This window comes from Acinetobacter shaoyimingii (assembly GCF_011578045.1).
Classification (GTDB): Bacteria; Pseudomonadota; Gammaproteobacteria; order Pseudomonadales; family Moraxellaceae; genus Acinetobacter; species Acinetobacter shaoyimingii.
Genome location: NZ_CP049801.1, coordinates 865,071 through 1,095,756 on the forward strand (window position 1 = coordinate 865,071; position 230,686 = coordinate 1,095,756).

Annotated in this window: 191 protein-coding genes, 6 tRNA genes, 2 other RNA genes, 3 pseudogenes and 1 riboswitch (2 of these 203 only partly in view); of the genes and pseudogenes, 116 read left to right on the plus strand and 86 right to left on the minus strand. The window is 38.3% G+C overall.

Annotation, left to right across the window (positions count from 1 at the left end; all coding sequences use genetic code 11):
• Positions 1-642, plus strand: the 3' portion of a protein-coding gene (locus G8E00_RS03990) for a nuclease-related domain-containing protein (protein WP_406741449.1). It extends 42 nt beyond the left edge of the window; the window shows 642 of its 684 coding nt (coding positions 43-684); its start codon lies off the left edge, out of view; its stop codon occupies positions 640-642.
• 254 nt (positions 643-896) lie between these two features.
• Positions 897-2,618, plus strand: coding sequence for a thiamine pyrophosphate-dependent enzyme (locus G8E00_RS03995; RefSeq protein WP_166222108.1), 1,722 nt, complete (start codon positions 897-899; stop codon positions 2,616-2,618).
• Positions 2,619-2,713: 95 nt separating this feature from the next.
• Here G8E00_RS03995 and G8E00_RS04000 read toward each other — a convergent pair whose 3' ends face one another.
• Positions 2,714-3,481: a hydroxymethylpyrimidine/phosphomethylpyrimidine kinase gene (locus tag G8E00_RS04000; protein ID WP_166222110.1), complete on the minus strand. Its 768-nt coding sequence runs from the start codon at positions 3,479-3,481 to the stop codon at positions 2,714-2,716.
• Positions 3,482-3,578: 97 nt separating this feature from the next.
• On the opposite strand from G8E00_RS04000, the gene G8E00_RS04005 reads away from it, so the two are divergent.
• Entirely contained in the window at positions 3,579-4,226 is a 648-nt protein-coding gene (locus G8E00_RS04005) for an HAD family hydrolase (RefSeq protein ID WP_166012785.1), read from the plus strand.
• A 24-nt stretch (positions 4,227-4,250) separates the two neighbouring features.
• Here G8E00_RS04005 and G8E00_RS04010 read toward each other — a convergent pair whose 3' ends face one another.
• Positions 4,251-4,715, minus strand: a complete 465-nt coding sequence (locus G8E00_RS04010) for an Lrp/AsnC ligand binding domain-containing protein (protein WP_166012786.1) — start codon at positions 4,713-4,715, stop codon at positions 4,251-4,253.
• A gap of 147 nt (positions 4,716-4,862) precedes the next feature.
• On the opposite strand from G8E00_RS04010, the gene G8E00_RS04015 reads away from it, so the two are divergent.
• The 5 genes from G8E00_RS04015 (at position 4,863) to G8E00_RS04035 (ending at position 10,657) form a co-directional block, all read left to right on the plus strand.
• Positions 4,863-6,122, plus strand: a complete 1,260-nt coding sequence (locus G8E00_RS04015; RefSeq protein WP_166012787.1) for a D-amino acid dehydrogenase — start codon at positions 4,863-4,865, stop codon at positions 6,120-6,122.
• A 96-nt stretch (positions 6,123-6,218) separates the two neighbouring features.
• The gene (gene alr, locus G8E00_RS04020) at positions 6,219-7,343 is read left to right on the plus strand and encodes an alanine racemase (protein ID WP_166012788.1); all 1,125 of its coding nucleotides are present in this window, start codon (positions 6,219-6,221) and stop codon (positions 7,341-7,343) included.
• Between the two features lie 29 nt (positions 7,344-7,372).
• Complete coding sequence (locus G8E00_RS04025) at positions 7,373-7,732, plus strand: RidA family protein (RefSeq protein WP_196782001.1); 360 nt, start codon at positions 7,373-7,375, stop codon at positions 7,730-7,732.
• Positions 7,733-7,917: 185 nt separating this feature from the next.
• Complete coding sequence (locus G8E00_RS04030) at positions 7,918-9,348, plus strand: amino acid permease (protein WP_166012789.1); 1,431 nt, start codon at positions 7,918-7,920, stop codon at positions 9,346-9,348.
• 199 nt (positions 9,349-9,547) lie between these two features.
• The gene (locus G8E00_RS04035; RefSeq protein ID WP_166012795.1) at positions 9,548-10,657 is read left to right on the plus strand and encodes an acyltransferase family protein; all 1,110 of its coding nucleotides are present in this window, start codon (positions 9,548-9,550) and stop codon (positions 10,655-10,657) included.
• A gap of 81 nt (positions 10,658-10,738) precedes the next feature.
• Here G8E00_RS04035 and hemJ read toward each other — a convergent pair whose 3' ends face one another.
• Positions 10,739-11,191, minus strand: coding sequence for a protoporphyrinogen oxidase HemJ (gene hemJ, locus G8E00_RS04040; RefSeq protein ID WP_166012790.1), 453 nt, complete (start codon positions 11,189-11,191; stop codon positions 10,739-10,741).
• A gap of 23 nt (positions 11,192-11,214) precedes the next feature.
• Positions 11,215-12,444 (minus strand): beta-ketoacyl synthase N-terminal-like domain-containing protein, encoded by a 1,230-nt coding sequence (locus G8E00_RS04045; RefSeq protein ID WP_166222112.1) that lies wholly within the window; start codon positions 12,442-12,444, stop codon positions 11,215-11,217.
• 290 nt (positions 12,445-12,734) lie between these two features.
• On the opposite strand from G8E00_RS04045, the gene G8E00_RS04050 reads away from it, so the two are divergent.
• From G8E00_RS04050 to rimI, 7 genes and pseudogenes are all read left to right on the plus strand, one after another.
• Positions 12,735-14,351 (plus strand): EcsC family protein, encoded by a 1,617-nt coding sequence (locus G8E00_RS04050; RefSeq protein WP_227591290.1) that lies wholly within the window; start codon positions 12,735-12,737, stop codon positions 14,349-14,351.
• Positions 14,352-14,507: 156 nt separating this feature from the next.
• A complete protein-coding gene (gene rpsL, locus G8E00_RS04055; protein WP_004648013.1) occupies positions 14,508-14,882 on the plus strand; it encodes a 30S ribosomal protein S12 in 375 nt (124 codons plus the stop codon).
• A gap of 179 nt (positions 14,883-15,061) precedes the next feature.
• Positions 15,062-15,532, plus strand: coding sequence for a 30S ribosomal protein S7 (rpsG, locus tag G8E00_RS04060; protein ID WP_016657334.1), 471 nt, complete (start codon positions 15,062-15,064; stop codon positions 15,530-15,532).
• 128 nt (positions 15,533-15,660) lie between these two features.
• The gene (gene fusA, locus G8E00_RS04065; protein WP_166012792.1) at positions 15,661-17,796 is read left to right on the plus strand and encodes an elongation factor G; all 2,136 of its coding nucleotides are present in this window, start codon (positions 15,661-15,663) and stop codon (positions 17,794-17,796) included.
• 92 nt (positions 17,797-17,888) lie between these two features.
• Positions 17,889-19,078, plus strand: a pseudogene (gene tuf, locus G8E00_RS04070) (elongation factor Tu).
• A 231-nt stretch (positions 19,079-19,309) separates the two neighbouring features.
• The gene (locus tag G8E00_RS04075; RefSeq protein ID WP_166222114.1) at positions 19,310-20,191 is read left to right on the plus strand and encodes a metal-dependent hydrolase; all 882 of its coding nucleotides are present in this window, start codon (positions 19,310-19,312) and stop codon (positions 20,189-20,191) included.
• A 109-nt stretch (positions 20,192-20,300) separates the two neighbouring features.
• Complete coding sequence (rimI, locus tag G8E00_RS04080; protein ID WP_166012195.1) at positions 20,301-20,762, plus strand: ribosomal protein S18-alanine N-acetyltransferase; 462 nt, start codon at positions 20,301-20,303, stop codon at positions 20,760-20,762.
• A 154-nt stretch (positions 20,763-20,916) separates the two neighbouring features.
• Here rimI and G8E00_RS04085 read toward each other — a convergent pair whose 3' ends face one another.
• The 3 genes from G8E00_RS04085 to trxB all read right to left on the minus strand — a co-directional run bounded on the left by G8E00_RS04085 (position 20,917) and on the right by trxB (position 23,708).
• Positions 20,917-21,729, minus strand: a complete 813-nt coding sequence (locus tag G8E00_RS04085; protein WP_166012196.1) for an arginyltransferase — start codon at positions 21,727-21,729, stop codon at positions 20,917-20,919.
• Between the two features lie 23 nt (positions 21,730-21,752).
• On the minus strand, positions 21,753-22,487 hold the full coding sequence (gene aat, locus G8E00_RS04090; RefSeq protein WP_166012197.1) for a leucyl/phenylalanyl-tRNA--protein transferase: 735 nt from the start codon (positions 22,485-22,487) through the stop codon (positions 21,753-21,755).
• 270 nt (positions 22,488-22,757) lie between these two features.
• Positions 22,758-23,708, minus strand: coding sequence for a thioredoxin-disulfide reductase (trxB, locus tag G8E00_RS04095; protein ID WP_166012198.1), 951 nt, complete (start codon positions 23,706-23,708; stop codon positions 22,758-22,760).
• Positions 23,709-23,978: 270 nt separating this feature from the next.
• On the opposite strand from trxB, the gene G8E00_RS04100 reads away from it, so the two are divergent.
• The gene (locus G8E00_RS04100) at positions 23,979-26,990 is read left to right on the plus strand and encodes a DNA translocase FtsK (protein WP_166012199.1); all 3,012 of its coding nucleotides are present in this window, start codon (positions 23,979-23,981) and stop codon (positions 26,988-26,990) included.
• A 39-nt stretch (positions 26,991-27,029) separates the two neighbouring features.
• On the opposite strand, the gene G8E00_RS04105 is transcribed toward G8E00_RS04100, so the two are convergent.
• The 7 genes from G8E00_RS04105 to G8E00_RS04135 all read right to left on the minus strand — a co-directional run bounded on the left by G8E00_RS04105 (position 27,030) and on the right by G8E00_RS04135 (position 32,267).
• On the minus strand, positions 27,030-27,614 hold the full coding sequence (locus tag G8E00_RS04105) for a DUF4234 domain-containing protein (RefSeq protein ID WP_166222116.1): 585 nt from the start codon (positions 27,612-27,614) through the stop codon (positions 27,030-27,032).
• A 123-nt stretch (positions 27,615-27,737) separates the two neighbouring features.
• Positions 27,738-28,025, minus strand: a complete 288-nt coding sequence (locus tag G8E00_RS04110) for a PA4642 family protein (protein WP_166012201.1) — start codon at positions 28,023-28,025, stop codon at positions 27,738-27,740.
• Between the two features lie 248 nt (positions 28,026-28,273).
• Positions 28,274-28,546, minus strand: coding sequence for a cell division topological specificity factor MinE (gene minE / locus G8E00_RS04115; RefSeq protein ID WP_166012202.1), 273 nt, complete (start codon positions 28,544-28,546; stop codon positions 28,274-28,276).
• Between the two features lies 1 nt (position 28,547).
• Positions 28,548-29,360 carry a septum site-determining protein MinD gene (gene minD, locus G8E00_RS04120; protein WP_166222118.1) on the minus strand — a complete coding sequence of 271 codons (813 nt, stop codon included), beginning with the start codon at positions 29,358-29,360 and terminating at the stop codon, positions 28,548-28,550.
• 69 nt (positions 29,361-29,429) lie between these two features.
• A complete protein-coding gene (minC, locus tag G8E00_RS04125; RefSeq protein WP_166222120.1) occupies positions 29,430-30,155 on the minus strand; it encodes a septum site-determining protein MinC in 726 nt (241 codons plus the stop codon).
• Between the two features lie 118 nt (positions 30,156-30,273).
• A complete protein-coding gene (locus tag G8E00_RS04130; RefSeq protein ID WP_166222122.1) occupies positions 30,274-31,323 on the minus strand; it encodes a preprotein translocase subunit SecA in 1,050 nt (349 codons plus the stop codon).
• A 20-nt stretch (positions 31,324-31,343) separates the two neighbouring features.
• Entirely contained in the window at positions 31,344-32,267 is a 924-nt protein-coding gene (locus G8E00_RS04135; protein WP_166222124.1) for an acyltransferase, read from the minus strand.
• Between the two features lie 235 nt (positions 32,268-32,502).
• On the opposite strand from G8E00_RS04135, the gene G8E00_RS04140 reads away from it, so the two are divergent.
• The 10 genes from G8E00_RS04140 (at position 32,503) to G8E00_RS04185 (ending at position 43,030) form a co-directional block, all read left to right on the plus strand.
• A complete protein-coding gene (locus tag G8E00_RS04140) occupies positions 32,503-33,153 on the plus strand; it encodes an OmpA family protein (RefSeq protein WP_166012207.1) in 651 nt (216 codons plus the stop codon).
• A gap of 82 nt (positions 33,154-33,235) precedes the next feature.
• Positions 33,236-33,880, plus strand: coding sequence for an OmpA family protein (locus tag G8E00_RS04145; protein WP_166012208.1), 645 nt, complete (start codon positions 33,236-33,238; stop codon positions 33,878-33,880).
• Between the two features lie 330 nt (positions 33,881-34,210).
• Entirely contained in the window at positions 34,211-36,250 is a 2,040-nt protein-coding gene (locus G8E00_RS04150) for a UvrD-helicase domain-containing protein (RefSeq protein WP_166222126.1), read from the plus strand.
• Positions 36,251-36,314: 64 nt separating this feature from the next.
• Positions 36,315-36,767 carry a dUTP diphosphatase gene (gene dut, locus G8E00_RS04155; RefSeq protein WP_166222128.1) on the plus strand — a complete coding sequence of 151 codons (453 nt, stop codon included), beginning with the start codon at positions 36,315-36,317 and terminating at the stop codon, positions 36,765-36,767.
• Positions 36,768-36,975: 208 nt separating this feature from the next.
• Positions 36,976-38,403 carry a phosphomannomutase/phosphoglucomutase gene (locus G8E00_RS04160; protein WP_166222130.1) on the plus strand — a complete coding sequence of 476 codons (1,428 nt, stop codon included), beginning with the start codon at positions 36,976-36,978 and terminating at the stop codon, positions 38,401-38,403.
• Between the two features lie 27 nt (positions 38,404-38,430).
• Positions 38,431-39,342, plus strand: coding sequence for an acetylglutamate kinase (argB, locus tag G8E00_RS04165; RefSeq protein WP_166012212.1), 912 nt, complete (start codon positions 38,431-38,433; stop codon positions 39,340-39,342).
• A gap of 271 nt (positions 39,343-39,613) precedes the next feature.
• On the plus strand, positions 39,614-40,462 hold the full coding sequence (locus G8E00_RS04170; protein WP_166222132.1) for a class II glutamine amidotransferase: 849 nt from the start codon (positions 39,614-39,616) through the stop codon (positions 40,460-40,462).
• A 419-nt stretch (positions 40,463-40,881) separates the two neighbouring features.
• On the plus strand, positions 40,882-41,337 hold the full coding sequence (locus G8E00_RS04175; protein WP_166222134.1) for a bacteriohemerythrin: 456 nt from the start codon (positions 40,882-40,884) through the stop codon (positions 41,335-41,337).
• 275 nt (positions 41,338-41,612) lie between these two features.
• Positions 41,613-42,695 (plus strand): hypothetical protein, encoded by a 1,083-nt coding sequence (locus G8E00_RS04180; protein ID WP_227591390.1) that lies wholly within the window; start codon positions 41,613-41,615, stop codon positions 42,693-42,695.
• Positions 42,696-42,700: 5 nt separating this feature from the next.
• Positions 42,701-43,030: an RnfH family protein gene (locus tag G8E00_RS04185; protein ID WP_166012215.1), complete on the plus strand. Its 330-nt coding sequence runs from the start codon at positions 42,701-42,703 to the stop codon at positions 43,028-43,030.
• A gap of 46 nt (positions 43,031-43,076) precedes the next feature.
• Here G8E00_RS04185 and G8E00_RS04190 read toward each other — a convergent pair whose 3' ends face one another.
• Positions 43,077-43,475 carry an outer membrane protein assembly factor BamE gene (locus G8E00_RS04190; RefSeq protein ID WP_166012216.1) on the minus strand — a complete coding sequence of 133 codons (399 nt, stop codon included), beginning with the start codon at positions 43,473-43,475 and terminating at the stop codon, positions 43,077-43,079.
• A 112-nt stretch (positions 43,476-43,587) separates the two neighbouring features.
• On the opposite strand from G8E00_RS04190, the gene fur reads away from it, so the two are divergent.
• Complete coding sequence (fur, locus tag G8E00_RS04195) at positions 43,588-44,025, plus strand: ferric iron uptake transcriptional regulator (RefSeq protein WP_166012217.1); 438 nt, start codon at positions 43,588-43,590, stop codon at positions 44,023-44,025.
• A 115-nt stretch (positions 44,026-44,140) separates the two neighbouring features.
• On the opposite strand, the gene G8E00_RS04200 is transcribed toward fur, so the two are convergent.
• Positions 44,141-45,178 (minus strand): type IV pilus twitching motility protein PilT, encoded by a 1,038-nt coding sequence (locus G8E00_RS04200; protein ID WP_166012218.1) that lies wholly within the window; start codon positions 45,176-45,178, stop codon positions 44,141-44,143.
• A gap of 124 nt (positions 45,179-45,302) precedes the next feature.
• On the opposite strand from G8E00_RS04200, the gene G8E00_RS04205 reads away from it, so the two are divergent.
• The 4 genes from G8E00_RS04205 (at position 45,303) to G8E00_RS04220 (ending at position 48,357) form a co-directional block, all read left to right on the plus strand.
• Positions 45,303-45,989: a YggS family pyridoxal phosphate-dependent enzyme gene (locus tag G8E00_RS04205; protein WP_166012219.1), complete on the plus strand. Its 687-nt coding sequence runs from the start codon at positions 45,303-45,305 to the stop codon at positions 45,987-45,989.
• Positions 45,990-46,148: 159 nt separating this feature from the next.
• Positions 46,149-46,946: a thioesterase family protein gene (locus tag G8E00_RS04210; RefSeq protein ID WP_166222136.1), complete on the plus strand. Its 798-nt coding sequence runs from the start codon at positions 46,149-46,151 to the stop codon at positions 46,944-46,946.
• A gap of 217 nt (positions 46,947-47,163) precedes the next feature.
• Entirely contained in the window at positions 47,164-47,910 is a 747-nt protein-coding gene (locus G8E00_RS04215) for a hypothetical protein (RefSeq protein ID WP_166222138.1), read from the plus strand.
• Between the two features lie 51 nt (positions 47,911-47,961).
• Positions 47,962-48,357, plus strand: coding sequence for a hypothetical protein (locus G8E00_RS04220; protein ID WP_166222141.1), 396 nt, complete (start codon positions 47,962-47,964; stop codon positions 48,355-48,357).
• 50 nt (positions 48,358-48,407) lie between these two features.
• On the opposite strand, the gene G8E00_RS04225 is transcribed toward G8E00_RS04220, so the two are convergent.
• Together G8E00_RS04225 and G8E00_RS04230 are read right to left on the minus strand one after the other, a co-directional pair.
• A complete protein-coding gene (locus tag G8E00_RS04225; RefSeq protein WP_166222143.1) occupies positions 48,408-52,019 on the minus strand; it encodes an AAA family ATPase in 3,612 nt (1,203 codons plus the stop codon).
• 8 nt (positions 52,020-52,027) lie between these two features.
• Positions 52,028-53,281 carry an exonuclease SbcCD subunit D C-terminal domain-containing protein gene (locus tag G8E00_RS04230; RefSeq protein ID WP_166222145.1) on the minus strand — a complete coding sequence of 418 codons (1,254 nt, stop codon included), beginning with the start codon at positions 53,279-53,281 and terminating at the stop codon, positions 52,028-52,030.
• 443 nt (positions 53,282-53,724) lie between these two features.
• Here G8E00_RS04230 and G8E00_RS04235 point away from each other — a divergent pair, with 443 nt between their 5' ends.
• Positions 53,725-54,180 (plus strand): ABZJ_00895 family protein, encoded by a 456-nt coding sequence (locus tag G8E00_RS04235; protein ID WP_166012225.1) that lies wholly within the window; start codon positions 53,725-53,727, stop codon positions 54,178-54,180.
• Between the two features lie 460 nt (positions 54,181-54,640).
• Positions 54,641-56,035 carry a sensor domain-containing diguanylate cyclase gene (locus G8E00_RS04240; RefSeq protein WP_166222147.1) on the plus strand — a complete coding sequence of 465 codons (1,395 nt, stop codon included), beginning with the start codon at positions 54,641-54,643 and terminating at the stop codon, positions 56,033-56,035.
• 117 nt (positions 56,036-56,152) lie between these two features.
• Here the strand turns inward: G8E00_RS04240 and hemB are convergent, their stop codons facing one another.
• Positions 56,153-57,166 carry a porphobilinogen synthase gene (hemB, locus tag G8E00_RS04245; RefSeq protein WP_166012227.1) on the minus strand — a complete coding sequence of 338 codons (1,014 nt, stop codon included), beginning with the start codon at positions 57,164-57,166 and terminating at the stop codon, positions 56,153-56,155.
• A gap of 108 nt (positions 57,167-57,274) precedes the next feature.
• Between hemB and G8E00_RS04250 the strand changes: the two genes are divergently transcribed.
• The 3 genes from G8E00_RS04250 (at position 57,275) to G8E00_RS04260 (ending at position 61,004) form a co-directional block, all read left to right on the plus strand.
• A complete protein-coding gene (locus G8E00_RS04250) occupies positions 57,275-57,772 on the plus strand; it encodes a thioesterase family protein (RefSeq protein WP_166012228.1) in 498 nt (165 codons plus the stop codon).
• 610 nt (positions 57,773-58,382) lie between these two features.
• Entirely contained in the window at positions 58,383-59,471 is a 1,089-nt protein-coding gene (locus G8E00_RS04255) for an HlyD family secretion protein (protein WP_227591411.1), read from the plus strand.
• A 6-nt stretch (positions 59,472-59,477) separates the two neighbouring features.
• Positions 59,478-61,004 carry a DHA2 family efflux MFS transporter permease subunit gene (locus G8E00_RS04260; protein WP_166222151.1) on the plus strand — a complete coding sequence of 509 codons (1,527 nt, stop codon included), beginning with the start codon at positions 59,478-59,480 and terminating at the stop codon, positions 61,002-61,004.
• A gap of 157 nt (positions 61,005-61,161) precedes the next feature.
• Here the strand turns inward: G8E00_RS04260 and glpK are convergent, their stop codons facing one another.
• Positions 61,162-62,640 (minus strand): glycerol kinase GlpK, encoded by a 1,479-nt coding sequence (gene glpK / locus G8E00_RS04265; protein WP_166222153.1) that lies wholly within the window; start codon positions 62,638-62,640, stop codon positions 61,162-61,164.
• Between the two features lie 128 nt (positions 62,641-62,768).
• On the opposite strand from glpK, the gene ssrA reads away from it, so the two are divergent.
• The 19 genes from ssrA (at position 62,769) to G8E00_RS04360 (ending at position 92,100) form a co-directional block, all read left to right on the plus strand.
• Positions 62,769-63,127, plus strand: a transfer-messenger RNA (tmRNA) gene (gene ssrA, locus G8E00_RS04270).
• 289 nt (positions 63,128-63,416) lie between these two features.
• The gene (locus G8E00_RS16370; RefSeq protein WP_166222155.1) at positions 63,417-65,708 is read left to right on the plus strand and encodes an McrB family protein; all 2,292 of its coding nucleotides are present in this window, start codon (positions 63,417-63,419) and stop codon (positions 65,706-65,708) included.
• A gap of 12 nt (positions 65,709-65,720) precedes the next feature.
• Positions 65,721-67,010, plus strand: a complete 1,290-nt coding sequence (locus tag G8E00_RS04280; protein ID WP_166222157.1) for an McrC family protein — start codon at positions 65,721-65,723, stop codon at positions 67,008-67,010.
• 775 nt (positions 67,011-67,785) lie between these two features.
• Positions 67,786-68,283, plus strand: coding sequence for a hypothetical protein (locus G8E00_RS04285; protein ID WP_166222159.1), 498 nt, complete (start codon positions 67,786-67,788; stop codon positions 68,281-68,283).
• Between the two features lie 486 nt (positions 68,284-68,769).
• Positions 68,770-70,704 (plus strand): TonB-dependent receptor plug domain-containing protein, encoded by a 1,935-nt coding sequence (locus tag G8E00_RS04290; protein WP_166222161.1) that lies wholly within the window; start codon positions 68,770-68,772, stop codon positions 70,702-70,704.
• Positions 70,705-70,706: 2 nt separating this feature from the next.
• A complete protein-coding gene (gene cobN / locus G8E00_RS04295) occupies positions 70,707-74,915 on the plus strand; it encodes a cobaltochelatase subunit CobN (RefSeq protein ID WP_166222163.1) in 4,209 nt (1,402 codons plus the stop codon).
• A 9-nt stretch (positions 74,916-74,924) separates the two neighbouring features.
• Positions 74,925-75,428, plus strand: coding sequence for a MotA/TolQ/ExbB proton channel family protein (locus tag G8E00_RS04300; protein ID WP_166222165.1), 504 nt, complete (start codon positions 74,925-74,927; stop codon positions 75,426-75,428).
• Positions 75,428-75,751: a DUF2149 domain-containing protein gene (locus G8E00_RS04305; protein ID WP_166012238.1), complete on the plus strand. Its 324-nt coding sequence runs from the start codon at positions 75,428-75,430 to the stop codon at positions 75,749-75,751. The genes G8E00_RS04300 and G8E00_RS04305 overlap by 1 nt, the downstream gene beginning before the upstream one ends.
• Positions 75,752-75,948: 197 nt before the next feature.
• On the plus strand, positions 75,949-78,090 hold the full coding sequence (locus G8E00_RS04310; RefSeq protein ID WP_166222167.1) for a TonB-dependent receptor family protein: 2,142 nt from the start codon (positions 75,949-75,951) through the stop codon (positions 78,088-78,090).
• Between the two features lie 153 nt (positions 78,091-78,243).
• The gene (locus G8E00_RS04315; protein ID WP_166012240.1) at positions 78,244-78,933 is read left to right on the plus strand and encodes a GntR family transcriptional regulator; all 690 of its coding nucleotides are present in this window, start codon (positions 78,244-78,246) and stop codon (positions 78,931-78,933) included.
• A gap of 337 nt (positions 78,934-79,270) precedes the next feature.
• Positions 79,271-80,503, plus strand: a complete 1,233-nt coding sequence (locus G8E00_RS04320) for a phosphotransferase enzyme family protein (protein ID WP_227591391.1) — start codon at positions 79,271-79,273, stop codon at positions 80,501-80,503.
• 95 nt (positions 80,504-80,598) lie between these two features.
• A complete protein-coding gene (locus G8E00_RS04325; protein WP_166222169.1) occupies positions 80,599-82,785 on the plus strand; it encodes a TonB-dependent siderophore receptor in 2,187 nt (728 codons plus the stop codon).
• 13 nt (positions 82,786-82,798) lie between these two features.
• Entirely contained in the window at positions 82,799-83,383 is a 585-nt protein-coding gene (pnuC, locus tag G8E00_RS04330; RefSeq protein WP_166222171.1) for a nicotinamide riboside transporter PnuC, read from the plus strand.
• A 16-nt stretch (positions 83,384-83,399) separates the two neighbouring features.
• Positions 83,400-84,146 carry a 5'-nucleotidase, lipoprotein e(P4) family gene (locus G8E00_RS04335; RefSeq protein WP_227591392.1) on the plus strand — a complete coding sequence of 249 codons (747 nt, stop codon included), beginning with the start codon at positions 83,400-83,402 and terminating at the stop codon, positions 84,144-84,146.
• A 136-nt stretch (positions 84,147-84,282) separates the two neighbouring features.
• Positions 84,283-84,897 carry a cation transporter gene (locus G8E00_RS04340; protein ID WP_227591393.1) on the plus strand — a complete coding sequence of 205 codons (615 nt, stop codon included), beginning with the start codon at positions 84,283-84,285 and terminating at the stop codon, positions 84,895-84,897.
• A 49-nt stretch (positions 84,898-84,946) separates the two neighbouring features.
• A complete protein-coding gene (locus G8E00_RS04345; protein ID WP_166222173.1) occupies positions 84,947-86,269 on the plus strand; it encodes a TolC family protein in 1,323 nt (440 codons plus the stop codon).
• Position 86,270: 1 nt separating this feature from the next.
• Complete coding sequence (locus G8E00_RS04350; protein ID WP_166222175.1) at positions 86,271-87,509, plus strand: efflux RND transporter periplasmic adaptor subunit; 1,239 nt, start codon at positions 86,271-86,273, stop codon at positions 87,507-87,509.
• Positions 87,499-90,657 carry an efflux RND transporter permease subunit gene (locus tag G8E00_RS04355; RefSeq protein WP_166222177.1) on the plus strand — a complete coding sequence of 1,053 codons (3,159 nt, stop codon included), beginning with the start codon at positions 87,499-87,501 and terminating at the stop codon, positions 90,655-90,657. The genes G8E00_RS04350 and G8E00_RS04355 overlap by 11 nt, the downstream gene beginning before the upstream one ends.
• Positions 90,658-91,638: 981 nt before the next feature.
• Positions 91,639-92,100 carry a hypothetical protein gene (locus G8E00_RS04360; RefSeq protein WP_166012247.1) on the plus strand — a complete coding sequence of 154 codons (462 nt, stop codon included), beginning with the start codon at positions 91,639-91,641 and terminating at the stop codon, positions 92,098-92,100.
• A gap of 165 nt (positions 92,101-92,265) precedes the next feature.
• Here the strand turns inward: G8E00_RS04360 and G8E00_RS04365 are convergent, their stop codons facing one another.
• Complete coding sequence (locus tag G8E00_RS04365; protein WP_166222179.1) at positions 92,266-93,201, minus strand: alpha/beta hydrolase family protein; 936 nt, start codon at positions 93,199-93,201, stop codon at positions 92,266-92,268.
• A 73-nt stretch (positions 93,202-93,274) separates the two neighbouring features.
• On the minus strand, positions 93,275-94,060 hold the full coding sequence (locus G8E00_RS04370) for a crotonase/enoyl-CoA hydratase family protein (protein WP_166012249.1): 786 nt from the start codon (positions 94,058-94,060) through the stop codon (positions 93,275-93,277).
• A 344-nt stretch (positions 94,061-94,404) separates the two neighbouring features.
• On the opposite strand from G8E00_RS04370, the gene G8E00_RS04375 reads away from it, so the two are divergent.
• The 3 genes from G8E00_RS04375 (at position 94,405) to G8E00_RS04385 (ending at position 97,813) form a co-directional block, all read left to right on the plus strand.
• Positions 94,405-94,680 carry a hypothetical protein gene (locus G8E00_RS04375; RefSeq protein WP_166222182.1) on the plus strand — a complete coding sequence of 92 codons (276 nt, stop codon included), beginning with the start codon at positions 94,405-94,407 and terminating at the stop codon, positions 94,678-94,680.
• A 625-nt stretch (positions 94,681-95,305) separates the two neighbouring features.
• Positions 95,306-96,436: a GGDEF domain-containing protein gene (locus tag G8E00_RS04380; protein ID WP_227591394.1), complete on the plus strand. Its 1,131-nt coding sequence runs from the start codon at positions 95,306-95,308 to the stop codon at positions 96,434-96,436.
• Between the two features lie 198 nt (positions 96,437-96,634).
• Positions 96,635-97,813, plus strand: coding sequence for a GGDEF domain-containing protein (locus G8E00_RS04385; RefSeq protein ID WP_166222186.1), 1,179 nt, complete (start codon positions 96,635-96,637; stop codon positions 97,811-97,813).
• Positions 97,814-98,113: 300 nt separating this feature from the next.
• On the opposite strand, the gene G8E00_RS04390 is transcribed toward G8E00_RS04385, so the two are convergent.
• Together G8E00_RS04390 and G8E00_RS04395 are read right to left on the minus strand one after the other, a co-directional pair.
• A complete protein-coding gene (locus G8E00_RS04390) occupies positions 98,114-99,400 on the minus strand; it encodes an MFS transporter (protein WP_166222188.1) in 1,287 nt (428 codons plus the stop codon).
• 135 nt (positions 99,401-99,535) lie between these two features.
• Positions 99,536-100,702 (minus strand): GGDEF domain-containing protein, encoded by a 1,167-nt coding sequence (locus G8E00_RS04395; protein WP_166222190.1) that lies wholly within the window; start codon positions 100,700-100,702, stop codon positions 99,536-99,538.
• Between the two features lie 619 nt (positions 100,703-101,321).
• Here G8E00_RS04395 and def point away from each other — a divergent pair.
• From def to G8E00_RS04415, 4 genes are all read left to right on the plus strand, one after another.
• The gene (gene def / locus G8E00_RS04400; RefSeq protein WP_166012255.1) at positions 101,322-101,801 is read left to right on the plus strand and encodes a peptide deformylase; all 480 of its coding nucleotides are present in this window, start codon (positions 101,322-101,324) and stop codon (positions 101,799-101,801) included.
• Between the two features lie 272 nt (positions 101,802-102,073).
• Positions 102,074-103,258 carry a GGDEF domain-containing protein gene (locus tag G8E00_RS04405; RefSeq protein ID WP_166222192.1) on the plus strand — a complete coding sequence of 395 codons (1,185 nt, stop codon included), beginning with the start codon at positions 102,074-102,076 and terminating at the stop codon, positions 103,256-103,258.
• Between the two features lie 121 nt (positions 103,259-103,379).
• Entirely contained in the window at positions 103,380-104,672 is a 1,293-nt protein-coding gene (locus G8E00_RS04410; RefSeq protein WP_166012257.1) for a glutaminase, read from the plus strand.
• A 60-nt stretch (positions 104,673-104,732) separates the two neighbouring features.
• Positions 104,733-105,233, plus strand: coding sequence for a hypothetical protein (locus G8E00_RS04415; protein WP_166012258.1), 501 nt, complete (start codon positions 104,733-104,735; stop codon positions 105,231-105,233).
• Between the two features lie 86 nt (positions 105,234-105,319).
• Here the strand turns inward: G8E00_RS04415 and dhaK are convergent, their stop codons facing one another.
• From dhaK to metH, 5 genes and pseudogenes are all read right to left on the minus strand, one after another.
• Positions 105,320-107,050 (minus strand): dihydroxyacetone kinase subunit DhaK, encoded by a 1,731-nt coding sequence (gene dhaK / locus G8E00_RS04420; protein WP_166222194.1) that lies wholly within the window; start codon positions 107,048-107,050, stop codon positions 105,320-105,322.
• A gap of 347 nt (positions 107,051-107,397) precedes the next feature.
• Positions 107,398-107,838: a hypothetical protein gene (locus tag G8E00_RS04425; protein WP_166222196.1), complete on the minus strand. Its 441-nt coding sequence runs from the start codon at positions 107,836-107,838 to the stop codon at positions 107,398-107,400.
• 778 nt (positions 107,839-108,616) lie between these two features.
• A pseudogene (locus tag G8E00_RS04430) lies at positions 108,617-108,884 on the minus strand (PAAR domain-containing protein); the annotation flags it as partial.
• A 484-nt stretch (positions 108,885-109,368) separates the two neighbouring features.
• Positions 109,369-110,131, minus strand: a pseudogene (locus G8E00_RS04435) (IS5 family transposase).
• A 206-nt stretch (positions 110,132-110,337) separates the two neighbouring features.
• The gene (gene metH, locus G8E00_RS04440) at positions 110,338-114,030 is read right to left on the minus strand and encodes a methionine synthase (protein WP_166222198.1); all 3,693 of its coding nucleotides are present in this window, start codon (positions 114,028-114,030) and stop codon (positions 110,338-110,340) included.
• 621 nt (positions 114,031-114,651) lie between these two features.
• Between metH and G8E00_RS04445 the strand changes: the two genes are divergently transcribed.
• A complete protein-coding gene (locus tag G8E00_RS04445; protein ID WP_166222200.1) occupies positions 114,652-116,274 on the plus strand; it encodes an inorganic phosphate transporter in 1,623 nt (540 codons plus the stop codon).
• Between the two features lie 131 nt (positions 116,275-116,405).
• Here G8E00_RS04445 and G8E00_RS04450 read toward each other — a convergent pair whose 3' ends face one another.
• Complete coding sequence (locus G8E00_RS04450; protein WP_166012265.1) at positions 116,406-117,956, minus strand: hypothetical protein; 1,551 nt, start codon at positions 117,954-117,956, stop codon at positions 116,406-116,408.
• Positions 117,957-118,225: 269 nt separating this feature from the next.
• Between G8E00_RS04450 and G8E00_RS04455 the strand changes: the two genes are divergently transcribed.
• Positions 118,226-118,537, plus strand: a complete 312-nt coding sequence (locus tag G8E00_RS04455) for a DUF7710 domain-containing protein (RefSeq protein WP_166012266.1) — start codon at positions 118,226-118,228, stop codon at positions 118,535-118,537.
• Between the two features lie 266 nt (positions 118,538-118,803).
• Here the strand turns inward: G8E00_RS04455 and G8E00_RS04460 are convergent, their stop codons facing one another.
• Both G8E00_RS04460 and G8E00_RS04465 read right to left on the minus strand, forming a co-directional pair.
• Entirely contained in the window at positions 118,804-119,754 is a 951-nt protein-coding gene (locus G8E00_RS04460; protein ID WP_166222202.1) for a siderophore ABC transporter substrate-binding protein, read from the minus strand.
• A 298-nt stretch (positions 119,755-120,052) separates the two neighbouring features.
• Positions 120,053-120,670 carry a rhomboid family intramembrane serine protease gene (locus G8E00_RS04465; RefSeq protein ID WP_166222204.1) on the minus strand — a complete coding sequence of 206 codons (618 nt, stop codon included), beginning with the start codon at positions 120,668-120,670 and terminating at the stop codon, positions 120,053-120,055.
• A 159-nt stretch (positions 120,671-120,829) separates the two neighbouring features.
• Here G8E00_RS04465 and nfuA point away from each other — a divergent pair, with 159 nt between their 5' ends.
• Both nfuA and G8E00_RS04475 read left to right on the plus strand, forming a co-directional pair.
• Complete coding sequence (gene nfuA / locus G8E00_RS04470; RefSeq protein ID WP_166222206.1) at positions 120,830-121,468, plus strand: Fe-S biogenesis protein NfuA; 639 nt, start codon at positions 120,830-120,832, stop codon at positions 121,466-121,468.
• Positions 121,469-121,731: 263 nt separating this feature from the next.
• A complete protein-coding gene (locus G8E00_RS04475; RefSeq protein ID WP_166222208.1) occupies positions 121,732-123,789 on the plus strand; it encodes a TonB-dependent receptor domain-containing protein in 2,058 nt (685 codons plus the stop codon).
• A gap of 52 nt (positions 123,790-123,841) precedes the next feature.
• Here G8E00_RS04475 and G8E00_RS04480 read toward each other — a convergent pair whose 3' ends face one another.
• Positions 123,842-124,846: a hypothetical protein gene (locus tag G8E00_RS04480; RefSeq protein ID WP_166222210.1), complete on the minus strand. Its 1,005-nt coding sequence runs from the start codon at positions 124,844-124,846 to the stop codon at positions 123,842-123,844.
• A 19-nt stretch (positions 124,847-124,865) separates the two neighbouring features.
• Complete coding sequence (locus tag G8E00_RS04485) at positions 124,866-125,882, minus strand: alpha/beta fold hydrolase (protein ID WP_196782002.1); 1,017 nt, start codon at positions 125,880-125,882, stop codon at positions 124,866-124,868.
• A 322-nt stretch (positions 125,883-126,204) separates the two neighbouring features.
• Between G8E00_RS04485 and G8E00_RS04490 the strand changes: the two genes are divergently transcribed.
• A complete protein-coding gene (locus tag G8E00_RS04490) occupies positions 126,205-126,819 on the plus strand; it encodes a carbonic anhydrase (protein WP_166012272.1) in 615 nt (204 codons plus the stop codon).
• 40 nt (positions 126,820-126,859) lie between these two features.
• Here the strand turns inward: G8E00_RS04490 and G8E00_RS04495 are convergent, their stop codons facing one another.
• The gene (locus tag G8E00_RS04495) at positions 126,860-127,435 is read right to left on the minus strand and encodes an arylesterase (protein WP_406741450.1); all 576 of its coding nucleotides are present in this window, start codon (positions 127,433-127,435) and stop codon (positions 126,860-126,862) included.
• Between the two features lie 80 nt (positions 127,436-127,515).
• Here G8E00_RS04495 and G8E00_RS04500 point away from each other — a divergent pair, with 80 nt between their 5' ends.
• Both G8E00_RS04500 and G8E00_RS04505 read left to right on the plus strand, forming a co-directional pair.
• On the plus strand, positions 127,516-128,262 hold the full coding sequence (locus tag G8E00_RS04500) for an ABC transporter ATP-binding protein (protein ID WP_166222212.1): 747 nt from the start codon (positions 127,516-127,518) through the stop codon (positions 128,260-128,262).
• A complete protein-coding gene (locus G8E00_RS04505; protein ID WP_166222214.1) occupies positions 128,259-130,748 on the plus strand; it encodes an ABC transporter permease in 2,490 nt (829 codons plus the stop codon). Before G8E00_RS04500 ends, G8E00_RS04505 begins: the two co-directional genes overlap by 4 nt.
• 169 nt (positions 130,749-130,917) lie before the next feature.
• Here the strand turns inward: G8E00_RS04505 and G8E00_RS04510 are convergent, their stop codons facing one another.
• Positions 130,918-131,748 (minus strand): rhomboid family intramembrane serine protease, encoded by an 831-nt coding sequence (locus tag G8E00_RS04510; RefSeq protein ID WP_166222217.1) that lies wholly within the window; start codon positions 131,746-131,748, stop codon positions 130,918-130,920.
• A 108-nt stretch (positions 131,749-131,856) separates the two neighbouring features.
• On the opposite strand from G8E00_RS04510, the gene mtgA reads away from it, so the two are divergent.
• The gene (mtgA, locus tag G8E00_RS04515; protein ID WP_166012276.1) at positions 131,857-132,534 is read left to right on the plus strand and encodes a monofunctional biosynthetic peptidoglycan transglycosylase; all 678 of its coding nucleotides are present in this window, start codon (positions 131,857-131,859) and stop codon (positions 132,532-132,534) included.
• Positions 132,535-132,650: 116 nt separating this feature from the next.
• Positions 132,651-134,726 carry a polyphosphate kinase 1 gene (gene ppk1, locus G8E00_RS04520; RefSeq protein ID WP_166012277.1) on the plus strand — a complete coding sequence of 692 codons (2,076 nt, stop codon included), beginning with the start codon at positions 132,651-132,653 and terminating at the stop codon, positions 134,724-134,726.
• Between the two features lie 78 nt (positions 134,727-134,804).
• Here ppk1 and oxyR read toward each other — a convergent pair whose 3' ends face one another.
• The 4 genes from oxyR to rubA all read right to left on the minus strand — a co-directional run bounded on the left by oxyR (position 134,805) and on the right by rubA (position 138,380).
• Positions 134,805-135,710: a LysR family transcriptional regulator OxyR gene (oxyR, locus tag G8E00_RS04525; protein WP_166012278.1), complete on the minus strand. Its 906-nt coding sequence runs from the start codon at positions 135,708-135,710 to the stop codon at positions 134,805-134,807.
• Positions 135,711-135,726: 16 nt separating this feature from the next.
• Complete coding sequence (locus G8E00_RS04530; RefSeq protein ID WP_166012279.1) at positions 135,727-136,662, minus strand: alpha/beta fold hydrolase; 936 nt, start codon at positions 136,660-136,662, stop codon at positions 135,727-135,729.
• 69 nt (positions 136,663-136,731) lie between these two features.
• Positions 136,732-137,910, minus strand: coding sequence for an NAD(P)/FAD-dependent oxidoreductase (locus tag G8E00_RS04535; protein WP_166012280.1), 1,179 nt, complete (start codon positions 137,908-137,910; stop codon positions 136,732-136,734).
• A 305-nt stretch (positions 137,911-138,215) separates the two neighbouring features.
• A complete protein-coding gene (gene rubA, locus G8E00_RS04540; protein ID WP_166012281.1) occupies positions 138,216-138,380 on the minus strand; it encodes a rubredoxin RubA in 165 nt (54 codons plus the stop codon).
• A 549-nt stretch (positions 138,381-138,929) separates the two neighbouring features.
• Between rubA and G8E00_RS04545 the strand changes: the two genes are divergently transcribed.
• Positions 138,930-139,487, plus strand: a complete 558-nt coding sequence (locus G8E00_RS04545) for an adenine phosphoribosyltransferase (RefSeq protein WP_166222219.1) — start codon at positions 138,930-138,932, stop codon at positions 139,485-139,487.
• Positions 139,488-139,539: 52 nt separating this feature from the next.
• On the opposite strand, the gene G8E00_RS04550 is transcribed toward G8E00_RS04545, so the two are convergent.
• Positions 139,540-140,046: a YqiA/YcfP family alpha/beta fold hydrolase gene (locus G8E00_RS04550; protein WP_166222221.1), complete on the minus strand. Its 507-nt coding sequence runs from the start codon at positions 140,044-140,046 to the stop codon at positions 139,540-139,542.
• Positions 140,047-140,753: 707 nt separating this feature from the next.
• Here G8E00_RS04550 and lysS point away from each other — a divergent pair.
• Together lysS and G8E00_RS04560 are read left to right on the plus strand one after the other, a co-directional pair.
• Positions 140,754-142,283 (plus strand): lysine--tRNA ligase, encoded by a 1,530-nt coding sequence (gene lysS / locus G8E00_RS04555; RefSeq protein ID WP_166222223.1) that lies wholly within the window; start codon positions 140,754-140,756, stop codon positions 142,281-142,283.
• 385 nt (positions 142,284-142,668) lie between these two features.
• Positions 142,669-144,087, plus strand: coding sequence for a capsule assembly Wzi family protein (locus G8E00_RS04560; RefSeq protein WP_166222225.1), 1,419 nt, complete (start codon positions 142,669-142,671; stop codon positions 144,085-144,087).
• A gap of 86 nt (positions 144,088-144,173) precedes the next feature.
• On the opposite strand, the gene G8E00_RS04565 is transcribed toward G8E00_RS04560, so the two are convergent.
• Positions 144,174-144,707, minus strand: a complete 534-nt coding sequence (locus G8E00_RS04565) for a hypothetical protein (protein ID WP_166012286.1) — start codon at positions 144,705-144,707, stop codon at positions 144,174-144,176.
• 29 nt (positions 144,708-144,736) lie between these two features.
• The gene (locus G8E00_RS04570) at positions 144,737-145,183 is read right to left on the minus strand and encodes a GNAT family N-acetyltransferase (RefSeq protein WP_166222227.1); all 447 of its coding nucleotides are present in this window, start codon (positions 145,181-145,183) and stop codon (positions 144,737-144,739) included.
• 147 nt (positions 145,184-145,330) lie between these two features.
• Here G8E00_RS04570 and cysD point away from each other — a divergent pair, with 147 nt between their 5' ends.
• From cysD to G8E00_RS04600, 6 genes are all read left to right on the plus strand, one after another.
• Positions 145,331-146,245: a sulfate adenylyltransferase subunit CysD gene (gene cysD / locus G8E00_RS04575; RefSeq protein ID WP_166012288.1), complete on the plus strand. Its 915-nt coding sequence runs from the start codon at positions 145,331-145,333 to the stop codon at positions 146,243-146,245.
• Positions 146,246-146,395: 150 nt separating this feature from the next.
• Positions 146,396-148,012, plus strand: coding sequence for a sulfate adenylyltransferase subunit CysN (cysN, locus tag G8E00_RS04580; protein WP_166222229.1), 1,617 nt, complete (start codon positions 146,396-146,398; stop codon positions 148,010-148,012).
• 79 nt (positions 148,013-148,091) lie between these two features.
• Positions 148,092-148,856: an FRG domain-containing protein gene (locus G8E00_RS04585; RefSeq protein WP_196782003.1), complete on the plus strand. Its 765-nt coding sequence runs from the start codon at positions 148,092-148,094 to the stop codon at positions 148,854-148,856.
• Positions 148,857-150,116, plus strand: coding sequence for a DUF262 domain-containing protein (locus G8E00_RS04590; protein ID WP_166222231.1), 1,260 nt, complete (start codon positions 148,857-148,859; stop codon positions 150,114-150,116).
• Positions 150,117-150,176: 60 nt separating this feature from the next.
• Complete coding sequence (locus tag G8E00_RS04595) at positions 150,177-151,070, plus strand: SDR family oxidoreductase (RefSeq protein WP_166222244.1); 894 nt, start codon at positions 150,177-150,179, stop codon at positions 151,068-151,070.
• A gap of 131 nt (positions 151,071-151,201) precedes the next feature.
• A complete protein-coding gene (locus G8E00_RS04600) occupies positions 151,202-151,474 on the plus strand; it encodes a hypothetical protein (protein ID WP_406741451.1) in 273 nt (90 codons plus the stop codon).
• A gap of 66 nt (positions 151,475-151,540) precedes the next feature.
• On the opposite strand, the gene G8E00_RS04605 is transcribed toward G8E00_RS04600, so the two are convergent.
• From G8E00_RS04605 to G8E00_RS04615, 3 genes are all read right to left on the minus strand, one after another.
• The gene (locus tag G8E00_RS04605; RefSeq protein ID WP_166222246.1) at positions 151,541-152,359 is read right to left on the minus strand and encodes a serine/threonine protein kinase; all 819 of its coding nucleotides are present in this window, start codon (positions 152,357-152,359) and stop codon (positions 151,541-151,543) included.
• Positions 152,360-152,672: 313 nt separating this feature from the next.
• Positions 152,673-153,521, minus strand: a complete 849-nt coding sequence (locus G8E00_RS04610) for a 5'-methylthioadenosine/S-adenosylhomocysteine nucleosidase (RefSeq protein ID WP_166226417.1) — start codon at positions 153,519-153,521, stop codon at positions 152,673-152,675.
• Positions 153,522-153,977: 456 nt separating this feature from the next.
• On the minus strand, positions 153,978-154,205 hold the full coding sequence (locus G8E00_RS04615; RefSeq protein WP_166012294.1) for a hypothetical protein: 228 nt from the start codon (positions 154,203-154,205) through the stop codon (positions 153,978-153,980).
• 868 nt (positions 154,206-155,073) lie between these two features.
• Here G8E00_RS04615 and G8E00_RS04620 point away from each other — a divergent pair.
• The 3 genes from G8E00_RS04620 to G8E00_RS04630 all read left to right on the plus strand — a co-directional run bounded on the left by G8E00_RS04620 (position 155,074) and on the right by G8E00_RS04630 (position 157,904).
• Entirely contained in the window at positions 155,074-156,063 is a 990-nt protein-coding gene (locus G8E00_RS04620) for an NAD(P)H-quinone oxidoreductase (RefSeq protein WP_166222248.1), read from the plus strand.
• A gap of 288 nt (positions 156,064-156,351) precedes the next feature.
• Positions 156,352-157,092, plus strand: coding sequence for a carbonic anhydrase (locus tag G8E00_RS04625; protein WP_166222258.1), 741 nt, complete (start codon positions 156,352-156,354; stop codon positions 157,090-157,092).
• A 488-nt stretch (positions 157,093-157,580) separates the two neighbouring features.
• Positions 157,581-157,904: a hypothetical protein gene (locus G8E00_RS04630; protein ID WP_166012296.1), complete on the plus strand. Its 324-nt coding sequence runs from the start codon at positions 157,581-157,583 to the stop codon at positions 157,902-157,904.
• A gap of 134 nt (positions 157,905-158,038) precedes the next feature.
• Here G8E00_RS04630 and G8E00_RS04635 read toward each other — a convergent pair whose 3' ends face one another.
• The gene (locus G8E00_RS04635) at positions 158,039-159,205 is read right to left on the minus strand and encodes a sterol desaturase family protein (RefSeq protein ID WP_166222260.1); all 1,167 of its coding nucleotides are present in this window, start codon (positions 159,203-159,205) and stop codon (positions 158,039-158,041) included.
• A gap of 278 nt (positions 159,206-159,483) precedes the next feature.
• On the opposite strand from G8E00_RS04635, the gene G8E00_RS04640 reads away from it, so the two are divergent.
• Positions 159,484-160,905: an amidase gene (locus G8E00_RS04640; RefSeq protein WP_166222262.1), complete on the plus strand. Its 1,422-nt coding sequence runs from the start codon at positions 159,484-159,486 to the stop codon at positions 160,903-160,905.
• A gap of 103 nt (positions 160,906-161,008) precedes the next feature.
• Here G8E00_RS04640 and G8E00_RS04645 read toward each other — a convergent pair whose 3' ends face one another.
• On the minus strand, positions 161,009-161,617 hold the full coding sequence (locus G8E00_RS04645; RefSeq protein ID WP_227591395.1) for a hypothetical protein: 609 nt from the start codon (positions 161,615-161,617) through the stop codon (positions 161,009-161,011).
• Between the two features lie 170 nt (positions 161,618-161,787).
• On the opposite strand from G8E00_RS04645, the gene G8E00_RS04650 reads away from it, so the two are divergent.
• Complete coding sequence (locus G8E00_RS04650; protein WP_166222264.1) at positions 161,788-162,819, plus strand: molecular chaperone DnaJ; 1,032 nt, start codon at positions 161,788-161,790, stop codon at positions 162,817-162,819.
• A gap of 65 nt (positions 162,820-162,884) precedes the next feature.
• Here the strand turns inward: G8E00_RS04650 and G8E00_RS04655 are convergent, their stop codons facing one another.
• Together G8E00_RS04655 and G8E00_RS04660 are read right to left on the minus strand one after the other, a co-directional pair.
• Complete coding sequence (locus tag G8E00_RS04655) at positions 162,885-164,936, minus strand: hypothetical protein (protein ID WP_166222266.1); 2,052 nt, start codon at positions 164,934-164,936, stop codon at positions 162,885-162,887.
• A gap of 63 nt (positions 164,937-164,999) precedes the next feature.
• Positions 165,000-167,894, minus strand: coding sequence for a valine--tRNA ligase (locus G8E00_RS04660; RefSeq protein WP_166222274.1), 2,895 nt, complete (start codon positions 167,892-167,894; stop codon positions 165,000-165,002).
• A 263-nt stretch (positions 167,895-168,157) separates the two neighbouring features.
• Between G8E00_RS04660 and G8E00_RS04665 the strand changes: the two genes are divergently transcribed.
• The 3 genes from G8E00_RS04665 (at position 168,158) to G8E00_RS04675 (ending at position 171,068) form a co-directional block, all read left to right on the plus strand.
• The gene (locus G8E00_RS04665) at positions 168,158-168,829 is read left to right on the plus strand and encodes a hypothetical protein (protein WP_166012330.1); all 672 of its coding nucleotides are present in this window, start codon (positions 168,158-168,160) and stop codon (positions 168,827-168,829) included.
• Between the two features lie 130 nt (positions 168,830-168,959).
• Positions 168,960-169,790 (plus strand): SDR family NAD(P)-dependent oxidoreductase, encoded by an 831-nt coding sequence (locus G8E00_RS04670; protein ID WP_166222276.1) that lies wholly within the window; start codon positions 168,960-168,962, stop codon positions 169,788-169,790.
• 273 nt (positions 169,791-170,063) lie between these two features.
• Positions 170,064-171,068, plus strand: coding sequence for a hypothetical protein (locus tag G8E00_RS04675; RefSeq protein ID WP_166222278.1), 1,005 nt, complete (start codon positions 170,064-170,066; stop codon positions 171,066-171,068).
• Here the strand turns inward: G8E00_RS04675 and G8E00_RS04680 are convergent.
• The 8 genes from G8E00_RS04680 to sdsA form a co-directional block, all read right to left on the minus strand.
• Positions 171,035-171,493, minus strand: coding sequence for a YbjQ family protein (locus G8E00_RS04680; protein WP_166222280.1), 459 nt, complete (start codon positions 171,491-171,493; stop codon positions 171,035-171,037). The genes G8E00_RS04675 and G8E00_RS04680 overlap by 34 nt on opposite strands.
• Before the next feature lie 5 nt (positions 171,494-171,498).
• A complete protein-coding gene (locus G8E00_RS04685; RefSeq protein ID WP_166012307.1) occupies positions 171,499-171,852 on the minus strand; it encodes a YbjQ family protein in 354 nt (117 codons plus the stop codon).
• A 125-nt stretch (positions 171,853-171,977) separates the two neighbouring features.
• The gene (gene adeC, locus G8E00_RS04690; protein ID WP_166012308.1) at positions 171,978-173,495 is read right to left on the minus strand and encodes an AdeC/AdeK/OprM family multidrug efflux complex outer membrane factor; all 1,518 of its coding nucleotides are present in this window, start codon (positions 173,493-173,495) and stop codon (positions 171,978-171,980) included.
• Positions 173,495-176,671 carry an efflux RND transporter permease subunit gene (locus G8E00_RS04695; RefSeq protein WP_166222282.1) on the minus strand — a complete coding sequence of 1,059 codons (3,177 nt, stop codon included), beginning with the start codon at positions 176,669-176,671 and terminating at the stop codon, positions 173,495-173,497. The genes adeC and G8E00_RS04695 overlap by 1 nt, the downstream gene beginning before the upstream one ends.
• A gap of 12 nt (positions 176,672-176,683) precedes the next feature.
• A complete protein-coding gene (locus G8E00_RS04700; protein ID WP_166012310.1) occupies positions 176,684-177,946 on the minus strand; it encodes an efflux RND transporter periplasmic adaptor subunit in 1,263 nt (420 codons plus the stop codon).
• A complete protein-coding gene (locus G8E00_RS04705) occupies positions 177,946-178,584 on the minus strand; it encodes a phosphatase PAP2 family protein (protein WP_166012311.1) in 639 nt (212 codons plus the stop codon). The genes G8E00_RS04700 and G8E00_RS04705 overlap by 1 nt, the downstream gene beginning before the upstream one ends.
• Before the next feature lie 320 nt (positions 178,585-178,904).
• Entirely contained in the window at positions 178,905-180,962 is a 2,058-nt protein-coding gene (locus G8E00_RS04710) for a site-specific recombinase (protein ID WP_166012312.1), read from the minus strand.
• 16 nt (positions 180,963-180,978) lie between these two features.
• Positions 180,979-181,956 carry an All-trans-nonaprenyl-diphosphate synthase gene (sdsA, locus tag G8E00_RS04715; protein WP_166012313.1) on the minus strand — a complete coding sequence of 326 codons (978 nt, stop codon included), beginning with the start codon at positions 181,954-181,956 and terminating at the stop codon, positions 180,979-180,981.
• A gap of 420 nt (positions 181,957-182,376) precedes the next feature.
• On the opposite strand from sdsA, the gene rplU reads away from it, so the two are divergent.
• The 8 genes from rplU to G8E00_RS04755 all read left to right on the plus strand — a co-directional run bounded on the left by rplU (position 182,377) and on the right by G8E00_RS04755 (position 189,103).
• Positions 182,377-182,688, plus strand: coding sequence for a 50S ribosomal protein L21 (rplU, locus tag G8E00_RS04720; RefSeq protein WP_166012314.1), 312 nt, complete (start codon positions 182,377-182,379; stop codon positions 182,686-182,688).
• Between the two features lie 18 nt (positions 182,689-182,706).
• Complete coding sequence (rpmA, locus tag G8E00_RS04725; protein ID WP_166012315.1) at positions 182,707-182,964, plus strand: 50S ribosomal protein L27; 258 nt, start codon at positions 182,707-182,709, stop codon at positions 182,962-182,964.
• A 222-nt stretch (positions 182,965-183,186) separates the two neighbouring features.
• Positions 183,187-183,885: an outer membrane lipoprotein chaperone LolA gene (gene lolA / locus G8E00_RS04730; RefSeq protein WP_166012316.1), complete on the plus strand. Its 699-nt coding sequence runs from the start codon at positions 183,187-183,189 to the stop codon at positions 183,883-183,885.
• A gap of 155 nt (positions 183,886-184,040) precedes the next feature.
• A complete protein-coding gene (locus tag G8E00_RS04735; protein ID WP_166222284.1) occupies positions 184,041-184,829 on the plus strand; it encodes an RsiV family protein in 789 nt (262 codons plus the stop codon).
• Between the two features lie 119 nt (positions 184,830-184,948).
• Entirely contained in the window at positions 184,949-186,220 is a 1,272-nt protein-coding gene (gene serS / locus G8E00_RS04740; protein WP_166012318.1) for a serine--tRNA ligase, read from the plus strand.
• A 133-nt stretch (positions 186,221-186,353) separates the two neighbouring features.
• Positions 186,354-187,736, plus strand: a complete 1,383-nt coding sequence (gene cysG / locus G8E00_RS04745; protein WP_166222286.1) for a siroheme synthase CysG — start codon at positions 186,354-186,356, stop codon at positions 187,734-187,736.
• A 79-nt stretch (positions 187,737-187,815) separates the two neighbouring features.
• Positions 187,816-188,295: a tRNA (cytidine(34)-2'-O)-methyltransferase gene (locus G8E00_RS04750; protein WP_166222289.1), complete on the plus strand. Its 480-nt coding sequence runs from the start codon at positions 187,816-187,818 to the stop codon at positions 188,293-188,295.
• Between the two features lie 262 nt (positions 188,296-188,557).
• Positions 188,558-189,103 (plus strand): hypothetical protein, encoded by a 546-nt coding sequence (locus G8E00_RS04755; protein ID WP_166222291.1) that lies wholly within the window; start codon positions 188,558-188,560, stop codon positions 189,101-189,103.
• Between the two features lie 58 nt (positions 189,104-189,161).
• On the opposite strand, the gene G8E00_RS04760 is transcribed toward G8E00_RS04755, so the two are convergent.
• The 4 genes from G8E00_RS04760 to lipB all read right to left on the minus strand — a co-directional run bounded on the left by G8E00_RS04760 (position 189,162) and on the right by lipB (position 193,302).
• The gene (locus G8E00_RS04760) at positions 189,162-190,556 is read right to left on the minus strand and encodes an APC family permease (RefSeq protein ID WP_166222293.1); all 1,395 of its coding nucleotides are present in this window, start codon (positions 190,554-190,556) and stop codon (positions 189,162-189,164) included.
• Between the two features lie 267 nt (positions 190,557-190,823).
• Positions 190,824-192,008 carry an iron-containing alcohol dehydrogenase gene (locus G8E00_RS04765; protein ID WP_166011693.1) on the minus strand — a complete coding sequence of 395 codons (1,185 nt, stop codon included), beginning with the start codon at positions 192,006-192,008 and terminating at the stop codon, positions 190,824-190,826.
• 3 nt (positions 192,009-192,011) lie between these two features.
• A complete protein-coding gene (locus G8E00_RS04770; protein ID WP_166222295.1) occupies positions 192,012-192,545 on the minus strand; it encodes a hypothetical protein in 534 nt (177 codons plus the stop codon).
• Positions 192,546-192,624: 79 nt separating this feature from the next.
• Positions 192,625-193,302: a lipoyl(octanoyl) transferase LipB gene (gene lipB, locus G8E00_RS04775; RefSeq protein ID WP_166011697.1), complete on the minus strand. Its 678-nt coding sequence runs from the start codon at positions 193,300-193,302 to the stop codon at positions 192,625-192,627.
• Between the two features lie 334 nt (positions 193,303-193,636).
• On the opposite strand from lipB, the gene G8E00_RS04780 reads away from it, so the two are divergent.
• The 3 genes from G8E00_RS04780 to G8E00_RS04790 are packed head-to-tail and all read left to right on the plus strand — an operon-like array spanning position 193,637 to position 196,003.
• Entirely contained in the window at positions 193,637-194,167 is a 531-nt protein-coding gene (locus tag G8E00_RS04780; protein ID WP_166222297.1) for a PAAR domain-containing protein, read from the plus strand.
• Positions 194,160-194,888: a VRR-NUC domain-containing protein gene (locus G8E00_RS04785; protein ID WP_166011703.1), complete on the plus strand. Its 729-nt coding sequence runs from the start codon at positions 194,160-194,162 to the stop codon at positions 194,886-194,888. Before G8E00_RS04780 ends, G8E00_RS04785 begins: the two co-directional genes overlap by 8 nt.
• A gap of 14 nt (positions 194,889-194,902) precedes the next feature.
• Positions 194,903-196,003: a type VI immunity family protein gene (locus G8E00_RS04790; RefSeq protein ID WP_166222299.1), complete on the plus strand. Its 1,101-nt coding sequence runs from the start codon at positions 194,903-194,905 to the stop codon at positions 196,001-196,003.
• A 196-nt stretch (positions 196,004-196,199) separates the two neighbouring features.
• Here the strand turns inward: G8E00_RS04790 and G8E00_RS04795 are convergent, their stop codons facing one another.
• Positions 196,200-196,487 (minus strand): YbeD family protein, encoded by a 288-nt coding sequence (locus G8E00_RS04795; protein ID WP_166226423.1) that lies wholly within the window; start codon positions 196,485-196,487, stop codon positions 196,200-196,202.
• Positions 196,488-196,613: 126 nt separating this feature from the next.
• A complete protein-coding gene (gene rpoD, locus G8E00_RS04800; protein ID WP_264821355.1) occupies positions 196,614-198,551 on the minus strand; it encodes an RNA polymerase sigma factor RpoD in 1,938 nt (645 codons plus the stop codon).
• A gap of 300 nt (positions 198,552-198,851) precedes the next feature.
• Here rpoD and G8E00_RS04805 point away from each other — a divergent pair, with 300 nt between their 5' ends.
• On the plus strand, positions 198,852-199,058 hold the full coding sequence (locus G8E00_RS04805) for a PA3496 family putative envelope integrity protein (RefSeq protein ID WP_166011711.1): 207 nt from the start codon (positions 198,852-198,854) through the stop codon (positions 199,056-199,058).
• Between the two features lie 73 nt (positions 199,059-199,131).
• On the plus strand, positions 199,132-199,656 hold the full coding sequence (locus tag G8E00_RS04810; protein WP_166222303.1) for a YecA/YgfB family protein: 525 nt from the start codon (positions 199,132-199,134) through the stop codon (positions 199,654-199,656).
• 97 nt (positions 199,657-199,753) lie between these two features.
• Here the strand turns inward: G8E00_RS04810 and G8E00_RS04815 are convergent, their stop codons facing one another.
• Both G8E00_RS04815 and trhO read right to left on the minus strand, forming a co-directional pair.
• Positions 199,754-200,059, minus strand: coding sequence for a hypothetical protein (locus G8E00_RS04815; RefSeq protein WP_166222306.1), 306 nt, complete (start codon positions 200,057-200,059; stop codon positions 199,754-199,756).
• Between the two features lie 246 nt (positions 200,060-200,305).
• Positions 200,306-201,238 (minus strand): oxygen-dependent tRNA uridine(34) hydroxylase TrhO, encoded by a 933-nt coding sequence (gene trhO / locus G8E00_RS04820; RefSeq protein WP_166011717.1) that lies wholly within the window; start codon positions 201,236-201,238, stop codon positions 200,306-200,308.
• 115 nt (positions 201,239-201,353) lie between these two features.
• Between trhO and G8E00_RS04825 the strand changes: the two genes are divergently transcribed.
• A complete protein-coding gene (locus G8E00_RS04825; RefSeq protein ID WP_166222317.1) occupies positions 201,354-201,839 on the plus strand; it encodes a DUF1289 domain-containing protein in 486 nt (161 codons plus the stop codon).
• Between the two features lie 67 nt (positions 201,840-201,906).
• Here G8E00_RS04825 and ribB read toward each other — a convergent pair whose 3' ends face one another.
• Positions 201,907-202,566: a 3,4-dihydroxy-2-butanone-4-phosphate synthase gene (gene ribB / locus G8E00_RS04830; RefSeq protein ID WP_166011721.1), complete on the minus strand. Its 660-nt coding sequence runs from the start codon at positions 202,564-202,566 to the stop codon at positions 201,907-201,909.
• 138 nt (positions 202,567-202,704) lie between these two features.
• Positions 202,705-202,888, minus strand: a riboswitch (FMN riboswitch).
• Positions 202,889-203,072: 184 nt separating this feature from the next.
• On the opposite strand from ribB, the gene G8E00_RS04835 reads away from it, so the two are divergent.
• Both G8E00_RS04835 and G8E00_RS04840 read left to right on the plus strand, forming a co-directional pair.
• On the plus strand, positions 203,073-204,875 hold the full coding sequence (locus G8E00_RS04835; protein WP_166222328.1) for a DUF2157 domain-containing protein: 1,803 nt from the start codon (positions 203,073-203,075) through the stop codon (positions 204,873-204,875).
• Positions 204,876-204,877: 2 nt separating this feature from the next.
• Complete coding sequence (locus G8E00_RS04840) at positions 204,878-205,414, plus strand: GDYXXLXY domain-containing protein (RefSeq protein WP_166226426.1); 537 nt, start codon at positions 204,878-204,880, stop codon at positions 205,412-205,414.
• A gap of 59 nt (positions 205,415-205,473) precedes the next feature.
• On the opposite strand, the gene panD is transcribed toward G8E00_RS04840, so the two are convergent.
• The 11 genes from panD to G8E00_RS04895 form a co-directional block, all read right to left on the minus strand.
• Positions 205,474-205,854: an aspartate 1-decarboxylase gene (gene panD / locus G8E00_RS04845; RefSeq protein ID WP_166011725.1), complete on the minus strand. Its 381-nt coding sequence runs from the start codon at positions 205,852-205,854 to the stop codon at positions 205,474-205,476.
• A 144-nt stretch (positions 205,855-205,998) separates the two neighbouring features.
• Positions 205,999-206,577, minus strand: a complete 579-nt coding sequence (gene pth, locus G8E00_RS04850) for an aminoacyl-tRNA hydrolase (RefSeq protein ID WP_166011727.1) — start codon at positions 206,575-206,577, stop codon at positions 205,999-206,001.
• A gap of 18 nt (positions 206,578-206,595) precedes the next feature.
• Positions 206,596-206,892: a 50S ribosomal protein L25 gene (gene rplY / locus G8E00_RS04855; protein ID WP_166011729.1), complete on the minus strand. Its 297-nt coding sequence runs from the start codon at positions 206,890-206,892 to the stop codon at positions 206,596-206,598.
• Positions 206,893-206,989: 97 nt separating this feature from the next.
• Positions 206,990-207,943, minus strand: a complete 954-nt coding sequence (locus tag G8E00_RS04860; RefSeq protein WP_166011731.1) for a ribose-phosphate pyrophosphokinase — start codon at positions 207,941-207,943, stop codon at positions 206,990-206,992.
• A 36-nt stretch (positions 207,944-207,979) separates the two neighbouring features.
• Positions 207,980-208,054, minus strand: a tRNA-Gln gene (locus G8E00_RS04865).
• Between the two features lie 91 nt (positions 208,055-208,145).
• A tRNA-Gln gene (locus G8E00_RS04870) sits at positions 208,146-208,220 on the minus strand.
• Between the two features lie 32 nt (positions 208,221-208,252).
• Positions 208,253-208,327: transfer RNA gene (locus tag G8E00_RS04875), tRNA-Gln, on the minus strand.
• Between the two features lie 47 nt (positions 208,328-208,374).
• Positions 208,375-208,449, minus strand: a tRNA-Gln gene (locus tag G8E00_RS04880).
• A gap of 5 nt (positions 208,450-208,454) precedes the next feature.
• Positions 208,455-209,282 (minus strand): 4-(cytidine 5'-diphospho)-2-C-methyl-D-erythritol kinase, encoded by an 828-nt coding sequence (gene ispE / locus G8E00_RS04885; RefSeq protein ID WP_166222338.1) that lies wholly within the window; start codon positions 209,280-209,282, stop codon positions 208,455-208,457.
• Between the two features lie 19 nt (positions 209,283-209,301).
• Positions 209,302-209,883 carry a lipoprotein insertase outer membrane protein LolB gene (lolB, locus tag G8E00_RS04890; protein ID WP_166222348.1) on the minus strand — a complete coding sequence of 194 codons (582 nt, stop codon included), beginning with the start codon at positions 209,881-209,883 and terminating at the stop codon, positions 209,302-209,304.
• Positions 209,884-209,889: 6 nt separating this feature from the next.
• The gene (locus tag G8E00_RS04895; RefSeq protein WP_406741452.1) at positions 209,890-211,602 is read right to left on the minus strand and encodes a tetratricopeptide repeat protein; all 1,713 of its coding nucleotides are present in this window, start codon (positions 211,600-211,602) and stop codon (positions 209,890-209,892) included.
• A gap of 76 nt (positions 211,603-211,678) precedes the next feature.
• Between G8E00_RS04895 and hemA the strand changes: the two genes are divergently transcribed.
• The gene (hemA, locus tag G8E00_RS04900) at positions 211,679-212,962 is read left to right on the plus strand and encodes a glutamyl-tRNA reductase (RefSeq protein WP_166222350.1); all 1,284 of its coding nucleotides are present in this window, start codon (positions 211,679-211,681) and stop codon (positions 212,960-212,962) included.
• 33 nt (positions 212,963-212,995) lie between these two features.
• Here the strand turns inward: hemA and G8E00_RS04905 are convergent, their stop codons facing one another.
• Entirely contained in the window at positions 212,996-214,900 is a 1,905-nt protein-coding gene (locus G8E00_RS04905; RefSeq protein WP_166222352.1) for a DNA primase, read from the minus strand.
• A 147-nt stretch (positions 214,901-215,047) separates the two neighbouring features.
• Positions 215,048-216,061 carry an outer membrane protein assembly factor BamD gene (locus G8E00_RS04910; protein ID WP_166011744.1) on the minus strand — a complete coding sequence of 338 codons (1,014 nt, stop codon included), beginning with the start codon at positions 216,059-216,061 and terminating at the stop codon, positions 215,048-215,050.
• A 71-nt stretch (positions 216,062-216,132) separates the two neighbouring features.
• Here G8E00_RS04910 and rluD point away from each other — a divergent pair, with 71 nt between their 5' ends.
• From rluD to G8E00_RS04935, 5 genes are all read left to right on the plus strand, one after another.
• The gene (gene rluD, locus G8E00_RS04915; protein WP_166222354.1) at positions 216,133-217,185 is read left to right on the plus strand and encodes a 23S rRNA pseudouridine(1911/1915/1917) synthase RluD; all 1,053 of its coding nucleotides are present in this window, start codon (positions 216,133-216,135) and stop codon (positions 217,183-217,185) included.
• A 50-nt stretch (positions 217,186-217,235) separates the two neighbouring features.
• The gene (gene pgeF / locus G8E00_RS04920; protein ID WP_166011748.1) at positions 217,236-217,976 is read left to right on the plus strand and encodes a peptidoglycan editing factor PgeF; all 741 of its coding nucleotides are present in this window, start codon (positions 217,236-217,238) and stop codon (positions 217,974-217,976) included.
• 40 nt (positions 217,977-218,016) lie between these two features.
• Positions 218,017-218,574 (plus strand): flavodoxin family protein, encoded by a 558-nt coding sequence (locus G8E00_RS04925; protein WP_166222356.1) that lies wholly within the window; start codon positions 218,017-218,019, stop codon positions 218,572-218,574.
• 76 nt (positions 218,575-218,650) lie between these two features.
• Positions 218,651-219,397 carry an IS5 family transposase gene (locus G8E00_RS04930; protein WP_166222358.1) on the plus strand — a complete coding sequence of 249 codons (747 nt, stop codon included), beginning with the start codon at positions 218,651-218,653 and terminating at the stop codon, positions 219,395-219,397.
• A gap of 385 nt (positions 219,398-219,782) precedes the next feature.
• Complete coding sequence (locus G8E00_RS04935; RefSeq protein ID WP_227591396.1) at positions 219,783-221,069, plus strand: hypothetical protein; 1,287 nt, start codon at positions 219,783-219,785, stop codon at positions 221,067-221,069.
• 61 nt (positions 221,070-221,130) lie between these two features.
• Here the strand turns inward: G8E00_RS04935 and smpB are convergent, their stop codons facing one another.
• On the minus strand, positions 221,131-221,607 hold the full coding sequence (smpB, locus tag G8E00_RS04940) for an SsrA-binding protein SmpB (protein ID WP_166011752.1): 477 nt from the start codon (positions 221,605-221,607) through the stop codon (positions 221,131-221,133).
• Positions 221,608-221,746: 139 nt separating this feature from the next.
• Here smpB and coaD point away from each other — a divergent pair, with 139 nt between their 5' ends.
• The 4 genes from coaD to G8E00_RS04960 all read left to right on the plus strand — a co-directional run bounded on the left by coaD (position 221,747) and on the right by G8E00_RS04960 (position 223,062).
• Positions 221,747-222,238, plus strand: a complete 492-nt coding sequence (gene coaD / locus G8E00_RS04945; protein WP_166011754.1) for a pantetheine-phosphate adenylyltransferase — start codon at positions 221,747-221,749, stop codon at positions 222,236-222,238.
• A 1-nt stretch (position 222,239) separates the two neighbouring features.
• Complete coding sequence (locus tag G8E00_RS04950) at positions 222,240-222,509, plus strand: YfhL family 4Fe-4S dicluster ferredoxin (RefSeq protein ID WP_166011755.1); 270 nt, start codon at positions 222,240-222,242, stop codon at positions 222,507-222,509.
• Positions 222,510-222,531: 22 nt separating this feature from the next.
• An RNA gene (gene rnpB, locus G8E00_RS04955) (RNase P RNA component class A) lies at positions 222,532-222,913 on the plus strand.
• 72 nt (positions 222,914-222,985) lie between these two features.
• Positions 222,986-223,062 (plus strand) — tRNA-Met (locus G8E00_RS04960).
• A gap of 68 nt (positions 223,063-223,130) precedes the next feature.
• Here the strand turns inward: G8E00_RS04960 and G8E00_RS04965 are convergent.
• Complete coding sequence (locus tag G8E00_RS04965) at positions 223,131-224,066, minus strand: RDD family protein (protein WP_166222370.1); 936 nt, start codon at positions 224,064-224,066, stop codon at positions 223,131-223,133.
• A gap of 44 nt (positions 224,067-224,110) precedes the next feature.
• The gene (locus G8E00_RS04970) at positions 224,111-225,061 is read right to left on the minus strand and encodes an RDD family protein (RefSeq protein WP_166222372.1); all 951 of its coding nucleotides are present in this window, start codon (positions 225,059-225,061) and stop codon (positions 224,111-224,113) included.
• Between the two features lie 420 nt (positions 225,062-225,481).
• Here G8E00_RS04970 and G8E00_RS04975 point away from each other — a divergent pair.
• A tRNA-Met gene (locus G8E00_RS04975) sits at positions 225,482-225,558 on the plus strand.
• Between the two features lie 277 nt (positions 225,559-225,835).
• Here G8E00_RS04975 and G8E00_RS04980 read toward each other — a convergent pair.
• The 3 genes from G8E00_RS04980 to G8E00_RS04990 all read right to left on the minus strand — a co-directional run bounded on the left by G8E00_RS04980 (position 225,836) and on the right by G8E00_RS04990 (position 229,390).
• Positions 225,836-226,870: a hypothetical protein gene (locus tag G8E00_RS04980; RefSeq protein ID WP_227591397.1), complete on the minus strand. Its 1,035-nt coding sequence runs from the start codon at positions 226,868-226,870 to the stop codon at positions 225,836-225,838.
• Entirely contained in the window at positions 226,863-228,488 is a 1,626-nt protein-coding gene (locus G8E00_RS04985) for an NAD+ synthase (protein ID WP_166222376.1), read from the minus strand. The genes G8E00_RS04980 and G8E00_RS04985 overlap by 8 nt, the downstream gene beginning before the upstream one ends.
• 407 nt (positions 228,489-228,895) lie before the next feature.
• Positions 228,896-229,390 carry a hypothetical protein gene (locus G8E00_RS04990; protein WP_166222378.1) on the minus strand — a complete coding sequence of 165 codons (495 nt, stop codon included), beginning with the start codon at positions 229,388-229,390 and terminating at the stop codon, positions 228,896-228,898.
• Between the two features lie 137 nt (positions 229,391-229,527).
• Here G8E00_RS04990 and G8E00_RS04995 point away from each other — a divergent pair, with 137 nt between their 5' ends.
• Positions 229,528-230,686: the 5' portion of an AAA family ATPase gene (locus G8E00_RS04995; RefSeq protein ID WP_166222380.1), read on the plus strand. It continues 344 nt past the right edge of the window; the window shows 1,159 of its 1,503 coding nt (coding positions 1-1,159); the start codon lies at positions 229,528-229,530; its stop codon lies beyond the right edge, outside the window.

A 230,686-nucleotide genomic window follows, 5' to 3' on the forward strand; every position in this document is an offset into this window, starting at 1 on the left:
ATCTGGTGGATGATTCCACTGTTTATGATTGGATTTTTATTTAAAGTATTTAAGCCATTGATTAAAGGTAAATTGGGTGAGTTCGCTGTCAGCACACATGTTAAGCTGTATTTAAAAGAACCATATATTTTACTCAATGACTGTACGCTTCCCGATGAAAGTACGGGAACAACCCAAATTGATCATATTCTATTGAGTCCTTATGGTATTTTTATCATTGAAACGAAAAACTATACAGGATGGATTTTTGGCGGTGAACGTCAAAAAACTTGGACACAAAACATCTATAAAAAAAGCTACAAATTTCAGAATCCACTGCATCAAAATTATAAGCACAGTAAGGTGTTAGAGCAGATTTTGTCAGATGTGGTTGAAGCTAAGTATTTACATTCAATCATCGTATTTATGCCAGATTGTGAGTTTAAAACCCAGATGCCTGCAAATGTATTTCGTGGTGCTGCATGGGTGGATTATGTAAAAACTTTTCAAGAACCTGTCATTTCTTCAATCAAGCTCAAACGTATTCAGTTTAGAATTGAAAAAGAAATATTAGAAAAATCTTGGAAGACTAATCGACAACATGTGCAAAATTTAAAAGAGAAACATCAAGGATCTACAAGCGCTCCACCACCATCATTATAAATGTAGATAGATGATTTAGCTTGAAAGTATTCATCATGCATTAAATGCTTTATCAAGCAAAAAATTACAAATCATGACAGTCGCGCTCTATTTTTTCATAGAGCAACATGCCCAATATGAAAAGAACAAAACATATGGATTGAATGTGTTTTGAGGTTGTCTATTTATCAAATAGCAACTTCGCATCATCTCTGCAGATGCTATTCAATCTTTCATATGCGTTTGAACTTCATAATAAAGATGGGTAGAAGACTATGACTGCAAAGAAAGTATCTGACATTATGGTCGATGTGCTTGAAAAAGCGGGCGTGAAACATTGCTATGGCATTGTTGGTGATACTTTAAATCATTTTACCGACTCGATCTCGAAAAGCTCTATTTCGTGGGTTCATGTACGCCATGAAGAAGTGGGTGCATTTGCTGCAGGCGCAGATGCATTAATCAGCGGAAACCTCACCGCCTGTGCAGGTTCGTGTGGCCCAGGCAGTTTGCATTTCATTAATGGACTGTATGAGTCACATCGCAATGGTTCGCCTGTGGTGTTGATTGCTAGCCAGCTTGCAACAGACCAAGCAGGATTTGTTGACTTTCCTCAATATGTCGACTTTAAATCGATTTACAAGAACTGCTCTGTCTATTGTGAAGAAATCACAGCTGCGAGCCAAGCTCGTCATATCATGACTTTGGCCTGTCAGGCGGCCATCAATAAACGTGGTGTAGCTGTGGTGATTATGCCAACCAATATCAGCTTGCAAACAGTTGAAGAATCTTTGCCATTTCAAATTCATCACCCCAATCCACAAACGATTCCTTTTCATACTGAGCTTGATCAAATTGCCAAAATCATCAATCCGCATGAAAAAGTGACTATTTATGCGGGTATTGGTTCAGCTCAGGCGCATACAGAAGTGGTGGCATTGGCGCAGAAACTCAAAGCACCAGTCGTTCATACCTCACGTGCCAAAGATTTTATTGAATATAACAATCCCTACAATTTGGGCATGAATGGGATGTTTGGCAATAAAGCCGGTTTACATGCCATTATGAATTGTGATGTGCTGATTTTGCTTGGAACAGATTTCGCTTGGTCACAGTATTATCCGAAACATGCCAAAATTATTCAGATTGATATTGATGCAACACATTTAGGACGCCGTCATCCGATTACATTTGGAGCGGTTGGACATATCGCGCCAACGGTGAATGCATTATTGCCACTTTTAGACAATAACGATAACCATCAGTTTTTAGAGCATTGTTTGGAACTTAAAGAACAAGCGCATGAAGCTCGTTTAAAAGAAGAACGTGTGGGTAAAGATGGTTTGGTTCATCCACAATACTTGGTTTCTCTGCTGAATAAATATGCAGATGAAGATGCTGTATTTACAGGTGATGGTGGTTCGCCAATGGTGTGGATTTTACGTCATATTGATGTCAATGGTCAGCGTCGAACCTTAACCAGTTTATTACATGGCACCATGGCCAATGCTATGCCTCAAGCGCTAGGAATTCAAAAAGCGTTTCCAAATCGACAAGTCATTGCAATCTGTGGTGATGGTGGTTTGGCGATGTTATTGGGCGACTTATTAACAACGATTCAAGAAAAATTACCAATTAAAATAGTCGTGCTGAATAACAGCTCACTCAACTTTGTAGAGTTGGAACAAAAGGTTGAAGGTTTATTGGATAATTATACGGATTTAGTCAATCCTGATTTTGGTAAAGTTGCTGAAGCGATTGGCATCTATGGTCGTACACAGACCACAGGTGAGGGATTGGAAGAAGCTGTTCAGCACTTTTTAAATCATGATGGACCTGCATTGCTTGATGTGCATACCAATCCAATGGAATTGGTGATGCCACCCGATCCGAATTTGAATCAAGTCACCTCAACGTCAATGTATGCTGTTAAGGCATTGCTTGCAGGACGAGTCGATGATGTGAAGGATTTGATTGTGAATAATTTTGTGAAGTGATGGTGATAATAGAGAAAGCTCATCAAAGCTGGTGAGCTTGATCATTAGTATCTCTCCCTAACCCTCTCGTGAGAGAGGAGGGAATATTTAAAAAATCAAAATCGTTTCGGAATTTTTTGCCCACCTTCAACAGGTGTTTCTGCACGTTTTAATACACCAAATAACCACGTTTCAGCATGATGAACTGCATTTTTTAAGCTTTCACTTTGTGCTAAACGACCCGCAATAAAACTTGCCAATGAGCATCCTGAGCCATGATATTCACCTTCTAAACGTGGGCATTGCGTTTGAGAGATTAATTCACCATTCACATAGAGTGAGTTTTGAATATAGTCAGGGGTATCTTCATGACCGCCTTTCACCAAAATAGCTTGTGCACCCATTTCAAATAATTTTTCTTTGGCACGTTCTAAGTCTTGCTCACCTGTTAAAGCACGAAGCTCAACGGTATTCGGGGTAATTAAAGTCGCAAGAGGAATCAGTTCGACAAAGGCTTTCACCAATGTTTCCTGATTGCCCAATGAACCACCACTATTGGCTACTAAAACAGGATCGAGCACATAGATATAATCAGGATGTGCACGTAAAAATTCAGCTAAAGCCGCAATATTATCAGTTGTACCAAGCATGCCAGATTTCACAGCTTTAATGGGTAAATCACCGACCACTGCATTGGCTTGAGCCAGTAATAAATCTTTAGATGTTGCCTCAAACCCAAAAACTTGCTGTGAGTTTTGAATGGTTAATGCTGTGCAAGCAATGGCCGCATGTGCACCACTTTGACCAATGGCTTCAATATCCGCTTGCAAACCAGCACCGCCAGAAGGATCTAAGCCTGAAAAACAAAGTACGGTAGGGCGCACGACAACATCCTTAATTGAATCAATTTGCGTTAGTATAGGAAAAATTGAGGAAAGTCTCGATAGTCATTTGTGGTTAGATTGGGCGAAAGGGTAGGTTGTGATTAAAAATATATTGATTGATTTGGATGGCACATTAACCGATCCGAAAGTAGGTATTACCGCATCGGCGCGTTTCGGACTGAACAAAGTAGGACATCCGATTCCTGAAGATGAAAATATTGACTGGATTATTGGCCCACCATTAAAAGCATCGCTGGCGAAACTGTTAAATGTTGATGCGCATGATGTCTTGGCAGAACAAGCCTTACAAGGCTATCGTGAGCGTTTCGCAACGGTTGGATTATTTGAAAATCATCTATTTGAAGATGTACCTGAAACGCTAAAACAATTAAAAGCTCAGGGCTATCGACTATTTTTAGCGACAGCAAAACCAGAAGTATATGCACGTCAGATTTTAGAACACTTCGATCTCTTGCAATATTTTGAATACCCATATGGCAGTGAATTAAATGGTGAACGTACCAATAAAGCGGATTTGATTGCTTTTATTTTGGAAAAAGAACAATTAGATCCGAATGAATGCATCATGGTTGGGGATCGTGAGCATGATATTTTGGGGGCAAGAAAGAATGGCATTGAAACCATTGCGGTGGAATATGGTTATGGTTCTGATGAAGAATTAACTGTAGCTAATCCTAAAGCACGTATTCAGAATTTTTTTGAAATTTTAGATCATTTAAATTAAATAACGATCTAAGAACGGTTGGTATTATTTCAAATCCAAATACAAGGTTTCCTTCACTTCTTCCATCACAATATAACTATGTGATGAAGCGGATGAAGGAAGCATTTTCAATAAATCACCCAATAGCTTGCGATAAGCTTTCATTTCTTTTAAACGTGCTTTCACTAAGTAATCAAATTCACCTGAAATAAGATGACATTCCAAAACTTCAGGAATCTCAACTAAATTTTTCGCAACTTGATCAAACACATCGCCCGATTTGGCAGAAAGTTTAATCTCTAAAAAGACCAAAAGATTTCGCTCTAAATGCGCAGGATTGAGTCTAGCGTAATAGCCCATAATCACACCTTCACGCTCTAATCGTTTCACCCGTTCAGAACAGGGCGTGGTCGACAGGTTGACTCGTGATGCCAATTCACTAATCGCGATGCGACCATCTTTTTGCAAAATATCTAAAATCATGCGATCGGTACGGTCTAAAGGACGCATCAACTTTTTCCTTTATTTTTTTATTTGGCACGACAAAAACAATAATTCACCTAGATTATAGCCATAAAAATAGTGAAATAAACTCTTTAAACCAAAATACACTAGTGAAATAAACTAATTTGTAACTTTGTGCTCGAGGGATTCGATATGCGCGTCATCGTATTAGGTAGTGGTGTTATTGGTGTTGCAAGTGCCTATTATCTTGCGCAACAAGGTGCGGAAGTCACTGTGCTGGATCGTCAGTCAGGTCCTGCGGAGGAAACCAGCTTTGGCAATGCAGGGCAGATTTCGCCGGGCTATTCGACCCCTTGGGCAGCACCAGGTATTCCATTTAAAGCGGTCAAGTGGATGTTCCAGCATCATGCGCCATTGGCGATTAATATGGACGGAAGCATGTGGCAACTCCAGTGGATGGCACAAATGCTGAAAAACTGTAATCCACAAAGTTATGCCATCAATAAAGAACGCATGACACGAGTTGCAGAGTATAGCCGTGATTGCTTGCGCGAACTGCGTAAACAAACGGGTATCCATTATGAAAATCGTTCTAAAGGTACACTTCAGGTTTTCCGTAAAGAAGCTCAACTTGAAGCTGTTCAACGTGATATTGCTGTATTAAAAGAATGTGGCGTTCCGCATGAATTGTTATTGGGGAATGATCTTGCCAAAGTTGAGCCTGCGTTGGCACATGCACAAGACAAATTGGTCGGTGGTTTGCATTTACCCAATGATGAAACTGGCGATTGTTACTTATTCACCAATGCCTTGGCCAATATTGCTCAACAACTGGGTGTGAACTTTAAGTTTAATCAAAATGTTGAAAAACTCATCGTTGAAGGCGATGAAATCAAAGGCGTGCTGGTGAATGGTCAGGTGATGACTGCCGATCGTTATGTCTTGGCATTTGGTAGCTATTCACGTGATTTCTTAAAACCACTTGAATTGAATCTGCCAGTCTATCCAGTGAAGGGTTATTCACTGACTATTCCAATTGTGGATGCGAACTTTGCTCCACAATCAACAGTTTTAGATGAAACTTATAAGATTGCGATTACACGTTTTGATCAGCGTATTCGTGTTGGTGGTATGGCTGAACTGAGTGGTTTTAATCATGGATTAAACCAAGACCGCCGTGCAACCTTAGAAATGGTCACTCAAGATTTATTTCCAGGTGGCGATTTGGCACAAGCATCATTCTGGACAGGACTACGTCCGATGACTCCAGACAGTACGCCAATTATAGGTGCAACCAAGTTTCCAAATCTGTTCCTAAATACAGGTCATGGCACGCTAGGTTGGACTATGGCATGTGGTTCAGGCAAATTGATCAGCGATTTAGTTATGAATCATCAACCCGACATTAGCACTGAAGGTTTATCGATTCAGCGTTACCCATTTGCAGCCTAATCAGAACGAATGAACGCATTCAGCATGTATTTAAATGACATGCTGAATGAAATAAAAAACAATAAATGATTCAGTGTGTACTCAAGGAAGAGTTTTATGCCACGCCCAATTCAAGCGATTATTCATCCTCATGCATTAACCCATAATCTCAATATTGCACGACAACATATGCCAGACAGTCGGGTCTTTGCTGTGGTGAAAGCCAATGCCTATGGTCATGGTATTGAACGAGTCTATGATGCTTTTAAATCAGCCGATGGTTTTGCTTTGCTCGATCTGGCAGAGGCACAACGTATACGAGCTTTGGGTTGGACAGGTAGAATCTTACTCTTAGAAGGGATTTTTTCGTTTCAAGATTTATATGTATGTGCAGAACAGGATTTGAGTTTTAGCTTACATAGCCATCATCAAGTAGCGTGGCTGAAACAGTTCGATGCTTTGGGACATCATGCAGTCCGTTTCGATGTTTATTTAAAAATGAACAGTGGTATGAACCGCTTGGGTTTTACCCCTGAAGATTATCGGGAGATTTGGCAAGAACTGATTCAACTTCAATGTGTCGGCTCAATCACGCATATGATGCACTTTTCAGACGCCGATGGTGAACGTTTTGGTGAGCGGGGCATTGATTATCAAGTCACAGTCTTTGAAAGGACGATTGAAGGCTTGCCGGGCGAACGTTCACTGTGTAATAGCGCTGCGATTTTACGTTATTCATCCAACATTCATTCCGATGTAATCCGTAGTGGCATTATGTTATATGGCAGTTCGCCAGATTATCCGACACATAGTATTCAAGACTGGAATTTGAAACCGACCATGAGTTTACGCAGTGAAATCATTGCCATTCAAACGATAAAAAAAGGTCAGTCGGTCGGTTATGGGTCGCAGTTTATTGCTCCAGAAGACATGCAAATTGGTATCGTTGCATGTGGCTATGCCGATGGTTATCAGCGTATTTCTCCCACAGGAACGCCTATATTAGTCCACTCTATTCGAACGCAGACTTTAGGTCGTGTCAGTATGGATATGCTCGCAGTCGATTTAAGAAAGGTTGAGTCAGCACATGTTGGTAGTGAAGTGGTGCTTTGGGGCTATTCTTCTCAAGGTACAGTTTTAGCTATAGACGATGTCGCAAATAGTGCTGGCACGGTCAGTTATGAGCTCATGTGTGGTGTAACTAGACGAGTGCAATTTTCAATCGACAACAATACATTTTAATTAAAAAATTCAATGATAAGGAAAATGATATGTCTCATTCAGATATACAAAAGTTCAACAGCACAGAAGTAATGAGTGCGGTGACAATATTTAACGGTGTCGTGTATTTATCAGGTCAGGTTCCAAAAACCAAAGTGCCTGATATTGAAGCCCAAACACGTGATATTTTGGCGACCATTGATCAGCTCTTAGCGCAAGCCAATACGGATAAATCACGCTTATTGTCGGTGCAGATTTTCATCAAAAATCTAGATGATTTTCCAAAAATGAATGCTGTCTGGGTTGAATGGCTACAGGGTTGTGTGACACCTTCACGTGCAACAATACAAGCGGATTTGGTCAATCCAGATTGGTTGATTGAGATTGCAGTGATTGCTGCACAAAAATAGATAGCTCATGGAACTTACAAATAAAAACATGAATATGAAAAGATGATGAATGTGTTATGCGAAAATTTTTACGCAGTAAAGGTACTGAAATTTGATGGTTATTTTGTGAATTGAAACCGATCAGGAGTGCTTGAGTTTCAAGATCACAGTATTTTGTTTTTGATTTTTTATAAGGATGTTTAACGATGACAACAATAGATCAAAAAGAGGACGATGTATCGTCGCCGCATGAATTACAACGTAAATTATCAAATCGACATCTACAGTTAATCGCCATTGGTGGTGCGATTGGTACCGGTTTATTTATGGGATCGGGTAAAACAATCTCCCTTGCTGGTCCTTCCATCCTGATTATTTATATGATTATTGGTGTGATGTTCTTTTTCCTGATGCGTGCATTGGGTGAGTTACTTCTTTCTAATCTGCATTACAAATCATTTATTGATATGGCACATGATCTGATTGGACCAGGAGCAGGGTATTACATTGGCTGGTCATATTGGTTGGGTTGGGTTTTAGTCGGTATTGCCGATCTCGCTGCCATTATTAATTATTTAAACTTTTGGCTACCGCCAGATATGGCCTTTACCCCAATGGGTCAAGCCATGATTAGTGCGGGCTGTGTTTTATTGGTTCTCGGTATCAATTTATTGACGGTAAAGTTATTTGGTGAAATTGAATTCTGGTTTGCATTAATCAAAATTATTGCCATTTTAAGTTTAATTGTGGTTGGTGGTTTCATGGTTTTTAATCATTTCCATTCTCCTGATGGAACCTTGGCCAGCTTTAGTAATGTATGGTCACATGGGGGCATGTTCCCTAAAGGAACGTCAGGTTTCTTAGCAGGCTTCCAAATCGCACTGTTTGCTTTTGTTGGGGTAGAACTACTCGGAACCATGGCAGCAGAAACCAAAGATCCAGAAAAAAACTTACCCAAAGCAGTGAATGCAATTCCAACGCGAATCATTTTATTCTACGTATTATCGCTTTTTATTGTCATGTCAGTCACACCATGGAATTTAATTCCAGCCGATAAAAGTCCATTCGTTTCATTATTTATGCATGCAGGTATTGGATCTGCTGCGATTATTATGAATTTGGTGGTGTTGTCTTCAGTGATGTCATCGATGAATAGCGGTGTATTCTCGACGAGTCGTATGTTGTTTGGATTGGCGAAAGATGGTCAAGCACCACAAGCCTTAGCCAAGTTATCGTCTCGTGCTGTGCCTGCAAAAGGCTTGTTTTTCTCGTGCCTGTTTATTTTAGCGGGAGCCGCATTACAGTACTTTGTCCCAAATACGATTGAGGCATTTACTTTAGCCAGTTCACTGTGTGTGATTCTGTTTATTAGTATTTGGGGGCTGATCATGGTGTGCTACATTCGTTATCGAAAACGTGCACCAGAGTTGCATGCAAAGTCGACATTTAAAATGCCTGGTGGGGTTTTCATGTCCTACGTTGTGTTGATTTTCTTGTTATTTACTTTAGTGATTTTGAGTCTAGAACCAGATACCTTAAAGGCTTTGATCATTAGTCCGTTGTGGTTAATTATTTTAGCCATTACCTATCGTGTACTTTATATCCCACGAATTAAAAAAATGGGTAAACAGCTTTAGATTTTAGGTTTGTTAAGTCGCGCCTATTTTAAGGTTTAGCCTGTTACATTGCTTTAAATCGTTGTTTGTATCAAGTTTGAGAATTCAAAAAAGCTGATGATATTTTCATCAGCTTTTTTATGGCTATTCATGCATGCTTATGTTGAAGCTTGTGTTTAAATAGCCAAGCCTTTAAAAAAATAAACTATATATGTCTACAATACGAAATTATCAAATTGATGTTTTACGTGGAATTGCCATACTTTTGGTGCTCATCCATCATTTCAATATTCCTTATAAGTTGAATGACACTTTTTTGGGCGTGACCTTAGGTGAAGAAAGTCTGATCACCCTAATTGCGCGAAATGGAAATTATGGGGTGACGATGTTTTTCGTTATCTCTGGATTTTTGATTACCCAGAATATTCTGCGACGTCACAATGCATTGAACCAAGTCAATTTAAAAGAATTCTATATTCGACGTATCGCTAGAATCATGCCGTGTTTAGTCTTGTTGGTGCTGTTGGTCACTATACTGGGCGCAATGGGCTTAGCACCATTTATGAATCAAGCACCAAATGGCATAGATGTTTCTTACGAATTAACCCTTTTTTCAGCTTTTACCTTTTGGATGAATATCCTCATCATTGAATATGGTTGGGTGAATTACGCATTGGGCGTGTTGTGGTCATTATCTGTTGAAGAGATTTTCTATCTTGTTTTCCCAATACTGTGTCTGACACTAGGAAAGGGAAAAGCATTGCCCATATTTTTATTGGCAATTGTTATGTATGCACCTTATTTCCGATTTTTGCACTTTGGTGCAGAAAGTGGAGCATACCTTTATCATTATTTTTCAAGTTTTGATGGGATCGCCATCGGGTGTTTAAGCGCTTTATTTATTCATCATTTTAACCATAAAATTCACATTGCTCGATGGTGGGCTTTCGTTATTGCTTTATTCATGGTTGGACTTTATTTATATGCACCAATCAAGCAAGTGAGTGTATGGGGGATCAGTCTATTTGCATTTTTGACAGCACTTTTAATTCTAGCTTGGTCGCAACCGAAGCAATCTAATCAGCAAAGCTTCTGTACTCGCACATTGGTTTGGATTGGGAAGTCTAGTTATGAGATGTATTTATTTCATTTAATTATTCTGGGTTTGATGAAAGTGCTGTATTTACCCAAGGAAACCATACCAATTGAAAAGCTGATGTTATTGCCGATCTATTTCATCAGTGTATTTATTTTAAGTGGATTGATTGAAAAATTTTATTCCAATCCACTTAATTTAAAAATCCGTCAGAAATTTTTAAAAGATGAATGAAACTTAAATCTTTAGATGTTGAATCAAGTCGTATGAATAAGAAAAGCCTCCATTCAGGAGGCTTTTATTTTGCAATGACATTTAGAATTGTGGTTTAACCACCACTAAAATTACCACTGCAAATAAGATAAATGTCGGCAATTCATTAAAAAAGCGCCAAAATTTGTGTGATTTATAATGAGGATCAATCATCAGTTTTTTACGATAATAACCGCAAACTAAATGATAAATGATTAGTAATCCAACCAGTCCAACTTTCAAATAAAACCAAAGTGCTTCATGGTAATGTCGTGTTGCATCGCCCCAATCGACCAAAAAGTGTGCTGTAATAAGGGTGGCAAGCATTGCTGGCCACATAATACCTCGGTACAGCTTACGTTCCATAATTTGGAAACGTTGATGACTGGCATCATCTTCACTCATGGCATGGTAAACAAATAACCGTGGCAAGTAGAACAAAGCAGCAAACCAACACACCACGGCAATAATATGTAATGCTTTTACCCAAAGGAAAGCATCTGATGGAGCATCCATGAAGTCACCCTAAAATGGGCAGCTTAGCCTTCCCATTTTTTGAAAATGAGACATGCATTCACGCCGCCAAAACCGAAACTGTTACTCATCACAGTATTCAATTTTGCATCACGTTTTTCAAGTACTACGTCATAACCATTTGTACCTTCATCAAGTTCAGTCACGTTGATGTTTGGTGCAATAAAGTCATTTTGCATCATCAAGATCGAATAAATCGCTTCTTGTACGCCTGCAGCACCAAGGCTGTGACCAGTCATTGATTTGGTTGAGCTAAGAGGAGGTACATTGCCTTCACCAAACGCACGCCCCATGGCTTTTAATTCAGTGATGTCACCAGCAGGTGTCGATGTACCATGGGTATTCACATAGTCAATTTTATCTACACCGTGTTGTTTCGCTTCATCTAAAGCCATCAAGATACAACGTGTCGCACCTTCACCAGATGGAGCTACCATATCTGCACCATCGGAGTTGGCAGCATATGCCACAACTTCAGCCAAGATGTTTGCACCACGTGCTTGAGCATGTTCGAGTGATTCAAGCACAACGAAACCACCACCACCAGCAATCACAAAACCATCACGATCCGCTGAATATGGACGTGACGCTGTTTCTGGTGTGTCGTTATATTTTGAGCACAATGCACCCATCGCATCAAACAACAAGCTTTGTGACCAATGATCTTCTTCACCACCACCCGCAAGCATTAGGTCTTGTTTGCCCAATTGGATGAGGTTGTAAGCATAACCAATCGCATCTGCAGATGTTGCACAAGCACTGGTAATCGAGTGAGCAACACCTTGTAATTTAAATGCCACACCAACGTTTGCTGTAATGGTATTTGACATATTACGTGGAACGAAGAAAGGACCCACTTTACGTGCGCCTTTGGTTTCAAGTAATTCAATCATTTCAGCAACAGATGCTGTTGAGTTACCGCCTGAACCGCCCGCTATACCATAACGCGGGTTACCAGCCAAATCTTCAGCAGTTAATCCAGCATTTTCAACAGCAGCAACAGCAGCATTGTAGGCATACATGGCACATACGCCCATGAAGCGTTTTAATTTACGATCAATCCCATCAAAATTTTGTTCTGCGGCTGCACTGACATGGCTTTTAAAATTTAATTCAGCATAAGTAGGATTATGACGTGTGCCTGATATCCCGTTTTGTAAAGAATGAGTCACGTCTTCCAACGAGTTTCCTATACATGAGTTAATACCCATACCCGTGATTACAACACGTTTCATCTACAGATCCCTATTATGGTGATGATTAAAATAATCTTATTTCGAAAGATACAAATATCATGTTCAATACTTGTTCATGTTTCGAATACATTACTTTTACTAAAGTTTAGAGCCATAATAGCAGAAAGTTATTGAAATTCTTATGGCAGATCAATGCGTCTTATTGAAAAGCGCAATTGGCAGATTTGTTCACCAATGGCCTACTAAAGAAAACAGAATGAAGTTGAGTTAAATCTTGACTCCACATAGTATTTTAATCAAAAGTGATCATGCGTAAGGAAGAGATGTATATGGCAAATTCTTATAACAAACAATCTCGCGGTTTGATTTCGAATGCGTTCGGAGTGGCTAAAAAGCTCACCAACACAGGGTTTGATCTACTGACTCATGTTGCACCAGGCAGTGTTTCGAAACTGAATCAAACACCTGAAGATCATCAAATAATTGAAGGGAAGGCGAAAGAAAAAACAATGAATGATAAAAAACAGTTAGATAATCCACAGGAAATGATTCGTGAGCACGTTCCTAAAGTGACCGCACAATTATTGGGTCGTCATTATAATAAAGTGAATAATATTGCTTCCTTTATTTCACCAGATCTTAACAATAAAATTGCAGATTACTTTTTTGACAAACTTGATGATTTTTCATCATCGTTAAGTTCTGTTGATCATGTTTTAAAGGAAGTTGGTGCTAAAAATTTAGGCGAACTTGCATCTGATGCATCTCGTTCTAGTCGTATTAGTGCTGCTTTGGCAAATCAAAACAAACTGATTGCCGCGGTTCAAGGGGCAGTAACGGGAGCAACAGGTGTTGTTGGTACAGCCATTGATATCCCAACGTCTTTGGTGCTGACTTTAAGAGCAATCTATCAAACGGGTCGTGCACACGGTTTTGAGCTTGATCGGAAAAGTGAAAGAGATATTGTTGAATATGTGTTCAAACAAGTTGACTTAGGTGCGCTTGCTGAAAAGCAAACGGTGCTGGTTGCTTTACGTGCATTTTCAAATGTGCTTGAAACTCAAAATGTACAGCAACTTCAAACGTTGCTTGGCTCAAGTAATGATTTTGCAGTATTACAAAAATGGATGAGCCAAGAAGATGGTACTGCGAAGTGGGCATGGTTGAATCATATCCCTAAAATTTCGATTTTATCTAAACTGACACCTCTGGCAGGTGCAGGTGTGGGTGCGGTCTATAGTTGGAAATTGATTGAAGACGCAAACAAAAAAGCAGAAGTGATCTTTTCGAGCGCGCAACAATATCTACTTCAGCATCCCAATGAACCTGTCGATATTTTAACGGCATATGAACGATCAAAAGCTTTAATTGAACAAGCAAGCCCGTTGCTGAATCAGGATAATCAATCTGCTCCGAATAAATTGGATCCACAATCAGATTTAGATTCGGCACCAGATCAGATCGATAACCAAGTGATCAAAGAGATTCGTGTTGAACAAAAGCCTGAAGAAAAACCAGAGCAAGAATCGGTTGCTGAAGGATTGAAAAAGCTTGCTGAGACACATGTTGAACCTAAACCTGTTGAGTCTAAGTCCGTAGATGAGAAATCAGCAGCATCTAAACCAGATGAGACGCAAGCAAAAAGTGAGCCTCAAGTAAATGCTGTATCGGAAGTTGAACAGAAAACGGCAACGAAGCAGACTACACCAGCAAAAACACAAGCTGACAGGCAAGTTGAGGTAAAAAATGAAGCTAACGCTACCGCAACAAGAGGGAATGCAAAAAAAACCACGAAGACGAATCAGAATGCTGCAAAAGTAGACTCGAAGCCAACAGTCAAAGTTGTGAAAAAAAGCACTCAAGACAACAAAACGACACAAACTCAAAAACAAGCGACTGAGTCATCTTCGCTTACAAAAAAAGAGGAACAACCTAAAGCAAAGTAATGTGTCTAATTTTCTAGCAATTAGAAAGTTAAATCCAAAATGGTTGACATTCGACCCTATGTCGAATGTTGACCATTTTTACATCTTGGCATACAATTGCATGCCCTCAAAAAGTCATATTTTTTTGGGGCTTTTTATTAACGGGAGAATTGCCAAATGGCAACAACAAATCAGTTGATCCGTAAGGGTCGTACAACTTTGATTGAAAAATCAAAAGTTCCTGCGTTGAAGGCTTGTCCACAACGTCGTGGTGTTTGTACACGTGTTTACACAACTACACCTAAAAAACCTAACTCAGCAATGCGTAAAGTTTGCCGTGTTCGCTTAACTTCTGGTTTTGAAGTATCAAGCTACATCGGTGGTGAAGGCCATAACCTACAAGAGCACAGTGTTGTTCTTATCCGTGGTGGTCGTGTTAAAGACTTACCAGGTGTACGTTACCATACCGTTCGTGGTTCATTAGACTGTGCTGGTGTTAAAGATCGTAACCAGTCTCGTTCTAAATACGGTACTAAACGTCCTAAGAAATAATTCTTTAAGAACATTTTCTTAAGAACGTAGAACCGCAATCCTTTATCGTCTCGCTTGTCTGATTTCTGCATTAATTTTGTGAAATTCAAGCGACGTGTAGTAAGGCCAGCGAGTGGTACATGACACTTTGTACTCATGCTGGATAAACCTGAAGTGTCAATTTTATTAGGTGTATTAAAATGCCAAGACGTCGCGTAGTCGCTGCCCGTGAAATCCTTCCGGATCCTAAGTTCGGCAGCCAAACAATCGCTAAATTCATGAACCACGTAATGCAAGATGGTAAAAAGTCTATTGCTGAAAGTATCGTTTACGGTGCTTTAGACCGCGTTCAAGAAAAAAATAAAGTAGACCCAGTTGAATTTTTCGAGACTACTCTTGAAAAAGTTCGTCCAATGGTCGAAGTAAAAGCACGCCGTGTTGGTGGTGCTACATACCAAGTACCTATGGAAGTGCGCCCATCCCGTCGTACTGCCTTGGCTATGCGTTGGTTAGTAGATGCTGCTGCTAAGCGTTCTGAAAAAACTATGGCTTTACGTCTTGCTGGTGAGTTGCTTGACGCAGCTGAAGGTAAAGGTTCAGCGATCAAGAAACGTGAAGACGTGCATCGTATGGCTGAAGCCAACAAAGCATTCTCTCACTACCGTTTCTAATAGGTTAAGAGACCTTAATCAGGATGACGATAGGGCGGTTTCACCAAACTGTCGTCTAAGCGCTTTAAGCTGTTACGCAGCTTAAAGCGTCCTGTTTTAAACAACAAAATTTAGGAATGCAAGAAATCATGGCTCGTCAAACCCCTATTTCTCGTTACCGTAATATTGGTATTTCAGCGCACATCGATGCTGGTAAAACCACGACTACAGAACGTATTTTGTTCTACACAGGTGTATCTCACAAAATTGGTGAAGTACATGATGGTGCAGCAACAATGGACTGGATGGAACAAGAGCAAGAACGTGGTATTACAATCACTTCAGCTGCTACGACTACATTCTGGTCAGGTATGTCTAAACAGTACCCAGAACACCGTATCAACGTAATTGATACACCGGGACACGTTGACTTCACAATCGAAGTTGAACGTTCTATGCGTGTTCTTGATGGTGCTTGTATGGTTTACTGTGCTGTAGGTGGTGTTCAACCTCAGTCTGAAACTGTATGGCGTCAAGCGAATAAATACCAAGTTCCTCGTTTAGCATTCGTGAACAAGATGGACCGTACAGGTGCCAACTTCTTCCGTGTTGTTGAACAAATGAAAACACGTCTTGGTGCACACCCTGTACCAGTAGTAATCCCTGTTGGCGCTGAAGAAAACTTCCAAGGCGTTATCGATTTGATCGAAATGAAACAGATCATTTGGGATGAAGCTTCTCAAGGTATGAAGTTTGAGTACGGTGATATCCCTGCTGAACTTCAAGAACTTGCTGAAGAATGGCGTACAAACATGGTTGAAGCTGCGGCTGAAGCTTCTGAAGAATTGATGGACGAATACTTGAACAATGGCGACTTGTCGAAAGAACAAATCGTTGCTGGTCTTCGTGCTCAAACTTTGGCTTGCGAAATCCAACCAATGCTTTGTGGTACAGCGTTCAAAAACAAAGGTGTTCAACGTATGTTGGATGCTGTTATTGACTTCTTACCATCACCGACTGAAGTTAAGCCAATCGAAGGTATTCTTGACGATAAAGCTGAAACTAAAGCGACTCGTGAAGCATCTGACGAACAACCGTTCTCTGCACTTGCATTCAAAATTATGAATGACAAGTTCGTAGGTAACTTAACGTTCGTACGTGTTTATTCTGGTGTGCTTAAACAAGGCGACCCAGTATATAACCCAGTTAAATCTAAACGTGAACGTATCGGTCGTATCGTGCAAATGCACGCAAACGAACGTCAAGATCTTGACGAAATCCGTGCGGGTGATATCGCTGCGTGTGTAGGTCTTAAAGACGTAACTACTGGTGATACACTATGTGATGAAAAACACATCATCACTTTAGAGCGTATGGAATTCCCTGAGCCAGTAATTTCTTTAGCTGTAGAGCCTAAGACTAAAGCTGACCAAGAGAAAATGTCTATCGCGCTTGGTCGTTTGGCGAAAGAAGATCCATCGTTCCGTGTACGCACAGACGAAGAATCTGGCCAAACAATTATTGCTGGTATGGGTGAGCTTCACCTTGACATCATCGTTGACCGTATGAAGCGTGAATTCAACGTTGAAGCGAACATTGGTAAACCAATGGTAGCTTACCGCGAAACAATCAAAAAGACTGTTGAGCAAGAAGGTAAGTTCGTTCGTCAAACTGGTGGTAAAGGTAAATTCGGTCACGTATACGTACGTCTTGAGCCAATGGATACTGACGCTGGTAAAGAATACGAATTCGCTGAAGAAGTTGTTGGTGGTGTAGTACCTAAAGAATTCTTCGGTGCAGTTGACAAAGGTATCCAAGAACGTATGAAGAATGGTGTACTAGCTGGTTACCCAGTTGTAGGCATCAAAGCGACATTGTTCGATGGTTCTTACCATGATGTCGATTCTGACGAATTGTCGTTCAAAATGGCGGGTTCTTACGCATTCCGTGACGGTTTCATGAAAGCAGATCCTGTTCTTCTTGAACCAATCATGAAAGTTGAAGTAGAAACTCCAGAAGACTACATGGGCGATATCATGGGTGACTTAAACCGTCGTCGTGGTATGGTTCAAGGTATGGACGATTTACCTGGTGGTACTAAAGCTATTCGTGCTGAAGTTCCACTTGCTGAGATGTTTGGTTACGCGACTCAAATGCGTTCTATGTCTCAAGGTCGTGCGACTTACTCTATGGAATTTGCTAAATATGCTGAAACTCCACGTAACGTGGCTGAAGGCATCATTTCTAAGTTCCAATCTGGCGGTAAAAAAGGTGACGACGAGTAATCTTTCGATTACTATAAGCCCAAACTAATTCATAGTTAAAACCAAATGCTCATGGAGTGCCCCTCCATGAGTCGTTTAAAAAGGAAGATCTCATGGCTAAGGCTAAGTTCGAACGTAATAAGCCACACGTTAACGTGGGCACAATTGGTCACGTCGACCATGGTAAAACAACTTTAACTGCTGCTATTGCAACTATCTGTGCAAAAACTTACGGCGGTGAAGCGAAAGATTACGCAGCAATCGACTCTGCACCAGAAGAAAAAGCACGTGGTATTACAATTAATACTTCACACGTAGAATACGATTCTCCAACTCGTCACTACGCTCACGTAGACTGCCCAGGACACGCCGATTATGTTAAAAACATGATCACTGGTGCTGCTCAGATGGACGGTGCGATCCTTGTATGTGCTGCGACTGATGGTCCAATGCCACAAACTCGTGAACACATCCTTCTTTCTCGCCAAGTAGGTGTACCATACATCCTTGTGTTCCTTAACAAGTGTGACCTTGTTGATGATGAAGAGCTTCTTGAATTGGTAGAAATGGAAGTTCGTGAACTTCTTTCTACTTATGACTTCCCTGGTGATGACACTCCAATCATCCGTGGTTCAGCTTTAGCTGCGCTTAATGGTGACCAAGGTCAATATGGCGAGTCTGCAGTAATCGAATTAGTTTCTGCACTTGATTCTTACATTCCAGAACCAGAGCGTGCAATCGACAAAGCATTCTTATGCCAATCGAAGACGTATTCTCTATCTCTGGTCGTGGTACAGTAGTAACTGGCCGTGTTGAATCAGGTATCGTGAAAGTAGGCGAAGAAGTTGAAATCGTTGGTATCAAAGACACAGTTAAAACAACTGTAACTGGCGTAGAAATGTTCCGTAAATTGCTTGACGAAGGTCGTGCAGGCGAGAACTGTGGTGTTCTTCTACGTGGTACTAAGCGTGAAGACGTACAACGTGGTCAAGTACTTGCTAAACCAGGTACAATCAACCCGCACACTAAATTCGATGCAGAAGTATACGTACTTTCTAAAGAAGAAGGTGGTCGTCATACTCCATTCCTTAACGGTTACCGTCCACAGTTCTACTTCCGTACAACTGACGTAACTGGCGCGATTCAATTGAAAGAAGGCGTTGAAATGGTTATGCCTGGTGACAACGTTGAGATGTCAGTAGAATTAATCCACCCAATCGCAATGGACCCAGGTCTACGTTTTGCGATCCGTGAAGGTGGTCGTACAGTTGGTGCTGGTGTGGTTGCTAAAGTAACTGCATAATCGCTGATTGTGTGAAAAAAAGCGTCCCTCTGGGGCGCTTTTTTTTGCTTTTTAAAATAAGAAATTAAAAAAATACGAGCGAGATTGTCGAACAATGACAATCTAAATTGTCCTCATGTGACATTCGGCTGACCTGTATGGCTTTTGGTGATTTGGAACAAGCTCGTATGCTGATTATAGAAAATAAAAAAGATTGGGCATGGTGTTATGCATGTCTAAAGGAGTGTTTCTATGAATGCAAAAGTCAATATTACGAATCGAGCTGGTGCAAGTTTTCCTGTACGTCGTATGAAATTTGATTTTGAAAACGTACCTGAATATTGGATGAATGGTTCAGCAGGCTTAACTCATTTTATGACTGCACTTTCAGCATTATTCCCTGCAGGCGAAAAATTCTTTATTGATAGTGTTCGTGCAGTCAGAAATTATCCTGAAATTAAAGACAATGAAGCATTGCAAAAAGAAATCAGTGCTTTTATTGGTCAAGAAGCAATGCATACTCATGAGCATGCAGGTTTTAACCAATCTGCACAGAAATTTGGTCATGATGTTGATCGTCTAGAAAAGTATACAGGAGCGGTGATTCAAGGTTTCCGCAAAACAGCTGCTTTTATTGGTAAGCCGTTTGGTGTTAATCAACAAATGATCGATCTGATTGGTACCACAGCCTTAGAACATTTCACTGCGACCATTGCTTCAGAACTGTTACGCAATAACCATATTCAGGAACTCATGACCGATGAAACCATGAAAACCATGTGGTTATGGCATGCGATAGAAGAAAATGAGCATAAAGCCGTAGCTTACGACGTATTTGAAGGTGTTTTTGGTCAAGGCTTTAAAGCTTATGCCGCACGTACAAGTGGTTTAGTGATGGCCATGGTTGTACTTCTAATCGTTCAGTCATATTTCGTAGCACGCTTATTACGTGAAGATAAACAGCTCAATGTAGATGCATTTAAAGATATTTATATTTATGCATACAGTCCGTCGAAAGGCATCATTACAGGGATGACCAAAGAGATGTTGGCTTATTTCAAACCTGGTTTTCATCCAAATCATTTAGAGACAGATGGTTTATTGGAAAAGTGGAAATCAAAATTAGGTCTATAAATTTAGATAATGTAAAAAGGACAACATTCAGTTGTCCTTTTTTTATGTATTTATTGATGAAAGTTTTTATAATGCATATCCAATGTCGATGTTTTGAAAGAAAGCCTAAATGATTCGTAAAATGCAGATGTCAGATGTACAGCGTGTCGCTGAAATTGAACGTTTGGTACAAACACATCCGTGGACATCGAAACAGTTTGAAGAGTCAGTAAGCTCTTACCAAAGTACGGTCATCGAATATCAATCGCAAGTGGTTGGTTTTTGCATATTGCAACCTGTATTGGATGAAGCAAATTTACTGCTGATGGCGATCGATCCAAAAATGCAGGGTCAGGGTTTGGGATATAAGCTTTTAGAGTATTCAATTGAACAATTAAAAAACAACCCAGTTCAAATCTTTTTAGAAGTGCGTGAAAGCAATCTGGCAGCAATTGCTTTGTACGAAAAATCGGGTTTCCACCAGATTGATGTACGACGCAATTATTATCCTAAAGCTGATGGATCAAAAGAAAATGCGATTATTATGGTGAAATCGTGTAGTGATGATTTTGCACAACTGTTTAAAATGTAAGAGAAATATTGGATTTCGTTCAATTTCGGGCGATTTGTCTAAGGATCATGAAGTAGCCATTCATTGAATAAATTCGTATCAAATAACCCTTTATTGAGTAAAAGGTCATTTAATAGAAGTGTGGTAAATCATCTATTAGAAAGTGATTTAAATGTTATTTTATAAAGTCATTCCAACCTGAGGGTAGTGTGGTCATCAGCATATCGCCGAGATGTTGAATTTCTTCAGCATCCAAGCTTCGATTAATGCGGCGCCATTGCCCATCGAGTAAAAATTCAAACGGCGAATACTGGACTTTGTAATTCATTTTACTCGAATGCGGCACCCAATAGCCTAAATACACGTAACTTTGAGCAATAGATTGAACATATTCAATTTGTTTTAAAATCGCAAAAACACCCAAAGATCTGCGACTTTCTTTTGGATCAAAAAAGGTATACACCGCAGAAATACCATCATCCAACACGTCACAGGTCGACACACTAATCAACTGATCATCTTTCCATAACTCTAAAAAGAAACTATTGCTACAGCTATGGACTAAAAATTTTTCAAATTGATCAAAACTAGGTGGGAACATATCACCATCGGAGTGACGTTCATTAATATACCGCTCATAAAGCTGATAATGCTGCATGTTGGCTTGATGCGTTGGAATAATCTTCATGATTAAATCTTGATTGCGCTTCCATGCTTTCTTTTGAATGCTGTTCATTTGAAATGAAGACACGGGTACACGACAAGATAAGCATTGACGGCATAAATGACATTCTGGACGATAAACAAAATCACCACTGCGTCTAAACCCAGTACGAGACAATTCAGATAATGTGACCACATCGATTTTATGTGCAGGGTCTAAAAAAACCATGCGTGCTGATTTATCAGGCAGATAACTGCAATCATGTGGTGGCGTTATATAATACTGTAAGTCGTTGAGTAGTGACTTAGGATGATACGAGTTCATATAAGGGTGACTCTCCTCATCAATTATTCCGCGATGTTCGCATTTAATGCTATTGTTTTACTTGAAAATACACCCTCCTGATATTTTTTCCAATCGATAGGGGGTGATTTAATTACATCTTGTAACGAATTAAGATAGTCTTGGCGAGAAATTGTACAAGCACCTAGACTTAAAAGATGATCATTGACGAGTTGACAATCTACCCAAGGCAGCTGGTTGGCTTGTCCAATAAGCATTAAGGTATAAAAAGCCATTTTTGAAACATCGGTGGCTGTACTGAACATGGATTCGCCAAAACAGCCTTTGCCAATGGTCACGCCATATAATCCACCGACCAATTGTTCCTCGTGATCCCAAACCTCAATGCTATACGCAAATCCAGCGTCAAAAAGTTCACAATATCCTTCTATAATCTCTTCTGAAATCCATGTTTCATTGGCATAACTTCGTGGCAAGGAACATGAGCGAATGACGCGTTCAAATGCATGATTGACTGTGATTTTATAGTCGAACTTCTTCATATTTCGAATCAGTGACTTACTGGGATGATATTGGTCTGGATGGATGATGCAACGAGGTTCAGGACTCCACCAGCAGATTGGATCATCTTCTGAAAACCAAGGGAATAATCCGTGTGTATAGGCTTCATAAAGCGTTGAAGGGGAGAGGTCAGCACCAATACAAATGAGTCCTTCACCTAGAGGATCTGTATCGACAGGGTTCGGAAATAAATATTGCGATGGTGCGAGCATAGTCATGTATGAACATACAAAGTGGATTGAACTTGATCAATACTTTAAACCAAAGCTGTGAATTATTCACGTCATCAAAATATAATCAATTTTCAAAAACTTCTGATCATTTTTAACATGATTTGGGTATGTGGTATTCATTTTTGATAAAACAAAGCCACCGATGATGGTGGCTTTGTTTATAAGATCAATTGCTTAGTGTAAACGAATGAGAAGAGTCAGTTAGAGTAAATCACTTCAACATCCATTCAATAGATCAGCAAAATCTCGACAGTTTTAAAGTGCATCTAAATATTTTTCAGCATCTAAAGCTGCCATACAACCTGAACCTGCAGAGGTAATGGCTTGACGGTAAATATTGTCAGCAACATCACCCGCAGCAAATACACCCGGAACAGATGTTGCAGTGGCATTACCGCTGGTGCCACTTTGAACTTGAATATAACCATCACGTAATTCAAGTTGACCTTCAAACATGGTGGTATTTGGTTTATGACCAATCGCAATAAATAAACCAGTGACATCCACATTTTGAGTAGATTGATCAACCGTTGATTTTAAACGCACGTTCGTCACGCCAGCTTGTGGTGCACCCAAAACCTCATCGACTTCATGATTCCAAATGATGCTGATCTTGCCTTCTTTTTCTTTAGCAAATAAATGATCTTGCAAAATCTTTTCAGAACGTAATTTGTCACGACGATGAACTAATGTTACGTGTGAAGCAATGTTAGATAAGTACAATGCTTCTTCAACCGCAGTATTACCACCACCAACGACCATCACGTTTTGGTTTTTATAGAAGAAACCATCACATGTTGCACAAGCACTTACACCTTGACCCATGTAAGCTGCTTCTGACTCAAGACCCAGATATTGTGCTGTTGCACCTGTCGCAAGAATCAGGGCGTCACATGTGAACTCATCCATATCACCTTTGAGTACAAAAGGACGAACACTTAAGTCAACTTCGTTAATATGATCGTAAATGATTTCTGTACCGAAACGTTCAGCATGTGCTTGCATACGTTCCATCAATGCAGGACCTGTTAAACCTTCAGGGTCACCTGGCCAGTTGTCTACTTCAGTTGTAGTGGTGAGCTGACCACCCAATTGCATACCCGCAATCAATGTTGGTTTCAAATTGGCACGAGCTGCATAAACTGCAGCACTATAACCGGCAGGACCTGAACCTAAAATAATTAAACGTGAGTGACGAGCGCTCATCCCAATTTCCTTTTTTAATGCAAAAAATTTTAAATTGCTAAAATTATACGTCAAAGTTGGCTAAAGATCTTTGTATTGAATGTCGATAATATTGATCATCTAAATCGAATTGAGCTATATAGTATGAAGTGATAATGAAGTTAACAAGTTACATCAACAATCTTGCATCTTTTTTCACAGAACACGTGCATAATAGAACAATTTCTTCTTTGAAGAAAACAATGGGTTTTCACAATAGAACATGATGAATAATTGTTTACAGGACAGTATATGACTGCGGTGTCGAGTGTTTATGCACAGCGCTTATTATTAACATTTTTCTTGATTTCATTTGGCATTTACTTGTTTTTAGCAACAGTGACCTATACGCCATTTGATCCAGGATGGATGCATATTTCAAGTGATACTCAACAAGTATCAAATGCCAGTGGTGTTGCCGGTGCATGGATAGCAGATTTATTGTTTGGATTTTTAGGATGGGCAAGTTTACTGATCCCGCTTTTCTTCTTTATTGAAGCAATCCAGACATGGTGGCCAAGAAGTTTCCTCAGTCATCCTTTTCGCTACGCTGCACAATTCTTCATTTTGTTAACCACTGCAACACTGGTTTATTTGCTATGGCATGTTCCAGCAGATACCTTAACCAATGCTTCAGGCGGGATTATTGGATTTGAACTAGGTGAAAGTTTATCCAATTTGCTGAGCATTTATGGTGCTGTTTTATTTCTTGCGATCTTAGATATTGTTCTTTTGACTTTAGCTTTTGGTATTCAATGGAATAAAACATGGGTGACATTGAAAGCAACGCCTGCATATTTACAGGAATTGTTTTATAAAAATGTGCCTGAAAGCGAATCGGATTATGATTTGACGAGCCCAATATCTCAAAAAAAATCTGCGAATACTCAGCAGTCAGATCATGATCAAACAGCACAAGTTTCTGAAACTCAAAGTGTAGATCAAGCTCAGCCACAACCTGTCAAAAATAAGAAAAGTGAACAAATTGCTGAACGTCTATTTCAGGATATTCAAAGCAAAGAAAACAGCATACCTTTTAGTGATCCAGATGATGATGCCGAGTTTGAAAAAACTTTAGAAAAAGCACATCGTTTAGAGGCTGAAAGTCGCCGTGTTGTACCAACAGGTGAGGTGTGGAAAGCACTACATCAAGAGGACGACCATAAACGTGAAATTGATGAATTATTGCGTTCAGCAGAAGATGATTTAGATCAATTGAATCAAAACGCAAAACAGTCACATGATTTCGATCAGCTTGTATCAAAACAAAGTCATACTCAGCATAGTGATCCATTGGATTGGAATGACGATCAAGTCTTTGATGAGTTATTGTCTGTGGTTCCTAATGGTCAACAAGCAACAGATGTCCATTCGCCATTTAATGCCACAGTAGCCGCACCATTGGCTCAATCTGCAACCGTTCAAGCTTTGCATTCAACAGAGAAATTGGCAGCCGAATTAGATGATTTAGCATCATTGGCTGATGATACAGATTTTACAACTACAGAACGTAGTCAAACACCACAACTGAGCAGTTATGCACAGTCAACGCCTTTTGTGAAGGCGAATATCCAAGTTGATACACCAACTTCAATTGTATCTGAAGAAGAAAAACGTCGTATCGCTGCAGATAAAGATGCATTTCGTGAAGCATGGCAGGAAACTGTGGGTGCTCCAGAAGAAGAAAACGTTGAAGATGAGTTTGATTTAGATGCACCACTGACAGATGCCTATGGCCGACCAATGTCTCGTGCGATGCAGGTGGCTCAGAAACGTCGAGATTTATCGCCATTACCAGGTTTAGAAATTTTAGACAAAGTTGATCCAAACAAGAAAGTCAATTTCACTGCTGAACAATTGGCGCGCTTGTCTGAATTACTTGAAATTAAATTGCAAGAATTTAATGTCAAAGCTAAAGTGATTGAGGCACAGCCAGGTCCTGTGGTAACCCGTTTTGAGTTGGATTTGGCACCTGGTGTTAAAGCCTCTAAAGTGACTAACATTTCACGTGACTTGGCACGGTCGATGTCGATGGCATCTGTACGTGTGGTTGAAGTGATTCCAGGTAAACCGTATATCGGGATTGAAGTGCCGAACAGCTCACGTGAAATGGTGCGTTTGATTGAACTTTTGGAAACACCTGCTTATCGTGATCCGAACGCATTGCTCAGCATGGCCATGGGTAAAGATATTTCAGGAAACCCCGTTCTTGCCGATTTAGCAAAAGCACCGCATATGTTGGTTGCAGGGACAACAGGTTCAGGTAAATCGGTTGCAGTGAACGCAATGTTACTTTCAATGTTATTGAAATACACACCAGAACAATTGCGTCTGATCATGATCGATCCAAAACAATTGGAACTTGCGAACTATAACGATATTCCACATTTGTTAACTCCAGTTGTAACTGACATGAAAGACGCGGTCAGTGCATTAAACTGGTGTGTCAATGAAATGGAACGTCGTTATAAACTCATGTCACTGCTCAAAGTGCGTAAGTTAACTGACTTTAACCGTAAGGTTGAAGAGGCAATTGCTAACGGTGAAGATCTCATTGATCCAACATGGAAACCAGACGATTCAGCAACGCAAAGTCGTGCACCACGTTTACAACCGATGCCGTTGATTGTCATTGTCGCAGATGAGTTTGCTGACATGATCATGCAAGTCGGTAAAAAAGCCGAAGAGATGATTACTCGTCTGGCACAGAAATCACGTGCAGCTGGGATTCACTTATTACTTGCGACACAGCGTCCAACGGTTGATGTCGTGACAGGTTTGATTAAAGCCAACATTCCAACGCGTGCAGCTTTACGTGTAAACAGTAAGCTGGATTCACGAACTATCTTGGATGCAGGTGGGGCAGAAGACTTACTGGGTCATGGTGATATGCTGTTCTTAGGGCCAGGTAAAATTGAGCCTGAACGTGTGCATGGTGCGTTTATTTCCGATGATGAAGTGAACCGTATCTGTGATGCGTGGCGTGAGCGTGGTTCACCGAATTATATCGATGAAATCTTGACACCATATGATGAAGAACCAAGCTCTCGTGGTTTTGAAGATGGTGATGGTGGATCTGATCGTGATGCACTCTATGATCAGTGTGTGTCTTTCGTCTTGGAGACACGTAAAGCATCGACATCTTCGCTTCAGCGTAAGTTTAGCCTTGGTTATAACCGTGCTGCACGTATTATTGATCAAATGGAAGAAAATGGCATTGTGAGCCCAATGGGTGCCAATGGTAAGCGTGACATTTTGGTTTAATTTATTTTCAAAAGTCTAAGTTAAACATGGAGCCACAAATTACATTTGTGGCTCTGTCATTTCTAGGTATAGAGCAAATAGTACAAGCATCCAAAATATTGATCCAATCACAATGGTCACAATATATTTAGTACCCCAGGCTGTACGTTCAATGGTCTTAAATTCGGTTGAATGTAATTTGGCATAATTGAGGGCTTTGAAGGCGGGAATCAGGCATAAGAAACTTAAAAACGTAATGATCCAATAGGGATCGGGTGCTTGAGCAATCACGGATAACAAAAGATAAATAATTAAAAGAAATGGCTTTGAAAAATCCTCAGAATAATTCTTTTCTTTTGCATAATCCAAAATTTTGCTAAAGAGTGGATATAAAAATATGATCGCAAAAATTGTACGCATTGCAGGCATAATATCGGATTGATCTTTTTGCAAGAAAAAACGCCAAGCTTTGAATATCCACCAGATGTGATATAAGCCAAAAGTAAAAATATTTAAAATAATAAATTTATCGATACTGATGATGTATTGTGTCGGCACTTTGTGCTCTTTTGACGTAATTTCATGTATAGATGGTTCGGGTAATTGTTGGACTTGTAAATCATTATTAGAGTGTAATTCGCTCATATTAATCTTCTTATTTAATATCTTATGATGAAAGTTTTGATTTATTTTGATGAGTTTAATTGAATTTTGAATAATAAAAAACCTGCATTCAAGCAGGTTTTTTACATGATAGCGATCTTGAATTTAAGCAAACTTCGCCAAAACTTCCAAAAATCCATCTTTTTGACGTGGATATTCAGCAATCACATCATGAATACGTTGACCTTCAGGATTGGTAGCATTGATATCACGACCATCTGCAACAAATTGAGTCAAAAGACGTTCATAATCTGCTGGACGCATATGTTTGAATGCATGATACAGCACATGAAAATCAGCATTTACACCTGCAGGAGGTAGCTGAGTTAAATAGGCAAATACACGCTCGTCTGACCATTCTTCGTTGAATGTGGCTGGTTGAGATAATGCCATCGCAATCTCCTTGGCTATACTGAATAAAATAAAAAAAAGCAAAATATGAGAATCAATGAAGGCTTATGTTCATTGATTCACAAGCAAATTGAAGCATAGCTTCTCGTCTTGCGACTGGGCGAAGCTTTTCGCTAATCCAGTCCACTCGAAGCATAGCTTCTCGTCTTGCGACTGGGCGAAGCAGTGCTTCGCTGATCCAGTCTCATATTTTGCCCTGATTCAAATTGATTGACTAATCAGAAATCAAATTATCGCTCTTCAGGCAAATTGATATTCATTTCAAGCATTTCAATATTCGCTTCAGAACGAACAGTCATCTGAATATGCTGTTCATCCACCCCACGTACATAACGATTAACCACTTGCATGATTTCTTTTTTCATTTGATCAATTTTTTCTTGGCTTAAGCGCTTACCTAACCCTTGCTCAGAAGCTACAATGACTTTTAAACGGTCTTTTGCAACTTGAGCGCTTGATGGTTTTTCCTCGCTACTAAATAATTTACTCCAAAAACCAGCCATTTTACGCTCCAAATAATCGTGCTAACCAACCTTTTGGTTTTACAGTGATGTGACGGTAAGGTCTATCTTCACCCAAGAAACGTGCAACTAAGTCGTCATACGCTTGTCCTGCAGAAGTATCTGTATACAAAATTACAGGTTTACCTTCGTTCGACGCTTGAAGAACGACTTCACATTCTGGAATAACACCCAAAGTTGGAACACGTAAAATATCTTTTGAAATGTCATCTACGGTGAGCATTTCTTGTTTGTCTGCGCGTTCTGGATTGAAACGAGTGATACAAAGATGCTTACGGATACGACCTTCGTTCTGCTCAACTTTCTTAGTTTTGCTATCGAGCATACCAATAATACGGTCAGAATCTCGTACAGAAGAAATTTCTGGGTTCGTCACGATGATTGCTTCATCAGCATGATACATCGCAAGAATTGCACCACGTTCAATACCTGCAGGTGAGTCACAAATAATATAGTCAAACTCTTGTGATAGTTCGTCCATAACACGTGCAACACCTTCGTCAGTCAGTGCATCTTTATCACGTGTTTGTGAAGCAGGTAAAATGTATAAGTTCTCGATTTCTTTATCGCGAATCAGCGCTTGTTGTAAGCGAGCTTCATTATTGAGAACATTGACAAAATCATAAACGACACGACGTTCACAACCCATGATTAAATCTAGGTTACGTAAGCCTACGTCAAAATCAATAACAACAGTTTTGTGGCCACGTAGGGCTAATCCTGTTGCAAAAGATGCACTCGTAGTTGTTTTACCTACGCCACCTTTACCTGATGTTACGACAACAATTTTCGCCACCGATTCCACTCCTGTTATGGTTTAAATCCCCTTAAATATTATTGGGGGTTTTTAGGTGCTATATATACATTAAAATTCTAAAGCTTCAAACACTAGCTCTTGTTTATCGTTCAAAAATATATGAACAGGCCTTTTAGCAACATGTTGAGGAATATCATCAGCTACACAATATGTACCTGCAATGGATACCAGCTCTGCCTCTAAAGATTGACAAAAAATTCGTGCAGCATAATTGCCGCCTGCGCCTGCAATCACTCTACCACGGACACTGCCATAAATATGTATATTTCCTGAAGCAATAACTTCCGAACCACTATTAATACCAGCGTTCAAAATAATATCGCCGTGGTCTTGAACTAAACATTGACCTGTACGCAGAATTTCGTCGTGATAAGACGTAATATGCGCAATAGCAGGGGTGTTTTTCTTTGCAGTCGATGCAGCGCTTTGGGCTTCTGCATGTGCTTCAACTTTACTTTCAACGACTTGTTCTTTGGTCGGTTTAATACGTTGTAATGGACGATCTGCGGCTAACACAGGGAATTGAATTGCACGTGCTTCGTCCCCCATTAGACCATCAACCACAGCCATCGGTTGTAAGCCTAAACCCACTAAGAGTTGAATCAGTGCAATCAGCTCTTGTTCAACCGTCGTGTCCAAAATAACCAAAGCACCTTCATATGATGTTTCGTTCATCATCGAAGTGAGTTGTTGGCGGATAACATCATGATCATTGGTATCAAAGGTTAATCGGGTAAAATTAACCATTCTGCCCGTAATCCGTATATCAGCCATAAACTTTCCTTAAATATGTCGTAATGCGTTGCTGAAACTAAGTTTATTAAGTGTGGCAAATGCTAGAACAAAATGAAGCAATTCTCTATCTAAGATACAAATAATTTCAATGAATTGTCTATTCTTTGAGTTGATCATTCTTTTTTAGTTCCAGTTGCCATTGTTTTACAGCAACTTGTTTGCGCATTGATTCTAAACTCTCATACACTACAGATTCAACTAGTTGTTCAAGTGATTGGTTATTGATATTTAATTGACTCAGTTTTTCAGCAATCAGTTGATACGAACTATTAGGTTTTTGCACCGAGCCTGTCACAAAAGGTTGCATTAAACCAATCGTCACATTTTCCCCAAGTCGATGACCTATCGCATGTAAACGACTTTCGATCATACCACCAGCAATAGGGATCAACTTTAATAATTGGGTTAACTCTGGCGTGTCTTCAATGGCTTTTACCACCACATCACCTACGCTATCAGCAATCACTTGCTGCTGAGCTTTAAGTTCCGTCGCCAAGGTTTCTTGTAAAATGTCCGCAAGTGTTTGCGCAAACATATCCCGATGATGATCAACCAAATCATGAATAATTTGCTTGTGGGTTGAACTGGTATCCAGTTCTTTTTTTACCCCATCTAAAACGGTAATCACCACACGATCAGACAATTCTTCCATGACCAAATGGTAATAAAAGTTAAAACGTTTAATTAATTTAGGTGGAATAACAATATAACCGAGCTCTTGCAGACGAAATGCAATCACACCTGCGCGAATCAAACGTAAAAAACGTAAATAGGGGATGATGGCTAAAACTTCATACCAATGCACAAATGGGAAGAAGAACCAACGCGCATGATGCTTTTGAATAATCGCAATGAACCACCGGATACCTAATTCGACAATCAGAAAAATGATGAACCAGCTTTCAGTAAGGTTGACCCAAGGGACTAAATGTTCTTTGTAATAGCTTAAAATCTGACTAAGATGAATGAAATCAAATAACCACGCTGCAAAATTACTCAATAAAAATGCATTTGCAACAATACAGAACAGGTTGATGATAATAATGACCATCATAAAAATGTCATAAATTAAAAACAACTTCCAACCCATAGTGTCATATCGGATTGATGGATGATTCTGTTGTGTGGAGCTTTTTTGTTCTGTCATGATTATTTGATCTTCTAATTTTAATCAGCTGATTTTATAGCATATTTTTGCTTTATTTCGGTGATTAACTGATCTTTTTCAGTCCACAGATCATCGACCCATTTTTGAAAACGTGCACGATATTCTGCATCATCTTCATAATTGCCACCACGTACCCATTCAGGGATCTCGATTCTACGTAAATTTACCGCAATTCGAGAAACTTCACCCAGCCAGAATTCGCCATAATCCGGCGCGCCATCAGGATACACGATGGTCATGTCGACTAAAGCATCAATTTCATCTTCTAAAATATTAAGTGCTAACGCCAATCCACCCGCTTTTGGCTTGAGCAAGTTTTGATAAGGTGAGTTTTGTTTGGCATGTTTTTCTTCTGTAAAACGTGTGCCTTCCAAATAATTCAACAGGGTGAAAGGTTGGCTTAAAAGCTGTTCACACGATTTTCTCGCTTCTTCCATATCACGACTTTTTAATTCAGGATTCTGCGCAATCTGTTCTTTGGTGTGACGCTTCATCATCGGGAAACCCAAGATTTTAAAAGCTTGCCCCACAAATGGAATAAAGATCAGTTCCCATTTGGTAAAGAAACGAGTCAGTGGCATGCGAGTCAAACCAAAATATTGCGTTACCGTGGTATCGACCCAACTTTGGTGATTACACGTCATGAGGTAACGACCTTGTAAATTTAAATCCAGATCTGCTTCTACCGTAATATCCCATTTTAAACTCGGAAGGACGTGGTCAATGAGCCAATTGTTTACACTAAGCCAACTGTTGGTAATCTGAATGTTGGTTTCATCGACCTTTTTAGACTGCTTAAATAACTTTGTTAAACCCAGTGCTAAAACAGGAGGGCCATGTAAAAATGTGCTGCCTGTAATAACAGAGCTAACGGTTAACCCCTTGGTTATTTTCTTTAAAATAGGTTGTTTCTGCGATCCCATACAACAGTCCTAAAATGGTTTAATTTTATCCTTTTTTAAATATAATCGTTGAAGCATGAATAAAAAAGGATCAAAATAAACTGTGAATAAAATATGTTTGAAAATTTACCATTCATATCATCAGTAATTACAAAATATTAACAAAGCCTACGTTATTAATAAAATAATTATGGTTAAAGTAATCGCATTGAATGAATTCTATTCACTAACAAGAATCACAACGAGGAGACGCATCATGCGTGCATTATTAATTTCAGGTGTAGTTGGGGCGATGCTTTTGTCAGGTTGTTCAACTACTGGTAATAATATTGGTGGTGTTGAATACGATAAAACTGCTTTAGGTTCAATTATTGGTGCTGCAGCAGGTTATGGTATTTCTAAAGGGAACGCGAACAAAGCTAGCCAAAACAACCGTGCTGCCTTAATTGGTGCTGTTGTTGGTGGTGCTGCTGGTGTCTACCTTGACAATAAAGAGAAAAAACTTCGTCAACAAATGGCGGGTACTGGTGTAGAAGTTAACCGTAACCCAGATGGTTCTGTTGGTTTGGTTATGCCGGGTAACATTACTTTTGATACCAACAAATCAAACATCAAACCAAACTTCTATACAACTTTGAATAAAGTTGCACAAACTTTGACTGAAGATAACCGTAGTGCGATTTTGGTAACAGGTTATACTGACAATACAGGTAATGATTCAATCAATATCCCATTGTCTCAAGCGCGTGCGCAATCAGTTGCGAGCTATTTAGCGTCTCAAGGTATTCCAAGCAATCGTATTAATGCGCAAGGTTATGGTGCGTCTAACCCTATCGCAAGCAATGCGACTGCTGCAGGTCGTGAGCAAAATCGTCGTGTAGAAATCAGTATTTACGCTACGAACTAAGAAAAAAACAGGTATAATGAGAATCGAACCACAGTATAGCTGTGGTTCGATTTTTTTTATGATGAAATAAATAGGTTATATAATGCGCGCATTAGCAATTACAGCAGCAGTAGTGGGTTCTTTAGTAATGTCTGGTTGCCAATCAACTACAGGTATTACTCAGTTTGACAAAACTGCGATTGGTACAGTACTAGGGGCTGCAGCTGGTTACGGTATTTCTAAAGGAAATGCTAATTCAAGTGCTCAAAATAATCGTGCTATTGCCATTGGTGCAGTAGTTGGGGGCTTATCTGGTGCTTACTTAGATAACAAAGAGAAAAAATTACGTACTCAAATGGCGGGTACTGGTGTAGAAGTGAGCCGTAATGCTGACGGTTCTGTTGCATTGATCATGCCTGGTAGCATTACGTTTGATACAAACAAATCAAACATCAAAACAAACTTCTACACAACTTTAGATAAAGTTGCTGCAACTTTAACTGAAGACAGCAAGAGCGGTATCTTAGTTTCTGGTTACACAGACAGCACTGGTACTGACGCAATTAACCTTCCATTGTCACAAGCTCGTGCGCAAGCAGTAGCGAGCTACCTTGCAACTAAAGGTGTTTCTACTTCACGTATTAATGCTCAAGGTCTAGGTTCATCTAATCCAATCGCAGACAACACAACTGCTGCTGGTAAAGAACAAAACCGTCGCGTTGAAATCAGCATTTATCAAGTTCAATAATTCGTTTTGAATTTTATTGAATGAATAAAAAACCACCTACGGGTGGTTTTTTATCTGCAATTGATTTGCCAACATCTTCATCATGTATGTTTGATCATTCAAAGTCATTATTTCTATCTTATTTTCATTCAATCATTGCGGATTAAGTGAACATCTTAATGTTTGCTTTAAGTCCATATGTTGTTTTTTATTGTCCTGAAAATGTGTAAATCATCGTTTTATTAGAAGTTAATTCACTGAAAAATAAATACTATTATTTTTTTTGTAAATCATTAGGCAACTGCTATGCAGATGTCTATAATCGTGCCTTGGAACAAAAGAGGAAATACTATGTCGTCGGCAAGTCATTTGAATGACAAGCAACTTGAAGCCATGAAATACACTCAAGGACCCTTGTTAGTACTTGCAGGGGCTGGTTCAGGTAAAACATCGGTAATTACTCAAAAAATTGCTTATCTAGTCAAGCAATGTCGCATTCCTGCACATCGAATTACCGCAATGACCTTTACCAATAAAGCTGCACGTGAAATGAAAGAACGTGTGAGTAAGCTATTGGGGAAAGAAGATGGTAAGGGTTTGTCCGTCTCGACCTTCCATACATTTGGTTTAAATTTACTGCGACTAGAACTTAAACATACACCACTTAAAAATAACTTTTCTATTTTAGATGCCGATGACTGTAAGCGCATTTTGATGGATTTAATGCATCGAGATAATTTGTCTGGTGCAGAAAGTAAAGAGCTTATCGCAAAAGCAATGAAGATGATTTCAGATTGGAAGAACGATCTGATATTGCCTGAGCAAGCGCATACCACCTGTGAAACGGCTGAAGATGTTCAATTTGCGCATCTGTATCAACTGTATGAACGTAATTTACGTGCGTATAACGCCGTAGATTTTGATGATCTGATTGTGATGCCAACGCGTCTTTTACAGGAAAATGCAGAAGTTCGTGATAAATGGCAGAACCGAGTGCGTTATCTGTTGGTCGATGAGTATCAAGATACCAACACAGCACAGTATATTTTGGTGAAGCTTCTTGTCGGTGTAATGGGGCAGTTCACTGCCGTAGGGGATGATGACCAATCCATTTATGCATGGCGTGGTGCTAAGCCTGAAAATATGGCTTTACTCAAAGAAGATTTCCCGAATTTAAAAGTGATTAAGCTCGAACAAAACTACCGTTCGACCAGCCGAATCCTAAAAGCGGCCAACCATGTTATTGAAAATAACCCGCATATTTTTGATAAAAAATTGTGGAGTGATAAAGGGCATGGTGAAGTCATTCGTATTATTACCTGTCGTAATGATGACGATGAATCTGAGCGTGTGGTGAAAGATTTACTTACCCATAAACTGATGAACGGTAAAAACTGGAAAGATTATGCAGTTTTGTATCGTGGTAATTTTCAAGCGCGTGTTTTAGAAACTCAGTTACGCCAAATGCAAATTCCTTATAAGCTTTCAGGTGGTCAGTCCTTCTTCGGTCGTGCTGAAATCAAAGACATTATGAGTTATTTACGGGTTATTATTAACCCCGAAGATGACAGTGCCTTCTTACGTATTATCAATACGCCAAAACGTGCGATTGGTCCTGTAACCTTAGAAAAATTAGGCTTATTTGCTCAAGAAAATAACTTATCTCTATTGGCGGCTGCGAGCGATCAACGCTTAACCATGGTGATGCCGAAGAAAGCCACTTCTCAATTGGCTGAATTTGCAGAGTTTATTCAAAACTTTACCCGTGAGCTGTTAGATGACGATGAGCCAGTGCCTAAAATTCGTCAAATGATGCATGAGTCTGGCTATATCGATTACATCAAAGAATCCGCAGCGACACCTGCGCAGGAAAAAACCAAACTGGATAATATTGAAGTGCTGTATAGCAGTATTCAAAGTTTGATTAACCGTGCTGAAGATGTCGATGAAAAAAACATTGAAAGTGTGATTCGAAAAATGGTGCTTCTAGACATGCTTGAGCAGCAGCAAGAAGATGAAGACATCGATAAGGTGAATTTGTTGACATTGCATGCGTCTAAAGGTTTGGAGTTCCCATTTGTTTATATCATGGGCTTAGAGGAAGAGTTACTTCCACATAAAAACTCAATCGTGGCCGATACCATCGAAGAAGAACGTCGTTTGATGTATGTAGGCATTACCCGTGCGAAGCAAGGTTTGACTTTAACACTGGCTGAACAGCGTAAAAATGGTGGTCAAATGAAGCAAATGACACCAAGCCGTTTCTTAGATGAATTGCCGCAAGATGAAATTGACTGGCTCGGACGTAAGAAAAAATTAGCAGAGCATGTTGATCCGAAAGTGCAGGCTCAACAGTATTTGCAAAATTTAAAAGCTTTACTTAAACGTTAGAAACTTAAAAAACGTTAGACATTGAAACCTTAAAAGATTAATTGTAAACCACACAGGATTTTATATGAAAGTTCAAGTTAAAGTTCTTGATCAACGCCTTGGGCAAGAATGGCCATTACCCACTTATGCAACAACAGGTTCAGCAGGTTTGGATTTACGTGCATGTGTAGACCAAGCGATTCAAATTGAACCTGGTCAAACTGTTTTAGTGAAAACAGGTATGGCAATTTATATCGAAGATCCACAATATGCAGGTTTGATTCTTCCACGTTCGGGCTTAGGTCATAAACACGGAATTGTACTAGGCAATTTAGTGGGTTTGATTGACTCTGATTACCAAGGTGAACTGATGGTTTCTGTCTGGAATCGTAGTCAAACTACATTCACTTTAGAACCAGGCGAACGTCTTGCACAATATGTGTTGGTTCCAGTGATTCAAGCTCAATTTGATTTAGTGAATGAGTTTGAAGCAACTGAACGTGGTGCAGGTGGCTTTGGGCATACTGGCACAAACTAATTTATACAAATAAAAGCCTGATACGTCAGGTTTTTATCTTTTTCTGTGATATATTGCTACAAAATAATTAAAAACGAAGCTCATAATTTTTATATAGTATAAGCTTCTCCAATGAGTGTATAACGCTTTTGTCCTATGTCCATTAGCAAAAACTTATAAGAATTAAGTTCAACATGGCGATGGAAGCACAAGCATTTAGTTGTCTTTTATGAATACAAATCTTAATTTATTTCCCAAGCAAATTTTCCGTGCGTATGACATTCGTGGAAAAGTAAATCTCCTGACCCCTCAAGTTGTATTTGCAATTGGACATGGTCTGGTTGCTCAATATCAAAATAATCAGCAAAAAAAAATCGTTATTGGCTATGATGCACGTCTTTCTAGCCCTTTTTACGCCAAAATTATTGCCACGATATTCAAAGAACATCATTTTGACGTGACAGAAGTGGGTTGTTGTTCAACACCTCAATTGAATTTTGCTGCCAGAAATACCCAAGGCAATGGAATCATGGTGACGGCAAGTCACAACCCCAAAGAAGATAATGGTATTAAATGGATCATGCAGTTTGAGCCACCTTCTCCAGATATGATTCAAAGCGTTGCTGGATCTGCTGAGCCTTATTTTTATACTAATAAACGTTTCAGCATTGAAAACGATGTCAAACACCAGATCAAATCGGAATATTGTTTGGCCTATCAGGCAGAGCTTTTATCTGATATTGAGTTGCAGCGCCCGCTCAAAGTCGTAATCGATGGTTTAAACGGCTCCGCAGGCTATTGTGCTGACTTGATTTTGCAGAAAATGGGTTGTGAAGTGATTTCACTGCGTACGAATCCAGATGGTGATTTCCCAGATCATGCACCTGATCCATCTTTGTCTATTCATTTAAAAAAATTGCAAGAAAAAGTATTATTGCATGAGGCAGACTTAGGTATTGCTTTGGATGGAGATGGGGATCGTGTGGTTTTGGTCGATGAAAATGCCAAAATTATTACTGCAGATCGTTTGCTGTCTTTGTTTGCACAAATTTGTTTAGCGACGCATCCTGAACATGAAATTGTCTTCGACGTGAAATGTTCGAGTATGGTCAAAAATACGGTTGAACGTTTAGGCGGCCATCCGAAAATGATTCGTACAGGCAGTAGCTTCCTGCGCCGTTATATTGCTCAGTCAGAGGGGCAAGCTGTGTTTGGTGGAGAATATGCTGGACACTATGTCTTTAATGATGGGCGTGGTCATGGCTACGATGATGGTATTTACGCTGCACTACGTGTCATGGAGTATTTAAGCCAGCAACCTCATACCACCTTGTCTGATTTGTTGGCACAATATCCTGAGCGCTGTGGCACTGAAGATACCTATATCAGCACAGGCGGGATTGATCCACAGCTGGTTTTAGGTCAAGTGGAAGGACAATGCCAATCTTTAGGTGCTTCTATCCAGAAAATTGATGGTATACGACTTGATTTTAAAGATGGATTTGGCATTATGCGAGCATCAAATACGGGTGATTTTTTTACCGTTCGTTTTGATGCAGATAGCCCGACGGGTTTAAATGATATTCGTCATAAATTTGTCTCAATGCTAAGCGATGCATATCCAAATATTGCACATGACATTTTAAACGCACAATAACTTATTGGTACATAAGGGGAGAGGCGAATGCCGCACCAACAGCCTGGTATCGACAAAGCTCAAATTTTGACTGAAGCTTTACCATATATCCAACGTTTTACTGGCAAAACACTGGTTGTGAAATATGGTGGTAATGCAATGACCGATCCTGCTTTGGAAAGTTCATTTGCACGAGATATCGTTTTATTAAAAACAGTAGGTTTAAATCCTATTGTTGTTCATGGTGGTGGTCCGCAAGTTGACTCTTTACTGAAACAATTGGGTCGTGAGTCTGACCGAATTGATGGCATGCGTGTGACTGATGCTGAAACCATGGAAGTGGTTGAAATGGTGTTAGGCGGGAGCGTCAATAAGTCGATCGTAAATCTAATCAATCAGCATGGTGGTCGTGCGATTGGTTTAACAGGTAAAGATGGTAACTTATTGCGCGCACATAAGTTGTTGATGGAAAAAACAGCTGAAGACGGTAGTGTTCAAAAAATTGACTTGGGCATGGTCGGTGAAGTCGTTGGTGTCAAAACGGATGTACTGGAAATGTTCACCAAAAGTGATTTTATTCCAGTGATTGCACCGCTGGGTGTCGATGAAGAAGGCAATACTTATAACATCAATGCTGATTTGGTTGCAGGTAAAGTGGCTGAAGCATTAGGTGCGGAAAAGTTGATTCTTCTGACCAATATTTCAGGGGTGTTAGATGAAAATAAAAATCTACTCACGGGTCTTACAACTCAAGAAGTAGATCGTCTCATTGAAACAGGCGTGATTTACGGTGGCATGATTCCTAAAGTTAGCTGTGCTTTAGATGCGGTTAAAGGTGGAGTTGTGAGCGCACATATCGTAGATGGTCGCGTACCACATGCGACGTTGTTAGAGATCTTTACCGATCACGGTGTTGGTACACTGATTACCAACCGTGTTAAAGGTCATGGTTCGCATTAAGACGTTTCGACTTTTCTGTTTAAGTTAAAGTCGTTGAGCATTTGATTTATCCTAAATAAAAAAGTCACTTAATGTGGCTTTTTTCTTCTTTAAACACCTGTCTGTATGCATGAAAAATGATGCTTCACCGAAGCTATTCAGTCATTTTAAGACCCAACCATTGACCAAATGTTAAATCGATTAAACAGTATACAAAAGAAAATATTCGGATTTGCATACAGGCTTTGTCTCATGCACAATATTCAATATAACTAGAAGTTAATGAAAGATTATGTGCCAATTGTTAGGAATGAACTGTGCGACCCCTACGGATATTACTTTTTCTTTCCGTGGATTTTCTCAGCGTGCTGGAATAACGTCCGATCATTCTGATGGCTTTGGTATCGCTTTTTTTGAAGACAAAGCGTGTCGCCTTTTTGTCGATAACCAATCTGCTGTAGTGTCTCCAATTGCTGAATTGGTTCGGAACTACCCAATCAAATCACGTAACGTGATTGCACATATTCGTAAAGCCACGCAAGGCAAAATCACCTTAGAAAATTCACATCCGTTTATTCGTGAGTTATGGGGCAGACAATGGATTTTTGCTCACAATGGGGATTTGCATGACTTTAATCCGCGACTTTCTGGCAAATTTATTCCAGTAGGCAATACAGATAGTGAGCGTTCTTTTTGTTTCTTGCTCGATCAATTGGTGGTGAAATTTGGTTACCAAGAACCACGCATTGAAGATATTTTTCAAGTCTTAGAAGAAATTTCGCCTCGTGTTGCTGAATATGGCACTTTTAATTTTTGTTTATCCAATGGTCAGGCCTTGTTTAGTTATGCGACCACAAAACTGCATTGGATCGTTCGTGAATACCCATTTAAACAAGCTCGATTGATTGATATTGATGTTGAGGTTGATTTTAGTGACGTCACTACACCAGAAGACCGAGTGGCAGTCATTACCACAGAACCACTGACTGATAATGAAGAGTGGACTGCGTATCAACCGGGTGAAATGATATTGTTCCAATACGGTCAACCCATTAAACATGCTTTAACGCATGTTGAGCGTTTAGTGCGTGAAGCCAAAGATCCAACTTTAAAAAGAGTTACTCGCGCAGATCAATATTAATTAATGCATTAAGACAGGCAAATGAGTGATCAGTATTCATATTACTGATTTTTGATTTGCCTCTTTGCATATCATTTACCTTGATAAAACCCCTTAGCTATAGCTTTCAAATGAGTTCTCTTTAAAGTTATTTTTAATACAAAAAGTTTTTTAATAAAACTTTTAGGTAGTAATGCTAATAAGTTATTGTATATATTTTAATTCTTATTCAATCTAAAATATTTATATTAAATTTGGAATTGTATAATTAATAACTGACTCTTTTAATCTGGTTTAATTAAATTAACAATTAAAATCATGAAGATAGGTATTTTAAGGCTTTTTTTACATAATCCCGACTAAGCTGGTTTATTTTTATTTTATATTTATCTCTATAAGATGTTTTTAAAACAAAATACATTTTATTTTAAGGGGATCGTATGAAGATGAAATGGGTACCAGAATACAACACTGGAATCGATGTGATTGACGATCAACATAAACGTATTTTAGATTTCATTAATGAAATTGATGAAATTGGCGATACGACTGATCGTGTTCGTATTAAAGAGATTTTAAATAATATTATCGATTATACCCAATCTCATTTTACCTTTGAGGAAAGTCTACAAGAAGAGGCTGATTATAAATATCGTGTACCACATAAGCGTGTACATGACTTATTTATTAAACGGATTGAAGACTATCGTGATAAATTTGATGCAGGACATTCGATTGAAGCTGAATTGCATCAAGTGTTGTCAAAATGGTTAATCAATCATATTCAACATGATGATGCGGATTATGTTGGTGCTGTTAAGTTAAATATGATTGGCATTATTAAAGAAAATGAAAAGAAAAAGGGCAAAAATTGGTTTTCTCGATTCTTTTCATAATCGTTAATAAACCTTTTTATTATTGTTCTCATCGACTTTCTTTTCTCCTGATGAAAACTTAAATTTAAAAATTTTTTTAAGGTGAAAAGAATGTAAAAAGTGAGCTAATAATTAGAATTATAAAGAGATAATAAATAAAATCTATGACAATAAATGGATATGAACGTTGGCGCAGCAAATCACTTTAGCGAGTGATTTGCTTTTTCTTTTTCTAAACTTTGATTTTCATGAGTGACAAAGGCAAAATAGCACAAGACTTTTTCACGGAACTCATCATGCAGGACAAATCTATGTCACGATGGTTATCGCCGCTCATGGCATTTTGTTTATCGTTTATGATCATTGTAGGTCTAGCACCGAGTCTTGGTTTACAAATTGATCGACAAATTGACTTTTGGTTGTTGTGGTTAGGCACAATGCTGGTTTTAGCATTACCTATCGTCTACCTCGAAATTGCGCTAGCAAAACGTTCTAAAACGTCTGCCTTGAATGCATTATCGAGCTTAACACGTGATGCTGATGCTTCACAAAAATGGCGTATTGTAGGTTGGGTTTCTGTTGGGTTTACAGCATTTTTAGCAGGTGGTGTGATCTTAAATATTGCACAAATTGCTGGCATAAATGCACATATTCCTTTAGCGCAAAATATGATCTTTTTGATTGGTGCAGTGATTGCTTTCGCGCTTTCCTTTGTTCCTCGACTATTTTTAGTGCTGATCACAGCTGTTGCTGTCATCGCTTCAATCGTATTGGCCAATGTTCTGGGTGTTAGCACTCAAGCATGGCATATGACCCCTGTAGAGTTTAAAGAGTGGGGCAATGCAACCATTTTAGCGCTTGTGGCTAGTGGTTTAGGTTTAGGTCTATATTGGCAAAACAATGTCATGTCGACTTCTCAGCAGGAAGCTGCCAGCTCACGTTCGTTACCTATTTGGATTGCACAGTTGATTGCTGTGGTTGCATTTGGTTATTTTGCTATTTCAGCACAAATGCCTGCATATGCCATTTTAGTTGCTGCAATTGCTTCTGCTGCATTGCTTCTGAATTTAGCCAAAGAGCAGTTGGTACAACGTAATGTGGCTTTGCCTGTTCAATACGTTTTATTGCTTGCGCCTTTGTTTGTATGGGCTGTGCCAAATATCAGTTCAGTGCTCAATCCTGTGCTCATGCTTTTGGGCTTAGCGATTTGTTTGATTTATTCAATCTTTGTGGGTTGGATGATGAAAATTAGCCACTTGCGTAAAGCAATGAATTTTAGCCATGAAGTTTTTTATAATATTTGGCGTATTGCGGTACGTATTGTATTGCCACTCAGTATTCTGCTTGCAATGATTTCCTATATCGGACAATTGATTTAATGACTATGTCGCAACAATCAGTGAATCAGATTTGGGTTGCTTATGCAGCCCAAGATCAACAATTTCATATTGCTTTAGATTTCTATGATGGGATGACCGTTGCAGATGCAATTGAACAAAGTGGTCTTAAACGTAAAGTTCAATTACCTGAGCCTTTACACGTTGGAATTTTTGGGACAAAGGTAGAAAGTCTCAATCATGTACTTGAAGCAGGTGATCGTGTAGAGATTTATCGTGCGCTTTTGATTAATCCTAAAGACATTCGTCGAAATCGAGCGAAAGCCAATCCAGTTGGGCGTTATTGTCGTGGCAATCGCTTTAAGCAATTGAACTAATATAAAAAAACCCCTAATAAAGGGGTTTTTTTTTAACCAAAATTATTTATAGTGGAGGAGCGTTCAAAATGGCTTCTTTAGAACCTGGTAAGCCGGGTTGAGTCTCTGGAATTGTTTCTAGTCCCTCAATTTGTTTTACAATGCCAGTTTCATTAAAGTAAATCTTTAGATGTTGGCCTTTTGCTGCAGGTATTTTTGCTTTTTTGGCATAAGTACCAGGGGTATAGTTATAAATGTAATCCCATCGTAATGGATTTAACGGGTCGGTTACGGTTGGACTACCGAGTAAGAAGCGAACTTGTTGATACGTCATCCCAACTTGTATTTTTGAGGCTTGGGCTTGGGTTAAAGGTGTACCTTGTGGAATGTCCACTTTGTAAACACCGAAGATAGAACAACCACCCAGTAAAGAAGCGACAAATAACGTCAGCACTATTTTTTGCATTTTGCTACACTATCCCAAATTAATTATGATGCATTTGATCCAAGGATAGATCATACTGCATCTAAACTCTGTTGCATATTCCAACTTAAAATTTGTTGAGAGACCTTTTTATATGCCTATTTCCAATCAAGATTTACGCAAAGCTGGACTTAAAGTTACCCTTCCTCGAATCAAGATTTTGGAATTATTGGAAAACTCAAGACAGCACCACTTGAGCGCTGAAGACATCTACAAGACTTTACTTGATCAAGGTGAAGATGTCGGTCTAGCGACTGTATACCGTGTGTTAACTCAATTTGAGGCCGCTGGTATCATTCAACGTCATCATTTTGAAAATAATCATTCTGTATTTGAAATTATGCAGGATGATCATCATGATCACTTGGTTTGCTACAACTGTAATAAAGTGGTCGAGTTTACCAATGATGTTATTGAACACGAACAGCACGAAGTTGCGAAGAAATTCGGCTTTGAACTAACGGGTCACTCACTTAACCTATATGGTTATTGTGATGCGCCAGAGTGCCAAGAAGCATTTCGTAAAAAATAAACTTGAGTTTTGATTAGCTTGAATGGATTCTTTCTCAAGACAAAATGCTAAGTTGTACATTAAAAAAGAGCTCATTTGAGCTCTTTTTTAATCATCTGTATTTTTTATTTATGACTTATACAAAAGCCTCAGGCTGTTTCGCAGCGCCACGAGCCACTTGAGGACTAATAATTCCTTTCGATACTAAGGTCTTCAAGCTCTGATCGAGCGTCGTCATACCATAGCCAGCACCCGTTTGAATCGCAGAATACATTTGTGCAATCTTGTTTTCACGGATCAAGTTACGAATAGATGGTGTTCCAATCATAATTTCATGCGCTGCAACACGACCGCCGCCATTTTTCTTAAGTAGGGTTTGTGAAATCACGGCTTGTAATGATTCAGACAACATGGCACGAACCATTTCTTTTTCTTCAGATGGGAATACGTCAATAATACGGTCAATGGTTTTTGCAGCAGAGGTGGTATGTAGAGTACCGAAGACCAAGTGACCAGTTTCGGCAGCTGTTAATGCCAAACGAATGGTCTCTAAGTCACGCATCTCACCGACCAAGATAATATCTGGATCTTCACGAAGTGCTGAACGCAGTGCTTCATTGAAGCCTAAAGTATCACGATGCACTTCACGTTGGTTGATCAAGCATTTTTTAGATTGGTGTACAAATTCGATCGGATCTTCGACCGTTAAGATATGGTCATAACGATTGTCATTAATATAATCCATCATGGCTGCAAGGGTGGTTGATTTACCAGAACCCGTAGGACCAGTCACCAATACAATCCCACGAGGGTATTCACTGATATCACGGAAAATTTGTCCCATACCCAATTCTTCCATCGATAGTACTTTGGAAGGAATGGTACGAAATACAGCACCTGCACCACGGTTTTGGTTGAATGCGTTCACACGAAAACGTGCCAGATTGGGAACTTCAAATGAAAAGTCAGTTTCTAATTTATCTTCATAATCACGACGTTGTTTATCGTTCATGATGTCATAAATTAAACCATGAACTTCTTTATGTTCTAAAGCTGGTAGGTTAATACGTCGAACTTCGCCATCCACACGAATCATCGGTGGCATCCCAGCAGATAAGTGTAAATCCGATGCCCCATTTTTCACAGAAAAAGCCAGTAGTTCAGTAATGTCCATAAATTTCCCCGAAGTCATAAAAATCGTAATTATTTTGTTAGAATAATAAGGCTTTCTTGTGTGTTAACCAACTGTTAAACACAAGGCGATACGAAAAAAATTGAATGAAATGAGAAATCTGTCAATGAATAGTCTTCAACAAGCAAGATCACAGGTCTTAGATCAAATTTACAAGGCTTGTCAGGAAGCACAACGTAATTTCGCAGGGGTACATTTGTTGGCGGTTTCTAAAACTCACCCACATCAAGCAATACGTGAAATGTACGAATCAGGACAACGTGCATTTGGTGAAAATTATTTACAAGAAGCCTTAGATAAAATAGAAATTTTAAAAGATTTAGACATTGAATGGCATTTTATTGGTCATGTACAGCGCAATAAAACCAAGCATTTGGCAGCCAATTTTAGTTGGGTGCATGGTGTTGACCGCCTTATTATTGCTGAACGATTATCTGCTCAGCGAGATGATAATCAACAACCCTTAGACATTTGCTTGCAGGTAAATATTGATGGACAAGAGACCAAGGATGGTTGTCAGCCTGATGAAGTCTCTGATTTGGTCAAATCCATCAGTACGTTACCAAACTTAAGACTGCGTGGATTAATGGTGATTCCTGCACCACACAATACACAAGCTTTTGCAGATGCTCGTGCATTATTTGAAAAGGTGAAAACCGAGCATGCTTTTCCAGAACTTTGGGATACATTGAGTATGGGAATGTCATCTGATATGCAAGAAGCAATTACTGCGGGTGCAACCATTGTCCGTGTTGGCACAGCTTTGTTTGGTGCACGTGATTATTCTAAATAATCGTTATTTGCATGCATTAATCATTATAAATACTGAAACTGAACCTTTGCGTTCAGTTTTTTTCTTGAATTTTCATCTATGGGTGCGGTACAACTCATAGATTGAGGCAGGCCTTAAGCCCAAATAATAAACAATGTCAATGAAAGCGATAGGGAAGTTATGTCAGCATATTATCAATTGATTGAACGTACTGTGAATGACGATGGCAGTGTGATTGCACGTTATACCTCTACCATCCATACGCAAGGGGCTTGGAATGAGCATGAGCAACACATGGCACCTGCAACAGGAATTATTTGTGCTGAATTAGACCATTTTATGCCTCGACAAGATGTTCGTATAGGTCGGATCAGTCTAGATATTTTGGGGTTAATTCCCGCAGGTGAGTTTCAAATTGAAACCAAAGTCATCCGTCCAGGGAGAACCATTGAATTAATTGAATCGGTAATGAGTGCCGGCGGTAAAAGTTGTATTTCAGCACGGACATGGCGTATGGCAGTCAGTGATACATCTGCGGTGTATGGTTTAGAAGATCCAGTGGTGGAAGGTCCTGAACAGCAACCTGTTTGGGAAGAAATTCGATCTTGGCCAGGTGGTTATATTGCCTCTATTGAAGCAAGAACTTCAAATAGGCGTGCAGGAAAGGGGATTGTTTGGTTAACCAATACGCTGGATATGGTTGAAGGTGAAACTACCTCAGATTTAGTGAAACTCATGGGTATGGTCGATACTGCCAATGGGATTGTGACTCGTCAAATTTGGCCTTTTCAGTATGCATTTCCAAACTTAGATTTACAAATTCATTTGCATCGCTTACCGCGTGGGCATTGGCTTGGACTAGAAACGGTTCAACAACATGGGGACGATGGCATAGGTTTAACCAGTGCAGTTTTGCATGATCTTCATGGACCATTTGGACGGAGTGAACAGATTTTAACATTAAGAAAAATGGGTTAAAAAAAAGTTTTTATAAAACAGCATGATTCTGAATCATGCTGTTTTATGCACTAAGCTGAATGCTGAATCAGTTGATAAGATTTATCTAACAATTCATAACAATTCATAACAATTCGATTTTATTTGAAATAATTGAAATGCTTTATAATTTTTTACTTATTCTAAAAATAACTCATTTTAAAACTTAATAAAAATGATCTATGAAGGTATGACGTGAATGATAAAATTTAAATATTGGGTATTTATACTTTTGAGTTTAATACTCGCAACTCATCTGACTGCATGTAGTAAAAAACAAAGTGATGATAGCGCTGTTGTGGCTGATGCGACTACGCAAGATGCAACTGGAGATGAGAAACTGGGTACAAAATGGGGAGATGAGTTGACTTCAAATGTATCTGATGTCGATCTAAAACGCTTAAAGGATGAGCCTATCGCACAATCTGCTATACGTTATGCCAATAAAAATTACCAAGGCAAATCCGTCAATAGTTTGTCAATTGCCTCAGGTACGATTAGTTTTTCCGTCGTCGATGATCAAATGAATAATTTACCTTTGTTCAGAGATGGGCAACAGTATTATTTAAGTGCGAAGGAAGGGCAGAGTTATCAATTGCACTACCAAAATCATTCCGATAAAACTTATGAAATTGTTGCTAGTGTAGATGGTTTGGATGTTTTAAATGGACAAGAAGCATCTGTATACAGCTCTGGTTATGTGTTGTATCCACAGCAAACACTCACCATTGAAGGGTTTAGAAAAAGCGATTCTGCTGTAGCATCATTTACTTTTGGAAAACCAGATGAATCCTATGCAGCAAACTCAAATCAGGGTTCGGTCAACAATGTCGGCATTATTGGTACTGTTGTTTATGAGTTAGAGTCTGAAGCACCTGTTGCTGCGGATGCGGCTGATGAATATGCGCCACCACCTAATGCTTTTCCAGCAGATAAAAAGAAATAAAGTGAATGTATTGAAACAGTCGAATTAAAGACATAAAAATGAGAAATAAAGATGACTAAGGCACTATTTTTATTCATCATATTATTTGCACCTTCAGTTTTTGCTGAAGATATTCAAAGTCGTTATAGTACAATGGTTCAGACACAGGCTTCATATCAGGTATTTAAAACAAATTATGAGAAAGTTTTAACAGATATAGAGAATTATTCAGCGCAAATGATACAAACTCAAAATAAAGCTGATGCCTATCCGTTATGTGTAGCTTTGAAGAGTTCGGCGCAAATGATGGTGAATAATCAAAAATATAAAGCCGAATTTAATCGAGATTATCAGAAAAGTGATGCTTCATTTGATCAAGTATTAATGTTATACAAAGAGGGTAATCAACAATTAAAAGAAAAATGCGAAGAGGCGAAGTCATTGTATCTTCAATCTCTTAATAAATAGGACAGTTTTATACTGTCCTAGACTAAAGCGCTTAATTTGACAGATTGAATCTAACTCACAATCTCAATGGTACTCGCACCTGCACCTAAAGGTCTGACCTGAATTTGTACAGGAATACGCTCATGCATTTCTTGTATATGCGAAATGAGCACCACTTTACGCCCTTGGCTTTGCAATTGATCCAATGCATTCATGACCATATGTAAAGATGACGCATCTAAAGTCCCGAAACCTTCATCAATAAACAGGGATTCAATTTTCATTGAACCTGATGCCATATTGGCAATCGCAAGTGACAGCGCAAGAGCGGTCAGGAAGGACTCGCCGCCCGATAGTGATGCGACAGAACGCATTTCACCATCCATGTCATGGTCGATAATGGCAAGGCTTAATGAATTGTCTAAACGTTTTAACGTATAGCGTTGCGAAAGCAGACTCAGCTGTTGGTTGGCATGTTCAATTAAAATATCCAAATTATATTGCTGAGCGAGGTCTCGGAATTTTTTACCTGTAGAGTCACCCATGAGTCCAGAAATTTTGCCCCAACGGTGCTCTTCTTGTTGTATGGCTTGAATCTGCGTGGCAAATTTCTGTTGTTTTTCGACATTGGCATGATGTTGATCTAATTTTAATTTCAGTTGATCTCGCAGGACTTGTTGATTCTGCAATGCATCTAAATTTTGCTGAATGATTAAATTCAGCTCTTCGAATTGAATGATCGGTTGTTGTAATAGATGTTCAGCCAACTGCTCTTGCATGGTTTTTAAGGCAGATGCAGTTTCATTGAATAAACGCTCACTGCTTTGAATTTTTTGACGAATCTGCTGTTCTTGCGCTGATGTAATCTCGTTTAAGGCATTGAGTTGTGTATCATCAAACTGTGGATGTTTGAGCAACCATTCTTCAATCGTCTTCTGAGCTTGACTTAGCGTTTGCTGATTTTGCATTTGCTGTGCTTTAAGCTGTTCTAGAGCTTGCTTTTGCTCATCATGATGCAGACGTGCCTGTTCAAACTTTTGCTTCAGTTGATGATAATGCGTCTGCGCCTGTTGGCGATCTAGGTCATGCTGAGTCAACCATTCATGAGCTTTGACATCGACCAGCCCCGTCATTTGCTGAATGAGTTGATTGGCTTGTAGATTGTTCTGATGTCCTTTTTCTGAAATTTCAGTCAAGTTAAGTTCAGCATCTTTGATCTGAGTCATCAAATGTTCAATACGATTGATCAGCAATTGGCGTTTTTGCTGCTTAACATCAATGTCTTTATGCAATTGTTCATTTTGGTTCAATTGCTCGGCACGTCTTTGCAATAGGCTTAAAATCTGCTGTGCCGTGGCTGTGGTTTGCGTTTGCCATGCCTGACGCTCTGTCTCACTACAACAATCTACAATGTGTTGCACGTGCTGTTGCAAGCGTTCAGCATTGTTCAGTAGGTTTTCCAACTGTTGAATCGTCTGTGTTAAACCATATTGCTGTTTGTGTGCTTGTTCAATATGTTGAATACGTGTGGCTGATTCTTTTTGCGATTGTTGAGACGTCTGAATATAGGTCCGTAATTGTTGTTCAATTTCAAGCGGACTTTGATCAACATCGAGTTCAATATGAATACGCTGAGCATGTTCAAGAAGCGCTTTTTTAAAGTTTTCTGTTTTGTTTTGATTATTTTTGAGTTGAAGGTTCAGTTGTTCAATTTCAGTGTTGAATCGGGTCAATGCTTGCTGAGCTTGTTGCCAAGCTTGAAAAGCAGTTTGCTGTTTTTGTTCGGCTTGTTGTTCTTGTTGTTGTTGCAGTTCATATAAAGCTTTAGAGACAGCTGCTTCATTGTGACGATAAGGATGTTCAGTACTACCACAGACCACACAAGGTTCATCTGGTTTTAGTTCGGCACGTAAATGTTCGATATTTTCTGCATGTAATAAGCGTTGTTGTTGCAATAGTTGAATCAGTTGTTGATGCTCAGCTTTCATCGATAGATAAGCCTGTTCGCTCTGCTGTGCATTTTGTTCAAGGCTGTTTTGCTGTGTAGTCGAATGTTCAAGTTTCTGTTGTAGATCGAGCACAGTACCATGTAATTCAAGCCATTGTTGGATTTGCTGTTGCATCAATTGCAGTTGATTGAATTGCTCAATGTGTTGATCACGTGAGTGTCTTAATTCAAGTAACTGCTGTTCAATCTGTTGTGTCGTGCCGAATTGTTCAGTGCTGAGCTGTAACTGCTGATGCTGTTCTTTTAGGTGTAGGGTCGCAGTGTGAATATCAGTTAAATTGTGCTGTTGCAGTTGTTGTTCTAGTGTTTGGTATTGGCGAATAAACTGTCCCAAAGCTTGTACATGCGCATGAATACTTTGATCCAAAGCCTGAAAACGAGCACCTTGAGTAATCTCTTTTTGTAGATCAATATGTTGTTGTTGCAAATGTTGAAGTTGCTGATCAAATTGTTGTTGTTCAAGTTCTAAAGGCTGTTTAGTGGCTTGCAACTCAACCATTTTGGCTTTGAACTTTTTGTAATCTTCAGCAATGCTGTCTCGGGCTAAAACACATTTACGCACTTCCGCCAAAGGGTGTTGATGTTGTTGCTCAAACTCCTGTATCTGATTCAGCGCTGTTTCCGCTTGGATATATAAGGCTTTTTCAGCATTAAATATGTGTAAGCCATCCTCAAAGCTTTTTTGCTTGGCTAAAATCTGCGGTTCAAAATCTTTTTGAGCTTTTAAACATTGCTGTTTTTGAAAGACCATTGGACGGATGCCTGAAAAGATTTCAAGTTGCTGTAAACGTTGTTTTTCAGGTTGTAAGAGTTGCTGTTGATTGCGCTGATCGTCGTAGTGTTGTTGTTTCAACACAATGTCGCTGTCCAATTTTTGCTTACGTTCAAACCATTGTCGTTGTTTTTCTAGATTTGTTTTTTCAGTTTCTAGGCTTTTTAATTTGCGATCACCATCCTGAAATTCCGTTGTAGCAAGGTTTAGATCGTCATCAGACAAAATCTCAATATGCCCTAAGACATTTTCCAGTTCTTTACGCTGGTTGGCGATGTGCTTGGTTTTTTCATAAGCCAATTGACCAACTTTGGCAAAAATACTGGAGTTAGTGAGATATTCGAGTAGTTCACCACGCTCGCTATCACGTGCTTTTAAAAACGCCGTGACTTCAGACTGTGCTAACAGGACTGCACGGGTAAATTGTTCAAAACTGAGTTGGGTAATTTTTAAAATGCTGCTATCTACGGCTTTGGCTTTGTCAGCAATGACCACGCCATCGGTTAAGCATTTCAGATAGCGTTGTACGCTTTGTAATTTGCCATCGACTTTTTCACGTGAACGTTTAATTTCCCAACGGGCTAAATAATGTTTTTGGTCTTGAGCGACAAAAAACAGTTCAGCAAAACCTTGCGCCGTACCACGACGTAACACTGTTAGAGGGGAATTGGTTAACAGTTCAGTGCCATCAACATCTTGTAATTTACCGTCGCTATCTTTTAAGCGTGGAATTTTATTGAACAATGCCAAACACATGGCATCTAAAATGGTGGATTTACCTGCACCTGTTTTACCGACTATAGCAATTAAGCCAGAGCTGGCTAAAGGTTCAGATTCAAAATCGATAAAGTGTTCACCTGACAAAGATGCCAAATTTTTAAGTCGAATCGATAAAATTTTCATGGCAACCCTTAAGCTTCTACGTCATCTTCAAGTGATTTTTTCGCTTCATCTACCAAACTCATAAAATCTTTCCAAACGTCTGTATCTTCGCTGTAGCCTTGTTTCTGCCAAATTTGCTGAAAGAGTTTTTCTGGCGTTGGCGGTTCAAGATTAATGTGATGAGCCTGTTCCAGCATTTCACCTGTTACTTGGTATTGTCTGGAAATACGCACTAAACGATAACGGTTGGGTGGAAGAGCTTCTTCAAGCAGATGTCTTAAATTCGGTTGTGGTGGAGTGTGGGTATGATATTCAATGTCCACATATTCACGTTGGTCAATATTTTCAATTTCACCCAAAGGCAGTGTTTTGAGCTTGTTAAAGACTTCAGTGAGCTCACCTTTGATCTTATGCAACTGCACACAGCGAGGAATACTTAACGCTTCAAATTTAAAACGTTTTTCATCTTTTGCATGAGGATTAATTTCGACTTCAACCACCTGATGCTTGTAATTGATTTCACTAAAAGACAAAGGAATGGGCGATCCACTATAACGGATATGTTCCTGACCGACTTTTTGCGGTTTGTGCAGATGCCCGAGTGCAACATAATCGATAACATCATCAAATAAATTTGTTGATAGCGCTTCTTCATTGCCAATAATAATTGGGCGCTCTGAATCAGAGGTTTCACCACCTTGCATATGCGCATGTGACATTAAAATGAGTGCTTGATCTTCCGTTTTTCGAGCTTTGGCGGCAGCAATGAGTTCCTGATGCAAATAAGCAATGGCATTATGATGATCTGTTGTTTGATCATTGATGCCTGTAATTTCTGAAGGGCGTAGAAAGGGTAGGCTTAAGCACCAAGCAACGATGTTTTGCTGTTCATCATAAATGGGGATGAGCAAACGATCGAGATCGATTTGCCCATCTTGATTTTTATGTAAAACCCCAACGGTTTTGGCATTGTATTTTGCGAGTAGCGGTTCAACTTGTTCAATGCGATAACCTGAGTCGTGATTGCCTGCAATCATCAAGGTTTGCATATGTGGGGCAACCGCATGGGCATCGGCTAAGAATTGATAGAGTTGTTTTTGCGCTGAAGATGCAGGATTGATGACATCAAAAATATCACCTGCAATGAGCAAAGCATCTGGCTGTTTTTCTTGTATTTGAGTAATCAACCATGCCAAAAACTGTTCATGTTCATACTGACGAGAGTGGTTGTAAAAGTATTGTCCTAAGTGCCAATCTGAAGTATGAAAAAAACGAACTGTCATAATATTTGTCCTATGCCCCGAAGAGCATAGTAACGAAAATGAGGAGGTAAATTCTAGTCTTTAAATCAGCAGATAATGTGTGTGAAATTATGATGATCAATTCATTCAAATAATTTAAGCTTTGTTGCTCTTGATTTGAGAATTTAAGGCATACAAAAAAATAAAAAGCCGACGATTCGAGTGATGATAAATCGTCGGCCAAAATACTTAGGTCATGTCAATTTAGGCTACTAAACTAAATTTTTATGCTCAAAGCATGATTTATAGGTCTGATTGGTGTCAAAGGTCACCGAGAACATTTACGGATGCCAGAGTAAATAATTCACGGTTGCTACTGACCTTGTACCCTATATAACGTCATGGTTTACAGATTGGTTGACAATAAATTAAAAAAAAATGAATTTTTTTTCTATAATAGATTTTTCTCGTTCTAGGCATCATTTATGGTTTCTTTAAACAAATACTATTTGTGGTTCTTTTTACTTTGTTTAGGGCTAACTTTAGTTGCAGGCGTTTTGGCCGCATTATTGCCACAAGAGGTGGCAGGTATCGTGACAGCATTGCCGTATTTGCTTGCCATGATTTTTGTATTATACAAATTTTTAAATGATCAAAAGAGAGCACCGACCGATCAAGAACGAAAAAAAATGACCTTGATCTATACCCTTATTTTTTGGGGATACAACTTTGCAGGTGTATTGTTAGGCGTGTATTTATTTTCACGCAGTGATCCTCAAGTTTGGCAGATTTTTACGGCATCAATGCAGAACACACGCTTTTTAAGTTTGAGCGTGATCATGATTATGCTGTTGGCCATTCCGCTTTATTTGATTACTTATTGGTTTTATGGTCCACAAGCCAAACGTATGGCGAAGAAAAAATTTGGACATGTTGAATAACGACTGTTCTATGGTCTTTTCATAGAAATGAATGGTGACATACCGCTTATTCATCAGCTTGAATTTAAAAGCTAATGATGAGCGGTTTTTTTAATGCCGCTAAGTGATGAAAGCTGAGTTTTCAATGTTTTTAATAAAAAAAATGACTCAATGATAAAAATAACAGAAGAATAAGATCGTACATTTATTTAGCGGATGGCGATGCATATTTAAGCACAGTTAAGGGGTACTAATAAATATGATAAGTATAAGATTAATAATATAATTTTTAAATTTTGAAATTCCCCAATAAAACACGACATGCTAAAATAGTCATTGGAGCATGGAATCATTGTTTCAGATTCACAATATTTCAATTCATAGCGACATCTAATAGCGCCACCTAATAGCGATACCTAAATGACATGTAAAAAATGAAGGTTCTACAAAACATCGTAAAATAAATAACTGAGAAAAATATATGAAAAATGCGGCAAGAAAAACACTTTTAGGGGGAAATAAATATAAAGTATCAATCGCTGTTTTCATTCTATTTTTCATGATTGGTGCTTACATTGTATCTAGATTAAATGCAGCAGAAAAAGAAGCCGATGCTGCACATACCGAGCAAATCGCCAGTGGTTATGCAAGTTCCATTGAAAAAGTCATTCACCATGCTTTGTCATCGACCAACACTTTAGCTGTCATGGTGCATCAAGCCAATGGTCAAGTCGAAAACTATCCAGACCTCGCACGTTATATGCTTCCGATGTACAAAGGTGCATATGCACTGTCTATTGCTCCTGATGGTGTCATGCGTCAAATTGAACCTGCCATTCAAAATCAGGCCGTGCTGAATCATGATTTGTTTGAACATCAAGATCGTGAAGCAGAGATAAAAAAAATTCTTGAAGGCGAACTGAAATTTTTCGGACCATTTAAATTGATTCAAGGACCGCTTGGAGCAATAGGTATGTTACCTGTATTTTTAAATGATGCGCAGGGTGAAAAGTATTTTTGGGGATATACGCTGGTTTCTCTTAAATTTCCAGATGCCTTTGAAGATGTACAATTAAATGATTTAGAAAAGCAGGGCTATGCTTATGAATTGGTCGGGAATAATCCTGAAAAGAACAATCAACGTGAAGTCATACAACGATCAAAAGAGGCACTCAGCACGAACCGAATTGTGATTCCGATTCAGCTTTATGGTACGGAGTGGCAATTGTCGGTGTCGAAAAGCACCCATATCAATAGTTTTAATCGGTTACTTTTTGAATATCTATTGATTTTCTTTGGCGCTTCACTCATGGCTTGGTTGGCGTATTCATTACTCACATTGTCTGAGCAACGTGCCAAGTTAAATGCTATTGCCATGTTTGATCCACTGACCAGTCTACCAAATCGACGACTTCTAGACATTAAACTGGATGGCGCTTTGCATAAGGCTGAAGAAGATCAAACAGGGGTGGTCGTGTGTTATGTCGACTTAGATGGTTTTAAAGAAGTCAATGATCGACTAGGTCATGATATTGGTGATGAACTGCTTAAAATCGTTTCAGCAAGGTTAAAATCTTGTCTAAGAGACAATGACGTGATTGCACGTGTGGGTGGTGATGAGTTTGTGATTGTATTGACTGAAATTTTCTCTATAGACGAAGCACAACTTGTGATGCAACGTATTATTGATGTGGTTAATCAACCCTTATTTATTACAGGTGAAGAAGCCCATGTAACGGCCAGTTTAGGTGCAGCCATTTACCAAAAGAATGGTGACGAGGCAGAGCAGTTGCTGCGTTCGGCAGATCAAGCCATGTACATTGCTAAAAAATCAGGCAAAAATCAATTTTTCTTTGCCAATGATGAAGCACAATAATCAATTAATTTAAAAAAAGGCCAGCATTTTTGCCGACCTTTTTCTCTTTCAACTGATTGATCATTTAAAACATTTAACAATGTTCTGGACTACTTTGAGCCTTTTAGTTCAAGCGCTTTATTTCAAGCCTTTTAGCATTTTTGCAGCATCTTCAGCAAAATAAGTCCAGATCCCATCGGCACCTGCACGGCGACAGCTCATAAGGGATTCAATAATCACACTTTCAGACAACCAACCATTTTGGATTGCACCCGCCAACATGGCGTATTCGCCACTCACTTGGTAGACAAAAGTTGGAATACCAAAAGTATCTTTCACTTCACGAACAATATCCAAATACGGCATACCTGGTTTGACAATCACCATGTCTGCACCTTCTTGAATATCTAACGCAATTTCATGCAAGGCTTCTGCACGATTGCCAATGTCCATTTGGTAGTTGTATTTATTGCCGCCTTTTAAGTTGCTAGATGAACCCACAGCATCACGGAAAGGACCATAGAAGCTCGATGCATACTTCGCAGAATACGCCATGATATTGGTATAGATATGACCATTGGCTTCTAAAGCTTGGCGAATAGCCCCAATACGACCATCCATCATGTCACTTGGTGCAACAACATCTGCGCCAGCTTCGGCATGACTTAACGCTTGTTTAATGAGACATTCAACTGTTTCATCATTCAAGACATAACCTGTGTCATCAATAATGCCGTCTTGACCATGTGTGGTATACGGGTCAAGTGCACCATCGGTGATGAGGACCATTTCAGGCAGTTCTTTTTTCAGTAAACGCACTGTGCTTTGAACCAGTCCATTTTCGTCCCAAGCCGCTTCTGCGGTTAAACTTTTATCTTCTTGAGGGGTGACTGGAAACAATGCCAGTTTCGACACACCTAATTCCAATAACTTTTCTGCCTTGTTTAACAACAAATCGGCCGAAAGTCGCTGAATGTTTGGCATACTTGGAATGTCTTGAGTTTGGTTCTGGCCAGGCAAGACAAATACCGGATAAATGAGGTGATCTGTAGTGAGCTGTGTTTCTCTCACCATCGCTCTAAGCTTGTCATTTTTTCGAATACGGCGCATGCGTGTAGCAGGAAATGCTGGGCGATTAAACGTATAAGTCATCACAATCTCGATGTTCGGTATCTAACTTGATGGTATTGTAGTCCTCTTAATGTGGTTTTTGGGAAAATGCTGAATAGTTTTTTCTCATGATGATGATTTGAGTTTTATATGATAGATTCGCAAAAAAAATGGACGGGCAGTATCCAACTCGGCTCGAAAGTTGATTTGAGTATAGTTTTAAACCAACTAACTCAAGTATTTAATACCTCTCCCTACTTTGCTTTTAATGGCATGCAAATGCGTGTGGTCGGTGACCAAATTGAAGGCTACATTGAAATGAAGCCAAATTTGATTGGTAATATTTCATTCCAAATTTTACACGGTGGTGTGGCAGCAACTTTACTCGATAGTATTGGCGGTATTGTCGCAATGGCTGAGTTGTATCGTCGTTCTGAACCTGATCAGCTTGCTGAAACCTTAAAAAAAGTTTCTCGTTTAGCGACAGTTGATATGCGTGTCGATTATTTATCACCTGGTCGTGGTCAATATTTTATTGCAACCGCTGAAGTGATGCGTATGGGAAGAAAAGGCTGCACCATGCGAATGATCATGAAAAATGATGAAGGTAAAGAGATTGCTGCGGGTATTGCATCTTACGCTTATTAAGATATTCGTTAGGATAGATTGCTCTTGTTATCATGATGTTCAACGCTCCTGACCAAGATCACCAACAATCTATCTGAATATCTGAAATACAGCAGATTACTTTTTCTTGTTAAGTCATCGATGATATTCGGTGGCTTTTTCATTTAGATAGGGGCTTTTGCCATTTCAAAGGTGGTTGTTTGCGACCATAAATATTTTTTAATGATACAAGGCTTATTTTGTGCATTTAGTGATTTAAAAAAATGCAAAACGTATAAAAATCATGGTGTTTCATCAATATAAACGCATGAGTAACGCTTTTATCTATTTTTGAAGATTTCATTCGCAGTAGAATCAAAAGCATAATTTTTCAAAAAAGCATTTTTCAGCTACATCGAGCAAACTATATGTGGATTGAAGACAGGATCTGATTCATTCACTTGTCGCGTGATCGAATAGGTGATGTAGCGAGCAATGACTTTAAAGCCAGGAAGATGTAATGACGGATAACCCAAATAACAATGCACCTGATGATTCAAATGCAAATCAACATCCACAGCACACTCAAGCCGATACTCCAACTGATGCTGATGCCGCTTCAGTGCAGGCAGAAAGCCAAACAGATGTTGAAATGAAATCTAAACGCAAAAAATTATTGACGATATTTGCCATTATTTTAGTGGTGATTGCCTTAATTTATGCCATTTGGAGTTTCATATTTGGAAATACTGTCAATACAGACAATGCCTATGTCGGTGCACAAACAGCGCAAGTGACCTCTATGGTCAGTGGTCAAGTCAAACAAGTTTTGGTCAATGATACTGATCAAGTCAAAAAAGGTCAGGTGCTCGCGATCATTGATCCGCGTGATGCCAATATTGCATTGGCGCAAGCTGAAGCTGAACTTGCTAAAGCAGAACGTCAATTTTCCCAAAGTTCAGCAAACAGCAGTTCTTTAAATTCGCAAATTTTGGTCAGTAATGATGATATTAAAAGTGCCGAAGCCCAAGTTGCTCAAGCGCAAGTGAATTTGGAACGTGCGCAAATTGAATTGAATCGACGTCAACAATTGATAGGCTCTGGGGCCATTTCAAAAGAAGAACTCACGACATCACAAAGTGCGTATAACACGGCTCAAGCCAATTTGAATGTGGCAAAAGCAGGCTTGGCACAAGCTCAATCGAAACGTAAGGCAGCGGAAAGTAATTTGGCTGCAAACGAAGCTTTGATTAAGGGGACAAATCAGGGAACAGCTCCAGACGTATTGGTGGCTAAAGCTAAAGTTGATCAAGCCAAACTGGATTTAGAACGAACCACCATTGTTGCGCCTTTAGATGGGGTAGTCGCACAGCGTAATGTTCAAGTCGGTCAACGTGTTGCACCAGGCTCTAACTTGCTCAGCGTAGTGCCATTATCTGAAATTTATGTCGATGCGAACTTTAAAGAAAGTCAGCTTAAGGATGTTCGTGTTGGTCAGAAAGCAACATTAACCTCAGATCTGTATGGCGATGATGTTGAGTTTCATGGCACGGTGGTGGGTTTTGCAGGGGGAACAGGTGCAGCATTTGCTTTGATTCCTGCACAAAATGCAACAGGTAACTGGATTAAAGTGGTTCAGCGCTTACCTGTCAGAATCAAATTGGATCCTGAGAGTTTAGACAAATATCCACTGCGTGTGGGTTTGTCGATGGATGCTACGATTGATCTAAAGTCGAAGTAATGGCGAATGAATAGCACAGCGCTTTATGGCGATTTAAAAGGTGGCAAACTTGCCTTAGCCGCCTTTGTATTGGCACTGGCCAATTTTATGGTGGTCTTGGATATGACCATTGCCAATGTCTCTGTCACACACATTACAGGGAGTTTGGCGGTATCGAGTACGCAAGGGACGTGGGTTATTACCTCTTATGCCGTTGCAGAGGCAATTTGTGTTCCACTGACAGGATGGCTGGCTGGACGTTTTGGTGCAGTTCGGGTGTTTGGGCTCAGCTTATTGGGTTTTACGGTCTTTTCAATTTTGTGTGGATTGTCCAGTAGCCTTGCCATGTTAGTGATTTGTCGTATTGGGCAAGGGATTTTTGGTGGTCCAATTATGCCACTGAGTCAAATGTTGCTCATGCGTATTTTTCCTCCCGAAAAGCAATCTCAAGCCATGGGTATGTGGGCCATGACCACGGTGGTTGGTCCAATTTTAGGTCCAATTTTGGGCGGTTCAATCAGTGACAATTTATCTTGGCATTGGATTTTCTTTATTAATATTCCAGTGGGTATTTTGTGTGGTTTCGCTGCATTGAAACTATTGAAATCTGCTGAAACGCCAATTGCCAAACTAAAAATTGATACCGTGGGTTTATCGCTCCTTATTCTTTGGATTGGTGCGCTACAACTGATGCTCGATTTGGGACATGAAAAAGACTGGTTTAACAATACCAGCATTTGGATACTCGCCATTATCACCATTGTCGGTTTTATCACCTTTGTGATTTGGGAGATGACCGAGAAGCATCCTGTGGTCGATATCAAAATATTTAGATATCGAGGGTTTACCCTAGCAACCTTTGCACTGGCACTAGGGTTCGGCGCTTTCTTTGGTAGTATTGTGCTCATTCCGCAGTGGCTACAGATTAACTTGGGGTATACCGCCACATGGGCTGGTTATTTAACAGCAACCATGGGCGTTGGCAGTTTGACCATGTCGCCGATTGTTGCAAAACTTGCTACCAAATACGATCAAAGGGCATTAGCCTGCTTTGGTTTGTTATTACTCAGTGGCGTGACCTTAATGCGAGCCTTTTGGACCACCAATGCCGATTTTATGGCCTTGGCATTGCCACAAATCATTCAAGGTTTTGCCGTTCCATTTTTCTTTATTCCATTGACAAATTTGGCTTTGGCTTCAGTCAAAGTGGAAGAAATGGCATCTGCTGCTGGGTTAATGAACTTCTTAAGAACCATGGCCGGTGCAATTGGTGCATCACTGGCGGTGACCATTTGGGATGATCATGCCAAAGTTGCTCGTAGTGAAATGGTGTCGAATTTAAACATTGAGCAGACCCAACAGCACTTGATCGATCATGGTTATAGTGAGGGCAGTGTAATGGGTATTGTGTCCAACTTGGTCGATAAAGAAGCCATGACGCTGTCGGTCAATCATGTGTTTTTGATTTTAGCAGGAGTGTTTTTACTCGCAGCTTTAATTATCTGGGCGGCACCGAAAGCCAAAGGTGCTGTTGAAGGTGGTCATGCACATTGATGAGTACATTGATTGATAAAATGACATTGAGATCAAGGTGCTGTTTTAAATGATTTGATTTGAAAATCGCCATATGGATAGAGGTTCATATGGCGATTCTTTTTTAATCAATCTTAGATCTTATTGAAATCCAAAAGATAATGGTTCTGATGATTCATCAAGACTTTGCTCGTCGTAGCGCATCATTCCATTTGAATAAATGGGTTTGACGTTCATCTTCACTCATACGCGGTTCAAAGACTTTGTCGAGTTGCCATGATTCTGAAATCTCAGAAAGGTTATTGAATACGCCACATTTTAAACCTGCTATGGCCGCTGCACCCCACGCAGTGGATTCTAAAAGTTTAGGGCGCAATACGGGGACATTTAAAATATCGGCTTGGAATTGCATGAGCATATCATTTTGACTCGCTCCACCATCAACCCTTAACTCTTTTAAAGGCTGTGCAATGTCCGATTGCATTGCTGTCAAAACATCAGACACTTGAAAGGCAATCGCCTCCAATGCGGCACGGGCAATATGCGCTTTATGCGTTCCGCGTGACATGCCGCACAGTAAGGCACGTGCATCGCTGTCCCAATGTGGCGCACCGAGTCCTGTAAATGCAGGCACCAAGACCACGCCGTCCGTGTCCTGAACTTTGCACGCCAGTCGTTCCACTTCATTGCTATTTTTAATGATACCGAGCCCATCACGGAGCCATTGCACAATTGCACCTGCCATAAAGACACTGCCTTCTAGCGCATATGAGGTTTGACCCTGACATTGCCAAGCGAGCGTGGTGAGCAGTTTATTTTGACTTTTTTGAATATGTGAGCCTGTATTGAACAGCATGAAACAGCCTGTACCATAGGTATTTTTCGCCGTTCCAACCTCGAAGCACGATTGACCAAACAGGGCAGATTGTTGATCACCCAATATGCCTGTAATCGGAATTTCTGCACCTAAAAGCCCTTGAGCAGTACTGGCAATATAACTGTCGGATGCGACAATTTTTGGCAATACAGATTTGGGAATATTGAACAATTCAATCAGTTCATCATCCCATTGTTGTGTTTTTAAGTTCATGAGCATGGTTCGAGAGGCATTACTCATCTCAATCATATGTTCAGACCCTTGGGTCAAATTCCAAATGAGCCAACTGTCAATGGTGCCAAATGCCACATGACCTTGCTCAGCCAAAGTGCGTAAACCATCGACATGATCGAGTAACCAGACCAATTTTCCTGCACTGAAATAAGGATCTATACGTAAACCTGTAGTGTTTTGAATTTTGTCTTCTAAATGACGTTCCAGGAGTTGATTACACCATTCGGTTGCACGGCGGTCTTGCCAGACAATCGCAGGAGCGAGGGGGTGACCCGTACGTTTGTCCCATACCACAGTCGTTTCACGTTGGTTGGTGAGACCTATGGCTTTAATATCCTTTGCCATAAGACGTGCAGAAGCGATGGCTTGTTGTACGACTGCGATTTGCGTAGTCCAGATTTCTTGTGCATCTTGCTCGACCCACCCTGAATGTGGGGTTTGAATTTGGATTTCACGTTGAGCAGTTGCATGAACGGTTCCATGTTCATCGAATATGATCGCACGACTGGATGTCGTTCCTTGATCGAGTGCAAGTAAATAGCTCATATTTCGTTTCTTTGACACTTGAAAAAGTAAATATTACCGCAATATTAAAATTAATCGCAGTGATGTATAGAAATCTTGATAAATTGCCTCGTAATTTTAGATATCTATGCTATGATTGCGTTGTACTTGGGGATGTTCCTGGCTTCGACGCTGGTGATGAAACTCATAGATGCATGCCGAGAGCGCATTTTCTCTCGTAAATCAAATTTGCATATTTTAGTCGCAAACGACGAATCTTACGCTCTAGCTGCCTAAGGGCAGCTTGTCCGCCTCTCCGAATACTTGTGGTTAGAGAGTCCGACTGAAGCGCACGCACACAAGTCCGTATAACATCAAGCCTCGGGGTGTTGTACTAAACTTAGAGGATCGCGATTTGTACCCTGTTCGTCGGGTCACAAAGAGTTAAAATAGTAGACGATATCTAAGCATGTAGTATTCTCGAGCGTAATGCTTGCGGACGCGGGTTCGACTCCCGCCATCTCCACCAAAATTCTGTGAAAAAGCCACTTTTTAAAGTGGCTTTTTTATTGGGTGTATAAAAGTTAATTTAATGGAATAGATTGATTTATATCATGTATTACATCGTGTATGATTGGTAAAATATTGAAAAATCATGTTATATGATGAAGAATCTAAATTCTAAAAAACTTAATTACCCGATCATTTCTTTGAAATTCTTCAACATGAAGATCATTAAATTGAAGTAATTTAAACCTGCTCATGTATGGATATGTTTTTGTCGTATAAACGAAATAGAAATGAATAAAGAGGTGTAAGTGAACATTGTAATACTGAAACAATGGTTCAATGATTATGTTGAGTCAGGCGAGGAAAAGAGTTGGCGTAAAGATTATGAAAGTACTTTTAATAAGGTGCAAGAAGTAAAACAAAAACTGAATAATAGTTATAAATTAAGTGTAACCAAAGATCTAGAGTTTTTAAGTGAATTTCTAAAAAATGATGCTAATGGGGTCGCTTCTAAAGGACAATCAAATCTCGCAAATGACGTGTTTGATAAAATTATTCGAGATAGTGAGTTTCTGAATGTTATAGAAAATATCATTCAACGACCTACTGAAGAGGCATATAAAGCACTGCATAGTTATGGTGAGCAATTACTGACTCAATATAGTAGTACGAATAGACCACTGTTATTTAATCGTGCATGTGCTTCATGTACTTTAGATGTTTCTACATTAGTAGATGCTAATAAATTTAATGCATTAGTTCGTTTTTTAAATGAAAGCGAAATTATTACTATTCCTAAAGAAATTCAAGACAATAATTGGTATGTAAAAAATAAGTTTTTAGTTGAACAAGTAAAGACAGTTTTTAAAGAAGAACTGGAAACAGGTAAAACAGATTTATTTTCACTGAATATCTTTTTATGGCGTATTTATGACAGACAAGTCTCAAAAAACTTTAATGCTAAAAGTGCTGTGAATTATCTCAATGATAGATATCCAAATACGTATACGAGTACAAAACATATAGCAGCGTTCAAGACTTCTCAAGGCCGAGAGTTAGCATTAGATCCTAAATTAAAAACGCCTATCATCATCTGCGATGCTGAACCACCAATAGAACTAAAGTTACTCGTTAAAAAAGCCTATTCAGAAGATGATCCAAGGCATCATCATTTGTCCACACATGCAAAATCACTGATGTTAGGTAATAAAGCATATTATATTATTGTGAGTAATCGCGATGATTTAGAAAAGCTTTGTGTTTGGTATGACGGCAATTTAGATCAAGAAAAAATAAATCAATTTCGAAATCAGGATAATAATGTGAGCAAGTTAGAAAAACCTTTAAACCGTATTCTATTTGGTGCTGCTGGTACAGGTAAAACTTACAATACCATTAATCATGCTTTGTCGATTGTGGATCCAGAATATGATCCACAATTAGATCGTAAAGAATTAAAGAAAAAATTTGATGATTATAAAGAACAAGGTCAAATTAAGTTTGTCACTTTCCATCAGAGTTTTAGCTATGAAGATTTTGTTGAAGGAATTCGGGCTGATACAGATGATAATGGTCAGTTAAGCTATGAGGTGAAAGATGGAGTATTTAAAGAAATTTGTAACAGAGCTGCTTTCAAACATGTATCAGAAGTTTATATAGATAAAGAAATAGATGACTTTGTTGCACAAATTTCTCTAAATGAAAAGCTGTTGGAAACAAAAACAGGCGTGGAATTCACAGTATTTAACAGCTCCGGGAAAGGGGGAATATCTGTGAGAACAACAACACAAAATGAAATTGTGATTTCAAAAAAAGCAATCAAAAATTATTTATTAGACCCTAGTGAAAATATACGAAGTAATCAGGCTTATGCTTGGGCTATTGCTCGTTATATTAAAGCTGAATTAGATGAAAAATTTTCAGATAATGACACTCGCTCAAAAAACTTTGTATTAATCATCGATGAAATTAACCGAGGCAACATTTCCCGTATATTTGGTGAAATCATTACTTTGATTGAGGACTCAAAACGTCAAGGTGCTGAAGAAGAGTTATCAGTAACATTGCCATACTCAAAGGAAGAATTTTCTGTCCCGAGTAATGTTTACATCATTGGCACAATGAATTCATCAGACCGTTCTTTAACAGGTTTAGATATTGCATTGCGCCGTCGCTTTACCTTTGTTGAGATGCCGCCGAAGCCAGAGTTACTGATTGAAATTGAGGTAGAGGGGGTGAACGTTGGTGAGCTGTTAAAGATCATCAATCAACGTATTGAAGTGCTGTTAGACCGTGATCATTGTATTGGTCATGCCAACTTTATGAGCTTAAATAAAGACCGTAGTCGTGAGCATCTATCAGCCATCTTTAAACAAAAAATTATTCCGCAGCTTCAAGAATACTTCTTTGATGACTGGGCGAAAATCAACATGGTATTAAATGCTAACGGTATGTTGAAAGCTAAACCTATCGAACGTTCTGCCTTATTTCCAAATATAGAGAGTGATTCAGAAGACTTCTTTGAAGAACAAAAAACCTGGCAATTGGTGGAGACGGCATTTGATTCAATTGCTAGCTTTAGCAAAATCATTAAGCATTAATCGGGGATCTAGATGCCTGATTTTATCGTCCGAGAATATGCCTTCATCAGCGTTGCATATGAAGGTTGCCCTAAGTCTAGCTTAGACCATGCTTATATTTCTGAAAAGGCATTCGAGCATCTCTGTGAGCTCTCAGCCTCATTTTCTAAGCATGGTGCAAAAGTGTTTGAACTTGCAGGACGTAGAAAGCTAAAGCTAGATCAATATGTGGGTGTGATTGAAACCCCATGTGCTACACGAATTGAAATTCTACCGAAGCATGTTGAACTCGATACTGACGATGAGGAATCTGTAAAGCGAAAAGAGCGTAATTTACTGCAATCTATGCTGAAGGTATCTTTACATTTGTCATCAAGAGAAGCCGGAGCTGCAAGCCTAAACCGCTTTAAAAACCAACCATTACATGAGTGGATTATTACCCAATTCCTTACCTCTTTCGAGCGATTGATTCAACGTGGTATACGTTTTGACTATAATCGAGTGCAAGAGGAGCAAAAGTTTTTACGTGGGCAATTACAGCATGTGAAATACATGCGTCAGCCACCTGCAAAGAAGCATATTTTCCCGATTGAACACGATGTCTATGAGGTTAATCGACCTGAGAATCGTCTGATTCGCACAGCATTAGAAGTGGTTTGTAAAAAGACCAAAGATGCGAGCAATTGGAAGCTTGCTCAAGAACTACGTTTGATGACTAGTGAAATTCCTCGAAGTCAAAACATTCAGCAGGATTTTAAGCAATGGCAGTCAGGGCGCTTACTTGCTGCGTATGCCGAGATTAAACTTTGGACGGAGCTCATCTTAGGTGAATACATGCCTGTATCTACACAAGGTAATTGGCGTGGCATGAGTTTATTGTTCCCTATGGAGAAGCTGTTTGAAAATTATGTTGCCTATCATTTGCGTCGTAACTTAATTCGTTGGAATGTGAAAACCCAGATATCGAGTCAACATATATGTTTTTATGAAGAAAAGCCTATTTTTAGATTAAGACCTGATATCCATATTCAGCATAAAGAAACGAATCAAATTATTGTCTTGGACACAAAGTGGAAATTGATTAACAAAAATGATCGAGCTGGACGTTTTGGGTTGAAGGATGGTGATATTCAACAGATGTTTGCTTATAGTCATTATTACTTACAGCATTCTAGTCAAGTCATTATAATTTATCCTCAGGTTACACACTTTGATAATGAGTTGGAGTTTAAATTTAATGTTGAAAGTGATAAAGCCCTTTTAAGAGCGATTCCGTTTCATTTGGATGAACCGAAAAAAGTATTAGATTATTTGCTTGATTAGGCCTGTTTTAAATTGATTAAATAAATTTCATGTAGCAATCGTTAAAATTCATCTTTAGTCTATGTGTAATGGTCTAATTAAATCAGAGAGGGAGAAGTGAGATATAATTTAAACAGATTATGAGAGAGATACTAATTTATCAACAATTTAGAATATATAATTTTTTGTAACTATAATTTGAGCTCCCATTCTCTCCACCAAACTGAGCTAAACCATGCCTAGCAACAAGTAATTTGTACACCGTTATGTACACTGTAATTTATATAACTATTTTAATTTTTTAAATACAAAAACTTATATATTGAGTTCAATTGACGCCATCTCCAAATGACTATGTAAAGAAGCCACTTTTTAAGTGGTTTTTTGTCCTCTAATCATAAATTAATTCAAAAGTTAAAGTTTTTTTAGAGAACTGAATATTTGAATCGGATAAAGTAAGTTAAATCCAGCCGAATCAACACTAATAAAGCCGAATCAGACGTTGTCTTGGTTACTTTTCTTGATGCATAAAAAATAACCAATAATGCAATCTTGTAGGTGAACCAATATTTAGTGTATAAAAACCTAATACTATGATATTAAAAGACTAAAATTACAATTTAAAAATACATTGTCCCTATATTTTAAATAAAATCCGCAATGCTCACGATGACCATCTTCCAATCATAATGGTGTAAGAAATATTTGAGACACAGTCCTATAGAGAATAAAAAAAGAATGGAGTCGATGAAATGAAAAGCATTGTGAATGCGGATTAACTTTTCAGGAGAGAACAATGCAGGATTATTTGTTATTACCTTGGGCTGATTCCTCTCCTTATGGTGATGGACGTCTGTTATTACATGCATCAGCAGCTGGGTATAAGCTATCACCGTGTGTTATGTCATTGAACGATGTGACTGTAAGTGGACGTTATATCAACTATCCAGAAGGAAGATTCGGTTTTTTTGTTGATAAAGACCAAAGAATTTGTTTGTTTTTTAGGGGGATGGTTTTGCCACTGAGCGAAGTGGCATCTATGACGCATCGCATTGGTTGGAGAAAACGAGAATTATCGCTCCAACTTCAAAGTGGCAAGGTTATTTTGTTTAAGTATTTAGGCATAGGAAGTTTGCTGATTAGACCTGAACTTTTATTGGATATGTTGCTTTTAGATATGTGGGAGTTACAGTTTGATCTACCGAGTTGGGTGAAAGCCGAATTTAATAGAGCAGAAGACGGAAGAACTTTTCCCACATTTGCTGCATCAATATGTCATGGTCAAAGCGATTAATGATCAGCAGGCTTGTAAAGCTATCGCAACTCAGATTTAAATTCGCCCTTATTTAGCAAGATAAAATGGTCCTTCCATTAAATGCAACACGTCAAAATATCATGCTGGTTACATCATCTGAGCCTTTGACTGATCGGACTAATTTGAACTTCTACATGAATCCTTAATCATGATATGAATGAACATAAAAAGCCCATGTCATCATCTGATTTTTTACGTATTTTCATATTTTCGAGTGAAAAGTGAATTTCTGACTATGGTACAGATCCAAACAAAATTTTATAAATAGCACTGTAAATGAAAGTTAGACCTTAAGTTCATTTTATATGTATACACTGAAAAAGAGCTGCTCATTTGAGTGGCTTTTTTTGTAGTACAAGTTTTCAACTTGGATATAAAAAAATAGAAATTTATAAATTAAAAATTGCATATTGTAATGTTATAACATAACATTTTGCGCATTGAAAAATAACCTTAAACATAATTATGCGTCTCTTTTTAGTAATGGGGCTATTGATTAGCCATGTGGTATTTGCAGAAGAAACAAACACCAATAATCATCCAACACATAGTATGAATACGATTGTGACGACAGCATCTGCGAAAAAAGAAAATGTTCATGATGTGATGGCAAGTATTGATGTGATTGATGGTAAGCAACTCAATGAGCGATTCATAAACGATGTTTCAGATGCTCTGAATGATCGAGTAGGTCTGCAAAACGTAGGTATTGGTTTAAATCGCAAAAGTGTTTCTATTCGAGGCATGAACCCTAGTCATACTTTATATCTGGTCGATGGACAACGTATTAATAGTTCATCCTCAGCAATTGCACATTCTGATGGTGAATTAAATTGGGTGCCAACCGAAGCGATAGAGCAGATTGAAGTGGTTCGAGGACCGATGTCTTCACTTTATGGTTCTGAGGCTTTGGGAGGTGTGGTGAATATCATTACTAAAAAGCCGATTGAGAAATGGACAGGATCTGCTTCTATTCAATCGTTATGGAATGAATCTAATTTAGGTGGTGATCAGTATAAAACCAGTGCGTATTTGTCTGGTCCACTGATTGAAAATAAATTAGGTGTTAATCTCTGGGGTGAATTTAGAAAACGAGATGCACTTGAAGATCCTAGCAACGCTCGTTTAAGTAAACATGATGAGCAGAAAAATGCCAGAGGTCATCTGGGGGTATTTTGGCAAGCCACGGATCAACAACAAATTGAGTTTATTAGTGAGTATGGTCATGAAGATCGACGAGACTTAAGAGGGGGGACGCGTAATCAATATTATCAAGTTGATGATGAAATTGAGCGGACTCGATTCGGGTTAAAACACGAAGGTCAATGGAGTTGGGGTAAAAGTATTGTTCAGCTCTATCAGACACAATTCAAAAGAGAAAGTGAGCGCAGTGATGGCGGAGATACGACATCTCCACAAAAATTGACTGATCAAGTTGCATCGACGCAGTTTCAATTTGATTTATCTAATCATCATTTAATAGTGGGTAATGAGCTTCGTAAGGAAAAGTTGGAAGATCCAACGGTCAATTTAAAACAAAAAGACAGTATTACCCATTATGGAATTTATCTACAAGATATTTGGCAAATCTCTGATCAATTTAAAGTTGGATTTGGGGCACGTGGCGATGAACATCCGAATTTTGGTTGGGAATTGAGTCCTAAGTTTAATATAGCTTATCAATTCAACGATGCATGGACAGTTAAGGCAGGTGTTGGTAAAGGGTATAAGGCTCCGACTTTAAAACAGTTGTCTAAAGAATTCGAATCGAATGCGGCAATGGGGGGGATGGGCATTATTCGAGGTAATCCTGATCTTAAGCCTGAAACCAATACTTCTTATGAGGTCGGTCTACATTTCCATCGAGATAATTTTGAAACATCGCTTGGTTGGTTTAGAAACAATGTGGATGATTTGATTGAAACACAGCGCCAACCTACCTGTTCAGTTGCAGGAAAAATCTGTCTAGATTATGTCAATGTGGCAAAGGCTGAATTACAAGGTATCGAGTTGAGTGCTGCTTATCAAATAGAACCGTATTTACATGTGGAAGCCAATTACACCTATTTAGACGCAAAAGATAAAAGTAAAAATATCCCACTTGAAGATCGTTCAAAGCATCAATTGAATAGTTCAGTCATTTGGCAAGTGAATGACAAATTGCAAACAAAGTTGCGTCAGCAATATCGTAGTAAACAATTTCAGGCTGTGAATACACCATATAGCCAGGGTTATACCTTCTGGCACATTTATGCAGATTATAAAGTTACGCCAAATTGGACTATTCAGACAGGAATTGAAAATCTGACGGATAAAAAAATTGGCATCCAACCTGATCAATTACAAACGTTTAGTGATGCTGGACGTCGTTATTTTGTTGGCATGAATGTGAGATTTTAATCATGATGAAATCTTTAATTCGTAATCCAATAGATCCAATTCATATTCAAAAAAGTTTAGATTTGAACTTTATCTTAGGTATTTTGAGCATCTTCTTATGTGTTTATTTCATGTCAAATACTGCTTTTGCACATACAGCAGATGCTCAAACTAAAGTGTTGGTGTTACATACCGATTTTGTTGCCAATACAAAATTTGAAAAACTTGCCCCAATCGCGTCAAAGCAAAATGTGCAATTGAAGCACTTACAGGTCAATCAAAATCAACAAGCTGTTCAGCAATCTATTCAACAAGCGGATGTCGTAATCTTGGATGTTCCGCGTCCACCAGATCGTAAACAGGTTGAAGAACTTGCTCTGGAAAGTTTAAAAGCACAAGACAAAGCGTATATGACCATTGGTGGTGGTGCACCGCAGTTTCAAAAAATTCCCAAATTATTTGGGTTTAAATTATTAGATCTGTATTACAACGGTGGTGAAATCAATTTTTCACACTATTTTGAAGCCATACACCTTTGGCATAGTGAAGGTAAAAAAATCACTTTTAAAACGCAGAAACTACCAGAAATTTCGATTTATCACACTGGATCACAAGGCTATTTTGACAGTGTGCAATCCTATTTAGATTGGTATCAGCAGAATGTCACAGATCAGAAAAAATTAGCGATTCAGGCACAAACAGCCTATTTGGTTTATGTGTTTCATCCAAGCAATATCACCAATTTAACCTCTGAAAAAATTGATCAGCTGATAAAACTGACTGAGCAAAAAGGGATTGTTCCTATTGTATTACTTTGGAGTGAATCGAAAAGTAAAACCAAACTTTCGGATTTTTTTAAGGATACTCCAATCACTGCAATGGTTAATATGACCCATATTCAAAATGGTCAAGATATCGTCGCTGAGTTGAAAAAATTAAATATTCCGATGATTCAAAGTTTAAATTTTAATGGCAACGTCGAACAATGGAACAATTCTAAATCTGGTGTTCCGCCACATTTAGCTTCTATTTTTTTGAGTCTACCAGAAACATGGGGTTTTTCAGATCCTTTGGTACTGTCGTTAAATGATGGTGGTCAAGAGCGTTGGATTGAGCCACAGGTCAATGTGTTACTTGATCGTGTCATTGCACAATCAAAATTAAAAAATAAAGCAAATAAGGAAAAGCACATAGGGATAATGTTTTGGAACTATCCGTATGGACAAAAGAATTTGTCTGCATCTAACTTAAATATTCCTTTGAGCATCGAAAATATTCAAAAAAGTCTAAAAGAAAATGGATATATCACCCAACTGATTAAAGAGACCCAAATTATTGCAGATGCTCAAACCTTATTATCTGCATATTATCAGCATGAAAAATTAGCTGAATTAGAGCAGAAAGAGTTGCTGAGTTATTTTCCTGTTGAGTCCTATCTTCAATGGTTAAAGACTTTACCTGAGCAACGCCAGCAACAATTACAAGAAAGTGCAGATATTGAAAAATTATCAAAACATTGGGCTGTCGTGAAAAGACAAGGTGAGCTTTATTTCGCCATCCCAAGTCAACGTTATGGAAATTTATTGCTACTTCCTCAACCTCCTCGTGGTGCGAAAGTCGGTGAAAATTACCACAGTCAAGATGCTGTTCCAGATCCCTTGTATTTGGCAACTTATTTATATGTGCAACAAGAAACCGATGCGCTGATTCATTTGGGGACACATGGGACACAAGAATGGTTACCTGGAAAGGAGAAAGGCTTAGCGGCTGACGATTATCCATTATTGACTGCTGGCGCTTTACCCATTTTTTATCCCTATGTTCAGGATAATATCGCGGAAGCCATGCAAGCAAAACGCCGTGGTCGTGCAGTGACGGTAAGTCATCAAACTGCACCTTTGGCACCTTCTGGTTTATATGATGAATTACGAGATATGCACGATTTAATTCATCAATTTGCTCAGCTTGATGACGGTATAGTAAAGCAACAGATTCAAGGAAAAATCATCGCTTTAACTGAGCAAAGTGGTGTTCTTAAAGACTTAAATTTAACAAAAGCTCAAGTTCAAAATGACTTTCCACAATTTTATAACAAGCTTCATGATCACTTGCATCAGCTCGCACAACAAGCTGTACCTATGGGGTTACATCGTTTTGGATCGTCTGCACCAGAAGATCAGCGTCTAATGATCGTTTTACAGCAGTTAGATGCGGGCTATTTTGAGGCATTGGATTTAGATAAAAATGAAGTATTCAATGCCGATGCTGAAACGATTCGTAAATCCTTAGCCTATCGTTATTTGGCACATTATGTTTTAAATCCGCCTGAATCCAAAGGTTTTGGGTGGCTTAAATCTAAGGCTGCAGATCTTCAAGTTGATGCTGATGTTCAAAAGATAGGGCAAAGTAGAAAACTAAAAACGTATATCGAAACTGCACAAAAAAATTATGAATATTTAAATGCAGATGGAGAAATGCAAAGTTTATTGAATGCTTTATCTGGGGGCTATGTCTTAGCCGGAGCAGGTGGAGATCCGATTCGTCAGCCTGAAAGTGTCAGTGGACGAAACTTATATGCTTTTGAAGTCAATAAAATTCCGACTAAAGCCGCTTATGAAATGGGACAAAAAACCTTTGAGCAGATGATTGCGCAATATCAGCAAAACCATCCTAAACAGTATCCTAAAAAAATTGCGTTTAGTCTGTGGTCATCGGAAACAATTCGACATTTAGGTGTGTCCGAAGGACAGGTTTTGGCGGCACTTGGTTTAAAACCTGTATGGGATCAGGCAGGAAAACTGGTGAGCTTAGACATTATTCCACAACAAGCGCTTAAGCGACCACGTGTGGATGTTGTGATTCAAGCCACCAGTGTTTATCGAGATCAATTTGATTCTTTTATGCGTTTACTTGCAGGTGCAATGGCGAAACTTTCAGACTTAAATGAACCGAACAATCAGATTTATGAAAATGCCCAGGATATTCAACAAGCATTAATTGCACAAAAAGTTGATCCTGAACAAGCCAAAGCACTATCGCAGCTTAAAATTTTTAGTAATGAGCCTGGAGAATATGGCTCAGGTTTGACGAAAAAAACATTGTCTTATGATGATTGGGATAATGAGCAAGAATTAGCAAATACCTTCTTAAATAACTTGCAATATGCCTATGGCGTTAAAACGTGGGGTGAAAAAGCGCCCGTCAATTTATTTGCTGAAAATTTAAAAGGCGTTGATGTCGCGATCATGTCGCGTTCTTCAAATGTGCATGGTGTGTTATCGACAGATCATCCCTTTGAATATTTAGGGGGATTGTCCTTAGCTGTTCGTTCCGTTCAAGGAGAATCACCCGAATTGCTCATTACGGATTTACGTCAAAATAAAGCTGAAGTGACCTCATTGAAAGCTTATTTATCAGATGAATTGCGTACCCATTATTTAAATCCTGAGTGGATTAAAAGTATGCAAAAGGAGGGTTATGCAGGCACATTGGAGGTAATTAATGTGACCAATAATTTATATGGCTGGAATGTGACAGATCCTTCAGTTGTCCGTGCTGACCAATGGCAAGATATGTATGAAACTTACGTTCAAGATAAACGCGAACTGGGTGTCAATGAATGGTTTAAACAACACAATCCATCAGCACAGCTTCAGGTGTTGAATCGTATAGCGGAAGCGATTCGTCAAGACTATTGGCAAGCTGATGATGAGACAAAACGAGAAATTGCAGAAAAAATTCAAGCGTTGCAAAAACAAGTGAATTTGCCTTTAGAGTCTAAAAAGCTCAATGAATTCACCCAAAGTATTTTGAAGCAAAATGTCGATGCATCTTCAGATAATAGCAAGCAAGTCGATAAAGCAATTGATCAAGTAAACCTTGAAAACTCACCTGAAATACAGCGCAATATAGATGATAAAAGCGATGATAAAAGCACTCAAAATCATCAAGCTTCGGGACGAGGTTTAAATCCAACAATGCAGACTCTGAAAGAAGCCGATGCCAATCAATCAGCTCAACATCAGAGTCAATCTTCTATAGAAATACAAACACCTAAAACATATCAAAAAAATATTCAGAACCAAACGCATCAAAAAGTTAAAGGTCAGGCTTTAGAGCAAGTGAAGAAGAAATCGGAAACACAAGACTATGTGTGGTTGGGTGTCTTTCTGCTGAGTTTATTGGTTGGGCTTGGTGGTTTTAAACAATTTATGCAACAGCGAACGAAATAAGAGGAACCTATGCAAATTTTAGAACTCGAAAGTTTAATTTATCAAGCATCTAAACTTTTTCTATGGCCGGTCATGTTGTTGATTTTTTTAACACTTATTTTTTCATTGATTTCTTTGGGAAGTTTTGTGATAGAGAGTATTTTAAGAACCTCAAAACACTACAATTCAGTGCTCATAAAGTACGCAACACAGAATCAACTAAAAACATCTACAGATGACTTAGAGTTATGGATTATCAAGCGTTTGGAGTGGCTGAGAATTGTATCCCGAACTGCACCAATGTTGGGGCTGATCGCAACCATGATCCCAATGGGGCCTGCTTTATTGGCTTTGTCTTCAGGCCAAGCAGAGCAAGTGGGGCAGAATATGGTGGTGGCATTTTCTTCTGTAATTTTATCTTTAGTTTCAGCTTCTATTTGTTTTTATATTTTGGTTATTCGTCGTCGTTGGTTGCTAGAAGAATTACGTGAGTATGAAAAAGAATTTGATAGCTTTCATCAAGGAGAAGCATAATGCGCTTTTTAGAACATGATGAGAGTGATGATCCAATGCTTTCAGTTGTCAATTTGATCGATCTTTTTTTAGTGATAACTGTGATTCTGATGATGTTGGTTGTTCAAAATCCCCTTAATCCATTTTCAAAAAATAATGTCATGGTGATCGAAAACCCAGGTGAAAAGAATATGAAAATTTCATTCAAAGAGGGACAAGAATTAAAACAATATGAATCTACTGGACAAATGGGCGAGGGCGAAGGGAGCAAGGCTGGAGTAACTTACAAGCTCAATGATGGTCGCATGATTTATGTGCCTGAAACCGAATCAAAATCTGAATAATGATTAAATCACTTAAGAGGAACATGGCATTTCTCCTAAGTGATTTTTTTATATAGCGATTTAACAAAATTTGATGTTTTAAATATTGAAAATCTCTAAAGAATAAACTTGCTTAAAATTTATTCATACATTACAAATGAACCCTCAAATGATTAAGACAATACATTGATTTGAAAGGGGCATATTGGGGGATTTCTATGCATCACACGATTGCATTACATCAAAAACAATTTTTTTTAAGTCTCTTCACGATAGGTGTAAATGCGTCGCTCTATGCAACTGAAATTTCATCATCAAAAACAGAAGTAATAGAACAGCTGAGTCCGATTATTTTAAATGCGCATGATCGATCATCTCATCATGTAGCCAAAGAGCAAATGCAAAAAGTCGCAGGTGGCAGCAATTTTATTGATCACAAAAATCTAGAACAAGGTCGTGTTGCCACAACGGAAGATGTATTTCGACTGCAAGCTGGAATCTATGCAAAGTCAGCAGGGAATGAAGGTGTAAAAGTATCGATCCGTGGCTCAGGGATTAATCGTGCGCCCGGTGCTCATGCTTCAGGTTTATATGTGTTGTTGGATGATATTCCATTTACAGGACCGGGTGGTACGCCGTATGAATTACTTGAACCCTTTTGGCTCAATCATGCAGAGGTATATAGAGGTGCTAACGGCTTTGAAAAAGGTGCAATGGCATTGGGTGGTGCGATTAATTACGTCACTCAAACAGGTCAAGACGCTGAACGTTTAAAACTCAGATATGAATTGGGCAGTCGAGGTTATCAAAAATACGCCATCAGTTCAGGACAGAAGATCAATGACTTGGATTATTACATTACTTTAAGTGGTTCAACCTATGATGGATTTCAAAAGTTATCATCAGGTGAGAGCAAAGGTGTTGCTGCAAATCTTGGCTATCAAATCAGTCCACATCTGGAAACGCGTTTTTATTTGCGTTACCGAGAAACTGAACATCAGACTCCTGGACGCTTAACCAAACAGCAGATCAAAGATAATCCCAAAGCTGCCAACGACTATAACTTGCTTTATGACACCAAACGAATACAACCCGGAAGTACGTGGCTTGCGAATAAAACCACGCTTAGTCTGGATGATGGAGCAAAGTTAGAAGGAAGTGTTGCTTATCATCGTTATCCAATGGATTTAAGAGAAAGTCCATATCGCACGCATGTTGAATATTCAGATGTGACTGCAAGTTTAAGTTTCATTCAGCCTTATACCTTACTCGGTTTAGACAGTACGGGAAAAGTGTTATTTCTAAGTACGACACATCGTCCAGATTCAGGCGTAGTAGAGTCTTTACGTTTGGATATGAATGGTTATCCAGCAGGAACAATTACACGTAAATATACCTATCGAGGTTCGGACAATGTCATTCAATTGAGCAATGATTTAGCTTTAAAAGAAAATCTTTGGCTGAGCACCGCAATGTCAGCAATGTATACACATCGTGAAAATGAAGTGTATTACCCTGTAACTGACCAAAAAATCAGTGAATATGAATGGAACTTTGCTCCACGTATTGGGCTTCGTTATGAATTTAGCCCCAATATGCAACTCTATGCGAACTATAGTCATAGTGTAGAACCTGCACATCCTTGGTCAATGATTTGGGGTTCAAATGTATATTTCCCCGCTGGTAGTGGTCCTGCGGCAGGGCGACAACGTGAGCCTGTACATTTAAATACGCAAAAGGCAAAAACATTTGAGTTAGGAACACGTGGTGAACATGCATTTGGACAATGGGATTTGAGTTACTACTATTCCAAAGTGAAAAATGAGTTGTTGATGGTGGAGCTATCACCATTGCCTGATCTGTTTGTCGCTGAATCAAATGCAAGTGATACCCTTCATCAAGGTGTTGAAGTGGCACTAAATAGCCCACTTTGGCAACATGACACTTTAGGTAAAATCTCCTTCAACCAAGCCTATACCTATAGTGATTTTCATTACAAAAATGACCCAACTTTTGCTAAAAATCAGTTGGCAGGAATTCCCAAACATTATTATCAAGCGCAATTACGTTTAGATCATCCAAAAGGTATGTTTGCCAGTATCAATACCGAGTATTCATCAAAAATTCCAGTGGATTATGCCAATAGTGCGTATGCAGACAGTTATCAGATTTGGGGCTTGAGTTTTGGCTATGCGCCAGAGAGTCAAAAGTGGCAAACGTGGCTTGATTTTAAAAACATCGGTAACCGTCATTATGCAGCAACGGTAACGCCTGGTTTTAACGATAATGGGAACGATGTGGCTCGTTCAACACCAGGAGAAGGTTTCTCTACTTATGCAGGCGTATCTTTCAATTTCTAAACAGGATCGCCACAGCATTGATATTTCGCATCCGTGAGTTTTGTTGTGCACAGCATTTTAAAAGGCTGAACTGTTATTTTTTACTTTGCATCGTGCAATATTCCATAGATAATCCAAGCAAACACATTCGTGATCAGTGAGTAAGGTTTATCTATGAAATACATGGAAATCAGAGATTTAATAGATTCTGAGCTGAAAAAATATAGCCATAATCAGCTGATTCCATCGGAACGTTATTTAGCAATGAAATATCATTGTTCACGAGAAACCATTCGCAAGGCGTATGAACAGTTACGAGCTGAAGATAAAATTTATAAAGTTCAGAATGTGGGTTGGTTTGTCAGCAATAAGAAGATTCAATATTATCCAACATCTACCGATAATTTTAACGGTTATGTGAGCGCGCAGGGTTTCAAAATTCGTACTGAACTGATTTCAACACATATCGTGAAGGATTTTGAAGGAATACAGCATTTTGATATTGCGCATCAAGAGCAGGGTTTTGTTGAAATTGTTCGATTACGTTATGCCGATGATGTGCCTGTATTGCTGTCCTATAATTATTTACCACTCAAACTATTTCCTAATATATTAGAACACGACATTATTTCTTCCGTGCAAGAAGTGGTTATGCATCAATACAATGTGCCTTATACCAGTAGCCAGCTCAAAATAAAAAATACTGCTGTTGCCAAAGAAGATCTACATCATTTGGGAGTTCCACCTAATCAAACCGCAATTTATATTGAACGTATTTCAAAATCTAGTGATCAAGTGATTGAATATGATGTGGAAATATGGCCACAAGATAAAATTGAGATGAACTTGGATATCCAAGGTTAAGCAAATGAATATGCTTTTTTATATGTTTTTTTAATGGAAATAAGATGATTAGTTAGAATAGTAATTTCAGTTGATGATTTATTTTATAAAATCATATAGACTTTTAATAAGTGGTACATACCACTTATTATTTTGTGATTAAAATGGAATAGATCATGCTGAAATGCTGGGTTATATATTTAAAGTCTCAATACATCGACAATATCTCGAATGTTTTATTGATCGAGAGATTAAATTCGTTATACAGCGCTATTTCATTCAATACCCGTTGTGATTTGTATCTTTCAAAGCGAACAAAAGTGTTAACTCACAGCATGTCATTTTGTCAGGTGACAACATGATCAATGCAAGCAAACCACAAGGTGATATGCACGTGCTTGGTCATGGTATGGGGACATGTTTGGAACCCAAAGATTGGCCACATATCACTTTGAATGAGTTGAACCAACTTAAAGCGCACTATGCTGTTTTACACGGACAACTCGAAATCGTATGGCGCAGTCCACGTCCATTTTCTTCAGCGGTCATTGTTCATGTGACCCCTGAGCATGCAGATGCTCATACGAAAAATACAGCACAATTTTTTATCAAACGTAGTCATGGATCATTTCGAAATGTCGATGATCTCTTACAAGAACATTTATTCATTCAACATTTAGCAGATCAACAGATTTGTGTACCTAAGCTCATCACGCATACTGAAAACTCAACGGCATTGGCGATGGGTGAGTGGAGTTATGAGATTTTTGAACGGGCTCAAGGCTTTGATCTTTATGCAGATCAACTGTCTTGGAAACCATTTTTTAATGCATGTCATGCAGCCAAAGCTGGGCAAATGTTGGCGAGAATGCACCGCGCAGCACAAGGTTTTTCTAGCCGAAATGAACGTTCAGCCAAATATTTAGTGTCCAATCAAAAATTGCTTGAAAGTGAGGATCTTGTTTCAGCAATTAGGCATCGTATTGAACAAAGTCCTGCCTTGAAAGCATATTTTCAACAGCATGTATTGGATGAAAATTTTCTGACGCAAGCACATGTTATTCATCAAAAAATTAAATCTGCATTTCATCATCAAAAAAAAATATGGACACACAATGACTTACATGCATCCAATTTGCTGTGGTCAGAGAACTCATCCAATGCAGAAATCAGTAGTGTGATTGATTTTGGTCTTTGTGATTACAACTCGGCACTTTACGATCTGGCGGTCACGATTGAACGTAATTTTATTGATTGGTTGGAGCTGAAAAAGTCCGATCAAGGTGATTACAACACCATTTATATCGATCAAAAAGGGTTGCAAGCCTTTATTCAAAGTTATTTAAAACAAGCACCTACCATTGAACATCTGCATATTTTGCCAGAGCTGATCAAAATCGTGCATTTGGATTTTGCCTTTTCAGAGCTCGAATATTTTATCGACATTACACATAACTTAAACCATGCAAATGCAGCCTATTACGATTGGTTAATTTCTCATACAGACTGGTTTTGCCAAACTCAGGGGCAAGCATTTAGCCAATTTTTATCCAAATTACTTCCTGTGCGTCAGGTCGAATTGATTGAATAAGTCGTTCAAAATTGGATCATTTATCCAGTTTTGAGTTGTTGTATCACCATCTGAAACCTCATGAAAATAAACACTCAGAGAACAAAAGGGTCAACATGAAAACACTAAAGCTTAGAAAAAATTCACTCAGTATTTCATTACACATGATCTTAGTGTGCCCAGTGGTCAGTACTGTGGTCTATGCAGATGAAGAGGTTAAAGCTTTGGAGACCATCGTGTTGACTTCTAACGATCAACAATCATCTTATCCGACGCAAATCAGTATGTCGGGATTTGCAAGCCATGATGTGTCAAAAATTCCTGCATCGATCTCTGTGGTGACTGCGGAAACGATGGCACAGCAACATGCACGTGTACTGTCAGATGTGATTAAGAATGATGCATCACTCGGCGATAGTTATGCGGCGATTGGCTACTATCCTAATTTTGTCTCACGTGGTTTTGGACTCGATTTAGGTTCAAGTTATTTAATTAACGGCAATGTTGTTCGTGGCGAGCAAAATGTGGCACTGGAAAATAAAGAACGTGTTGAAATTTTAAAAGGCATTTCTGCCATTCAAAGCGGTATGTCAACACCGGGTGGTGTGGTCAATTATGTCACCAAACGACCTGAACAAATTAAAGCAATAACATTAACAGCAGATCAATATGGTCAATATTCACTCGCTACCGATGTTGGCGGTTTTTTTGGTAGAGATCAGCAATTTGGCTATCGGGTCAATTTGGCCGGTGAGCGATTAGATTCTTATGTTGAACATATAAAAGGCAAACGTTTTTTTGGTTCCTTAGCTTTAGATTGGAAGCTCTCCGATCAGTCCAAACTTGAATTTGACTTTGAGGCACAAAGACAACAACAACGTTCAGTGCCCGGTTATCAACTTTTAAATGGCACAGAAGTCCCACAGCATGTGAAATGGGAGCGAATCTTGGGCTACCCGACATGGGGAAAACCTGTGACCATGGAAAACTTTAATACCAGTCTCAAATATACCTATACCTTGAATGATCAATGGACATTTGGCGTTGGGGCCTCACATAGTCAGTCAAAAATTGATGATTATTCAAACTTTGCATGGGGGTGTTATGACGATACTTGCCAATATACAGGTCTAGGCAATAGTTTTGACCAAAATGGTAATTACGATATATACGATTATCAAAATCCTGATGACACCTTTAAAACCAGTCAATTTAAAATGAATCTGGATGGGCAGCTTGATACAACTTGGGCGGTGCATCATTTAAATATTGAACTGGCACAGCTTTATAAAACACGAGATCGTTATGGTAGTGTTAATTTACCAATTGGTGTTGGTAATATTTATCACGATAATCCTACTTACGAACCAAAGAGTGGACAAATTGGTCAAAGGTATCAAGCGCTGAAGAGCAATCAGACTGCATTGACATTTTTAGACCGAATTGAGTGGAATGACCAGTGGTCAACTTTATTGGGTGGTAAATGGATTCATCTGGATGAAGAAGCCCACAATAAAAAACGTGAAAAAGTCCGTCAAACGGATCTAGATCGTTTCTTGCCACAATTTGCTGTGATGTATCAGCCTGTAGATGCAACAACATTGTATGCATCATATGCTAAAGGTCTGGCAGATGGACGTTCTGCGGCATGGTTTGCTGAAAATGCTGATGAAATATTGTCTCCAATTCATTCTGAACAATATGAAATTGGTCTAAAACAGAAAATAAAAGACTTCTTATTTACGGCTGCTGTATTTGATTTAAGACAAGACAATCAATACACCAAACCAGATGAAACAGAAAAATTTTATTTTGTCTCAGAGGGCAAGCAACGTAGTTTGGGACTGGAACTTGGCTTACAAGGTCATCTGACTGAACGTTTAGAGATCAATAGCTCTTTGGCGCTGACGCGCGCACGTTTGCAAGGTATTTCGCTTGATGCATATAAAGATCATCAGGCACAGAATATTCCTAAAGTTCGTCTTGCGACCCAGTTGATTTATTCAGTTCCAACTTTCTCAGGTTTCAATGTGGAAGGTCTAAAACTGATCGCAGGCGCACAATACAGTGCCAGTAAATTTGCCAATAAAGAAGCAACGGCGAAGGTAAAAAGTTTTACTGTGTTTGACGTAGGGGCTGCTTATCCGTTCCAAATCAACAACTCAGATGCGTTGCTTAGACTCAGTGTGAACAACGTATTTAATCAAAAATACTGGCGTGATGTGGGCGAATTTGATGGTGACAACTATATGTTCTTGGGGAATCCACGTACAGCGACATTGTCGTTAAACATGAAGTTTTAAATGAGCATGTGATATGAGCAAACTTGAAATTTCAGCCTTTATTTTAAATGTGTTAGGCGTGTGGTTGACCTCGAAACAATATCGGATTTGCTGGCTCATCAATATAGTTGCGGTATTGCTCTACGCCATTATTTTTTATGAAGTTAATTTGTATGCAGATGCATCGCTACAAGTCGTTTTTGTGCTGATGCAACTGTATGGTTGGTATAGCTGGTCCAAAAAAGCCAATCAAACACAAGCCGTTGTCGATCCCTCTTACATTCCTCAAAAAGTCTTGATCTATAGCATTGTGACAGGTGTGGTATTTGGTCTGATCTTGGGTTCGGGGTTTGCCACTTGGACTCAGGCAGAACTACCGTGGTTGGATTCGATGTTGGCGTCATTTAGCCTTGTGGCCAGTTATTGGGCTGCAAAAAAATACATTGAAACGTGGAGCTTATGGTGTGTGGTCGACACACTTTATGTGGGCATGTTTATTCATAAATCCTTATACGTGACCGCATTGCTGTATTTCATTTTTATTGTGTTGGCACTCAATGGTTGGCGTATGTGGCGTCATCATTATCAGACACAAAATCGTATGGCATCTCAGATTTAAAAGGAATTTCGAGCATATGAATGTTCAAAAAATTATGTTTTTTTCGCTGTGTATGATGGGAAGCTTATGTGTTGGCCCGCATACATTTGCAAAATCAGCTACAAACACTTTAGCGAGTTGTTCGACTGAGGTTCAGCAATATGCCATGAGTCTGAAATTTCAACACCGTTCTGCTGAAGTGCATGCTTTACAACTACAAGCTTATAATGTTGCAATAGCGCGTTTAAAAGCAATTTTGGCAGAAAAACCCAATGCTCAAAATTTGGCGATTGTGACCGATCTGGATGAAACTGTTATTGATAATACGCAAGTTTTTGTCGATGATTTAAAACGTTGTGAAAGTTATACCAACTGGAAGTCATGGGACACATGGGAAAAATCAGGGAAACCTGAACTCATTCCTGGCAGTTTAGCGTTTTTAAATTTCGCCGATGCAAATGGGGTGAAAATTTACTATATTTCCGATCGTTCACAAAAATATAGACCGTATACCACACAGATGTTGAAAAATTTGGGCTTACCTCAAATTAGTGATGAACAGATTTTGCTGTATGGTACGAGTAAAGAACAACGCCGTCAGCAGGTGGCTAAAGATCATGAAATCGTATTGTTGATAGGCGACACCTTGCATGATTTTTCTAAAGCATTTAGTCAGGACCAGTCGAAACAAGAGCGACTCAAAGCCGTGTTGGACAATCAAGATAAATTTGGAGAAGCATTTATTGTCTTACCCAATGTCAGTTATGGGCCTTGGAGTAAATAATAAGGATAGCGGAAGATGGGGCACGTTTGTGATCGTCTCCCATCTTTACTTTAAGATCATCTATTTACAAAAATCAAAGCAACATGTTTTTTAAAATTATATTAAAAAATATTAACTTATAATTTAAATCTGATCTATGAATATTCATTTAAATCATTTGTACCAGTTCAGACTTGACCTTGGAGTAGCTTTAAGCTTTAAATTGATGCTCAAGCTCACCATTTTTCACTCAATTATGCGTTCATCGACATGGATTACAATGCTGATTGCTTTGTTCATGTTCCAAAGTGTTTGGAATGTGGCCGCAGCATTTTGCGTCCATGAAAAGTTGGGACAGAACAACCAACCCTCGATGCATTTCGGTCATCATGAAGCGACTGTGCATGATTTAATGCGTGAAGCTCATCAGCAAAATTCGAAGAAAATCTTAGATTACTCGTCATCTTATTCAATGGATGAAGGGCAACAAGCTATAGATAAATTTCAATCGAGTGATGACATTCAATCCAGTGATCAAAAGCGATCAGACCAATCACATCAACAGTTTCAAGTAGATTTGACTGAAGATGATCATACTGATCACTTACCTTCTATGGGGCATTTGATTTTATCTAAGATTAAAACTGTCGAATTGCATCCAAAATCAATATTGCACGTTCAACCAGAATATCGTTGGACCAATGCATATCAATCTCCAGATCTGATCGATCAAACACCTCCTCCTGAATTTTCCCCGCTAATGGTGGGGTAGCCTAAAACATTCCCACCGCTTTTAATTTATTTATAAAGTGGGAAAAATTATGAATCATCATTTATCGGTGACCAAACACCGAATATTTGCTGTTGCGTTGTGCGCAATCGGTATACAAATCAGTCATGCTGAAACCGTAACATCAATGAAGCAAGCTTTGGAAAAAGTGAAACAATACCAAGGTCAAAGCGAAGTTTCGCAGCAACGGCAACAAATTTCTGAACTACAAATTAAAAACAAAAGTCTTTGGAAAAACCCATCGGTGAGTATTTCTCAAGAAGGGTTTGCATCAGATCAAGAGCGACAACTGAGTTTTTCGATTAACCAGCCGATAGATATTTTAGGTGAGCGAAAACTCAATAAAAAAATAGCGCAATTGGCGGGTCAGCAAAATGAACTTCAACAGCAATTGTGGAATGCTCAAAGTGAACTCATTGTAAAATTCACGTGGTCACAACTCGCACTGGCTGAAGTCGAACAGCAAATTTATGCCGCTCAGTTGCAAGTGAGTCAAAACAATTTAGACAGTGCAAAAAAACGCTATCAAGCAGGCAGTATTGCACTGGTTGATTATGAGCGTGCCCAAATTGAAGCCTTAGAAAATCAGCGTCTTTTCCAACAAGCCAGTTTAGATTTACAAGTGGCGGAGCATCGCTTATCAAATCTATGGGGAGAAAACGAAGCGGATATACAAATCAATAAAAGTATCAAACCATGGCCTGAACAGAGCCAAATGACGGTGGAAAATTATATTGCTTCAGGTTGGTTAGAAAAGCTGTATGGACTCAATACCATTCAGGCAAAGCAAAACATTGAACAGTTAAAAATCAAGGGACGCGCTAATCCGAATTTGAATATTGGGATGACCAGCACAAAGAATCCCAATGATAAAACGGACAACGCCTTAATGCTCGGTGTTGAAATTCCATTGAATATTTTTAACCGTCAGCAATACAGCATACCGATGGCGCAGCAACATCAATTGCTCCTCACAAAGCAACAGCAACGAGAACTGAAACAGCAACTGTTAGATATTGCCAATGCCTTACAGCAACTCAAAGGTTTAGGGACTCAGTTTAGCTCTGTTTCAAGACAGTTAGATTTAGCCGAAAAAGTACAACAACGAACCTTGACTGGATTTCAAATGGGTAAGTTATCCATCACTGATGTTCAGCAAGCCAGCTTACAACTGCAAAGCATTCGAATGGGGCAGCTCAATGTATTACGGCAAGCGTGGCAGACGGCTCTATCTGCCGAAGCGCTTAGTTTAGGGACCAGTTATGAGCAAGTGAGTAGTTCGGATGCTTATACACAACTGAATAAAACCGCTGTAGAGCAAGCCAATCGTTTAATCAATTTAGGGGCAGAATAAGATGCAAATTCAACAGATGGGAAAAGTTTCCCAACCGCTTTTAATTGCTATTCTGATTGTGCTCAGTGCAGGACTTGCAGGCGGTGTGATTTGGTCTTCGAACAGCAAAAAATCTGAAAATTCTGAAGGTGAAAATCATAATGATACTGTGGAAGAACACGGTGAGGAAGGTCATGACCATGAAGGTGAAATTCCTGAAGGTGTGATTGAACTCAGTGCACAACAATTGGTGGAACAAGGGATTCAGTTTGCATCCGCAAGTATTGGTGCTGTTGAACAGCGAATCGAGTTACCTGGGAAACTCATGGTCAATACAGATCAACAAGCGCATATCTCCCCAAACTTTAGTGGTCATGTCGAACAGGTCAATGTGGCTTTGGGTGAAATCGTGCAAAAGGGGCAAACGCTTGCAGTACTTTCAGTTCCAGAACTTATTGATCAACAAGCCAATTTGGCCATGGCTCAGTCCAATTTAAATTTGAGTTATCAAGATTATTTGCGTGAAAAGCAGCTTTGGACGCAAGGTGTTTCCGCAAAGCAAGATTATCAACGTGCTGAAAATGCCTATCGTCAAGCGCAAATTACCGTGCAATCTACACAAGCAAAGATTCGTGCTTTAGGGGGAAATGGTAGTCGAAATGGACGTTTTGAAATCAAAGCCCCAATTTTAGGTGTGATTAGTCAAAAAGATATTGTGATGGGGGAAAATGTTCAACTTGCTGATCAATTATTCACGATTGAACAGCTGAAGGATCTTTGGTTGGAATTTGTCGTACCATCTGAACAAGCCAATATTGTACAAGCTGGACAAAAAATTCGTTTTAAGACTTTACCTGATCAACAGGTTTATGAGGCAGTTATTCAAAGTTTAACCACCCAAGCTGATGCACAAACAGGGCGTTTAGTGGTACGTGCCAAAGTAAATTCACAAGCGAATGCTTTACGACCCAATGTGATGGTCAATGTTGAGTTGGCAAATGGCGCACAGACTTCAGCACTTCGTGTACAAAAACAAGCCATTCAAATTGTTGAAGGTAAAAGCACAGTTTTTGTGATGAAAAGTCAGGCCAAAGGACGCACTCAATTACAAGCGCAAACGATTGAATTAGGTCAAACATCATCAGATGGACAATGGATTGAAATTAAATCTGGACTGACCCAAGGACAAGGTTATGTGGCGAAAGGTAGCTTCTTGCTGAAATCTGAACTTGAAAAAGATGAGGCTGACCATGGACACTAAGTATTCGAATTTACCAGAACCTGAAGGTCTGTTTGAGCGATTGATTCAATTTTCAATACAAAATGCTATTTGGGTCATGCTCTTTGTCTGTGCTTGGGTTGCAATAGGTGTCTATAGCTATCAAAAATTACCCATAGATGCAGTTCCTGATATTACCAATACACAGGTGCAAATCAATACTCAAGCCAATGGCTTTACAGCACTTGAAGTGGAACAACGTATTACCTTTCCCATTGAAAATGCTATGGCGGGTATTCCCAATTTGGAATTGACACGTTCAATCTCTCGTTATGGACTGTCGCAAGTCACCATCGTCTTTAAAGATGGCACAGATATTTATTGGGCACGGCAACAGATTAACCAACGTGTTCAAGAAGTACAATCTGAACTGCCTGATCAAGTTGCACCAACCATGTCGCCAGTATCGACTGGTTTAGGTGAGATTTACCAATGGGTGCTTAAAGCCGATGCTAATGCAAAAAAACCAGATGGTACGCCCTATAGCGCAATGGATTTGCGTGAAATTCAGGATTGGATTGTGCGACCTCAGCTACAGCGGGTCAAAGGTGTTGCTGAAATCAACAGCATTGGTGGTTTTGATAAAACCTATGTGGTGTCACCTGATCTCAATCGAATGCAGCAGCTCAAGATTACATTGCCTCAGTTACAGCAAGGCTTAGAGGAAAGTAATGAAAACCGAGGTGCAGGTTATATTGAGGAAAATGGGCAGCAACTGACTGTTCGTGTCCCAGGCGTACTGGGTGGTGTTGAGGATATTGAAAATATCGTGGTGACCAGCCCCAATGGTTTACCCATTCGCGTTGCTGATATTGCAACCGTATCGATTGGACACGATTTAAGAACAGGGGCAGCAACCTATAACGGTGCTGAGACTGTGCTTGGTATTGCCATGATGATGATGGGCGAAAATAGCCGAACAGTGGCACAAGACGTCGATCAAAAGATTCAGGAGATTCAAAAAAGTCTACCCAAAGGGGTCAAGATTGAAACGGTGTATGACCGAACGGTATTGGTGGAAAAAGCCATTCAAACGGTACAAAAGAATTTAGTTGAAGGGGCGATTTTAGTCATCGTCATTTTATTTATTTTCTTGGGAAATTTTCGTGCAGCGCTGATTACCGCATGTGTCATTCCGCTCTCGATGTTATTTACGCTAACAGGTATGGCAGAGCAGAAAATTAGTGCCAACCTCATGAGCCTTGGCGCTTTGGATTTTGGGATTATTGTCGATGGTGCAGTGGTAATTGTAGAAAACTGTATTCGACGTTTAGCGCACGCACAGGAACAAGTCAAGCGACCATTAACTCAGTCTGAACGTTTTCAAGAGGTCTTTTTGGCAGCACAACAAGCACGCCGTCCTCTGATCTTTGGACAGCTCATTATTCTTGTGGTGTATTTACCTATTTTTGCTTTAACAGGTTTGGAAGCGAAGATGTTCCACCCCATGGCGTTTACAGTTGTACTTGCGCTGATTGCAGCCATTATTTTATCGATTAGCTTTGTTCCAGCTGCAGTTGCTTTATTTGTCAAAGGTGAAATAAAAGAAACTGAAAGTCGTTGGATGCAGAGTTTAAAACGTCATTATGAGCGAGTTTTAGATTGGGCATATGCTTATAAAGCGGTTGTACTCACATTCGCACTGTGTATTTTGCTGATTTCTGGTGTGATGGCAACACGTATAGGCAGTGAATTTGCACCACAATTAAGTGAAGGGGATTTTGCGATTCAGCAATTACGTTCACCGAGCACGGGGTTAGAAGAATCCTTACGTATTCAGGAAAATACTGAAAAGCTTTTATTGAAAAAATTCCCAGAAATTAAAGTAGTTTTTGCTCGTACAGGGACTGCCGAAGTGGCTACAGATGTCATGCCACCAAATATTTCAGATGGTTTTATTATGTTGAAACCACGTCCGGAATGGCCAAATCCAAAAGAAAGTTTAGATGAGCTTCGTGGTCGTATGGAAAGTTTCTTGGCCACATTACCTGGAAATAACAGTGAGTTTTCACAACCCATTGAACTTCGATTTAATGAACTCATTTCTGGTGTTCGAAGTGATGTTGGGGTGAAATTGTTCGGCGATGATATGAATGTGTTGAATAGCGAAGCCAATAAAATTGCCAAATTAATCCAACAAGTTTCAGGAAGTGCTGCTGTGAAAGTTGAGCAAACTTCAGGTTTACCTTTACTGAATATTGATATCAATCGAGCTTTGGCTGCGCAATATGGACTGAGTATCAAATCCATTCAAGATACGGTTGCAGCAAGTATTGGTGGACAAAATGTTGGTGAAATTTTACAAGGTGATCGACGCTTTGATTTTGTCATTCGCTTGAGTGATCAAGATCGAACTGTAAATGGAATTGCTGAATTGCCATTACAACTGGCTAATGGTGGTGCAATCAAACTGTCTGATGTCGCCACAGTCTCAAATATTGATGGCGTGAACCAAGTCAGTCGTGAAAATGGTAAACGACGCGTGGTTATTACAGCGAATGTCGAAGGAAGAGATTTGGGATCATTTGTACAGGACATGCAAAATAAACTTGAAGCCTATAATCTACCGAGTGGTTATTGGCTGGAATATGGCGGACAGTATGAAAACTTAGCTTCTGCGAAAGCTCGGATGCAAATTGTGATTCCACTTGCACTACTGACAATTTTTATTCTTTTAATGGCTGTATTCCATAATGTCAAAGATAGTTTGTTGGTATTTACTGGCGTTCCATTTGCATTAACAGGAGGGATTTTCTTCTTATGGCTGCGTGATATTCCACTTTCCATGTCCGCAGGAATTGGTTTTATCGCATTGTCGGGTGTGGCTGTTTTGAATGGTCTCGTCATGCTGACCTTTATTAAAGAATTGCGGACACAATATGACTTACATCATGCGATTTGGAATGGTGCCATCCTTAGACTTCGACCAGTACTCATGACCGCATGTGTGGCGTCTTTGGGATTTGTACCGATGGCGCTTGCAACAGGAACAGGTGCAGAGGTGCAACGACCACTCGCAACCGTAGTTATCGGCGGCATTATTTCATCGACTTTATTGACACTGGTTCTATTACCCGTGTTGTATCGTTGGATGAATCAAAAGTCAGCTAAAATACTCAATAAAGAGTAAGAATTAACGCTGAACAAACCGTAGGTATTATTCATAATATCTACGGTTTTATTTAAATGTATTGATTAGATAGTTCTATTTAAAAGAATTGAAGTTCAATTATTATAAATTTGTTTAGTTGTGTACTTGATGGTTATTTTGATTAAGTTTTGATGAATTTTATTCAGAATAAATTTATAAATAGATAGTTGATGTAAATCAAATAATATGTGAAAAGTGCAATTTGATCACAGCTATAAAATTTCAATGAAACTGATCAATTGCATTATTTAAAGCAGAAAAAAGAATGAAAAGGACTTCACTTCAATACGAAAATAATATTGTAAAAAAGGAAGTGAATGACAAATAAAACCACAGGAAATAATGAAAAAGATAAAAAATTGCTATGATCTCATGTACTTATTTTTAAACGGGTAGAGATAAGGGTGAATAAAATAAGATGATGTATGTTTTTATAAGTTGAATTAAAATAAATTTAATAAAAACAATAACTTAATTTATTTTGGTTATTTCGTTAAATCTGGTATTTGTTTTGCTGATTGAATTTAAGGCTTAAGCACTGTTTGAATGAAATCTAAAAGTATGAATTGATTTTTTTATAAAAATAAGAGATTGGGTTGTCGAGAAGCAGCCTATTGAGCACTTTTTATTTAGCATTGAAAAATATATTTTGAAGGAAATGTGGAAAATCAATAGTGCAAATATTGAATTTTTTGAAAATTAATTAAAACTGTATCTTATTCGGCTTAGATAGCGACTTATTCTGATTATTATCATCAATTTAAATTGTAATATTACTGTATTATTTGAAATATGTAGTTACACTATTGTTGCAAAATGTTTTTTTTACCAGATAAAATGAAAAATCATTATTTTGTCTTATTTAATAATCATGTGAGTGATTAAAAATAATGTTATGAAAATAAGATTTAAAATTAATATGTTTTATAACAGGGGGTAAAGACAGATATGAAATTGTTCATGCTGATTTTATTCGTATTGTGTATATATTGCATATGGAAATATATTATACAAAGTCAACAAAAACTAAGTTTTGCTACAGCACATAATCGCTTTGATGTTTCACGATTGTTTAAAATATTTGAACCTGAACAAGCATATGAGCGCCCCGTTTTTCAAAGCATTGTCAATATGGAGGATGTCCGTAGATTTGACGATGTGTCTAAATTATTATTTGAAAAAGAGATCTTTAAACGAGATCCTAAAAATGCAACCCAAATTCAATATGAATTTCTGAATAAAATGCCGACACAAACACAAAGTCAAATCAATCAATTTGATGGTGGTGAGTGGTCAATCTTTTGGGGCTATAAATCGCAGTCACTTGAATATTACGTGAGTCGATTTGGTGTGTTTTACACCCACGTTGATGGGGCAGGGAATGAGCATAAATTGGAATTGCTCCCACTGAAAGATCAATAAGCACTAACAATGAATACAAATACGCAAAAGTGAAATGGTGTTGACCACCTCACTGGTAGTCCATTTTTTAAATCAATTTCTTCGTTGGTTTCATATCTGCTTTAGTCTGAATTTGCTAACACTATGAATATTCAGTTGCTATTGCTTAGACACCTGCTCACATGATTAAGATTGCGCGATATGGGTATTCACCATGCGGGCATCAACAATATCAGTGTTGATCATGGCATTAAACGCATTGAGCATTTCATCCCAAATACGTTCAGCCCCCTTTCTAAAATATCCCATATGTCCAATTTCTTTAAGACCATAATCTTTGGCTTGTATATCAATGAAATGTAAATCTGCATTTCGATAATGTTGCATAAATGCTTGACGTGAATTTGGGAGTGCCCAGTCATCATCTAAAGCGGATACCGCATAAATTTTAGTTTTTACTTGAGCATATTGATCTTTTAATGAAGCATATTCTGGATCTGCAAAAAAATAGGTTGGGTTTTTGCACCATCTACGCCATTGCTGATAAACACCTAAAGGTAAATCTGCACCCATATTGAGTTTACTCCAAGGCAAATAGCCTTTAAATGCAACCATTGGAGGGAAAATGATATTCCACATGACAGAGACCTTAAATCTTTCTTTAAATGGCATGTAACCTGCCCAACCTGCTCCTGTACCAAAGCAATACATTGCAGTGACCTTGTCATGATTTTTGCTAAGACCTAAGGCTTGACCACCATATGAATGCCCAACAATAAACAAAGGCAATTGCGCATCAAAGCTATAATCTATTGCAGCGGTTAAATCTAAATGGCCCCAATCGAGATATGACATCTGAAAACCTTTTAATGTCATCGGTGCGGATTTTGCCACACCACGATAATCGAAAGTCAGGACTTGATAGCCGTACTGCGTTGCATATTCAGCAAAGCGTCTATAAAAAAGTTGAGGTACACCTGTTGCACAGCACACAATTATATTTGCTTTAATCTGTTGCGAGGGAATATAGCGTATACCTGACAGTGGATAACCATCATGTGCATAAAATTTTACGGATTCTACCTGAAAGTTTTGTGCTGTATTTAATGCGACATTTGCCATGTTGTTTTCATCCTGCTTATTTATCTTTTATTATATAAACTGATCTCAATCGCTTTGAATGACGAGTGTCCAATTATTTGCCTTGAAACTTGGGTTCACGACGTTGAACCATTGCCATGACACCTTCTTGAACATCTTCTGTACTGAGTAAGGGCTGTAGATATTGATTTAACTTTTGAAAGGCTTCTTGTTCATTGAGGGAGGTTGCATCTTTGGCAGCAGCAAGTGTCGCCTGTACTGCAAGGGGAGCAGCCTTGGCAATATGTTGAGCCAGAACTAAAGCTCTGGTCAAAGGGGCTTCCGTGGTTATTTCAGTGATTAAATTTAATGATTTTGCCGTTGTTGCATCAAAGCCATCACCTGTCAGGAGATAGCGCATTGCATTTGACCAACCTGCTGCTTGAACAAAGCGAACAGTTGCACCACCAAAAGGTAAAATCCCGCGTTGAACTTCAATTTGAGCGAATTGGGTATTGTCTTGCGCAATCGCAATATCGGCGTTGAGTAATAATTCAATACCAGCAGTAAAACAAAAACCTTGCACAGCAACAATCACAGGCTTTTTGCGTTTTCGCCCAGATGTCCCCCAAGGATTAATGATGTTAGGGTCATCACTAAAAATACCTGAAGCCATTCTCGGTTGTAGCTCAACCAAATCTAAACCTGCAGTAAAATGGTCGCCATGTGCGAAAATGATGGCACAACGTAATTGGTCATTATTTTCATATTCAGTCAATGCTTGAGATAAATCATTAATCATATGACTATCAAATGCATTACGCTTTTCGACACGATCTAAACCAATTAAAAAAATATGATCTTTTATTTCTCTACTGACTTTTCCTTGATGTGTAGACATGTCATGCAATTCCTATGAGAGATCTTAAGTTATAGTTGTAACGAATGTATGAAAAATGGTCAAAACTATTCAGTTCAATTTTGAGACTGATTTTTTGCATTAAATAAACAATCAGCAGGCTATTTCGCTTAGGATTTTGCTTTAAGATCATCAATAAAATTTATGATTCGATTCTAAACATATAAAAAATATGAAAATAACATCCATCTATAAAGGCGTAAGATAAAATGAGATTATCATTCAACGTCGACTTTTTTTTATTTCAATTTTTACTTTCTAAAGCTTAATTTTAAAATTTTCCAATAAACATTCTGCAATGATTTAAGTTTAAAGAGGTGCTCCCCATGATTCTCGATTTTAAAGAAATGCAAGCACGTAAATTTGATGAAGTGGCGAAACGTATACAACTTCATCCCGAAGATTATGTGTTTTTTGAATCTGTTTCAGATTTTTACAAAGCTGATTGGTTAACTGAGTTTCCACAAGGTACAACGTGGCAATGTACTGGATTGGATGATGGCGCAGAACAATTTTATGCCATCATTGAGTACCATAATCGTATCTTGAAAATAGATTGCTTGGATAAAATTGAAATTCAATACGAAGTTCGCACATTTTAGAATATTTAACATTGGGGCAATGTATTTTTAAAGTTGAAAGGGTTTTAGCCTTATAACATAAGGCATGGCTAAAATCTCAACAGAGCCTCAAGTGAAATAGAGATCAATTACTTTTTCTCTGTCTTTTTTTTTGGTTTATTTTTATCCTTTTTTTGACTATAACAAGTCTTCTAAAATGATATATCAATATAGAGTCGGTTAAATCTTTAGCAAAATGCTCAGTTTTCTTTGCATCATTACCATGATAAAAAAATGCTTTACTTTTAAGTCAGATACAACATAAGTTGTTTGAGTATTTATTAAATTGTTATTTTGATAAATAAAATACTTAATGTAATAAAATAGAGAAATAGAACAATAAAAGATAAAAATATAATAACCATTATGTGAAAAAAGTTGAATTTTAATAAATTAGTGGTTAAATTGTGAGTGTATTATGTGCAATATTTTCATATTGTGATAATAATTTTCATTTTAAAGATTTTTTAATCGTTTTTTTCTTTAATTTTTTTAAATTAAGATTCTGAATCAGACTTCAGAAACAGACCACAGAATATTGATGTAGATGATCATTTGAATGATGTTTTTTAAGACTAAGATTAATCATGATTTTTTGCGAAATTTTATGAACAATAGTGTCCTCATGAATTGGAGCATGCTCAATAAAACAATTTTAATTTTAGTTTTAGGCGGTTTGGATCATTTATTATGGTTAGGATGGTATGGATTCAGTTATTTTTCGAATGATTGGAATGAGTTCATTAATGTCGAATATTTTCCATTCAATATCAGCATAATGTTGATACTTACAGGAACATTTTTTTTACTGACATCCATTTGTTATTTTTTTAGACAGCGTAAATGGGTGCAATTATATTTTCCATATATTGCACTGTATTTTTTTGCTATTACTTATGTTTATAGCGGTTATAACATTGGAATTATCAGTCCTGCGACTATTGCTGGTTATATCAGTATTGTGACCGTAGGATTAATGCTATTTGAACGTAAATTAGTCTATAGTATTTTAATTCCAGTGACATGTATCATTATTTTTTCAAGTTTAAAAACAACCTTTGGTCATTTTCCTTACGCACCAATTTATAGTCAAAGCCTTAATTTGAGCGTGTTGTATCACAATCAATTTTGGGTTTTTAGCCAAATGTTTTTTTATATTCCTATTTTTATCGTGACATTGTTGTTATATGAAATTTTAATCACTCAATGGCGAAACCGTGAACAACAAATTAGAAATATCAGTCATATAGACCCACTTACAGGCATTTATAATCGTCGAAAAATAGGAAAATTCTTAAGGGCAATGCATGCTGAATCTACTGATTTTGCAGTGATTTTACTGGATTTAGATCATTTTAAAACAGTCAATGATCAGTATGGTCATGATATGGGAGATCGAGTTCTGCAAAAAGTCGCCATGATTTTGTCTAAAAATGTACATGAAAATGATTTAGTAGGACGCTTTGGTGGAGAAGAATTCATTATCGTTTTAAAAGAAAAATCATTGGAAGAGGCAATTAACTTTGCAGAAATATGCAGATCACAAATTGAAAATCAAACCTTTTATGATGGCAATAGATCTAAAATTTACTGTACAGCAAGCTTTGGTGTTTCGATATCTGATCAAAGAAAATCGATTGAATTTATTTTAAAACAATCAGATAGAGCTTTGTATCTGGCGAAAAAAAATGGACGTAATCAAGTTCGCCATTGTTTTGAACTGTTGAATAGATCCTAATAAAGCTTAAATTGAACTGGATAAAAATTTCATCTAATAACAATAAAAGTGGTGCTTTTTTAATTGTGTTAGTATAATTTAAATCGTAATTTAATATGACTTAATAGTAATTTCTTATAGTCCTCTTCCATCTGCACGAGCCTTCATGCTTAAAAATAAAAACATTCAATAATTAAAAAACCAGAGTTGTGTAGTCCAATGGCAATTTTAAATAATTTGATCAATTCGATTCGAATGAAAATCGTGAAAACTCAGAGTCTGATCATTGATTGGAGTCTTTACGATAAAAGTATTTTTATTCTGTATTTAGGTGTATTACAGTCATTGGGAACATTGAACTGGTATTTCACTTCATTTCATCTGCCCGATACACGCCAATGGTTAAATGAGCAGTTCTTTTTCTTTCGAAGTGTTATTTGTTTAGTCACATTAGCCGTTTATGTGATGACTATTCTACTGGCCCATCACTATAAAAATAATCTTTATTTTCAAAAGATCATGCCATATTTTTCGCCAATGTTGTTTGGTGGGATCATGATTTACAGTGGCTATACCATTGGTATTTATAATCCAGTGACATTGGCAGGCTATGTTTCGATTTTTTTGGTTGGACTGGTTTTATATGATCGTAAAATTATTTACTTCGTGATCATACCTGTTACGATTTATATTTTGGTTATGTGCTATTACACCACCGTCCATCATTTGCCTTATGCGCCTGTTTTTAGTGAAAAATTAAATCATTCATTGTTTTATAAAAACCAGTTTTGGGTCACCAGTATGGTGTTCCTCTATTTGCCCATTTTTGTGGTGTGTATTTTGTTGTTTGAATTGCTGTTATGGCAATGGAGAAGCCGTGAAAATCAATATGAATTATTCAGTAAAATTGATTTTTTAACAGGTGTATATAACCGTCGATATATCGATGTCGTTATTCAAAATCTTATCAAGAAACAACGACCTTATTCATTAATTCTGTTGGATTTGGACTTTTTTAAAAATGTAAACGATGTACATGGTCATGCAACAGGGGATCGTGTTTTAAAGCGAATTGCAGAAGTTCTGGTGCTCAATATGAGAGAGGATGACATCGTGGGGCGTTTTGGCGGTGAAGAATTTATATTGTTATTGCCCAATCAAACATTGCAGCAAGCTATTGATATTGCTGAATGTTGTCGATCACAGATTGAGAAAGAAAACATTGCAATCAGCCCGACAAAACAATTAAAAATTTCGGCAAGTTTCGGGGTGGCAACATCACAAGCAGATACTCGTGAAGATATTGTTTCATATGCAGATGAGGCGCTTTATCGTGCCAAAGCTTTGGGAAGAAATCAGGTTCAATTTAAGCAAAAACATACATTTGATGAGCAATAACGATGTATAAATCTGAGCAAGAAAAGGATATTGAACGTTGAGTTTTTATTTTCTTTTTGCCCGATAACCTGTCAAGAAAACTAAATAAGACAATCAAATAAGAAAAACTGAATAATAAGACTACGATCAAGATTCAGGGCAACATCTTCATGTTGCCCATAATTCTATGGCTTTTATAGTATGTGTGCTGATGTTCAGAGTAGAAGCTAATCGAAATTTTTTTTGTGCCTAACGTTCAATCCAAAGCACAGTTCTATGCCACGACAATATTCGCAAACATCTGTGAAACATCAACAGACCCTAGTTTAAATGCATTTTCTTTTCAAATTTTTGTTGATAGAACACAGCCGTAAATAAGGTTACGAGGCAGACTACCCATACATAATATAGAGCCCCAATATTACTGTATTGCGTGAGCCACTGAACCAATGGAAGCGTGATTCCACCAGCAATTGCATAAGCAACATTATATGAAAATGAAATGCCTGAAAAACGGATATTGGCTGGGAACATTTTCACCATAGTAAATGACACCATACCGACCGTTCCAGAGCATAAGCCTAGAAGCATATAAAGAACAAATAAAGTACTTGGTGCATACTGTCCAAGACCTTGGTAGAACATACCTGCAATGATGGCAACCAAAATTGAACCCATCAAAATGACTTTAGCACCACCGAATTTATCAGCCAATAATCCTGCCACAATACAGCCCATCATTTGCATCAATATTGCGGAACTTTGCATTTTAAATGCATCAGCACGTTCAAATCCAAAAGTACCTGTGAGCAGATTGGGCATGGCTAAAATCAGCACAACAATACAGCCTGTCAAAAACCAGGTAAATAACATCCCAATAATCACCGCAGTTTTATGCTCGACCAGAACACGCTTCACAGGAATATCTTTAGACAGTTCTTTGCGTGCTTGCATGGCTTTAAAAACAGGTGTTTCTTGTAAATAACTACGAAGGTATAGAGCAACAAAACCAAAAATTCCACCCAAAATAAATGGAATACGCCATGCCCAAGCTAAAATTTCTGCTTGGCTATATTTTAATGAAATAAACAATGACATGAGCGAGCCCAACAGAATCCCCAATGACAATCCTGCCGTGAGTAAACCATTTGCTAAACCTATTCTTTTTTCTGGCACATGCTCAGAAACAAAGGTCCATGCGGCAGGAATTTCTCCGCCAATCGCAATCCCTTGTACCACACGCATCAGCAACAATAACAATGGTGCAGCATAGCCAATACTTTCAAAGGTTGGCATGATACCAATCAGTAAAGTTGGAAGCGCCATGAGTAAAATAGATAGGGTAAATAATCGTTTACGACCAATTAAATCGCCGAAATGCGCCATAACGACGCCACCTAAAGGGCGAAAGAAATATCCCGCAGCAAAAATACCGTATGTATTGAGCATTGCCCAAAAAGGACTGAGTCCGCTGGGGAAGAACAGTTCTGAAATGATTTTTGCGTAAAAGACATAAATTACAAAATCGTAGAACTCTAAAGCACCGCCAAGGGATGAAAGACCAAGGGTTCGTTTATCTTCACGACTCAGTCTAGGTTGAGCTTCCATGCTAAAATCCAAAGTGTACAAAAAATGATGATTTGATTCTAAATGACTCTAATTGGTTGAATAATCAATCTTTGTTTGTTGTGATGAAACTTAAAGTTATGAAATATTCGCTTTAAAATTAATCGAAAGATATTTTTAAAGGGATGTGTTTTCTAATAATTGATAGCGAACATTATTGCGACCGTAGTCTTTTGCCTGATAGAGCAGTTGATCGGAAATATGCAATGCACTCTGAAATTGCTCTAAATGTTCAAAGAAACATAATCCAAAACTCGCTGTAATCCGTACCTCGGTTTGGTTGTCCTTAAATGGTGTAGTTTCAAGCATTAGCCTTAATCTTTCAGTAATATCTAAGGCAAAATCAAATTCCACGTCATACAGTAAAATGAGAAATTCTTCACCCCCAATGCGCGCAACTTCATCGTATTTTCGTACCGCTTTATTCATGATTTGGGCGACATGCCTTAAAGCACCATCACCTACTTTGTGACCATACTGATCATTAATTTTTTTGAAATGATCAATGTCACAAATGATCACAGCATATTTAAATTGTTGCTGTGGTTGTCGCATGAGTATTTCTATACGTTCTTCAAATGCACGACGGTTCATGAGCCCTGTCAAGGGATCTAAATTTCGTTCATGGGATAATCGTGCAATAGTATCTTGAATGGAACAACTGATAAAAATAGCAATCATGAATACTGCAAAAAATAACAGTAAAAATTGAGTACTGGCCCATATGAATTCTTGATTGGCGAGCCAAGATACTTGGCTATAGATTGAAAACATATATATAGCACGCAGGCCGATAGTGAATACCATGCCATAAAGGCTGTATTTCAGTAGGCGGTCTAAGAAATGATGTAGCTCTACATGAATGAGTTGTTGAATATTGTTTGAGCAAATCAGTGCTGACGTCACAGCGACGATGATTAAGCGCGCTTCCAAACGAGGTTCAACAAAACAAAAATACGCCAATAGGCATTCTGCGAACAAAATGCTTAACCCAATCCAAGACCATCTTGTACAAATACCTAAACGTAAATAAACCGCGTGCGCAGTACATGCGACACAGATAAAGAACAGCAGGCAATTGAACATGGCCCAACGATAAATGTCATCAGGTACAATAATGGTTTGAATGACCTGAACTACGACAGAGGCAAAAATAGCATAGGACAACCAAAGCATGTACTGAGGAAGTTTTTTATACAGACTCAATATAAAAAGACCAGACGCGGTCGCCATTAAAAAAATGGGAATGAGTAAGCTAAAAAAATTAACCTGTATGTTTAACATGGGTATCATGATGTATTTGGGTCTGTCGATATTTCATAAAGAGTTGTGATGGAAATATTTTGTGATGATATAAAGCTATTTGGTATATTGAGCCAATTTAAATAAACTAAATATCATGCAATCGTTGCATAAAATATGATGTTCTATTTGGCTTTGATATTTCAGTTATGAGCTGCGTTATAGGCTAAAACAACACAAGTTCGCCATGAAGTGATGACAATGGCTATTCCCTTGTCGATATTCTTACATGCGTTGAATGAGGAAAGGACTAGAACTTCCTCAAATTTCATAAAGAGCTTCAACATCCTAACAAGAGAATAGACTGCCATTGGCTTGGGTTTAGGCCACAGTTGTGCTTTTTGATTCGATCAAACCATTCATACTTAGAATGTGCATAGACCTGTATATGATTAAATTTTATCATGGGATAGTTCGAAGAAATGGTTTATTTTTCTACTAGAAAATAGTTTTTTCCTATAAGTTTTTAATAAGCAACTGAATTGAATATATCTGTTTGTTTTTGCTTGAAATGCTATAAATTTTAATAAGCTAATGAAAAGATTTAGCTTAGTGATTGAAATGAAGTGGCATACAATTGTGGCGAAGGAGTGTGATTAAAATGACGATATTAAATGTTGCACAGCGTGGTGAAGCAATTTTAAGTATTGTTGCATCTCCAGTGACACAGCAAGAAATAAGCAGTGAATGGATCAAACAACTGACATCAGCAATGTTTGATACCATGCTTGAACGGCAAGGTGTTGGGATCGCTGCACCACAAGTCTATGTCTCAAAACGTATAATAATCGTCGCGTCACGTCCGAACTTACGCTATCCAGATGCACCTGAAATGCAGCCCATCGTGATGATCAATCCAGAAATTACCCAACATTCTGAAAAAACCGTTGTGGGGGAAGAAGGCTGTCTGAGTGTGCCTAATGAGCGAGGGCAGGTTGCCAGAGCAGAAGTGATCAGTGTTCGTTATTTGAATTTAGAAGGACATATGGTCAGTCAGGAATTTGAAGGTTTTCCAGCCCGTGTTGTGCAACATGAAATTGATCATCTGGATGGAATTTTATTTGTTGAACGAATCAAATAAGTGAAAAATAAAATAATTAGACTGTGAAAAATCATCATACTTTGATCAAAATTGACAATAAAATGATATTTTTAGTATTAGCAATTGACCCTCATAAAATGGTATACATATTATAAAATGGAATGGGTTTTACAGGCTTAGGTAGAACACATCACTTTATAATAATCATGAGCGTACTTTCATAACAGCATTGACCAATTCCTCTTTATTATTCTGCTTTTGGGATAAATTAAAGTAATTATGAAAGCACTCTATTATGACCATGAAATCGAATGAAACTTTACTTATTATTAAAAAAAAGCATTATTCGTGGCTATAAAAATGTCAAATTTCATTTGTTTGAAACTGACAATGTACTTATTTATTGGCCAAATTTTAGTAAGGGTATCCTATTATTAGGTTTTGCTCTATTGGTGTTAATGGGGCATTTGTCTTGGTATGTCCTCAATTATCATTCAGAAAATCGTATATGGTTAAATGAAGACTATTATGACTATCGTGTATTCACGACATATTGTCAGATATTGTTGACCGTAGTGGTGTCATGTATCACTTTTTTATTTAGACGCAATCGTTTATTTCGAAAATTCATGGGATGGTTTATCCCGCTTTATTTCGGCTGTTTACTCATCTATTCTGCACAAACCGTTGGTATTTATAGTCCTGCTGCCATGGCGGGGATCGTCAATATTCTCTTGATTGGATTTGTGTTTTATCAGCCTAAAGTGATTTATAGCATTGCTGTAATCGTCACTGTATATGTGGTGGCGATTTGTTATTTGACCTCAATAGATGTGATGCCTTATGCACCACTGTTTAGTGAGCAGTTAAATCAGAGTAACTTTTATAAAAATGAGTTTTGGATGAAAAGCATGGCGATTTTATATATTCCCATCTTGATCATCTCAGCACTATTTTTTGAAATTTTACTGTCCCAATGGCGTCGCAAAGAAAAAAGAATTGAAACTTTAAGTCGGGTAGATAGTTTGACGGAAGTTTATAATCGACGTTATGTCAGTGATTTTTTAACCTCGTTATATAAAAGCAAAGATTCGAAATATAGTGTGATCTTGCTCGATTTAGATTTTTTCAAAATGATTAATGACAGTTATGGTCATGATGCAGGGGATGAAGTTCTACGTCGTGTCGCTAAAATTTTAAAATCTTCTATGCGTTACCACGATGTGGTTGGTCGTTTTGGTGGTGAAGAGTTTATTTTGATTTTACCGAACCAAAGTTTGCAATTGGCTGTGGAGATTGCTGATCGTTGTCGTAAAGCTATTCATAATGAAGCTATGCTTTTACCCAATGGTGAAGAGATCCATGTTTCAGCCAGCTTCGGCGTGGCGATCTCTGAAAATGGTAAAACCATGCATGATGTCATTCGTGAAGCCGACCAAGCATTATATCGGGCGAAATCTTTAGGGCGCAATCAGGTATGTTTTCTTGAAACCTAAAGCGGTATTGACCCAAGGATAACAAAGCCTGCATTTTTAAAACTATTTAATCTCTATACAATAAAAAGTAATCAAAAATTATTCATTTTATGCCAACAATAAAACTTCAGGTTTCACACGTATGAAAACACCCGTTCCAGATTATTTAAATCATGTCCTTTCCCAATGTAATTTAAACGATTCAGGTGCTTTGGCAGATTATATTCCTGAGCTTGCAAATGCCGATCCCAACAAATTGGCTTTAGCGCTTTCAACAGTTGATGGTACGGTTTATACCACTGGTGATGATGATGTTGAATTTACCATTCAATCTATGTCAAAGCCCTTTGCTTATGCATTGGCAATTCAACATTTGGGTTTAGAAAAAGTTTTGCAAAAAGTGGGAGTAGAGCCTTCAGGGGAAGCTTTTAACCAGATTTCTTTGGATGCAAAAACCAAACTTCCGAAAAACCCAATGATTAATTCGGGTGCGATAACAACACATTCACTCATACCGCATGATGATCAAATTTCACGAGCAGAACACTTACGCCGTTTTTTGAGTGAACTGGCAGGGCGAGAATTGTCATTTGATGAACAAGTCTATGCCTCTGAACTGAAAACTGCATTTCGTAACTTATCAATCGGCTATATGCTCCGAACTGTGGGTGTGTTGGATGAAGATCCTGTCGATGTCGTGAATGGTTATATTCGTCAGTGTGCGATTAAAGTGACCGTAAAAGATTTGGCCAATATCACCAGTGTACTTGCCAATGGTGGAATTCAAGCTAAAACGGGTAAGCAACTTTTAGATCGGGGCATTGTGCGTCAAGTTTTAAGCGTGATGATGACCTGTGGTATGTACGATGCCGCAGGTGATTGGCTGTCAACGGTGGGTATTCCTGCCAAAAGTGGTGTTGCAGGTGGAATTATTGGGGTATTACCTGGTCAAGTGGGAATAGCGGTATTTTCGCCAAAGTTGGATGAGCATGGTAACAGTGCTCGAGGCATTCAGATTTTTGAGCGATTATCCAATGACATGGGATTACATTTGATGGAAGGTACACCATCAGCACAAACCATTGTTCAACGACGTTATTCTCCCCAGCAGGATGATTCGATTGTGATTTATGAGTTAGTTGGTGCTTTACAATTTGCTGAAGCAGAGATGCTGTTACGCATTGTACAAGAAGAACCAAATGGCAATAATACAATCATTTTTGATCTCAATAATCTTTCGCTAATGAATGATGTTGGACGTCGTATGTTGATTGAAGGGATTGATCGTTTAATTGAAGATGGTCATGAAGTGGTGGTGGTTGATCCTGATTATCTCATTGAACAAGAACTTACAGACAGAGGACAAGTAATGACGATCTACCGGCATTTAGACGATTTTTTGAGTAAACTGAGTGGATTAACAAAGTCAGAATAAATTTAAAAAGCTTAAACTTAGTTCTACAAATGAATAAAAAACAAAAATGATGGTGATGAAATGAAAACTATTGAATTAAAAAAGCGATCACTATATTCGAAACTTGCGCTTGGTTTGATGATGAGCTTATTGCCAATGAGCACCTTCTCAGAGATTTATGTTCAACCGATTATTCAAGGGAAAGTGGTCAAACATTGGGAAGTGAACCTTAAGACCTTGCCTAAGCCTAAACAGGTAATTAAAGGTGGTGAGGATGAATGTAATGGTGGTAATTTCCCAGATCAATATCGTTATCAGGACTTAACATTACTAGACAATGGGCAAGTTAAGGAAGTTATTATCAATGGTTCAAATGGATTGATTTTTCATAAAGAAAGAATTGTAGAAAAGATGAATCAGCAAAAGTTTAAGAAGAAATTTAAAGCTGTTCTTTATAGTAAAGATGAAACTAATCCAAATGTTTTGAGTGCTGACTTGGCTAGTGATGGTAATGATTCAATCGATTTTATATTTAAGTCAGGTCAATTATATAAATATCAACTCAACTTTGATAATTGTTAAATCAGACATTGATATTCAGGTTGAATAATAGTCTAAAAAGCCCCGAATATTTGGGGCTTTTTTATGGAATTTAGGTTAAGACTCGATTATTTCATATGTGCTGAGATATCAGTAAAGATCACACCCAAACCATGCGCACCCGCATCTGGATAGCCTAAGCTACGATCACCCACTGTACCCGCACGACCCATACGTGCCACGATGTCTTTGGTCGATTCCGCACCTTGAACCGCAGCTTGAGCACCGAGCGCAAAGTTCTCTTTAAAAGATTTTTTGGTATTGGCAGACCAAGCATCTGCACATGGGACAAGGGCATCAATCAGGGTTTTATCACCGACCACAGCACCACGACCAAATGAACGTTCACCTGTCACTTGAATGCCTTTTACAGCTGCTTGAAGCATGTCTGCAAAATCAGCCACAGTTAAAGTCGCTTTGCCTTGAACGGATTTGCTTGCTGCACGGAATGCTGAACCCCAGATAGGACCTGAAGCACCACCACAGTGTTCCATAATGATCATTGAACAATTCAACAAGAAATCATCAATGGTTTCCGCTTGAACCAACTCTTGCCATTGGCGTTTCAATTGTTTAAAGCCTTTTGCGACACTCATACCGAAGTCGCCGTCGCCTGCATGTGCATCAAGCTCACAGAAAGGCACTTCATTACGAATAATACAAGCACTCATGACATCGACAACATAACGCATGTTTTCAATGGTGAATTGTTCATTGGCAATGAGTGCGTGTTCAGCACGTGTTTCAATATTGGTGTTAATGCTTTGTTCTGACGTTGCATCTTTGCTTGCAAATTCAAATGGAAGCGCAGGAGCACCATCCATTTTAAGCGCAGGGGTGTTGGCCTCTGCATCTAAATAAGTTTTCAGCTCATCATCCAAAGCCAACAAAGACACAGATGCACCATTCATGTCGATACTGGTCATGTAGTTGCCGACGAAGGTACGGTAGATTTTGATGCCTTTGCTTGCAAGATGTTGGCATACGTCTTGATTAAAAATATACAACTCTTGTAGTGGTGTTGTGCCAAAACCATTGATCATCACAGCAACTTCGCTTAAATCTGGACGGTCTAAATACAAGTCATCGATGATGCGTTGAGCAAGTAATTTTGATGACAAGATTTTTTCACGACGGATGCCTGGTTCACCGTGGATGCCTACGCCGTATTCCATTTCATCTTCAGCCAGAGTGAATGTTGGTGTGCCTTTCGCAGGAACGGTACAAGAGGTATAAGCAAAACCAAGGCTGGTCACGTTGTCCGCTGCTTTTTGTGCAACTGCTTTAACGCGAGCTAAGTCTAAACCTTGAGTTGCTGCTGCACCTGCAATTTTATGGACAAATACTGTGCCTGCAACGCCACGACGACCCACGGTATACAGACTGTCTTTTACGGCAATGTCATCGGCAACTTTGACAAAGTCGACGCTGATACCATCTTCAGTCGCTAGGGCTGCACCATTCTGGAAATTCATCATATCGCCAGAATAGTTTTTGATGATCATTAACACGCCTTTGCCTGTTGCGACTTGCTTGAGTGCTTTATAAATTTGGATTTGCGATGGGGATGCAAACACATCGCCACATACAGCAGCATCGAGCATACCTTTACCAACAAAGCCTGCATGTGCAGGTTCATGACCGCTACCACCACCACTGATGAGGGCAACATTTTGGTGTTTTTCTTTGCGTGAAATAATTTTGTGTGATTCGTTGAAAGCGAGTTCTGGATGAGCAAGGACAAAGCCTTTACACATTTCAACTACGATGTTTTCAGCATCGTTCATGAGTTTTTTCATTAAAACACCAACAGGGAGAATTTGGGAGAGTTATAGTCAATCTATATTATATCGTCATTTAGTCTAATGAGGAGTAGAAAAATTGAGATGGTGGGGTTTTTAACTCTCCCTAACCCTCTCCTAGAAGGAGAGGGAAATTCCATTATTAAGTGTATATTCATGCTAAACATGATTTTCAATTTAAAGGTTATGCCAAGATAACTAATGGTATATATAGCTGGGCTGCTGATTATAAGAGCTATAAAGATTTAATGATTCTAGGTATGGGAGGATTACCAAAGAACGGCAAAAGGGAATGGAGAAGCCCAAACCTAAGAAAGATGGGGGCATGGATTTTGGGATGTAAATTATTTTTTATTAATATAAAATATAATGATAGTTATAGAAATTAATATCATAATAAATGGAGATGAAATCACTATGTCTGCTAATATCCCATATTTTTCAAAAATTATTGGATATGTGAATCCATCATTTGGTTCTTTTTTTAATCTATGGTGATCTAAAATTATCATTCCATAAATATAACCTTGAATAAAAAAAGTTCCCATTAACAGCCAACTAAAAGAGTTCTTTTTAATTAAAAAAATACTCAAATAAGCAGTAGTTATGATAATGACTACTGCAATGCAAGATATTAATATTATTGAATTAAAAGCATCATTTACGCTTACATTTGAAAGCATTAATTCGGTATATATTCCATATAAACCATGTTCAAAACTTAAGCTATATAAAGTTAAGAGAATTACTAATAAATAACTGAATAAGATAATTTTATTTTTCATTTTTTATCTCTAAATGGAATGCTTTCATCATATCTTTTTGATAACTTTTCTCCATATACTAATCCATTATTATTAGCGTCCATATCATTACCTGAATCTATACGAATTTCTTCACTAAATTTACCTTTGATAATATCTATTGCTTCTCCACCCAATTGGGCTGTTTTTGTTGGTAAATAACCATTATTGAATTGAGAATTTACATTGTAGACAAAATGTTGGATTTTATCATATCCATAACCTTTGCTAGTTTTAGGAACTAAAGCTTCATAGATATGGTAGAGAGCATATGTTTCAGGTATAGAATCTGGGACATTCACACCATAGATATCTTTAATTTCTTTGATTATCTTTTTAGCAGTTTTTCTATCTTTTATATTATTTAATGAGGTTGTGAATAATTTATCGCAGAACTCTAAGTAAACATTGTCTTCAAAGTTTGGATAATATTTAGCAGATAATGTCCCCATTACTGCAATACCTTGTTTTAAATATTTACTATTGATGGGGATTTCTTTATTTATTCTTTTCAATGTTTCTTCAGAAACAACAGATAAGCCTTTATTTCTTCTGTAAATATAGAATTTATTTTCAGATAGTGAATGAGCATCTCCTAATTTTCTAGCTTCAACTTCTCCCATTTTTTCAGCAGTTAAAGACTTTGTAATAGTATATATTTTATAGATTTTCTTTTTTTTCTTTTCATCTACTAGACTACTATTTAAGTTTTGTTGATGGTTAATAGGCTGAAAAATAGGATTAGAAGAACGTAAATTAGCTCCGCCACTATCGCCAACAACATGGAATTGTTGAGGTAAAATTCTTGCGCCACAGCTTAGAATGTCATCTACATAGGCTACAGGTTTGCCATCAAAAATGACATGGTTATGGCTTGGTTGTACGGTTGACCACACTTTACATTTAGGACAAAAGTGACCATCTCCGGCACGAACAAAAAGATTTCCTTCTTGAGAACTTCTCATCTGCGTTGACGGAATCCGACCACCATGGTCAGTTGGAGCATTATGAATCGCAAAACCTTTCATTTATTTTCCTTTATTTTTATTCAATCAGTTCAATTTTTATTGGATTAAGTAACTTTGTTCAGCAAACTTCCACATTCAACTTTGTGGAGAAAAAAGAGTAAGTTGATCATTTATCCCAAACTTGTTTGATCTATTGGAACATCTGAGTTCATCTTTGTCATAACGTACTAGAACCGTCATTTTATAATCAGAAAAATAGTGAATAGGATGTCTTTCATGACCACCATGTAACATACGATCTGTCTTTTTTATTGGTTTTATTGAAATACATTAAACACCATGAACCTTCATATAGATATATTATAATTAAAGAAAAAATGAATTATTACAATATAACTTTTTTGTAAGCAAATTACTTATATAGTTTTGTTAAAGAGGTATACTAATTTAAGCCTAATTAACCCTAAATTGCGAACAAGGCTTTTGTTTTAAAATCATGAGATAAATGTAATGTTATGATTAATTTTTAGGGTTTGTTGACATTTCATAATGGCAACCAAATAAAGATGCAGGCCAAAGCAACTGAGCTTTCATAGTTCCGCTTTAGCTTGTCATATCGAGTTGCAATCCCTCTAAAATGCTTTAATCTTGCAAACGTATTTTCAACTAAGTGTCTGATTTTATATAAATACCAATCCATATGTTGATTACTGGAGCTTGAGTTAAATTTCTTGGGGATATTTGCTTTCGTCTTTGTGTTTTTAATTTTTTCTCTAAGTGGTTCAGAATCATAACCCTTATCCGCACATAAGATTTGCGTTTCTTCTAATTCCAAAAGATCTATTAAATCAGGTGCAACTTTCACATCGTGAGTCGTGCCATCAGCAATAATAAACTCAATAGGATTTCCATTTGCATCTACAGCTAAATGAATTTTAGAGCTATTCCCACCAATACTTTTTGAAATAGCTTGATGATTAATGCCTGTTGCATGTTGATGCGCTCTGACATGGCTAGCATCAATAAAGATCCACTCTAAATCTGAATGATTAGACAATAATTTAAATATTTTTAGTAACTTACTGTCTTTACTCCACCGACTAAACTTCTTAAAAATAGAATTTGGCTTGCCGAAAGAATCAGGTAAATCACGCCAAGGACATCCTGTGCGAATTCGATAAAGGATCGCTTCGATAAACAATCTTAAATTCTGTTTGAGATAAATACCAAAATTAGAGATGAGGAGCATAGCTCCGTAAAGATTTCAACTTAGACCAGTGTTGATCATTCAGCATTGTACGAGGCATAGCGAGGAGTGAATTTGGTTTGGCGATTGAATTCTACTTTCTCGCTATTTTTTTGACCAGCAAATGTCAACACTCCCTAGTGTGATCAGATTAAAGTGTGATCTTTTTGTAACAAAATGATGGATAAATGATCCTTTTTTTTAAAGGACTTGGGCAATTTAATAAGAATAAAAAAAATCCTTCAAGAGAAGGACTTTTTAACATATTTAGATTATAGAATCATCCAAATTCGGCGCTAACCAACGTTTCGCTTCATCCAAAGTCCAGCCCTTACGCTTCGCATAATCCTCAAGCTGATCTTGCGCGATTTTACCCACGTTAAAGTACTCAGACTCAGGGTTGCTGTAATAGAAACCGCTTACACTTGAAGGTGGCCACATTGCAAAACTTGAGGTCAATTGTGTACCAATCTGATTGGTCGAATCTAACCAACTAAACAACGTCGCTTTCTCAGAATGCTCAGGACACGCAGGGTAGCCCGGTGCAGGACGAATACCCACATATTTCTCTTTAATCAAATCTTCATTCGACAACTGTTCATCGGCTTGGTAGCCCCAGAACTCTTTACGAATACGCTCATGCAAATGCTCCGCAAATGCTTCCGCAAAACGGTCACCCAAAGACTGAACCAAAATCGCAGAATAGTCGTCACCCTTCGCTTTAAACTCATTCGCCATTTCCTCTGCACCAAAGATCGATACAGTGAAACCGCCCAAGAAATCTTCCGCTTGATCAGGCTTGGCTACAAAATCAGCCAAAGACAAATTCGCTTTACCTGTGATTTTGTCTGACTGCTGACGAACATGCTCAAAAGTATGCGTAACGGTTGAACGAGAAGCATCGCCATACACCGCAACTGTATCTGCACCCACACGGTTTGCAGGGGAAATCGCAAAGACAGCACGTGCGTCGAAACGTTTATTTTCAATAATGTCTTTCAACATCTCTTGCGCTTGATTATACAAATCAGTCGCAGCTTCACCCACCACATGATCTTTCAAAATCGCTGGGAATTTGCCTGCCAAACTCCAAGAAATAAAGAATGGAGTCCAGTCGAAATACGGCACTAAAGTTTCAAGTGGATAGTTGGTGAGTACTTCACGACCTAAGAGATTTGGTACAGCAGGGGTGTTCGATTTGAAATCAATCTTCTTACCATTTTCAACCGATTCAGCATAAGACAACTTCGCCGCTTTTGGTTGTTTGTTGGCAATACGCACACGTACTTTTTCATATTCAGCACGGGTCTCTGCAACAAACTTCGGTTTCATCTCAGGGGAAAGTAAAGTCGTTGCAACACCCACCGCACGTGAAGCATCGGCAACATAAATCACGGCATCATTTGAATATTGCGGATCAATCTTTACGGCTGTATGCGCTTTCGATGTCGTTGCACCACCAATCATGAGTGGAATGTTAAAGCCTTTACGTTGCATTTCTTTGGCAACAAAAACCATTTCATCCAAAGATGGTGTGATCAAACCAGACAAACCAATGATATCGACTTTTTCATCAATCGCAGTTTGTAAAATTTTCTCCGCAGGCACCATCACACCAAGGTCAACAATGTCATAACCATTACAACCTAAAACCACGCCGACAATGTTTTTACCAATGTCATGTACGTCGCCTTTTACGGTTGCCATTAAGACTTTACCTTTAGACTGTCCCGCAGTTTTTTCCGCTTCAATGTACGGGTTCAGCCAAGCCACAGCCTGTTTCATCACACGTGCAGATTTGACCACCTGTGGTAAGAACATTTTGCCTGAACCAAACAAGTCACCGACCACGTTCATTCCATCCATCAGTGGACCTTCAATCACATCGAGTGGACGTTTTGATTTAAGGCGTGCTTCTTCGGTATCTTCATCAATAAAGGTTGTGATGCCTTTAACCAAAGCATATTCAAGGCGTTTTTCAACAGACTCGTTACGCCATTCAAGATTTTCAACGGCTTTCTGTGCACCTGCTTGACCACGATATTGCTCAGCAACTTCAAGCAATTTTTCAGTGGCATCTTGACCGCTTTCACCTTGGTTTTGGTTCAAGACCACATCTTCAACCGCAGCTTTAAGCTCGCTTGGAATATCATCGTAAATCGCCATTTGACCAGCATTCACAATACCCATGGTCATGCCTTGTTTGATGGCATGGTAAAGGAATACCGAGTGAATCGCTTCACGCACAGGTTCATTACCACGGAATGAGAACGATACGTTGGATACACCACCAGAAATCATGGCATGCGGTAAGTTTTGCTTAATCCAACCTGTCGCTTCAATAAAGTCCACAGCATAGTTGTTGTGTTCTTCAATACCCGTAGCGACTGCAAATACGTTCGGGTCAAAGATAATATCTTCAGCAGGGAAGCCGACTTCATTGACCAAAATATCATACGAACGTTTACAGATTTCACGCTTACGTGCGGCGGTATCTGCCTGACCATCTTCATCAAAAGCCATGACGATGACCGCTGCACCATATTGACGGCACAGACGTGCACGTTCAACAAACTCGTCATAACCTTCTTTTAAAGAAATCGAGTTAACGACTGGCTTACCTTGTACACATTTCAAGCCCGCTTCAATGATTTCCCATTTAGATGAGTCAATCATGATGGGCACACGTGAAATATCAGGTTCAGATGCCACCAGATTCAAAAAGTGCACCATCGCACCTTGCGAATCGAGCATGCCTTCATCCATGTTGATGTCGATGATTTGTGCACCTGCCTCAACTTGTTGTTGAGCAACGTCTAAGGCTTCGGCATAGTTTTCTTCACGGATTAAACGAAGGAATTTTTTTGAACCTGTCACGTTGGTACGTTCACCAACGTTTACAAACAAAGAATCCTTGGTGATATTAAATGGCTCTAAACCACTTAAACGGCATGCAGGTTCAATGTCTGGAATTTGACGAGGTTTAATGTCTTTTACAGCATTGTAAATGGCACGAATATGATCTGGTGTGGTACCACAGCAACCACCGGTGATGTTGATCAAACCACTTTCTGCAAATTCTTTTAAAAATGCCGCTGTTTGTTCAGGCGTTTCATCATAACCACCGAAAGCATTCGGTAAACCAGCGTTTGGATGCGCTGAAACAAAAGTATTTGCAACGTCTGATACGGTTTTTACGTGTGGACGCATGGCATCTGCACCCAAGGCACAGTTAAAACCAATCGACAATAAATCTGCATGACGTACTGAGTTCCAGAACGCTTCTGCGGTTTGACCTGTCAGCGTACGACCAGAAGCATCGGTAATAGTGCCTGAAATCATCAAGGGCAATTCATAACCAATTTCTTTGAACACTTCTTTGACTGCAAAGATCGCTGCTTTACAGTTCAATGTATCAAACACAGTTTCAATGAGCAGAATATCTGCACCGCCTTCAATAAGGGCATGTGTAGCTTCGATATAATTGACTTTCAGTTCATCAAAAGTGATGTTACGAAAAGCTGGGTCGTTCACGTTTGGAGAGATCGAGCACGTGCGTGATGTTGGCCCGAGCACACCCGCGACAAAACGTGGTTTTTCAGGCGTTGAATACTTTTCACAAGCCGCTTTGGCTATACGTGCTGCTTCACGGTTAATCTCAGGAACAAGATCTTCCATGTGATAGTCAGACATTGAAACACGTGTGCCGTTAAAGCTGTTGGTTTCAATAATATCTGCACCTGCGTCCAAATACGCTTCATGAATGCCTTGGATAATCTGTGGTTGCGTGAGCACCAACAGGTCATTATTGCCTTTTAAGTCAGAAGCCCAGTCGGCAAAACGCTCACCACGATAATCAGCTTCTTCTAATTTGTGGCGTTGGATCATGGTACCCATTGCGCCATCAATAATTAAGATGCGTTCGGAGAGAAGCTGTTTCAGGGTGGTAAGCGTCGACATATATAACCCAATCACGACAAAATCTAAAAATGGGCAATATTATACCAGAAATTGCTGAAACGATGGGGCTTAAGCAAGCCAACTTAAGTTTTAATCCTTAATTTTGAATGTGCTAATTTAAATTTGTGGTTTCAGTCGGGAAACGGATATTGATCTATGCAGTCAGTTGAGTGATGAATGAAAAAGCATAACAGCTCAATAAATATTAAATATAAATAAACTAAATCTCGATCAGCTTGAATGTCCTTAGAAACACTTTAAAATCCTGAATAAGATTGAAAAATAAAGTAATATTCATGCTGTTACTTTGTTTGATTAAATATTCATCAATTTGTCATAATTCTGATTCAATATGACAGAGTCCGACTTTTTTCAGTGATCAATATGGCTTTGTTGCAATATTTATTACAAAAAACGCTGACTAAATTTTGTTAAATTGAATTTTAGGAATTATATGTAAGATTATGATATATAAATTATTTTTTTAGATAAACTGACCCAGCTCATTGATCCTTATGTATAAAGCTACATTTGTTGCTTTATAAGAGAGCGCTTTGTCATATAATTGTAATAATTTAATTGAACAATAAGGGGATATTCCCATCCTCTTTTTCTGTCTGCATGAATTCTAATCAAACTCCAGTTTCAGATTCAGCACAATCGTCAACAGTTGAAAAGTCGACGAATGTTCATGTGCCGACGCCGAAATTTTTCGTTCCAGTGTTTCTTACGCTGATCATTTCTACATTAATTTATATTGGTTTTCAGTTGACTACGGATTTAGCTCATATTCCTGCGCTAAGTTTTTATTCAATGATTTTGCTCGCTACGGCACTGCTCATTGCTTTAGGCTTTGAATTTGTCAATGGTTTCCATGACACAGCCAACGCTGTTGCAACGGTGATTTATACCAATGCACTCTCTGCACCAGTAGCAGTGATGTGGGCAGGTTTTTGTAATTTCTTGGGCGTAATGGTGGCCAGTGGTGCTGTTGCTTATGGGATTATTGCGTTACTGCCTGTAGAACTGATCATGAACGTCGGCTCAGGTGCAGGTTTTGCCATGGTCTTTGCCATGTTGATTGCTGCTATCTTATGGAACTTAGGAACTTGGTTCCTTGGTATTCCTGCTTCTAGTTCACATACCTTAATCGGTTCGATTTTAGGTGTGGGGATCATGAACTATATTTTACATTCAGGTACGGGTGCATCTGGTGTAGATATGGAGCAAGTTCTAAAAGTGGGTAAAGCACTTTTATTTTCACCATTGATTGGTTTTGCTTTTGCAGCTGTGCTGTTTTTATTGGTTAAAAAAGTGTTCAAAAAACAATTGGAACTTTTTCAACCACCTGAAGGCAATAAGCCACCACCACCACTGATTCGTGCGATTTTGATTTTCACTTGTACAGGTGTAAGTTTTGCACATGGGTCAAATGATGGACAAAAAGGGATGGGGCTGATCATGTTGATTTTGATTGGTACTGTTCCTTTAGCCTATTCATTAAATAAAGAATTAGATCAACAACATCTACAGTCATTTGGTCAGTTATCTGCACAAACTGCTGCAGTGATTTATCCTGAGCACGCAGATATTCCAGATGAGCATGCGCGTGAAGTCATCACAAAATACATTCAGACTAAAGAAATTACTCCTGAAGTCGTACCTGCCTTAGCAAGTTTAACCGATCATTTAGGTGATAAAGTAGGTACATATAACAGCATTAAAGAAGTCCCTGAAGCAATGGTTTCTGAACTTCGAAATGATATGTATTTGAGTACTACAGCGTATAAACGTTTAGATAAAGCTGAAGCTTTGCCTGTAATGTCTGAAGCGCAAACCCAGACCGTGAAAGAATACCGTAATCATTTAGATTCTTTCTTACAGTACATCCCGACTTGGGTCAAAGTTGCAACAGCTTTGGCCTTAGGTTTAGGCACTATGGTGGGGTGGAAACGTATTGTGGTGACAGTCGGTGAGCGTATTGGTAAGGAACACATGACTTATGGTCAGGGGATGTCTGCTGAGTTAGTGGCAATGTCCACGATTGCAGCTGCAGATGGTTTTGGTATGCCAGTTTCAACAACGCATGTACTTAACTCTGCGGTAGCAGGGACCATGGTAGCCAATAAGTCTGGTCTAAATTTCCAGATGGTCAAAACGATTCTTTCTGCTTGGATCTTTACCCTTCCAGCAACGATCTGCTTGTCTGGTGGCTTGTTCTGGTTACTTCTCAAAGTTTTCTAATTGAAAAAGTTTTCTCATTCAAGATGCATAAAAAAAGCGCTGTTCAAACAGCGCTTTTTTTATCTGATGGTTTTTTGGTGAAGCCTAGCACTATAGGAAGGGCTGATTGTCCCAAAACAGCAGAAACTAAATTATTTCTTAAAGAATCCCAAGACTTTCTTTACAGGCAGTTTTTCGTCAATAAAACCATACAGTGCAGCAAAAGGTAGGGCAGTACGAGCTAAATAAGGCACACGCCATAAACCACCATGATTAGCACCTTCCATCATTAATTCTAAAGGATGATCCATCTTACGTTCAGGGTTGGATAGAGATTCAGAATGACGTAAATCATGCACCCACAGTGCAGCCATAATCGCGTTGGTGGTTTCAGGACTAAATGCTTCGACATCAAACAAGCTCGCCCCGTTAAAAGCTGCTTTCAATAATGGATTTTTAGTCACTGAATGCGTGGTGGTGGAGGGGGCAATATTAATAATCACACGTTGCCCTTGATGTCTTGCCAAAGTCGCACGCCATTGTTGTAAACGCTTCGCTAACGCATAGTTTGGACCTTGTTCAACCACCAAACAATCGGCTATACCATATTGCTTACCATTGTCAGACTGGATCAACTGATGGGAATTTTCTTGAAAGAAATGATTTTGAGTAATGGTTGAAATGCCTTTACTGAAAATCTGATGACCTTTAGATCGATGTTTAAATTTCTCCGATGAGCCCTCAATGACTTCTTTCGGTACAGCATAGACATCGGTCGGGGTGCACATATACATTAAACTCGAATCTGGTTTTTTCTGACTCACGTAATGCATAATGGTATCCATGGCCATAGAGACACGGACATGCTTTTCACCATCCAAATAAGCAATTGCAGCCAAATCGAGTTGCTGTTTATTCTGAATCAGCCATTGTGCAATTTCAGGAGTTTGAGTGAGTAAGTTCGCACCGAGTTTTTCTTTTAATACCTCAAATGGTGTTTGCTCATCGAGTACTTCTACGCTAGGCGCATAGAGCGTTGCATTGCCATTTTTGACGGTATTTAAAATTTTGTCCCAAACACGCGTATTGGGTAAATCCAAGGCCACAATATTGGCTTTCCACTGGCTCAACCAAGTCAGAGGTCCTGCTTCAGATGCAGCACCAAACAACACCATGGTGCGATCAGATAAATCAAACCATTCAGGATGTGCTTCTACTGTTCTTAAAGCTTGGGCATGGCTTGGTTCAATGATACCTGTGTCTTCCCAAATTTGAATTTGTTCAAGAAGCGCTGCCCCTTGTAAGTTTTTGCCTTGGTATGGCACAGACCATTCTGGTGTTTTCTGCTGATTTTCACCTCGAATCGTGACTGTATGTAGACTCTGGGCAGAGAGCGTCATGATGTCTTTAAGTGCATGACGCTGTCCATCACGATAAAATTCAAACACATTCGCTGCACTTTCAAGTCCAGCTTTGGCGATTTCAATCGGATTTTGAGTCGTCTTAATGCCATTTTCAACCAAAGCTTTAAAATAAATTGGGTAGTTTTTACGCCAATTTTTTTCATTCATGACTTTTGATGAAGATGTCTGATCAACAGGCGACAACGCATCGGCAATAATTTGCTGGCCAGTTTTTGATGAGCTGGCTTTACCAGTATGCGTTTGAATAGGGAATTGAAGACCATCTAAAGAATTTGACATGCAAAATGTCTCGGCAGTTTCGTATATAAATGTACAGTTGTATACATTATCTCCGCAAACTTTGATTTTCAGATGACATAAATTACCAATATTGTTTATTTTTGGTTGAATTTAATGTGACATTTTCGCTGAATTTAGGGTAACTCTCGTCTAAAAACTAAATGATTAATTACAAAACAGTCAATTAAACGATACATAGAGTGATGTAAATCACAAAAATTGCATCTATGCTGAATATTAAATAATAACAACGCAAGTGAGTGATTATTATGCTTAATGGTCATATCTATGTTTTTAATGCTGATCAAGCATGTTTTGCTTCAGCAATATTTACCAGCTATCTGAAAGCAGAAGCTTGGATTCAACATCATTATTTGTCTGGTATTTTGACAGAATATCCAGTGGATACGGGTTGCTATGATTGGGCAATCGAAAATGGTCATTTTAAGGATAAATCACCGATTGACCGTTCACCAGTTTTTATTGGAAAGTTTATTTCTGCGCATCAAAAAAATTGGCATTTTAAACATGGCGATTTACTGGGTAATAATTATTTTGCAATTCATGATGAGCGTACATAAGTTCTAAGGTTTAAGACATCAGTAAGCTTAAGCAAATATAAGTTTCATCTTTAAGCGGCCAAGAGTTGTGAGTTTCGACTCACCTTATCTGCATCACAATGAATTGATCAAAACAAATGAAAACTGAGATGATGAATCATCTCAGTTTTTTTAATCACTTTATTTATCGAATCATTTCGCTAGTCATTTATTTATTCATTTGGCTTGGGTCTGTTGATCTTTCATTCAGTGATATGTTTCATGTATATAAGGCTGTGTATGCTGATTTACGGCTGAACAGCTTGTGAGAGTTCATTGAGCATAAAAATGGTGTTATCCAAGCCTGCACCAGTCAAATACCAAGCATCAGCATTGACGAAAATCACTTTTTTATTTTTCACTGCTTGCGCATTTGATAAAACGTGATGTTTTAAAATATTGTCTTTTGCTGCATATTTTTGCGTATTTACCGCACCACGATCTAACACGATGATGTAATCTGGATGTTGATCGATGGCTTTTTGTAAAGTATCGATGTTCTTTTTTGCTTGAGCCAATGCTTCTGGTGAACCTGCTTCAGGGCGTGTTGTACTGGTTGTTTTTTCTGTTAACGGAAGTACAGATTTAAAGCCAGCCAAATCGTAAACAAATCCAAAACGGTCATTTTCAGCGTGAGGCATAAAATTATCGCCAACTGCAAAGAGCATTATGGCAGACTTTCCTTGTGTTTTTGCTTTTAAGCTCTTTTGCAATTTTTCAACTTCATTGAGCTTTTGTTTCGCAATTTTTTCACGCTTAAATGCTTGAGCCAGCAACTCAGTGCGTTGTTTCAAATCTGGGATATATTGAGTCGTATCAGGAGATAGATTTAGAGTTGGAGCAATTTGACTTAAGGTGTCTAAGTTTTTAGCAGAACGACCACCAATAAAAATCAAATCAGGTTGAGCCTGCTTTAGCTTTTCCAAATTGGGTTCAAATAAAGTCCCTGCTTTAATAAATTTTTCATTTTTATATTTGGCTAAATGACCTTGATAAGTCGTTTCAGGGACAATTTGTGCCTGAATATTTAAAGCATTTAATGTGTCTAAAACAGAAAGGTCATAAACGGCAATATTTTTCGGCGCTTGTTTCAATTGGATCGTTTTGGCATCGGTCTTTAGTTCAAATTGAGCAGTATAAGCTGCTGTGTTGAACACTGCCAAAAGTAAGCCAGAAATGACTAATTTATTTCCTTTCATTGTTTTATATCCACTTTTGAGCTTGATTTCTGGCCAAATCATAGCAAAATAATATTTAAATGCAAGTCATTATCAAATGTAATCTAATTTCAAATGAGAAATATTACGCAGAATGTAGGTCTAAATTTAAGACGATCTAAATTGGGAAAGAATTTTAATTAAGCAAAATATGTCGAATGATTGAGTTGATGATGAGTATCTTTAGCTGAAGACGTATGAGATTTGGCGTATAAGATGACTTGAAACCTATATGCTTTGAATGCAAAGCATATAGGTGTTGATATTGTCTTTGGTCCATTTAGAAGGGAAGTTGACTAAGCTTATTTAAAAAATGTGGAATCAATCTTGGCTCAAGCAAAATAGTGACGATAACACCATATGCAGCTCCCCAAAGATGGGCACTATGGTTGATATTTGAATTACCTTTTTTACCCGCCCAAACGCTATAGCCGACATACAGTACAGCAAAGACAATAGCAGGAACCGGGATAAAGAATACAAAAATGAGCTTCCAAGGTTCAAATAAAATATAGGCAAATAGAACCGCAGAAACTGCCCCAGATGCACCTAAACTTGCCCAATTCGGATTATTCTTATTTTTGATATAACTTGGCAAAATGGCCACAATTAAGCCACCTAAATAAAATAAGACGAAGCCTAAATTATAAAAGTAATCACGGTAAAAACTTTCAATGATGCTACCAAAGAAAAAAAGCGTAATCATATTGAATAGTAAATGTGTGCCATCGGCATGCACAAAACCATGCGTAATAAAACGATCATACTGACCACGTTTCATTGCAGGTGGCCAAAAAATTAAGCGATTCATCAATTTTTGAGTGTTAAAAGCAAGTAATGACACAATGACCGTAATTATGATGAGCGTAACAGTATGATTAAAAGGTAAATTGAACATATTAATGAGATTCATTTTTTGAATATTGCATGATCATAATGCCATTTTCATGATGTATAAATTGTAATTTAATAATAATTCCGACAATTTTAGTTGATTTTTTAATATTACCCCCGATCTTAAGTTAAAATAGCTGCTTCAGCTTGAGGAAATATTGTTATGTCGACTGAGAACACCAGCACTGCGGTTGCTGAAGAAATTCCAAATTTATTGATTACACCAACTGCACAAGAGTATTTATTTGATTTACTTGAGAAACAAAATACTCCAGGCATTGCAGTGCGTGTTTTTGTGGAAAATGCTGGTACGCCACGCGCTGAATGTTGTATGGCATATAGTGCGCCTGAAGAAGTTGTACCGACAGATTACAAGCAAGAATATCCACAATTTTCGGCTTATATTGACACGCCATCTATTCCGTATTTGTTGGATGCCGTGATTGATTACAATAAAGACCGTTTTGGTGGTCAATTAACATTCCGTGCGCCGAATTCAAAAGTGCCACGTGTAGGTCCAGATGCATCTATTGAAGAACGTATTACTTACATTTTACAATCTGAAATTAACCCAGGACTTGCAGGTCATGGTGGTAATTGTGCGCTGGTTGAAGTGGTTGAAGATGCAGAGCACGGTTTAACTGCTGTACTTAAATTCGGTGGTGGTTGCCAAGGCTGTTCTGCGATTGACGTAACCTTAAAACAGGGTGTTGAAACGACTTTGCAACAGCATGTTCCTGAACTTAAACGTGTTGTAGATCAAACAGATCATACCCAAGCAGAAGGTGCATATTTTAAATAATATACGGCCAATGTTTAGAAAAAGCTCCCAATCGGGAGCTTTTTTTTAGTTAAAAATAACAATCCATTTGTGTATAAAAAAAGAAAATAAAAAAATTTAATATTTTTTTAACAAGTAAGTATTTGATTTAAAAAATTAAAAAATAGATACAATATGGATGTTATTGAGAATTATTATTATTAACAATTGTATTTTGTTTATTTATTGTTAGTATAGCCATCGAAAAATTCAAAATCTCTCTTTAATTTTTTGGGTCCAAATGTATGAACAATAAGTGGGTTAAATCTTATTTATCTTTAGCAATTCTTAGCGCTGTAGGGGCGAACGTGTACGCAGCAGAAGTTGCAGCAGGGGATGAAATTGAAACAGCTAAGTTAAAAACTATTGTAGTTTCTGCAACTGGATATGAGCAGGATGTATCACAAGCACCAGCATCAATCACAGTCATTGACCGTAAAGAACTTGAAAAGCGTAATTATAATGATATCAATGATGTACTCAGAAATACCCCAGGGGTTGTGGTAACTGGAAATGGTTCATCTCAGAGTATCAGTATTCGTGGTATGGGATCGAGCTACACATTATTCTTAGTCAACGGGAAGCCACAAAACTCTAAGAATGTGAATCCGAACGGGGATGATAATGGTTTTGAAAAAAATATTTTGCCCCCTATGGCAAGTATTGAACGAATTGAAATCATCCGTGGACCTGCATCAACACTATATGGAACCGATGCAATGGGTGGTGTGGTCAATATTATTACAAAAAAAGTATCAGACGATTGGCATGGAACAGTTGAGCTAGGTACTGTTATTCAAGATAGTCATAAATCTGGCGATATAAAAGAGGGCTCAGTCTATTTATCAGGTCCATTGATTGAAAATAAACTTGGACTTCAATTGGGGTTGAACAAGCAAGAACGTGATGAAGATCATTATGTAAGTGGTTTTAGAGGTACAAAAAGAGAAAGCCTAAATTCACGCTTAACCTATGTTTTGAATGATGTGCATGATTTCGAATTAGACGCGAACTTCGTTAAGCAAGAAGGGGAATCGACTGTCGGAAAAACTGTGAGTGCAAGTGGTAATAACCCATCAAACTCCTATTCAAGAAACTATCGTGACGTTTATAGTTTAACGCATAATGGACATTATTCTGATGTTCTGGAAAGTTCGTCATATATCCAATATGAAAAATCTCGAAATCCAGATCGTAAGCATAATACCAATCCGACGTCTGGTATTGATCAAGAAACCTTAATTGCTAATTCACAATGGAATTTAAAACTTGGTTCGCATGATCTTGCATTGGGTGGTTATTTTAAAAGAGAAGAATTAAACGATAGAGCAACCAATAGTAATCCAATGGTTGGATTTAGCCCAATCGAACGTGATACTTATGCTTTATTCGCAGAAGATACTTGGCACCTAACCGATCGCTTTAATCTGACGGGTGGCTTACGTGTTGATTATGATGAAAATTATGGTGAACAATATAGCCCAAGACTGTATGGTGTATATAATCTTTCTGATGCTTTTACTGTTAAAGGCGGGGTATCAACTGGTTATAAACAACCTGACATTCGTGCAGTTGCACCAGGTTATTATGCAGCGACAGGTGGCGCTGCAGGTAATGCTGTGATCCGTGCAAATCCTGATTTAAAACCTGAAGAGTCAACATCTGGTGAATTAGGTTTTTATTGGAAAGGCGGTAAATCATCCGCATCACTCACTGGATTTTACACAGATTTTAAAAATAAAATTATTGAAGAGCGCTTCTGTCAGTCTGCCCAAGATGCTGATGGAAAGTGGATTAATGGGAAGGAATGTGAGCTTTTCCCTGGTGTAGCAGGTACTCCGTCTTATTACTTCATTAGCGATCGTTTTAATGTTGATGATGCTGCAATGTATGGTGCTGAGGCAACGTTTGAAGCAGAATTGGCGCCTGATGTAAATTTAGTTGCGAATTATACTTATACCAAAACAGAGCAAAAATCAGGTAAGTTTAAGGGGCAACCATTGAATGAAATGCCTGAGCATATGTTCAACATCACCGTGGATTACGATATTTTTGATGCGTTAAATATCTGGAGTCGTCTACATTATCGTAGTGAAACGTCTTCATTTCTTTCCCGTACAAGTATGTCTACGAAAACACCAGGTTATGAATTTATTGATGTAGGTTTTAATTACAAATTCAATCCAACATTAACGGGTAAGTTTGGTGTATACAATATTCTTGATGAAAAAGCATTAAGCTCATCTGGTGTTCAGGAGTTAGATGGTCGCCGTTATGGCATTAGTCTTGTTGCCAATTTCTAAATGAATAATTTAAAAAAGCCGCACTAGCGGCTTTTTTTTAGTTTTTGATTTTTTAAGTTTGCGTCAAAATACTTTGAGCTTTCTCAGAATAATAAAACTGCTCTAAGTAAAAACGTGCACGTTGTTTTAAATAATCTGACCCAATCATGGTTTTGATGATCGGTTCTAACAACGCTTGCAATTGATGCTGTACAAGGCTTTCATCAATATTGATGTCGTTTAAAATTGAATCAAAAGATTTATCTTGATTACGCACATACCAAGTGTAAACGCCATCATGCACTTGTTGTTTTAGATAGTCGGTTTGACGCAAATGTTCCCAAATTTCATGCCCCATACCAACAGTTCTAGGTAGATCAGAGACTTCAATATAATCACGAAGTTTTGAAAGGGGGACTTGCTTGATTTTATGCCATAAATTGGCTTGAAAATGATAGAGTTTTTCATCATCAAACTGCTGATTAATCACTTGTTCACTGAGTTGGCTAATCCGAATAATATTTTTTTGCAAATAATGTTTAACGGTGTCATCTAAGTTAGAGTCGGTGACACTTTCTAAAACTGATTTACCCATTTTCATAAAGCGTCCCACACCTGGAACTTTTTTATTCATCACAGAATTATCAATATAATCTTGAATTGAATGATGAATGAGCTGAGTTAGGGTATTTGAGAAAGCAGGATTATTGACGATACGATGAATCAGAGCTTTACGATGTGAACTTTTACTTGCGACATATTGTGCAATTTTATCAATGGTCAAAACAGGAATGACATCTTCAATCTTGGTGGTTTCATTGGCATCATGTGCCAGTGCCAAACGAATATGATCAGTTATTTGATCAATTAAAGAGGCACTGGCAGGCGTCGCCAAAATTTGCTTTTGGAGCAAATCATTAACTTGTTGAAATGACCATAAACTTTGCAATGGTTGTTTTCTAAACCAGTGATAGAAATTGAGAAATTCGCTTTGAATGTTCGCATCTTGCGAAAATGCGTCATTCAGAAACTCAAGATGGGCTTCAATCAACTGTTCAATCATTGGGTTTTTGGTCATAAATAATGTCTCAATATCCTTAATGTTTCGCTGCCACATTATTTTGATATTGGATTTTGCTTAAGAAATCCAAATAACTTTCTGTGACACGCTGAGGCGCTTCTAAGATGGGCATATGACCAACATTATTTAAAATAATTGGCTGCTGTGCATGGCGAATGGATGATTTAATCTCACTGGCCACCTCAAAATTCACAATCTGATCTTGCTTACCCCAGAGGATGAGGGTAGGCGCATCAATGCTTTTTAGCAAGTTTCTAAATGAAGCCACGGTGTATTGATGATTGAGCTTAAACACTTCATTAATCAATTTTGAGGTATCACCAGATTGTGCAATCAATTGTTGTTCCTGTTGTTTCAGGCGAACCTCAGGTACAAAAGGTTGATTAACCATCGCCTTTTTCATGACAAAGTTTAAATCACCAGGCTGACTAACCACCAATTGTTTTAGATAAATGGGGTTCTTGGTGTATTGCGTATGGTTATTTTGAAATAGACCACTGGCACCCATTAAAAATAAGCTCTTGGTATCTAAGGTATATTGTGATGCGTAAAACATTGCAATTGATCCACCCAATGAATGACCAGCAATGTTTAATTTATTTTGAATCCGTAAAGTTTCAACAAAGAAACGTAATTCTTCACTCAAGTTTGGAATTGAAAAATCAAAATTGAGCGGTGCCTTGGTATTCCCACTGCCAGGAAGGTCTGGAACAATCACGTGATATTGCTTGGTTAGTGAACGCGCCACTTCATTCCAAGAATCACGGTTGCTGTCTAAACCATGAATCAATAATAGCGTAGGTTTGTCTTTAGAACCCCCTTCGCTGTATGTCCAAGTAATATTACTGACATGAACAGTTTTAGTTGATAAACCGGCCCAATTTCGCTGTTCTTCTAATAATTTGGGATAGTCTAAATATTCGGTAGGAGTGGCTGCAGCGCTTAAGTTTGCCAAAAGTGTGGATGAGAGGGCTAAAGTTAAAGCGGATGCGGTCATGAATTTCATAATGTGGGAGATTTGAAAAGCAGACATTCATGCTATTCCTTGAAAATAGACCGACATTATATAAAAATCAGATGATTAATAGTGGTTAAAAAGTATGCAGCACCCCTAATCATTCAAAAAGTGATCAATTGAAAAGGTAAAAACGCATAAAAATGGATCAAAAAATGAATTTTTAATTCAAGAAAACAATATAAAAAACGTATAATTAGTGTTACTTTTTGAGTGATTTTGTACGTTGGTCGATTTTTTTATCAATTAACAAAAAATGTTACCGAGTATAAGTTTTGTCAGTGACATTCAAAATGCTCAGTATTAGAATTATTTAAACCCTTTAATCCATGGAAAGAGAATGCTGACTGCAGAAGAAGCTCTAGAAAGTTTAAAAAAAGGTAATCAACGTTTTGTTAAAGGCGAGACCAATCATCAGCGACTTTTAACGCATCATGAACGTGCTTTAATGGCAGATACACAGGAACCTTTCGCAATCATTTTAGGCTGTTCAGACTCTCGTGTACCCGCTGAGATGGTATTTGACCAAGGCCTTGGTGATCTTTTTGTGATTCGTGTTGCAGGCAATATTGTTGCGCCATCACAGGTGGGGAGTGTTGAATTTGCAGCTGAAAGTTTTGGTTGCCCAATTGTGATTGTATTGGGTCATACGCATTGTGGTGCGATTGAATCGACCATTGAAGCTTTGTGCAATCCAGATCAAGCACCTTCTGCAAATTTGATGTCAATTGTCAATCGTGTACGTCCATCTGTAGAAATCTTGATGCAAACCGAGTTGAAAGATGATTTGAAAAAACTGTCTTGTCACGCAGTTCGATCAAATGTATTTGCATCTGTTAATCAGTTACGTCATGGTTCAGCGGTACTTGAAAATTTAATCTCTCAGGGCAAATTAAAAGTGATTGGTGCTGAATACTCTCTAGAAACAGGCGAAGTCACTTTCTTCGATTTTTAATCAAATCAATTAAAAGCTGGTTTCAAAAAATTAAAGGCGCTTATAAAGCGCCTTTAATATAGGGGTAGGCATTGTTTAGTAAAATACTTTGTGCTTTTGCATTGGGATGAATCAAGTCTTTTTGCATTAACTGATTGTTCCCAGCAATGCCTTGCATAAAGAAAGGCAATAATTTGACTTTATATTGCTGGCTTAAAGTTTGATAATTTTTCTCAAAAGCTTGGCTATATGCGGTGCCATAATTCGGTGGAATTTTCATTCCTAATAATAGAACAGTCGCTTTGCTTTTTTGACTATGTTGAATCAACTGTCCAAGATTTTTCTGAATCATCGCTGGGGGTTGCCCACGTAAGGCATCATTCCCGCCCAATTCAATCACCACAATTTCAGGATGGTATGTTTGTAAAAGTTTTGGAAGACGCGCCAAAGCTCCGCTGGTGGTTTCACCGCTGACACTTGCATTGACCACTTTATGCTTTTTCGGATACTGTTGATTCAGTTTGTTTTGTAATAAATGTACCCAACCTTGTTGAGGTTGAATACCGTATCCTGCGCTAATGCTATCACCTAAAATGAGAATGGTTTTAGCAAAAGAATTGGCACTGATAAGCATCATTGTGCTACATATAAATATGTGAATAATATTTTTTAAATAAATGAATTTCAATAAATTTTTAATTTTCATAAAGGCTTTATATGGCTCAGTTTGACTCATCTACATCTATCATGCCACAAGTGATCATCTCTGCACAGCAGCTGACACAAAGTATACAAGTTCAACAAAAAACGCTGACGATCTTTGAAAATTTAAATCTAAATATTTATGCAGGAGAACATGTTGCAATCACAGGTCGCTCAGGTTCAGGAAAGTCGACATTACTTGGAATACTGGCAACGCTGGATCAAGCTTCTTCTGGGCAGTTATGGATTCATGGTGAAGCGGTACATGATTTGAATGAGGAGCAACGTGCAGCGATTCGGTTAAAGCATATTGGTTTTGTTTTTCAGTCTTTTCAGTTATTGCCGTCCCTCACTGCACTTGAAAATGTCATGTTGCCAGCACGATTACAGGCTGATTTTAACTATAAAAGTGCTGAAATTAAAGCCTTAGATTTATTACAAAAAGTCGGTTTATCAAAACAAAGTCAGCAAACACCAAAAGTATTATCGGGCGGTGAACAACAGCGTGTTGCTATTGCACGAGCTTTAATGAGCGAGCCGAAAATTATTTTCGCAGATGAACCGACAGGAAATTTGGATGGAGATACCGCCAAAGAAATTGAACAGCTTTTGTTTTCATTAAATCGTGAATTGGGCACAACATTGGTTTTGGTCACACATGATCCACAATTGGCAGCGCAATGTCAGCGTCATTTTGAACTGAAAAATGGTCAGTTATTTGAGACGGTTAAACAACAAATTGAAGCTGAGGCGAAATTATGATGGCATTGTTAAAGCCTTTATTTCGACAAAGTTTTGCATCTTCAGGTGTTTATCTGTTGATTATTGCTTTGAGTTTAGCGATTAGTGCAACGACAGCGTTGAAGTTTAGTAACTCACAAATTCAGCAAGCAGTGGCTTTACAAGCAGCAAAAATGCAAGCCGCTGATTTAGTCTTGAGCGATACCCAGCCTATTGCACCGACATGGAAAGACAAAGCCCAACTATTAAAACTCAGCACATCAGAAGTTACTGTTTTTAGCTCGATGGCGCATACCCAAGAGCAATTTGTGATGGTCAGTGTCAAAGCGATAGAAGACACATTTCCGCTTCGAGGTGAGTTGCACGTCAGTCCAAGCCAACCAAAGATTGCCGCAGGTGACGTTTGGCTGAGTCAAAGAGCGATGCAGTTATTGAACGTTAAAATTGGCGATACGGTGAGTATTGCTGATGGTGTATTTAAATTTACGGCTTTAATTGAACGTGATTCAAATCAGGAATTAGGTTTTGCAGGCTTTTCACCCACCGTGATTATTTCGCAATCAGATGTTGCAAAAACCAATGCTATACAGCCGGGCAGTCGTATTCAATATCGAGTATTAATGGCAGGTGACAATCAGCAGGTTCAAGAATTCACACGCTATTTTAAATCAACACAGCAAACTGCTCAGAAATCACAAAATCCTGATCAAATTAATGCTGATATGGATGAAAGTCAGCGACTAAAACTCATCACAGCCAATGATGGTAATACGCGTCTGGTTAAGCCGATAGAAAATTTAGACACCTTCTTGCAATTGGCCAATATTTTGACCATTTTGTTGTGTGGTATTGCAATCGCGCTCACCAGTCAACGCTACGTGCAACAAAATCAAGATCATATCGCGCTATTACGTTGTGTAGGTGCGAAAAGAAATCAGATCTTTACAGCCTATATGGTTTTACTTTTGGTGGTGATCGTTATTGCGGTGATTGCTGGTAGTGTATTTGGTGTCATGCTGGGCTTTGGGTTACTACAATTAATGATACAGCTCATACCGAATTTAGAGCTGAATTTCTCTATTTTAGATTTGTTATGGGGACCATTACCCATCGCAATATTAACCAGTGCGGTGGTGTTGTTTGGTTTTGTATTACCAAGTTTGAGCCAACTCTTAAATACACCACCTATTCGGGTGATTCGACAACAAGAGAAATCCTCTCGAACAATTGGTTTAACCTTTGCCACAGGTTTGCTGAGTATTATTATTTTTAGCCTTGTTTTAACAGAAAATATGGTCCTGAGTAGTCTAGTGATTGGTGCTGTGATTGTGCTGACATCACTGATTTTTTTGCTGGTTTGGATGATGTTAAAATCACTAAAAGGACTTAAAAATAAATTATCCACCTATATAAGATTGCCTGCACAAACAGCTTTGCAAATTACAGCTTTGGCACTTGGACTGAGTTTAATCACCGTGTTGGTGGTGCTCAGAACAGATTTACTTGATCGTTGGCAACAGCAAATTCCAGAAGGCACACCCAATCAATTTGTCTATGGTTTGCCTCCTTTTGAGGTGGATCAGTTTAGAGATCAATTGGCAAAGGCACATTGGAAAAGTACGCCTTTATATCCCAATATTCGAGGGCGTTTGATTGCTAAAAATGGAGCACCATTTTCAGCTGAATTAATGAAGCAAAGTAACTCCTTACAAAGAGAGTTGAATCTTACTCAGTCTAATCAATACCCTGAAGATAATGTTATTCAAGCAGGGAAAAAGGTATTGCAAAAACCTGGCGAAGTTTCGGTAGAAGCAAAGACTGCTGAAGAATTAAATATTCACATTGGCGATACCTTAACCTTTAGTTTGCCTGAAGGAAATTTAGAAGCCAAAGTTATCAATTTACGTACGGTCGAATGGCAAAGTTTTAGTCCAAACTTTTTCTTTATTTTTGCACCGAAAAGTATGGATGAAAATGCAGGCAGTTATTTAGGTAGTTTTTATGTGCCTCCTGAAGATAAGCCTCAATTGGTTAAACTCATTCAACAATTTAGCAATACAGTGTTTATTGATGTGTCATTGATCCTTGATGAGATAAAAAAATTGGTCAATGTCTTGGTTCAGATTGTTACGGTATTGGCTGTGTTGGTCAGTCTTTCAGGGTTCTTGGTGTTAATTGCATGTATTAACTTACTTATGGATGAGCGTAAAAGGGAAGTGGCGCTGATGCGCTCATTTGGCAGCTCTAAAAAACAGCTGAAAACCATGATGACTTTAGAAATAGGATTGATTGGATTGATCGCGGGCATTGTGTCTTGCTTATTTGCAGAAGTGATGAGTGCCATTGTGAGTCAGCGCATGAATTTAGACATACAAATGCACATTGAAATTTGGCTGATTTTGCCATTATTGATGATGTTGCTGTGTGGACTAATTGGACGTTACCGACTGAGTTATTTAAGTGAAATTCCACCATTGCAAAGTCTTAGGGAGATAAATCAATCTTAATTGATTCAATTTATTAGAAAAAAGCCAAGTCTCATCAATCCAGTGAATGATGCTGTGTTGGATTGATGAGGTATGGTGACTCTATTTGAACTGTTATTCTATTTCAATCTATTTCAATCTGTTTCAATTGTGGTCGTATGCTTGGCAGTAGGAGCTTATTTTAAAATGCTTATGTGATTCGTTTGACCAACTCAATCCAGAATGGATGAAGGTCTACCACAAGATGTAAGCAATATTGGTAAAACAATTCACATAAAACAATGCCAATGATCAGTCCAATGATTTTCCACAAAATTGGCTTTTGCCACTTTTCGCCCAAATACCAAATCAGACTTAAACAAGCGCCCATGAGCATGCCACCAATGTGCGCTGCATTGTTGATGCCACTGATCATAAAGCCCATAGCAATGTTGAGTCCCATGACCATGAGTAGATTGGTTTTATCCAGATAATAGCTTTGATGCGCCAAGCGAGGGAGCAACGCTAAAACGGTTAATGCCCCGCCTAAACCCATGACAGCACCAGAAGCACCAGCACCCACGCTTGGGAAAAGCGCTTGTTGAGCTTCGCCTAGACGTAGCATTTCATAAGAATCTTGTATGCTGATATAACCACTCAACAGACTTCCAGCTAAGCCTGAAAGGATATAAACCCCAATAAAATAAGCATGTCCGAACAGTTGCTCGGTAATTCTGCCAAAGATATACAGTGCCCACATGTTTAACATTAAATGAATTAAACCAAAATGAAAAAACATACTGGTCAATAAGCGAATCGGTTCTGCTAAAAATGTTAATGGTGCATAATCAGCGCCCCAATGAATTGCATCTAGGGTACTGGGTTGAGTAATATTCATCCCTTGAAGAACTTGCCAGCTGAATAAAGCCACATTGATTGCAATCAAAACAGCCGTAATCCACCATCGATTGATATTCAATGGTTGTGATGCGGGTAAGTTGAGCTGATGAGGCTTATTATTGTGGTCATAGGGTTGATTCATTTACACTTCAGCTCTTTCGACTTAGAAAATTATTGGGTCATTGAGACAATAACTTGTGATTTACTGACTAACTTAGCATGAAAATATTTTCTGGAGTATAGAACTGATATGAAAGCGTTTATTGTTCGAACACTGTTAATTCTTGTCAGTTTAGTGCTACTGGTTCAAATTTGGATTTTTGGAAGTTTAGTGTGGTGGAGAACACATCCAGTTGAAACGACCATGATGATGCGTATTGATTATTGGTCAGATCCGTCAAAACCGATCAAACATGAATGGCGTGACTACGACGACATCAGTAATTATTTTAAACATGCGATTGTGGCGGCTGAAGATGGAAAATTTCTACAACATAAGGGTTTTGATTGGGAAGGGATGCAGTTTGCCTTAGAGCGTAATAAAGACAAAGGCAAAGTGGTTGCTGGTGGATCAACCATTTCTCAGCAATTGGCTAAAAATTTATTTTTATTTAATAAACGTTCATTTGTGCGTAAAGGTCAAGAAGCTGTTGCAACCTTTATGATGGAGCGAATTTGGTCGAAACAACGTATTTTAGAAGTGTATTTAAACTCTGTGGAGTTTGGTGAAAATATTTATGGTGTAGAAGCTGCAAGCCAGCATTATTTTGGCATCAGTTCTAAAAGTATGTCACGAGAACAAGCCGCATTTTTAGCTGCGATTTTACCCAATCCTAAATATTATCAAGATCATCGTAATGACCATAAGCTACAATTTCGCAAACGCCTGATCTTAAGATATATGCGTTATAGTCATATTCCGAAATAAAAAGTAGCTTAGCTCATAAATTGAAAGAAAAAGCCCAAATAAATGGGCTTTTTTTATGAAATTGTCATAATTTTGAAGCATACTAAATACAGATCATTTGCATGCAGGTTAGTGGTATGAATACCGCAGTTTCGAATATCCCCACTGAATATACTTATAATGAACGATACATTAATCGCGAATTATCGATTCTCGATTTTCATTTGCGTGTTTTAGAACAAGCGGTTGATCCTTTACATCCGCTTTTGGAGCGCATGAATTTTTTATTGATCTTCTCGCGTAATATGGATGAGTTTTTTGAGATTCGTGTTGCTGGAGTTATGGAGCAACTTGAACTTGGCAATGAAAGTCGAAGCCCAGATGGCCTTACGCCAAAGCAAGTACTAGAAAAAATTTCACAAACCACACACGCTGCGATAGAACGTCAGTATCGTATTTTAAATGATGAAATATTTCCGAAATTGCGTGAAGAAGACATTTGTTTCTTACGACGTGGTGAGCTCACACCTGCTCAATCCCAATGGGTGAAAAAATATTTCCAAGAACAAGTAGCACCTGTTTTAACACCAATCAGCCTCGATCCTGCACATCCTTTCCCCCGTTTGGTCAATAAAAGTCTGAACTTTATTGTCACTTTGGAAGGCAAAGATGCCTTTGGTCGTCAGATCGATTTGGCTGTTGTTCCTGCACCACGTTCATTGCCACGAGTGGTACGTTTACCTGATGAGTTGACCGATGGTAAAGAGCACCATGTGATGCTCTCAGCAATCATTCATGAGCATGTGTCGGATTTATTCCCGGGCATGACCGCAACAGGGTGTTATCAGTTCCGTGTTACACGTAATGCTGATTTAGCCTTAAATGAAGATGTTGAAGACTTAGCCAAAGCACTTAAAGGTGAGTTGAATTCACGTCGTTTTGGTCGTGCTGTGCGTTTAGAAGTGACGCAAAATTGCCCGAAACATATTTATGATTATTTGCTTAACGAGTTTGATTTACACGAAGCACAACTTTATAAAGTCGATGGTCCTGTAAATTTAGCACGGTTACTCACCAATTTTAAACGTCCGCACTTGCGTTATGATTCACATACACCAGTCATTCCTAAAGTTTTAAAAAAATCTGAAAACATTTTTTCTGCGATGAAAAAGCAAGATATTTTGCTACATCATCCGTTTGAATCTTTTGCCCCAGTCATCAATTTATTACGTGAAGCTGCACGTGATCCGCAAGTACTTGCGATTAAGCAGACTTTATACCGTAGTGGTCCTGACTCAGAAATTGTCCAAGTTTTGGCTGAGGCTGCGCGTAACGGCAAAGAGGTGACTGCTGTCATTGAGCTGCGTGCACGTTTTGATGAAGAATCGAATATTGCAGTGGCAAATGTATTGCAAGAAGCAGGAGCGGTTGTTGTATACGGTATCGTGGGTTATAAAACCCATGCCAAAATGATTTTGGTGGTACGCCGTGAAAACAACAAGCTGGTGCGTTATGTGCATTTAGGCACCGGGAACTACCATGCCACCAATGCCCGTATATATACCGACTACGGTTTAATGACCACGCAAAAAGAGCTGTGTGAAGATGTACATCGTATTTTCCAAGAATTGACAGGCATGGGAAAAATGGCGAAGTTGAAAAAACTTCTGCATGCGCCTTTCACCTTGCACGCACAGTTGCTGAGTTTTATCGATGATGAAATCAATCACGCTAAAGCAGGGAAAAAAGCGCAAATTATTGTCAAGGTCAATGCATTAACCGAAGTTCAGCTCATTAATAAACTCTATGAAGCATCACAAGCTGGTGTACAGATTGATTTGATTATTCGTTCAATTTGCTGTTTACGACCAGGTTTACCAGGACTGTCTGAAAATATTCGAGTGCGCTCAATTGTCGGACGTTTCTTAGAACATACACGCGTGTATTACTTCAGTAATGATGGAAACTCTCGATTATATTGTTCTAGTGCAGATTGGATGGATCGTAATTTATTTAATCGTGTCGAAGTGTGTTTCCCAATTGAAGAGCCAAGCTTCAAAAAACATATTTATCAGCACGGTTTGCTGAATTATATGAAAGATAACCAGCAAGCATGGTTGCTCAATGGCGATGGTACTTGGGTACGTGCAGAATTGAAAGAAGGCGAAGAGCCTCATAATGCACAACAAACACTATTGGAAATTTTCAAATAATGTATTTGAACATGACACTAGAGCAGTAAAACAAAAAGGAGCAACAAGGCTCCTTTTTTTAATGCTTAATATTAAAGCTTAAGTCAAATTTGAAGTGATTTTTTGCAAAACTCGCAGTAATACATCAAATTCACTTTGAAGCGGTGTACTTTTGCGAGTGATCAACGACAATACACGTGTCGGCGCATGTTCAATTGGTTTTACCACAATATGTTCATTGTTTTTCAACATACTGGTGTTGACTGCAATTTGAGGTAGTAGGGTAAAGCCAAGATTAGAACTCACCATTTCCACAAGTGTCGGCAGTGAACTTGCATTTAAGCGGTGTGAATTTTTACGTTCACCAATTGGACAAACACTTAAAGTATGATCACGTAAACAATGACCTTCTTCAAGAAGCATTAAATGCGATAAATCAAGGTCATCTAAGTTTTTAGCATGAATTGATTTCTGATCCGCACGGTTACACACAAGGAATAAACTTTCTTTTGCAATTTCAGAAACTTTTAAACCACGGGTATCAAATGGTAAAGCCAACATGATCATGTCTAAGTTGCCATGCTCAAGTTTTTCAACCAAATGTTCACTTTGCGCTTCGTGTAAATGAAGTTGAATCTTAGGTAACTCTTTATGCACTTCTTCCAATAACTGCGACAAAATAAATGGAGCAATCGTTGGAATAATACCTAAGTGTAAGTCACCAGTCAGTGGTTCACTCATTTCACGACTCAGACGCATGAGATCTTGCGCATCTGCAAGTAGGACACGAGCTCGTGCTACCACTTGTTCGCCTAGCGGGGTTAAACGTACATTTTGACGATCACGCTCAACGAGTACGCCACCCAATAAACGTTCAAGCTCCATAATCCCGCCTGAAAGCGTAGATTGCGTGACAAATGAACGACGTGCTGCTTCTGTAAAATGCAACGTTTCAGACAGAGTCACTAGATATGACAGCTGTCTTAGGGATGGTAATGCAGCCATAGTGTCCTAATGTTTATCATTTAAAATGTTTTGCAAATAATCCACTGAGTTGTGGAATGAAGTGTGCAGGAATATCATGCCCCATTCCTTCAATTAATTCAAATTTTGCCCCAGAAATCGCATTTGAAACTGCCTTTCCGTGACTTGACGGCAATAAACGATCTTTCGAACCATGCACCACAAGGGTTGGTTTTTGAATCTGTTTATCAATTTGAACCAGTGAACCCGTACATAATATTGCTAAAAACTGTTGAAGTACACCAGCAGGATAATAACTGCGCTGATATAACTTGCGAGCAGTTTGCAACGCATCGACTTGATTAATGTAACCAGGTGAGCCTATTACATTAAATACTTTCAAGCTATGGTTAATAATACCATCTTCATCACGTGATGCGGGCTTTCCAATTAAACTAAATAACTGTTTTGGAAAAGGTGGTGGTAAAAAAGGCTGATTATTACTGGTAAACAATAACGCCACTTTATCCACTTTTTCAGGATGTTTAGCCGCAAAAATTTGTGCAATCATCCCGCCCATAGAGGCACCAATGATATTGGCATTTGCGATACCCAAGCGATCCATCAATAAAGCCACGTCATCTGCCATATCGTATAGATTATATGGAGAACCTTGGTTGCTTAAACCAAAGGCAAAACGACCCATCAGTTTAAAGGTATTTAGACGCGGTCCTTTATGACGAATTTTAGAAGATAAGCCAATATCTCGATTGTCAAAACGAATAACACGGAAACCCTGATCGATCAGTGATTTACAGAAAAAATCAGGCCAAAACAACATTTGAGCGCCTAAGCCCATAATCAAGATGATCGCAGGATCATCGGTTTTTCCACCGATTTCAACGTGTAGTTGAATCCCATTGCCCAAATCGACAGTGGTTTCTTGCATAAACGGTGTGTAGGGAGAAATGCTGTATTGGAGTGAATTATTCATTTTTATAGCTCCTGAGGGTGAGTCTATTTGAATCCCAATTGACTCACCTTTTTTCATCTTTATCAAATATTAAACCCTAGCAGGGATCAAATCTGGCACCAGTTTTGTCAACGTTAAGCGCTGTTTTCCTGCAGTCGCTCCCAACAGAACAAAACCACGCAAGGTGTTTTCACTGTCTGTTGCTTTAGCAATCATGCCATCATCAAATTCTTCTGTTTCCCATGTGACATCTACGCCAAGTGGAGCAGGGAGTACAGTCAATGGTGCAGCAGGTGTTTTAACAGCAACAGGCATTGCTGGGTAATGTACAGGTGTGGTCTGACCCGCAAGTGTTTTAGCCAATGCACGTGCTTGCTGCATCAATGGCATCACGTAAGGCAGGAGCGTACCATTCACTTCAGCGCAGTCACCAATGGCATAAATGTCTTCTTTGCTGGTTTCAAGCAGGGTATTGGTAATCACACCACGGCTGGTATTGATATCAGCAGCTTTTGCTAAAGAAATATTGGGTTGTAATCCAATGGCTGACAATACCACGTCAGCAACTAAATTTTGACCATTGGCTAAAGTGACCACATAACCTTTTTCAGGATGTTTAGAAACTTTTTCAACCGTTGTGCTCAGAACAAATTGAATGCCAGTTTCTTCGAGATTTTGCTGGAATGCTCCGGCAACATGAGCAGGAAGCAAACGACCCAAAGGTTGTGGTGCTAAATCAATCACAGTGGCTTTGTGACCTGTATTTTGTAAGTCATTGGCAAACTCACAACCAATTAGGCCAGCACCTAAAATCACGACACGTTTATCAGAACACTGATCTAAATTTTCACGGAATTTACGGTAATCTACCAGTGAATTCACCACTAAAATATCATCACTGCCATCACCGGCAATGGCCAAACGAATCGGATTTGCACCCACGGCCAAAATCAATTTTGAGTAAGCTTGAGTTGTGGTTTGTCCTTCATGCTCAAGGGTCAACTCATGCGCTTGATGATCAATTGATTTTACCCAAGTATGTGTGAGAATTTGCATATTGAGTTGAGTGGCCATTTTAGTGGCATCACCCAATGCAATTTGATCTGGAACTTTATTGCCCACTAACGCATTTGAAAGTGTTGGTTTCGCATAGTTTGCAGCGTCATCCGCACTAATCATGACTAGGGGCTGTTCTGGGTTTAATTTGCGAAATTCTCTCGCCAATGTATAACCTGCCATTCCCGAACCAATAATGACGATAGGTTGCATATAACACTCCAAATAAATTTACAAATTCATCTAATCTAAGGGCTAAAGGGCTTGAAATCCTGATTTTCTATTTCATTACTCAATTGAATTGGGATTAAAACCCAAGACATTGAACAAAGAAATTTAAGAATTAAATCAATCGATTTTTATTAAACTTTTACCGTGTATCACTTTAGCATGTAAAAAACGAAAGATATTGAATGGCATTGTTTGTCATGAAAGCATGGTCTAAAAATCAAACCAATACATGATTTAAAACAAAAATGCATAAAAAAGACCATGAAAACATGGTCTTTAATATCAATTTAGATTTCCACCATTTCAAAATCAGCTTTTGAAACGCCGCAATCAGGGCAGGTCCAGTCATCTGGGATATCTTCCCATTTTGTACCAGGGGTAATACCGTCTTGAGGCCAACCTTGTGCCTCATCATAAATCCAACCGCATACGATGCATTGATATTTTTTCATCTAATTCTCCAAAACTAACCGTGAAAAGTACTGGCTAGTAAATAAACACCGCTTGTACCTGACTCAATTGATATGACTTTAAACGTCGTACATATAAATGCAAATTTTTACGCAGTTCTATAACGAAAGTAAAGTAAATAACGGAGTTTAAACTACTAAACTTCAAGCAGAATGGCAGAGAAGGACAAAACACGTGCGCTTTAGGCGAATTGTCGACCTAAAAAGATATGACTTTTTAGCCATATTACGCATCGAATAGTGAGTTAAGAGCTTAAATCGTATTCATTTTTAAGAAGATGATGCACAGGCGTGATCCTTGAATTTAAGTGACTCATGCGTATAAAGAAAGAAATAAGGCAGACAAAAATGATGCAGAAATAATTCAAAATTATATTTAATGAACAGCATAACTTCCATTTATTTTAAAAATGCATTGATATAAAACAATACGTTATGAAATTTCACTGCAACTTAAAAAGACAATCATCTATATTTTTTGCTTAAAAATCGTTAAAATGATGCTATTCCTTTTCTTATTTCATTTCTCCCATGAAAAACTCGTCTACAGCTTTGTGGTCTCACATTCGTACGGTCCAAGATTTCCCAAAACCTGGTATTTGTTTCTTCGACTTGACACCATTATTTATGAGTAACATTGGTCCTTTAACCGATGCACTTATTGAAAGTATTCCAACTGAAAAGTTGGCTGAAGTGGAAAGTTTTGTCGCTGTTGAAGCACGAGGTTTTGTTTTAGCAAGTCTTTTGGCACAGCGTACTGGCAAAGGACTGTTATTGGTTCGTAAGGCAGGGAAATTACCGCCACCAGTGGTTGGAGTAGGTTATAGCTTAGAATATGGCATGGACCGTTTGGAAATGTCTGCAAATATTCAACCGCAAAAAGTGATTATTGTGGACGATGTACTGGCTACAGGGGGTACATTAAAAGCAGTCAATCAATTGATGAGTAAATGCCAACATACAGTTTTAGGCGCAAGTATTTTCCTTGATCTTCCAGATTTACATGCTGACTTGGGTATGGATATTTGGTCTGTTTTAGATGATAAATCAATGCCTCAAGTTGAAGTTGCTGAAGTTGAATCTGTCTAATTAAATGGTTCAATCATTCAATATTTAAAAGCCTTATTTCGATAAGGCTTTTTTAATGCTCAATAAAATACTGTTCAATTTGCTGAATCCATTTATTCATATTTTCAGGTTGGGCTAAGCGATGATGCCCACCATCGACAGCTTCGACTTGCATAAATGACTCTAAACGATCTGCAGTGATGTGCATATCTAAAATCTCATCGCCCAACTCGATATAAGCAAACTGCGGAATATCGTGATTTAACTCATCATCCATAATTTCTGGATAATCTTCACGAAAATTGGGTGCGAGGCTTGGATTTGCAACAACAGCGGGTAACTGAAACTGTTTCGACATTTTTAATGCCCAATAGCCACCTAAACTGTGTCCGACCAGAATTTCAGGTTTCATTTTTTCGATGATGTCCTGATAAAATGTTTCGACCGTTTCATAATTTAAATTACGGTAATCCACATCGATACAAAACTTATTTTTTGAATCAATGGCATGAAATTTTGTTGATTCACGTGATGAATCAAGTCCATGTATAAATAAGATTTTTGTGTTATTTGTCATCATTGTAATATCTTTCGTCACGTCTATTCATGTCAAATTGTGGCAATTATTTATCAAGTACTTTTAGTTTACTTTTCCATTTTTATTGTATGTTTTTTAGCGCATCTGTGAACTTAGCATTTGGTCTAAGCATGTTTATTTCGAAATCTTAAAAAAGTCTGGTTGTGATGTTTTTGTGCTCATTTTTTAAGTTTAGATCACCAAGTATAGCTTGGTGAGCGAAATATAGGATTGTGCATCAGGCTTAAGTCTAGGTTTTGTTGGTATTTTAGCTAAGAGTGTATTGTGATATAGGCTAGAACAACACAAAAAGGTTGTAATAGATGCTGTGAAATTCAGATTTGTTCAGCGTGCAAAATATTTGATGTAATTCACTACATGAACCACAAGAAATATGGATGTATCTATTTACATTACACATAGATTACTCAGATTACTTGGATACAACGCTCTCGAGGGTGGTATGTACTTGTGAATGACTCAATCCATAGATGTGTATGAATGCGTTTAATAATATCTGACATCATATATATGTGGGTTAAATGTCGAATCATGTTCAGCAAGACTCACTCAATTCTTGAAATACGAATGGATAAAAATGTATTGAAATCTTGAATTTAATAAATTTGCGGTGACGAGTACTGCGTTTTGGCTTGTAAATCTGCTATGCTATGCAACTTCCGTTTTTTTCATACATATTCGAGGCAGAAATGACGCAAAATAACGCTCAATCGACTTCAGAACCCGCTATTTCCGAAAACGATTTAATTGCACAGCGTCATGCCAAGTTAAAGCATATTGAACAGCATGCTCAAGAAAAGGGTGTAAGCCCTTGGCCAAACACGTTTAAACGTGAGCACTACGCACAAGATTTACAAGAACAATTTGCAGATCAATCTAAAGAAGAGATTGAAGCTGGCGAAAAAACGTATGTGTCTGTTGCTGGTCGTGTCATGTTGAACCGTGGTTCATTCATTGTGATCCAAGACATGACAGGCCGTATTCAGCTTTATGTACCGCGTAAAGAATTGGCTGAAGATGATTTAAACACCATCAAGAGTCTAGACCTTGGCGATATTATCGCGATTAAAGGTTATATCAGTCGTTCAGGTAAAGGTGATCTTTATGTTCATATCGAACATTTTGAATTACTGACTAAATCACTTCGTCCGCTTCCTGATAAATTCCACGGTCTTACAGATACTGAAGCAAAATACCGCAAACGTTATTTAGATCTTATCGTCAACGAAGAAACGCGTAAAACGTTTGAGATTCGTGCAAAAGTGGTTTCAGGTATTCGTAACTACTTGACCAATGAACGTTATATGGAAGTTGAAACACCAATGATGCATATCATCCCTGGTGGTGCTTCAGCGCGTCCATTTGAAACGCATCATAATGCTTTAGATATGCCATTGTTCTTACGTATTGCACCTGAGCTTTACTTAAAACGTTTGGTGGTCGGTGGTTTTGAACGTGTCTTTGAAATTAACCGTAACTTCCGTAACGAAGGTGTATCTACACGTCATAACCCAGAATTCACCATGATCGAATTCTACCAAGCCTATGCAGATTACAAAGACCTCATGGCTTTGACTGAAAGCATGCTTGAAAAATTAGCGATCGATATTTTAGGTTCAACTGACGTTCCTTATGGCGATGAAGTATATAGCTTCAAAGGTCCATTTAAGAAAATCTCAATGTTCGATGCCATTCTTGAACATAATCCGCAATTCACACCTGAAAATGTCGGTGACCGTGAATTCCTAGCGACATTTGTTGAAGAAGAGTTGAAAGAGAAAGTTAAACCTGGTTTTGGTCTAGGCAAACTTCAAACGATTGTATTTGAAGAAACTGTTGAAACTCAACTTCGTCAACCGACCTTTATTACAGAATACCCAGCGGAAACATCACCACTTGCACGTCGTAATGATGACAATCCTCATATTACTGACCGTTTTGAATTCTTCATTGGTGGTCGTGAGTTGGCAAATGGTTTCTCAGAATTAAATGATCCAATTGACCAAGCTGAACGTTTCCAAGCTCAAGTTGCTGAAAAAGATGCTGGTGATGATGAAGCAATGCATTTTGATGCTGACTTTATTGAAGCACTTGAATATGGTTTACCTCCGACAGCAGGTGAAGGGATTGGTATTGACCGTCTTGTGATGTTATTTGCCAATGCGCCAAGTATTCGTGATGTGATTTTATTCCCGCATATGCGTCGTAAAGATCATTGATCGGTATTGAAGTTTGATTAGTTGAATTTATTGTAAAAAAGCCACTCATAGGAGTGGCTTTTTTTGATCAAAACATATGTGATGTTATGCATTTATGCAGTCAATGTACTGAGTTTAGTTGATAAAATACTGAGTTTAGCTGGTAAAAAAAGAATTTAAACGATCAATTATGAAATAGGGTATATCCATTTTATGCGTGAGCATAGCGTTTTTATAATAGAATAATAGTGGTGAATAAATCATACAATAATTACAAAATGCATACAAAGTCACAACTTATTAAACGTATATATCGAGCTATAAGGGACTTAATTTTAACCATTACTCAATATATAAGATCTCAAAGCATATGCTTTTTCCTAAAAAAACAACTCAAAAATTTTTAATGACAGCTCTCTGTTCGGCTTTGTCATTACCTTTATTTGCACAAGGTTTAGTACTCAATGACGAAAATCTTCGCACTGATCTAAACTGGTTAAATCAACAAGGGGTGATTCAAATTAGTACCTCCACTTGGCCTATGAGTGGGGATGAAATTCAGCGTGCACTCATCAATGCACAAGTTCAGAATCGTACGCAACAGAAAGTGATTGATTCGATTAAAGATGCCTTAGAACGTCAAAATCAAACTGCAAAATTGGGTTTATTTGCTGAAAGTGATGACAAAAATTTACCACAAAATTTTGCTGATTCTCGTAAAGCACAATATGTGGGTAATCTAGAATTCAATGCGGGTGGCACAAATTGGGATGCCCGATTACGCATTAATGCTGAAGACAAAAAACAAATTGAATCTGATCATGACGTCAATGTTGAAGGTTCTTATTTGGCGGGGAAACTTTGGAACCAATGGTTAATTGCGGGTCAAATCCCGACCTATTGGGGTCCTGGTCATGACGGAAGCTTAATTCGAGGAGATGCGAGTCGTCCTGTATATGGGTTTACTGCTCAGCGTGCAGAACAAAAAGCTTTTGAAACAAAGTGGTTGTCATGGATTGGACCTTGGCAATACCAAGCCTTTGCGGGTCAATTAGATGACTATGCTGCCATTCCACATACGAAATTATTAGGTCTACGTTTAACGGCTCAACCATTACCGTATTTGGAATTGGGTGCATCACGTTCTATGCAATGGGGTGGTAAAGGGCGTTCAGAAAGCTTTGATACTTTGTGGAATGCCATCAAAGGCAATGATAACTTTGACAATGGTGACCTCGATAAATCTAACCAGATTGCGGGTTTTGATGCACGTTTGAATCTGAATCAATGGTTGAATGTTCCGATGAGTGTCTATGGTCAATACGTGGGTGAAGATGAAGCGGGATTGCTGCCTGCCAAGAAAATGTATTTGGCTGGTGTAGATTATTCATCCACTGTCAATGATTTACCGTATCAAGTCTATGCTGAATGGGCAGATACCCGAACCAATGGTCATGTCGATGGTATTTCATATACCCATTACATTTATAAAGATGGCTATTATCAACATGGTTTCCCTTTGGCGCATGCCTTAGGGGGAGATGGTCAAATGGTCTCGGTCGGTGGTGATATTCGATTTGATCCAATGAATCGACTCAGTGGTCGCGTGCTTTTTGCGAAAGTGAATCAAAGTAATCGAGTGATCAATCATGCATTTCCATTGGATGATGATATTAAAGCACTTGATTTAACGTGGACACATTATGTATCGCCTCGAATTCCACTGAAAATCAATGGCTGGGTTGCAGATTCTGACCGTCGAGGTAATGATGGTGGTGCATCGATTGGTGTCGAAATTCCATTAGATAAAGATTTGTTTAAGTAAATTCGATTTAAACTCATCAGATCGATAAAAAAGCCCCATCATTTGATGGGGCTTTCTTATGCAGGATAAATAGGTTTTGTTTTAACTTAGTTCAACGCTGTTTGAATACGAACTTTCATTTCTAAACTAAGCTCTAAAATATAATCCTTCATCCATTGATGTTGCAGACCCATCGGATTGGTTTTCAATGCTGTATTTAAAAAATCAAGTTCAGCCTGAGCGAACAATTGAGAGGTGATCATCTCGGTGACTTGATCTGTGTTGGCATGTAATGGACAGCGCAATAGATAAAAATGTTTTGGATAGTTGTAAAAGGCATAACATAAGTTAAACGCCTTTTGTTCGCCTTTTAAATTCCATGTGCCAATTTCAGAACTGCGATCTTGATTGCTATGTGTCACGCCAATGAGAAATTCGATCTGTTCATCTAGAACGTTAAGACCAAACTGCAAACCGAGTTGATCAGCAGTTAAGTCGTGTTGAACAAAAATATTCAATGCAGCGCCATCTTCAGTAAATGGCTCTTGCAAAACTAAAATTTGATCTTGCTGATAAATATGACCTGCAAGTTTGGCTTGTTCTAAACGTTGTTGAATGTGTTCAAGTGTTTTGCTGTTCATAAGGAAAAAAACAAGGCGTATAGAAAAAGTTAATGTAGAGCTTTTTTATACTGGATAAAACCTGTTTTGCTCGCAATTCGATCATAAAGTAACTGAGCTGTATGATTGCTGTCATGTGTCAGCCAATAAACACGGTCAAATTTGCCTGTACAGACTGCATAACTATGCTCGATTAAACGACGAGCCAGCCCTTGATTTCTATAATCATTATGGATAAATAAATCTTGCAGATAGCAATAGGGCAAAGTTGTCCATGTGCTGTCATGAGAGATTAAATGAACAAATCCAACCACTTGATCGTCAACTTGAATGGCATAACCAAACATATTTGTATGATTATTATCCAATAGTCGCTCCCAAGTCAGTTTTGTTTGCTGTTCAGATAATGCAGTTTGATAAAAAGTCAGGTAACCTTGCCACAGCGAAAGCCACGCCGAATATGTGCATTCGGTGAGCGATATAATCTTTATAGTCAACTTGTTCTCCTATTCCAGTTTTTGTTTATGATATTTTTATATATTAATATGAAAAAACAAGCAAAAGGAAGGAAGTCTAAATCACTATAATGAATATAAATTTTCAAAAGTGTCATAAGTACACGTTTTTCTAAGCTGGTGTTCTCCATGTCGTTAAATGAGGAAAGACTTACTCATCTCAAACAGCTCGAAGCTGAGAGTATTCATATCATCCGCGAAGTTGCTGCCGAGTTTGAAAATCCGGTCATGCTGTATTCAATTGGTAAAGATTCAGCAGTCATGCTCCATCTTGCGCTCAAAGCGTTCTACCCAGCGAAACTTCCATTCCCACTGTTGCATGTCGATACAGGCTGGAAGTTCAAAGACATGATCAAATTCCGCGACAACATGGCAAAAACCCATGGTTTCGATTTGATTGTACACCAGAACAAAGAGGGTAAAGATGCTGGGATCAATCCATTTGATCACGGTAGTTCTAAATATACGGACATCATGAAAACTCAAGGCTTAAAACAAGCTTTGGATAAATACAAGTTCGATGCTGCCTTTGGTGGCGCACGTCGTGATGAAGAAAAATCACGTGCCAAAGAACGTGTCTATTCATTCCGTGATACCAAACACCGTTGGGATCCGAAAAACCAACGTCCTGAACTTTGGAATCTTTACAACGGTAAAGTGAACAAAGGCGAAAGTATTCGTGTATTCCCATTGTCAAACTGGACTGAGCTTGATATTTGGCAATACATCTACTTGGAAAGCATTCCACTGGTACCTTTATACTTGGCTGCAGAACGTCCTGTGGTTGAGCGTAGCGGTACACTGATTATGGTGGATGATGAGCGTATGCCTTTGAAAGATGGTGAAGTTCCACAAATGAAATCGGTTCGTTTCCGTACTTTAGGTTGTTACCCGTTAACAGGTGCAGTTGAATCAACTGCCAATACCTTGCCGGAAATTATTCAAGAGATGCTCTTGGCAACCAGCTCAGAACGTCAAGGTCGTATGATTGACCATGATGAAGCAGGTTCGATGGAGAAGAAGAAGCAAGAGGGTTACTTCTAGGCATCTTCAAAATCTTCCCCTAACCCCTTCTTTGATAAAGAAGGGGAACTCCTAAAAGAACGGAGTAAAGTCTCCCTTTACTAAAGGGAGATTTAGAGGGATTAGAAGACTAAGCAACCGATTTCTAAAGAATATGTGGAGTTTTGAGCAATGTCTCATCAATCAGATTTAATTAGCCAAGACATCTTGGCATATTTAAAACAGCACGAAAATAAAGACTTATTGCGTTTTTTAACTTGCGGTAATGTGGACGATGGTAAATCGACTTTAATTGGTCGTCTACTTTACGATTCAAAATTGATTTATGAAGATCAATTGCAAGCGGTAACACGTGACTCGAAAAAAGTCGGTACGACAGGTGATGCACCTGACTTGGCTTTACTTGTAGATGGTCTACAAGCAGAGCGTGAGCAAGGGATTACCATTGATGTAGCGTATCGTTATTTCTCAACAGAAAAACGTAAGTTCATCATTGCGGATACGCCAGGGCATGAGCAGTACACACGTAACATGGCAACAGGTGCATCTACCTGTGACCTTGCGATCATCTTGATTGATGCGCGTTATGGTGTGCAAACTCAAACTCGCCGTCATACTTATATTGCAAGCTTGCTGGGTATTAAGAACATTATTGTTGCAATCAACAAAATGGACTTGGTGGAATTCTCTGAAGCTCGCTTCAATGAAATTCAAGTCGACTATGCAAACTTCGTTGCACAGTTGGGCGACCGTAAACCATCGAACATCATCTTTACGCCAATTTCTGCGTTAAATGGTGACAACGTGGTGAACAAATCTGCAAATACACCGTGGTATACAGGCGAAACCTTAATGGGTACGCTTGAGTCGGTTGAAATTAACCGTGACACCGTGAAGCATGATTTCCGTTTCCCAGTGCAATATGTGAACCGTCCGAACCTCGACTTCCGTGGTTTTGCGGGTACTGTTGCGCTTGGTGAAGTGAAAGTGGGCGATGAGATTGTTGCATTACCTTCTGGTAAGAAATCGACGGTTAAAGAAATCGTCACCTTTGATGGTAACCTTGATCGTGCATTTGCAGGTCAAGCAGTGACATTGACGTTGAATGATGAGATTGACGTATCACGTGGTAACGTGTTGATCCGTGCAGATCAAGGCATTCCAGCGATTTCTCGTTCAGTTCAAGCGACTGTGGTGTGGATGGCTGACCAACCACTTGTGATTGGCAAGTTGTACAACATCAAGATTGGTACACAAACTGTTCCTGCAAAAGTCACAGCGATTAACTTCCGTACCAATGTGAACACGCTTGAACAAATGCAAGTGGATCACCTTGAGTTAAATGCGATTGCCAATGTAACTGTTGAATTTGATGCGCCAGTGGTATTTGACCGTTATCAAGACAGCCGTTATACAGGTTCGTTTATCTTCATTGATCGTTTAAACAATGTGACGATTGGTGCAGGTATGGTGGAAGCGTCTGTTGAATGGTCTGCGCATACAACTCCTGTAACTGCTGAAGATCGTGCTGCTCGTTTGGGTCAAAAACCTGCTGCGGTAACTGTGTCTGAAAAGGCATTGGAAAATGCGCAAGCGATTGAGAATTTGTTGCTTCAACAAGGTATTGTGGCAATTGCGAAGGCAGGTCTAGATGCTGCTCAAGTGGCATTGCTTCGTGAGACAGGTATTGTGGTTATCACAACTGTTGCTGAAGGGACTGATGTTACTTTTGCGGATGAGTCTGCTGAAGCATTGGCCGAGAAGATTGTGGAATTGGTTCGTCTGTAAGAGTCTGAATTGATGTAAAAATCCACTTTTAATAAGTGGATTTTTTTTATACAATAAAATTAAAAGTACCAAGATAAATATGAAGATGGAAATTTGTGAAATTGAAAAATTAAGTGAATTTATAGCCTATTTAGAAGATTTACCTAGGAATTATTCTTTATCAAGAGGTCAATCTAAAAGCTATACATTATTGCCTAGTGCGTTTAGATACGATGAAAATGGTAATAGATTATTTAGGAAAATAGATATTAAAAGGTTTTTGGATGATTTTAAGGTAAATTCTCATCCTTATATAACAAATGTAAATTTTCTAAAGCATGATAATGAATGGATGATTTATGCCCAACATTATGGAATTCCAACAAGATTATTAGATTTCACATATTCTCATATCATCTCTCTAATGTTTGCATTAGAAAATTCATTTAATGAAAGAGAACCTGAAAATGGGGTTATTTGGTTTTTAGATCCTTGCGCTTTAAATTTGCAGGGTACTGATGGTTCAAGTAAGAAGGTTTTAAATTTAGCTGATAATGCACAAGAAATTGATCAGGCGACTACGCCAGTAGTAGTTACTTGTCATAAAATACATGAACGAATTAATGCTCAAAATGGGCTTTTTGTTTATTTTCAAGAAGAAAATAATCAGCCATTAGAAGATATAGCAAATCAAAATGTTTTAAAAAAATTAGTAATAAATAAAGAAAGTAAAAAAGATATCTTAAAGTCATTATCGTCACTAGGTATTGGTTATTCATCCATATATCCTGAGCTTTCATCGGTTTCAAAAGATATTATGCTGAAAAGAAATATTGAAGAATATTTAAAAGGAATGGAGGAATAAATGAATTTTCCAAAAATTGATCCAAAGGATAGAAATAGCTCAATTCGAGATTTAAATAAACAAATTAAACATGGATTAAGACTTCAAGAATTAACCAATAAGGATATAGAAGAGCTGTCAGAAGATGAAAGGTTTGATTATGTAGATGCCATTATTGTTCAACCCGATTATCAGCGTGAATATAGATATACTATTGCTGATGAAAGCTTATTAGTAGAATCTATTATAGTGGGTATTCCTGTTCCGCCCATATTTTTGGCTAATACACGTTTTTTAGGAATTCAGGTTCTGAATGTGGTTGATGGGCAACATAGACTGACAGCATTTTATAGATATATTAATAATGAGTTTAAATTACAAGGGTTGAAGTTATGTGCTGACTTAAATGATAAATATTTCAAAGATTTAGAGTCTGAAATTAAAGAAAAAATTATTTCAGCAAATATTCAACAAATTATTTTTAAAGAATTTCCTGGTAAAGTTTTTGAGTTGGAGATTTTTAATAGATACAACAAAGGGACAAAACCACTTACACCACAGGAAATTCGTAATGCTGTATATGGATCAAAGTTTAACTCGTATGTTAATAGCTTTTCAAAGATGATTTGTACGCAAGTATCTGATTTCGATATTTACACACGTGATGAGTTAAAAAAATTAGGTGTAATATATAATGCCACTCAAGATAGATTTTTAAAGAAAAAAATACAAGAAAGTATCTTTGTCATTTTTAATATTCTTGAGTTTGGGTTTAGTGATCAATTAAAAAAATCCCCCCAATATGCTGATTCATATATGAAGCAAAAAGCTGAATTTGAAGATGAATTGAATAAATTGGAATTAGAGTATGAAACTAAGTCTGTTAATTCTGATGTAACTCAAATAGAAGTAAAAAGAGAAGAAAAAAAAATCGCGATCGATAAAAATTTTAATATTATGAAAGAATATTTTCGGCAGTTTAATGATTTAGTACTCAAAATTAATGAAAAAGTAGAATATCCCTTCTCAAGAGAAATTTATGGAATTTCGAGTCGAAATTATAAATTTCAAATTTCTATTGCAATGATATTAGCTGGATTGGTGAATAAACTGTTAACAACTGGCGAAAGTGTTGAAAATTTAAAAAATATTGATGCATTGACAAAATATTTGAGCGATCTATTAGGAAATTCTTATTTAGAAGATTCTGAATACAATGCTTCATCAACAAATTATGTAGAACTTACTAGATTGATTGAAAATTGGATATTTCTAAGATAGTTGTCGAAAACCAGTTAACCTTAATTTAGATAATGACATTAAGAAGTAAAGAATAATTTAATGCAAAAACCATATAACTCCATCTTCAACCCAAAAGCCTTTCAAAACCAAGTCATCATCATTACAGGTGGTGGCTCAGGCATTGGACGCTGTACCGCACATGAACTTACTTCACTTGGCGCACAAGTCATCATCACAGGACGTACCCAAGAAAAACTCGACAAAGTCGTGGCGGAAATTACTGAAGATGGTGGTAAAGCCTACGCTATAACCTGTGATAATCGAGATGAAAGCCAAGTCAAAGCCATGATTGCTGAGGTGATTGAAAAATTTGGAAGACTGGATGGCTTGGTGAATAACGCAGGTGGACAATTTCCTGCCCATTTAGAAAAAATCTCTGCCAATGGTTTTGATGCGGTGATCAAAAATAACTTGCATGCGACTTTTTACCTCATGCGAGAAGCCTATAACCAGTGGATGGAACAGCATGGCGGAAGCATCGTCAATATGACCGCTGACATGTGGGGAGGAATGCCAAACATGGGACATTCAGGCGCAGCTCGGGCAGGGGTGGATAACCTGACCAAAACCGCTGCTGTTGAGTGGGGGAAATCAGGTGTACGGGTCAATGCCGTTGCCCCAGGTTGGATACTCTCATCAGGCATGGATACCTATACAGGAGACATGGCGGAAAAAGTCATTCCAAGCATGGCACAACACGTTCCACTACAACGTATGGGGACTGAGTCTGAAGTGTCATCGGCGATAGTCTACTTACTTTCAGAAGCATCAAAATTTATCTCTGGTGTGACTATTCGAATCGATGGTGGGGCATCTTTAGGTACTCGAATATTCCCATTATCTACTGCAAAAAATAATGAAGCTTATAATGGCTTTCATCGTTCATTTCTTCCCAATGTTGTACAAGGTCTTAAAGAAAACAAAGATGAATGATGAAATAAGAAAATGGAAAGCTTAAATTTACTGATTCATTGAACTGTTTGATTGAATATTAAACATTTGTGTTTTGGTTGATATTTCACATAAACCATTTCCCATTAAAATAGATGAATGGGGGATTATTTGTGAAAAAAATATTATTTTTAATGGCTTTATCTTGTTTCGCACAAGCTGAAGCAAAATCGAACAGTCAAAATACAGAAGCAATCAAGCAAAAAATTATTCAAGAATCCATTGAAAACTATTCTGGAAATTGTCCCTGCCCATACAATACGGCCCGTAATGGAAGTCGTTGTGGTAAACGCAGTGCATACAGCCGTGTAGGCGGTCAAACGCCAGTGTGTTATCCAGAAGATGTGACCGATGCGATGATTAAAGCTTATCGTGCAAGAAAATGATCAATTTTTAAACAATGAGTATTTATGAATGAATGGCGTAGAAAAATAATAAAGTATTACTCAGACTCATTTAAAGAGTTGTGATGATATCAACTGATATTCATGTTGAATCATGCCGAGTAATTCAATCGATTTGATCAGACGCAGACCATCTTTACCCAATTTTTCAGGCTTAAATTTTGCAATCCATTGGATTTTGCCAGCCACACGACTGACTTCAGCAAAGGATTGCGAATGCCCAGCCAACACTTGAGTAATAAGCAAACTGGCTTGAGCTAATTCATCGCGATTGAAATAAGCCGCTGTCGAAAAAATAAAACATAACCAATCACGTGATTGACATTGTTCAATAGTGAGCACTGCAGCAGGGTCGGTTTCAAAATCTATAAAGGTGAGGTTTTGATCTTGATCAATCAATATATTCCGCGCAAAAGCTTCACTCAAATAAGCCCGTTGTAGATGAGTTTGCTGTAACGCTTGAATAGCTTTACGATACACATCTAAACGCTGTGCAGTGGTCTTTTGCTTTTTTAAAGTGAGACCTAATTCAGCACACTGTTCATTGGGTGGAGCTGCATCGCTGATCAGAAAAGCATCATGATCTTGCGCTAATATTTGAGGAACACGAATATGCTGAGTATGTAACTGAATTAGACGTTGAATCTCGCAAGCAATGGCAACATCACCACCAAAATTTGGAATAGGTGAAAGTACTTCCAAACGAAGGAGTTTCGAGGCCCATCTTAAAGGTAAGTAAATCCAAGTCGAATGACGTTTCGACGCTTTTTTTAACCATACTTTATGACCTTGAATCAGATAACTCTGAACTGATTTCGTTTGTACGGTTTTCTTTTTAGCTAAGAATGTTGAATATGCTGTGGTCATTGAATATTCTTCTATTTATAGATTTAATTTTTCGCTATTTTAGCATCTGGCTTAATCAAGTATATAGCAAATCTAAACCATACAAATTTAATCATGATTTGTATAAGAATCTGAGTTAAATAAAATATTTAAATATCGATTTGATAAATATCATGTTTTATAAAGATGAAAGAAGGCGTGTGTTGTAAATAAGAAGGTATTTTCTATAAATAATTTGATGTGTGTTTTTTTTGTTTCTTTAAAGTTGCTTGATGAATTCAAGCAACTTTAATATCGGGTTAAAATATTGAATAAAAATTGATTTATAAGTGGTTTAGCTTGTTGGTTGTTTCGCTTTCATATATTCAACCACGACATCAAGCACGAATTCCTGACATGCTTCACCTGTACCTGCATCATATGCACCGCCATTGGTGATGTTATTTGAAAGTACCCGAATACCGAGAAAAGGAACGTTAAATTGTGCTGCAATTTGTGCAACCGATGCGCCTTCCATTTCTTCGGCAGAAGTTCCATAATTTTGGTGGAAAAAAGCAATGCGATCTAACTCATTATTCCAAACATCTGCAGCGCCCAATGTGCCTTCAACAACTTGACCTTTTTTATAGTTGAGTTTGGCTTTTTGTGCTGCTGCGAGTAAACCAGCATCACCTTCAAATTTACGGATGGCAATTGGTTCAGGATCGGACTCATCTTCAGGAAAAACATCAAAAGCTTCAGTCCAATTTAATGCATTGGACCCACCACCCACAGGTAATTGTGGTGTTCTAAAAGCACCAATATTGGTGGTGTATTTACCCAAAACAATATCATAGACATTTAATGCAGGGTCATGACCACCTGATGTACCTTGGTTAATAATCGCAACTGGGTTGTAGCGGGTGATCGCAATGGTTGTCGCAGCAGCAGAATTGCTCATGCCCATACGAGTTTTAGAAATAATGACGGGATAACCTTGATAAGTGCCTTTCCAAAATTTCCAACCACCAACGGTTTCAACCGTGGTATCACTGAGTTTAGCTGCCAAACTTTCAGTTTCTATAGGCAGTGCACCTTGAATCACAATAGGTTGTAGATTTTTCTTCGAATCCGTTTGTTGCGCTTTGTCGTCATCATTGCATCCCGCTAATGCGATGATGCCAAAGGCACAAATCGTGGTCATTATTTTCTTAAACATCGTTTCAATCCTTAAATCATAAAATCAGGCTAGCGTATTCGGGTGTTTATGAATTCATATTGTTTTGATTTGGAGCATTACATTAAAAAATGATCATTAAAATTTGTTTTCTGCTATATGGGCGCAAAATTTTCATCTAAGAAAGCAAAGTATAGTCTTGGCCAAGAATGTTATTCTAAATACATACCATAAAATATATAAATTATTGATTAATTTATTTATTTTAAATCGATTTAATTTCTTTTATATAAGTGTAGAGCTTAAGATAAAAGTTGAAATGTTACTGGTTCACATGTCAAAAACTCAATATTCAGAAGCTTAATAAAAAAAAGTAAGACCCCAGCGAACCGCGGTCTTACTTATTTAAGACATAAGTCATTTAATAAATTAAAGAATTAATTTACGAAAGGGACTGTAATGTATTAAAGCTGTGGCTTGTATTTATAGATCGCCAGTATTTTCGTCGCAACCTGGTTCTGGTGCTGGCTCTGGTTCAGGACATGGTTGAGGAGGACAAGGTTGAGGTACTGGTTGGCAAACAGGTGGTTTTGGAGTTAGGCAAGAGAAAATTGACTTAACTACGTTTACTTTGAAAGCGACCACTTTGCCGATTAGACCTAATGTACCACCAGATACTGAATCAATTTCTTTTTGAGATAATTCAATCATTTTTATTTCCAGATTATTGTTAAGTAAGTCTAAAGTATATGGGATGAAAAAAAATCAATGTGTAGTAAAAATATTTCCACTTTGTAATATAGTGTAATGAAAATTGCCACTTCAGTAGTCAATGTTAATCTATAAAAATAAAGTATATAGCAAGCAATAAAAGTAATAAAAAAAATAAGTTATTAATATCAAAGCATTGTATTGCAATGCGCTTCACCTATTTTCCAATTTAAAAGAATCTTAATTTTTTTTTCATTTTATTGTCACATTCTTCCAATCCGATTTTTATATAAATTGTGTTTCTTATGTTATTAATCAATTTTATCTAGAACCTAAAACCCACGACTTTAGCTCCTATTTAAATCAAAATTAATGCGTAATGTTTCACATAAAATAATTATGTTTGTGAATATGAGCACTGATCAAATTATATTTAGTCTAAAATCCGTAAACATGACTTAATAATAAATTTAAACTTATATAATTGGATGTTGTAAGGCGGAAACTTATGAAAATTGAACTAGTGTTTTGATAATCAAAATTATTTTTTTGAAATTTTCCTATTCAAAATTGCTTTTGAAAAGAATTGATGTAATAAATTTGGCATTTAGAATAATACATAATTAAGAAAAACTAAACAAATTAGCGATTAAATAATACTCAATTTTCTTGAGGATTTTATTCATTTCGACGCATTTTGCAACTGTTTACGTGCACATCTTTATTCTAAAGTATGCATCGAAGTTAAAGATGCTTTTTCAATATGACGCTTCGTTGAACTCAAGTTGTATATGGCTTTTTTTGTTGAGCTGTTTATGTTCCAATAAAATAAATGAAATTGAAAAGTAGCATAAAAGGAACGTGTTCAATGACTCAAATGCAGATGCGCCAAGTCATCATTACTGAGGCTGGTGGCCCAGAAAAACTCGCTTTTGAGCAAGTACCAGTGCCGAAAGTTACAGCAAATGAAGTGCTCGTAAAGGTACATGCTTTTGGTATCAATCGTCCTGATATACTGCAACGTCAAGGCCTATACCCGATGCCAAAAGGGGTAACACCTGTACCTGGTTTAGAAGTGGCTGGCGTTGTAGAAGCGGTAGGTGAACAGGTGACTCAATTTAAAGTGGGTGATCTGGTGTGTGGTTTAACCAATGGTGGTGGTTATGCCGAGTATTGTGTTGTCCCTGAGAGTCAAACTTTAAATATTCCAGAAAATGTAAGCTTCGTTCAAGCAGCGGCGATTCCTGAAACATTCTTTACTGTATGGGCAAATGTATTCCAAATGGCGCATGCTAAAGCGGGTGAGACTGTATTGGTTCATGGTGGTAGTAGTGGGATTGGAACTACAGCACTGATGTTATGTAAGGCATTGGGATTGAAAACGTTTGCCACTGTCGGTTCAGATGAGAAAGTTCAAGCCATTTCAAATTTAACCACCGCAATTAATTACAAAACCCAAGATTTTGAACAAGTCATTAATGCAGCCAATGGCAATGCAGGTGTTGATATTGTTTTAGATATCGTCGGCGCACCTTATTTGGAACGTAATTTGAACTTACTACGTCGTGATGGACGTCTGGTTTATATTGCTTTCTTGGGTGGTGCTAAGGCGAAAGATGTAAAACTTGGTCAAATTATGATGAAACGCTTGACCATTACAGGTTCAACGATGCGGGCACGTAATACTGAAGAAAAAGCAGATATCGCCCGTGGTCTAAAACAGACTGTTTTACCTTTATGGGAAAAGGGTGAATGTCTCCCCATGATCTATAAAACCTTTACATTTGATCAAATACAAGATGCGCATATTGCGATGGATAAAGGTGATCATGTGGGCAAAATTGTGGTTGTAATGTGATGTAAAAATAAGTTATTTTCTTACTTGAGTGGGTTTTATACTCACTCAAGTTCGTGTACTTGCTGTGCGCTGTAAATGTTAATTAGGTCAAATTATACTAACAGACCTGCTGTTAAACGCTGTAAATAACAATGTTTAAATTGGGCTTGCAGTGAGCAATGTTGTAAGTCGCAATGCTGTAAATGATGATGCTCATTGCATCAAAAACAATAAAAACGTCTTTAAACGTGATTAAAACAACAGACTTTAAATACAATAAAGAAAAAACAATAAAAGAGTAACTTTAAAATGAAAAAATTAAAATATCTCAGTGTATTAACTACGCTTGTCAGTTCTATAGCTTTAGCAGATGAGGCTGGAGAATGGAGTTATGACAAGGAACTTGGACCTGCGCATTGGGCACAATTAAATTCTAAATATGCATCATGCAGTGGTTTAAATCAGTCGCCGATCAATATCGATAAGACCATCAAATCTGAATTAGAGCCCTTAAAATTTGATTACAAAGATCAAGCGACAGTCAAAGACATTGTAAATCTTGGGCATACCGTTCAAGTGAATTTTGAGGCGGGTGCGAAACTTATAGTTGATGGTAAAACTTTTAACTTGAAACAATTTCATTTGCATACACCCAGTGAAAACCTGATTAAAGGAAAGCAATATCCATTGGAAATGCATATGGTGCATGTCTCTGATGATGGTGAATTGGCTGTTATTGGTGTCATGTTTGATGAAGGTAAAAGCAATATAAGTCTTGCCAAAGTGATGGCAGACTTCCCTCGAAAATCAGGAGATGTAAAAGTACCTCAATCTAAAATTATCGCTTCAGATTTTCTCATCACCAAGCAAGCTTATTATCGTTTTAACGGCTCGCTAACGACGCCACCTTGTACCGAAGGTGTTCGTTGGTTGGTGATGAAAGACATTCAACAGGCATCAAAAGAACAGATTAAGGCATTTAGTGACAGTATCGGGCATAGCAATAGCCGACCTGTTCAGAAAATTGGTGCACGACCAATTTTAGAATGAGATTGAGTAAATTATGATTGAATAAATTAAGGCTGAATACACTCACGTTTTAAGGGTTTAGATGTAATTTGATTGTTGTTTACAGTAGATGGGATCTAAGTTGCAAGATTGAGAAAAGCAGTTCATTTTGAGCTGCTTTTTTTATTGAAAAAGCAAAAGTTATAGGTAAAGCGCATACTTTTGAATAGGGATTCAGACCATAATGAGTAGCGTATTATTCATGATCTCATTGTGATAATTTAGATTTATTTATGATTAAAATTCATAAAATATCATTAAAATATTTGATATTGATATAAAACAATGAGCTATGGTTAGTTTTGATTTGGCGTTATTTTGTCATTGTTTAAAATTAATAAAAAATTACACGAATGTTTGACAGTTTTTAAAAGAAATTTTGATTGATTTTTATATGGTTGCTTGGACCCAATTTTTTAATATTGTGTGGGTCAATTTTAATCATTCCAATAATATGATCGAGGTATGACATGAACATTACTGAATTAAACCAAGACGAAATTAACTTAGTTCACGGGGCTGGCACCTTAGTCGGTGACGGCTTGATTGAAGTCGGCAATTCACTCAATAACTTTTTAAATATTCCATTTATTTCTTCATTTGGACATGCATTTAGCAATGTCGGCCTAGGCGTGCCACACGGTATTGTGGACTTGAGTGGATGGGCAGCATCACAAGCTTTAATTGCGACTGGAAAAGTGTTGGGTGGAAATGCATCAGTTGCTCAAACCCATTGGAATCATGATTATAATCGTGGTGATTACAACGTTATTCCAAAATGGATTACTGGTTAATCCAGACTTTATTATTTGTTCTTCATAAAGCAGAACAGTAATTTAATAAAAAATCAGGTGAATTGTTGAGTGCAATCACCTGATTTTTTTAATGTCTTAGATTGGTATTTGAAATGCTACCTCATGATCAAAGACTAATGAGGTGTTTGTTTCTGACTTTCACGACGCTTCTTCCAGCGATTAATATATTTTTTAAATGGCCAAGTAAACTGCTGAACAAAGCTATTCGGAATTTTATAGCCGACAGTTCCATATTTGCTCGCCAAATGCTCTGGCATATACATACTTTTAAAAATAACATCGTAAAGCGGGATAAATGCAGCATAATTTTTGTCAATCGCAGGCTTTTCTGATGAGTGATGCCAATGATGAAACTCAGGTGTTGCAATAATCCAACGTAAATAAGGAAAGCGAAAGCGCACATTGGAATGAATAAAAATTGCATGAAAAGAAATAAAGATGAGATAGGCAAAAACAGCTGAGGTATGAAAGCCCAATAAGAAGATTGGCAATGTTGCAATAAAGCGGGTCATGAGCACTTCAACAATGTGTAATCTGGATGATGCCAGCCAATCCATATGTTCCGTTGAGTGATGAATGGCATGAAAACGCCACAGAAAATCAACTTCATGTAAACAGCGATGAATCCAATAGGTCGTAAGATCGACCACAATTAAAAGCTCAATAAACTGCAACCAAATGGGTTGTGCTTGGATATAAGGCACAATTGGATTATTGGGAATATGGGTAATCCAATACTGAATAGGCATGACGGTTAAAAAAGTAAACAGCTGAATGCCGACATGACTGAACATGAAATATTTCATGTCTGTCACCCAACCCACACGTAAAATTTTCTGATTAGGATTTTTGGCAAAGAAACCTTCAAGTGGGATAAATACCAGTGCCAAGATAACCAAGGTTAGTACAAAATAATCAAAGCCAGCATAGAACGGAACACTTGGCAATACAGGTGCTTTAATCACGCCACATCCTAAAATAGCAGCCAGTAAGGCAAAACACAGTCCATAAAAACCATAACGGTTTTGCCGAACAATGGCACTAAATGAACCAAATCCAGCACTAATAGCAATACAAAACAGTAAAACAAAATAAAACACTTCATGATGCTTGCTATAAATTGGACGCATTTCAGGGGTCGTGAGTACGCTTGGAAACATGAAACACAATGCCCCAAATATGCAAAGTAAACCTACAGACATTGAAATAAAGGCACTGATTTTACCTTTACCCGCATTAAGATCTAAATTTTCAAATTTCTCACGAAGTTGATCTGTCATGTTTTAATTCTTATGAATATTTATATGTGTGCAAATTTAACAGATACTTAAAACAATTGGGAGGGTTTTGTTAAAAAAATAATGAGCATTTTTTAAATATCATTAGTTAAAACAAAGTCTTATATTTATATAAATGTTGGTTGACTGACATATTTGATCGATTGTAGAAGATAGGTTGTTTAGCTAAATTAAAAGTCATGCGCATATTCGGCATTTACATTGCATAAAAGCATGAATTTGATTAGATTAAAAATTGATAAAAACAAACAGAGTGCATAATGGCGAGCAATCAAATAAGAATTTCAGCATTTACAGACGATGTTTTGGCGGACCATGATGCCATGGGGATAGCAAAGCTTATTGCCAGTAAAGAGGTATCTGTCCAAGAAGTCATTGAAGCTTCTGTACAACGTGCAAAAAAGGTGAATCCTACATTAAATGCAGTAGCTCTAGATTGTTTTGAGCAAGCCATTTCACAACCTTCTTTTATCAATAATCGTCCATTTTCAGGTGTGCCTTTTTTTATTAAAGATAATTTAGATATTGCTGGATTACCGACGCAACATGGGGCGGTAGCCATAAAAGCCTTGCCTGCGAAAAGTACACCACAGATTAGTCAGCATTTATTGGATCAAGGGTTCCAGTTGATGGGTAAATCAAAGCTTCCTGAGTTTGGATTGAATGCTTCAACTGAGTTTGCGGATGGTTCATCGACCAAAAACCCGTGGCATACGGATTATTCTTGTGGGGCATCCTCAGGTGGTTCTGCGGCTTTGGTGGCATCAGGTGTCGTTCCGATTGCCCATGCCAATGATGGTGGCGGTTCGATTCGTATACCTGCGGCAGCCTGTGGGCTCATTGGTTTAAAACCCAGTCGAGGACGTACAGTGGATAGTGATGCTGCAAGAAGCTTACCCATCAATATCATTTCTGAAGGGGTGCTTACACGTTCAGTGCGTGACACTGCACATTTTTTTGCGGGGATGGAAATAAGTTATAGCAATCCAAAATTACCCATGATTGGTTTGATCGAAGGTGCTTCAAACCGGAAATTACGAATAGGGGTGATGGAGCAGTCTATCGTCGGGCAGGTCGATGCTGAAACTTTAAAAACCGTTCGTGATACCGCGGATTTGTTGCAACAATTGGGGCATGATGTTGAGTTGTATCAACTGCCGATTCCAACGACTTTTGTTGATGATTTTAGTCATTACTGGGGATTTTTGTCATTTCTACTGAAAAAAACAGGTCGATTTACTTTTAATGGGGAGTTTGATGTCACCCAGTTAGATCATTTAACGATGGGCTTGGCCAATTTGTATAAAAAGAATTTTTATAAAACACCATTATTTTTATATCGTCTAAAACGTTTAGTAAGTGTCTATAGAGCAGTATTTCAACGATATGATGTGATTTTAACGCCTGTACTTGCTCATACCACACCGAAACTGGGGTATTTATCACCAGAGCTTGATTTTGAAACTTTGTTCGATCATCTACAGCATTATGTGACGTTTACCCCTGTGCAAAATGTTGTGGGTGCGCCTGCAATTTCATTACCGATGGGTAAAACTGAAATAGATGCTTTGCCAATAGGGGTACAGATATCTGCTGATATTGGGGATGAAAAGACCTTGATTGAACTGGCATATCAGATTGAAGCGGCGAAGCCGTGGCGTCGAATTCAGGATGAGCTTTGATTTGAATGATGTTCTGATTGGGGGGCTGAGCAAGTTTTAAAACTTGCACAGCAGAAGGTGTATTACAATATTAACAATCAATAGATTTGACCGAAGATAAGGATTAATCAAGATGAATACGCTGAACTTTATCTTTGTCTATATAAAATAGAGATGTGCCACAAGATTCAGGATAACCCACGGTAATTCCATTATTTTGTAGGATGAAACGTGCTTTAGATGGTGCATCTTCGTATGAAACAAGTTCAGCTTCATCAAGTTTTCTTATATTGACAAATTTTTCGCCTTTTCCCGCTTTTTCAAATACTTCAAAACCATCTAAGTCATATTCTTTATCTTCACTTTCATACCAATACACTTTGTCACTGTCAGCAATACGAAACTCGAATAAGTATTTCATACCTTTTTTGTTTGGGTTTTTCAGTACTTGAAAAGCATCCAGCTTGCCATCGCCATTAAAGTCGATAAGTTTGGGTTTTTTTAGATGTGTAGTATCAACCTCATAACCTTGAGGTAAAGGTGTTGGGTTATTGACCAATATGGTTGATTGAACCGTTGTAGGGATTTCGACAACCTCTAAAGTTTTCACTTCCGATGATGGTTGAGGTTCAGGTTTTTGCTCGACTTTTTGTGAAGGTTTTTCTTGGCATGCTGAAAGCAATAGGGCAATGCTTAAAGTCGAAGTAAGTATTATTTTATTGTGATCGTTCATACGTATTTTCTTATAAATTTTAATTAATTATAGGTTTTAATTTATTTTAAATAAAGAAAATGGTAATGAAAATATAAAATTCATTTTTTTTCAATTTTAAATTGAACTCAGACAAGAATGGGTTTGCGATTTAAATCGCGTATAATTTTTCTTTTTCGCTATTTTTGCTTATGTCATTTGATTTAAAAACCACGATTCAAACGAATATTGAGCTTTCAACGCCTGATAAAAAACTGAATCGTTTGATTGATGAGATTGAACAGCAAAAACGATTGCTTAGTGCATGGCAAAGTGCAAAAGATGAGATTCGTAGTTATAGTCAAAAGGCGCTGATACCTACGTATAGAGAGTTATATACCACGCTGTATGAACAGATGCAGGCTTTGTGGAATAGCCTAAGTTATTATGATTTAAGCAAATCTGATACGGCAGTTGTTGAAGATAAAATCCAAGTACTTACTCGTTTACTGCAAGGCTCACATTTGCTCAGTCAAAAGCATCTTGATGAAGTTGAAAAGATGCATGCGTACTATGAGCAGGCGAGTGAGTACAACAAGAAAAAACCTAAAAAGAAAACAGCAGAGGCTTTAGATGAATCTGAAAATGATCTGGTTCAAGCTGATGATGCATTTGATGATTGGAATAGCGATCAATACCAACAAGCACGTGAAGAAGCCAAGCTGAAACGTCAGCAAGAAAAACAAGCTAAGGCTTCGATGCTAGTGAATCAATCGCTAAAAACCGTGTATTTAAAAATTGCATCGATGATTCATCCTGACCGTGAACCTGATGAATCTAAAAAAGCAGAAAAAACAGAGCTTTTGCAACGTGCCAATGAGGCCTATGAACAAGAAGATTTATTCTTTTTACTCAAACTTCAGCTTGAAGTTGAGCAAAGTAAGAGTGGTTCAAATAAGGGTTTAACTGCGGAGCAAGTCAAGTTTTACCAGCAGGCTTTAGAAGCGCAAAGCCAGTCATTAAAAAAGCAAATTCAGGAATTGATTGATTCACTCGTTTGGTCAAATAAAGCCAAAATTGCGGTAAGTAAGTCAAAAGGGCAACTCAATATTGCAGATTTATATAAACAGATTGATGCGGATGTATCGGCGGTGAAGCAACAGCTTAAAGCAGAGAAGCAAAGGTTGATGTATATGGGGAAAGAGAGTGGGTTGGAGCTGTTGTTGGAGCATGGGGTTTTATGATTTACCTCCCCCTTGTGGGAGAGGAGATTCTTAAATAGTTTAAGATAAAAACTATGTCTATCTATCTATTCAAAACCAATTTTTTCTTTAATAAATTTAGGTAAAAACTCTGGGTTTGGTGGAATATCCTTTCCAATTTTGACTTCAATTTTTTGTTCAATCTTCTGAATCAATGTTATATTGTTATTTTCTGTTAAGTATTCTTTTAATTTATCACATAATCTTTGAGAGAACATTGAGTTGAAGAATCTTTCTATAAATAGACAAATTGTATATTTATTTTCTTCAGTTAAAGTCATAGGGAATTCTACTTTTTTAGCTTCTTCATGATCTGCACTATATTTAATTATATAGAGTAAATTTAATTGCTTTCTTTGAGCTACTTGAATTTTTATGTATTCATCAAGCAATTCATATAAATTATTTGCTAATTCATCATTATAGATATTTTTTTCAGTTAATTTATCTATCTGACTGCATAAAATAGCTGAAAAACTCATAAAGTCTCTGTCATTTATATATCTACAATGGTCTTGTACAAGTAATGGAAAGTTTGGACTTTGTTTAAAAATCAAGTCTAATAGATACTCATTAAAATTCATCGGTAATGGTGTTATGAGATAATTCTCTTCTAGTGTTTCTTTCAAAAAATCAATTACATCAGGGATTGAAAATCCTAAATTATCAGTTAAACCAATATCATCTAAAAGATCACCAATGTCATTATATGTTTTTGGGGGGATAATTAAATTAAGAGACATACGACATTGATTATATTCTTTTAATAAATTAAAACGAGAAGGGCAATTCAATAATGCATTTATGAATTTATCAATTATTTTTACGTCATGATATTCATAACATAAATTGCCAATTAGGGTTAAAATTCGTTTCTTTTGCAAGTGATCATAGAAATTGAAAGTGATAAGATTTTCTAATATATGATCTATATTATCTAATAAAAATGTAGATTTATCTTTGTTGTCGCAAATGTAAATTATTTTTATAGATTCTATGATGTTTTCATAAATATTTGAACAATTATAAAGTGGATTAAAATGGAATAGAATTTTTCCGAAATTACTGTAGATATAAGTTGAGTATTCAAAATTATATTTAATAATGCTTATTGATTTTATATATTCAATAAACTCTTTAATATTCTTTTTTCTATTTTTTTGCTTTTTAGTGATTTTCTTAAATATCTTATTTCTACTAGCTTCATATTCTTCATAACCTAATGGTTGTGGAATATCTCTTTCAATAAAAATTTTGGGTGTATTTTTCAAGAGGCTGAAAATTTCATGTTCAAATTCAATAACAGAGGGAATTCGGTTGGAATTTAACTTTATGTTTAAATTTTGAATATCTTTTTCAATTGTAAAATGATCTTCCCCGGTAACTAAAGTAACTTTAGTATCTATTAGATCCATATCTAATTTGGTGAGAGGTAATTTTTTTCTATCGAATTCATAATCTATCATCATAGTAGATTGTACAATAGGATAGGATAAAACATGTTTATGGCTAAAAGCTTTACCATTATTTCCTGTATATGGCTGTGTCCATGTGGGAAAGCATGAAGCAATATTTTTATCATCATGTATAAAATACATCAGACGTATAATTTTAGTTGGGTCTGATTGAATATTGCAATAACCAATTAATTGATCATTTTTAGATTTTTCCAAATCTAAATTTTCTAAACCTTCTTTGATATACTCAATTAATTTCGTTTCATCTGTGTCTTCGGGGAATAACGTTTTCCATAGATAACCAGAAATATAATATTTATCTACTCCTAGTGTTGCTGATGCAGCGCTTTTATTAAATAAGGTTCTTGGTAATTTCGCTGTTAATACACCATTTTGTAATTTTCGAACATAGAACCAATCTTCATGAATAGAGGAATTGTAGTTGTATAAATGTACAATGGTTGGGTGATTATTTAAAAAAGATTCGAAGCCATTTTTACTATGTAGTCCACCTTTAAGAATAGATTTTACTTGACCATTTCCAATCGGTTGAGTGGAAAATTCACCAGCAATAATATGTTTTAAAGCTCTCTCGGATAAATAATATTTTTTTCCATTTACTGCATCAAATTCTAAAGTCATAATTAGTATAAAGGGCTGAATAATCAGCCCGTTATACACAAATTAAATCAAACTAACAACACATCAAAGCGCCGCAATTTGCTCCATATTCGCTTTAATCTTCGCTAACTGATCAGCAAACTCAGCAAGCTTTACTTTCTCGCCTTCAACCACAGCCGCAGGTGCTTTTGCCACAAAACCTTCATTCGCAAGTTTCGTTGCAATTTGGTCATGCTGTTTTTGAACCTTGTCTAGGTCTTTTTGTAGACGACCTAATTCTGCTTTAGGGTCAATTAAACCCTTCATTGGAACGAATACAGACACATGACCAACAACAGATGAAGACGACAATGGTGGCTGTTCAGCATCAGCTAGGAAAGTAATGCTTTCAACTTTTGCCAATGCTTTAAACAACGGTTCAATACGAGCAATACGAGCTTTCTCAGCTTCAGTTGTGTTTTGAAGAAGAACAGGCAACAAGCGAGCATTACCTAGACCCATCTCACCACGGATGTTACGTACCGCACCAATCAAGCCTTGAAGCCATTGCATATCTGCTTCAGCTTGGTCATTGATGAGCGCTTGGTCAGCAACAGGGTACTCTGCCAACATAATCGTTTCGCCAGAAATGTTTAACTTCGGCGCAAGCGTTTGCCAGATTTCTTCTGTCAAGTAAGGCATGATTGGATGCGCCAAACGTAAAGACGCTTCCATCACTGCCAATAACACACGACGAACTTCAGCTTTACGTTCAGTTGAAACGTTTTCATCATTTAGAACTGGTTTGGTTAACTCAAGGTACCAGTCACAGTATTCATTCCAAATGAATTCGTAAATCGCCTGCGCAGCCAAGTCTAAACGGTACGTTGCAAATGCAGTTTGTACTGCTTGCTCCGCTTTTTGTAGACGGCTCACGATCCACTGTTCAGGCAATTCCCAAAGGTCTTGACGAACTTCAGTTCCAATTGGTTGCTCTTCACAGTTCATCATCACGAAACGGGTTGCGTTCCAGATTTTGTTGGCAAAGTTACGGTAACCTTCAACACGTTTCATGTCGAACTTAATGTCACGACCTGTGTTGGCAAGCGCACAGAAGGTGAAACGAACAGCATCTGTACCGTAAGCTTGAATCCCTTCAGGAAATTCTTTACGGGTTGATTTTTCAATCTTCGACGCTTGTTTCGGGTTCATGAGTCCTGTCGTACGTTTTTGTACTAAGGTTTCAAGATCAACACCGTCAATCAAATCTAACGGGTCAAGCACGTTCCCCTTAGATTTAGACATCTTCTGACCTTCGCCATCACGAACAAGACCATGTACATACACAGTTTTGAAAGGCACTTGAGGCGTACCATCTTCATTTTTCATGAAGTGCATCGTAAGCATAATCATACGAGCAACCCAGAAGAAGATGATGTCGAAACCAGTGACCAATACATCAGTCGGGTGGAAAGTATTTAAGAAATAGTTGGCTTTGTCTTTCGCTTCATCGCCAGTCCAACCTAAAGTTGAGAATGTCCAAAGACCAGAAGAGAACCATGTATCCAATACATCTTCGTCCTGATCCAACTGAACGTCAGCAGGGATGCCATTTTTCTCACGAACTTCTTCTTCAGAACGACCGACATAAATGTTGCCATCTTTGTCGTACCAAGCTGGAATACGGTGACCCCACCACAATTGACGAGAGATACACCAATCTTGAATGTTGTTCATCCAAGCCATGTACATGTTGCTGTATTGTTCTGGTACGAATTTTATGTCGCCATCTTTCACCGCTTTAATTGCAGGTTCAGCAAGCGGTGCAATTTTTACGTACCATTGGTCTGTTAGAAGTGGCTCAACAATTACACCTGAACGGTCACCACGTGGTGGTTTCAATGTATACGGTTGAATTTGATCTAACCAGCCTTCAGCTTCTGCTTGTTCAACCAATTTTTTACGTGCAGCAAAACGCTCTAAACCAATATACTCTGCTGGTGCAGGAATGGTTTTAGAAATTTGTTCACCTGCTTTTGGAATATATTCAAACTCAGCAAGCACTTCAGCATTTTTGTTGAAGATGTTGATGATTGGTAATTCGCAACGTTTACCCACTTCATAGTCATTAAAGTCATGCGCAGGGGTGATTTTCACACAGCCTGTACCAAATGCTTTATCAACATATTCGTCTTTCACGATTGGCACAGCACGACCTGTAATCGGCAAGATGAGGTTTTTGCCAACAAGATCAGCATAACGTTCATCATCAAGCGCAACAGCTACAGCGGTATCACCCAACAATGTTTCAGGACGAGTTGTTGCAACAACGATGTGGTCTTTACCATCGTGCGTGCGCAGTGACTTATCTTCAAAGAAATATTTGAAATGCCACAGTGAACCTGCTTCTTCTTTATCAGACTCTACTTCTAAGTCAGAAAGGGCAGTTTGTAATTTAGGATCCCAGTTAACTAGGCGTTTACCACGGTAGATCAAACCTTGTTCGTGTAGTTTAACAAACACTTCTTTTACGGCATTTGATAAACCTTCATCCATAGTGAAGCGTTCACGTGACCAATCTACAGATGAGCCAAGACGACGAATTTGACGGGTAATGTTACCGCCAGATTGTTCTTTCCATTCCCAGACTTTTTCAATGAATTTTTCACGACCAAGATCATGACGGCTCACGCCTTCAGCACCTAACTGACGCTCAACAACCATTTGCGTTGCAATACCTGCATGGTCAGTACCCGGTTGCCATAAGGTGTTTTTACCTGACATACGGTTATAACGGGTCAATGCATCCATGATCGCATTGTTAAAACCGTGACCCATGTGCAAGCTACCAGTGACGTTTGGTGGCGGAATCATGATACAGAATGATTCACCTTTTTCAGATGGCTTGAAATAGCCACGCTGTTCCCACGTCGAGTACCATTTTTTTTCGATCTCAGTTGGATCGTATGTCGTAGCAATATTTTGCGCTGAATCAGTCATAGTTAGAACAGACCAAAAGTGTATAAAAAATTGCATCTATTGTAGCAAAAAAAATGCATGTAGAGGGATGTTAAGCAAATGCTAAATGTGATCGTTTAGTAGACAATCAAATGATGGACAAATGACTGGATGATAATTGCAATGTGATTTAAGCGGTTTTTGTTTGCACTCGCATTAAAGCATTTAAATTATTTCCTGTTTGCTGTATTTATAAGTATAGGAAATAAAACAAATTTAACAGATCATAAAAATAGGACGATACACTGATGTATACCATTTCTTTAAAATTGAAACCTGAGACCTATCAACAATTTCAAAATATTCAACAAAAACTCAATGCAGGCGATCGTGAAGCGCAAGCAAAACCACTGGGTGAAACACTGGCTAAAATTTCTTGTGAAGTGATTGATCAAGCTTTTGGGCAAATCTCAAGTACTGGATCATCGGACAAAGACTCACAAAAAGTGTTGAACCAAGTGAAAGATGCCATGATGAAATACATGCCTTGGTCAGTGTCTTTTTTTGGTAATGACCGTTTGATTCCGTTGGTGAATCATTTAAATCAACATGCAATTCATGAAAAAGAAGGGCAGGCATATATTTCCTATCAAGTTGAAAAGGTGATCGTAAATGAGCTCTTGGGTTGTGTGGAAAAACTCAAAGAAGGTCAAAATCAATATATTCAACCAGGACTAAAAGCTTTTATTAAAGTGGTTGATCAAGGTGTGACCAGCTTGATTCGTGAACCAAAGAAAATGTTGAAGTTTAATATGGTGGTCGATAAAACCTTGAATGGTGTGATTAATTTAACCACCCAATTGGGTTATAAACGTTTTGAAAAACTCAGCACCATGTATGATGCTCAAAGAATAGGTGGATATTTCGATCATTTTCTTGTTTTTTTAGATAAAGATGCGAACAATAAAGCCAGTTAATTTTGAAAGTTGATTTTTCTATAGCTGAAAAACGACGGTATGAATGACTGCATAAATGATTGAGTGAATTACTAAATATAAATTGAGATGGTCAACATCGCTGTGTAGTCATGTATCAAGGGAAATGCAAATGACAAAAGACAATACACAGAAAAGCTCAGGCAAAAAAGATTTAACTGACAAGGTGGTCTGGATTACTGGGGCTTCGTCTGGATTGGGTAAGGCTCTGGCGGCAGAATGTGCTGCGCTGGGGGCACAAGTGATTTTGACAGCACGTCGTGTAGATGAATTGGAAAAAGTACGCCTCAGTTTAGTATCACCAGATCGTCATCTGTCGATAACTGCAGATATTACCGATGAAAGCCAAGTTCGACATGCTTATGAAATGGTTCTGAAAGAAAAAGGGCGTATCGATTGGCTCATCAATAATGCAGGTTTAAGTCAGCGTGCCCTGATTGCTGAAACAAGTATGCAGACTGAACGTGCGATTATGGAAGTCGATTATTTCTCTCAAGTGTTTTTAACCAAAACCGTGTTACCGACATTCTTAAAGCAAAAGTCAGGACGCATCGCTTTTGTATCGAGTGTTGCTGGTTTATTGGGTACGCAATACCGTGCATCGTATTCGGCAGCAAAGGGTGCGATTCATTTGTGGGCGAACAGCTTACGTGCTGAAGTGGCGAATGAGGGTGTTGGTGTTTCAGTAATTTTCCCTGGTTTTGTCAAAACCAATGTGTCCATAAATGCTTTAAATGGTGAGGGTAAACCACAAGGCTTTGACAATGAAGCCACAGCCAATGGTTTAGAGGCTGATGATTTTGCCCGTCAAAGTGTTCAAGCTTTACTCAAAGGTAATGAATATATTGTGATAGGCGGTGGCAAAGAAAAACTTGGCGTTCTGGTGTCACGACTTTCGCCGAGTTTGCTGTATAAAATGATTCGTAAAATGAAAGTGAAGTGATGGTTTAGTTTTAAAATAACTTCTATATCATTAGACGCATTGAGTACTGTTTTAACTGTACTGTACAATAGGGGGATACAGTCAGTATTTAAATAGATTGAATTTAAGTAGCATTAGATTCGAGAAGAAGATGCTCGCATCTAAAAAATGAGTCGCAAGGATGATTTTTGCTAATTTAGTGAGATCAGAACAGTGATATGTACTGAAATTTGATGGTCAGCTATATAAAATTATTAAACGTATAATGATCAAATATAAAATTAGAGTCTTATTTTGAAAAAAATAAATAAAATTTTACTAAAACTTATTCTCGGAATTGGCTTGACCGCGATTGTATTGTTCCTATTGATGTTGGCTTTTGGATATCTGATCACTCAGGATGGTCAATATCATCGATTGCAGATGGATATAGAACAATCTGCTGTGGAAAGAGATCAATTGGAGCAAAAGTATCAACAGGTTTTATCGGAATGGAAACAGACGCATACTTTAGGACGAGAAACCACTTACCAGAATTGGTTAGATCAAGAAGAAGTCCTTGATTCAAATTCGCAAATCAAGGATGAATTTTACAGTCAAAGTCTGGCAGACAAAAATAAAATATACCGCTCAAAAATTGTAGCTAGTCCATTAAGATACGTGACTGAAGAAATGCTTTATCCACTCGCACTGCCAAATGAATGCGGCACATCTTGCTATATGATTGGAGATTCAGTTTTAGCTGTTCACGGTTCACTTGTATTCAGCGCACAGTTGCAAGACACATGGGCATATGTTTTTGAAAGTGGGCCAACTGTGGTGTTATATCATCCTGAAAGGGGCATTAAACAATCTGACTTTTCAAACTTAATACTATCCTACAGGAATAAATTTTATATTTCAGATCAAGGGGTAGAGATTCGAGGTCCAGACTATTATCAAACTCACAGTTTTATTCGAATTACCGCAACTCAAGTGATGGCTGAATGGCGAAAGTCATTAAATAAGACCGATAAGAAAACATGTAAAGCAAGTTTTAAGGATATCAATCAGTATTGTGAGCAGCTTACACAGTGTAATACGTCTCAATTTAATCTGAATAACATATTAAAAAATGGTACGACAGAAGAGGGTGAGGAGAGGTTAAAGAATTTTGAAGCCCAGCTCAAAATTGAGGCCTTAACGCACTTACCTGGGCTGAATCAAAAACAACTTTTGGATCAGTGTAGCAGACATTGTAACAAGCAAAGTATTTGGTATTGGAGTTACAAAAGGGATGTTTGTGAACTAACTGATTGAATCGCCGTCCCATATGCAAAGACTTCAATCATGCCACCTTCCATCCCCATTTCTGTGGTACTTAAACGTAGTCCCATAATTCGATCTGCACCCATTTTTTGTGCTTCAAGTTTAAGCCTGACGACAGCTTCACGTCGTGCACGATCCACCACAGTTTCATAAGTTGTCAAACGACCACCCAATAAATTCTGAATAATGGAAATGATATATTTAAAGTAGTCATGCGAAATGACAACATTACTACTCACTAACTGTCCAATGTGTTCCGAAGTTTGAAATTTATTGGTATCCAGTGATATATGCGATAACTGTTTTTCTTTATCTTCAAGTTCTAATAAATGTTTACGTTCAATAAAGCGCCCAAATCCCCATCCTATAAAGAACAAAATAAGCGTAATGACAATTTTGAAAATCAAGCCATCCATAAGGTTTATCCTTGTGTGAATGGATCAGGAATTTTATTGACCAGCGGGTGTGCTATAACAGCTGTACCATAAACAAAAAGTTCAGAAGCGCCTTGGGCAATATTGGATGTTGAAAAGCGAATACCCACAATGGCATTTGCTCCGAGACCTTGAGCTTTTTGAATCATACGGTTCATGGCTTCTTGGCGGGATTCTTCTAAAAGTTCGGTGTAACCTTTGAGTTCGCCACCGACAATATTTTTTAAACCAGCCATAAAATCACGCCCAACATGTTTTGAACGGACGGTACTGCCATAAACGACATCCAGTTGTTTTTGAATGGTATGACCAGGAACAGTTTCTAAATTACTTAAAATCATTGTGTTTTTTCATCTAATTTATAAGGTCTATCGATAAAATAGCGGAATCAACCCTTTCAGGCAATAAAAAAGCCCACCGAAGTGAGCTAAATTATTTTGAGTTTAAAGTACCACCTTAAGTCAGATTACTTATTGGCACTTTTTTCAAACCAACGTTCAGCAAGACTTGGTTTTTTATTTGGATTCTCAGCATCACGTGCTTGACGCTTTTCAGCACTTGATGGTGCATACTGAATGACTTCAGACGTATTTGCTTTGATACCACCACCAAGCGCTTTGTATAACTCGATTTGGTTGTTGATCTCAGCTTGTTGTAACTGATTCAAACCTTGTTCAGCGGCATAAGTCCAACGTTGCGCATCCAATACCATGCCAAAACCATCAATACCTGCACGGAAACGCGCTAAGTTAAGTGTGTAGGTTTTATAGTTGGCTTCGTATAAGCGTTTGGTCGAACTTAGTCGATCGGCAATGTTTTTACGAACAGCTAAAGCATCATTCACTTCGCGGAAAGCAGATTGAATGGTTTTTTCATAATCAGCCACTGCAATTTTTTGATCTGCTTCAGAGACTTTGATGTTTGCGCGACGTGTACCCCAATCGAAGATTGGCACATCAAGATTTAAACCGTATGTCCAAACCGAAGACCCAGATTTAAATAAATTACTTAAATCGTTTGACGACAAACCAAGTTGGCCCACTAAATTGATATTAGGGAACATACGTGCACGTGCAGCACCAATATTGGCACCAGCAGCACTTAATTGGTATTCAGCAGTTTTAATGTCTGGACGGTTCTGTAACAAGGTACTTGGTAGACCAGCATTAAAGACTTTGTTATTGGTGATTTTAGTCACTTTTTGTCGAGACAATAGACTTACATCAACAGGAGCACCAACTAACAAATCCAATAAGTTTTTCGCTTGAAGAACTTGAGTTTGATAGTTGTAAACATCAGCACGTGCTTGTTCTACCAAAATTTTAGCATTGCTTAATGCAACGCCGTTATCAATTCCAGCATCAAAACGTTTTTGGTTGATGTTCATCGACTCGAGCTGTGATTTCATCGTATTGTTGGCAATATCCAAAGCGGCATTTGCATAAGAATACGATACCCAAGCTTGCGCAACCTGACTGATCAAACTGATCTGTGTCGAATCACGCGCACTTGCTGTCGCAAGGTAATTATCCAAAGCATTATCTTTTAAGCTACGGATACGACCCCAAAAATCAATCTCATAATTGGTTAAAGCGAGTCCAACACTGTAGGCGCCGTCAGATTTGCTTGATTGTCCGCTTATATCTTGCTGTAGAACGCCAGCATTTGCACCAATTGTTGGTAATAAACCATTGGCCGTGATTTTGTATTGCGCTTGTGCTTTATCAATATTTAAAGCGGCTTTGCGCAAATCACGGTTATTGGCCAAAGCTTGATCAATCACTTGAATCAAACGTGGATCAGAAAAATATTCTTTATAACCCAGTTCAGCAATTGACGGACCAGAATTATTGATTAAATAATTTCCAGAAATATTGGGTTCAACAACTGGCTCTGGCCCACGCATGCTTTGACATGCTGTCAAAGCAAGCGCAAGTGCAGATACCGCAATGCTACGACCTGTAAAAGACCATAAGTTTTGCATCACGAAATTTGCTCCTGTTTATTTTGTTTCGGTTTATCTTTAAAGATACTTCGGATCCAGACATAGAAGACAGGAATAAAGAAGATACCTAAAAGCGTCGAGCTGATTACCCCACCAAGTACACCGTAACCTACAGAGTGTTGGCTACCAGCGCCTGCACCTGAAGCAAGTGCAAGAGGAAGTACACCAAAACCAAAAGCAAGTGTGGTCATGATAATAGGACGTAAACGCATTTTTGCAGCATGTAAGGTTGCATTAAATAGCTCTTCACCTTTGTCTTGAAGTTCTTTGGCGAATTCCACAATCAAAATCGCGTTTTTAGCAGAAAGACCGATTACCGCAATCAAGGCTACTTTGAAGTAGATGTTGTTGGATAAGTTCGGATCTTTGGTTAGCATTGCGGCAACTTGCGTCAACACAATGGCACCAATAATACCCAATGGAATCACTAAAATTACAGAGAATGGAATAGACCAGCTTTCATACAAGGCTGCTAAGCAGAGGAATACGATCAAGATCGATAATACCATTAAGAATGGAGTCTGAGCACCAGAATCACGTTCTTCTAATGATAAACCTGTCCACTCATAATCGAAACCTTGGAGGCCAGCTTGAGGTAGTTTTGCAACCAATTCTTCCATGGCTTTCATGGCATCACCAGAACTCACACCTGGAGCTGGAGAACCTTGAATGTTCATAGATGAAATACCGTTATAACGTTCAAGACGTGGAGAACCATATGTCCATTCGCCAGTAGCGAATGTTGAGAACGGCACCATTGTACCTTGGTTGTTACGCACATACCACTTGTTCAAGTCTTCAGGCATCATACGTGAATCAGCTTCACCCTGAACATACACTTTCTTCACACGACCACGGTCAACGAAGTAGTTAATGTATGTACCACCCCAAGCCATACTCATGGTTGAGTTGATTTCTGCAATACTCACACCCATTGCGCCTGCTTTGGCTTGGTCAACGATGATTTTGTACTGCGGTGTATCTTCTTGACCATTCGGACGCACGCCGACTAAGCGTTTATCTTGAGCAGCCATACCTAAAAGGGTATTACGTGCTGTCAGTAATGCATCATGACCTTTACCAGATGAATCTTTCAGCTGTAAGTTAAATCCAGCTGTTACACCCAATTCTGGCATTGCAGGAAGCTGTAGCGGCATAACGTAAGTTGCATCTTTCGCAATTACATTCAATGCCATACCACGTTGGATAATTGCACCAATTTTTGACTCAGCTGTTTTACGATCTTCCCAATCTTTTAACTTCACAAAGGCAAGACCTGCGTTTTGTCCCATCCCTGTGAACGAGAAGCCCGAAACACTAAACACGGATTCAACATGGTCTTTTTCCTGATTCAAGAAGAAGCCAGTCAGTTGGTCAAGTGTTTTATTGGTTCGTTCAAGCGTAGCATTAGGCGGGAGTTGTACCAGTGTTAATACAACACCTTGGTCTTCGTCTGGTAAGAATGATGTTGGCATTTTAATAAAGCCAGTCACCATCACAGCAATAACAATAATATAGATAATTGCTGAGATAAACTTACTGTGTGTCAAACGGTTGACACCACCTTGGTATTTGTTGGCAATATTGTCAAAAGTTTGGTTAAACCAACGGAAGAAACGCGCAAAAATATTATTACTTTGAGGAGCATCTTTGTCATGCTGTTTCAAAATAGTTGCACAAAGCGCAGGGGTGAATGTTAATGCAACAATCAATGACAAGACCATGGCAGTCACAAGCGTCACTGAGAACTGACGATAAATTACCCCCGTTGTACCACTCATAAAGGCCATCGGTACGAATACCGCAGTCAACACTGAGGTAATACCAATCAATGCGCCAGAGATCTGTTGCATCGATTTTTCAGTGGCTTCAATCGGATGCAGATGTTCCTCAGCCATAATACGTTCGACGTTTTCCACGACGACAATCGCATCATCGACCAATAGACCAATAGCGAGAACCATTGCGAACATTGTCAGTGTGTTGATTGAGAAGCCGAAGATGTTAATAACAGCAAAAGTACCCAGTACAACCACAGGTACCGCCATTGTAGGAATAATCGTCGCACGCCAGTTTTGTAAGAACAAGAACATGACAAGGAATACAAGGAATACGGCTTCTACAAGGGTATGTACAACACTTTCAATCGATAACTTAATAAACGGCGTAGTATCGAATGCCAGTTTGTCTTTAAGACCTGTTGGATAGTTTTGACGTAATTGTTTTAAGCGAGCTTCAACAGCTTCTGATGTATCAAGAGCGTTTGCACCTGTTGCCAATTTAATTGCAACACCACCAGCAGGTTTACCATTAAACTTAGAGTCAAACTGGTAGTTATCTGCACCCAATTCAACGCGTGCAACATCTTTAAGACGGACTTGTGCACCTGAAGTTGAGTTTTTTAGGAAGATATTTTCAAACTGATCAGCGGATTGAAGCATGCTTTGCGCATTCACGGTCGCATTTAGCACTTGACCTTGAACAGAAGGTGCACCACCCAATTGACCTACAGCAACTTGAGCATTTTGTGTTCTTAGTGCCGCTGCAATATCACTTGGCGTAATTTGCAAATCTGCCATTTTAGATGGATTCATCCAAATACGCATTGCATAAGAACCACCAAAGACTTGAACTTCACCTACGCCAGATACACGACTGAGCGGTTCTGAAATGTTCGAGTTGACGTAATCTTTAATGTCATCTGCTGTCATGCTGCCATCAGGTGAATAGAATGCTAAAACTTGCAAGAAGCTTGCACCTGATTTGGTGACACGTAAACCTTGGCGCTGTACATCTTCTGGGAGAAGCGCAGTCGCAGATTGTAATTTGTTTTGAACTTGAACTTGTGCAATATCAGGATCGATACCTTGTTCAAAGTTCACCTCAATAGATGCCTGACCGTTACCCGCACTTGTTGATGCGATATAACGTAAGCCATCCAAACCATTCATTTGTTGCTCAATGATCTGAGTTACTGTGTTTTCAACAGTTTCAGCAGATGCACCAGGGTAAGTCGCAGAAATCGAAACTTTAGGTGGTGCAATGGTTGGATATTGCGAAATGGGCATTTTGCTGATGGTAAGAATACCCGCCAGCATAATGACTAACGCAATTACCCATGCAAAGATGGGACGATGAATAAAAAATTGAGCCATTCAGTCTACCCCTTATGTATTTGAAGTAGCTTTTTGTTCAGTTTTAGCTTCAGTTTTCGCTGCTGGTTTTGCCTCTTGTGCTGGCTTTTGAGCAGGTTGACCTGCTTGTTGAGCTGCTTGAGGTTGATAAGGTTTCGCTACAACTTGTTGTTCAGGTTTCACTTTTGCGACACCATCAACAATAACTTTATCGCCAGCTTGTAAGCCTTTAGTCACAATCCAGTTCGTATCTTTCACACCAGCTGTCTCCACAGGGCGAACTTCAACAGCGCCTTTAGCATTCACAATCATTAGTGTTGCTTGACCTGTTGGCGTGCGTGTAATCGCCACTTGTGGAATAAGGAATGCATTTGGAATAACACCCTGTACAATTTCTGCATTGGTAAACATACCCGGCAATAACAGGTGATTTGGGTTCGCAAACACAGCACGTAATGTCACTGTGCCTGTGTCAGGGTTAACACCTGCATCAGAGAATGCAAGATCACCTTGGATGTTGTAGTAACTACCATCTTCAAGTTTTAAACGAACTTTGGTGTTGTTACTACGGTCAATACTGCCTTTACTTAATTGTTGACGTAAACGAATCAATTCTGAGCTTGATTGGTTAATGTCGACATAAATAGGATCAAGTTGACGAATGGTCACAAGTGGCTCTGCTTGACTTGCAGTCACTAATGCACCAGGGGTGAACGACGAACGACTGGATTGACCAGAAATAGGCGCACGTACAGTTGAGTAACCTAAATTGATTTGTGCATTTTTAACCGATGCTTCACCCGCAGAAACTTCAGCTTTTGCCAAGTTTACTTGACCCACTAAATCATCATATTCTTGTTTAGAAACTGCATTAATTCCAACAAGCTGAGCATAACGTTTTAATTTAATTTGTAATGTATTTAAATTTGCTTTCGCACGTAATACTTCTGCTTTAGCACTGTCTAAGTTTGCACGATAAATACTCGAATCAATTTCAAACAGTGGTTGTCCTTCACGAACATAACTACCTTCGACAAACAAACGTTTTAATACTACACCGTTAGCTTGTGGACGAACTTCTGAAATTTGATATGCAGACGTACGACCTGTCAGTTCAACAGTTTGTTCAACACTTTGTGGTTGAGCAGCGATGACACCAACTTCAGTCGGCGGCATTTGTTGAGCAGCAGCGGCTTGCTCTGCACCTTTTGGATCTTTGCTACAACCCACAAGTGCAATACTTGTTGCTAAAGCACAAGCAGTGAGGGCTGGTGCCCAAAGCTTTGCCGACATCATTATTCCACCTCGTTTAGATTTTTCTCTAAAAATAATTTATTGTTGCCTTGAACGAATTGCGAAAATATTAACCACAATACTGCAATCCATATAAAAGCGATACTCCAACCTGCCAATACATCGCTAGGGAAATGTGCAGCCAAATATACTCGGCTAAACCCCATGACAATGAACCATAAACAAGCAAAGAACATGATCAATTTGACTTGTACATGCTGACGATAAATAAGCATGATCAAGCAAGAAAAGGTCGCAGCGTAAATACTATGCGCACTTGGGAAAGATGCACCATAGGTTTCAACCATCTGATAAATGAGCTCAGGTCTTGGTCGGTTAAACCAAAACTTAAGTATCCATCCGATGGCTGCGCTGCCCAATAAACCCGAACAAATCACTATAATATTTACATAATTCTTTGTTTGATAATGTTTTAAGCACCATATTCCACATATAAAAAGCATGCTTGGCAAGCCGCCTATATAGGATAAAAACACAGCAATTTCATTGAAAATATCAAATCGATGCTGACTCATCCATACAACAGTATTCGTATCGAAGTATTGTATGTTGGGAATATAGAGTCCGAAAATACTGAGTATTAATCCCAAACAGCCTATAAATAACCATATATACGGCATATATCATTCACCATGAGTGATAATAAACGCACTATTTCCGATGAATTAATGCTCCGAAGTGTACTCGTCAGTACACTTTTTTTCAAGTCGTAACCTTAGGCTTAATTTATAGTAAAGGTATGCGAAAACATATCATGCATAGAACAAAAAATAACAAAAAAATTGTGATGATACTGTTTTATTTCAGCCAAATTTTCTTGATTTCATTCATTTTTGTCTCTTTTCATCTGTAAAAAAAAGAACAATGTCATATGCAAAAACTTACATGGCTTCACCACATGGGGAAGTAGGTCTTATAACATTGTTGTGCTTTTAATATGCTAATGAGTCGTCTTTTGCTGGTTTGGGTTTTGATCTTCAATCTGTAATGGTTGCTTTGGTGGCCAGAAAAAATCCATTGGTCGTGTGAAAAAATGGGTAAACACGAGTTTTGCTAAAGGTTTCCATTGTTCAAATCGAACGCGACGTGCACGAAGTGCCACGATAATGGTCAGGCTAAAGCTGACGAATAAGTTGGTTAAGCCAATCAATAACACACCAAGGAACGACACGATAATTAATCCGATTTCGGGCGTGTCATTGATACACATTAAACCTTGAATAAAGTTTGCAGAAGCAAAGGCAATATGTCGTATATCGAGTGGTAGACCCAAAATAAAGCCAATGGTGCCCATACTGCCTAGCATTACACCAAAGAGGAAATTACCCGCCAAGGCACCAAGGTTTCGTTCAATATAATTGGCAAAGCGATCTAAACGATCTTGCCCCATTAATTTTTTTAATCGGCTGTGGGCTTTCAAACGTGGACCCACTTTCCGATAAATCGCCATATTATCGAAGTAACCTGCAATTAAACCTGAAAAAAACAAACATACCCCAGCAATAGCAGCGTGAGGAATTGCAAGCGATGTAAATGGATTTAAGGTATGCAGTAAATGGGTTGCCTTACTATGGGCCATTAAAGGTTCATCTAAGGCAAATTGCCACAATAATGTAATGACCGCAGCTGTGGGTATCGCAATTGAAATATTACCTAAAATGGCCACGAATTGTGTTCGTATAATATTAATAATGAGACCTGCAAGTTCAGCAATTTGTGCGGTCTTTGAACCTTTACGATGTTGAACCGTAGAGGCAAGGGCAGCCGCTGTCATCGCGGGTTGTTTGGTCGCAACGGTAAAATGCAGCACATGAATCAGCATAAAACCAAATGAATAATTCATGCTGTAGGCAAAGGCTTGCATCACAGGTGCCATGGTGACTCTGGCCATCAATATTTTCAGCGTAGCCATAGTTGCAATAATGACGCCCGCACCAGCCGCTGACTTGTACATGTCAAAGAAGCCTTTTTTGTCGGTACTTACATAATGCTCGCCCGTTTTACTGGCATTTTCCGTAACCTGTAAGGCAATTAACTCACTATTGGTTTTGAGTAATTCTCGTACACTATTTTCTACATAATGTGCCGCCACCAAATCTTTGGTGAGTTCCATTAATGAAACATATAGATTTTTCTTCTGCTCCGTCAAAATGTTCAGAAGCAGGTCTATTCGGTCAAGACATTGTTCAAGCAGTGACAATAAATACGTCAGACTAAGACTTACACCAATACGTTTTGTGGCCCTACGGATTTTGAGTACAACTTCACGGCACTGATCAATCATCACTAAAGCTTGATCTGCATCTGGTGGTGCTATTGCAATCGCTTGCTCTTCATGGTGTTGTTTTTTATAGGTCTCAATAAATTCGATAATTTCTCGGTTTTGAACCAAAAAAGGCGATTCGTATTCTGTTAGTTCGGGTTGCGCGTTAATGAACTCAGGATATAAACCAATACCACTAATGCGGTATGACAGAACGGTAATCGCTTTAATGATTTCAGATTTTATGCCCAGTTGGGCTTGCTGGTTATTTTGATTTTGGTTCTGATTCAGAAGTTGAAAAAGGGTAAACCATTTCTGTGGTTCAATGTTTTCTAGCCAATACTGATCACTGCGTAAATAAAAAACGCGATAGACTAAATCTTTTAAATCGGTTTCATCTGAAAGTAGCGGCAGAATATGAGCACCAATGCGCTGTGCCAACTGATTCCAAAAACCATCTAATGATAAAATGCCACTATCTGCAAATAAGCCAATCTGCTTGTAACGATTGATAAGGTTCAGTAAATAGTCAGAAAAAACATATGCAGCAGTTGGAGTTGTTAATAAAGCATCTATAAGGGCTTGGAATTTTTGATTTATTTCTTCTGTATTGTAGCTATCTTCTGGTCTTATGCGTTTAACCAGTTCAATGAGTATTGTTTCATCAGGAACAGCATTTAATGTATTTTGCTGTTCCTGCATTTTTAAAAAAAGGTCATTAAAGTTTATATGCATAAGCAACTTAATTTCGTTATTGAATTCGGTGTAAAGCCAATTGCGCCAAATTAAACAACGCTTGACGATATGGGCTTTCAGGTAATTGTTCTAATGCTTCTAGTGCTGCTTCAGTTTCTTCAATCGCACGTTTATGGCAATAATCCAAAGCGCCCGATGTTTTCACAATATGAATCACACGGTCAAGTTCAGTGGTACCACCTGTCGTAATACTACGACGAATAATGGCATGGTCTTCCCCAGTGGTATGCTGTAAAGCTGCGATTAATGGCAGTGTTGGTTTACCTTCCATTAAATCATCACCAATGTTTTTACCTAAGGTATCCGCATCAGAAGTATAGTCAAGAATATCATCGATAATCTGAAAAGCGTTACCAAAATGACCTGCATAGTCACGAAGTGGTTTACGAAATTCTGGTTTGCCCGTCAAAATCGCAGCACCTTCGGTTGCCAATTCAAATAGGCGAGAAGTTTTGCCATGAATAATACTTAAATAGGTTTCTTCATCTGTATCAGGTTGATGCTGCGCTTGTAATTGTAGAACTTCACCTTCAGCAATTTCACATGTTCCCGTAGAAAAATCCTTGAGTAAAACCATGTTGTCTAAATCGACCAGCAAATCAAAGGCACGTGAAATGAGGAAATCTCCGACCAAGACAGCTGTTTGGTTGTTCCAAGTAGCATTCGCCGTTGGGCGACCACGACGCAAACCTGATTCGTCGACTACATCATCATGCACCAACGTTGCGGTATGCAACATTTCAATAATCGCGGCTAACTTTTGTGCTTTGGTCAGATCTGTTTCGCCACATGCACGTGCAGCAAGTAAGCACATAATCGGTCGCATACGCTTGCCACCTGCTTCAACAACATGCTTGCTGACTGACATGACCAATGCAACTTTTGAGCTGATCCCTTCATTGATCAATTTATCCATCGCAGCAAAGTCAGTTGCAACAGGGGAAAGGATGTCTTGCTTAAAATCGATGGTCATGTGAAGGAGATCCTCTTACATAGGTGTTTTATTTCGATAACTAGTGTAACAATTAACATCAGCTTTTGTTGTGCTATAGCTGATTTATTCTTAACGAATCACAAAGATTTGCTGTTAATCTGTTCAAAAAAGCCAATATTAATTTTGACATCTCGAATACCGCTTAAAATGCTTATTCTATGTGATGATGATATTTTCTTGTCATTTTGATCAAAAAATAAGAAAAAACAATGGTTATCTAATGAACTTTAAAGGAAATATAACAATTTATATCTGAAAACGAAGTTTTAGATAAAATCCCTTGTTGTTTATTTCATTATCACTTAAAATCGATGCCCTTGAATAACCCCCAGTGGCGTTCGTCTTAAGATCGATATATTCCTTTATCGGCACGACGACACGGGCTTTTTGGAGTGCGATATGTACGCAGTTATCCAAACCGGTGGTAAACAACACCGTGTTGTAGAGGGTGAAACCCTTAAAGTAGAATTGTTAAAAGCTGAAACTGGTTCAACTGTTACTTTTGATGACGTGTTGATGCTTGTTAACGGCGAAAGCATTCAAATTGGTGCTCCAGTTGTTGCTGGCGCTAAAGTAACTGCTGAAGTAGTTAGCCATGGTCGTCACGACAAAATTCGTATTATTAAAATGCGTCGTCGTAAACACTACCGTAAACAACAAGGTCACCGTCAATGGTTTACTGAGTTGAAAATTACTGCTATTTCAGGCTAATTACGAGGATTATGACACATGGCTACTAAAAAAGCTGGTGGTTCGACACGTAACGGTCGTGACTCGAACCCTAAAATGTTAGGCGTTAAAATGTATGGTGGTCAAGCTGTGACTGCTGGTAACATCATCGTTCGTCAACGTGGTACTGAGTTCCACGCTGGTCAAAACGTTGGTATGGGCCGTGACCATACATTATTTGCTACCGCTGATGGCGTGATTAAATTTGAAGTGAAAGGTCAATTTGGCCGTCGTTATGTATCTGTTGAAACTGTATAAGTTTTAAGAGTCATAACAAAAAAAACCCACATCCTTATGTGGGTTTTTTTATGGCAGAATTATGTTAATAAAGCCCAAATATCTTCATCATGATGTATGTTTTCCTACATTTATTTTAAATAAACATACAAATCTTCTTATTTTCTCAATTATTAGAAGAACTATTTGGTTTAAGATGAGCTTAATTGGTTGCGATGACGCAAATTTTAAAAAGGTGAAATCATGAATATGCTTCGTAAAACGATGAGTGCAGTTGCCATGAGTGCGGCTATGCTTGCACCAGTAGTAGTCAGCACAAATGTTTTTGCAGCAACAGCTGCATCGGAGCAACAAGCGACTACAAACTTGGTGAAACAGCTTAACGGTGTTTCAAGTTTAACGGCCAACTTTGAACAAACGACTAAGGTTACGGCGGGAAGCAAGACACCACAGAAAAAGGGCTTGAGTGCACAACATATGAATCAAACCTTTAAAGGTGTGATGAAAGTAGCACGTCCAGGTAAGTTTTATTGGGAAACCACGACGCCTGCAAAACAAACCATTGTGACTTCAGGTAAATTGGTTTGGATTTATGATCCAGATTTGCAACAAGCGATTCGTCAAAATCTAGATGAACAAGTGGCTAATACACCTGCTTTATTGTTGTCTGGTAATACAAGTGAGATCATGAAAACTTATCGTATTACCCAGCCAAATAAAGACAAGACGTATTACACACTGTATCCAAAACAAAGTGATGGTGCTTTCCAAAGTTTAACCATTAGTTTTGGGGCAAACAAAGCACCGAGCTTAATGATCTTAGAAGATTCATTGGGTCAAACGACTTATGTACGTTTTAATAATGTCAAAGTTAATCCAACGATGCCTGCATCGATCTTTAATTTTACGCCACCTAAAGGCACCGATATTATTGATCAATAATAGAAAAGAATTGCAAACTATCTATAAAAAGCAACCTTCGGGTTGCTTTTTTTATTCTAATGCAGCGAAGTGTTTAGATACAATATTAAATGTCGAAAAGTTAAAGAGCTTTGTATAGTGTGTGTTGAAATCAAAGATCAAAATTAGAGGGTTCAATGTTGCAGCGTCGTTCATATGCCATTTATTTGAGTGCAGTATTGTCTACGGCTTTGTTGCTTCAAGCTTGTCAGCCTAAACAAAAAACAGACAATGCTCCAGCTTCAGAATCGACCACGCCTGAAACTAAACAGCATTTTAATGGCTTGATTAGTGCAAAAACAGTGCCGATGACTTTGCCTTCACCACAAGCGTGTGACGGAACTGAATGTACAGATTATGAAGTACAACGCATTGAAACCAATCAAAAATGGATCAATGATTATTTTATTAGTCGAATAAAAAAAGATATCCCATTGGCCTTTGATCCAGCTGCCAAAACGACAGTCAAAGAAAACCTTGAGGATGTCGATGTGAGTAAGACCAGCATGGTGATTCGCTATATTGGTCAAAATGACAAGCTTGCGACCTTCGTTTTATCAAATTCAATGTATACCGCGGGCGCTGCGCATGGCATGTATCACAATGAATATGTGAATTTTGATTTAAAACAAAAGAAACGCATTGCACTACAAGATTTATTGGTCGATGGTGCTGAAAATCAAGTGGTGAAAGCACTTTATGATGCCAACAGTATGTGGCTCAGTGACCATAGCATTATTCCTGAAAAATTGAAGCTCAGTGACAACTTTTATTATGGTGCACAGGGCATTGTCTTTGTTTATCCGCTGTATGAACTGGCTTCCTATGCTGAAGGAATGACGGAATTGGTTTTGCCTTATCATATGGTCAATAATTTGATTAAACCTGAATACTTACCCAATCTACCGAGCTACCGAAGTACTTAATTCTACGAAATAGTCACTGATTTTGTTCTAATAAGGCGCAGCTGAAAGACTTGTTACTGTTATTTTAGGCTTGAAACGCTTACACTATAGCCAGTTTTTTTCTTTGCAAAGAATTGATCATGATCGACCCAAAATTACTCAGAAATAATATTGAGGCAGTTAATTTAGCCTTGGCAAAACGTGGTGTTCAACTCAATGTTGAAGAGTGGGCATCATTAGAAGCACGTCGTAAAGAATTGCAGTCTAAAACTGAAGCTTTACAGGCGGAACGTAATTCGGGCGCTAAGCAAGTGGGTCAAATCAAAAAATCAGGCGGCGATGCATCTGAAATCATGGCGCGTATGGCTGCCATTGGTGATGAAATTAAAGCAGCCGAAGTTGCATTAAACGATTTGCAAACAGAAATTGAAAATAAAGCCTTAACGATTCCAAACCTGCCGCATGAATCTGTGCCAGAAGGTAAGGATGAAAGCGACAACGTTGAAATCCTAAAATGGGGTACGCCTCGTAGTTTTGATTTTGAAATTAAAGACCATACCGACCTAGGTGAATGGATGGGCGGTCTAGAGTTTGAAACAGCGACCAAATTGACAGGTTCACGTTTTAGCGTCCTTAAAGGACCATTGGCACGATTACAACGTGCAATTACTCAGTTTATGTTAGACACGCATACACTGAAAAATGGCTATACCGAAGCTTATGTACCGTATTTAGTGAATGCCGACTCTTTACGTGGTACAGGTCAGTTACCTAAATTTGAAGAAGATTTGTTTAAGCTTCAAGGTGAGAAAGAGTATTACCTCATTCCAACCGCTGAAGTGCCTGTAACCAACTTTGTTCGTGATGAAATTATTGATCCTGAACGTCTTCCTCTTAAATATGCTGCACATACACCTTGTTTCCGTAGTGAAGCAGGCTCTTATGGCCGTGATACCCGTGGTTTGATTCGTCAGCATCAATTCGACAAAGTTGAGATGGTTCAAATTGTTAAACCTGAAGATTCGATGAATGCATTGGAAGAGTTAACAGGTCATGCTGAAGGTATTCTTCAAGCTTTAGGTTTGCCATACCGCAAAATCATTTTATGTGGTGGTGATATGGGCTTTGGTGCAACCAAAACTTACGACTTAGAAGTTTGGGTGCCAAGTCAAAATACGTATCGTGAAATCTCTTCATGTTCAAATATGTGGGATTTCCAAGCACGTCGTATGAAGGCACGTTATCGTGCCGACCAAAAGAAAACTGAATTTGTTCATACATTGAATGGTTCTGGTTTGGCTGTTGGTCGTACTTTGCTTGCGGTCATGGAAAACTACCAACGAGCTGATGGTTCTATCGAAATTCCTGAAGTATTACGTCCATATATGGGTGGTCTTGAATTCATCGATTAAGTCAAAATGAACAAAGCTCAACACAATATTGAGCTTTGTTTTTTATATTTTGGTTAAATTTAGATGTAATGCACAATATGTGCATAAAATTTGCTTTAGTTAGACAGTCAGTACTTAAACATTGGGGTAATGTGTGGATATTTTTCCAATCTCTTTAAAGTTGCAACAGCAACCTTGTCTGATTGTCGGTGGTGGACGTATTGCCTATCGTAAGGCAGTATTGTTGGCAAAAGCAGGAGCAGTGATTGATATCATTGCTCCCGAGATTGATCCTCAATTACTTGAGATTGTGCAACAGACACAAGGTCAATATCTTCAATCACCATTCAGTTTGGAATGTTCAATTCAGCACTATCGACTGGTTATTGCCGCGACCAATGATGCATTGGTTAATCAATGGGTTTTCCAAGTATGCGAACAGCATAATGTTTTGGTCAATAGTGTAGATGATCCGCCACATTGCAGATTTATGGTGCCTGCCATTATTGATCGTTCACCTTTGGTGATTTCTGTCGCGAGTAATGGCACATCACCTGTATTATCACGTCAAATACGTACTCAGCTAGAAGCAACGATTCCACATGCCATGGGGAAATTGGCAGAATTTTCTGGAAAATGGCGTAGCCAAGTCAAAGCAATAATTGCAAATCCCGACGAACGCCGTATTTTCTGGGAAAATTTGTATGCCAGTCCGTTAAAGGAGCAGGTCTTTAACGCCAATGAGTCAGAAGCAGATCGCTTGATTGAGCAAGCATTGCTTGAATGGAAAAAGCCAAAAGGTGAAGTCTATTTGGTTGGTGCAGGTCCTGGTGATCCTGAGCTTTTAACCCTTAAAGCACTGCGTTTAATGCAACAAGCGGATGTCGTGATTTATGATCGTTTGGTTTCACAACCGATTATGGATTTATGTCGTCGTGATGCAGAAAAAATCTATGTAGGTAAGGCAAGATCAAATCATGCAGTGCCGCAAGATGGTATTAATGCTTTACTGGTACAGTATGCACAGCAAGGAAAACGTGTTTGTCGCCTCAAAGGGGGAGATCCGTTTATTTTTGGTCGTGGTGGTGAGGAAATTCAAGAACTGTTTGCAGCTGGTGTGAGTTTTCAAGTCGTACCCGGTATTACAGCTGCTTCTGGATGTTCTGCCTACGCAGGTATACCATTAACCCATCGTGACTACGCGCAAAGTGTTCGATTTTTAACGGGTCATTTGAAAGAAGGTTCACCAGAGCTTCCATGGGATGAATTGGTATATCAGAATCAAACTCTAGTTTTGTACATGGGGTTGGTGGGTCTGGAAAAAATCTGCCAACGCTTGATTGAACATGGTCAGCGTCCAGATATGCCAGTGGCACTTGTCTCTAAAGGAACAACACCTGAACAAAAAGTGGTGGTGGGTACTTTGGCGGATATTGCTTCAAAAGTGTCTGAACATCATATTCAAGCGCCAACATTAACCATTATAGGTGATGTGGTGAGCTTGCGTGAACAACTTCAATGGCATGAGCGAGGATAAGCAGCGGTCACGCTGCCCGAGCGCAAGGCGAGGGCTATGCCTGAACAAGTCATAATGAATTTTAAAGTCGAGAAAGTTAGTGATACACGTCGTTTTATATGAGCCTGAAATTCCAGCAAATACAGGAAACATCATTCGTCTATGTGCCAATACAGGGGCACAACTGCACTTGGTGAAACCATTAGGTTTTGAACTTGATGATAAAAAACTGCGTCGTGCAGGCTTAGATTATCATGAGTGGGCACATATGAAAGTGTGGGAAAACTTTGATGAATGTATCGCACATTTAAAAAGTGTAGGGATTGATCTGAATGCGATTTATCCATTAACCACCAAAGGTTTTGAAACACCGCATACGTCTGATCTTAACCGCCCTGTAGCGTTACTCATGGGTCCAGAAACACGTGGTTTACCTGAACAAGTGCGTCTCATGTTCCCAGAAAAACATTGGATTCGACTGCCAATGGCACCAAATTCTCGAAGCCTAAATCTCTCAAATGCGACAGCAATCATTTTATATGAAGCTTGGCGTCAGCAGGGCTTTGAAACGCTGGTTTAAATCTGTTCACTACCAACAGATTTATAAGCAAATGACATAAAATCTTACTAATTTTTAAACTATTGATTATTAAGATATAACTCACAATAAACCACTTTCAAGTGGTTTTTTTTATTGATGGCTTGTTATTTTATAATTAAGATTAAAAATAAAACATCAATAATTAGTAAAGAAATAAACAAAATCAATAAAATACAAACCCAAAAACATACCGATAAGAAATAACAATAACGAAGAATTAATCATAAGGTGGGGGTGAATCATGAACATAGAATTATTCGAATTTAACATGTGTAAAGCTTTGATTTTGCATCTTATTTTAGGGTTATTTTTGGCTGCAACATGCGTTTATGCGGGTTCTAAAATGGATTTGAGCGCAGATGCATCGCATAGGGCGATCGCACAATCTTATGTGCCCATCTCTATACAAAAAAATGGGCTGGTTGTCAGTAAATCAAATATTCAGCCAGATCAGCATATATTGACGCAAACTGAAATTCAAAAAGAACTCGAAATGATGAAAATCAAAATGAATGAAAGAATTGAACGCTGGGGGAATTCATTGAGCAAAAAAGACTTTCAACAAGTAGATGGTCACTTTCAGCTGAATGTGAATAAACAAATTGAAATATGCCAAATTTTTCAAAGTGTGGTCAACGAGGCCTTTCAACTGGCACAATCTAATAAGCACCACTTAACGCTGGTTGATCAAAATATTTTAAATAATAAAAAACAATTCATTCGAAGTTTAGGGTTTGAAAATAATATTGTTCGAACCCAATTGGGATTTGATTGTTTAATGGTTTGAAATTTAATGTAAAAAAAAGGCGCAATCTGCGCCTTTTTTTATAGCTATCATTGGGCGATTAGTGATCGCTAAATTCATCATGTTGTGGAGCAGGTTGACGGAAACCTTTGGTTTTATACCCTAAGTATAAAATACCAAACATTGCCCACCATAAACCAAATTTCAATGCTGAATCTTCAATTTCTAGCCACATTGCAAAAATACTAATGAAGCCAAGTAATGGAATAATCACAAAACTTACAATATCTTTGATATTTTTGGTACGACCATCACGAAGTGCATAACGAGAAATCACCGATAAATTGACAAAGGTAAATGCTGTTAATGCACCAAAACTGATCATTGAAATCACAATATCAAGATCCATAAACCCTGCAGTTAATGCCACGATACCAACGATGATAATGTTGTATGAAGGCGTAAAGTTTTTTGGACTAATATGACCAAATAACTTTTTATTAATTACGCCATCACGACCCATAACATACATCAAACGTGATACACCTGCATGTGCGGAAATACCAGACGCCATTACCGTTACGATTGCAAATGCAAGAACATAGGATTGGAACAGCGAACCACCCACCAAGAGTAAAATTTCAGGTTGTGTTTCAGCAATATTCTTGAAGTATGTTCCAGGTGCTTGTGGAAAGTACAACTGCATGAAATAAGTGCTAACAATGAAGATAACACCTGCAACCAAAGCAGTCATAAAGATCGCTTTTGGTAGTGTTTTTTCAGTGTCTTTGGTCTCTTCCGCAAGTGAACTGAGTGAGTCAAACCCTGTGAACGAGAAGCATAATAATGTCGCACCAGTGATTAATGGACCAATTGCGGTAAGCTCATTCCAAAATGGTTCTAAGCTCCACAATTGATAGCGCTCATCGGCTGGTAGTGGACCATCTGCATTGAAGCCAGCTTGCAACTTGGTATAAATCATCCATGTAAATACAGCAATAACAATCAGCTGAATCAATACAATGATACTGTTAAAGTTTGCGACAAAACGTGCACCACGAAGGTTAATGCCTGTCATAAATGCAGTGAGTAAAATGACCCATACCCAGTGATTCACAGTAGGGAATAAAGCTTCAAGATAGATCACAGCAAGAATGATATTCACCATTGGTGACAGTAAATAGTCTAACCAAGATGACCATCCCACCATAAAGCCTACATTGGGGTGAATCGATTTTTGTGCATAGGTATATGCAGAACCAGATGACGGGTAACGACGAATCATATGGCCGTAACTGATCGAGGTAAATAAAATTGCGATCAATGCAATAATATAAGACGTTGGCACATGAAAATGACTTTCTTCTGATACTAAGCCAAAAGTATCGAATAATGTCATTGGCTGAATATAAGCTAAACCAATAATAATGATGTGCCAGAGACCTAGCGTTTTTTGCAGTTTAGCTGCCGATTGAGTCCCAGAAGTATTTGTCAACGGCGTTATCCTCTTAATCGTTGATCAAGGATCAGTCAAATCTAATAAGGATCGTTTGAGACGAACGATCCCCCCTGTGTGGTGAAACAAAAGTGCGCCAATCTATACTAAAAAGGTGTACTTTGTCAGTAACTTCTAAGAAGTTTTAGCAGAAAATATGCCAAGTTGTATAAAAAATAAATAACTTTGCATTCTGCAAGATAAAAGCCCGATGTTTAAAAAAACATCAGGCTAGATTTAGGCGTATATTGGCTTATTTTTTTTAAATTACCAAGCTTTTTCTAAAATTGATTTCAAGTCTTTTTGCGATGTTTCTTTTGGATTAAAAATAATGGAACCATCATTCAATGCTTTTTCGGCAATTTCATCAAATTGTGCTTCAGAAACTTTAGCTGTTTCACGTAATGTACGCGGCAATTTGGTTAAGTCGTAAATACGATCGCGCATGGTGTTGATATATTCAATAGCTTTGTCGGCACGTAAATTTGCAGGGGTTTGAGCAAAAATATCTGGTCCTGCTAAAGGCAATAATAAATCTGCGATTCGAGCGCCATTGACATCCTTATTGAAATTTAAAACATAAGGAAGGAACAGATTCATGCATAAACCATGCGGTAAATGTGCCACTGATCCGAGTGCATGTCCTAATGAATGCACAATTCCGACCATCGCATTAGAAAATGCAATCCCTGCCATTGTCGATGCTTGAGCAAGTTCTAAACGACCTTCAGCATCTTTCGGATTTTCTAATACATTAAAGAGATGATCACTGATTTTTTTCACAGCTGCAGTTGCGTAAGCATCACTAATCGGGTTGGCTGCTAAACACGTATACGCCTCTACTGCATGGGTCATGGCATCCATGGCGGTCATCGCAGTGAGATGCGGTGGCAAAGTTTGTGTCATACGCGGATCTAAAATGGCAGCATTTGGCATCAAGTATTTTGAAGCAAACGGCATTTTTTGATGTGTAGCATTATCTGAAATCACCGCAACCATGGTCACTTCCGAGCCCGTTCCAGAGGTTGTTGGAATAACAAAGAAAGGTTTTAATGGGCGAGGTAAATTATGCGCACCTGAGTACTTTAATAAATCATCACCACCTTCGGTCACCAAGATATTGGCTGTTTTAGCGGTATCAATTACTGAACCACCACCAATGGCAATAATCGCATCACAATCATTTTCACGATAAGCTTGCGCGACTGCACGTACTGTTTCTAAACTCGAATCGGGTGGTACATCATCAAAAATAAAACCAATTTTGACTTTGGTCGATTCAAAAGCAGTTTCAACAGGTTCAAGTAAACCGTTGGAGCGCACACCTTTGTCAGTAATAATTAATGGGCGTTTTGCACCCATTGAATCGAGTTCAAATGGAATGTGTTCAAGGGCAGCATGACCAGCAATGACTTTTACAGGACAGAAAAATTCGTAATATGGTTTAGCCATGTGTTATGCGCTCCCTTTAATATATGATTGTGCTACTTTTAGATAAATATTTGCGGCGGTTTTGATTTTGTCTTTAACGGATAATTGTTGTGGATATTCTTTAACAGCAAGTTCTGCAACGACTTTTGGTAAAATGAGTGATTCCATTTTATTTAAACAGCGAACTAAGCGAATGGCATGACCTAGGTCACCATTGGCAATCATACGATCATTGGCAAATGCTTGAGCTGTACTTTCTTGGAATGAAAAAACCAGATAGGCGTGATGAATATGCTTAAATGTAATGGTTAAATCTGGCTTACGATCAAGATTATTGACTAAATTCAAATGATGCTGATCATCGACTTGTGCAATGAATGCGGCATCGCTGTTAAAGACATCCATTGAAATGGTAAAGCCAATAGGGAATTTTGAAACTTCCTGTTGAATCTCATGGTCAACGACGCTCGCCATAGTCAAACTTCTGCCAATCACATCTAACATGAGTTTGACATAAGTTTGCTCAAAAGCGGGCTTTACTGATTTGATTGAAATCACTCCACTTATCCCTTTATGCAATTGTTATCAATTTTTAGAGTAAATACTCTAAATTATTTTCTAGCATAAAGTAAAGTGATTATTGTTGCAGTATGTCAATTTCTCCAAAGAACTGACTGTCTTGAAGCATTTTAATGACATCTTGAGCTAAGGTGTCAAAAGTAGGATAAGGCGTTTTTAAATCACTTATACGAACCATCTCTAGACCTGCATATCCACATGGGTTAATCGTGTGAAATCCCATTAAATCGCAATCAATATTTAACGCTAAGCCATGATAGCTGCGTCCTTTGCGGATTTTAAATCCCAATGAGCCGATTTTACGTTCTGCAACATAAACACCTGGTGCATCGGGCTTTGCATAGGCTTCAATGCCATATTTTTTGAGCAAATCAATCATGATTTGTTCTGCATAAGACACCAGTGTTCGCACATTCCATTTTAAGCGATTTAAATCGAACATAAAATAAACCACCATTTGACCAGGTCCATGCCATGTGACTTGTCCACCACGGTCAGACTGTACAACTGGTATATGGCTTGGGATCAGAATATGTTCTGGCTTTCCTGCTTGACCTTGGGTTAGTACATCATGATGCTGCAAAATCCATAATTCATCAGGAGAGTTTTCATCACGATTTTCCGTCAGGCTTTTCATTTCTAAAAAGCGGTCTTCGTAAGGAGTGAGTTGAGTGTACTGACGAATGATTAAATTGGGTTTGGTCACAGCATCCACAGCGTTTTGAGCCTGTATCATGAGGAAAGTAGGGCTTTATTATAATTAATCTGTGAACAGTGGGGGAAATTGTTTCGAGTTTGAGTGTGAATAAGGTTGCTTGAAATTGTGGAGTCTGGTTTGAATGATGGTTGTGGAAAATGAAAACTTATAAAAAGTTCAATTATGATGATTGGGATTTTTATTTTATATATTTGGTAAATTTGAGATTTAACATGATACATAAAAAAGCATTTCATATAACGCCTATTGTATTAATTTTAGATAAACTAAACAAAAATTAACTTTTAAAATATTCTTAATTTCGTATAGGAATAAACCTTCTAATTATTTTCATAAGAATAAAAGGTAACGAATGAAAGCTGTAATTGTTCAAGGTTGTAAAACTGATCATGGTGGAGTTGTACTTCAAGGACATCCATCTATATCAGTTAATGGTATAGGCATGGCAGCTAAAGGTTACATGGTCTCTTGCCCTAAATGTAAAGGTATTTTTCCTATTTCAGAGGGGGCTGAAAATTTTCTACTTCCTGATGGAAATCCTGTTGCTTTAGCAACCATGAAGACAGCTTGTGGTGCTTCTTTGCTTCCTAGTTCATTTTTGGTTGTTGTTGACCCAAGTTCCCCTTTCGGTTCTCAATTAATTGGTAATCCAAATGATGAAGGAGAAGAAACAACTCCACCACCAGTCGATCATTCAGGACGTTTTCAATTGGTTGATCAAAATACGGGTAAACCCATTGCTAATCGTCGGGTCAGAGTAACTCTAAGTGATGGAACAAGCACCATGTATGCAAGTGATGAACAAGGTTTTACCGATTGGATTTACACCCCATCTGAGGAAGATATTTATCTTCATTTAGTGGATGAATTAGACAATGGCTGACCAAGATAAACCGCAAGGAAAATTAACAACAACACCAGTTCAGATGCAAACGATTAAAGTGGTTGCTATTGGGAGTGACCAATTAGATCCTCAAGATAAAGAAGTTATTTGTAAGGCAATTTGTTATTGTAATGCCAAGCCAAACAAAGGTAAGGCAGGACATAACCAGTATCAATCTTGCGTATCTGAACGCCTAAAAGAGCTAGATGGTTTTTTAGGACACCAAAGTCCTTATAAACCCGAAGTCAATTATGATATGCATAAAGCACCTCCTGAACCGATTATGGACAAAGGAATATTAACTAAGGCTCATGATTATCTTCCTGGATGGATTAAAAAATATTGGGAAAAAGAAAAGGGGTATCCCTATGAAGCAGGCGAAGGAATGATTCGTCGTCCTGATGTCGTGATTGTTAAAGACCCAACAAAACCACCTACGCAAGACAATATTAAGCATGTGGTTGAAATTAAATTTGGTAATGATGAGTTTGGTGAAAGACAAAAGAATGATTATGCAAAGATTGCAGGAGGTGAACATAAAGTAAAACTTTTAGATGCTGATGAGTGTGACTGTGGTAATTCAAAAGATGGCAATGCAACCGAAGTTTCTACTGCTGGGGCTTGGGCTGCTGCGATAGCAGGAACACTTTTATATGTTTTATCTCGAGGGAAAACGCCTAAACCTCGCTTTCCTTTACCTAAACCAGCACCAGCTTGGTAATTTTGGACAAAATTATGCATTTTAAAAATCAAGATGATTATAAAGTTTGGGCTGACCAACAAGAAAAAGGGGCAATTGGTGGGGGAATTTTTACTCCTGATGGTCCTGAAGATTACGTGGGAGCAATCCCTGCCATTCGTGCTGTGGTTTATTTTAAGGAAGGTTATAGCGATGAAATGCGTAAAGCCATTATTGAGTGTTTTGATGATTATCAAGTCTATGCCAAAGATTATTTAACTTGGCTTTGGCAAGATGAGCCACCAAAAGGTGAAAAAGCCACATCAGCCTATAAAGATGCAAAGCCATTATTGGATATTTTGAAATCCTATAGCCAAATGAAAGCATTTAATTTGCTGTATACCAGTGGCAAAGAGAAATTTGCGACAGGGGCATGGGAATTTAATGTTGGCGGAGTTAGTAAGTGGCAAGTTGAAAATGGAACATATCAAAGCGTTTTAACGTTCTCTATGCCAATTGCTTGGGTGGAAGAAAATACTAAGGTCTTTATTGGGTTATTTATTAAGTGTGCACAACGTCTAAAGGCTAATCATGGTTATGCAGGTTATGCATGCATCATTTCTCGTATTCGAGATAATAAAAATGAACCTACAGAAGCTTATTTTTCTCGAAAATTTTGGGCGATGAATGTTGGTAATCCTTTTTTAGAAGCTGATCATTTATTACATGGTATTAAAACTGTCAGTTGGTTAACAGCGGTCAATTATGAATGGTTCAATAAAGTCCGAGAAGAAGAAGCCTTAAATAGTGAGTTACCAATGAATTGGTTTATTGGTTATGACTATGGGAACGGCATTGTTATTCAGGCAGGGAACTTACCTTTAAGTGGTTCTGATGAAATTGATCCTTTGCCTGCGCCTTATGTACTACTCAATCGAGTTTTAAAACCTTTAAGGGTCGAAAAAATACAAACTTTACATCGAGGTAATTACTCGACTGAAGAAATACCTTTGATTAAAGGGTATCGAGCTGAAGCATGGATGAAACGCTTCGATATTGAGGATGATCAAAAGCTTGAATACTTTGAAAAGTTACAAAATGAACCTAAGTTAAATGCTCAACATGCTTTCTTGGATAGGCGTATAGACTGGAAATAGTGGATAAGTTTGCTATTTCTATGTCTATTTAACATAATAGCTGTGTTTGAACTCGAAAGTTTTAATTGGGGTTGAACGCATTTCCATCTATTGGTGTGCTTTAGTAACTATTAAAACAGTATATGCAATTCTGCTGTATTAACAGCAATAAAAAACACGCCCGAAAGCGTGTTTTTTAACAACAACGATAAAAGAATTAAAGCGCTGTCTTAATCAGTGGGCAAGCTGCTAAATCTGCATATACAGAATGCACTTGTTCAAGTTCTTCAAAACGTAATTGAGCAGTCACTGAATGATATTTGCCAGTACGTGATGGTGTCACAGTCATTGTGCTGCCATCGAAATTTGGGAAATGTTTCACAAATATATCGTTTACAGCTTGACGGAGTTCATCACCAGCAAGACCAATCAGTTTAATCGGGTAGTCCATAGGGAACACCCAAAGATGCTCTTGTAGTTCACGTGATGGAGTGCGATCAGTCATGTCAGTCATAGGACACCTCATTATTAAAAATACCTGCTATGTGCAGGTATTTTGATTCTATTGCTACATGCTATTATTATGGGGGAGTAATCCCCATATTCAAGCCTGTATTATCCTATGGATAGATTAGTCATTCTCAAGGAAAGAACGTAAATGTTCTGAACGAGAAGGGTGACGTAATTTGCGTAAAGCTTTTGCTTCAATCTGACGAATACGCTCACGTGTTACGTCAAACTGTTTGCCCACTTCTTCCAAAGTATGGTCGGTTGGCATATCAATACCAAAACGCATCTTCAATACTTTCGCTTCACGTTCAGTCAAGTTCTCTAAAACTTCACGCGTCGCTTCTTTTAAGCCTTCAGAAGTTGCAGCATCAATTGGAGATGTGATGTTGCCATCTTCAATGAAGTCACCAAGATGCGAATCTTCATCATCACCAATCGGCGTTTCCATAGAAATCGGCTCTTTGGCAATTTTAAGCACTTTACGAACTTTAACTTCATCCATTTCCAGACGTTCGCCTAATTCTTCAGGTGTAGGTTCACGACCCATTTCTTGAAGAAGTTGACGAGACACACGGTTGATCTTGTTGATCGTTTCAATCATGTGTACTGGAATACGAATGGTACGTGCTTGGTCAGCAATCGAACGTGTGATCGCCTGACGAATCCACCAAGTTGCATACGTCGAGAATTTATAACCACGACGGTATTCAAACTTATCCACGGCTTTCATCAAGCCAATGTTACCTTCTTGAATCAAGTCGAGGAATTGAAGACCACGGTTGGTGTATTTTTTCGCAATCGAAATAACCAAACGTAAGTTGGCTTCAACCATTTCTTTTTTCGCACGACGTGCTTTGGCTTCGCCAATCGCCATACGTTTAGAAATTTCTTTAATTTCTTTAACGTTTAAATCAAGTTCTTTTTCAATGTCCGCAATCTTTTGTTGGAATGCTAAAACATCTGGACGAACTTTTTCTAAATAAACACGTTGATCTGCAGGTGCTTTTGCAATTTGTTCATCTAACCAAGCTGGGTTTGATTCTTGACCTGGGAAAGATGTACGGAATTGAGTACGATCCATGCGACCACGACGAACTGCATAACGCATTACTTCGCGTTCAGCTGTACGAATTTGATCGTGTGTACCACGAATCATTTCTGAGATGATGTCAAATAAACGTGGCGTGAACTTAAACATCATGAACACAGTTGCAAGTGCTTGCATTGCTTGTTCAGCTTGAGCACTGTCACGACCATGTTTTGCAATCGCATCTTTGTGTGCAGACCATGCTGTTGCTAATTCAGTGAAACGAACTTTGGCAATTTCTGGATCAGGACCTGATTCGCCTTCAGAATCATCATCACTGTCAGATTCTTCTTCATCGTCATCATCAAGTTTAACGTCTTTAGTCGGCTTAGTTTCTGCTTCTTCACTCAGAACTTCAACTTCGTCTTCGATAACTTCAGGAATTTCTTCATCAGATTCAGGGTCTAAATAACCAGAGAGAATGTCAGCGAGACGACGTTCACCCGTTTCATAATCTTTATATTCTTGTAAAACGACTTCAACCGCGTTCGGCCAGAATGCAATTGAATTTAGAACATCACGAATCCCTTCTTCGATACGTTTCGCAATGCTAATCTCGCCTTCACGAGTGAGTAGTTCAACCGTACCCATTTCACGCATGTACATACGCACAGGGTCAGTCGTACGACCTGGCTCATTTTCTACAGATGCAAGTACAGCAGCGGCTTCTTCTTCTGCAACTTCATCAGTTGTTTCGGCATTGTTACTGTCGAACATCGCATCGTCAGATTCAGGCGCGCGTTCATGCACCGGAATACCCACGTCTTGAAGCATTTGAATAATGTCTTCAATTTGTTCGCTTTCAGTGATTGAGTCTGGGAGATGATCGTTAACCTCAGCGTAGGTTAAGTAACCTTGTTCTTTGCCTCGGCTAATCAGAGCCGCTACTTGTGAAGTAGGGGAATGCATATCGCTCATCTTTGCTCTCTTCTCGTTGAATCTGTGGCAGGGAAAAACCGTGCATGATAGCACAATTCTATAAAATAGTATCTGAACTGATCGGTAGTTTTGGTTGCAAAAACCATCATTAAATAAACTATTGCTTCAATATATAGGGTCGAAATTCTTGTTTTCAAGAGGTCTTCTAGACTTTATTGTCGCACATTTTAACGGCTAAAATCATCACCATTATAATGCCATATTTTTATTGTGTAAAAAAAGCGCAAATATCATCAATAAATGCAAAAAATTAAATAAAACTTGACAAGTTTTCAGAACACAGATAAATAGCGCCTAGGACCATTTACTTTTTTCATTCATGAGGTAGTTTTAGTGTCTTCTACAGATTTTGAATTAGATGATAACTACGGTGATGATGATGTTAGTTTTGATGAATCATCAAGTAAAATTAGTGCTAAAGAATCACTTGAAAAACGTCGTTTAATCGATGATCTACTTGCTCAACGTCGTTTAGACCAAGAGCTTAAAGATTTAGAGTATGACTTCGATGATGACGACGATTTTGATGACGAGGAATAATCAATTTAGCATTGGGCTTATGTACTGATAGTGCTATCCTAAACCATTAAACAAAAGACGTGTTGGAACAAAAATGAGTGCTTTAGATTTAGACCTATTGAGTGAGTATCTAGATGGCGATGACAATGAGCATGGTCTAGATTTCGCAGCAACTCACGGTTTTTTATGTGCGACTGCTGTAGGTCCTAAATTTGATCGTTGGTTAGATGAGTTATTTGACAACAATCAAAAGAAAGTTCCAGCAGACATCATTATACAAATTAAGCTTTGGCTTGACGCTCTACGTCAAAACCTTGCCAATGAAGAAGGGATTACTTTTCCTTTTGAAATTGAAGAGGCGGATGTCGAGTCTAGCTTAGGTGATTGGAGTGTCGGTTTTGTTGATGCCATGTTCCTCAATGAAGATGCATGGTTTACACCAGAATTTGAAGAACAATTGGTTGATCTAACCTTGCCAATCATGGTGTTTAGTGGTGTAGATGAGGAAGATCCACAAATGGAATCTTTCCGTCGCAATGGTCAGTTAATGGATGAGCTTGCAGAAGAAATTCCTGACAACTTAAATGAGCTTTATTTGATGTATCACACACCAGCCTAAGTGAATTTGAGTGAAAAGAGCACCTCTCGTGGGTGCTTTTTTGTTTATGATTTTGCTAATATTGCTTTGTTGTAATTCAACTTTATGGCTTGAAGCATTATTCTTTAAAGTTAAGTAATGTGTAAATATAAACTTTGCGAAGAAAAAAGGTAATGACTAAAGGAATGAGCATCAATAGGCCATATTCAAGCCAATTGGCAGAAATCGAATAGCCAATTGCAAAAGCGATAGCGGCACCAATTAATGCGCCTAAGACAACAATAAAAATATGCGATTCAGCATTCAAGGAAGATGCACTTGGAGCAAACTGAATTGAACGTAGTGGGCTATTTGCTGTTATGGAGCTTTTATTGAAACGTGATGTTTTATTGTCTTTGTTCAGAACGATGATTTTTTGATTCATTGCTCACTCCAAAATTTTAGTATTCGTTTTCAATGTCTTATTCACATAAAACTGAAAATATATTTTTATAAAGTTACATTGATTACTGATTTGAAATAAGGCTAGCAACTCTATTTTTTAATGTCTGTGTATTCATGCAGATAAATTGTTGGATTATTGCTTATATTTTATAAAAATTGTTAACAAAACAATAAAGCCATCATTTTATGTGATGGCTTTATCATATTTCAAGACATATTTTGAAAATTACAAACGTTTGCGTTTTGCTGCTGCAATTTGTGATTGGCGCATACGGAAACCTTCTTTTTGTTTCTCTGTGGTTTTGTCGATGCAATAAACACATGACACGCCATGTTCATAGCTTGGTAATGCAACCTCTTCAGGAAGTAGTGGCCAACCGCAAGCATGACACTTGGTATTTTGACCTTCCTCTACACCATGAGTAACTGCTGTACGGCCATCAAATACGAAACATTCACCTTCCCATAAGCTTTCTTCAGGAGGGGTTTCTTCTAAATATTTTAAAATACCGCCTTTAAGGTGATAAACCTCATTAAAACCTTCTTGAAGAAGTAATGATGTTGATTTTTCACAACGGATACCACCCGTACAGAACATCGCAATTTTTTTGTCTTTATGCTGTTCGAGATTTTTTTTCACATATTCAGGGAATTCACGGAAACTTTCAGTCTTCGGATCGATTGCACCTTTAAATGTTCCCGCTTTGTATTCGTAGTCATTACGAGTATCAACCAGAATGACATCATCACGAGCAATCAGTTCATTCCATTCTTTAGGATCAAGATAGTGACCCACTAAATCACGTGGCTTAACAGGTACGCCCAGGGTCACAATTTCTTTTTTGTGCTTAATTTTCATTTTACGGAAAGGTTTTTCTTCACTATGCGATTCTTTATATTCCATCGCATCGAAACCTTCGTTTAGAAGAAATTGATGAATAACATCAATTGCATGACGGTCACCTGCAACTGTACCATTAATGCCTTCATGTGCAACAATTAGAGTACCGCATAGGTTGATGGTTTTTACCAAGTCTAAAAGACGTTGTTGAAGATCTAACGAATCTGAAACTTCTTTAAATTGATAAAGCGCTGCAACAACCCAACCAGTGGTCGCTTGCTGTTCTACAGGTGCAAGCTGTTCTACAGTAGCGTTCATGGAGTACTCCAAATGTATTAAGATAAGATAAATTCAAGGCGCATATTTTAGCGCGATTTCGACAAATATGCGAGAAAACCATATAGTAAATATGGCTTTAAATGAGGAAAAAATTTTGAGTAATGATCGTCGAATACCTTCTCTTACCCCATGTGCAGGGCGTTGCTCTACGGTATTTGGTGATGCAGTCTGTCGTGGTTGTCGACGTTTTAACCACGAGGTGATTCAATGGAATACATATTCAGCAGAACAACGACAAACCATTTGGAAGCGTTTAGATGCGCAGCTTGATCAAATTTTAGTCCCGATGTTACCCCATGCAGATATACGTCATGTGGAGGGTTTTATTGAGAGTAAGCGTATCCGAGTATTTGAAGATGCGAGTAAGGGTAGAAAGCTCTACCATGCATTGAAAATTTGTGAAAAAAATAAAAATTTAGCCACTGAGAGTGGTTTGGGGATTCAAGCGCAACAAGTTAAACCCATTTGGACTGAATTTGAACGACGTGTTTTGGCATTGGCGAATGCCAGTTATGAGTTAGCTTGGCTAAGAGCTGATGGTATTAGTCAAAGTTTATTGCAAACCATAGATGAAGAATAATAAGTACAATCGATTAAATTGCAGAATAAAAAAAGCCCGATGATTTTCGGGCTTTTTGATTTCAATCTTAAAGTTTGTGCTGAATTCGATATTGCGCAATTTCTTCAATGGTAATCACGGTCAAATGATGTGTCTGTGCATAAGACAGTACCTGAATGCCCGAAGCCATCGTGCCATCTGGGTTGGTCAATTCACATAATACACCAGCAGGTTTTAAACCGGCTAAACGTGCCAAATCGATCGTACCTTCAGTATGTCCACGTCGAGTCAATACGCCACCTTCGCGGGCACGTAAGGGGAAGACGTGTCCAGGACGATTGAGATCACTGGCTACAGCGCCATCTTTAATAGCAGCTTGAATCGTGGTGGTACGGTCTTTTGCTGAAACACCTGTGGTCACACCTTGCGCTGCTTCTATGGTCACAGTAAATGCAGTTTTAAATTGACTTGAGTTGTCTTCGACCATTGGTGGCAGTTCTAGATGCGTTGCCAGTTCATCGGTTAGACATAAACAAACAATACCTGAGCCATCACGAATCATACGTGCCATGGTTTCGACAGTTAAGGTTTCAGCTGCAACAATCAGATCAGCTTCATTTTCACGGTCAAAATCATCCATCACCAAAACAGGTTTACCTTGGCGAATATCGTGAAGTGCTTGTTGAATACGTTGCTCAGCGGGTGCTAATGCAGAAAAGAAAATTTCGGGTTGAATTAAACTAGACATTGAAACGCTCACGTAAGTTAAAAGTACGATTGAACATTTCAGGACATATTGAAAATAGGCTTATCGCAAAACAGTTTTATGCTTAAATTTAGCCGTGAAGTGATGGCTAAACTAAATATATAAAACATGATGTACTGCTTTCGTCTTCTTTCATCCGGACTATACCGTCGGCTTTGGCTTCTCACCAAATCTGCCAATCAATGCATTTCAACTGAATTGATGGCTCGTGGGCTGTATCAGTACATACCATTCAAGTTTAAAACATAAAGTGAATGTCTGAAATTACCACCGGTGGGGAATTACACCCCGCCCTGAAGCGATGTACAGTTATTATAGACGTGATTTGGAAAAGATGGGATAGCGAGCAACCAAAGCCATACGCATAATTTTAGATAAGTAAAACAATTTATTAGATTAAGGATTGGGTGTTTTATGGGGTGCTTTATCAGAATGGGTTAAACATGATATTGTCAATTTACGATTTAACTTACTTCATAATTCTAAAAATGATTAAAAATGATTTAAAACAAAAAAATGAATTTTCACTTTTGCTCTTTACCCATGCAAATGTACTTCGTTTTTTAAATATTTTAGCCATAGCGCTGATCGCAGTGAGCCTATTGTATTTGATGGCTGCCAACTGGTGGATGCTGCCCAAATTTGTACGCCTCAGCATCCCGATGTTGGTTCTTATGCTTTCTGCAGTAGCCAGTGTTTACTCTACACAATCGCAAGCGCTTCGACAGAGCTTAGATACGATTTCAGGCTTAATGATAGGTTTAAGTTTAGCTGTGATTGGGCAGATTTATCAAACTGGGGCAGATAGTTATCTGTTATTTTTGGTTTGGTCTGTCTTGCTATTGCCGTGGTTGTATCGTCCTAATATTGGTGTTTTTTGCATATTGGTGGTGGTGAGTCAGTTAGCGCTATATTTTTATTTTCAACAAAGCTTTTGGATGCTAAGGGCACCTTGGGCGTATGTTGTTGCTTTGAATTTGCTGACTGCAATCAGTTTGATCTATGCAATGCGTCATTATCCTATATTGCGTTATGTGTTTATTGTATTTTTAATCGTGATCTCCTTAGCGAGTATGTTCTGCTTTATTCAAAACCATCAGGTTATCGATCTGGTTTCAGTGTTTGTTCTGCCTCTTGGTGTAGCATATTACTTCTATCGGCGACAACGTGTGCTTGAGCCGATCCTATTAATCGCTGGTGTCGCATTGAGTTTAAGTTTGTGGCTTTTGGAAAGTGTCAGTGGATTTTTGAGTCATTCGGGCGGTGGCTTATTTACACTGGCTATGATTATTTTTGCATGGTTCGCCGCAATTAGTTTTGTACTTACTCGGTTATTTCCAAAAAATAATTTAGCCATGATTCCTTTAGCGATTGGGGCGTGGATTGCGGGGATTATTCTTGCAAGTTTATTACTGACTTTTTGGCAGGCTTTTTCAATTGTGATGGGTGTTGTATTCATCATCATCGCTTGGTTTTTACTCTCTAAATATACTTCATTTTTTATTCGTCAATTTGCGTATTGCTTATGGGTATGCGGTCAAACGGCAATTTTAATTCATGTGGGATTGCTGACGGATAATTTGTGGTATGTATGGTTTATACAATTGCTCATGTTGAGTTTGACGGCTTTCACAGCCAAGCACTGGTTTATTCTCACCATTCAACTGATTGCTGCTTATTGTTTGGGTGTTGGTGCATTATTATTTATGAATGTTTTGGCAGCTAAAGAAGAAGTGCTACAAGTCATGTCTGGATGCAACACGCTTATTTTTATAATCATGTTGTTGACAGCACGATATTGGCAGTCCTCAATCTATATGAAAAGTATCGTGCTTTGGCTATTGTTCATCTTGTTTTGTGTTGCTGCATGTCAAATGCTGATTGGATTAAATATGCCATTTTTAAAACAAGCAGAACCAGATCAAATCATTATTTTTTATCTTTTACCTTCCATTTTTGTGCTCTGTTTTGTTTTACAACGAGCAAATACACTTCATCACCTATGGTTTTGGGCTATTCCGATTTTAGGTTTATTCTTTATTTTAATGGGATATTTTGAGCTTTTCATTGTGCTGGTGTTATTGGCTTGGGCTATTGTGTATGGGCATAAATGGGTGCAAGCAATATGTATATTGCTTTTGGTGTTTTGGTTGTGGATGTTGTATTACTACCTAGGCCTTAGTTTTTTATATAAAAGCCTCACCATTTTCATATCAGGTCTGATGCTGTTGATGATGGTGTATGGTTTGAAGCAGATAGAAGCGCTCACAGACCATGGAGAAATATCATGAATATTAAAAAGATATTTCCGCTTGCTCTGGCTTTTTGTAGTGTCTTGATTTTTGTTGGGCTGGTGATTAAACACGAACTTCATCTAAGACAGGCTCAGTCTATTTATGTTCAATTGCAACCTGTAGATCCTCGGTCATTGTTACAGGGGGATTATATGGTGTTGAATTACGATTTAAAATTACATGAGGTCAATGATCAACAGATAGAAAATCAATCTCAAATCATGAGTTATGTCCTCTTGGATGAACGACACCGTGTTATTAAAACAACATTTGATCTAGAATCAACAACGTTTGGAACACCTCAAAGCATTCCTTTGATCCTGAAAAATCCTAAGAATTATCTTGATGCTCTGTATCCAGCAGCCAATAGTTTTTTATTTGCTGAAGGGTTAGAACCTTGTTATCGCGATGCTAAATATGCAGAGATTAAAGTCAAGCCCAATGGTCAAGCATTGTTGGTCGGATTGGTTGATCAGTATTTGAAATCTTTAAATTGTGAACAGCAGAAGAAATGGGCAGAGGGCAGTGGTGCTTAGTTTTATTTTCTAGAAACATAAAAAAACCCGCATTGTGCGGGTTTTTTAAAATCTTGTATTTAAGCCACTTGAACTGGAATACAGTTTGCAGTGTGATTTACCGTATTATTCGGGTTTGCATACACTAAGCGTGGTTTATGTGCATCTGCTTCAGCAACTGTAAAGTCACCAAATGTTGCAATAATCACTAAATCACCCACTTCAGCTTGATGTGCTGCGCCACCATTCACTGAAATAATGCCAGAGTTTTCTTCGCCACGAATTGCATAAGTGGTGAAGCGCTTACCATTGGTCACATTCCAAACATGAATTTCTTCATATTCGCGAATGCCTGCTAAATCCAATAATACGCCATCAATAGCACAAGAACCTTCATAATGAAGTTCAGCTTGGGTAACTACTGCACGGTGAATTTTTGCTTTTAATAAACGAGATAGCATGGGAAGCGACTCCTATGTTGCCCTAAGAATATAATCTTATGGTTAAACAACAATTTCTATAACAGTGGGATGAAATTGAAAGCGCATTTTGCTCTCAAATTTTCAACATGGCAAGAGAAAATTAAATACGAATTCGTCATTAAACTAAGGTTTGTAGGCATTAATTTGATTCATTGCCTGCTGAATTTCACCATTCACCAATAATTTGATTCGGCTTAAAGCATGGTGAATCGCATCATCCATCAATGCTTGTTCACTTGATGGTGCTTTACTCAATACATGTCCAGAAACACGTTCTTTTGAACCAGGATGACCAATACCAATACGTAAACGATGGAAGTTAGGACCAATATGCGGAACGATATCACGTAAACCATTGTGACCGCCGTGTCCACCACCTGTTTTCAAGCGAATAACACCTGGATCCATATCGAGTTCATCATGAGCAATGAGTATTGCTTCAGGAGCGATATTGTAGAATTTTGAGAAGGGTACAACACTTTGACCTGAAAGGTTCATAAATGTAGTCGGTAACAATAGACGAACGTCTTGACCTTCGATCTTACCGCGACCACTGATGCCTTTATATTTAGGATCAGATTTTAAAGAAATGCCATATTGATCTGCGAGGCGTTCTACGAACCAGAAGCCTGCATTATGGCGGGTTTGGGCATACTCAGAACCTGGGTTACCCAAACCAACAATCAGTGAAAGATTTGACACTAATTACACCATGAATACTTATGCGCGTTGGAAGTCAGCGTGCATAGGTGTGTTTTTAGCTGGGTGACGTTGTAAAGCTTTGATTTTAACGCTTTCAACTTTGTCGCCTACTTGGATTTCAATCACTTCTTCAAAGAAGGCATTGTTTTCAAGAGCTTTAACAAGCTGACGAAGTTCTAAAGTGATTGCTACAGGTTCAGCAGCACCACCATAGATGATTGCAGGAACTTTAGTAGCATGACGAAGGCGGCGGCTCGCACCTTTCCCTTGGTTTGCTACTTCACGCGCTTCAGCGTTTAATACGAAATTTGCCATGAGAATATCCTCATTGAGTTTAAAGTAACTGAACTTGCGACCAGTTCAGCGATAGAAAACCCTGTCAAAAGACAGGGTCTTAAAAAAATTTTGGCTATTATAGATAACTATCGAACATTGCGCTAATAGATTCTTCGTTATTAATACGACGAATTGTTTCAGCAACCATGCTAGCGACAGAAACTTGACGAATTTTGCCAAGTTCTTGAGCTTCTTGAGATAAAGGAATGGTATCTGTTACAACAAGTTCGTCGATCACAGAGTTTTTCAAATTCTCAATAGCTTTACCAGATAAAACTGGGTGAGTAGCGTAGGCAACAACACGGCGAGCACCAAATTTTTTCAGTGCATCAGCAGCTTTACATAATGTACCTGCTGTATCAACCATATCATCAACGATGACACAATCACGATCTTTAACATCACCAATCAAATGCATCACTTGTGATTCATTTGCTTTTTGACGACGTTTGTCGATGATTGCAAGGTCGATATCACCCATTTGTTTTGCAACAGCACGTGCACGAACAACACCACCAACGTCAGGTGAAACCACCATGAGGTTGTCATGTTGTTGTTGACGTAAGTCAGCAAGCAAAGCAGGTGTACCGTAGATGTTGTCTACAGGAATATCGAAGAAACCTTGAATTTGGTCAGCGTGAAGGTCAATCATCACCACACGGTCAATCCCGACTGTTGTTAACATGTCTGCAACAACTTTAGCCGTAATTGGCACACGAGATGAACGAGGACGACGGTCTTGACGTGCATAACCGAAATAAGGAATCACAGCAGTGATACGACCAGCACTTGCACGACGCAATGCATCTGCCATCACCAAAACTTCCATGAGGTTGTCATTGGTTGGGGCACAAGTAGGCTGAACGATAAATACGTCTTTACCACGCACATTTTCAGTAATTTCGACAGCGATTTCGCCATCAGAAAATTGACCTACAGATGCAGCACCTAAAGGAATGTGCAAATGGCTTACGACTTTTTGGGCGAATTGTGGATGCGCTGTTCCACTAAAAACGACAAGATTGGGCATGAAGCACCCTTGGCGGTTGAAATGTATAGAAAGAGATGGCAGGGGCGGCTGGATTCGAACCAACGGATGCCGAGATCAAAACCCGGTGCCTTACCACTTGGCGACGCCCCTAATGCGGCAGAACTTTAATATTTTTACAGTAATTTGTCAAGTTGACTTGGCAAGCTACATTGTAAGTATGTTCTATCTTTTTAACAGTAAATGGCAGGGGCGGCTGGATTCGAACCAACGGATGCCGAGATCAAAACCCGGTGCCTTACCACTTGGCGACGCCCCTAAAATGATGTGTTGTATACGCTTAAACGTTAATGGCAGGGGCGGCTGGATTCGAACCAACGGATGCCGAGATCAAAACCCGGTGCCTTACCACTTGGCGACGCCCCTATCTATAACGCTTAATGTATTTACATACATCTACAGGTGAAAAATGATGGCAGGGGCGGCTGGATTCGAACCAACGGATGCCGAGATCAAAACCCGGTGCCTTACCACTTGGCGACGCCCCTATCATTTAAACTTCAATATGATTCAATGGTGATTCGTTTAAACTATTAACCAAGTAAGCTTTACATGGTGAATGTTTAAGAATCTCATCAAGATTCATATCTTCAGTTACTTCAGTAAAAACACAAGCACCTGTACCTGTAAGTTTTGCAACACCGAACTGATCTAAATATTGCATCGCTTCATCGACTTCTGGATATAAGCTTCTTGCCAGAGGCTCAAAGTTATTTCCGAAATCAGATGGCTTTATCTGATAGGCGCAAAATTTAGAGGTCTTCGTGTCTCTTGTCAACGATTTTTGTGAAAAAAGCAGTTGAGTGCTGATAAAACAATCAGGTTTGAGCACAATGTATTGTTTTTGATCTAAGTCTATGAATGATAAGTGTTCGCCAATGCCTTCTGCCCAAGCATTTCGACCATGAACGAAGATTGGTACATCTGCACCTAATTTCACACCTAAATCAGCAAGTTGATCAATTGTTAATCCACACTGCCAAATTTTATTCACAATGAGTAGCGTTGTCGCAGCATTGGATGATCCGCCACCAAGTCCAGCACCCATGGGAATATTCTTCTCAATGCGTATAAAAAGACCAGTTGGTCGCTTTGCAAATGGTTTAAGCGCTTGGGTGGCTTTGTAAATCAGATTATTTTCAAGATCGACGCTGGATAAACCATCAATATGAATCTCATCACCATCTATTTGTTTAAATTCTATCCAATCATATAAATCGATCAGCTGAAAGATCGATTGTAATTCGTGATAACCATTTTCACGACGACCAGTAATATGTAAAAACAAATTGAGTTTTGCAGGTGATGGGACACGAATCATATGAAATTAACTTTTCAAATTAACGATTTTGAAGAACCATTGTAATACGGTTTTCTTTGCCAGTTTCAAGCTGTTGTTGCAAAATCAGTTTATTGGGCAAATTTGCTGTGTCGTTATAGCTTAAATTGACTGTCCAACCGTCTTCTTTAATTTGATTGATGCGATTTTGATCGTCTTTTTGTAGTTGTGCATTCAGCGTTGCTGGTCGTGCTTGTACCCAACTGACGATGTGGGTAATCGGGGCTTGCCATCCAGTTGCACGTTGTAATAATTCTTCTGGTGTTGCAGCACGAATCAGTCCTGTCTTAGAACTATTTAAAGTGACTTGACCAGGTTGACCACTAATTTGGGTTTTTCCAATACCTAAAATACCGCTTAACTCGATATCAAACTGTTCTTGATTTTGTTGCCATGTAAAAAAAGCACTACCCGATTGAGCAGGTGTTTTGACTCCAATTTTACCTTGTAAATTAAATTGATTGGCTTTTTCAACTGTATTGGAGGGTGCAACAGGTTTTTGTGTCATGGTTTGACAGCCTGTCATTGCAATAACACTCAGTGAACATCCAATAATTAATGCTGATTTGAGTAAAGTACGCATAAAGGATTAACTCTTTTTAGAATTTAGGGGTAACAGTAACTGGTCGAGTTGAGCAAGTTGTGGATCATTTGGATGATTTAATTGGAGTATTTGTAAGACTTTGCTAAATTCTGGCAATGCGCCTTGCATATAAAGGGATTTGGCATAACGAACCCCAATTTTTACACTTTTACTGATTTGATAGGCCTGCCCAAGCACCTTGGCAGACGTTGCAAAATCATTTTGCAAATACGTAATATAGCCCAAGGTATCCAAAATAGACGCTTGTTCAGGGGCATTTTCAAGAGCACGTTCTGCATACTCGCGTGCTTCATCTAAACGTCGATTTTGCAAAGCTAAAGTATAAGCAAAGGCATTTAGATAGGTTGGACTATTTGGCTCAATCTCTAGCAATTTCTTTAAAACCAGATCAAGTTGTGCGCGATCTTGAAAGGGATCGAGCAATAACACTTGTGAATAGAGCAGTTCTGGGTCATCAGGTAAGTTTTTTGATGCTTCTTTGAGTAAGCCTAAAGCGGCTTTTTTATTGCCCAAAGTTTTTAAAATTTCAGATTGGGCTTGGTATAAGAAGCTGGCATGTTGTGGGTAATTGACTCGTTCTTGGGTTAAAAAGCGCAACACATCGTGCAATTTGCCTTGCTTATTATAAATTGCAATCAAACTACGGCGAGAGAGCATATAGAGATTGCCATCCACCAAGCGATAATAGGCTTTAGCTGTTTCAAAATGTTCTTTACGTTCAGCATTGACAGCCAAATAGTAATAGGCATCATTTTGATATTTAGGCGAGAAACGTAATTCGACCAGATATTGTTCAGCTAAATCGTATTGTTTTAAATCGATTGCCGTTAAACCTGCAATGATCAGCGCTTCTTCGGCATCTGGCCAGCGTTTAATAATGTGTTTAAGTTTATTGAGTCCAGTTTCAGGCTGACCATTTTTAATTAAGTAACGCACTTCAGCCAAATTGATTTCAAGATTATTTCGATTTTTGCGACTACTACGCTCAAGCCACTTTAATGTTTTATCTTCACCTTCTATTGCAGTCAATAAATTGGCTTTAAGTAAAATAAATCCTGTAACTTTTGATTTCTTTTTCAGTGCCTTATTGATGGTTTTTAGTGCTTCTTCAAATTCATTATTTTGTGCTTGTAAGCTCGCAATCAAAGCCAAAATAGATGGATTATTATTTTGTTTGCTATTTTTGAGCGTAATCACCAGATTTTGACGATCTTCTGCTGACTCTGGTGAAATTCCTTCCAAAATAGACTCTAAGTCAGAATTTGGATCTAGCTTCAGTATGCTGTCGAGGACATTTGCTGCGAGTTCATATTGGTGTGCTTTTAAAGCAATATGCGCTAAATAAAATTTGGCAGGGACATCATTGGGTTCTTGCACCACCCAGTGCGTTGCAATATCAAGTGCTGCTTCTAAATTGTTATTTTCAATCGCAATATCGAGTGCGCGCTGTTTTACAGACGTAGAATTACTGCGAATCGCAAGAACCGTATAGTTGTGTAAAGCTGTAGGCGTGTCGTTTGCAGCAAGTGCAAATTCGGCAATCATGGTTTGTTCAATCGCATTTTGATTGAATTTTGCATGATAAATATCTTCAGATGCTCTAATATGAGCACTATAAGCCATGCTACTCACCAACAAGATTGTGGTAGAATATTGTCTAATAGTCATGCCGTTACTTCGGTAATTTATATGACGCAATTTTTTTATCCAAGTACTGCTTTTTATGACACCGTTATTGCACAATAGCATAAATTTAGCGAAATGATGATCTGATATGTCTTTCTTTGCATTGGGTGTCAACCATCAGACCGCATCAGTTGAACTGCGTGAGCAAATTGCTTTTAACCCAGAGCGGTTAAGAGATTTACTTGTGCAGCAAAGTAACCACCAAAACTTAAATGATATGGTGGTTGTATCAACATGCAACAGAACTGAAGTCTATGCCATGGCTGAAAATGCCGATATGGTATTAGATTGGCTTGCCCAAAAAAATGGTATTGATGTTAAACAGTTGTTAAATCATGTTTACCGCTATGAAAATGCACAGGCGGTGACTCACCTCATGCGTGTTGCAAGTGGACTTGATTCATTGATGCTGGGTGAGCCTCAGATTATGGGGCAAGTGAAAACTGCTCTGAATTTGGCCAAAGAATCAGATGTTGTATCTCCAAATCTTAACCGTATTTTTGAATATGCATTTTATGCCGCAAAGCGTGTTCGTTCTGAAACTGCGGTTGGAAGTCATGCTGTTTCAATGGGTTATGCAGTTGCACAACTTGCATTACAAGTCTTTAGTCAACCTGAAAAACTGACCGTGATGGTGGTGGCTGCAGGTGAGATGAATAGTCTTGTGGCAAAACATTTGGCTGAGACGGGTGTTGCAAAAGTACTCATTTGTAACCGTAGCCGTGAACGTGCAGAAAATTTAGCTCAAGAAATTGCACATCGCGTGGAAGTCGAAATTATTCCATTTAATGAATTGGCAGAGAATTTACATCGTGCTGATGTTATTTCGAGCTGTACAGGGAGTTTGCATCAGGTCATCTCATTTAATGATGTCAAAACTGCATTAAAAAAACGTCGTTATCAACAAATGTTGATGGTGGATTTGGCTGTTCCGCGTGACATTGAACCAAAAGTTGAAACCTTGGATGGGGTTTATCTTTATGGTGTCGATGATCTGCAAACAGTGATTGATGAAAATTTAGCACAGCGTCGTCAAGCAGCAGTTGAAGCTGAAGTAATGGTGAATCAGCTGGCGACACAGTTGATTACTCAGCAAAAAGTGAATCAAGCAGGCAGTACCATTCATGCGTATCGGCAGTATGGCGAATCACTGCGTGAAACTGAATTGAAACTAGCCTTAGAGCGTGTGCAATCAGGTGAAAATGCTGAAAATGTGATGAAGGATTTTGCTCATCGCTTGACCAATAAACTTCTACATCCGACCTCTATTTTATTGCGTGAGGCTGCTCAGGCAGAAGATCCTTCATACTTCGAAGAGATGAAGGAAACGCTAAGCGATATTTATTCAAAACAGCGTAAACCAAAAAGATAAAAAAACAGGATCAATTTATTGATCCTGTTTTTTTTATTCGTGAAGTAATCTTAAACCAATTTTTTTGGTCAGCTCATTGAGTTGTTGTCTTAAGTTTCGTGATTCACTTAATGAGATTGGTGATTTTAATTTTTGTTTTAAATACTTCTCTTGTAAGGAAAGAGAATACTCAGAAGCGAGTTTATCTGCCATTTCAGGTGCTTGAGTTAAGGCCTGAATATTGGTGCGTTGCATAATTTCTGCTAACTCTAAATGATAGGGACTACATGCACCTAAAATATAATAGGTCGCCAGTTCTTGATCATCGGGTAGGTCATCAAAAATTCGATTCAATGTGCTGAGGACTTTTCCTAACAATTCATTTGGGTCAATAATCGCAGTTAACACTTCAAAATGAATATATAAAAACGGATGATGCATCAACATCGCAATGGCAAAATCTTCATCTTTGGTCCGAATGTTAAAAGACAGTGACGCATCATGATTGATTTGCGGTTGCCATTTTTTGTTAAAACCCAGTTTTTCTTTAAAAAATTGTCTGAGTAGATATTTATAGGAACCCTTTTGTGGAAGTAATTCAGCCAACTGATTGAGTTCACCCATCACCTGACTTTTACCTTCAGGTGTCGTGACTTCATATTGTTGACTGAGGAGCGCAAAAATAAAGTCAGATAGCAGTGGTGCTTGTTGCCAAAGTCGATTAAAGGTTTCTAACCCTTCTTTACGAATCAATGAATCTGGGTCGTGCTCTTTTGGCATGACGAAAAATTTAAGCTCTCGACCATCGGTGAGTAAAGGAAGCGCAATTTCCAAAGTGCGTCGGGCAGCTTTTTGACCAGCAGCATCGCCATCAAAGGCAATGGTCAACTGATTATTTTGCTTAAACAGCATATTGAGATGGTCAGCATTACTTGCTGTACCTAACGTTGCAACAGCACCTGAAATGCCTGCTTGCTGAAGGGCAATCACATCCATATAACCTTCAACCATCAACCAGTTTTGCGCTTTCAGTTTACGACCTTCATACAGACCATACAGCAATTGGTTCTTATGGAAGACTTCGGAATCTGGTGAGTTGATGTATTTGGGTTTAATTTCATCATTCAGTGCGCGCCCACCAAAGCCGACAACCCGTCCTTTGCTATCCCGAATCGGGAAAATCACCCGTTCACGTAATAAATCAAAGTCACGACCTGTATCGCTGGTACGAATTAAACCCAGTAATTTTAAACCTTCGATGTCTTGTGGAAAGGCTTTTTCCAGATGTTGCCAGTCTTCAGGGGCATAGCCTAAGCGCCAGTATTTAACAGTTTCAGCACTTAATCCACGATGTCTAAAATACTTTTGTGCAGCCTGACTTTGTGGCAATTGCTTTTCATAATATTGTGCGACATTTTCGAGTAAATCATAGAAATTACCTTCTTGAGCAGGCGCTTCAAAAGGCATCTCATACTCAAAAGGAGCAGTGTCAAATTCTTGAAAATTTTGAAAAGCTTCAAAAGGATCCGCATCAAATCCCATTGCAACGGATGGCACTACTTCAGATGATGTCGCTGTAGATGAGGAATCTTGAGTTTTTGGTGCAATTTGTGGAGCAGGTTTGGGTGCTTCACGTTTGTAGGAGATTTTTTTAGCATCAAAATTGTCTTTTGGTAATTCAATACCTGTTTGGCTGGCCAAATCCTTCATGACATCGACAAAATTTCGATGATCAATGTCCATCAAAAAACGAATCGCATTCCCGTTCGCCTGACAACCAAAGCAATGATAATACTGTTTATCGCGATAGACGTGAAAGGAAGGCGACTTTTCTTGATGAAATGGGCAACAGCCTGAATAAGTTCGACCTGACTTTTTCAATTTCACACGTTGACCAATCAGATCGACAATATCAGTACGATCGAGGATTTGATCAATAGTATGTTGTGGAATTGCCATAATTTAAAAGCCAGATGCCAAAAAGATGAGATTTCATCAAGTTTAACTCAAACTCATGGCGTTGAATATCTAGCGGCTAAAAGAAATCCTTTACAAAAAATGAAATAAAAAAAGGCGGGATAAACCCACCTTTTCAAGTCATCAAGATTATTGTTGATTACGTTGCTGATCGTATAAACTTTCATTGGCAGGAGCGGATTCCAATTTAGAATCATCTTTATTGCCCAATAAGCCAAAACTTAAACGATTTAGTACACCTGATTTTTCTTTTTCTTGAGCTGGTTGTTCGCTACCAGTTTGTGAAACAGCTTGGCGACCAAAAATACCTAAAGTCGCTTTGTTAATCCAGCTTCCATCACGACGTGCCGCACGTAAATTGACATCACCATTGGCTTTTACCATATTGGGGTAGTTAAGCTTTAATACATCAATATATTGTTGTGCAGTCGCTTTATCACCAAGTTTTTGATAGCCATATGCCATGGTTGCTAATGCTTCTGGAATTTGTGGTGTTTGTGGGTAATGTTCTACCACCCATTGAGAGCGCTCAACGGCTGCAAGCCATGCTTTACGTTTCACATTAAAACGAGCCGCATTCATTTCGCTTTCAGCCAATTCTTGACCGATAAATTTCATGCGCTGAGCCGCATCGACTGCATATTGGCTACTTGGGAAACGACGAATAAAATCGACAAAGTTTTGATACGCTACTTTTAAATAACTGACATCACGATGTGCTTGTTGAAGTGAAGTATAGCGAAGTAGACCTTCGTAGTTTTGCTCCATATTGGCAACACCACGAACATAATATGCATAATCCACATTTTCATGTTGCGGATTTAAACGAATAAAACGATCTGCTAAGGTCACAGTCGCTTCATAATCTTTTTGCATGAATTTTGTATAAAGTAAATCTAATTGTGCTTGTTGAGAATATTGTCCCGTCGGGAAATAAGTATCAATCGCTTCTAATGATTTTGCTGCATCGCTATATTGTCTACGGTCTAATGCTTTTTTTGCTTTGTCATAATAACTTTGTTCGCTCGATTGCGGACCTTTATCAACAACATCTTTTTTTGGATTACTGCTACAGCCCACAAATGTAGCTGCTAAGCCTAACGATAAAGCAAGTATTGTAACTTTATAACGTGGTAGCGACATAAAAATTCCTCTGTTTATACGGGCAATAGGCTACAATTGCACTATTAAACCACTTTTGTCCGAATGAGCAAATGACTTCAGCACAATCTTCTAATTCTAATTTCCCAGAAACCGACTTCAATTTACTTGAAGATTCTGAGGATGCAGATAATCACAATTCCGCAGCAACTGCAACACGTTTATCGTTGCAATTTCAATTGGATGAAAGCTATTTAGGTCTGCGAATTGATCAAGCCGCTGCTATGGTTTGGAGTGAATTCTCTCGCGAAAAACTAAAACAGTGGTTGAAAGAAGGTCACCTTCTTGTCAATGGTCAAGTTGTCAAACCTAAGTATAAATGTGAAGGGAATGAAATACTAAGCCTAGATGTTGAACTCGAAGTTCAAACTGGTGCTGAGCCTGAAAATATCCCACTTAACATTGTCTATGAAGATAATGACATTCTCGTCATTAATAAACCAGTCGGAATGATCGTGCACCCTGGTGCAGGTAACCCAAATGGTACATTAGTTAACGCATTACTCTACCATTACCCAAAGTCTGCTGAATTATCACGTGCAGGCTTGGTGCATCGTATCGATAAAGACACCTCTGGTTTATTGGTTGTTGCGAAAAATTTAGAAGCGCAATTTTCTTTAAGTAAGCAATTGGCAAAAAAATCAGTGTACCGAGTATACGATTTAATCACATATGGCAACATTATTGCAGGTGGAACGATTGATGAGCCGATCAAGCGTCATCCTGTCGATCGTGTGAAAATGGCAATTTTACCGGGCGGTCGAGATGCCGTAACTCATTACAATGTGAAAGAACGTTTTCAAAATTTCACGCGTGTTCAAGCACAGTTAGAAACGGGTCGTACGCATCAAATTCGTGTTCACTTTAGCTATATTGGATTCCCGCTGATTGGTGATCCTGTTTATGTGAGTCGTGTGAAAGTCCCAGCAGGAGCTTCTGAAACTTTAGCCAGCACTTTACGTGCGTTTAAACGTCAGGCATTACATGCTTCAAAATTAGGGCTGGTTCATCCACGTTCAGGCGAAGAAATGACATTTGAAGCGCCTTGGCCAGAAGACTTTACGGCACTTTTGGATGTGCTGCGAAGTGAAAACAAAGCCTATTAAGCGCTTTTTGAGTTCACTTTAGATTTAACGAATGATTAAGGAAAATGTACATGCAATTTGTTCAAGGTTTACCCCAGGGTGTATATGTGGGACAAACTCAAGTTCAACATGACCAAGCTCAACCATCAAGTAGTACTGAACTTGAGGGCTTCAATTTGGCATTGCATGTACATGATGATCCTCAGCGTGTTCAACAGCATCGCATGACGCTGTTGAATGAGTTCTCAGCATTTGGCGTAGATAAAATCACATGGATGACACAAACCCATAGCACAATATGTCATACCATTAATGAGCAAATTCCGTTTGATGCTTTGGAAGGTGATGGTTTGGTGACGCAAACCAAAGGTCATGCATTGATGATGATGACCGCAGATTGTTTACCTGTAGTTTTAGGTAATGCCGAAGGGACTGAAATTGCAAATTTGCATGCAGGATGGCGTGGTCTTGCAAATGGGATTATCGAAAATACCATCGAAGAAATGCAGTCTGAGCCTACATGGGCATGGTTAGGCGCTGCTATTAGTCAACCATGTTTTGAAGTGGGCGCTGAGGTCAAAGAAATTTTCTGTAGCAAGTATCCAGCATTATCGTCAGCATTCGAAAATGGTGAAAATCAAGGCAAATATCAAGCAGATTTGTATGCCATTGCGCGTTATATTTTAAATCAGTTTGGGATTCGCCAAGTCTTTGGTGGCGACCAATGTACTTATCGTCAAGCAGAGCACTACTATTCGTATCGCCGTAATGCCAAGACAGGAAGAATGGCAACTTTCGTGTTTATGCAATAATAGTGTTAAACTGTTGTGCAAAATGTAATTTTGCTTTCTTATGTCTGATCTCTCAAAATCTCTAGCCATCGTATATCACAGTCCATATGGGCATACAGCCAAAGTTGCCGAATTTATTGCCCAAGGCGCGAGTCAAATGGGTGTTCGTGTTCAATGTATGAACATTGAACATGTCGACTGGGATTTTCTTGATCAAGCTGAAGCCATAATATTTGGTTGCCCAACCTATATGGGAAGCGTGACAGGTCAATTTAAAATGTTTATGGACTCGAGTTCTAAGCGTTGGAAAAATCGGATTTGGAGTGGCAAATTAGCCGCAGGTTTTACCAACTCAGGTGGTTTAAGCGGAGATAAATTATCTGTCCTACAACAAATCAATTTATTTGCAATGCAACATGGCATGTTATGGTCGGGCTTACCGCTCATGTCAACAGGTCATGGTGAACGAGATCTAAATCGTTTGGCGAGTAGTTTAGGGTTAATGACACAGTCTGATAATGCTCCAGTTGAAATCACACCACCTCAAGGTGATTTAGATACAGCGATTTGGTTTGGAGAATATATCGCTGGTTTGGTGAATAAAATAAATATGCACTAGGGTCTGTTGACATTTGCTGTTCAAAAAAATAGCGAGAAAGTAAAATTCAATCGCCAAACTAAATCTACTCCTCGCTATGCCTCGAACAATGCTGACGGATCAACACTGGTCTAAGCTGAAATCTATTCTTATCAATTTTGGTATTTATCTCAAACATAATTTGAGATTATTCATTGAAGCAATTCTCTATCGGATTAGAACGGGTTGCCCTTGGCGAGATTTGCCTGAAATATTTGGCAAACCAAACTCTATTTTTAAGAAATTTAATCGTTGGTGCAAAGACAGTAAGTTGATAAAAGTATTTAAATTATTATCCAATGATCCAGATTCAGAATGGGTTTTTATTGATGCCTCTCATGTGCGAGCACATCAACATGCGGCAGGAGTGAAAGACCAAGCTATTTCTAAAAGCATTGGTGGAAATAGTTCTAAAATCCATTTAGCTATGGATGCGAATGGAAATCCTATTGAATTTATCATTGGTGATGGCAAGACCCATGATGTAAAAGTTGCACCTAATTTGATTGATGCTTTGGATTTAAAAGAAACAGAAATATTGTGTGCAGATAAGGGTTATGATTCAGAATTACTTAGAGAAAAAATTGAGAATACCGAAACTAAAGCGAACATTCCAAAGAAATGTAATTCTAAATCTAGCAATCAGCACATGGATTGGTATTTATATAAAATCAGGCACTTAGTGGAGAATGCATTTGCAAGATTGAAACATTTTCGAGGAATTGCAACTCGGTATGACAAGCTAAAGCAGAACTATGAAAACTCAGTTGCTTTAGCCTGTATCTTTATCTGGTTACCATTATGAAATGTCAACAGACCCTAGTTATTGCGTTATTTTAATTTATTTTTCATTGATTTTAAGTCACTCTTTGAGTGGCTTTTTTATAAGATGTACTAAACTAAATATTTGTTTATATTCAAAATTGGTAAATAAAAGCCAATGGTGCTCATGAAATAAATTCACCATGTATGCGTATTTTCATTCAAATTTGCATTGAATCTATGTGTCATAGCACACATTTTTATCTTTATGATTAGACTTGTTTACATCTTTTGGTCGGATTTTTTGAAAAAATATTTGGGTTGATTATATTTTTTGCTAATATTGAAAATAATTTATACGTCTTAAGATTAAAAAGTCGTTAAGAATAATTAAATAAAAATGAATATTAAGATTAGGATAATCTGATATGAAAAATAAATGGATGAATGCACTCTTTTTTTCACTCCCTTTTGCTGTCAGTGCATCTACAGTATATGCAAATCCTGTTGAGTTACAGGCCTTATCTGACCAAGAATTGTCAGATGTAAATGGTCAAGCATTACTGAGTCTCTCTTATATTTCTCCGACTGATGCTGAAAATAAAATGGCTGGAAATGTAGTAGGTTTTTATAAACTCGGTATGGAAGCAGATGTAAAGCTCAATGCAAATATTCGCAGTTTACAACTGGGCTGTGGTGGGATAAACGGTGCGGGTAACTGTGATATCGATATTGATAACTTAAGTCTGAGTGGTGTTTCTGATACCCGAGATGGACGTGCCAGTTCTTCAGCTGTATTGACCAATCCCTTTGTTGAGTTTGCCATTAAAAATCCAAATTCTTCCTCTACACGTGAAGTCGTTGGCTTACGTTTAAGTGCTGAAAAAGTACTGGGCCTTTTAACCATGGGTGAGGAAAACTCGGATAAACCCAATGGGATTAATAGCCTGAGTGGTTATTTGAAAATTTTACCCACCACGGGTGTTGCATCCACTACAGTCAGATCTATGACCTATAATGATACCAAGATGAATATCGACGGGAATATTCGTCTATTGTTAAATACAGGTTCGGGATCTGGTTATTCAACCAATGACTATGATTTAGGTCTTGAATCAGCAAGTGCTAATTTGTCAGTGAATGGCACCACGATAACCGGGTCACGTATGAATTCGGCAAATTTAACGGGTGTTGCGACCATTGGTGGTTTAGATTTTTCTGGTCGAATTGTTGCTCGGTTGAACAGTGCCTTAGTCAATTGGTTGCCTGTTCCAATCAGTGCGAGAGGGCAGATTACGGGTTTGACAGCAGATCTCAAGATTTCAGAAAATTTAGGCTTTATTCATAAATTACCTGTCAATAATCCATTTTCTTTATCATTACAGAGTCAAAGTGTTTTTTGGCCTGGTGCAACTGTGGCTGCCAATAGAGGTTGGTGGTTAGCACTCGAAGATGGCATTGATATTGGTCAAGTCACACCTTCCAATACCATTGATATATCAGATGATATTTTAAAACAGGTGGTTCCACATATTAGTCAGTATTTAAAAAATAATCCGTCTTATTGTCCTTTAGTCTCTTGTGCAATTACTGGATTAAATATTGGTAATGTGAATTTGACAGGGTCTAAACCGCTGAATTTCCCTATCCAAGATTTAAAATTGGCAACACAGACCTTCGCTCCGAACTGTTATGGTAACTTGAAATTCTGTTAATTCTGTTAATTCTGTTAAGCCTTCATTCACCATAAAAAAAACCTCCTAAAGGAGGTTTTTTTTATTTATGAAAAATACGGGCTTTATCACGTTGCCAATCACGATCTTTTTCAGTAGCACGTTTATCGTGTAACTGTTTCCCTTTTACCAGTGCAATTTCAAGTTTGACCAAACGACCTTTCCAGTAACACGCCAAGGGAACACAGGTATAACCTTTTTGGTTAATTGCCCCTTGAAGTTTTTCGAGTTCACGTCTTGATAACAATAATTTACGTGTACGTGTTGATTCTGGAACCACATGAGTAGAAGCTGTTAATAAAGGTTGAATTTGAGCACCAAACAAAAAAGCTTCGTTATTTTTAAAAATAATATAGCTTTCAGTAATCGTCATACGTCCAGCACGTAATGACTTTACTTCCCAGCCTTGCAATGAGAGACCAGCTTCGAATTTTTCTTCAATAAAATAATCGTGGCGTGCGCGTTTGTTCTGCGCAATAGTTCCACCATTATTCTTTTTTACGACTATATTTTTCGACATAAGACTAATATTCCAAGATTAAGCGTATTTTGCCTTAAACTTGGCTTCAGGTGAAGTGATTTCAAGTACAAGAGATATTCGCTATACAACAAGTTTTTGTTAAACTACGCCATACATAATAAACCTAGAGTACATAGGGATGTCTAAAACTCGCGTCATCTATCCTGGAACTTTTGATCCAATTACCAATGGACATATCGATTTGGTTTCTCGAGCATCGAAAATGTTTGATGAAGTCGTGGTCGCAATTGCGATTGGTCATCATAAGAACCCCGTTTTTAGCTTAGATGAGCGTGTTGCGCTTGCGAAAGCTTCCTTAAGTCATTTATCCAATGTTGAATTTGTCGGATTTGATGGCTTGTTGGTGAACTTTTTCAATGAGCAAAAGGCAACTGCTGTACTGCGTGGTTTAAGAGCAGTCTCCGATTTTGAGTATGAATTTCAACTTGCAAATATGAATCGTCAACTCGATTCAAACTTTGAAGCGGTGTTTTTAACCCCTTCAGAGCAATATTCTTTTATTTCATCGACTTTAGTCCGTGAAATTGCCCGTTTAAATGGTGATGTGACCAAGTTTGTACCTAAAGCTGTGGTTGAAGCCTTTGAGCGGAAACATCAACAAGGCTGGTAGAGTGTCTTTATTTATTACTGATGAATGCATCAACTGTGATGTTTGTGAACCTGTATGTCCCAATGAAGCGATTTTCATGGGTGAGGTGATTTATGAAATCAACCCAGATTTGTGTACAGAGTGCGTAGGACATCACGATCAACCCCAATGTTCACTTTTCTGTCCTGTCGATTGCATTCCGCATGATCCCAATCATGTGGAATCTCAAGATGAATTGATGGAAAAGTATAAAATGCTAATTGCTCAAAAAAGCGCGAGCAATTCACCTTAAAGTTTGATAATATGCGCGTCTTGAAGTGAGCTAGACGATCGCTGCTGTGGAAATCTCCGTGATTGAAGCAGGGGAGGAAAGTCCGGGCTTCATAGGGCAAGGTGCCAGGTAACGCCTGGGAGGCGCAAGCCTACGGAAAGTGCAGCAGAGAGTAGACCGCCATTTTGCAACTGATTTTCGGATCAGCCTAGAAAATGGTAAGGGTGAAAGGGTGCGGTAAGAGCGCACCGCATGACTGGTAACAGTTCATGGCATGGTAAACCCCACCAGAAGCAAGACCAAATAGGGATCCGTTAGGCATGGCCCATGCTGGATCCGGGTAGGTCGCTTGAGCGCATGAGTGATTGTGCGCCTAGAGGAATGATCGTTCACGACAGAACCCGGCTTATCGGCTCACTTCATCAAAATTTGTACAAACGGTTTCAAAATCACTTGACCAATATTGTAATCAAGTAGATAATGCGCCCACAGTTTACGGCTATGTAGCTCAGTTGGTTAGAGCACCGCACTCATAATGCGGGGGTCACAAGTTCAAGTCTCGTCATAGCCACCATTTTTATAGACCTTGCTCACTAGCAAGGTCTTTTTTTGCCTGTATATAATCACAATGAGCTGAACCAATTAAAACCCAAGGTTCATTGAAGTGCCTTGACCTGAATGGATGAGTGTAATTACACCTCGATTTTCAACAATATCAAAGGTTACAGAATGATTTATACGAACCAAACCAAACTGATCTGCATAATTTAATTGGGCTTTATCAATTCCATTGTTAGCAATAAACCCCGGTTCTTGATGATTGAGTTTTTCCAATAGCAACTGTGCAGTATCTAAGTCATTCTGGGTTGGTCGTTGATTGAGATCAAAACTCAGTATTTGGTTTAACGATTCAGCTTCACCGAGATAGGTATGATGAGTGATGAGTTGAATATTGTGGACAGTAGGATCTAAGCTTGAAAAGTCTTGATTTTGGCGTTTACTGCTTTGCCAAATAGCTGTAATCAGTAAGGCTAAAGTGATCAGCGCCAAAATATAAAAATGGCCTTTCCAGATGGGAGTGATCTTAAGGCTAGATTGGCTGTTGCGTAGCACTTGTGTACGTGTGAGCCAGTCATGTAGGCCTTGTTGGCTCTGTGTATTAAATGCAGCTAAGTATATACAAGCAATCACGATGGACAGCAGTATAACTTGTACAATAGACCACATCAGTGAAAATTGAGCGTATGGCTTTAAATACCCAATAAAACACAGTGGTAAGACAAAAATAGCTGATCTGAGAAATGACTGCGCTATACCAATCTCTTGACTGGTTGCATTCGTGACACGAATCCTGCACAGCATTTTTCCAATAGTCTTTCCTGAGCCAATATGGCTATTCAGCATGACAAAATAAACCAAGCAATATATACAACCCATGACGTGGATAACGAAAGGTGAGAGATTGGTATGTGCAATAATTAACTTTACTAGAAATGTACAACTTATACCTAAAATAATCAGATCGATGATTAACGCAAAAGCACGTGGCAAGATTGGGTGTGATTTATGATTTTTCATTGTTGTATTCATGATTGTATTTAAAATGATAAGTAACTTAAGAGTTAAAATTGATTGAGGGTAGAGACTTGTTCGGTAACTTCTACGCCTTGATCCGTTCTTTCGATTTGGTACATATTGATTTCATTTCGATTGGCAAATCCAAATTGATAGCCTGCTTGCACACCAAGCAAAATAAAATTGTTTTCATTTAATGTCTGGGGTGAAATTTGATTGAGGTTTTCTGCAAATCTTTGTGCAAAATCGGAGTTATATAAAAGATTTAGATCGTCTACTTGAACATTATAAATGGCCATGATGAATGTTTTACCATCCTCATGAATGGTTTGTGATGCAATTTGTGTGGTTAAAATATTGGACTGTAATTGCTTTAACTTGACCAGTGTATCTTGTTGAGTCCCTGTGTAAACTTGAGTTTGAATAAAAAAATAAGTGACAATTAAAGCAAGAATAATACCCAGAAAAGCAAAATGTCCTTTCCAAATCGTTTGAATTGGAGATGCGGCTACGTTCTCATGAATTACAATGGTTTTGGTGGCGTAATCATGCACGGTTCGACGGTTGTGTCGATTGAACACGAATAGATACACTGTGAATGCGTATATTGTTGCCAGTGCAAAATTAATGAAAATGCTCACAACTAATGAGTCAATATAGAGTGTGACTGTCATTAGGCAACTTGGTGCATACGTCAACACAGCTCGAACAAATGATGCATAAAGCGAGATATATTGTCCGTTGAGATCAACAACTTTTATTTTTAGTATTTGCTTGCCAAAGGTTTGTCCTTGATTGAAGTGGCTATTACAGATTGCAAAATATGCGGCGACCAAGATAAATCCAATACATGTAAATAAAATTGGATAGGTTGTGAGCGTGTTTTTCAAACAAAGTGAAATAACATAGCACACGACTGCGACGAGGATTGAATCTATAAATGCTGCAAAAAATCGAAGCCAAAATCCAGCGATATAGGGGTGTTGAATGTCTTGCAAAGGTATTCTCTCTTTGGTGTTTTAATTCGCTATAGAATTTTTATAATCTACATATTTTAATGGTGTGAATTTTTTGTGATGTAAATTATTTTAAAATTGATACCTGAAAGTTTATCAAAATTTAAAGCATCATCATTGAATAGAAGAATGATCATTGTATTGTAATTGAATTTTTACGTTTATTTAAGCTTTGATCTATTGTTGTTTTTGTAAGGTGAATGCATGTAAAAATTTAAACTTGAATCAAACGATATTGATCTTTTTGACTAAGTTTCTAAAAATGAATAAAAGTTTTTATAAATGAACGAAATATGTATGTATTTTAAGCGCTTATTTCTAAATTGCTCAAAGCGTGAACATAAGCATCGAGCAATGCTTGACGTGATGAACTGAAATTTAGATAATGCGCGCACAGTTTACGGCTATGTAGCTCAGTTGGTTAGAGCACCGCACTCATAATGCGGGGGTCACAAGTTCAAGTCTCGTCATAGCCACCATTTTTATAGACCATACTCACTAGTATGGTCTCTTTTTTTGTGTGGAATAAATCATTTTAAATAATCATCTCAATATTTAAAAAAAGATAATTAAAATCAATTCACTGTACTTTAAATTTCAGAAAGTAAATTCAACGTTATGCAAATAAATCTGGTCTAGATCTATTTTATACTGGTGATGTATGGGTGAGCTTGTTGATTTATTTCTATATTCAAATAGTGCCTCTTATACATTGAATGACATAAAGATCATTAAAATCTAACACGATTGATCACGCTATACAGTGCCGTCTTTTCTATTATCTATAAAGTCTGCAATAAATTGATGGGTTTGCTGTGCTTGGAAGAAAGGTGCGATATAAGCGTGTATAAGAGGTTCTAATAAGCCAGCCCGATCAAGCGCTTGTGAGCAATGCGGAGAAAAGCGATATGTTTCTTCTAATAAATCAGCTTTATCCAATCCTACAGACTGTAAAAGTTCTTTCAGTGTGTAATTGCTAAAGTAATCGTAAAAAGCTGCAACGACGTGCAATACGATCGCTTGTAAATAAGGTGTTTTTCTTAAGCTACGCCATGTTTCATAGACCAAGATAAAAAACTCTTCGATATCGATTGACTCGATCTGCTCGAACATCTCACGAAGTGGGCGATGTTTAACATCATTCCAGATTTCTAAAATGATTTCGGCGAGTTCATCATTGGGAAGAGTAATAATTTGTCCAAGCTGTTTTAAGATGGCTTGGGCAAGCTGTTGTTCAAGTTTTAATTCAATCTGTTGTTGTTGATCTTGTATAAAGTTTAAAACTTTTGCCCCAAAACGATTGTTACTGGTTTTGAGTTTTCTTAGCTGATTGAGCCAAGGGGTATAGTTTTCTAAGATTTGATTGGCGAGTTGTAAGCTCACATGCATTGCTTGCGGATTATGATGCAAATTATCTTTGATGTAGTGACGTAATTGGTCTAGTTCTAGACATTTATACATCCAAAGTTCAAAGCTTTCATCTGAGAAGAATTCATGAACCGTTGCAGATTGACTCAAAATAAATTGATGTACTTTTTGGGCAACAGCACCAATGAATTCTAAGATATCTGGTCCAAGATTGAGTTCAAAAGCATACTTTTGCACGACACCATTCAATGATTCTAATTGGATGACATCTTTTAAAATAATTTGATCGGAATCTGTATAAATTTGCTGGACGATATTTTCTAAATAAGTATTGTTTTTAGCGCTTAATAGTTGTTTTTTGATAAAAGCAATCTGCTCAAGCATAAGCGCTTGAGCAAATTGTTCTGGAGTCTGATTAGACACCTGGTTTCCATCCATTCACGATTGGATAACGACGTTCACGACTAAATGCACGTGAGCTAATACGTGGTCCAATACAACCTTGGCGACGTTTGTATTCATTGCGGTCGACTAATGCAATCACTTTTGCAACCACGTCTTTGTCAAAACCTTTGGCGATAATGTCGTCCTGACTTTGATCTTCTTCAATATATGCATAAAGAATCGCATCAAGCACATCATAAGCAGGTAATGAATCTTGGTCTTTTTGATCAGGACGAAGTTCAGCAGATGGTGGACGCGTAATCACACGTTCTGGAATAACAGGTGTGTCTTCCAATGAGTTGCGGTATTTAGCCAGTTCAAAGACGATGGTTTTATACACGTCTTTCAATACAGCGTAACCACCAACCATGTCGCCGTATAATGTGCAATAACCAACAGAGAGCTCAGATTTGTTACCTGTAGACAGTACGAGGTTACCAAACTTATTGGAAAGACCCATCAATAATGTACCACGTGCACGTGCTTGAAGGTTTTCTTCAGTTGCATCTGCAGGTGAGTTACCAAAGAATGGGAAAAGCGTTTGCATAAAGCTATTTACGATCGGGTGGATTTCGGCAATACCGAAAGTTACACCTAAACGTTTTGCTTGTTCAGCGGCATCTTCCACACTGATTTGGGAAGTATAAGTATAAGGCATCATCACGGCTTGCACTTTATCTGCGCCAATTGCGTCAACCGCAATTGCTAAAGTCAGTGCAGAATCAATTCCACCAGATAAGCCTAAAATTACACCTGGGAAACCTGATTTTTGCACATAATCACGTGTGCCCATGACCAATGCTTGATAAATCTCAGGAATAGTTTCCAAAAATGGAGACGCTGTTGCAGTTTTATAAGCTTTATTTTCAACTTCATAGTCAACGAACAGAAGTTCTTCTTTAAAGCTTGGTGCTTGTAATGCAACTTGACCTGCATTGGTCACCACAAAACTTGTACCATCGAAAATCAAATCATCTTGACCACCAACTTGGTTAGCGTAGACGATGTTAATGTGCAATTGTTTGGCAAGTTCTTGCAAAGTTTGAATACGATGTTGTGGTTTACCTACTTCATAAGGTGATGCATTCAATACCAAAACGCTTTCAACATTGAGCTGAGCAAGTTGTTGTACAGTTTCTAATGACCACACATCTTCACAAATCAGCACGCCAAATTTGTGACCTAGATATTCAAACACAAGATGCTGATGACCTTCACCAAAATAGCGTTTTTCATCAAATACGCTATAGTTTGGTAAATTCTGCTTATTGTAGATCCCCAAAACTTGACCATCTTTCATGACAGCAGCAGAATTATAACGTTGACCATTTTCAGCTTGATTGACGAAACCAAAAACCATCACGATGTCTTTCACTTCAGCAAGCGCTTCAAATGCTTTCGCAGTACGCTTAGTTAGGCTAGGACGTAACAATAAATCTTCAGCAGGGTAGCCGATAGTAGATAATTCAGGAAATACGATAATGTTCGCATTTTGTTGTTTCGCCTCTTGAGCGAGTTCAATCATTCGTTGAACATTAGCTTCGCTATTACCGACAGTTGGAGAGAATTGAGCTAGCGAAATTTTAAAACTATTCATTTAAAACAAGTCCTATTCCTATAGGGTTGAGTATACACAAGTTACTGATTTATATTGATATAATTATTCAGGCATGTGTATTTATTACCAAGTATTGCCAAAAGGCGAAAAATAAAAGCATGAAAAATTAACTGCGTTAAAATCTTATTTCTTGCGCAGTAAAAAATTATGACTCTGCAGTATTCTATCGAAAAAAAATAGATATACTAGCGATTAATTACTATTATGCGCGTGTTGGCAACATAATTACAAAAAAGCCTTAATTTTTAATGGGGTTATTATACTTTATTTTCAATAATATTTAAGTGAATAAGATTGAAAGCCCATGCATTTCATTTCTTATTAACATTCATGTAATAAATACTGGCTGTCAATGTCATTTCGACCAATTCAAACTACTTTTAAACTTATGATTGCGTTTTATCAATAATATTAGGGATTTTCTGTAAAAAAATATCCTTGGCGATATCACCTTGTTGTTCGATGTTGTATTGCCAAAAATCTTTATTTGCATCAAATTGATAGTCATAGGGATCATAACGACAAAAACTTAGATAGTGTGCGATCTGAAGTATTGCGCCTTTCAATAGCACATTAATGCCTTGTTGATGCTGATAGATGTGTGCCATCTCATGAATAAACACCGCTTGATATCCAAGGCTTTCTTGGCTGTAATCTAAACTATAGTTTTCATCACGTGAATGGATATAACCTTCAGGAGCCATAAACATATGTACAGGTTGCCAAGGCAAATAGGGTTGGTTTAAAACTTTGACCTTTTCATAATCAATCAAATCGCCAAAAACACGTTGACACAGCGTAATTTCGCCTAGGGTCAATGTACGATATTTAAAGCGATCGATTTTTAAAATACGAAGTAAAAACAACCAGAAAATGGACATATTTCAAAGCATCATCCTATTTTTATTTTTTTATTCTAAAGCTTTTTTCATTTTAAGGCGGAAATTTTTTGAGATTGACACCACAGCATAGAAGAGGATCGTTACAATATAGACTGACTTAAATGATTTAGATAAAGATGAAAGCGCGGATCAAGACTTTAATTTCAAGCATTAGTGAAAACATGTATGAACGTGAGCAAATTATTGCTTTAAGTCTGTTGGCTGGTATCGCAGGGGCGAATACTTTTCTTTATGGTTCTCCTGGTACTGCGAAAAGCTTAATTTCAAGACGTATTGCATCTGCATTTGAAGTGTCTAACTATTTTGAATATTTGATGAATCGCTTTAGTACACCGGAAGAAATTTTTGGTCCAGTGTCAATCAAAGCCTTAAAACAAGATCAATATATTCGAAAAACGGAACATTATTTACCGCGTGCTGACTTTGCATTTTTAGATGAAATTTGGAAAGCCAGCCCAGCGATTTTGAATACGCTACTGACATTGGTGAATGAGAAAATCTTTAAAAATGGTGAATTGCTACAACAAGTTCCCTTAAAAGTTTTAATCAGCGCATCGAATGAAATTCCAGAGCGCAATCAGGGCTTAGATGCATTATATGATCGTTTTATTTTGCGTTTAAATGTCAATCCGATTCAACAGGCCGAGAATTTCCATCATTTATTACAAGCAAAACCAAGTTCGATTAAAGTCCAAGTCCCTGAAGAAATCGTGATTAAAGAAAGTGAACTATTGACTTGGCGAGAGCAAATCTATGCTGAGTCTTTGCCAGATTCTATTTTAGCGATTTTTGATGAAATCAAACACAGACTCAATCAGCCTTTTGAAGATGAGCAGGTTTATGTTTCTGATCGTCGTTGGCAACGTGTGGCATATTTGGTCAAAGCAGCAGCTTTTTTAAATGATCGTTTAGAAGTATTGTTAAGCGATTTATTTATTTTAAAACATTGTTTGTGGAATCAGCTTGAAGATCAAAGTTTTGTTGCCAATACCATTTCAGATGTGATTGGGGAATTGGGTCTAAGTACTGATCTCGATTTTGAAGCAATCATGAAAACCAAGGATGATTTGGAACAAGCGATATTAAACCAGTTTTTCTATACTGATGATGTCTATGAAAGTTATCTCATCAGTAATAAAGAATACTTACGTGCGGTCACCAATCTAGATCATCATTATAAAGATAAAGTCTTATATCTAGAGCTGAATAAAATGGGCACGAAAAAAGACTTTTTTGCGATTGATGAAAGTGGGCATGAGATTCGTGGCATTGTTT

Coding starts and splice junctions, on each gene's coding strand:
- G8E00_RS03995 (WP_166222108.1), top strand. CDS start 897: ATGACTGCAAAGAAAGTATCTGACATTATGGTCGATGTGCTTGAAAAA.
- G8E00_RS04010 (WP_166012786.1), bottom strand. CDS start 4,715: ATGCGTCCTTTAGACCGTACCGATCGCATGATTTTAGATATTTTGCAA.
- G8E00_RS04015 (WP_166012787.1), top strand. CDS start 4,863: ATGCGCGTCATCGTATTAGGTAGTGGTGTTATTGGTGTTGCAAGTGCC.
- alr (WP_166012788.1), top strand. CDS start 6,219: ATGCCACGCCCAATTCAAGCGATTATTCATCCTCATGCATTAACCCAT.
- G8E00_RS04025 (WP_196782001.1), top strand. CDS start 7,373: ATGTCTCATTCAGATATACAAAAGTTCAACAGCACAGAAGTAATGAGT.
- G8E00_RS04030 (WP_166012789.1), top strand. CDS start 7,918: ATGACAACAATAGATCAAAAAGAGGACGATGTATCGTCGCCGCATGAA.
- hemJ (WP_166012790.1), bottom strand. CDS start 11,191: ATGGATGCTCCATCAGATGCTTTCCTTTGGGTAAAAGCATTACATATT.
- G8E00_RS04045 (WP_166222112.1), bottom strand. CDS start 12,444: ATGAAACGTGTTGTAATCACGGGTATGGGTATTAACTCATGTATAGGA.
- G8E00_RS04050 (WP_227591290.1), top strand. CDS start 12,735: ATGGCAAATTCTTATAACAAACAATCTCGCGGTTTGATTTCGAATGCG.
- rpsL (WP_004648013.1), top strand. CDS start 14,508: ATGGCAACAACAAATCAGTTGATCCGTAAGGGTCGTACAACTTTGATT.
- rpsG (WP_016657334.1), top strand. CDS start 15,062: ATGCCAAGACGTCGCGTAGTCGCTGCCCGTGAAATCCTTCCGGATCCT.
- fusA (WP_166012792.1), top strand. CDS start 15,661: ATGGCTCGTCAAACCCCTATTTCTCGTTACCGTAATATTGGTATTTCA.
- G8E00_RS04075 (WP_166222114.1), top strand. CDS start 19,310: ATGAATGCAAAAGTCAATATTACGAATCGAGCTGGTGCAAGTTTTCCT.
- rimI (WP_166012195.1), top strand. CDS start 20,301: ATGATTCGTAAAATGCAGATGTCAGATGTACAGCGTGTCGCTGAAATT.
- G8E00_RS04085 (WP_166012196.1), bottom strand. CDS start 21,729: ATGAACTCGTATCATCCTAAGTCACTACTCAACGACTTACAGTATTAT.
- aat (WP_166012197.1), bottom strand. CDS start 22,487: ATGACTATGCTCGCACCATCGCAATATTTATTTCCGAACCCTGTCGAT.
- trxB (WP_166012198.1), bottom strand. CDS start 23,708: ATGAGCGCTCGTCACTCACGTTTAATTATTTTAGGTTCAGGTCCTGCC.
- G8E00_RS04100 (WP_166012199.1), top strand. CDS start 23,979: ATGACTGCGGTGTCGAGTGTTTATGCACAGCGCTTATTATTAACATTT.
- G8E00_RS04105 (WP_166222116.1), bottom strand. CDS start 27,614: ATGAGCGAATTACACTCTAATAATGATTTACAAGTCCAACAATTACCC.
- G8E00_RS04110 (WP_166012201.1), bottom strand. CDS start 28,025: ATGGCATTATCTCAACCAGCCACATTCAACGAAGAATGGTCAGACGAG.
- minE (WP_166012202.1), bottom strand. CDS start 28,546: ATGGCTGGTTTTTGGAGTAAATTATTTAGTAGCGAGGAAAAACCATCA.
- minC (WP_166222120.1), bottom strand. CDS start 30,155: ATGGCTGATATACGGATTACGGGCAGAATGGTTAATTTTACCCGATTA.
- G8E00_RS04130 (WP_166222122.1), bottom strand. CDS start 31,323: ATGACAGAACAAAAAAGCTCCACACAACAGAATCATCCATCAATCCGA.
- G8E00_RS04135 (WP_166222124.1), bottom strand. CDS start 32,267: ATGGGATCGCAGAAACAACCTATTTTAAAGAAAATAACCAAGGGGTTA.
- G8E00_RS04140 (WP_166012207.1), top strand. CDS start 32,503: ATGCGTGCATTATTAATTTCAGGTGTAGTTGGGGCGATGCTTTTGTCA.
- G8E00_RS04145 (WP_166012208.1), top strand. CDS start 33,236: ATGCGCGCATTAGCAATTACAGCAGCAGTAGTGGGTTCTTTAGTAATG.
- G8E00_RS04150 (WP_166222126.1), top strand. CDS start 34,211: ATGTCGTCGGCAAGTCATTTGAATGACAAGCAACTTGAAGCCATGAAA.
- dut (WP_166222128.1), top strand. CDS start 36,315: ATGAAAGTTCAAGTTAAAGTTCTTGATCAACGCCTTGGGCAAGAATGG.
- G8E00_RS04160 (WP_166222130.1), top strand. CDS start 36,976: ATGAATACAAATCTTAATTTATTTCCCAAGCAAATTTTCCGTGCGTAT.
- argB (WP_166012212.1), top strand. CDS start 38,431: ATGCCGCACCAACAGCCTGGTATCGACAAAGCTCAAATTTTGACTGAA.
- G8E00_RS04170 (WP_166222132.1), top strand. CDS start 39,614: ATGTGCCAATTGTTAGGAATGAACTGTGCGACCCCTACGGATATTACT.
- G8E00_RS04175 (WP_166222134.1), top strand. CDS start 40,882: ATGAAGATGAAATGGGTACCAGAATACAACACTGGAATCGATGTGATT.
- G8E00_RS04180 (WP_227591390.1), top strand. CDS start 41,613: ATGCAGGACAAATCTATGTCACGATGGTTATCGCCGCTCATGGCATTT.
- G8E00_RS04185 (WP_166012215.1), top strand. CDS start 42,701: ATGTCGCAACAATCAGTGAATCAGATTTGGGTTGCTTATGCAGCCCAA.
- G8E00_RS04190 (WP_166012216.1), bottom strand. CDS start 43,475: ATGCAAAAAATAGTGCTGACGTTATTTGTCGCTTCTTTACTGGGTGGT.
- fur (WP_166012217.1), top strand. CDS start 43,588: ATGCCTATTTCCAATCAAGATTTACGCAAAGCTGGACTTAAAGTTACC.
- G8E00_RS04200 (WP_166012218.1), bottom strand. CDS start 45,178: ATGGACATTACTGAACTACTGGCTTTTTCTGTGAAAAATGGGGCATCG.
- G8E00_RS04205 (WP_166012219.1), top strand. CDS start 45,303: ATGAATAGTCTTCAACAAGCAAGATCACAGGTCTTAGATCAAATTTAC.
- G8E00_RS04210 (WP_166222136.1), top strand. CDS start 46,149: ATGTCAGCATATTATCAATTGATTGAACGTACTGTGAATGACGATGGC.
- G8E00_RS04215 (WP_166222138.1), top strand. CDS start 47,164: ATGATAAAATTTAAATATTGGGTATTTATACTTTTGAGTTTAATACTC.
- G8E00_RS04220 (WP_166222141.1), top strand. CDS start 47,962: ATGACTAAGGCACTATTTTTATTCATCATATTATTTGCACCTTCAGTT.
- G8E00_RS04225 (WP_166222143.1), bottom strand. CDS start 52,019: ATGAAAATTTTATCGATTCGACTTAAAAATTTGGCATCTTTGTCAGGT.
- G8E00_RS04230 (WP_166222145.1), bottom strand. CDS start 53,281: ATGACAGTTCGTTTTTTTCATACTTCAGATTGGCACTTAGGACAATAC.
- G8E00_RS04235 (WP_166012225.1), top strand. CDS start 53,725: ATGGTTTCTTTAAACAAATACTATTTGTGGTTCTTTTTACTTTGTTTA.
- G8E00_RS04240 (WP_166222147.1), top strand. CDS start 54,641: ATGAAAAATGCGGCAAGAAAAACACTTTTAGGGGGAAATAAATATAAA.
- hemB (WP_166012227.1), bottom strand. CDS start 57,166: ATGACTTATACGTTTAATCGCCCAGCATTTCCTGCTACACGCATGCGC.
- G8E00_RS04250 (WP_166012228.1), top strand. CDS start 57,275: ATGATAGATTCGCAAAAAAAATGGACGGGCAGTATCCAACTCGGCTCG.
- G8E00_RS04255 (WP_227591411.1), top strand. CDS start 58,383: ATGAAATCTAAACGCAAAAAATTATTGACGATATTTGCCATTATTTTA.
- G8E00_RS04260 (WP_166222151.1), top strand. CDS start 59,478: ATGAATAGCACAGCGCTTTATGGCGATTTAAAAGGTGGCAAACTTGCC.
- glpK (WP_166222153.1), bottom strand. CDS start 62,640: ATGAGCTATTTACTTGCACTCGATCAAGGAACGACATCCAGTCGTGCG.
- G8E00_RS04280 (WP_166222157.1), top strand. CDS start 65,721: ATGCCTGATTTTATCGTCCGAGAATATGCCTTCATCAGCGTTGCATAT.
- G8E00_RS04285 (WP_166222159.1), top strand. CDS start 67,786: ATGCAGGATTATTTGTTATTACCTTGGGCTGATTCCTCTCCTTATGGT.
- G8E00_RS04290 (WP_166222161.1), top strand. CDS start 68,770: ATGCGTCTCTTTTTAGTAATGGGGCTATTGATTAGCCATGTGGTATTT.
- cobN (WP_166222163.1), top strand. CDS start 70,707: ATGATGAAATCTTTAATTCGTAATCCAATAGATCCAATTCATATTCAA.
- G8E00_RS04300 (WP_166222165.1), top strand. CDS start 74,925: ATGCAAATTTTAGAACTCGAAAGTTTAATTTATCAAGCATCTAAACTT.
- G8E00_RS04305 (WP_166012238.1), top strand. CDS start 75,428: ATGCGCTTTTTAGAACATGATGAGAGTGATGATCCAATGCTTTCAGTT.
- G8E00_RS04310 (WP_166222167.1), top strand. CDS start 75,949: ATGCATCACACGATTGCATTACATCAAAAACAATTTTTTTTAAGTCTC.
- G8E00_RS04315 (WP_166012240.1), top strand. CDS start 78,244: ATGAAATACATGGAAATCAGAGATTTAATAGATTCTGAGCTGAAAAAA.
- G8E00_RS04320 (WP_227591391.1), top strand. CDS start 79,271: ATGATCAATGCAAGCAAACCACAAGGTGATATGCACGTGCTTGGTCAT.
- G8E00_RS04325 (WP_166222169.1), top strand. CDS start 80,599: ATGAAAACACTAAAGCTTAGAAAAAATTCACTCAGTATTTCATTACAC.
- pnuC (WP_166222171.1), top strand. CDS start 82,799: ATGAGCAAACTTGAAATTTCAGCCTTTATTTTAAATGTGTTAGGCGTG.
- G8E00_RS04335 (WP_227591392.1), top strand. CDS start 83,400: ATGAATGTTCAAAAAATTATGTTTTTTTCGCTGTGTATGATGGGAAGC.
- G8E00_RS04340 (WP_227591393.1), top strand. CDS start 84,283: ATGAATATTCATTTAAATCATTTGTACCAGTTCAGACTTGACCTTGGA.
- G8E00_RS04345 (WP_166222173.1), top strand. CDS start 84,947: ATGAATCATCATTTATCGGTGACCAAACACCGAATATTTGCTGTTGCG.
- G8E00_RS04350 (WP_166222175.1), top strand. CDS start 86,271: ATGCAAATTCAACAGATGGGAAAAGTTTCCCAACCGCTTTTAATTGCT.
- G8E00_RS04355 (WP_166222177.1), top strand. CDS start 87,499: ATGGACACTAAGTATTCGAATTTACCAGAACCTGAAGGTCTGTTTGAG.
- G8E00_RS04360 (WP_166012247.1), top strand. CDS start 91,639: ATGCTGATTTTATTCGTATTGTGTATATATTGCATATGGAAATATATT.
- G8E00_RS04365 (WP_166222179.1), bottom strand. CDS start 93,201: ATGGCAAATGTCGCATTAAATACAGCACAAAACTTTCAGGTAGAATCC.
- G8E00_RS04370 (WP_166012249.1), bottom strand. CDS start 94,060: ATGTCTACACATCAAGGAAAAGTCAGTAGAGAAATAAAAGATCATATT.
- G8E00_RS04375 (WP_166222182.1), top strand. CDS start 94,405: ATGATTCTCGATTTTAAAGAAATGCAAGCACGTAAATTTGATGAAGTG.
- G8E00_RS04380 (WP_227591394.1), top strand. CDS start 95,306: ATGAACAATAGTGTCCTCATGAATTGGAGCATGCTCAATAAAACAATT.
- G8E00_RS04385 (WP_166222186.1), top strand. CDS start 96,635: ATGGCAATTTTAAATAATTTGATCAATTCGATTCGAATGAAAATCGTG.
- G8E00_RS04390 (WP_166222188.1), bottom strand. CDS start 99,400: ATGGAAGCTCAACCTAGACTGAGTCGTGAAGATAAACGAACCCTTGGT.
- G8E00_RS04395 (WP_166222190.1), bottom strand. CDS start 100,702: ATGTTAAACATACAGGTTAATTTTTTTAGCTTACTCATTCCCATTTTT.
- def (WP_166012255.1), top strand. CDS start 101,322: ATGACGATATTAAATGTTGCACAGCGTGGTGAAGCAATTTTAAGTATT.
- G8E00_RS04405 (WP_166222192.1), top strand. CDS start 102,074: ATGAAACTTTACTTATTATTAAAAAAAAGCATTATTCGTGGCTATAAA.
- G8E00_RS04410 (WP_166012257.1), top strand. CDS start 103,380: ATGAAAACACCCGTTCCAGATTATTTAAATCATGTCCTTTCCCAATGT.
- G8E00_RS04415 (WP_166012258.1), top strand. CDS start 104,733: ATGAAAACTATTGAATTAAAAAAGCGATCACTATATTCGAAACTTGCG.
- dhaK (WP_166222194.1), bottom strand. CDS start 107,050: ATGAAAAAACTCATGAACGATGCTGAAAACATCGTAGTTGAAATGTGT.
- G8E00_RS04425 (WP_166222196.1), bottom strand. CDS start 107,838: ATGAAAAATAAAATTATCTTATTCAGTTATTTATTAGTAATTCTCTTA.
- metH (WP_166222198.1), bottom strand. CDS start 114,030: ATGTCGACGCTTACCACCCTGAAACAGCTTCTCTCCGAACGCATCTTA.
- G8E00_RS04445 (WP_166222200.1), top strand. CDS start 114,652: ATGAATTCTAATCAAACTCCAGTTTCAGATTCAGCACAATCGTCAACA.
- G8E00_RS04450 (WP_166012265.1), bottom strand. CDS start 117,956: ATGTCAAATTCTTTAGATGGTCTTCAATTCCCTATTCAAACGCATACT.
- G8E00_RS04455 (WP_166012266.1), top strand. CDS start 118,226: ATGCTTAATGGTCATATCTATGTTTTTAATGCTGATCAAGCATGTTTT.
- G8E00_RS04460 (WP_166222202.1), bottom strand. CDS start 119,754: ATGAAAGGAAATAAATTAGTCATTTCTGGCTTACTTTTGGCAGTGTTC.
- G8E00_RS04465 (WP_166222204.1), bottom strand. CDS start 120,670: ATGTTCAATTTACCTTTTAATCATACTGTTACGCTCATCATAATTACG.
- nfuA (WP_166222206.1), top strand. CDS start 120,830: ATGTCGACTGAGAACACCAGCACTGCGGTTGCTGAAGAAATTCCAAAT.
- G8E00_RS04475 (WP_166222208.1), top strand. CDS start 121,732: ATGAACAATAAGTGGGTTAAATCTTATTTATCTTTAGCAATTCTTAGC.
- G8E00_RS04480 (WP_166222210.1), bottom strand. CDS start 124,846: ATGACCAAAAACCCAATGATTGAACAGTTGATTGAAGCCCATCTTGAG.
- G8E00_RS04485 (WP_196782002.1), bottom strand. CDS start 125,882: ATGTCTGCTTTTCAAATCTCCCACATTATGAAATTCATGACCGCATCC.
- G8E00_RS04490 (WP_166012272.1), top strand. CDS start 126,205: ATGCTGACTGCAGAAGAAGCTCTAGAAAGTTTAAAAAAAGGTAATCAA.
- G8E00_RS04495 (WP_406741450.1), bottom strand. CDS start 127,435: ATGATGCTTATCAGTGCCAATTCTTTTGCTAAAACCATTCTCATTTTA.
- G8E00_RS04500 (WP_166222212.1), top strand. CDS start 127,516: ATGGCTCAGTTTGACTCATCTACATCTATCATGCCACAAGTGATCATC.
- G8E00_RS04505 (WP_166222214.1), top strand. CDS start 128,259: ATGATGGCATTGTTAAAGCCTTTATTTCGACAAAGTTTTGCATCTTCA.
- G8E00_RS04510 (WP_166222217.1), bottom strand. CDS start 131,748: ATGAATCAACCCTATGACCACAATAATAAGCCTCATCAGCTCAACTTA.
- mtgA (WP_166012276.1), top strand. CDS start 131,857: ATGAAAGCGTTTATTGTTCGAACACTGTTAATTCTTGTCAGTTTAGTG.
- ppk1 (WP_166012277.1), top strand. CDS start 132,651: ATGAATACCGCAGTTTCGAATATCCCCACTGAATATACTTATAATGAA.
- oxyR (WP_166012278.1), bottom strand. CDS start 135,710: ATGGCTGCATTACCATCCCTAAGACAGCTGTCATATCTAGTGACTCTG.
- G8E00_RS04530 (WP_166012279.1), bottom strand. CDS start 136,662: ATGAATAATTCACTCCAATACAGCATTTCTCCCTACACACCGTTTATG.
- G8E00_RS04535 (WP_166012280.1), bottom strand. CDS start 137,910: ATGCAACCTATCGTCATTATTGGTTCGGGAATGGCAGGTTATACATTG.
- rubA (WP_166012281.1), bottom strand. CDS start 138,380: ATGAAAAAATATCAATGCATCGTATGCGGTTGGATTTATGATGAGGCA.
- G8E00_RS04545 (WP_166222219.1), top strand. CDS start 138,930: ATGAAAAACTCGTCTACAGCTTTGTGGTCTCACATTCGTACGGTCCAA.
- G8E00_RS04550 (WP_166222221.1), bottom strand. CDS start 140,046: ATGATGACAAATAACACAAAAATCTTATTTATACATGGACTTGATTCA.
- lysS (WP_166222223.1), top strand. CDS start 140,754: ATGACGCAAAATAACGCTCAATCGACTTCAGAACCCGCTATTTCCGAA.
- G8E00_RS04560 (WP_166222225.1), top strand. CDS start 142,669: ATGACAGCTCTCTGTTCGGCTTTGTCATTACCTTTATTTGCACAAGGT.
- G8E00_RS04565 (WP_166012286.1), bottom strand. CDS start 144,707: ATGAACAGCAAAACACTTGAACACATTCAACAACGTTTAGAACAAGCC.
- cysD (WP_166012288.1), top strand. CDS start 145,331: ATGTCGTTAAATGAGGAAAGACTTACTCATCTCAAACAGCTCGAAGCT.
- cysN (WP_166222229.1), top strand. CDS start 146,396: ATGTCTCATCAATCAGATTTAATTAGCCAAGACATCTTGGCATATTTA.
- G8E00_RS04585 (WP_196782003.1), top strand. CDS start 148,092: ATGAAGATGGAAATTTGTGAAATTGAAAAATTAAGTGAATTTATAGCC.
- G8E00_RS04590 (WP_166222231.1), top strand. CDS start 148,857: ATGAATTTTCCAAAAATTGATCCAAAGGATAGAAATAGCTCAATTCGA.
- G8E00_RS04595 (WP_166222244.1), top strand. CDS start 150,177: ATGCAAAAACCATATAACTCCATCTTCAACCCAAAAGCCTTTCAAAAC.
- G8E00_RS04605 (WP_166222246.1), bottom strand. CDS start 152,359: ATGACCACAGCATATTCAACATTCTTAGCTAAAAAGAAAACCGTACAA.
- G8E00_RS04610 (WP_166226417.1), bottom strand. CDS start 153,521: ATGACCACGATTTGTGCCTTTGGCATCATCGCATTAGCGGGATGCAAT.
- G8E00_RS04615 (WP_166012294.1), bottom strand. CDS start 154,205: ATGATTGAATTATCTCAAAAAGAAATTGATTCAGTATCTGGTGGTACA.
- G8E00_RS04620 (WP_166222248.1), top strand. CDS start 155,074: ATGACTCAAATGCAGATGCGCCAAGTCATCATTACTGAGGCTGGTGGC.
- G8E00_RS04625 (WP_166222258.1), top strand. CDS start 156,352: ATGAAAAAATTAAAATATCTCAGTGTATTAACTACGCTTGTCAGTTCT.
- G8E00_RS04630 (WP_166012296.1), top strand. CDS start 157,581: ATGAACATTACTGAATTAAACCAAGACGAAATTAACTTAGTTCACGGG.
- G8E00_RS04635 (WP_166222260.1), bottom strand. CDS start 159,205: ATGACAGATCAACTTCGTGAGAAATTTGAAAATTTAGATCTTAATGCG.
- G8E00_RS04640 (WP_166222262.1), top strand. CDS start 159,484: ATGGCGAGCAATCAAATAAGAATTTCAGCATTTACAGACGATGTTTTG.
- G8E00_RS04645 (WP_227591395.1), bottom strand. CDS start 161,617: ATGAACGATCACAATAAAATAATACTTACTTCGACTTTAAGCATTGCC.
- G8E00_RS04650 (WP_166222264.1), top strand. CDS start 161,788: ATGTCATTTGATTTAAAAACCACGATTCAAACGAATATTGAGCTTTCA.
- G8E00_RS04655 (WP_166222266.1), bottom strand. CDS start 164,936: ATGACTTTAGAATTTGATGCAGTAAATGGAAAAAAATATTATTTATCC.
- G8E00_RS04660 (WP_166222274.1), bottom strand. CDS start 167,894: ATGACTGATTCAGCGCAAAATATTGCTACGACATACGATCCAACTGAG.
- G8E00_RS04670 (WP_166222276.1), top strand. CDS start 168,960: ATGACAAAAGACAATACACAGAAAAGCTCAGGCAAAAAAGATTTAACT.
- G8E00_RS04680 (WP_166222280.1), bottom strand. CDS start 171,493: ATGGATGGCTTGATTTTCAAAATTGTCATTACGCTTATTTTGTTCTTT.
- G8E00_RS04685 (WP_166012307.1), bottom strand. CDS start 171,852: ATGATTTTAAGTAATTTAGAAACTGTTCCTGGTCATACCATTCAAAAA.
- adeC (WP_166012308.1), bottom strand. CDS start 173,495: ATGCAAAACTTATGGTCTTTTACAGGTCGTAGCATTGCGGTATCTGCA.
- G8E00_RS04695 (WP_166222282.1), bottom strand. CDS start 176,671: ATGGCTCAATTTTTTATTCATCGTCCCATCTTTGCATGGGTAATTGCG.
- G8E00_RS04700 (WP_166012310.1), bottom strand. CDS start 177,946: ATGATGTCGGCAAAGCTTTGGGCACCAGCCCTCACTGCTTGTGCTTTA.
- G8E00_RS04705 (WP_166012311.1), bottom strand. CDS start 178,584: ATGCCGTATATATGGTTATTTATAGGCTGTTTGGGATTAATACTCAGT.
- G8E00_RS04710 (WP_166012312.1), bottom strand. CDS start 180,962: ATGCATATAAACTTTAATGACCTTTTTTTAAAAATGCAGGAACAGCAA.
- sdsA (WP_166012313.1), bottom strand. CDS start 181,956: ATGACCATCGATTTTAAGCAAGACATCCTTTCCCCTGTTGCAACTGAC.
- rplU (WP_166012314.1), top strand. CDS start 182,377: ATGTACGCAGTTATCCAAACCGGTGGTAAACAACACCGTGTTGTAGAG.
- rpmA (WP_166012315.1), top strand. CDS start 182,707: ATGGCTACTAAAAAAGCTGGTGGTTCGACACGTAACGGTCGTGACTCG.
- lolA (WP_166012316.1), top strand. CDS start 183,187: ATGAATATGCTTCGTAAAACGATGAGTGCAGTTGCCATGAGTGCGGCT.
- G8E00_RS04735 (WP_166222284.1), top strand. CDS start 184,041: ATGTTGCAGCGTCGTTCATATGCCATTTATTTGAGTGCAGTATTGTCT.
- serS (WP_166012318.1), top strand. CDS start 184,949: ATGATCGACCCAAAATTACTCAGAAATAATATTGAGGCAGTTAATTTA.
- G8E00_RS04755 (WP_166222291.1), top strand. CDS start 188,558: ATGAACATAGAATTATTCGAATTTAACATGTGTAAAGCTTTGATTTTG.
- G8E00_RS04765 (WP_166011693.1), bottom strand. CDS start 192,008: ATGGCTAAACCATATTACGAATTTTTCTGTCCTGTAAAAGTCATTGCT.
- lipB (WP_166011697.1), bottom strand. CDS start 193,302: ATGATACAGGCTCAAAACGCTGTGGATGCTGTGACCAAACCCAATTTA.
- G8E00_RS04780 (WP_166222297.1), top strand. CDS start 193,637: ATGAAAGCTGTAATTGTTCAAGGTTGTAAAACTGATCATGGTGGAGTT.
- G8E00_RS04785 (WP_166011703.1), top strand. CDS start 194,160: ATGGCTGACCAAGATAAACCGCAAGGAAAATTAACAACAACACCAGTT.
- G8E00_RS04790 (WP_166222299.1), top strand. CDS start 194,903: ATGCATTTTAAAAATCAAGATGATTATAAAGTTTGGGCTGACCAACAA.
- G8E00_RS04795 (WP_166226423.1), bottom strand. CDS start 196,487: ATGACTGATCGCACTCCATCACGTGAACTACAAGAGCATCTTTGGGTG.
- G8E00_RS04810 (WP_166222303.1), top strand. CDS start 199,132: ATGAGTGCTTTAGATTTAGACCTATTGAGTGAGTATCTAGATGGCGAT.
- G8E00_RS04815 (WP_166222306.1), bottom strand. CDS start 200,059: ATGAATCAAAAAATCATCGTTCTGAACAAAGACAATAAAACATCACGT.
- trhO (WP_166011717.1), bottom strand. CDS start 201,238: ATGAACGCTACTGTAGAACAGCTTGCACCTGTAGAACAGCAAGCGACC.
- ribB (WP_166011721.1), bottom strand. CDS start 202,566: ATGTCTAGTTTAATTCAACCCGAAATTTTCTTTTCTGCATTAGCACCC.
- G8E00_RS04835 (WP_166222328.1), top strand. CDS start 203,073: ATGATTAAAAATGATTTAAAACAAAAAAATGAATTTTCACTTTTGCTC.
- panD (WP_166011725.1), bottom strand. CDS start 205,854: ATGCTATCTCGTTTATTAAAAGCAAAAATTCACCGTGCAGTAGTTACC.
- rplY (WP_166011729.1), bottom strand. CDS start 206,892: ATGGCAAATTTCGTATTAAACGCTGAAGCGCGTGAAGTAGCAAACCAA.
- G8E00_RS04860 (WP_166011731.1), bottom strand. CDS start 207,943: ATGCCCAATCTTGTCGTTTTTAGTGGAACAGCGCATCCACAATTCGCC.
- ispE (WP_166222338.1), bottom strand. CDS start 209,282: ATGATTCGTGTCCCATCACCTGCAAAACTCAATTTGTTTTTACATATT.
- lolB (WP_166222348.1), bottom strand. CDS start 209,883: ATGCGTACTTTACTCAAATCAGCATTAATTATTGGATGTTCACTGAGT.
- hemA (WP_166222350.1), top strand. CDS start 211,679: ATGTCTTTCTTTGCATTGGGTGTCAACCATCAGACCGCATCAGTTGAA.
- G8E00_RS04905 (WP_166222352.1), bottom strand. CDS start 214,900: ATGGCAATTCCACAACATACTATTGATCAAATCCTCGATCGTACTGAT.
- G8E00_RS04910 (WP_166011744.1), bottom strand. CDS start 216,061: ATGTCGCTACCACGTTATAAAGTTACAATACTTGCTTTATCGTTAGGC.
- rluD (WP_166222354.1), top strand. CDS start 216,133: ATGACTTCAGCACAATCTTCTAATTCTAATTTCCCAGAAACCGACTTC.
- pgeF (WP_166011748.1), top strand. CDS start 217,236: ATGCAATTTGTTCAAGGTTTACCCCAGGGTGTATATGTGGGACAAACT.
- G8E00_RS04925 (WP_166222356.1), top strand. CDS start 218,017: ATGTCTGATCTCTCAAAATCTCTAGCCATCGTATATCACAGTCCATAT.
- G8E00_RS04930 (WP_166222358.1), top strand. CDS start 218,651: ATGCCTCGAACAATGCTGACGGATCAACACTGGTCTAAGCTGAAATCT.
- G8E00_RS04935 (WP_227591396.1), top strand. CDS start 219,783: ATGAAAAATAAATGGATGAATGCACTCTTTTTTTCACTCCCTTTTGCT.
- smpB (WP_166011752.1), bottom strand. CDS start 221,607: ATGTCGAAAAATATAGTCGTAAAAAAGAATAATGGTGGAACTATTGCG.
- coaD (WP_166011754.1), top strand. CDS start 221,747: ATGTCTAAAACTCGCGTCATCTATCCTGGAACTTTTGATCCAATTACC.
- G8E00_RS04965 (WP_166222370.1), bottom strand. CDS start 224,066: ATGAAAAATCATAAATCACACCCAATCTTGCCACGTGCTTTTGCGTTA.
- G8E00_RS04985 (WP_166222376.1), bottom strand. CDS start 228,488: ATGAATAGTTTTAAAATTTCGCTAGCTCAATTCTCTCCAACTGTCGGT.
- G8E00_RS04990 (WP_166222378.1), bottom strand. CDS start 229,390: ATGTCCATTTTCTGGTTGTTTTTACTTCGTATTTTAAAAATCGATCGC.